Source organism: Aciditerrimonas ferrireducens (genome assembly GCF_023130475.1).
In the GTDB taxonomy this organism is placed as follows: Bacteria; Actinomycetota; Acidimicrobiia; order Acidimicrobiales; family UBA8190; genus Aciditerrimonas; species Aciditerrimonas ferrireducens.
Genome location: NZ_JAKHEX010000001.1, coordinates 114,712 through 313,669, shown reverse-complemented (window position 1 = coordinate 313,669; position 198,958 = coordinate 114,712). Strand labels below are relative to the sequence as shown.

The 198,958-nt window shown below is 73.1% G+C and carries 182 protein-coding genes, 6 tRNA genes, 1 other RNA gene, 10 pseudogenes and 1 CRISPR repeat array (1 of these 200 cut by a window edge); of the genes and pseudogenes, 55 read left to right on the top strand and 144 right to left on the bottom strand.

Features of this window, described 5'->3' with window-relative positions:
- The first annotated feature begins 177 nt into the window (after positions 1-177).
- Positions 178-627, top strand: a complete 450-nt coding sequence (locus Acit_RS01550) for a VOC family protein (RefSeq protein WP_248105206.1) — start codon at positions 178-180, stop codon at positions 625-627.
- 47 nt (positions 628-674) lie between these two features.
- The gene (locus Acit_RS01545; RefSeq protein ID WP_248105205.1) at positions 675-896 is read left to right on the top strand and encodes a hypothetical protein; all 222 of its coding nucleotides are present in this window, start codon (positions 675-677) and stop codon (positions 894-896) included.
- A 58-nt stretch (positions 897-954) separates the two neighbouring features.
- Here the strand turns inward: Acit_RS01545 and Acit_RS01540 are convergent, their stop codons facing one another.
- The 9 genes from Acit_RS01540 to Acit_RS01500 form a co-directional block, all read right to left on the bottom strand.
- Entirely contained in the window at positions 955-1,947 is a 993-nt protein-coding gene (locus Acit_RS01540; protein WP_248105204.1) for a malate dehydrogenase, read from the bottom strand.
- A gap of 97 nt (positions 1,948-2,044) precedes the next feature.
- Complete coding sequence (icd, locus tag Acit_RS01535) at positions 2,045-3,241, bottom strand: NADP-dependent isocitrate dehydrogenase (protein ID WP_248105203.1); 1,197 nt, start codon at positions 3,239-3,241, stop codon at positions 2,045-2,047.
- A gap of 173 nt (positions 3,242-3,414) precedes the next feature.
- Positions 3,415-4,281 carry a methylenetetrahydrofolate reductase gene (locus Acit_RS01530; protein WP_248105202.1) on the bottom strand — a complete coding sequence of 289 codons (867 nt, stop codon included), beginning with the start codon at positions 4,279-4,281 and terminating at the stop codon, positions 3,415-3,417.
- Positions 4,282-4,348: 67 nt separating this feature from the next.
- Positions 4,349-5,206 (bottom strand): bifunctional 5,10-methylenetetrahydrofolate dehydrogenase/5,10-methenyltetrahydrofolate cyclohydrolase, encoded by an 858-nt coding sequence (locus Acit_RS01525; protein ID WP_248105201.1) that lies wholly within the window; start codon positions 5,204-5,206, stop codon positions 4,349-4,351.
- Entirely contained in the window at positions 5,206-6,762 is a 1,557-nt protein-coding gene (gene purH / locus Acit_RS01520; RefSeq protein ID WP_248105200.1) for a bifunctional phosphoribosylaminoimidazolecarboxamide formyltransferase/IMP cyclohydrolase, read from the bottom strand. The genes Acit_RS01525 and purH overlap by 1 nt, the downstream gene beginning before the upstream one ends.
- On the bottom strand, positions 6,759-7,496 hold the full coding sequence (gene purN, locus Acit_RS01515) for a phosphoribosylglycinamide formyltransferase (protein WP_248105199.1): 738 nt from the start codon (positions 7,494-7,496) through the stop codon (positions 6,759-6,761). The genes purH and purN overlap by 4 nt, the downstream gene beginning before the upstream one ends.
- A gap of 28 nt (positions 7,497-7,524) precedes the next feature.
- Positions 7,525-8,415 carry a succinate--CoA ligase subunit alpha gene (sucD, locus tag Acit_RS01510; RefSeq protein ID WP_248105198.1) on the bottom strand — a complete coding sequence of 297 codons (891 nt, stop codon included), beginning with the start codon at positions 8,413-8,415 and terminating at the stop codon, positions 7,525-7,527.
- A 34-nt stretch (positions 8,416-8,449) separates the two neighbouring features.
- Positions 8,450-9,598, bottom strand: coding sequence for an ADP-forming succinate--CoA ligase subunit beta (sucC, locus tag Acit_RS01505; protein ID WP_248105197.1), 1,149 nt, complete (start codon positions 9,596-9,598; stop codon positions 8,450-8,452).
- Between the two features lie 113 nt (positions 9,599-9,711).
- Entirely contained in the window at positions 9,712-10,143 is a 432-nt protein-coding gene (locus Acit_RS01500) for a cobalamin B12-binding domain-containing protein (RefSeq protein ID WP_248105196.1), read from the bottom strand.
- Between the two features lie 62 nt (positions 10,144-10,205).
- On the opposite strand from Acit_RS01500, the gene Acit_RS01495 reads away from it, so the two are divergent.
- Positions 10,206-10,424 carry a hypothetical protein gene (locus Acit_RS01495; RefSeq protein WP_248105195.1) on the top strand — a complete coding sequence of 73 codons (219 nt, stop codon included), beginning with the start codon at positions 10,206-10,208 and terminating at the stop codon, positions 10,422-10,424.
- Between the two features lie 18 nt (positions 10,425-10,442).
- Positions 10,443-11,096, top strand: a complete 654-nt coding sequence (locus Acit_RS01490; protein WP_248105194.1) for a hypothetical protein — start codon at positions 10,443-10,445, stop codon at positions 11,094-11,096.
- On the opposite strand, the pseudogene Acit_RS14040 reads toward Acit_RS01490, so the two are convergent.
- The 14 genes and pseudogenes from Acit_RS14040 to Acit_RS01415 all read right to left on the bottom strand — a co-directional run bounded on the left by Acit_RS14040 (position 11,093) and on the right by Acit_RS01415 (position 30,051).
- Positions 11,093-13,224 (bottom strand): annotated as a pseudogene (locus Acit_RS14040) (ATP-dependent helicase). The gene Acit_RS01490 and the pseudogene Acit_RS14040 sit on opposite strands and share 4 nt — an antisense overlap.
- Positions 13,225-13,309: 85 nt before the next feature.
- Positions 13,310-14,881 (bottom strand): glutamine-hydrolyzing GMP synthase, encoded by a 1,572-nt coding sequence (guaA, locus tag Acit_RS01475; protein WP_248105193.1) that lies wholly within the window; start codon positions 14,879-14,881, stop codon positions 13,310-13,312.
- Position 14,882: 1 nt separating this feature from the next.
- The gene (locus tag Acit_RS01470) at positions 14,883-16,046 is read right to left on the bottom strand and encodes a GuaB3 family IMP dehydrogenase-related protein (protein ID WP_248105192.1); all 1,164 of its coding nucleotides are present in this window, start codon (positions 16,044-16,046) and stop codon (positions 14,883-14,885) included.
- A gap of 226 nt (positions 16,047-16,272) precedes the next feature.
- A CRISPR array of direct repeats spans positions 16,273-17,412; the repeat unit is 37 nt; unit sequence GTCGCAATAGAGGCGGGGTTCATCACCCCGCAGAAGC.
- A 191-nt stretch (positions 17,413-17,603) separates the two neighbouring features.
- Positions 17,604-17,903 carry a CRISPR-associated endonuclease Cas2 gene (gene cas2, locus Acit_RS01465; RefSeq protein WP_248105191.1) on the bottom strand — a complete coding sequence of 100 codons (300 nt, stop codon included), beginning with the start codon at positions 17,901-17,903 and terminating at the stop codon, positions 17,604-17,606.
- Between the two features lie 6 nt (positions 17,904-17,909).
- A pseudogene (cas4g/cas1g, locus tag Acit_RS01460) lies at positions 17,910-19,542 on the bottom strand (CRISPR-associated endonuclease Cas4g/Cas1g).
- A gap of 3 nt (positions 19,543-19,545) precedes the next feature.
- A complete protein-coding gene (gene csb2 / locus Acit_RS01455) occupies positions 19,546-20,325 on the bottom strand; it encodes a type I-G CRISPR-associated protein Csb2 (protein ID WP_248105189.1) in 780 nt (259 codons plus the stop codon).
- A gap of 94 nt (positions 20,326-20,419) precedes the next feature.
- The gene (locus tag Acit_RS01450; protein ID WP_248105188.1) at positions 20,420-21,526 is read right to left on the bottom strand and encodes a putative CRISPR-associated protein; all 1,107 of its coding nucleotides are present in this window, start codon (positions 21,524-21,526) and stop codon (positions 20,420-20,422) included.
- A complete protein-coding gene (csx16, locus tag Acit_RS01445) occupies positions 21,523-21,852 on the bottom strand; it encodes a CRISPR-associated protein Csx16 (protein ID WP_248105187.1) in 330 nt (109 codons plus the stop codon). Before csx16 ends, Acit_RS01450 begins: the two co-directional genes overlap by 4 nt.
- Before the next feature lie 8 nt (positions 21,853-21,860).
- A complete protein-coding gene (gene cmr6 / locus Acit_RS01440) occupies positions 21,861-22,919 on the bottom strand; it encodes a type III-B CRISPR module RAMP protein Cmr6 (protein WP_248105186.1) in 1,059 nt (352 codons plus the stop codon).
- 464 nt (positions 22,920-23,383) lie between these two features.
- Entirely contained in the window at positions 23,384-23,815 is a 432-nt protein-coding gene (locus tag Acit_RS01435; RefSeq protein ID WP_248105185.1) for a type III-B CRISPR module-associated protein Cmr5, read from the bottom strand.
- A complete protein-coding gene (gene cmr4 / locus Acit_RS01430; RefSeq protein ID WP_248105184.1) occupies positions 23,815-24,762 on the bottom strand; it encodes a type III-B CRISPR module RAMP protein Cmr4 in 948 nt (315 codons plus the stop codon). The genes Acit_RS01435 and cmr4 overlap by 1 nt, the downstream gene beginning before the upstream one ends.
- A gap of 36 nt (positions 24,763-24,798) precedes the next feature.
- On the bottom strand, positions 24,799-26,016 hold the full coding sequence (locus Acit_RS01425; RefSeq protein WP_248105183.1) for a type III-B CRISPR module-associated Cmr3 family protein: 1,218 nt from the start codon (positions 26,014-26,016) through the stop codon (positions 24,799-24,801).
- The gene (cas10, locus tag Acit_RS01420; protein ID WP_248105182.1) at positions 26,016-28,712 is read right to left on the bottom strand and encodes a type III-B CRISPR-associated protein Cas10/Cmr2; all 2,697 of its coding nucleotides are present in this window, start codon (positions 28,710-28,712) and stop codon (positions 26,016-26,018) included. Before cas10 ends, Acit_RS01425 begins: the two co-directional genes overlap by 1 nt.
- 310 nt (positions 28,713-29,022) lie before the next feature.
- A complete protein-coding gene (locus tag Acit_RS01415; protein ID WP_248105181.1) occupies positions 29,023-30,051 on the bottom strand; it encodes an RAMP superfamily CRISPR-associated protein in 1,029 nt (342 codons plus the stop codon).
- 310 nt (positions 30,052-30,361) lie between these two features.
- Here Acit_RS01415 and Acit_RS01410 point away from each other — a divergent pair, with 310 nt between their 5' ends.
- Positions 30,362-31,354, top strand: coding sequence for an amidohydrolase family protein (locus tag Acit_RS01410; protein ID WP_248105180.1), 993 nt, complete (start codon positions 30,362-30,364; stop codon positions 31,352-31,354).
- Here Acit_RS01410 and Acit_RS01405 read toward each other — a convergent pair.
- The 3 genes from Acit_RS01405 to Acit_RS01395 form a co-directional block, all read right to left on the bottom strand.
- Positions 31,339-32,610, bottom strand: a complete 1,272-nt coding sequence (locus Acit_RS01405; RefSeq protein WP_248105176.1) for an acyl-CoA dehydrogenase family protein — start codon at positions 32,608-32,610, stop codon at positions 31,339-31,341. The two genes, Acit_RS01410 and Acit_RS01405, sit on opposite strands and share 16 nt — an antisense overlap.
- Positions 32,600-33,808 (bottom strand): M24 family metallopeptidase, encoded by a 1,209-nt coding sequence (locus Acit_RS01400; protein WP_376745993.1) that lies wholly within the window; start codon positions 33,806-33,808, stop codon positions 32,600-32,602. The genes Acit_RS01405 and Acit_RS01400 overlap by 11 nt, the downstream gene beginning before the upstream one ends.
- Before the next feature lie 162 nt (positions 33,809-33,970).
- Positions 33,971-34,948, bottom strand: coding sequence for an NAD(P)-dependent oxidoreductase (locus Acit_RS01395; RefSeq protein ID WP_248105174.1), 978 nt, complete (start codon positions 34,946-34,948; stop codon positions 33,971-33,973).
- Between the two features lie 252 nt (positions 34,949-35,200).
- On the opposite strand from Acit_RS01395, the gene Acit_RS01390 reads away from it, so the two are divergent.
- Entirely contained in the window at positions 35,201-36,289 is a 1,089-nt protein-coding gene (locus Acit_RS01390; protein ID WP_248105173.1) for an alpha/beta hydrolase family protein, read from the top strand.
- Here Acit_RS01390 and Acit_RS01385 read toward each other — a convergent pair.
- Positions 36,286-37,359 (bottom strand): LacI family DNA-binding transcriptional regulator, encoded by a 1,074-nt coding sequence (locus tag Acit_RS01385; RefSeq protein ID WP_248105167.1) that lies wholly within the window; start codon positions 37,357-37,359, stop codon positions 36,286-36,288. The genes Acit_RS01390 and Acit_RS01385 overlap by 4 nt on opposite strands.
- A 115-nt stretch (positions 37,360-37,474) precedes the next feature.
- Positions 37,475-38,125 (bottom strand): NUDIX hydrolase, encoded by a 651-nt coding sequence (locus tag Acit_RS01380; protein ID WP_248105165.1) that lies wholly within the window; start codon positions 38,123-38,125, stop codon positions 37,475-37,477.
- A 175-nt stretch (positions 38,126-38,300) separates the two neighbouring features.
- On the opposite strand from Acit_RS01380, the gene Acit_RS01375 reads away from it, so the two are divergent.
- The gene (locus Acit_RS01375; RefSeq protein WP_248105163.1) at positions 38,301-39,677 is read left to right on the top strand and encodes a hypothetical protein; all 1,377 of its coding nucleotides are present in this window, start codon (positions 38,301-38,303) and stop codon (positions 39,675-39,677) included.
- Positions 39,678-39,836: 159 nt separating this feature from the next.
- On the opposite strand, the gene Acit_RS01370 is transcribed toward Acit_RS01375, so the two are convergent.
- From Acit_RS01370 to Acit_RS01040, 67 genes and pseudogenes are all read right to left on the bottom strand, one after another.
- Positions 39,837-40,304, bottom strand: coding sequence for a hypothetical protein (locus tag Acit_RS01370; protein WP_248105162.1), 468 nt, complete (start codon positions 40,302-40,304; stop codon positions 39,837-39,839).
- A gap of 54 nt (positions 40,305-40,358) precedes the next feature.
- Positions 40,359-40,592, bottom strand: a complete 234-nt coding sequence (locus Acit_RS01365; protein ID WP_248105161.1) for a ferredoxin — start codon at positions 40,590-40,592, stop codon at positions 40,359-40,361.
- 197 nt (positions 40,593-40,789) lie between these two features.
- Positions 40,790-42,418, bottom strand: coding sequence for a chaperonin GroEL (gene groL, locus Acit_RS01360; protein ID WP_248105159.1), 1,629 nt, complete (start codon positions 42,416-42,418; stop codon positions 40,790-40,792).
- Positions 42,419-42,525: 107 nt separating this feature from the next.
- Entirely contained in the window at positions 42,526-42,819 is a 294-nt protein-coding gene (groES, locus tag Acit_RS01355) for a co-chaperone GroES (protein WP_248105156.1), read from the bottom strand.
- Positions 42,820-42,946: 127 nt separating this feature from the next.
- On the bottom strand, positions 42,947-43,972 hold the full coding sequence (gene tsaD, locus Acit_RS01350; RefSeq protein ID WP_248105155.1) for a tRNA (adenosine(37)-N6)-threonylcarbamoyltransferase complex transferase subunit TsaD: 1,026 nt from the start codon (positions 43,970-43,972) through the stop codon (positions 42,947-42,949).
- A 9-nt stretch (positions 43,973-43,981) separates the two neighbouring features.
- Positions 43,982-44,515 (bottom strand): ribosomal protein S18-alanine N-acetyltransferase, encoded by a 534-nt coding sequence (gene rimI / locus Acit_RS01345; protein WP_248105152.1) that lies wholly within the window; start codon positions 44,513-44,515, stop codon positions 43,982-43,984.
- Between the two features lie 38 nt (positions 44,516-44,553).
- Positions 44,554-45,360 carry a tRNA (adenosine(37)-N6)-threonylcarbamoyltransferase complex dimerization subunit type 1 TsaB gene (gene tsaB, locus Acit_RS01340; protein ID WP_248105151.1) on the bottom strand — a complete coding sequence of 269 codons (807 nt, stop codon included), beginning with the start codon at positions 45,358-45,360 and terminating at the stop codon, positions 44,554-44,556.
- On the bottom strand, positions 45,360-45,932 hold the full coding sequence (gene tsaE, locus Acit_RS01335; RefSeq protein WP_248105150.1) for a tRNA (adenosine(37)-N6)-threonylcarbamoyltransferase complex ATPase subunit type 1 TsaE: 573 nt from the start codon (positions 45,930-45,932) through the stop codon (positions 45,360-45,362). Before tsaE ends, tsaB begins: the two co-directional genes overlap by 1 nt.
- A complete protein-coding gene (locus tag Acit_RS01330; protein ID WP_248105148.1) occupies positions 45,929-46,519 on the bottom strand; it encodes a uracil-DNA glycosylase in 591 nt (196 codons plus the stop codon). The genes tsaE and Acit_RS01330 overlap by 4 nt, the downstream gene beginning before the upstream one ends.
- 16 nt (positions 46,520-46,535) lie before the next feature.
- Positions 46,536-47,576, bottom strand: coding sequence for an alpha/beta fold hydrolase (locus Acit_RS01325; RefSeq protein WP_248105147.1), 1,041 nt, complete (start codon positions 47,574-47,576; stop codon positions 46,536-46,538).
- Positions 47,540-48,820: an alanine racemase gene (alr, locus tag Acit_RS01320; RefSeq protein WP_248105145.1), complete on the bottom strand. Its 1,281-nt coding sequence runs from the start codon at positions 48,818-48,820 to the stop codon at positions 47,540-47,542. Before alr ends, Acit_RS01325 begins: the two co-directional genes overlap by 37 nt.
- Entirely contained in the window at positions 48,817-50,280 is a 1,464-nt protein-coding gene (locus Acit_RS01315) for an NAD(P)H-hydrate dehydratase (RefSeq protein ID WP_248105144.1), read from the bottom strand. Before Acit_RS01315 ends, alr begins: the two co-directional genes overlap by 4 nt.
- Positions 50,277-50,762 carry a holo-ACP synthase gene (gene acpS, locus Acit_RS01310; protein WP_248105143.1) on the bottom strand — a complete coding sequence of 162 codons (486 nt, stop codon included), beginning with the start codon at positions 50,760-50,762 and terminating at the stop codon, positions 50,277-50,279. Before acpS ends, Acit_RS01315 begins: the two co-directional genes overlap by 4 nt.
- Complete coding sequence (gene glmS, locus Acit_RS01305) at positions 50,759-52,609, bottom strand: glutamine--fructose-6-phosphate transaminase (isomerizing) (protein WP_248105142.1); 1,851 nt, start codon at positions 52,607-52,609, stop codon at positions 50,759-50,761. The genes acpS and glmS overlap by 4 nt, the downstream gene beginning before the upstream one ends.
- An 11-nt stretch (positions 52,610-52,620) precedes the next feature.
- Positions 52,621-53,994: a phosphoglucosamine mutase gene (glmM, locus tag Acit_RS01300; RefSeq protein ID WP_248105140.1), complete on the bottom strand. Its 1,374-nt coding sequence runs from the start codon at positions 53,992-53,994 to the stop codon at positions 52,621-52,623.
- 7 nt (positions 53,995-54,001) lie between these two features.
- Positions 54,002-54,415 (bottom strand): 30S ribosomal protein S9, encoded by a 414-nt coding sequence (rpsI, locus tag Acit_RS01295; RefSeq protein ID WP_376745984.1) that lies wholly within the window; start codon positions 54,413-54,415, stop codon positions 54,002-54,004.
- A gap of 54 nt (positions 54,416-54,469) precedes the next feature.
- A complete protein-coding gene (rplM, locus tag Acit_RS01290; RefSeq protein ID WP_248105138.1) occupies positions 54,470-54,928 on the bottom strand; it encodes a 50S ribosomal protein L13 in 459 nt (152 codons plus the stop codon).
- 105 nt (positions 54,929-55,033) lie between these two features.
- On the bottom strand, positions 55,034-55,930 hold the full coding sequence (truA, locus tag Acit_RS01285) for a tRNA pseudouridine(38-40) synthase TruA (RefSeq protein WP_248105137.1): 897 nt from the start codon (positions 55,928-55,930) through the stop codon (positions 55,034-55,036).
- Positions 55,927-56,280, bottom strand: a complete 354-nt coding sequence (gene rplQ / locus Acit_RS01280; protein WP_376745983.1) for a 50S ribosomal protein L17 — start codon at positions 56,278-56,280, stop codon at positions 55,927-55,929. The genes truA and rplQ overlap by 4 nt, the downstream gene beginning before the upstream one ends.
- Before the next feature lie 10 nt (positions 56,281-56,290).
- The gene (locus tag Acit_RS01275) at positions 56,291-57,235 is read right to left on the bottom strand and encodes a DNA-directed RNA polymerase subunit alpha (RefSeq protein ID WP_248105134.1); all 945 of its coding nucleotides are present in this window, start codon (positions 57,233-57,235) and stop codon (positions 56,291-56,293) included.
- Positions 57,236-57,291: 56 nt separating this feature from the next.
- A complete protein-coding gene (gene rpsD / locus Acit_RS01270) occupies positions 57,292-57,939 on the bottom strand; it encodes a 30S ribosomal protein S4 (protein ID WP_248105132.1) in 648 nt (215 codons plus the stop codon).
- 18 nt (positions 57,940-57,957) lie between these two features.
- A complete protein-coding gene (gene rpsK / locus Acit_RS01265; RefSeq protein ID WP_248105129.1) occupies positions 57,958-58,368 on the bottom strand; it encodes a 30S ribosomal protein S11 in 411 nt (136 codons plus the stop codon).
- Positions 58,368-58,748, bottom strand: a complete 381-nt coding sequence (gene rpsM, locus Acit_RS01260) for a 30S ribosomal protein S13 (RefSeq protein WP_248105125.1) — start codon at positions 58,746-58,748, stop codon at positions 58,368-58,370. The genes rpsK and rpsM overlap by 1 nt, the downstream gene beginning before the upstream one ends.
- A 33-nt stretch (positions 58,749-58,781) precedes the next feature.
- The gene (rpmJ, locus tag Acit_RS01255; RefSeq protein ID WP_248105124.1) at positions 58,782-58,895 is read right to left on the bottom strand and encodes a 50S ribosomal protein L36; all 114 of its coding nucleotides are present in this window, start codon (positions 58,893-58,895) and stop codon (positions 58,782-58,784) included.
- A gap of 85 nt (positions 58,896-58,980) precedes the next feature.
- Positions 58,981-59,205, bottom strand: coding sequence for a translation initiation factor IF-1 (infA, locus tag Acit_RS01250; protein ID WP_248105307.1), 225 nt, complete (start codon positions 59,203-59,205; stop codon positions 58,981-58,983).
- Between the two features lie 193 nt (positions 59,206-59,398).
- Complete coding sequence (map, locus tag Acit_RS01245) at positions 59,399-60,139, bottom strand: type I methionyl aminopeptidase (RefSeq protein ID WP_248105123.1); 741 nt, start codon at positions 60,137-60,139, stop codon at positions 59,399-59,401.
- Entirely contained in the window at positions 60,136-60,843 is a 708-nt protein-coding gene (locus tag Acit_RS01240; protein ID WP_248105122.1) for an adenylate kinase, read from the bottom strand. Before Acit_RS01240 ends, map begins: the two co-directional genes overlap by 4 nt.
- 8 nt (positions 60,844-60,851) lie before the next feature.
- Positions 60,852-62,141 carry a preprotein translocase subunit SecY gene (gene secY / locus Acit_RS01235; protein ID WP_248105121.1) on the bottom strand — a complete coding sequence of 430 codons (1,290 nt, stop codon included), beginning with the start codon at positions 62,139-62,141 and terminating at the stop codon, positions 60,852-60,854.
- A 114-nt stretch (positions 62,142-62,255) separates the two neighbouring features.
- Positions 62,256-62,750: a 50S ribosomal protein L15 gene (gene rplO / locus Acit_RS01230; RefSeq protein WP_282435898.1), complete on the bottom strand. Its 495-nt coding sequence runs from the start codon at positions 62,748-62,750 to the stop codon at positions 62,256-62,258.
- Positions 62,747-63,007 carry a 50S ribosomal protein L30 gene (rpmD, locus tag Acit_RS01225; protein WP_376745982.1) on the bottom strand — a complete coding sequence of 87 codons (261 nt, stop codon included), beginning with the start codon at positions 63,005-63,007 and terminating at the stop codon, positions 62,747-62,749. Before rpmD ends, rplO begins: the two co-directional genes overlap by 4 nt.
- A pseudogene (gene rpsE / locus Acit_RS01220) lies at positions 63,007-63,674 on the bottom strand (30S ribosomal protein S5); the annotation flags it as partial. The gene rpmD and the pseudogene rpsE, both read right to left, overlap by 1 nt.
- Positions 63,620-63,922 (bottom strand): annotated as a pseudogene (rplR, locus tag Acit_RS01215) (50S ribosomal protein L18); the annotation flags it as partial. The pseudogenes rpsE and rplR, both read right to left, overlap by 55 nt.
- Position 63,923: 1 nt before the next feature.
- Positions 63,924-64,463 carry a 50S ribosomal protein L6 gene (gene rplF / locus Acit_RS01210; protein ID WP_248105116.1) on the bottom strand — a complete coding sequence of 180 codons (540 nt, stop codon included), beginning with the start codon at positions 64,461-64,463 and terminating at the stop codon, positions 63,924-63,926.
- A gap of 12 nt (positions 64,464-64,475) precedes the next feature.
- On the bottom strand, positions 64,476-64,880 hold the full coding sequence (gene rpsH, locus Acit_RS01205) for a 30S ribosomal protein S8 (RefSeq protein ID WP_248105115.1): 405 nt from the start codon (positions 64,878-64,880) through the stop codon (positions 64,476-64,478).
- Positions 64,881-64,896: 16 nt separating this feature from the next.
- Positions 64,897-65,082, bottom strand: coding sequence for a type Z 30S ribosomal protein S14 (locus Acit_RS01200; protein WP_248105114.1), 186 nt, complete (start codon positions 65,080-65,082; stop codon positions 64,897-64,899).
- A gap of 4 nt (positions 65,083-65,086) precedes the next feature.
- Entirely contained in the window at positions 65,087-65,659 is a 573-nt protein-coding gene (rplE, locus tag Acit_RS01195; RefSeq protein WP_312708973.1) for a 50S ribosomal protein L5, read from the bottom strand.
- Positions 65,656-65,964: a 50S ribosomal protein L24 gene (rplX, locus tag Acit_RS01190; protein WP_248105113.1), complete on the bottom strand. Its 309-nt coding sequence runs from the start codon at positions 65,962-65,964 to the stop codon at positions 65,656-65,658. Before rplX ends, rplE begins: the two co-directional genes overlap by 4 nt.
- Positions 65,964-66,332, bottom strand: a complete 369-nt coding sequence (gene rplN / locus Acit_RS01185; protein WP_248105112.1) for a 50S ribosomal protein L14 — start codon at positions 66,330-66,332, stop codon at positions 65,964-65,966. The genes rplX and rplN overlap by 1 nt, the downstream gene beginning before the upstream one ends.
- Positions 66,329-66,652 (bottom strand): 30S ribosomal protein S17, encoded by a 324-nt coding sequence (gene rpsQ / locus Acit_RS01180; protein ID WP_376745981.1) that lies wholly within the window; start codon positions 66,650-66,652, stop codon positions 66,329-66,331. The genes rplN and rpsQ overlap by 4 nt, the downstream gene beginning before the upstream one ends.
- Before the next feature lie 173 nt (positions 66,653-66,825).
- Positions 66,826-67,026: pseudogene (rpmC, locus tag Acit_RS01175) on the bottom strand (50S ribosomal protein L29); the annotation flags it as partial.
- Position 67,027: 1 nt separating this feature from the next.
- A complete protein-coding gene (gene rplP / locus Acit_RS01170) occupies positions 67,028-67,465 on the bottom strand; it encodes a 50S ribosomal protein L16 (RefSeq protein WP_248105111.1) in 438 nt (145 codons plus the stop codon).
- Position 67,466: 1 nt separating this feature from the next.
- Positions 67,467-68,405 (bottom strand): 30S ribosomal protein S3, encoded by a 939-nt coding sequence (rpsC, locus tag Acit_RS01165; protein ID WP_376745980.1) that lies wholly within the window; start codon positions 68,403-68,405, stop codon positions 67,467-67,469.
- A 1-nt stretch (position 68,406) separates the two neighbouring features.
- Complete coding sequence (rplV, locus tag Acit_RS13790; protein WP_376745979.1) at positions 68,407-69,096, bottom strand: 50S ribosomal protein L22; 690 nt, start codon at positions 69,094-69,096, stop codon at positions 68,407-68,409.
- 2 nt (positions 69,097-69,098) lie between these two features.
- Positions 69,099-69,377: a 30S ribosomal protein S19 gene (gene rpsS / locus Acit_RS01155; RefSeq protein ID WP_248105110.1), complete on the bottom strand. Its 279-nt coding sequence runs from the start codon at positions 69,375-69,377 to the stop codon at positions 69,099-69,101.
- Between the two features lie 39 nt (positions 69,378-69,416).
- Entirely contained in the window at positions 69,417-70,220 is an 804-nt protein-coding gene (gene rplB / locus Acit_RS01150; RefSeq protein WP_248105109.1) for a 50S ribosomal protein L2, read from the bottom strand.
- Positions 70,221-70,233: 13 nt separating this feature from the next.
- Positions 70,234-70,527, bottom strand: coding sequence for a 50S ribosomal protein L23 (gene rplW, locus Acit_RS01145; RefSeq protein ID WP_248105107.1), 294 nt, complete (start codon positions 70,525-70,527; stop codon positions 70,234-70,236).
- Positions 70,524-71,216, bottom strand: a complete 693-nt coding sequence (gene rplD / locus Acit_RS01140) for a 50S ribosomal protein L4 (protein ID WP_376745992.1) — start codon at positions 71,214-71,216, stop codon at positions 70,524-70,526. Before rplD ends, rplW begins: the two co-directional genes overlap by 4 nt.
- 86 nt (positions 71,217-71,302) lie before the next feature.
- A complete protein-coding gene (gene rplC / locus Acit_RS01135) occupies positions 71,303-71,965 on the bottom strand; it encodes a 50S ribosomal protein L3 (protein ID WP_248105104.1) in 663 nt (220 codons plus the stop codon).
- A 365-nt stretch (positions 71,966-72,330) separates the two neighbouring features.
- Positions 72,331-72,657: a 30S ribosomal protein S10 gene (gene rpsJ, locus Acit_RS01130; RefSeq protein ID WP_248105103.1), complete on the bottom strand. Its 327-nt coding sequence runs from the start codon at positions 72,655-72,657 to the stop codon at positions 72,331-72,333.
- Positions 72,658-72,693: 36 nt separating this feature from the next.
- Positions 72,694-73,829, bottom strand: a pseudogene (locus Acit_RS01125) (elongation factor Tu).
- A 209-nt stretch (positions 73,830-74,038) separates the two neighbouring features.
- Positions 74,039-76,132, bottom strand: coding sequence for an elongation factor G (fusA, locus tag Acit_RS01120; protein WP_248105102.1), 2,094 nt, complete (start codon positions 76,130-76,132; stop codon positions 74,039-74,041).
- 101 nt (positions 76,133-76,233) lie between these two features.
- Positions 76,234-76,704, bottom strand: a complete 471-nt coding sequence (rpsG, locus tag Acit_RS01115) for a 30S ribosomal protein S7 (RefSeq protein ID WP_248105101.1) — start codon at positions 76,702-76,704, stop codon at positions 76,234-76,236.
- A gap of 1 nt (position 76,705) precedes the next feature.
- Positions 76,706-77,077, bottom strand: coding sequence for a 30S ribosomal protein S12 (gene rpsL / locus Acit_RS01110; protein WP_248105100.1), 372 nt, complete (start codon positions 77,075-77,077; stop codon positions 76,706-76,708).
- A 255-nt stretch (positions 77,078-77,332) separates the two neighbouring features.
- Positions 77,333-81,251: pseudogene (locus tag Acit_RS01105) on the bottom strand (DNA-directed RNA polymerase subunit beta').
- On the bottom strand, positions 81,252-84,833 hold the full coding sequence (gene rpoB / locus Acit_RS01100; RefSeq protein ID WP_282435988.1) for a DNA-directed RNA polymerase subunit beta: 3,582 nt from the start codon (positions 84,831-84,833) through the stop codon (positions 81,252-81,254). It lies immediately after the preceding pseudogene.
- A gap of 696 nt (positions 84,834-85,529) precedes the next feature.
- Positions 85,530-85,922, bottom strand: a complete 393-nt coding sequence (gene rplL / locus Acit_RS01095; protein WP_248105096.1) for a 50S ribosomal protein L7/L12 — start codon at positions 85,920-85,922, stop codon at positions 85,530-85,532.
- Positions 85,923-86,006: 84 nt separating this feature from the next.
- Positions 86,007-86,597, bottom strand: a complete 591-nt coding sequence (rplJ, locus tag Acit_RS01090; RefSeq protein ID WP_248105094.1) for a 50S ribosomal protein L10 — start codon at positions 86,595-86,597, stop codon at positions 86,007-86,009.
- A gap of 230 nt (positions 86,598-86,827) precedes the next feature.
- Entirely contained in the window at positions 86,828-87,544 is a 717-nt protein-coding gene (gene rplA / locus Acit_RS01085; RefSeq protein ID WP_248105093.1) for a 50S ribosomal protein L1, read from the bottom strand.
- A 103-nt stretch (positions 87,545-87,647) separates the two neighbouring features.
- A complete protein-coding gene (rplK, locus tag Acit_RS01080) occupies positions 87,648-88,079 on the bottom strand; it encodes a 50S ribosomal protein L11 (RefSeq protein ID WP_248105091.1) in 432 nt (143 codons plus the stop codon).
- A gap of 63 nt (positions 88,080-88,142) precedes the next feature.
- Positions 88,143-88,880: a transcription termination/antitermination protein NusG gene (gene nusG / locus Acit_RS01075; protein WP_312708959.1), complete on the bottom strand. Its 738-nt coding sequence runs from the start codon at positions 88,878-88,880 to the stop codon at positions 88,143-88,145.
- Positions 88,880-89,194: a preprotein translocase subunit SecE gene (secE, locus tag Acit_RS13370; RefSeq protein ID WP_248105089.1), complete on the bottom strand. Its 315-nt coding sequence runs from the start codon at positions 89,192-89,194 to the stop codon at positions 88,880-88,882. Before secE ends, nusG begins: the two co-directional genes overlap by 1 nt.
- Before the next feature lie 43 nt (positions 89,195-89,237).
- Positions 89,238-89,313: transfer RNA gene (locus Acit_RS01065), tRNA-Trp, on the bottom strand.
- Positions 89,304-89,813: a hypothetical protein gene (locus Acit_RS01060; RefSeq protein ID WP_248105088.1), complete on the bottom strand. Its 510-nt coding sequence runs from the start codon at positions 89,811-89,813 to the stop codon at positions 89,304-89,306. Before Acit_RS01060 ends, Acit_RS01065 begins: the two co-directional genes overlap by 10 nt.
- 91 nt (positions 89,814-89,904) lie before the next feature.
- Positions 89,905-90,537, bottom strand: coding sequence for an RNA polymerase sigma factor (locus tag Acit_RS01055; protein ID WP_248105087.1), 633 nt, complete (start codon positions 90,535-90,537; stop codon positions 89,905-89,907).
- Positions 90,538-90,584: 47 nt separating this feature from the next.
- Entirely contained in the window at positions 90,585-90,749 is a 165-nt protein-coding gene (rpmG, locus tag Acit_RS01050) for a 50S ribosomal protein L33 (protein WP_248105086.1), read from the bottom strand.
- Positions 90,750-90,789: 40 nt separating this feature from the next.
- Positions 90,790-90,866: transfer RNA gene (locus Acit_RS01045), tRNA-Met, on the bottom strand.
- Position 90,867: 1 nt separating this feature from the next.
- Positions 90,868-90,943: transfer RNA gene (locus Acit_RS01040), tRNA-Thr, on the bottom strand.
- Positions 90,944-91,091: 148 nt separating this feature from the next.
- On the opposite strand from Acit_RS01040, the gene Acit_RS01035 reads away from it, so the two are divergent.
- Positions 91,092-91,613, top strand: coding sequence for a GNAT family N-acetyltransferase (locus tag Acit_RS01035; RefSeq protein WP_248105085.1), 522 nt, complete (start codon positions 91,092-91,094; stop codon positions 91,611-91,613).
- A gap of 37 nt (positions 91,614-91,650) precedes the next feature.
- On the opposite strand, the gene mptB is transcribed toward Acit_RS01035, so the two are convergent.
- The 3 genes from mptB to Acit_RS01020 all read right to left on the bottom strand — a co-directional run bounded on the left by mptB (position 91,651) and on the right by Acit_RS01020 (position 94,954).
- Entirely contained in the window at positions 91,651-93,375 is a 1,725-nt protein-coding gene (gene mptB / locus Acit_RS01030) for a polyprenol phosphomannose-dependent alpha 1,6 mannosyltransferase MptB (RefSeq protein WP_248105084.1), read from the bottom strand.
- Between the two features lie 296 nt (positions 93,376-93,671).
- Complete coding sequence (locus Acit_RS13365; RefSeq protein ID WP_248105083.1) at positions 93,672-94,121, bottom strand: DUF1634 domain-containing protein; 450 nt, start codon at positions 94,119-94,121, stop codon at positions 93,672-93,674.
- A complete protein-coding gene (locus Acit_RS01020) occupies positions 94,118-94,954 on the bottom strand; it encodes a sulfite exporter TauE/SafE family protein (RefSeq protein WP_248105082.1) in 837 nt (278 codons plus the stop codon). The genes Acit_RS13365 and Acit_RS01020 overlap by 4 nt, the downstream gene beginning before the upstream one ends.
- A gap of 102 nt (positions 94,955-95,056) precedes the next feature.
- Between Acit_RS01020 and Acit_RS01015 the strand changes: the two genes are divergently transcribed.
- A complete protein-coding gene (locus Acit_RS01015) occupies positions 95,057-95,914 on the top strand; it encodes a maleylpyruvate isomerase family mycothiol-dependent enzyme (protein WP_248105081.1) in 858 nt (285 codons plus the stop codon).
- A 79-nt stretch (positions 95,915-95,993) separates the two neighbouring features.
- Positions 95,994-98,267 (top strand): cation:proton antiporter domain-containing protein, encoded by a 2,274-nt coding sequence (locus Acit_RS01010; protein WP_248105079.1) that lies wholly within the window; start codon positions 95,994-95,996, stop codon positions 98,265-98,267.
- Between the two features lie 46 nt (positions 98,268-98,313).
- On the opposite strand, the gene Acit_RS01005 is transcribed toward Acit_RS01010, so the two are convergent.
- Positions 98,314-98,396, bottom strand: a tRNA-Tyr gene (locus tag Acit_RS01005).
- A gap of 111 nt (positions 98,397-98,507) precedes the next feature.
- On the opposite strand from Acit_RS01005, the gene Acit_RS01000 reads away from it, so the two are divergent.
- Positions 98,508-98,996 carry a YajQ family cyclic di-GMP-binding protein gene (locus Acit_RS01000; protein WP_248105078.1) on the top strand — a complete coding sequence of 163 codons (489 nt, stop codon included), beginning with the start codon at positions 98,508-98,510 and terminating at the stop codon, positions 98,994-98,996.
- 99 nt (positions 98,997-99,095) lie between these two features.
- Here Acit_RS01000 and cobT read toward each other — a convergent pair whose 3' ends face one another.
- Complete coding sequence (gene cobT / locus Acit_RS00995; RefSeq protein ID WP_248105077.1) at positions 99,096-100,205, bottom strand: nicotinate-nucleotide--dimethylbenzimidazole phosphoribosyltransferase; 1,110 nt, start codon at positions 100,203-100,205, stop codon at positions 99,096-99,098.
- Positions 100,206-100,274: 69 nt separating this feature from the next.
- Positions 100,275-100,811: a GtrA family protein gene (locus Acit_RS00990; RefSeq protein ID WP_248105075.1), complete on the bottom strand. Its 537-nt coding sequence runs from the start codon at positions 100,809-100,811 to the stop codon at positions 100,275-100,277.
- A 122-nt stretch (positions 100,812-100,933) separates the two neighbouring features.
- Here Acit_RS00990 and Acit_RS00985 point away from each other — a divergent pair, with 122 nt between their 5' ends.
- Together Acit_RS00985 and Acit_RS00980 are read left to right on the top strand one after the other, a co-directional pair.
- Entirely contained in the window at positions 100,934-102,085 is a 1,152-nt protein-coding gene (locus Acit_RS00985) for a hypothetical protein (RefSeq protein WP_248105073.1), read from the top strand.
- Between the two features lie 41 nt (positions 102,086-102,126).
- Entirely contained in the window at positions 102,127-103,002 is an 876-nt protein-coding gene (locus Acit_RS00980) for an acyl-CoA thioesterase (RefSeq protein WP_248105072.1), read from the top strand.
- Between the two features lie 42 nt (positions 103,003-103,044).
- Here the strand turns inward: Acit_RS00980 and Acit_RS00975 are convergent, their stop codons facing one another.
- The 3 genes from Acit_RS00975 to Acit_RS00965 form a co-directional block, all read right to left on the bottom strand.
- Entirely contained in the window at positions 103,045-104,316 is a 1,272-nt protein-coding gene (locus tag Acit_RS00975) for a citrate synthase (RefSeq protein ID WP_248105071.1), read from the bottom strand.
- A 186-nt stretch (positions 104,317-104,502) separates the two neighbouring features.
- The gene (locus Acit_RS00970; RefSeq protein ID WP_248105070.1) at positions 104,503-105,912 is read right to left on the bottom strand and encodes an Ig-like domain-containing protein; all 1,410 of its coding nucleotides are present in this window, start codon (positions 105,910-105,912) and stop codon (positions 104,503-104,505) included.
- 374 nt (positions 105,913-106,286) lie between these two features.
- Positions 106,287-107,468 carry an NAD-dependent epimerase/dehydratase family protein gene (locus Acit_RS00965; protein ID WP_248105069.1) on the bottom strand — a complete coding sequence of 394 codons (1,182 nt, stop codon included), beginning with the start codon at positions 107,466-107,468 and terminating at the stop codon, positions 106,287-106,289.
- A gap of 239 nt (positions 107,469-107,707) precedes the next feature.
- Between Acit_RS00965 and Acit_RS00960 the strand changes: the two genes are divergently transcribed.
- Genes Acit_RS00960 through Acit_RS00950 form a run of 3 tightly spaced genes read left to right on the top strand, consistent with a single transcriptional unit; the run spans position 107,708 to position 111,468 of the window.
- Positions 107,708-109,177 (top strand): lipopolysaccharide biosynthesis protein, encoded by a 1,470-nt coding sequence (locus Acit_RS00960; protein WP_248105068.1) that lies wholly within the window; start codon positions 107,708-107,710, stop codon positions 109,175-109,177.
- 41 nt (positions 109,178-109,218) lie between these two features.
- Positions 109,219-109,680, top strand: coding sequence for a nitroreductase family deazaflavin-dependent oxidoreductase (locus Acit_RS00955; RefSeq protein ID WP_248105067.1), 462 nt, complete (start codon positions 109,219-109,221; stop codon positions 109,678-109,680).
- A 21-nt stretch (positions 109,681-109,701) separates the two neighbouring features.
- On the top strand, positions 109,702-111,468 hold the full coding sequence (locus Acit_RS00950) for a DUF2142 domain-containing protein (RefSeq protein WP_248105066.1): 1,767 nt from the start codon (positions 109,702-109,704) through the stop codon (positions 111,466-111,468).
- Here the strand turns inward: Acit_RS00950 and Acit_RS00945 are convergent.
- Together Acit_RS00945 and Acit_RS00940 are read right to left on the bottom strand one after the other, a co-directional pair.
- Entirely contained in the window at positions 111,416-112,765 is a 1,350-nt protein-coding gene (locus Acit_RS00945) for a glycosyltransferase family 4 protein (RefSeq protein WP_248105065.1), read from the bottom strand. The genes Acit_RS00950 and Acit_RS00945 overlap by 53 nt on opposite strands.
- Before the next feature lie 2 nt (positions 112,766-112,767).
- The gene (locus Acit_RS00940) at positions 112,768-114,102 is read right to left on the bottom strand and encodes a glycosyltransferase family protein (RefSeq protein ID WP_248105063.1); all 1,335 of its coding nucleotides are present in this window, start codon (positions 114,100-114,102) and stop codon (positions 112,768-112,770) included.
- Between the two features lie 116 nt (positions 114,103-114,218).
- Between Acit_RS00940 and Acit_RS00935 the strand changes: the two genes are divergently transcribed.
- Positions 114,219-114,374, top strand: coding sequence for a hypothetical protein (locus Acit_RS00935; RefSeq protein ID WP_248105061.1), 156 nt, complete (start codon positions 114,219-114,221; stop codon positions 114,372-114,374).
- A gap of 86 nt (positions 114,375-114,460) precedes the next feature.
- Here the strand turns inward: Acit_RS00935 and Acit_RS00930 are convergent, their stop codons facing one another.
- Positions 114,461-116,476: a glycosyltransferase family 2 protein gene (locus Acit_RS00930; RefSeq protein WP_248105059.1), complete on the bottom strand. Its 2,016-nt coding sequence runs from the start codon at positions 116,474-116,476 to the stop codon at positions 114,461-114,463.
- A gap of 356 nt (positions 116,477-116,832) precedes the next feature.
- Between Acit_RS00930 and Acit_RS00925 the strand changes: the two genes are divergently transcribed.
- Positions 116,833-117,807, top strand: coding sequence for a transglycosylase family protein (locus Acit_RS00925; RefSeq protein WP_248105058.1), 975 nt, complete (start codon positions 116,833-116,835; stop codon positions 117,805-117,807).
- On the opposite strand, the gene Acit_RS00920 is transcribed toward Acit_RS00925, so the two are convergent.
- Positions 117,804-119,060 (bottom strand): methylated-DNA--[protein]-cysteine S-methyltransferase, encoded by a 1,257-nt coding sequence (locus tag Acit_RS00920; protein ID WP_248105057.1) that lies wholly within the window; start codon positions 119,058-119,060, stop codon positions 117,804-117,806. The two genes, Acit_RS00925 and Acit_RS00920, sit on opposite strands and share 4 nt — an antisense overlap.
- A gap of 205 nt (positions 119,061-119,265) precedes the next feature.
- Here Acit_RS00920 and Acit_RS13785 point away from each other — a divergent pair.
- A pseudogene (locus Acit_RS13785) lies at positions 119,266-119,796 on the top strand (RNA polymerase sigma factor); the annotation flags it as partial.
- A 677-nt stretch (positions 119,797-120,473) separates the two neighbouring features.
- Here Acit_RS13785 and Acit_RS00910 read toward each other — a convergent pair.
- Positions 120,474-121,508 (bottom strand): hypothetical protein, encoded by a 1,035-nt coding sequence (locus tag Acit_RS00910; RefSeq protein ID WP_248105054.1) that lies wholly within the window; start codon positions 121,506-121,508, stop codon positions 120,474-120,476.
- Positions 121,509-121,581: 73 nt separating this feature from the next.
- Between Acit_RS00910 and Acit_RS00905 the strand changes: the two genes are divergently transcribed.
- Positions 121,582-122,571: a hypothetical protein gene (locus Acit_RS00905; RefSeq protein ID WP_248105052.1), complete on the top strand. Its 990-nt coding sequence runs from the start codon at positions 121,582-121,584 to the stop codon at positions 122,569-122,571.
- Here Acit_RS00905 and Acit_RS00900 read toward each other — a convergent pair.
- Positions 122,452-123,390, bottom strand: a complete 939-nt coding sequence (locus Acit_RS00900) for a cytochrome c biogenesis CcdA family protein (RefSeq protein WP_248105051.1) — start codon at positions 123,388-123,390, stop codon at positions 122,452-122,454. The genes Acit_RS00905 and Acit_RS00900 overlap by 120 nt on opposite strands.
- A 282-nt stretch (positions 123,391-123,672) precedes the next feature.
- Here Acit_RS00900 and Acit_RS00895 point away from each other — a divergent pair, with 282 nt between their 5' ends.
- Positions 123,673-125,808 carry an alpha-ketoacid dehydrogenase subunit alpha/beta gene (locus Acit_RS00895; RefSeq protein ID WP_248105050.1) on the top strand — a complete coding sequence of 712 codons (2,136 nt, stop codon included), beginning with the start codon at positions 123,673-123,675 and terminating at the stop codon, positions 125,806-125,808.
- A gap of 57 nt (positions 125,809-125,865) precedes the next feature.
- Here the strand turns inward: Acit_RS00895 and Acit_RS00890 are convergent, their stop codons facing one another.
- A complete protein-coding gene (locus Acit_RS00890) occupies positions 125,866-127,143 on the bottom strand; it encodes a hypothetical protein (protein WP_248105049.1) in 1,278 nt (425 codons plus the stop codon).
- Positions 127,144-127,186: 43 nt separating this feature from the next.
- Positions 127,187-127,768 carry an RNA polymerase sigma factor gene (locus tag Acit_RS00885; RefSeq protein WP_248105048.1) on the bottom strand — a complete coding sequence of 194 codons (582 nt, stop codon included), beginning with the start codon at positions 127,766-127,768 and terminating at the stop codon, positions 127,187-127,189.
- Between the two features lie 308 nt (positions 127,769-128,076).
- On the opposite strand from Acit_RS00885, the gene Acit_RS00880 reads away from it, so the two are divergent.
- On the top strand, positions 128,077-129,897 hold the full coding sequence (locus Acit_RS00880) for an acyl-CoA dehydrogenase family protein (RefSeq protein WP_248105047.1): 1,821 nt from the start codon (positions 128,077-128,079) through the stop codon (positions 129,895-129,897).
- A gap of 9 nt (positions 129,898-129,906) precedes the next feature.
- Positions 129,907-130,599, top strand: coding sequence for a phosphate signaling complex PhoU family protein (locus Acit_RS00875; RefSeq protein ID WP_248105046.1), 693 nt, complete (start codon positions 129,907-129,909; stop codon positions 130,597-130,599).
- Between the two features lie 85 nt (positions 130,600-130,684).
- Here Acit_RS00875 and Acit_RS00870 read toward each other — a convergent pair whose 3' ends face one another.
- From Acit_RS00870 to Acit_RS00860, 3 genes are read right to left on the bottom strand one after another with little or no spacing between them, the layout of a single operon-like run.
- Positions 130,685-131,698 carry an aspartate-semialdehyde dehydrogenase gene (locus tag Acit_RS00870; protein ID WP_248105045.1) on the bottom strand — a complete coding sequence of 338 codons (1,014 nt, stop codon included), beginning with the start codon at positions 131,696-131,698 and terminating at the stop codon, positions 130,685-130,687.
- Between the two features lie 40 nt (positions 131,699-131,738).
- Positions 131,739-132,221: a peroxiredoxin gene (locus tag Acit_RS00865; protein ID WP_248105044.1), complete on the bottom strand. Its 483-nt coding sequence runs from the start codon at positions 132,219-132,221 to the stop codon at positions 131,739-131,741.
- 10 nt (positions 132,222-132,231) lie between these two features.
- Positions 132,232-133,479, bottom strand: a complete 1,248-nt coding sequence (locus tag Acit_RS00860) for an aspartate kinase (RefSeq protein WP_248105043.1) — start codon at positions 133,477-133,479, stop codon at positions 132,232-132,234.
- Positions 133,480-133,586: 107 nt separating this feature from the next.
- On the opposite strand from Acit_RS00860, the gene Acit_RS13360 reads away from it, so the two are divergent.
- Entirely contained in the window at positions 133,587-134,411 is an 825-nt protein-coding gene (locus tag Acit_RS13360; protein WP_248105042.1) for a peptidylprolyl isomerase, read from the top strand.
- A 230-nt stretch (positions 134,412-134,641) separates the two neighbouring features.
- Positions 134,642-134,974 carry a peptidylprolyl isomerase gene (locus Acit_RS00850; protein ID WP_312709110.1) on the top strand — a complete coding sequence of 111 codons (333 nt, stop codon included), beginning with the start codon at positions 134,642-134,644 and terminating at the stop codon, positions 134,972-134,974.
- 22 nt (positions 134,975-134,996) lie between these two features.
- Here the strand turns inward: Acit_RS00850 and Acit_RS00845 are convergent, their stop codons facing one another.
- On the bottom strand, positions 134,997-135,677 hold the full coding sequence (locus Acit_RS00845) for a Type 1 glutamine amidotransferase-like domain-containing protein (protein WP_248105041.1): 681 nt from the start codon (positions 135,675-135,677) through the stop codon (positions 134,997-134,999).
- Positions 135,678-135,770: 93 nt separating this feature from the next.
- Here Acit_RS00845 and Acit_RS00840 point away from each other — a divergent pair, with 93 nt between their 5' ends.
- The 6 genes from Acit_RS00840 (at position 135,771) to Acit_RS00815 (ending at position 142,775) form a co-directional block, all read left to right on the top strand.
- Positions 135,771-136,625 carry an SDR family oxidoreductase gene (locus Acit_RS00840; RefSeq protein ID WP_248105040.1) on the top strand — a complete coding sequence of 285 codons (855 nt, stop codon included), beginning with the start codon at positions 135,771-135,773 and terminating at the stop codon, positions 136,623-136,625.
- 68 nt (positions 136,626-136,693) lie between these two features.
- The gene (locus Acit_RS00835) at positions 136,694-137,548 is read left to right on the top strand and encodes a 3-hydroxyacyl-CoA dehydrogenase family protein (RefSeq protein ID WP_248105039.1); all 855 of its coding nucleotides are present in this window, start codon (positions 136,694-136,696) and stop codon (positions 137,546-137,548) included.
- 121 nt (positions 137,549-137,669) lie between these two features.
- Positions 137,670-139,616, top strand: coding sequence for a methylmalonyl-CoA mutase family protein (locus Acit_RS00830; RefSeq protein ID WP_376745991.1), 1,947 nt, complete (start codon positions 137,670-137,672; stop codon positions 139,614-139,616).
- A 2-nt stretch (positions 139,617-139,618) separates the two neighbouring features.
- A complete protein-coding gene (rpiA, locus tag Acit_RS00825) occupies positions 139,619-140,350 on the top strand; it encodes a ribose-5-phosphate isomerase RpiA (RefSeq protein WP_248105037.1) in 732 nt (243 codons plus the stop codon).
- A gap of 25 nt (positions 140,351-140,375) precedes the next feature.
- On the top strand, positions 140,376-141,632 hold the full coding sequence (locus Acit_RS00820; RefSeq protein WP_248105036.1) for a lipase family protein: 1,257 nt from the start codon (positions 140,376-140,378) through the stop codon (positions 141,630-141,632).
- A gap of 18 nt (positions 141,633-141,650) precedes the next feature.
- Positions 141,651-142,775: an alpha/beta hydrolase gene (locus Acit_RS00815; protein WP_248105035.1), complete on the top strand. Its 1,125-nt coding sequence runs from the start codon at positions 141,651-141,653 to the stop codon at positions 142,773-142,775.
- Positions 142,776-142,809: 34 nt separating this feature from the next.
- On the opposite strand, the gene Acit_RS00810 is transcribed toward Acit_RS00815, so the two are convergent.
- The 3 genes from Acit_RS00810 to Acit_RS00800 are packed head-to-tail and all read right to left on the bottom strand — an operon-like array spanning position 142,810 to position 145,213.
- Positions 142,810-143,367, bottom strand: a complete 558-nt coding sequence (locus tag Acit_RS00810) for a VOC family protein (protein ID WP_248105034.1) — start codon at positions 143,365-143,367, stop codon at positions 142,810-142,812.
- A gap of 59 nt (positions 143,368-143,426) precedes the next feature.
- The gene (locus Acit_RS00805; RefSeq protein ID WP_248105033.1) at positions 143,427-143,660 is read right to left on the bottom strand and encodes a hypothetical protein; all 234 of its coding nucleotides are present in this window, start codon (positions 143,658-143,660) and stop codon (positions 143,427-143,429) included.
- Positions 143,657-145,213 (bottom strand): acyl-CoA carboxylase subunit beta, encoded by a 1,557-nt coding sequence (locus tag Acit_RS00800; RefSeq protein WP_248105032.1) that lies wholly within the window; start codon positions 145,211-145,213, stop codon positions 143,657-143,659. The genes Acit_RS00805 and Acit_RS00800 overlap by 4 nt, the downstream gene beginning before the upstream one ends.
- 247 nt (positions 145,214-145,460) lie before the next feature.
- On the opposite strand from Acit_RS00800, the gene Acit_RS00795 reads away from it, so the two are divergent.
- Complete coding sequence (locus Acit_RS00795; protein WP_248105031.1) at positions 145,461-146,162, top strand: ABC transporter ATP-binding protein; 702 nt, start codon at positions 145,461-145,463, stop codon at positions 146,160-146,162.
- Between the two features lie 54 nt (positions 146,163-146,216).
- On the opposite strand, the gene mce is transcribed toward Acit_RS00795, so the two are convergent.
- Positions 146,217-146,645: a methylmalonyl-CoA epimerase gene (mce, locus tag Acit_RS00790; protein WP_248105030.1), complete on the bottom strand. Its 429-nt coding sequence runs from the start codon at positions 146,643-146,645 to the stop codon at positions 146,217-146,219.
- Between the two features lie 41 nt (positions 146,646-146,686).
- Complete coding sequence (ccrA, locus tag Acit_RS00785; protein ID WP_248105029.1) at positions 146,687-148,027, bottom strand: crotonyl-CoA carboxylase/reductase; 1,341 nt, start codon at positions 148,025-148,027, stop codon at positions 146,687-146,689.
- Between the two features lie 143 nt (positions 148,028-148,170).
- Here ccrA and Acit_RS00780 point away from each other — a divergent pair, with 143 nt between their 5' ends.
- Complete coding sequence (locus Acit_RS00780) at positions 148,171-149,355, top strand: acetyl-CoA C-acetyltransferase (RefSeq protein WP_248105028.1); 1,185 nt, start codon at positions 148,171-148,173, stop codon at positions 149,353-149,355.
- Positions 149,356-149,550: 195 nt separating this feature from the next.
- On the opposite strand, the gene recR is transcribed toward Acit_RS00780, so the two are convergent.
- From recR to ffs, 3 genes are all read right to left on the bottom strand, one after another.
- Positions 149,551-150,150: a recombination mediator RecR gene (gene recR / locus Acit_RS00775; protein WP_248105027.1), complete on the bottom strand. Its 600-nt coding sequence runs from the start codon at positions 150,148-150,150 to the stop codon at positions 149,551-149,553.
- Positions 150,144-152,216: a DNA polymerase III subunit gamma/tau gene (gene dnaX / locus Acit_RS00770; RefSeq protein ID WP_248105026.1), complete on the bottom strand. Its 2,073-nt coding sequence runs from the start codon at positions 152,214-152,216 to the stop codon at positions 150,144-150,146. Before dnaX ends, recR begins: the two co-directional genes overlap by 7 nt.
- Positions 152,217-152,343: 127 nt before the next feature.
- Positions 152,344-152,442: signal recognition particle sRNA small type (gene ffs, locus Acit_RS00765), an RNA gene on the bottom strand.
- Positions 152,443-152,520: 78 nt separating this feature from the next.
- On the opposite strand from ffs, the gene Acit_RS00760 reads away from it, so the two are divergent.
- Positions 152,521-152,605: transfer RNA gene (locus tag Acit_RS00760), tRNA-Ser, on the top strand.
- A gap of 26 nt (positions 152,606-152,631) precedes the next feature.
- Here the strand turns inward: Acit_RS00760 and mrdA are convergent.
- Positions 152,632-155,019: a penicillin-binding protein 2 gene (gene mrdA, locus Acit_RS00755; protein ID WP_248105025.1), complete on the bottom strand. Its 2,388-nt coding sequence runs from the start codon at positions 155,017-155,019 to the stop codon at positions 152,632-152,634.
- Positions 155,020-155,328: 309 nt separating this feature from the next.
- On the opposite strand from mrdA, the gene Acit_RS00750 reads away from it, so the two are divergent.
- The 4 genes from Acit_RS00750 to Acit_RS00735 all read left to right on the top strand — a co-directional run bounded on the left by Acit_RS00750 (position 155,329) and on the right by Acit_RS00735 (position 157,382).
- On the top strand, positions 155,329-155,811 hold the full coding sequence (locus tag Acit_RS00750) for a nucleoside deaminase (RefSeq protein ID WP_248105024.1): 483 nt from the start codon (positions 155,329-155,331) through the stop codon (positions 155,809-155,811).
- A gap of 65 nt (positions 155,812-155,876) precedes the next feature.
- Complete coding sequence (locus Acit_RS00745) at positions 155,877-156,338, top strand: nuclear transport factor 2 family protein (RefSeq protein ID WP_248105023.1); 462 nt, start codon at positions 155,877-155,879, stop codon at positions 156,336-156,338.
- Positions 156,339-156,645: 307 nt separating this feature from the next.
- Positions 156,646-156,735, top strand: a tRNA-Ser gene (locus tag Acit_RS00740).
- A gap of 20 nt (positions 156,736-156,755) precedes the next feature.
- Positions 156,756-157,382, top strand: coding sequence for a DUF429 domain-containing protein (locus Acit_RS00735; protein ID WP_248105022.1), 627 nt, complete (start codon positions 156,756-156,758; stop codon positions 157,380-157,382).
- A gap of 59 nt (positions 157,383-157,441) precedes the next feature.
- Here the strand turns inward: Acit_RS00735 and Acit_RS00730 are convergent, their stop codons facing one another.
- Positions 157,442-158,131 carry a hypothetical protein gene (locus tag Acit_RS00730; RefSeq protein ID WP_248105021.1) on the bottom strand — a complete coding sequence of 230 codons (690 nt, stop codon included), beginning with the start codon at positions 158,129-158,131 and terminating at the stop codon, positions 157,442-157,444.
- Positions 158,132-158,341: 210 nt separating this feature from the next.
- Between Acit_RS00730 and Acit_RS00725 the strand changes: the two genes are divergently transcribed.
- Positions 158,342-160,165 (top strand): ATP-dependent helicase, encoded by a 1,824-nt coding sequence (locus Acit_RS00725; protein ID WP_248105020.1) that lies wholly within the window; start codon positions 158,342-158,344, stop codon positions 160,163-160,165.
- A 26-nt stretch (positions 160,166-160,191) separates the two neighbouring features.
- Here Acit_RS00725 and Acit_RS00720 read toward each other — a convergent pair whose 3' ends face one another.
- From Acit_RS00720 to Acit_RS00710, 3 genes are all read right to left on the bottom strand, one after another.
- Positions 160,192-161,016, bottom strand: coding sequence for a hypothetical protein (locus tag Acit_RS00720; RefSeq protein ID WP_248105019.1), 825 nt, complete (start codon positions 161,014-161,016; stop codon positions 160,192-160,194).
- A gap of 25 nt (positions 161,017-161,041) precedes the next feature.
- Positions 161,042-162,166, bottom strand: coding sequence for a glycoside hydrolase family 25 domain-containing protein (locus Acit_RS00715; protein WP_248105018.1), 1,125 nt, complete (start codon positions 162,164-162,166; stop codon positions 161,042-161,044).
- A 182-nt stretch (positions 162,167-162,348) separates the two neighbouring features.
- Positions 162,349-163,299, bottom strand: coding sequence for a LysR family transcriptional regulator (locus Acit_RS00710; RefSeq protein WP_248105017.1), 951 nt, complete (start codon positions 163,297-163,299; stop codon positions 162,349-162,351).
- Between the two features lie 70 nt (positions 163,300-163,369).
- Between Acit_RS00710 and Acit_RS00705 the strand changes: the two genes are divergently transcribed.
- Positions 163,370-164,587 carry a TDT family transporter gene (locus Acit_RS00705; RefSeq protein ID WP_248105016.1) on the top strand — a complete coding sequence of 406 codons (1,218 nt, stop codon included), beginning with the start codon at positions 163,370-163,372 and terminating at the stop codon, positions 164,585-164,587.
- Positions 164,588-164,700: 113 nt separating this feature from the next.
- The gene (locus Acit_RS00700) at positions 164,701-166,152 is read left to right on the top strand and encodes a chloride channel protein (protein ID WP_248105015.1); all 1,452 of its coding nucleotides are present in this window, start codon (positions 164,701-164,703) and stop codon (positions 166,150-166,152) included.
- Here Acit_RS00700 and Acit_RS00695 read toward each other — a convergent pair.
- Positions 166,083-166,952 (bottom strand): enoyl-CoA hydratase, encoded by an 870-nt coding sequence (locus Acit_RS00695; RefSeq protein WP_248105014.1) that lies wholly within the window; start codon positions 166,950-166,952, stop codon positions 166,083-166,085. The two genes, Acit_RS00700 and Acit_RS00695, sit on opposite strands and share 70 nt — an antisense overlap.
- A gap of 135 nt (positions 166,953-167,087) precedes the next feature.
- On the opposite strand from Acit_RS00695, the gene Acit_RS13355 reads away from it, so the two are divergent.
- Genes Acit_RS13355 through Acit_RS00675 form a run of 4 tightly spaced genes read left to right on the top strand, consistent with a single transcriptional unit; the run spans position 167,088 to position 171,460 of the window.
- Positions 167,088-168,410, top strand: a complete 1,323-nt coding sequence (locus Acit_RS13355; protein ID WP_248105013.1) for a glycosyltransferase — start codon at positions 167,088-167,090, stop codon at positions 168,408-168,410.
- Positions 168,404-169,837 carry a hopanoid biosynthesis associated radical SAM protein HpnJ gene (hpnJ, locus tag Acit_RS00685; RefSeq protein ID WP_248105012.1) on the top strand — a complete coding sequence of 478 codons (1,434 nt, stop codon included), beginning with the start codon at positions 168,404-168,406 and terminating at the stop codon, positions 169,835-169,837. The genes Acit_RS13355 and hpnJ overlap by 7 nt, the downstream gene beginning before the upstream one ends.
- Positions 169,838-169,850: 13 nt before the next feature.
- On the top strand, positions 169,851-170,948 hold the full coding sequence (locus tag Acit_RS00680; protein ID WP_248105011.1) for a DMT family transporter: 1,098 nt from the start codon (positions 169,851-169,853) through the stop codon (positions 170,946-170,948).
- On the top strand, positions 170,831-171,460 hold the full coding sequence (locus tag Acit_RS00675; RefSeq protein ID WP_248105010.1) for a DsbA family oxidoreductase: 630 nt from the start codon (positions 170,831-170,833) through the stop codon (positions 171,458-171,460). The genes Acit_RS00680 and Acit_RS00675 overlap by 118 nt, the downstream gene beginning before the upstream one ends.
- Positions 171,461-171,469: 9 nt before the next feature.
- Here the strand turns inward: Acit_RS00675 and Acit_RS00670 are convergent, their stop codons facing one another.
- The 3 genes from Acit_RS00670 to Acit_RS00660 form a co-directional block, all read right to left on the bottom strand.
- Complete coding sequence (locus Acit_RS00670; RefSeq protein WP_248105009.1) at positions 171,470-172,459, bottom strand: MBL fold metallo-hydrolase; 990 nt, start codon at positions 172,457-172,459, stop codon at positions 171,470-171,472.
- Complete coding sequence (locus Acit_RS00665) at positions 172,456-173,502, bottom strand: glucose 1-dehydrogenase (RefSeq protein WP_248105008.1); 1,047 nt, start codon at positions 173,500-173,502, stop codon at positions 172,456-172,458. Before Acit_RS00665 ends, Acit_RS00670 begins: the two co-directional genes overlap by 4 nt.
- A 75-nt stretch (positions 173,503-173,577) precedes the next feature.
- On the bottom strand, positions 173,578-175,587 hold the full coding sequence (locus Acit_RS00660) for a glycoside hydrolase family 15 protein (RefSeq protein WP_248105007.1): 2,010 nt from the start codon (positions 175,585-175,587) through the stop codon (positions 173,578-173,580).
- Positions 175,588-175,690: 103 nt separating this feature from the next.
- Here Acit_RS00660 and Acit_RS00655 point away from each other — a divergent pair, with 103 nt between their 5' ends.
- The 5 genes from Acit_RS00655 (at position 175,691) to Acit_RS00635 (ending at position 182,313) form a co-directional block, all read left to right on the top strand.
- On the top strand, positions 175,691-177,160 hold the full coding sequence (locus Acit_RS00655) for an FAD-binding oxidoreductase (protein WP_248105006.1): 1,470 nt from the start codon (positions 175,691-175,693) through the stop codon (positions 177,158-177,160).
- 29 nt (positions 177,161-177,189) lie between these two features.
- A complete protein-coding gene (locus Acit_RS00650; protein WP_376745990.1) occupies positions 177,190-178,806 on the top strand; it encodes an acetolactate synthase large subunit in 1,617 nt (538 codons plus the stop codon).
- Between the two features lie 121 nt (positions 178,807-178,927).
- The gene (locus tag Acit_RS00645; protein ID WP_248105004.1) at positions 178,928-179,674 is read left to right on the top strand and encodes a LamB/YcsF family protein; all 747 of its coding nucleotides are present in this window, start codon (positions 178,928-178,930) and stop codon (positions 179,672-179,674) included.
- Complete coding sequence (locus Acit_RS13350) at positions 179,671-181,497, top strand: carboxyltransferase domain-containing protein (protein ID WP_248105003.1); 1,827 nt, start codon at positions 179,671-179,673, stop codon at positions 181,495-181,497. The genes Acit_RS00645 and Acit_RS13350 overlap by 4 nt, the downstream gene beginning before the upstream one ends.
- A gap of 54 nt (positions 181,498-181,551) precedes the next feature.
- Positions 181,552-182,313 carry a DUF480 domain-containing protein gene (locus Acit_RS00635; RefSeq protein ID WP_248105002.1) on the top strand — a complete coding sequence of 254 codons (762 nt, stop codon included), beginning with the start codon at positions 181,552-181,554 and terminating at the stop codon, positions 182,311-182,313.
- A 38-nt stretch (positions 182,314-182,351) separates the two neighbouring features.
- On the opposite strand, the gene Acit_RS00630 is transcribed toward Acit_RS00635, so the two are convergent.
- Both Acit_RS00630 and Acit_RS00625 read right to left on the bottom strand, forming a co-directional pair.
- Positions 182,352-182,894: a hypothetical protein gene (locus tag Acit_RS00630; RefSeq protein WP_248105001.1), complete on the bottom strand. Its 543-nt coding sequence runs from the start codon at positions 182,892-182,894 to the stop codon at positions 182,352-182,354.
- Between the two features lie 422 nt (positions 182,895-183,316).
- Positions 183,317-183,955, bottom strand: coding sequence for a hypothetical protein (locus tag Acit_RS00625; protein WP_248105000.1), 639 nt, complete (start codon positions 183,953-183,955; stop codon positions 183,317-183,319).
- Positions 183,956-184,429: 474 nt separating this feature from the next.
- On the opposite strand from Acit_RS00625, the gene Acit_RS00620 reads away from it, so the two are divergent.
- From Acit_RS00620 to Acit_RS00605, 4 genes are all read left to right on the top strand, one after another.
- A complete protein-coding gene (locus tag Acit_RS00620) occupies positions 184,430-185,791 on the top strand; it encodes an extracellular solute-binding protein (protein ID WP_248105302.1) in 1,362 nt (453 codons plus the stop codon).
- The gene (locus tag Acit_RS00615) at positions 185,781-186,683 is read left to right on the top strand and encodes a carbohydrate ABC transporter permease (protein ID WP_248104999.1); all 903 of its coding nucleotides are present in this window, start codon (positions 185,781-185,783) and stop codon (positions 186,681-186,683) included. The genes Acit_RS00620 and Acit_RS00615 overlap by 11 nt, the downstream gene beginning before the upstream one ends.
- 53 nt (positions 186,684-186,736) lie before the next feature.
- Positions 186,737-187,537, top strand: coding sequence for an ABC transporter permease subunit (locus Acit_RS00610; RefSeq protein WP_248104998.1), 801 nt, complete (start codon positions 186,737-186,739; stop codon positions 187,535-187,537).
- Positions 187,538-187,598: 61 nt separating this feature from the next.
- A complete protein-coding gene (locus Acit_RS00605) occupies positions 187,599-188,780 on the top strand; it encodes an ABC transporter ATP-binding protein (protein ID WP_312708884.1) in 1,182 nt (393 codons plus the stop codon).
- A 15-nt stretch (positions 188,781-188,795) separates the two neighbouring features.
- On the opposite strand, the gene Acit_RS00600 is transcribed toward Acit_RS00605, so the two are convergent.
- The 5 genes and pseudogenes from Acit_RS00600 to pgi form a co-directional block, all read right to left on the bottom strand.
- Positions 188,796-190,526 (bottom strand): AMP-binding protein, encoded by a 1,731-nt coding sequence (locus tag Acit_RS00600; RefSeq protein WP_248104997.1) that lies wholly within the window; start codon positions 190,524-190,526, stop codon positions 188,796-188,798.
- The gene (locus Acit_RS00595; RefSeq protein ID WP_248104996.1) at positions 190,523-191,692 is read right to left on the bottom strand and encodes a ferritin-like domain-containing protein; all 1,170 of its coding nucleotides are present in this window, start codon (positions 191,690-191,692) and stop codon (positions 190,523-190,525) included. Before Acit_RS00595 ends, Acit_RS00600 begins: the two co-directional genes overlap by 4 nt.
- A 126-nt stretch (positions 191,693-191,818) precedes the next feature.
- The gene (locus Acit_RS00590) at positions 191,819-192,793 is read right to left on the bottom strand and encodes an SGNH/GDSL hydrolase family protein (RefSeq protein ID WP_248104995.1); all 975 of its coding nucleotides are present in this window, start codon (positions 192,791-192,793) and stop codon (positions 191,819-191,821) included.
- A gap of 77 nt (positions 192,794-192,870) precedes the next feature.
- Complete coding sequence (pgl, locus tag Acit_RS00585; protein WP_376745989.1) at positions 192,871-193,527, bottom strand: 6-phosphogluconolactonase; 657 nt, start codon at positions 193,525-193,527, stop codon at positions 192,871-192,873.
- 75 nt (positions 193,528-193,602) lie between these two features.
- Positions 193,603-195,196, bottom strand: a pseudogene (gene pgi / locus Acit_RS00580) (glucose-6-phosphate isomerase); the annotation flags it as partial.
- Positions 195,197-195,397: 201 nt separating this feature from the next.
- Here pgi and Acit_RS00575 point away from each other — a divergent pair.
- A complete protein-coding gene (locus Acit_RS00575; RefSeq protein ID WP_248104994.1) occupies positions 195,398-195,793 on the top strand; it encodes a metal-sensitive transcriptional regulator in 396 nt (131 codons plus the stop codon).
- A 31-nt stretch (positions 195,794-195,824) separates the two neighbouring features.
- Here Acit_RS00575 and Acit_RS13345 read toward each other — a convergent pair whose 3' ends face one another.
- The 4 genes and pseudogenes from Acit_RS13345 to Acit_RS00555 all read right to left on the bottom strand — a co-directional run.
- Positions 195,825-197,483, bottom strand: coding sequence for an MMPL family transporter (locus Acit_RS13345; RefSeq protein ID WP_312708881.1), 1,659 nt, complete (start codon positions 197,481-197,483; stop codon positions 195,825-195,827).
- Between the two features lie 82 nt (positions 197,484-197,565).
- Positions 197,566-197,979, bottom strand: a pseudogene (locus Acit_RS13780) (MMPL family transporter); the annotation flags it as partial.
- Positions 197,980-198,083: 104 nt separating this feature from the next.
- Entirely contained in the window at positions 198,084-198,848 is a 765-nt protein-coding gene (locus Acit_RS00560; protein WP_248104993.1) for a TetR/AcrR family transcriptional regulator, read from the bottom strand.
- Positions 198,849-198,911: 63 nt separating this feature from the next.
- Positions 198,912-198,958: the end of a site-2 protease family protein gene (locus Acit_RS00555; RefSeq protein ID WP_248104992.1), read on the bottom strand. Its footprint extends 1,141 nt past the window's final position; only the last 47 of its 1,188 coding nucleotides appear in the window; its start codon lies off the right edge, out of view; the stop codon is at positions 198,912-198,914.

Below are 198,958 nucleotides of genomic sequence, written 5' to 3'. Positions count from 1 at the left end.
GGGCCGCACGGCCGTAGCCCAGGCCCTCCTGGAGGGGCAGGTCAAGGTGCGCGGCGACCTCGGCGTCCTCCTCGCCGGGCAGCAGATCCTGGCGGCCCTCGGACCCGCGCTCCGGCCCCCGGCCCAGACGGTCGCCACCCCGGGGCCCGCAGAGGACTGAGGGCCAGGGCCCGGCCCGTGGAGGTCCTCGCCTCCCGCCTCCTGCTCCACCCCGCCGATCCGCCAGCGACCCTGCACTTCTACCGGGAAGTCCTCGGCCTGCCCGTCTACCGCGAGTTCGGGGACGGGGACCAGCGCGGCGTGGTCTTCTTCCTCGGCGGCGGCTACCTCGAGGTCAGTGGCCGCCGGCCCCCCGACCGGCCCGGCCCCACCCCGGCCACCAGGCTCTGGCTCCAGGTCCGGGACCTTCGGGCCGAGCTCGCTCGCCTCCAGGCCGCCGGCCTCGAACCGGTCCGGGAGGCTCGCCTGGAGCCCTGGGGCCTCCTCGAGGCCTGGATCCAGGACCCAGAAGGCTTGCCCATCGTGCTCGTCGAGGTGCCCGCCGACCACCCCCTTCGCCGCGACCTCCGGCCCCCCAGCGGGTCGCCCGGAGCCCCGACCCATGACAGCGAGGCCCGCCAGGAGTAGGGTGCGCGCGGGGCGGGGAGGGCCCGCCCGGGACAGAGGAGGTCCGGATGACCCTTCCGGCTGTGCTCGACGACCACGCCCTGCGGCGCTACCGGGAGCTCCTCGACGCCGAGGACGCCGCCTTCGACGAGCTGGAGCACGCTTGCGAGGACGGCGACCGGGACCACTTCGAGCTGGACTTCGCCGCCTGGCAACGAGCACTGGCCGCCAAGCTCGACTTCCTCCAGCGCCTCGGCATCAGCCTCCCCGAGCCCGCCCGAGCGGGCTGACCCGCCTCGGGTCGCGGGGGCGGCGCGCTCGGCCCGCCCCCCGGCGGGCCCTGGCCCCTCAGGCCAGCAGGTCGGCGATGGCCGCCCGCTCCTCCAGGAGCTCGGCCGTCGTGGCCTGGATCTTCTCCTGGGCGAACGGGCTGTGCGGCAGGCCCTCCACCACCTGGCAGCGGCTGCCGTCCGATCGGATCGGGTAGCCGAAGACCAGCCCCTCGGGCACCCCGTACTCCCCGTGCGAGACCACCGACAGCGACACGCAGTCCCCGGCCGGCGTGGGCTCCAGGATGCTGCGGACCGAGTCGATGACCGCGTTGGCGGCCGACGCGGCCGAGGACGCCCCCCGGGCCTTGATGATCTCGGCCCCCCGCTGCTGCACCGTCGTGATGAACTCGCCCCGCAGCCAGGCCTCGTCCGCGATGACCTCGGGCACCGGCCGACCCCCAATGGTGGCGTTCTCGAAGTCCGGGAACTGGGTCGAGGAGTGGTTGCCCCAGATGGCCATCTGGGCCACCTCCGTCACCGGCACCCCTGCCCGCTTGGCCAGCTGGGTCTCGGCCCGGTTCTGGTCCAGCCGGGTCATGGCGAACCACCGGTCGTCCGGCACGTCCTTGGCGTGCGACCGGGCGATCAGACAGTTCGTGTTGCACGGGTTCCCCACCACCAGCACCCGCACGTCCGAGGCGGCGTGGGCCGCGATGGCCTCGCCCTGCGGCCCGAAGATCCCCCCATTCACCGTCAGCAGGTCCTTGCGCTCCATCCCGGCCTTCCTCGGCACCGAGCCCACGAGGAGAGCCCAGGAGGTCCCCTCGAAGGCCACTTTCAGGTCCGAGGTCGTCTCGATCCCGGCCAACAGGGGGAAGGCGCAGTCCTCCAGCTCCATCACCACCCCCTCTAGGGCCGCCATGGCCGGCTCGATCTCCAGCAGGCGCAGCACCACCGGCTGGTCCGGCCCGAGCAGCTGGCCCGAAGCGATCCGGAAGAGCAGGGCGTAGCCGATCTGTCCGGCAGCGCCGGTCACCGTCACGTGCATGGGGGTCTTCGTGCTGGCCATGCCCTGGAGGCTAGCGGCGCCCCTCGTCGGGCGGCCAGACCGGCGGTCGGTGGCCGGGGCGCCCACCAGCCCCGGGTGCTCGACCCGAACCGGTCCCCTAGAGCCGGTCGACGATGGCCGAGGCGAACTCCGAGCACTTCACCTCGGTGGCCCCCTCGGTCAGCCGGGCGAAGTCGTAGGTGACGATCTTCTCGGCGATGGTGGCCTCCAGGGCCTTCACGATGTCGGCCGCCACCTCGGTCCAGCCCAGGTGCTCGAACATGAGGGCCCCCGAGAGGATGACCGAACCGGGGTTCACCTTGTCCTGCCCGGCGTACTTCGGCGCGGTGCCGTGCGTGGCCTCGAAGACCCCGTGGCCGGTCACGTAGTTGATGTTGGCCCCCGGCGCGATCCCGATCCCGCCAACCTGGGCGGCCAGGGCGTCCGAGAGGTAGTCGCCGTTCAGGTTCATCGTGGCGATCACGTCGAACTCCTCGGGCCGGGTCAGGACCTGCTGGAGGGTGATGTCCGCGATGGCGTCCTTCACCAGCAGCTTGTCCCCCGGCTGGCCACCGCAGTCGTCCCAGCCCACCGCCACGTCCGAGAACTCCTCCCGGACCAGCTCGTAACCCCAGTTCCGGAAGGCCCCCTCGGTGAACTTCTGGATGTTGCCCTTGTGCACCAGGGTCACGCTCCGCCGGCCGTGGCGCAGCGCGTACTGGATCGCCGCCCGGATGAGCCGCTTCGACCCCTCCTCGGAGATGGGCTTCACCCCGATGCCCGAGCCGGGCCGGATCTCCCACCCGAAGGCCTCCCGCAGGTAGCCCGCCAGGCGCTCAGCCTCCGGCGTGAACGCCTCGACCTCCAGGCCGGCGTAGACGTCCTCGGTGTTCTCCCGGAAGATCACCATGTCCACCTTCTCCGGGTGCCGCACCGGGGAGGGCACGCCCTGGAACCAGCGAACCGGCCGGAGGCAGACGTAGAGGTCGAGCAGTTGCCGCAGGGCCACGTTCAAGGAGCGGATGCCCCCGCCGACCGGGGTGGTCAAGGGGCCCTTGATGCCGATCAGGTGGTCCCGGAAGGCCTCCACGGTCTCCTCGGGCAGCCAGCTCCCGGTCTCCTCGTAGGCCTTCTCCCCAGCCAGGACTTCCTTCCAGGCAACCTTCCGCCCGTGCTTGGCCACCGCCGCGTCGAACACCCGCTGGGCGGCCGGCCAGATGTCCACCCCGGTGCCGTCCCCCTCGATGAAGGGGATGATCGGCTCCTCGGGGACCTGGAGCTGCCCGTCGGGACCCATGCTGATGCGCTCGGCCATGGCGGCGAGCCTACCGGCCGGGCTCCGGCGACCCGCCGTGGCGGCGGGGCGAACCGAGGGGGGAGGACCGACCGGTCCTCGGCGCCGTTGTGGAGTTTGTGTGCAGCGTTGTGATTCGTGGTGGGCCGGAGCGGACCCCGCCCCGGCCCCCCGGCCCCGGCCCCGGCCGACCCTCAGGCCACCGGGGCGAGGCCCAGGGCGGTGGCCAGCTCCCGGGTCGCCCGGGACTGGTTGAGGGTGTAGAAGTGCAGGCCCGGCACCCCCAGATCCAGGAGCTCCTCGCACAGCGCCCGGGCCAGGGCCAGGCCCTCGGCCCGGACAGCCTCGTCGCCGCCACGGGCGTGGGCCGCTTCCAGGCGGGCCACCTGTGCCCCGGGCACGGCGGCACCCATCTCGGCCATGCGGGGCACCGAGCGGAGGCTGGTGACCGGCATGATGCCGGGCAGGACCGGCTTCGCCACCCCGAGCTCCCCCAGGTCGGCGACGAGACGGCGGTAGTCGTCGGCGCAGAAGAAGAACTGGGTGACGGCGAAGTCGGCGAGCTGGAGCTTGGCCGCGAGGAACCGCCGGTCGGTGGCCAGGTCGGGGCTGCGGGGGTGGCCGAGGGGGTGGGCGGCCACCCCGATGGTGAAGCCGCCGATGGCACGGGCCAGTTCGACCAGCTCGAGGGCGTGGCGCAGTTCGCCCTCGGGGGCCCCGGGCTGCTCGAGGGGGTCCCCGCCAAGGGCCATGAGGTTCTCGACCCCGGCCCGCCGGTAGGCGACGAGGGCCTCGGCGAGCTCCAGGCGGGTCTGGCCGACGCAGGTGAGGTGGGCCATGGGCAGGAGGGTGGTGGTCCGGAGCATGCCGGTGACCAGGTCGAAGGTCCGCTGCCGGGCGCTGGGCCCGCCGCGCTGGGTGACCGAGACGAAGGAGGGTCGGAGGGGCTCGAGCTCCCGGAGGGTCCGGACCAGGCGGGCCTGCTCGGCGTCGGTCCGGGGCGGGAAGAACTCGAAGGACACCGTCCGCCCGGCCGCCAGGAGCTCGGCGATGCTGGTCATGGCCCCTGGAGCCTACTGAGCCTGGGCCAGACCCCCAGGCGGCTCGGCACCGGGCCGACCCGGGCGGTCAGCGGCCGGCCCCGGTCGCGGCGAGGAGGGTGTTGCGGAGCAGCATGGCCCGGGTCATGGGCCCCACCCCGCCGATCCGGGGGGTCATCCAGCCGGCCACCTCGGCGGCCTCCTCCTCGACGTCGGAGAGGAGCCGGCGGCCGGCGAAGGAGGTCCCGGCGGCGACGACGGCGGCCCCGGGCTTCACCCAAGCGGCCTTCACCAGGTTGGCGTGGCCGGCTGCAGCCACGAGGACGTCGGCCTGGCGGACGTAGGCCTCGAGGTCGGGGACCCCGGTGTGGACGACGGTGACCGCGGCGTTGCAGCCGGGCCGCTTGAGGGCCAGGAGGAGGGCCAGGGGCCGGCCGATGGTGAGGCCCCGGCCGACGACCACGACGTGGCGGCCCTCCACCGGCACCTGGTGGGCGGCCAAAAGCTCGACGATGCCGGCCGGGGTGCAGGGCAGGAGACCGGGGGTGCCCATGACGAGCCGGCCGAGGTTGACGGGGTGGAGGCCGTCGACGTCCTTGGCCGGGTCGATGGCCAAGAGGGCGGCCTGCTCGTCGAGGTGGGCAGGCAGGGGCAGCTGGAGGAGGATGCCGTGGACCGTGGGGTCGGCGTTGAGGGCCCCCAGGAGGGCGAGGAGGTCGTCCTGGCCCAGGTCGGCGGGCAGGTGGTGGCTCTTGGTCACGATGCCGACCTCGGCGCAGTCCTGCTGCTTCATGGCCACGTAGCGGCTGGAGGCCGGGTCGTCGCCGACCAGGACGGTGGCCAGGCAGACCTGGCGGCCCTGGGCACCGAGCGCGGCCACCTCGGCCGCCACCTCGGCGCGGACCCGGGCGGCCATGGCTTCCCCGTCGAGCTTCTCGGCGGCCATCAGTGGAGGAACTGCCGTTCGCCGGTGAAGACCATGGCCAGGCCGAGCCGGTCGGCGGCCGCCACGACCTCCTCGTCGCGGACCGACCCGCCGGGCTGGACGACGACCGCCACCCCGGCGGCGGCGGCCGCCTCGACCCCGTCGGGGAAGGGGTAGAAGGCGTCGGAGGCGCAGGCCCCCCCGGCGGCCCGGCCGGCGGCCTTCTGGGCGGCGATCTCGCCGGCCTGGACCCGGTTCTGCTGGCCCGCCCCGATGCCGACCGCCTGGCCGTCCTTCACGAGGACGATGGCGTTCGACTTCACCTGGGCGCAGATCCGCCAGGCCAGCTCGGCGTCGCGCCACTCGGCCTCGTCCGGCTGGCGCTTCGTGACCACCCGCCAGGTCGACCGGGGGGCCCGGCACCCCGGGGGGTCCTGGACGAGGAAGCCCCCGGCGATCTGCCGGAAGTGCCGGAGGGGCGGGCTGGGCGGCGGGGCTTCGAGGACCCGGGTGCTCTTGCGGCGGGCCTGGAGCTCGGCCACGGTCCCCGGCTCGTAGCCGGGGGCCAGGACGACGTCGGCCTGGGCGGCCTGGACCATGGCGGCGGCCGTCTCGGAGTCGAGGGGGGCCGAGAGGGCGACGATGCCCCCGAAGGCCGAGCGCTCGTCGGCCTGGTAGGCCCGGCGGTAGGCCTCGGCGAGGCTGGGGGCGACCGCCGCCCCGCAGGGGTTGGCGTGCTTCACGATCACCGCCGCGGGCTGCCCGGACCAGGCGGCCAGATCGTGGACGAGGGTCCAGGCGGCGTCCGCGTCGTAGAGGTTCAGGTAGGAGAGGGGCACCCCGGCGTGCTGGACCACCTGGTCCCAGAAGCCCGGTTCCCCGACCAGGCGGTAGCGGGCGGCCCGCTGGTGGGGGTTCTCCCCGTAGCGCAGGGCCTCCCCGCTGCGCTCGAGCACCAGGGTCAGGCGCTCGGGCAGGAGGGCCGAGGCCGGCCCGCCGGACCCCTCGGCCGACTCGCCAGAGGTCCCGGCCGGCTGGGCGAGCCACTCGGCGACCCGGGCGTCATAGGCGCTGGTGAGGGCGAAGGCCTTGGCCGCCAGGCGGCGCCGGGTGGCCGGGGCGACCTGGCCGGCGGCCCGGAGCTCGTCGAGGACCGGCTGGTAGTCGGCGGGGTCGACCACGACGGTGACGTGCTGGTGGTTCTTGGCGGCGGCGCGGACCATGGCCGGGCCGCCGATGTCGATGAGCTCCACCGAGGGGTCCTGGGCGAAGGGGTAGAGGTTGACGACCACGAGGTCGATGGGTTCGATCCCGTGGCGGTCGAGGTCGGCCCGGTGCTCGGGGCGGTCCCGGTCGGCGAGGATGCCGCCGTGGACCTTGGGGTGGAGGGTCACGACCCGGTGGCCGAGGATCTCGGGGAAGCCGGTGAGCTCCTCGACCTGGCGGACCGGCACCCCGGCCTCCTGGAGGGCCCGGGCGGTCCCCCCCGAGGAGACGAGCTCGGCGCCCAGGGCCACGAGGCCCCGGGCCAGCTCGACCACCCCGGTCTTGTCGTAGACCGACAGCAGGGCCCTCACGTGGTCGCCTCCTCTCGTCCCCCGGTGTCGCCGTTCCCCGGCCGCCGGGTCCCGCTCGTCGCGTCGGCTGGCGCTCTTCGGCCGTCCCGCCATCCCCGGAGGGCCCCGGGGTCCAGCGGCTCGGCGAGGCTGCCCCGCAGGCAGGGCAGCTCCGCCGGTTCTTGCCCGGACCCGAGGGCGGCCAGGGCCCGCTGGATGGTGGCCGGGTAGAGCCAGCGCTCGACCGTCTTGATCCGCTCGTGCAGGCTGACCGGGTCGTCGCCGGGCAGGACGGCCACTTCCTGCTGGGCCAGCACGGGCCCGCTGTCCACGGCCAGGCCGGCCACGTGGACCGTGCAGCCGGTCACCGCCACGCCCGCCGCCAGGGCGTCCTCGACGGCGTGCCAGCCGGGGAACGCCGGGAGGAGGGACGGGTGGGTGTTGAGCAGGCGGCCCGGGAGGGCCTGGTGGGCCGGTTCGGCCAGGACCGTGCCGAAGCCGGCCATGGCGACGAGCTGGACGTCGTGCTCCTGGAGGAGGCCGGCCAGGGCCCCGCTGTAGGCGGGGCGGTCGAAGCGAGGCCCGAACCCGCCGAAGCGGTGCCGGTCGAGCAGCACGGTCGGCGCGGCCCGCCGCTCGGCCAGCTCGAGAGCCCGGCAGGGCCGGTCGGCCACGACCAGGGCCACGGGGAGCCCGGCGGCCAAGAGCGCGTCGCAGATGGTCCCTGAGCCCGAGACGAGGACCGCCAGCCGCACCCGCCGGAGGGTAGCAGGGCCTCCGGCCTCAGCCCAGGTGGCGGACCACCTCGGCCATCTTCTCGCCGGCCTCGGTCGGATTCTGGGCCACGAGGACCCCGGCCGCGGCCAGGGCCTCCATCTTCGCCTTGGCGGTGCCCTTGGAGCCCGAGACGATGGCGCCGGCGTGGCCCATCTTGCGGCCCGGCGGGGCGGTCACCCCGGCGATGTAGGCCACGACCGGCTTGGAGACATGCTCCTTGATGAACGCCGCGGCCTCCTCCTCGGCGGAGCCGCCGATCTCGCCGATCATGAGGATGGCCTTCGTCTCGGGGTCCGCCTCGAAGGCCTGGAGGACGTCGATGAAGCTGGTGCCCGGGACCGGGTCCCCGCCGATGCCGACCCCGGTGGTCTGCCCGATGCCCTTCTGGGTCAGCTCGTACATGGCCTGGTAGAAGACGGTGCCCGAGCGGCTGACCAGCCCGACGGGCCCCCCGGGCAGGGCGATGTCCCCGGAGGTGATGCCGATGTTGCACTGGCCGGCCGAGATGATCCCCGGGCAGTTGGGCCCGAGGAGCCGGGTGCCGGGGAACTCGCGGCGGAGCCGGTTGTAGACCCGGGCCTCGTCGTGGGCCGGGATGCCCTCGGTGATGCAGACGATGAAGGGCACCCCGGCCTCGGCCGCCTCGAGGATGGCCGCCGGGGCGGCCGGCGGGGGCACGGAGATGAACGAGGCGGTGGCCCCGGTGGCCTTGACGGCCTCGGCCACGCTGGCGAAGACCGGGATGCCCTCGATGGTCTCGCCGCCCCGCTTCGGGTTCGTGCCGGCCACCACCTTGGTCCCGTAGGCCCGGTTCCGCAGGCCGTGGTAGAGGCCCTGGCTGGTCGGGCTGATGCCCTGGATCACCACGGTGGTCTCGGCGTTCACGAAGATGCTCATGCCAGTCGCTCCTGTCGCTCGTGATCCGGGGCCCTCAGGCCCGCTGCCTGGCCAGCTCCGCGGCCCGGCGGGCCGCCTCGATCATGGTGGGTCGGGACTCCAGGCGGTCCGGGGGCACCTGGGCCAGGATCCGCCGGCCCTCCTCGGCGTTCGTGCCGTCCAGGCGCACGACGATCGGCGAGGCGATCTCGACCCGGCCGAGGGCCTCGACGATCCCGTTGGCCACCTCCTCGCCCCGGGTGATGCCGCCGAAGATGTTGATGAAGATGGCCCGGACCTTGGGGTCGGCGTTGATGACCTCCAGGGCGTTGGCCATCTGCGCGGCGTTGGCCCCCCCGCCGATGTCGAGGAAGTTGGCCGGCTTGCCCCCCACCTGCTCGACGACGTCGCAGGTGCTCATGGCCAGGCCGGCCCCGTTGGCGATGATGCCGACCTCGCCGTCGAGCCCGACGTACTGCAGGCCCTTCTCCTTGGCCAGCTTCTCCCGGGGGTCCTCGGTCTCGGTGCCGGCGAACTCGGCCCATTCGGGGTGGCGGAAGGCGGCGTTGTCGTCCAGGGAGACCTTGGCGTCGAGGGCGTGGACCCGGCCGTCGGTGGTGAGGATCAAGGGGTTGATCTCGGCCAGGTCGCAGTCGCCCTGGTCGTAGCAGTCCCAGAGCTGGACCAGCAAGGCCGCGGCCGGCTCCCGGGCGGCCTCGTCGAGCCCGGCGGCGGCCACCACCTCCCGGGCGGCCTCCAGGGGGAAGCCGTCGACCGGGTCGACGTGGCGCCGGGCGATGGCCCCGGGGTCGGTGGCCGCGACCTCCTCGATGTCGACCCCGCCCTTGGCCGAGACCATGCAGAGGTGGAGCTTGGCCGAGCGGTCCAGGGTGAAGCTGGCGTAGTACTCCTTGGCGATGTCCGAGGCCCGCTCGATCCAGAGGCGGTGGACCACGTGCCCCTTGATGTCCATGCCGAGGATCGCCTGAGCGTGCTGGCGGGCCTCCTCGGCGTTCGCGGCCAGCTTCACCCCGCCGGCCTTTCCCCGGCCGCCCACCTTGACCTGGGCCTTGACCACCACCGGGTAGCCCAGCTCCTCGGCCTTCGCCACGGCCTCCTCGACGCTGTCGGCCACCGCCCCCGGCGAGGTCGGGATCCCGAAGCGGGCGAAGTACTGCTTGCCTTGGTACTCGAACAAGTCCACCGGACCCGCTCCTCCTCCCTGGTCGGCCGGGACGGCGCGTCCCGGTGCTCCTCGTTGGTCCCCCCGGGGTCGGTCTCCCCGGGGCTGGTCTCCCCGGACCGGTCCGGCTGGCCTCAGGCCGATCCGGCCGTGCCGCTCAGGCGTTCCTCCCGGGCGTCGAGGGCCTGCTCGAGCCAGGCGGCGATGTCCGGCAGGGGGGCGCCGGGGGTGAAGACCTCGGCCACCCCGGCGTCCTTCAGCACCGGCACGTCGGCCGCCGGGATGATGCCCCCGACCACCACCAGCACGTCGCCGAGACCCTCGGCCCGCAGCCCCTCGATGACCTTGGGCACCAGGGTCAGGTGGGCGCCCGAGAGCAGCGAGAGCCCGACGGCGTCGGCGTCCTCGTCGAGCGCGGCCCGGACGACCTGCTCCGGGGTCTGGTGCAGCCCGGTGTAGATCACCTCGAATCCGGCGTCCCGCAGCGCCCGGGCGATGACCTTGGCCCCTCGGTCGTGGCCGTCGAGGCCCGGTTTGGCCACCACCACCCGGTAGGGACGTCTCATCGGCGCCCGAGCATAGGCAGGGACCTGGGGGGTCGCGCCAGACCGGGCGGTAGCATGGGCGGGTGGCCGTCCCCGTCGACGCCAGGCGCCCTGTGGTGCGGGAGACCCGGGCCGAGGCCCGGCCGGCGGGGCGAGCCGGCCGGGTGGACCCGGTGCGCAACGGAGCCACGCTCGTCCGCCTGCTCAGCCTGGCCGATGCCGCGCCCTTCGCCGCGCTTGCCGAGCGGGCCGGCCGGCGCCCTCCACCGCCCCCGTGGCGGCAGCTGGTCCGGGCGGGCTGAGCCCTCGCCCGGGGTCCGGTGCGGACCTTCGTCCAGCAGGTCCTCGAGCTCCACGAGGCGTTCCGCCGGGCCGGGGTGCCCCACGGCTTCGGCGGGGCCATCGCCTTGGCCTACGCCGTCTTGGAGCCCCGGGCCACCGACGACGTGGACGTGAACGTCTGCGTCCCGGTCGCCGAGGCCCCGCGGGTCCTCGGCGCCCTGCCCCCCTCGATCCCCTGGGGCCCCGACGACCTGGCGATCCTCGGGCGCGACGGCCAGGTCCGGCTCCGCTGGCAGGAGGAGCGCACCGCCCTCGACCTGTTCTTCCCCCAGCACCCCTTCCACGAGGAGGTCGCCCGGGAGATCGCCGAGGTGCCCTTCGCCGGCACCCGCATCCCGGTCATCTCCCCGACCCACCTGGCGGTCTTCAAGGCCCTCTTCAACCGGCCCAAGGACTGGCTCGACATCGAGGCCATGCTGGAGGCCGGGGCCCTCGAGGCCGACCGGGTCCTGGCCTGGCTCCGCCACCTCCTCGGCCCCGAGGACCCCCAGGCGGCCCGGTTCGCCGCCCTGGCCGGTCTCCCTGCCCGCCCCGACGGGCCCGGTCGGCTCGTGGGGGCCGACCGGCCGGCCCGCCCCTGGGCGGACCTGGCCCCCGGTTCGCCGCCCCCGGGGTCCCGGGCGGGCCCCTAGGCCCGACCCTCCCGGCGGAACCGCTCCTCGGCCAGTTTCGGCAGCCGGCCCGGGCGCCGGGCCGGGGAGCGCCGCACCCAGGGCTCGCGGGCTCCCCGGCTGGCGGCGCGGCGGACCGCCGCCTCGTCGGGGTCCCAGCCGTCCCAGTCGCCGGCCGCCGCCGGGTCCTCGTGGGGATCGCCGAAGTGGCTGTCGACCTCGTCCAGGCCCCCGGAGCGCCCGCTGAGGGCGCGCCGGGCACGGGCCACGGGGCTCGCGCTGCGGGCCGCCAGCCAGCCCCGCAGGGCCCCGTGCCCCCCCGGGGCCTCGACCACCAGGGCCTCGGGGATCTCCCGGAGGAACCGGCTCGGGACCGCCGGGGTGGTCGTCCCGAAGAGGGTCCGGCTCCAGGCGTGGGTCAGGTAGAGCCGCTCCCGGGCCCGGGTGATGCCGACGTAGCAGAGCCGCCGCTCCTCCTCCAGCTGGGCCGGGTCGTCCAGGGTCCGAGAGTGGGGGAACACCCCGTCCTCCATGCCCACCAGGAACACCACCGGGAACTCCAGGCCCTTGGCGGCGTGGAGGGTCATGAGCGACACCCGCCCGGCGTCCTCCTCGAGCTCGTCGACGTCCGCCACCAGGGCTACCTGGGCCAAGAACTCCTCCAGGGTCGGGTAGGCGCCGGCCGCCCCGGCCAGCTCGGCCAGGTTCTCCTGCCGGCCCCGGGCCTCGACGGTGCCCTCGGCCGCCAAGGCGGCGTCGTAGCCGGTCCGGGCCACCACCTCGGCCACCAGCTGGCCTGGACCGACGCCCTCCTCGACCAGCTGGCCGAGGGCGCCGAGGAGCTCGGCCAGGCTCCGGGCCCCGCGGGCCGCCGGGCCGCTCACCCCGGCGACCGCCGGGTCGGCCAGCACCTCGGCCAGGGTCCGGCCCTCGGCCTGGGCGTGGGCCGCCAGCTTGGCCACCGAGGTCTCCCCGAGGCCCCGCCGGGGCACGTTCAGGATGCGCCGCAGGGCCACCTCGTCGGCCGGGTTGGCCACCACCCGCAGGTAGGCCAGGACGTCGCGGACCTCCCTGCGGTCGTAGAAGCGGGTCCCCCCCACCACCAGGTAGGGCACCTCGGCCCGCACCAGGGCCTCCTCCAGGACCCGGCTCTGGGCGTTGGTCCGGAAGAAGACCGCCACCTCCCCCAGGGTCCGGCCTCCGCTCTCGACCAGCCGCCGGATCTCGGCCGCCACCCAGGCCGCCTCGTCCCGCTCGTCTGCCGCCTGGTACCGGACGATGGGCTCGCCCTGCTCCCCGTCGGTCCAGAGGCGCTTGGGCACCCGGGTCTGGTTGTGGGCGATCACCGCGTTCGCGGCGTCCAGGATCGTCCGGGTGGAACGGTAGTTCTGCTCCAGGGGGATGACCGTCGTCCCGGGGAACGCCTGCTCCAGCTCGGCCAGGTTCGCCAGGTTCGCGCCCCGCCAGCCGTAGATGGCCTGGTCCAGGTCCCCGACGGCGCAGAGCTGGCGGTGCTCGGCGGCCAGGAGGACCACGAGCTCGTTCTGGGCCCGGTTCGTGTCCTGGTACTCGTCGACCAGGACCCAGCGGAACCGCTGCCGGTAGGCGGCCAGGATGTCGGGGCAGCCCCGGAGCAGCTCCACGGTCCGCACCAGCAGGTCGTCTGGTAGTGCTCGTAGACCTCGGCCACCCGCCGGTCCAGGAGGGAGAGGGCCCGGGCGGCTAGGTCCTCGGGGCCAAGCAGTTCGGCCTTGGCGGCCGAAATGGCCGCCTGCACCGACCGGGGCGGCAGCCGCTTCGTGTCGACCCCGAGCTCCCGCTCGACCTGCTCGATGAGCCGCCGGCTGTCCCCGTCGTCGTAGATGGAGAAGGCTGGTTTGAAGCCCAGGCGGCCGGCGTGGGCCCGCAGGATCCTGACGCAGGCGCTGTGGAAGGTCGAGACCCACATGCGCTCGGCGCCCGGGCCGAGCAGCTCGACCAGGCGGCTGCGCATCTCGCTGGCCGCCTTGTTCGTGAACGTGATGGCCAGGACCTCCTCGGGCCGGGCGTCCCCCGAGGCCACCAGGTGGGCGATCCGCCGGGTCAGCACCCGGGTCTTGCCCGAGCCTGCCCCGGCCACGACCAGCAGGGGGCTGCCCCGGTGCGCCACGGCCCGGCGCTGGGGCTCGTTGAGGTCGGCGAGGAGCGCGGCGGGGTTCAGGGGAGGCACCGGCAGCACCGTAGCGGAGGGCTGCTCACTCCCACTCGATGGTGCCCGGCGGCTTCGAGGTCACGTCCAGGGCGACCCGGTTGACCCCGGGCACCTCGTTGACCAGGCGCCGAGCGATCCGGTCGACGAGCTCGTAGGGCAGCCGGGCCCAGTCGGCCGTCATGGCGTCCTCGGAGGTCACGGCCCGGATGACGATCGGGTAGGCGTAGGTTCGCTCGTCGCCCATCACCCCGACGGTCCGCACGGCCGGCAGCACGGCGAAGCTCTGCCAGAGCTGGCGCTCCAGGCCGGCCCGCCGGACCTCCTCGAGAACCACGGCGTCGGCGGCCCGCAGGATGGCCACCCGCTCGGGGGTGACCTCGCCGACGATCCGCACCGCCAGGCCCGGCCCGGGGAAGGGCTGGCGCCAGACCAGCTCCTCGGGGAGGCCCAGCTCCTCCCCCACGGCCCGGACCTCGTCCTTGAAGAGCCAGCGCAGGGGCTCGACCAGTTCGAAGGCCATGTCCTTCGGCAGCCCCCCGACGTTGTGGTGGGACTTGATGCTGGCCGCGTGGGCGCTGCCGGACTCGATGACGTCGGGGTAGAGGGTGCCCTGGACCAGGTAGCGGACGTCCCCCAGGTCCCGGGCCACCTCCTCGAAGACCCGCACGAAGGTCTCCCCGACGATCTTCCGTTTCGCCTCGGGGTCCACCACCCCGGCCAGCGCCCCGAGGAAGCGGTCCGCGGCCTTCACGTGGACCAGATCCACCTGGAACTGCCGCCGGAAGGTCGCCTCGACCTGCTCCCCTTCCCCGGCCCGCATGAGGCCGGTGTCGACGAAAACACAGGTCAGCTGGTCCCCGACCGCCTTGTGGACCAGGGCGGCGGCCACCGCCGAGTCCACCCCGCCCGAGAGGGCGCAGAGCACCCGGCCCTCCCCAACCTGGGCCCGGACCGCCCGGGTGGCCTGCTCGACGATGCTCAGGTGCGTCCAGGTGGGCGAGGCCCCGCAGACCTCGAAGAGGAACCGCTCGAGGAGCTCCTGGCCCCCCTCGGTGTGGGCCACCTCGGGGTGGAACTGGACGCCGTAGCGGGCCCGCTCGGGGTCGGCCATGGCGGCCACCGGCGTGCCGGCCGTCTCGGCGGCCACCACGAAGCCCGGCGGGGCGGCCACCACGGCGTCGGCGTGGCTCATCCAGACGTCGCCGGCCGGCCCCTCGGGGCCGCCGAGCACCGGCAGGGTCCCCACCCCGGCCCGCCGGGTCAGGGCCGTGCGCCCGTACTCGCCGCTGCCCGTCCGGGCCACCTCGCCGCCGAGGGCCTCGGCCATGAGCTGGGCGCCGTAGCAGATGCCCAGGATCGGCACCGGGGCGTCCCAGAGGGCCGGGTCGACCCGGGGGGCCCCGGGGGCGTGGACCGAGGCCGGGCCGCCCGAGAGGATGATCCCGAGGGGTTTCGCGGCCAGGATCTCCTCGGCGCTGGCCGTGCAGGGCACGAGCGTTGAGCAGACCCGGGCCTCCCGCACCCGCCGGGCGATCAGCTGGCCGTACTGGGCGCCGAAGTCGACCACCACGACGGCCCCGTCGGCCGCCGGGGGCCCGGCGGGGAGGGCGGCCACCTCAGTGGCCCATGCCGACGCCCTGGGCCCGCTGGAGGGCCTTGCCCTCGGTCTGCAGGGCCGGCGCCACCATGACCTCGGCCTTCTGGAACTCCTTCAGGGTCTCGTAGCCGCAGGTAGCCATGGCCGTCCGCAGGGCCCCGAAGAGGTTCATCCGGCCGTCGTTCTCGTGCGCCGGGCCCAGGAGGATCTCCTTCAGGGTCCCCCGGACCCCGGTCCGCACCCGGGTGCCCCGGGGCAAGGTCGGGTGGAAGGTGGCCATCCCCCAGTGGAAGCCCTTGCACGGGGCCTCCTCGGCCGAGGACAGCGGCGAGCCCAGCATGACCGCGTCGGCCCCGCAGGCGATCGCCTTCGCGATGTCCCCGCCCTTGCTCATGCCCCCGTCGGCGATCACGTGCACGTAGACCCCGGTCTCGTCCAGGTGCCGCATCCGGGCCCCGGCGACATCGGCGATGGCGGTGGCCTGGGGCACCCCGATCCCGAGGACCCCCCGGGTGGTGCAGGCGTTGCCCGGGCCGACCCCCACCAGCACCCCGACCGCCCCGGTCCGCATGAGGTGGAGGGCCGCCTGGTACGAGGCGCAGCCGCCCACGATGACTGGCAGCTCGAACTCCCGGATGAAGCGCTTCAGGTTCAGCGGCTCGGTGGTCCGCGAGACGTGCTCCGCCGAGACCACCGTCCCCTGGATGACCAGCAGGTCCAGCTCCCCGGCCAGGATCGCCGGGGCCAGCTCCTGGGTCCGCTGCGGGGTGACCGACGCGCAGGCCACCACGCCGGCCGCCTTGATCTGGCGGATCCGCTCGGTGACCAGCTCGGGCTTCACCGGCTCCTGGTACATCTGCTGCATCCGGAAGGTGGCCTTCTCGTCGGGCAGCTCGGCGATCTCGGCGAACAGCGGCTCGGGGTCCTCGTAGCGGGTCCAGAGGCCCTCCAGGTTCAGGACCCCGACCCCCCCCAGCCGTCCCAGCTCGATGGCCGTCCGGGGGCTCGTCACCCCGTCCATGCCGGCTCCCATCAGGGGCAGCTCGAAGCGGAAGGCGTCGATCTCCCAGGAGATGTCCACGTCCTCGGGGTCCCGGGTCCGTCGGCTCGGCACGATGGCGATGTCGTCGAAGCCATAGGCCCGACGGCCCGACTTGTAGATCCCGATCTCGATCTCAGCCACCAGGCCTCCTCGACTCGCGCCACCTCCGGCGAAGCGGCCCTCGCGCCCGCAGGCACCCCGATCGACGGCCGCCCCCCGAGGATACCGCCCCGCCCACCGGCCCCCGGGAGTCTGCGAGGCCATGCCGTCCAGACCACACCATCCCCTGCCCGAACCCCCAGACGCCGCCAATCGTTGCCCCGCACAAGACACACCCGACCCCGGATGTGGGAAAACAAACAAACCCTTCGCAATAGAGGCGGGGTTCATTACCCCGCAAAAGGTTGTCATCGGCGCAGGGACGTTCGTGCGCCGGTGGGCGTCGCAATAGAGGCGGGGTTCATCACCCCGCAGAAGCCCATGACGACACCGAGCAGCACGCAGCGACATCCAGCAAGTCGCAATAGAGGCGGGGTTCATCACCCCGCAGAAGCGGACGAGCTGACCACGGTCGAAGCGTCGCGGCTGCTCGAGTCGCAATAGAGGCGGGGTTCATCACCCCGCAGAAGCGGCCAGGAGGTCGCTCGGGGCAAGGCGGCTCGCCGCGTCGCAATAGAGGCGGGGTTCATCACCCCGCAGAAGCTGGGACTGGGCCTCCTTCGCCGGCGAGCACTTCACGTCGCAATAGAGGCGGGGTTCATCACCCCGCAGAAGCACGCGGAGATGGGGGCGAGTCCTTCGGCTGGTGTCGGGGTCGCAATAGAGGCGGGGTTCATCACCCCGCAGAAGCGGACCCACGTCGCCGGCCTGGCCGAGCGCTCCCCGTCGCAATAGAGGCGGGGTTCATCACCCCGCAGAAGCGAGGGCCGCGGGGATTGAAGCAGCGGCCGCGTACATGTCGCAATAGAGGCGGGGTTCATCACCCCGCAGAAGCAGGAGGGCTCGGCCTGAGTCGTCCTGGGGGGAGGCCGTCGCAATAGAGGCGGGGTTCATCACCCCGCAGAAGTGTGACGGGGCTTCAAGGTAACGACGACCTGGGTGGTCGCAATAGAGGCGGGGTTCATCACCCCGCAGAAGGACTAGGGCGACGAAGCGCTTTGAGCAGCTGCAAAATCGTCGCAATAGAGGCGGGGTTCATCACCCCGCAGAAGCGCTCACGTGGCAGGACATGCAGCGGCTGCAAGACGTGTCGCAATAGAGGCGGGGTTCATCACCCCGCAGAAGCGAGCGGACCATGAGCCCCTCTACGAGGTCGCGAACTAGTCGCAATAGAGGCGGGGTTCATCACCCCGCAGAAGCGCCTCGCTTCGGTCCACGCTTCCGCAGGCCACGACCGGGTCGCAATAGAGGCGGGGTTCATCACCCCGCAGAAGCGGGGATGGCGCTTGCTGTGATGTTGACCCAAGCGCCGTCGCAATAGAGGCGGGGTTCATCACCCCGCAGAAGCCTGGCCCTAGGTTACCACCGTCTACCTGGGCCTCTGCAAGCCGCTGCGAGCGCTGACTCGGCGGCGCCTCGTCTGAGGGCCCCACCGGTCGAAGCGCCCAGCGTTCTTCCTGTTGAAGGCCGGTCGAGCGCTCCCCGCAAGCTGGAGCTCCCCGGAGCGCTCGCAGGCGGTGCCGCTCATGGCTCTCTTGATCAGACGACCTGAGGCGGTTTCTCGTCGAGGAGTGCCGCCGGGCGCTCCCCGAGCCAGAACAGCTGTCGCCGCCTTCTCAGGCTCCCGGCCTCCCCGAGCTCGAGCAGGATGAGGCGGTCCTCTCGTTTGGCCAGCACCTCCCCCAAGGCGTGAAGCAGCATGTCGACCTCGCCAGGAGAGAGATCGCAGACAAACACCGAATACTGGACTGCCCAGCCGAAGCGATTCGCGATTCGAGTGCAACGGGAGAGACGCTTCTGGTCTCTCACGTCATAGGCGAGGAGATACCGTCGACGCATCACTCGTCACCGTGTCACGAATGCCTGGTAACGCCTTGTTTCGCCGAGGCACCATGCTGCGAGCAACCTTGCCTGCACTTCCAAGGCGCGACGATAGTTGATTCGATAGCCGAAGAGTGGATGCCTGACCTGGTGCCCCATTCGTCGTTCATAGGCCAAGAGGACTTTCCTCCTCCCGCGGGGAGCCAGGTACACCCCCCCGTCCCGCCTCACGAAGTCTTTCTTCTGAACCTCTCCGTTGTTGATCACCTGGATGACGACCGAGTCCCCAATGAGCGGACGAAACTCCTCCGCCAGGTCGAGGGCAAGTGCTGGCCTCCCGTACCGAGGTTGGTGGTAGAAGCCCAGCAAAGGATCGAGTCCAACGGTGAGGCATGCAACGGTTGCCTCTTTGACGAGGACACTGTAGACGAAGGAGAGCAGGGCGTTGACCTCGTCTCGTGCCTGTGCTGTCGACAGAGATCATCTGTCGAAATGCGGAGAAGTAGGCCCGAGCCCCAGACCCTTCGATTCCGAGGAGCTGGTCGATGCTGGAGGCGGTCTCGGCAGCCGTCCGCGCGGCATCGATCCTCGCGAGGGCTTGGCTGACGTCGCCCCGGGCGTTCCGCCGAAGCAGGGTTCGGGCGTTGCGAAGCTTGCCTGCGACGATCTCCCGACAAACCTTGAGCGCCTCCCTGCTCGACGCCAGCCGATACTGGGCGATGCGGAGCTGGACGTTGTTCGACGGGAGTCCTGTGGCCATGCCGTAGAACCAGCCACCCGAGGAGAACCAGCAGACCGGAACGCCCCGAGCGAGGAGTCGTTGGATCGCCGGGGTGGTGACCTGCACTGCGCCGTAGACGCACAGCTGCGAGATGTCGAGCTCCAGGAACGAGGCGAGCTCGCCTTCGCGCGAGGTCACGACCAGGCGGCCCTCGTGGGCCCTCACGGTGCTCCCCTGCTCGCCGACGTAGAGCGGCTTGGCGTCCTCGTCGGTTGGGACGAGCCGACGAGGCGGCCGGTCCGTGCGCCCGAGCAGGAGATTGACCTCGTCGGGGAGGCACACGCTCACCACGGGACACCGAGGGCACTTCGGGCTGTCCACGAGTGGTTGCGGGGCGTTCGGGCTTTCGGCCAGGTCACAGGCGGCCTCGACCGTGGCCAGGGCCGCGGCCATCCGCTCCTCGGTGAACGCGACCAGCACGCGGGTGTTGCTGGCCAGGTAGTGGAGGACGCCCCGCTCACAGGCGTAGCCCATCTCGCGGAGCAGCAGGGCCTTCACGCAGAGGAGCACGACGTCGCTCTCCCAGGCCGAACGGCCTTCGTCTCGCCCTGCTCCTGGCCTGATCTCGACGGGGATCACCCGGCCGTCGGCGTCCTCGACGACGTCGACAGCCCCCCGCAGGCCGAGCCGCTCGGAGCGGACCGAGACGGTCGTCGTGCGGAGCTCCTCGACGCCGTTCTCGGAGCTTCTCTCGGGACCGGTCGGTTCGGAAGCGGCATCGGCTGGATCCACCGCGGAGACCTCCTCGGACGCCGGGCCCTCCGGGTTCACCCACTCGAGATAGAACCGCCTCGGGCAGTACTCATAGGTTCGCAGCTGCTCGACGGGAATCGGTTCGAGCCGTTCCGGTCCTCTCGTGTCCCCAGGGTCCCTCACGCCTCACTCCTTGCGAGGCCAGAACACGCCGAGGCCGTAATGGCGAAGCGCCCCGAGCACGATCGGGCCGGCGACTGCCGACTCGAATGTCATCTCGACGCCGAAGACGGACCGTGCCCTCTGCTCAGGTTCCCGGGGTCGCCTCGACTGGAACGACCGCCAGATGCCCTCCGGCCCGATCAGCCGGATCGAGACCGGCGGGTCGTAGCCCAGCGCGCCGAGGTCGCGCTGCAGGTAGCGCGCCACGTGGTCCCGGAGGGTCTGACCCGGGCGGGGGTGGGACGGCGGCGCATAGGGCGTGAGGGTCCGCCACGTTCGCGCAGGCCGGGCCAGGTCGCCGAGGACGCTCGGGCTGTCGCCGACCCCGGTCAGCTCGAGGTGGACCGTGCACGGTCGCCCGCCAACGGTCCCGTGGAGCATGCTGAGCGATGCCAGGGCCGCCGTCTCCTCGACGTCGTATCCCCCCGGTGCCCAAGCTGCCACCGTGGTCACGCGGTAGTCGTCGTCGAGACCGGTCAACGACAGCCAGTGGGCGTGCCGGTGCTCCCGCAGCGGCTCGCCGTCGGGGCCTCGACCGATGACGGCCCAGCCGTCGCTCACCCTCCGAATCCGGGCCAGCCTGCCGACCGCCGCACGGTGCAGCAGGTCGCCGAGGACGACGGCGTGGACCAGGGCGACCGTCGTGCCACTGCAGCGCCAGCGGAGCACCGTCGGCCGGGGCGACTCCCCTCGTTCGGGGGCACCGAACCACCTGGAGGCCGGGAGGTGCCCCGACCTCCCCATGGGCTCCAACCGACGCTCCCCGACACCACCGGGGGCCGTCGTCAGGGAACCCTCCCCTGGTCCTCCCGCCGTCCGACCGGTCGCTCCCATGGCTTCACAGGTGCTCCCGCAGTTCGAGCAGGACGATCTTCTGCCCTTCGTCGCGAAAGAGGATCCGGTACGCAGGCCCGTCGCTCGTGGCGTAGGCCTCGTGGGTCGCCGGCGCGAACGATCCGCTCAACTTCTTCACCGTGCTTCGTTTCGGCAAGGCCTGCCGCCCGCCTTCGAGCCACGCACTGAGATCGTCGATCCTCTCGTTCACCCGCACAAAGAGTTCGGGCTGTCCTGCGGCCCGGCGTGCCACCTCGTCCGGGAACTGTCCACCGAATACGACCCGGTCGGTGGGCGGATCGAGGAGCCGAGCCCGGTAGATCTGCGTCGCTTGCCGCACCCAGAGGAGCCGTCCCCAGTCGGAGGGCAGCATCCTCCCCTCGTCGGCCTCGGTGAAGAGGACGCTGGCCCCCGCCAGCCCCTCCACCTCGCTCGTCGGGATCCCCTCCGGGAGGATCTCTGCCCGCCGCAGGCTCTGCAGGGCGACGTCGCCGAGCGCCATGTCGAGCGGCAGGGTCGGGATCCGCACCAGCTCGTCGGCGGTCTCGAAGCTGTAGAGCACCTCGGCCGACCACAGCGCTGCCGCCTGCTGGAGGAACCCCGAGACTGACTTGAACGAGCCGGCGAGGTTGAAGACCACCGCCGTCTGCTCGTCGCGACGGTCGTCGATCGCCTTCATGAGCCCCGGGAGGGCTTCCCGGAGCCCATTGGACGAGGCGACTTGCAGGCCCCCGATCTGCTCGACCTCCGCCTTGATCCCGAGGAGCGTCTCGAGCGCGTCGCGGACGCACGCTGCCGCCAGTTGGCCGAGTGCCGTGTCCGTCGCGAGCAGCAGGTGCCGGTGTCGCCTTGCCGGCTCGGTTCGACGCCAGAGGGAGAGGACTTTCAGCTCCGCCGAAAGCCGGCCGACCTGGTGCTGGTCGGTTGGGTCGACCTTCCCCAGCTCCGCTTGCACCTGGGTCTTGATCGCCTCGAGGCTTGCCCTGTCCTCATCGCCGACGAACGTGCGAACGTTCGCGTTGCGTTTGATGAACTCGCGGAGTTCGTCGTCGTCGGCCGCGTTCGTGAGGATGGAGGTGCCGACCGTGCTCACGACGAGGACGTCTGTCATGGTGCTCCCTTCGTGCCGCCGCTGTCGATCAGCCGGTGCACATCGAGATCGGTGCGTTCTGTTGCCTCGAAGACCCGCGGGTCGATGACGAGCTCGTCCGCGTCGAGCTCCTGGCCCCGCTGGGAGCGGCGCAGGCGGAGATCCAGGTGCACATAGAGCACGCCACGGGCCGTCAGCTCGGCGACGATCGGCACCGGCAGGTTGCCGAGCACGACGTCGCCCGCCTGGAGCGTCGCGGTGCTCTCGAGGTGGTCAATGACCCGGTCGACCACGAGCCCGTGGCGGCGGGCCCATTCGACCGTTCCGCGGTGCCGGGTGACGAGCACTCGCTGCATCACTCGCTCCGCAGAGCCCGCAGCCGGAGGGAGAGCTCGTGCCCCTTCGCCCGTCGCTGCTTGTACGGTTTCCCAGCCTGGGGCGGATCCGGGAGCCAGAGTCCCTGCTCCTCGAGGAGGCCTTGGAGTTTGTCGAGCGTCTCGGTCGTCCCGAGCGCTTCGTCACCGCCCTCGATGGCGTCGAGGACGGCGCGGACCACCACCAGCTCGGTCAGGCCGGCCGGATTCCCTTCGAACTGTGCCGCCAGCCTGGCGAGGACCGCTCGCAGTGCGGGCTCGGCCCCGCCCCCAACCTCGAGGCGGCCGAGCCACCGGGAGAGGAGCTCAGGTGGGTTGGCTGGAGCTTCCTCGGTTGCGACGGCCTCGTCGACCCGCTGGACAGGTGCCCGCTCCCCATCCCCGACACGAGTCGTCACCGGGTCCTCACGCATGGCGACGACTCCGAGGCCGAGCGCCGATCGTGCACCGATCGCGCCCGAGGAGCACACGGTCCGCCAGAGGAGCGCCACCAGGGCGTGGCACCGGCCCGGCCCCCCGACGCAGGGCCCGTCGTGGAGCACGTCGACGTCGAGCAGTGCTCCTGCGGCGACCACCGGGTAGAGGACCGGGGTCGGCCTCTCGGTCTCGACCGGCGGGCCACCGCCGGTGAAGTAGCCGCTGTGGTGGGGCGTGACGACGTCGAGCTCCACCAGGTGTCGAGACGCCGGGCCCGTATCCTCCGAACCCTCCACGTACGGGTACGCGTCGAGCACCCAGAGGTGCCCGCGCTGGCTGGGGGAGGTTCCTTCCTCGGGAGCGTCGAGCTCGGCACCGTCGCCGGCCTCAGGAGCCCAGCCGAAGAGCTGGCGGCAGACCTCGTCGTCGATCTCGACCCCCTCACCCGTCCCAGGCGGGGGCCCCTCCCGCCGGACCCGGTCGGCGGCGGCGCGCAGCACCCCCTTGAGGGCCGAGCCGGGGATCCTCGGGGTGCCATGCGGGTAGCTGAACGACATCCCCATGCCCTCGGGGTGCGGACTCCCGATCCCCAAGGCCAGGCGTGCCTCCAGGCGGAGCGGCACCGATTGGAGACCTACGGCGCGACGCCGGCTCGAGACGACCTCCCGCACCCTCTTGGCACGAGTCGAGAGCCGCTCGGCCTGGACCCTCGTCGCCTCCGCCGTTGCCCTCGCGGCCTCGCCGACCTTCGTGGCCTCCCGGGAGCGCACAGGACGGGACGGGCACCCAGCCTTTTGACTGCTCGCGGCCTCGCCGACCTTCGTGGCCTCCCGGGAGGGCTCGCCGCTTCGGTCCTGCTCGATCCACCACTTCCCGCCGAACCACGGCAGGTACGGGCCCCACAGGTGCCCAAAGGGCATCGGTGGCGGGCCCGGGGTGCTGCCCCCCTGCCCACGTCCGAGGTGTTCGGCCACCGCCTCCTCCACGTCCCGGGGCACGAGCCGGCAGCGAGGCACCTCACCTCCCCGTTCCCCCTGGGCCGGACGTGCCCGTTTCCCCCCGGGGCGAGGCCGGCTCGACCGGGGGCTCATCGGCGCTCCTCTACGAGCGTCCCGCCGGGGCCGGTCGGACCCCCGTCGAGGTCGACGAAGGCGCGCATCCAGCGGAGGTGCTCGAGGACGGTTCTCGAGACGTGCGCCAAGGTCAGCGAACGCCCCTGGACCAGCGCCTCGACGACGGCGTCCACGTCGGTCCCCGTCACTGGTCGCTCCCCGACCTCGCGCAGCACAGGGGTGGCGATCTTCGCGAGCTGCCTCGCGAGCAGGCTTTTTTTGGAGCCGTAGGAGCGCTTGTCGAGGTAGCACAGGGTCACGATGAGCCCGTTGCTCGCCAGCAGCCCGGGGGTCGCCTTGACGTCGCCGCGATAGGCCCGGTAGCCCCGCGCATCGAGCTGGTTTCGCGCCTCGACCACCAAGGACCAGGCCTGCACCGCTTCGGGCCGATACCCTTCCTTCGGCATCACTGGCCCCCCTGGCTCTCGATCCGGACGCCGACGAGCCCGCTTCCCGAGGATGCTCGGCCCCCGATCTGGAGGAGCCCGCCGAGCCCGTCGTGCACCGTGTTCGCGAGCGCTGCGAGCGCGCCCGTAGCCGATCCTCGACCCTGACCGGCGGTCCCGTCGCCTCGTCGTTCGATGCGCGGCGCCATGAGCAGCGGTGCGGCGAAGACCGTCTCGGCCGGCACCTGCTCCACGAAGAAGAGCTGACCCTCGACGGCGGTGCCGGTCTCGGCGATCCGGACGTGGGGGTCGACCGGCAAGAGGCCCTCCATGAAGAAGCCGAAGGTGCTGTCGGGTACGACGACCAGGTCGCGCCGCAGCCGGTCGGCGAGGTCCGCGCCCACGAGGCGCCCGAGCGGTTCCTGGCCGATGCCGTCGCCGATGATCCTCCCCACCTGGGCGACCGCATCGGCGCTGCGCGCCTCGAAGCGGTACTGGTCGAGCAGCACGTGCGCGCGCCCCCGGGTGTCAGCGACCAGGGCGGTTCCCTCGTCCGGCCGAGGAATCTCCCAGGGCACGGGGGAACCACCGAGCTCGACGACGCGCCGCAGGCGGGCCAGCGCGCTCGGTGAGGTCACCCAGACGAAGGCCTCCTCGAGGCAGCGCACCGGGAAGGCGACGAGGCTGGCGTCACCGAGGGACATCGCCCCCGCAGCGGCATCCTCCTCGCTGGCCACGTCCTTGCCGAAAACCGCGTCGACGTCGACGGACACCAAGGGGTTGGCCGCGTCCTGTTCCGTCTCGATGGCGTGCCGGAGCGCGCCCTTGAGACCCGACGCGGGCAGGACCGGGTAGTTCGTGGCCCGTTCCCGCGCCACCGGCGCGTCGACGTAACCCAGTCCCTGACCGGCCCCCATGTGGGTCGGCGCCAGACAGTACGCCCAAAGAACCGCCCGTTCCGTGAACACCTCGTCCTTCCCTCCTCCCGCTGCTCCTCGTTCCGCTCAGCCCACCCCGGCGAGCCAACAGGAGGAGAACCCCTCCCCGTCTCGACTCCCCGGTCGCCCCGTCAGGACCTCGCCCACCGAGCGTTCGCGGAGCGCTCCAGCCAGCCGTTCGAGGTCCTCCCTGGATCCCGACTCGAGCTCGAAACGCCAGACGCTGCCCGGCGGGACCGCTGCGGCGATCGCCTTGGGGCGCCCCTCGCTCATTGACCACCCGGTGACCACCTCGGCGGCCCCGACCGCCGCGGCACGCAAGCGTGCCCGCAGGCCGCCCCAGGCCAGCACCCACCCCCCCTCAACTGGATCCCGGTCGACACCGTCGGGGAGCCAGCCGCGGCGGAAGACACCGGGGGTGACCGCCACCAGTGACATGCTCGCCGGCTCCTCGGGGAGCGTGGGCGCCTCGAGGGACGGGCAGCGCACGCTCCTCAGCCGCGCGGCGCGCCCGTCGCCGCCGAGGCGCACCAGCGTGCCGTCCAACTGGCCCTCGCCCGGCTCCGGCAGCCCCGCCAGGCCGACGAGGATGCCGACGCCCTCGCGGAAGCGCACGTACTGGCTGACGTAGAGCCTGGACTCCTGCGCCCGACGGGAGCGCCGGTCGAGGGCGATCCCGACCCGTGCCTCGACGCCTGCCAGCGCCTCCATCTGCGCCGCCGTGAGCAGCGCCCCTCGGGGGACCTCCCTCCCGGCCAGCCAGGCCTGCCAACCCGTTCCGGTGAGCCAACAGCCAGCCGGTTGCTTCACCCGCGCTCCGGGCACCACGAGCGGGCGGAGGCCCTCTGCGAGCGTGGAACCCCACCGGCGGCGGAGCACCGTGTCGGCCTCCTGACCGACCTCGCGCAACCGCAGCACCTCGGCTCTCCCCCCGCCGGGGTCGTCCACTGCGACCGCGAGGTCGAGGGGGAGGGGCACCAGCGGCTCCGCCTCCCCCGCTCCGCTCCTGCGTCCGAGGCTCGCCCACGCGACCCGGAGGGTCCCGAAGCGGCGAGCCGTCCCGATCGCCGCCCCGATCGGGTGGGTGATCGGCTCGTCGCGCAGGAAGCGGCGCTGGTCCTGCTCGGCGAGCCGGACGAGCAGCGCGGAGCGCAGCGCCCCGGTCAGCACCGAGGGTCGGGGCAGGAGCGCGGTCTCGGCCAGCTCCGAGGACTGGCCAAAGCCACGATTGCCGCGAAACGCCAGGACGTCGACCGGCTCGAGCATCCACCACGAGAGGGCCATCAGCGCTCTCTTTGCTCCGTTCGGCCAGCGACACGGCCATGGCCGACCCGAAGGCCCCGCCCGAGGAACTCGGCGATCGCGAGCATCGACGAGAGCTGGGCCCGACGACGCGGAACGAGATCCTTCGGAGACCGCCCCGCGCCGGGGCCGAGCGCCGTCATGGCGGCGCGGCTCGCCTCCGCCAGCCGCCTCGCTCCGGTCCCCTCCTGATCGGGGTCAGGGCGTTGCCCGTCGGCCCCGAGGAGGCTCTGGCGGGCGACCAGCTCGCTCAGCACCTCGAGCTCGAGCTCCGGGGCGAGTGGCGGCAGCTCCCGGAGGTACTGGGCCGCCCGGGCCATTCCTGCCCTCGAGACCAGGCCGGCCTCGAGCGCCCCGGTGAAGCCGACCAGCCCTCCGAGCGCGCCCGGTCCGTCCGGTCCGGGGAACCGGCTCGTGACCTGTTCGATCCCCCCTGAGCGTTTGAGCACGCTCAGGCAGAAGGCTCCTCGGAGCGCCTTGGCCCGCTGCTCGGCCAGGGACGCCTCCCGCAGCGCTGCTCGGAGCGGGTAGCTGGCGTGCGCGACGGCGACCCCGACGCTGATGGTGGCGCGCTCACCCATGGCGAGGCGCAGCGGCCCGGGCCGGCCTCCTCGGGGCACCTGGACCCAGCCGCCACCGAGGCGCAGGTGGACCAGCCGCCCCAGCGGGTGCCCTTGAAGACCCAGACGGGTCGCCACCGCCTCGACATCCTCGAGCGGCACCTCCTGGCCGGTCTCCGGGTCCCGAAGGCGGCTCCCTTGGTACAGGCTCGGCAGCAGCCAGAGCGCCGCGAGGACCCGGTCCACCGGCACCATGGCGAGAAGGTCGTCGCCGCCGGCGTAGACGACCTTGCCGTCGAGCACCTCCTCGACGAGCCACGGCACTACGTGGGCACCGAACGTGTTGAGGGCGGTCGCGATCGCCCCGTGCCAGGCAGGCGAGACCGGACGCGGCTCCTCGAGCCACTCGTCGACCACCCGCCGGCACGCCTCGTCGTCGAGCTGGTCGAGCTGCCGTTCGAGGTGCCAGGCGAAGCTCGTCGCGAGCCGTTCCCGGTTGCGGGGCACCCCGGGCACGGTCCCCGAGAGCCAGGCCCCCATCCGATCCCCGTCAGCCTGCACGATGGCGTAGTAGGCGGTCATCGGCAACGGACCCTCGATCCCGAGATCCCGGGCGAGCGCGCAGAGGCCCGGCCACGGGGACCCGCCGACCGTGCCTGGCCCCTCGGCCCCCTCGGGGCCGCTGCCGTCCTCGATCACCGCCCGGAACTTGGCGACGAGGCCGGGACGGTCCTGGGCCTGGCGGGCGACGGCCGGGACGACGGCGTGACGGGCAGAGCGATCCGGGTGATCCCCAGCCGAGAGCTCCTTCGTCGTCCGGTCGCCCAGACGGTCGATGATCGCCCGCTGGGTCGGGACCTGGGCCAGCGCGATCGTCGAGGGGACCCAGCGCTCCGCCGCCGGTCCGGCGAGGGTGCTCGCCGCGGACCCGGGCGGCCAACGCTTCGCGGCGACCCGCGGCCACTCGCGTTTCAAGCAGCACAGGGCACAGAGCGGCTCCTCGCGGTCGTCGTCGCCCCCCGGCGCGGGGACCACGACCGCGGGCCGCTCCCCGCAGAGGCCGCAGCGGGGCGCAGGAGGCGCAGCGACGGGATCCTGATGGGACACGCGCACGGTCTTCGTGCTTCCCATCACCCGCTCGAGGAGCTCGTACGCCGGCCGGTAGAGGTCGCCTGGCCCTGGGGGGAAAAACTCGAGGCCGCCGCCGGCCCGGCCCTCGCCCCCGCAGCCCAGCGCGGCGAGCCGTGCCGAGACGGGCTCGGGTTCCCCCCTCGTCTCACCGAAGGCGGCGAGTGCGTCGAGGAGCTCGGCCCGGACGTCCTGCACCGGCTGCCCGCTCAGGTCCACCCACGCGGCGTGAACCGTCGGGAACCGCCCCGCCCCCGCCCCGGCGGCGACTGGCCCGTGTCGCTCGAGCGCCCAGCGGGTCCACTCCTCGACCGCCTCGGCGCAGCGCACTTGGGCGCGCCGCGCGAGGTTCGGGGCCTCGTCCTTTTCGACGAGGGCCACGAAGCGGTTCGGCAGGCTGGCCCGCAAAAGTGGATGGTCGCCGCTTCGGCTCTCCCAGCAGGGCTCCTCTCGCTTCAGTTCGCTGACCGCGAGCTGCAGCGGGGTGCCGCTGGCCAGGCTTCCCCCGCGGCTTTCGAGTACGGAGAGGAGCCACAGGTCGGCCAGCGGGGCGCCGCGGAGGTTCGGCACCACGATGCTGTCGGGCCCGTAGCGCTCCACCACGACCGCTATCGCCTCCCAGGCGAGCGCGCCGAGGAGGTTCGAGCCGGACCAGAAGTCCGACGTCGTGCGGGCGACCCGAACGAAGGACTGGACCGGCCCGATGCTGACCGCCAGGAGGGCCGGGTGCGGATGGACACCGGCGTAGGCGCTCGCGAGGTCGAGGTGCTGCACGATGCTGTGGTCGGGCACCCTGGTGTCCGCCGGCAGCACCCACCAGCCCTCCCCCAGACGAGGAACCGCGGCACCCTGCTCGCCCAGGACCTCTGGTCGCGCCCCGAACCGCCACAACAGGAGGGAGGTGGCGACCCAGTCGACCGACCCCTCGGCACGGACGATCAGCTGCCTGAGGGCATCGAACGCCTGGGACTCCAGTGCCTCCGGGCTCACGTCCTGCAACGGATCCGCGACGGTACGACTCGCCGCCAGTGGGTGACGGAGCTCGGGCTGTGCGCGGAAGTCGCTTCGGAGACGCAGCGACCTCGGCATCGGGATGCGATCTGCCCCCGCCGCGAAGCGGTCCGCGAGCCGGTCATCTTCGCTGACGGGCCCGAGCCCCAGGTCCTCACGAAGGGCTCGCACGGAGCCTCCCTCGTGCGCCTGGCCGGTCCCGAGGACGAGCGCTTTCGCGAGCGGGTCGTGCAGCCACGCCGAGACCTTCCGGCGGAAGCGACGACCCTGGTCGTCCTCACGCACCGCCTCAGCCGCCACCACTGCTCCCCCAGGGGTCCCACGGCTCGGGCCGCCACCTTGCGCCGAGGGGCTCGTCTCTGGACGCGGACCCGGCGCGAAAGCAGCGCACGAGCGCGTCGTTCACGGCCTTCGGGTCGAGCCCTGGCGGACCGGTCAGGTACCAGCGGGCGAACCACGGCTGCCCGGGACGAGGCGAACCGTCGGGCGACAGGTCGGTGTCGACCCGGAGCCGGAGCGCGTTCACCCGGCGGGGCCCCTTTTCGCTGGCTGGCGACGACGTCGGCGCCGGCCGGCTCGACCCCCGGGCCTCGATGGATGCCACCGAGCGTCGCGCCAAGGACAGCGCCATGACGGCGTCCTGCAGGTCGCGGGCCAGCACCTGGCCGCCGGCGGCCCCCTCGTGGAGGCCGATCAGGCCCGAGGGCCAGCCGTCCTGGGTCCGGGTGTCCCGGAGGAGCTGGGCTCGGTCCGGGGCCACGAGGGCTCGGGGCCCGCCGTCGATCTCGGGATGGGAGCCGGTCACCTCGGTGACCCGCAACGAGCCCCAGCCGTTGCTCGCCCGCGAGCCGAGGGTCCCGAACCGATCGACGAGCCAGAGCACCGTCAACAGCGTCCGCTCAGAGGTGGCAGGGAGCTCGAAGCGGACGGTGAACGAGCCCTGCAGGCAACAGGCCCGTTGGATCGACTGCGGGTTCCGGTCCCGGCCGCGCGCGCGCCAGCTCGCGGCATCGAGCGCCGACCGGCGCCCCCGACCGGCACCGTGCGCCTTTGCCCGGGGACGATCGTCGAAGATCTCTTCAAGTGATTCGGGCCTCAAGTTGACGTGAACCGCGCGCAACCGGACGCTCGAGGGCACGGGATCACCTCCAGGCGAATCCGGACCCCCGAAGAGCCGGGCCTCCTCGGTCCGCAAGCCCTCGACGGTCGGGCTTTCCTGGCTTCCCCACCACCACCGCCGCCACCAGAGCCGCATGAGCGACTTCAGCTCGGTCAGGCGCAGTTCGGCACGGGTCTGGTCGGCACCGCGCGAGATCATGGGCGAGACGAGAAAAAAACGCGCATCCAAACGGATGCGTTGCGTCGGCACAGCCCCCACCGCCGTGACGATAGCACGCGGGCCGCCGTGCCAGCCTCGTTCTCGAGCAGGGCGTGTGCCGACAACCGGGCAATGCCTGAGTCTGGCGAGCCCGACCGAGCCGCACCGGCGGGCCGGCCGGCCGGGGGAGTCAGCAGCGACCTCGCTAACGCGGGGAGCGGCCAGCCCGCGGGGGAGACGGCCACTAGCCTCGGGTGGTGAACCCGCCACCAGCGGGTCCCTGACGAAAGACCCCGGATGAGAAGCTGCCGTGCGGGTCGTTGCCCTCGAGGAGCACTTCACGACGCCGGAGCTCGGCGCTCCCCGCGCCGGGGTGGCCGGCCGGGGCGAGGAGGTGGCGGCCCAACTGCTCGACGTCGGCGAGGGTCGTCTCGCGGCCATGGACGCCGCGGGGATCGACCTCCAGGTGCTCTCCTCCACCGCGCCTGGCACCCAGCACCTCCCCCCTGGTGCGTCGGTCGACGCCAGCCGCCGGCTGAACGATCAGCTGGCCGAGGTGGTGGCCGCGCACCCCGACCGTTTCGCCGGCTTCGCCAGCCTGCCGACCCCCGCCCCCGAGGAGGCCAGCAAGGAGCTCTCCCGCTGCGTCGAGGAGCTCGGGTTCGTGGGGGCCATGATCCACGGCCACACCGAGGGGCGCTTCCTCGACGACCCGAGCTTCGCACCGATCCTCGCTGCCGCCGAGGACCTTGGCGTGCCCATCTACCTCCATCCGACCCTGCCGCCCCCCGCAGTCCGGGACGCCTACTACGCCGGGCTGCCCGAGGCCGTGGCCGCCACCTTGGCCGGCCCTGGCTGGGGCTGGCACGCCGAGACCGCCCTGCACGTGCTCCGCATGGTGGTCGGCGGAGTCTTCGACCGCCATCCCCGCCTCCAGCTGATCGTGGGCCACATGGGCGAGAACCTCCCCTTCTCCTTGGCCCGGGCCGATGCCACCTTGAGCCCGATGGCCACCCACCTGGCCCGACGGGTGGCCGACTACGTCCACGAGCACCTCTGGGTGACGACGAGCGCCTACTTCACCCTCCCGCCCTTCGAATGCGCCCGCAGCGTCATCGGCATCGACCGCATGCTCTTCTCCGTCGACTATCCCTTCGCCGACCCCCTGGCGGGGCGCCGCTTCCTCGACGGCCTGCCGGTGCCCCCGGCCGACCGGGAGAAGCTGGCCCACGGGAACGCCGAGCGCCTCCTGCGGCTGCCCGTCCCGACGGACCCGCCACCTTCGCGTCAGGGACCGGCGTAGGTCCCGGCTCGTTCCGGGAACAGCGCCTTGACCAGCCGGAAGCTGGTGATGTCGCTGGTCGCGTCCATGTGGAGGTAGACGGCGGCGTCCCGGAGGTGCTTCTGGACGCCGACCTCCAGCATGGCACCCGCACCCCCGTGGAGCTCGACCGCGTCCCGGCACACCTCGAAGACCTCGGTGGCGGTGAAGAGCTTGGCGGCCTCGCAGCGGACCTCGGCCTCGGGCTGCCGGCGGTCCACGGCGCCGGCTGCAGCCCGCAGGAGGGCGCCGGCCGCCTCCAAGCGGGTCGCCATGGCCGCCAGACGCAAGGCGACCGCCTGGTGCTCGACGAGCACCCGGCCGCCCTGGACGCGGCTCTGGACCCATTCGGCAGTCTGGGCGAAGGCCTCCTGGCCGATGCCCAGGTTCTTCGCGGCTTGGAGGACCTTGCCGGGACGAAAGTAGATGCCGGCCTTGCCTAGGGCGTCACCGACCGCCAGGACGTGGTCCTCGGGGACGGCGCAGTCCTCGAGGACCAGCTCGCCATTGTTCATGAACCGCCCACCCACGGTCTCGTTGCAGCGGACGACCTCCAGCCCGGGAGTCCCTCGGGGGACCACGAAGCTGCCGGTGCCCGAGAGCATGCCGACGCTCGGATCCGTGCAGGCATACACGACGAAGAGGCTGGCGTCGTAGCCGTTGGAGATGAAGTGCTTCCTGCCGTTCAGGACCCAGCGACCACTCCGGTGCTCGGCCCGGGTGGTCATGGCGGCCTCGGGGACATCGTAGGGCAGCCAGCGGTCCGAGGCACCCTGAGGCTCGGTCAGGCAGTGGGCCATGAGGAACCCCGGTTCGGCCAGCGCCTGGCCGAACCACTCCTCCTGTTGCTCCTCGGGCGCCAGCGCCCGCAGCAGGACCGCAACCTTCCAGTTCTGGACCAACTTGTTCGCGATGACGGCGAAGGTGGCCGCCTCCTTGCTCGGGTCGACCTCGACCCCGCCGAAACGGGCCGGGATGCCCAGGCTCCGCAGCCCAGCCCGGTCGGCCTCCTCGAGGATCTCGCGGGGTAGCCGGTCCGCGGGGTCCATGACCCACTCGCGCTGCCACGCCGACTGCACGAACGGTCGCAGCACCCGGTCGACGTAGCGTCGACAGGTCGCCTGCATGAGGCGCTGCTCCTCGTCGAGCTCCTCCACCAGCCAGTCGCCGGGCAGGTGGCTGGGCGGCAAGGGGGCGAGCCGCCCAGCCCGTTCGGATCCAGGATGCTCAGTAGGCATTGGCCACGAAGAGCTCCTCGGCGGGGAAGCGGGTGATGACCTCGCAGCCCGAGGCGGTCACCACGACCTCCTCCTCGATCCGGGCCGCCGAGACTCCGTCGCTGGCCGGACAGTAGGTCTCCAGGGCGAAGACCATGCCCTCTTTGATCTCCACCGGGTGCTCCAGTGAGTTCAGCCGGCTCACGATGGGCCGCTCGTGGAGGGCCAGGCCGAGGCCGTGGCCGAACTGCAGGCCGAAGGCCTCCATCTCGTCGGCGAAGCCGAACTCCTCGGCCTTGGGCCACAGCCGGGCGATCTGGTCGGTGGTCACCCCGGGCTTGACCATCTCGATGGCGGCGTCGATCCACTCCCGGGCCCGACGGTAGGCGTCGCGCTGCGCGGTGGTCGCCCGGCCCACGCAGAAGGTCCGGTAATAGCAGGTCCGGTAACCGTTGTAGGACTGGATGATGTCGAAGAAGGCCTGGTCGCCGGGGCGGATCATACGGTCCGAGAAGTTGTGGGGATGGGGGCTGCAGCGCTCCCCCGAGACGGCGTTGATGGCCTCGACGTCGTCGGAGCCCTGGGCGTAAAGGAACTCGTTGACCTGGGCGACGATCTCGTTCTCCCGGACACCGGGCTTCAGGATCTCCGAGATGAGCTGGTAGGCGCCGTCCACCAGGGCTGCCGAGGTCGACAGCAAGGCGATCTCGTCCCGGGACTTGACCTGCCGGGCATCCAGCATGACCTGCTGGCCGTCCCGCACCTCAAGGCCGGCCCGCTGCAGGGCGAAGACCATCGGCAGCTCGGCGATGTCCAGCCCGATCGGCTGGTCGGCCACGCCGGCCTCCTCGAGCAGGGCCCTGATCTCGGCCGCGGCCCGGTCCATGAGGCCCGCCTCGGGCGCCACCGAACCTCGCAGGCCCAGCATGCCGGCCCGGGAACGCTCGGGCGCCAGCCAGGGGGCGTAGAGCCGGTGGTGCTTCGCCGCCGACCCGAAGTCCCAGAGGACCGGCTCCTGGCCTCGGGCGAGCAGGGCGTAGCGGCACACCTTGTCCCGGACCCACTCGCCGATCTGCGTGGACGTCAGGTACCGGACGTTGTTCACGTCGAAGCACAGCAGGGCCCCGAGCTCGGAGGCCTCCAGGGCGGCCCGGGCCCGCTCGAGTCGGTACCGCCGCAGCCGGTCGAAGTCCACCCGGACCTCGAAGTCCACCGCCATCCTCCCCGGCGCGGGCGCCAGGGGCAGCTCGCCGAGCGTCTGGATGTCGAGCAGGTCAGCCATGACCCTCCTCCCCGGTCGTGCTCCTCACCCCCACCTCTTCCTCCTCCTTCTGGCCCCCGTCCTTGCCGGGGGCCGCTCACCGTGCGCACCTGCGCTGCGTCACGCCTCGTCGGGCACCTGCTGGTCCCGCCTGGCGGGCGGGGCGACCACACCGCCCAGGCCGTCCTCCACCTCCCGGTCCTCGGGCGTCAGCGTCATCCCGGCCGCCCGGGCCTGGAGGACCAGCAGGGCGGCGAAGTCCTGGTCCGCGAACCCCTCCCCCACCAGGCGCTGGACCAGCTGGTGGACGAGGGCCGCCACCGGCATCGGGACCTCCAGGGCCCGGGCCGCCCCGAGGCCCAGGTCGAAGTCCTTGCGTAGCAGCGTCGAGGTGAAGGTCGCCTCGAAGTCCAGGTGGACCAGCTGGGGGGTCTTGTAGCCGCTGAACACCGACCCCATCACCGATCGGTTCAGGTAGCCGAGGAAGTCGGCCCGCCGCACCCCGGCCCGCTCGGCCAGCACCGTCACCTCGGCCAGGGCCTGGCTGACGACCCCCAGGAAGAGGTTGTGGCACAGCTTCACCAGCCTGGCCTCCTCGCCCTCCCCGACCCAGGTCGAGCCCGACCCGATGGCGTCCAGCAGCGGCCTGGCCTCCTCGTAGGCCCACGCCGGACCCGACACCGCCATCGTCAGCCGCCCCGCCCGGGCCACCTTCGGGTTGCCGCTCACCGGAGCCACCAACAGGGTCGAGCCCCGCTCGGCCAGCGCCTTGCGGACCCGCTCGGACTCCTCGGCCGAGACCGTCGAGCAGTCCACCACCAGCCGCGGGGCCCCCTCCTCCGCCAACAGGCCTCCGGGGCCGCTCACCACGGCCTCCAGGTCCCCGTCGCCCGCCACCGTCACGAACACCACCCCGCACCCGGCCAGGTCCGCCGGCCGCTCGACCACCTTCGCCCCCTGCTCGGCCAACGCCTCGGCCTTCGCCCGGGTCCGGTTGTAGACGGCCACCGCCCGGCCCCGCTCGAGCAGCCGGCGGCACATGGCGGCACCCATCCGACCCGTCCCGATCCAGCCGACCTGCGCTGCCGTCGTCCCCATGCCACTCCTCCCCGCGCCCGGGACCGCGGCCCCGCCCGGTTACAAACGTTTGCATAACCCGGTAACCAGCCTCCTGTCAAGACTCTTTCCGAGCCTTCGGTAAGGCCGGCGCTTCTGCCCAGCTCAACGGGGTCAAGGCCGACGACTACCCGGCGACAGTGGGAGGAACGGGATCGCGCGGCCCGCCGGACGACGGGAGGACATGCCCATCTGGCCCTTGCCGATGACAATCGTCTGCAGTACGGTGCGGCCGTGGCCGACGACCTGGTGCGCATCGCGGTCGCCACCTGGGGGCCCCGCTGCACGGCGAATGGGGTCGACCCCAACGACTTCGCCCGGATCACGAGCCGGGTGGAGCGCTGGGACGACTGGCTGGACGCCTGGTGCGAGGAGGCGGCGGTCCACGAGGCCCTGGGGAGGGCCGCCCTGGCCGAGGGCTGCGGGTTGAGCGCCGGAGCCCACCTGGCCCGGGCGGCGGTCTACTACCACTTCGGGAAGTTCCTCTTCGTCCACGACCGGGAGCGGATGGTGGCGGCCCATCGCAAGGCGGTCGCCTGCCTCGACGCCGCCCTGCCCCACCTCGAACCGCCGGGCCGGCGCATCGCCGTGCCCTACGCCGGTGTCGAGCTGGCGGGCGTCCTGCGGGCCCCGCGAGGCGAGGGTCCCTTCCCGACCGTCCTGCTGCTGCCCGGCCTGGACTCCACGAAGGAGGAGCTGCGGGCGACCGAGGCGCTCTTCCTGGAACGGGGCCTGGCCACGGTGGCGGTCGACGGGCCCGGGCAGGGCGAGGCCGAACTGCTCCTGCCCATCGAGCCGGCGTTCGAGCGACCCGGTGCCGCCATGCTCGACGCCCTGGCGGCCCAGCCCGAGGTGGACGGGGACCGGCTGGCGGTCTGGGGTGTGAGCCTGGGCGGCTACTACGCCTGCCGGGTGGCGGCCGTCGACCCCCGGGTGCGGGCCTGCGTGACCCTGGGCGGGCCCTACGACTTCGGGGCGGTCTTCGACCAGCTCCCGCCGCTCACCCGCCTGGCCTTCACCGTCCGGGCCGGCTGCGCCGGTGAGGCAGCGGCGAGGCGGGCCCGGGAACTGACCCTGGAGGGGGTCGCGGCCCGGATCCGCTGTCCCCTGCAGGTCGTCTTCGGCGGGCGGGATCGGCTCTTCCCGGTCGCCCAGGCCGAGCGGCTGGCGGCCGAGGCGGCCGGGCCGGTGGACCTGCGGGTCCTCGAGGACGGGAACCACGGCTGCGCCAACCTGCCGGCCCACCACCGCTACGCCACCGCCGACTGGGTGGCCCGGCAGCTCGGGGGCCGCCTGGTCGGTCCGGGGGACCCTGCCGCCTAGTCGGCCCGCCGCCGCCCCCCTCCCCCGCCGGCGCCCAGACCCCCCCGGGGGGCCGGGCCGGTGGAGGCCCGGACCACGAGCTCCGGGGGAAGGTAGACGACCTTCGTCGGGCACCCGGGCGTGGCCAGGCGCTCGAGGATCAGTTGGGCGGCCTCCCGGCCCATGGCGTAGTGGTCGAAGCGGACCGAGGTGAGCGGCGGGGAGAGCTGGTCGACGAAGGGCATGTCGTTGAAGCCCACCACCGAGCAGTCCTGTGGGCAGGCCAAGCCCGCCTCGGCCAGGGCCCGGTAGCACCCGAGGGCCAGCATGTCGTTGGCCGCCACGATGGCCGTCACCCGGGGCCGCTGGGCGAGGAGCTGGCGGGCGCAGCGCAGGCCCTCGGCGACCTGGTAGCGCTCGGCCACCACCACGTCGGTCGGCCCGACCTCCAGGCCTTGTTCGGCCATGCCCAGCCGGAAGCCCCGGAGCCGGCCGGCCCCGGTGGAGAGGTCCTGGGGACCGGCCACGTGACCGATCCGCCGGTGCCCGAGGGACACCAGGTGGGCCACCGCCAGGCGGATCCCGCTCACGTCGTCGGCGGCGACCGCCGGCAGGGCCCGGTCCTCGGCCACCCGGTTCACCAGGACCACCGGCAGGTCCTCCTCCCCCGGCCCAGCGGGCTCCGGTGTGCCCCGCCGCACCGTGGCCAGCACCAGGCCGTCTACGTGCCGCTCCCGCATCCGCTCCAGCAGCTGGCGCTCCCTGGCCGGGTCGTCGTCGGTGTTGGCCAGCAAGGCCACGTACCCCCCTTCGGCCAGGCGGTCCTCGATGCCCCGGATCACCGGCGGGAACAGCGGGTTTGCCAGGTCCGGGATCACCACCCCCACGGTGTGGGACCGCCGGGTCCGCAGCGACCGGGCCACCGGGTTCGGCCGGTACCCCAGGCGGTTGGCCGCCGCGGTCACCCGCGCCACGGTGGCCGGGCTCACCAGCCCCGACCCGTCCACCTGGTTGAGGGCCCGGGACGCCGTCGCCGGATGCACCCCGGCCAGCCGGGCCACGTCCGCCAGGGTCACCCGTCTGCTCGCCACCCCCCCAGTCTTCCGCAATCGTCTGCACCCGCGCCGGCGACGGTCGGTGCCGGGCACGACCACCTCGAGGCGGGTACCGCGAGGCCAAGAGCCCCGGACCGGCCCACGGGCCGGGTCAGCCCGGCTGACCGGTCGAGCCCCGCAGGCCGAGGCTCCGGCCGAGCAGGTCGACGAGCACCCGGGCAGTGGCCCCCCAGACGGTCTCGCCGGCCACCTCGAAGAACCAGACCGGGTAGTGGGCGCTGCGCCCGTCGTCCCCCCGGGGCCGCAGCCCCTCGGGCCACCCAGGGCGGGCCGGCCAGCGCTCCTCGTGGAAAACCCCGTCGGCCAGTAGGTCGACCAGGGCCACGTCGAAGACCCGGGCCACCTCGGCCGGGTTGCGCCGCGCCTCGGGTCGGCCGGGGAGCACCCCGACGACCGGCACGAGGACCCGGCGGGAGGAGACCGTGGCCAAGGGATCCAGGTGCCCGACCAGGGTCACCGTGTCGGGAGCCAGGCCGATCTCCTCCCGGGCCTCCCGGCAGGCCGCCACCGAGAGGGCCTCCCCGGGCTCCACCTGGCCGCCGGGGAAGCTGACCTCGCCCCGATGCGACCGCAGATGGTCCGAGCGCCGGGTCAGGACCACCCGGGCCTGGCCGGCCTCCTCGAAGAGGGCCACGAGCACCGCCGCCAGCCGCCAGCCGGCCGGCACCGTCGGGACGGGGGGCTCCCCGGGGAGCACCGCCCCGACCACCTGGGCGACCGAGACCCGGGACCGGGCAGCCACCGGGAGCGCAGCCCAGGGGGCCGGAGCGCCGGGCAGCCAGGCCGCCGGCCGGGGCGGCCAGGACGACCGCTCCGTCCGTATCGGCTCCCCAGCCACGCTTCGGACCGTACCAGTCGAGGTACGGGTCGCCCCGGGTGCTCGGCTCGATGGTCCCCCCGGGCCCTACGATGACCCGGTGGCGTCCCTGCCCGCGGTCCTGGGCGTCGAGCCCGACCGGCCTGCGGCCGCTCGAGGCACCCTGGGCCGGGCCCTGCGCCGGCGCCTGCCGGCGGTGCTGGCCAGCGCCGGCCTCCTCGTGGCGGGGCTCGTCTTCTCGTTCTGGTGGAACCTCCACGTCGACCACGCCGGGGTCTGGTACGAGCCGGCCGACCTCTGGCGGACCACCCTGGCTGCCACCCGCCTGGTCCGGGGCGACCTGGGCGGCCTTTACAGCAACGGGACGAACCTCGTCTCCCTGCCGGGTGCCGCCATCATCCTGGCGCCGGCCGCGGCGGTCATCGTCGGCTTCCACCTGCCCCTGGGCCCCCCCATTGGCACCTCGGCCCACACCCTGGCCTGGGTGGTCCTGCTTCCCTGGACCCTCCTGCTCGCCTCCTCGGTGCTCTTCGCCACCGACCGCCTGGCCCGGCACCTCGGCATCAGCTGGCCTCGCCGGCTCCTGCTGGCCGGGGCCGAGACCGTGGCCCTCTGGAACGTCGTGCCCTACTGGGGCCACCCCGAGGACTGCGTCGCCGTCGCCCTGCTCCTCTTCGCCCTCGACGCCGCCGCCTTCGGCCGCCCGGCCCGCTCGGCCTGGCTCGTCGGGTTCGCGCTGGCCGTCCAGCCCCTCGTGGCCCTGGCCGTCCCGGTGCTGGCCGTCACCGCCGCCGGTGCTCGCCTGCGCCCCACCCTCGCCTACCTGGGCCGGGCAGCCCTGCCCCCCGCCCTGGTCCTGGCGGTGGCCCTCGGGGCGAACTGGTCGGCCACCTGGTACCACGTGGTGGTCCAGCCGAACTGGCCCCACATCGACCGGCCCACCCCCTGGATGGTCCTCGCCCCCCGCCTGACCTCCCAGACGGTGGCCGCCGGCCCGGCCCGCTCGCTGGCCGCTGGCCTGGCCTGCCTCGTGGCCTGGCCGGCCTGGCGTTCCTGGCAGCGAGCCCAGCGCACCGGCGGTCGCCCGGCGAGCGGCCCCGGACCCTGGGCGCCAGCCGCCTTGGCCAGCGTCGTCTGGTGGGTGGCCCTGGCCCTGGCCCTGCGCTGCGCCTTCGAGTCGGTCATGGTGGCCTACTACCTCTGGCCCGGCCTGGCCGTCGGCATGCTGGCCGCCAGCGTGCTGCGCTGGCGGCTGGTCCTCGGGGTGGCCGTGGCCGTGGCCGTCACCCTCTTCTGCAACACCTGGTGGCAGGCCGAGTGGGCCTGGTGGCTGGTGGTCCTGGCTGGCCTGGCAGCCGAGCTGCTCGCCGCCTACCCCGCGCCGCTCCGCCGGGGGCGGGCCGCCCCGCCGGAGCCCCGCGGGTCACAGCCCCAAAAGCTCCTCGTCGCCGAGGCGGGCCGCGTCGGTTCCGCCTGAGGGCACGACGAAGTCCTGGGACCGCACCGCCACGATCCGTCCGGAGCTCGTCCCGGTGCACCAGACGGTGAAGCTCCACTCGACGGTCCTCGACGACCCGCACCGGGGCCAATCGGATGGGGCCCCGACCCGCTGACCGTCCGGCCCGCGCCCCGGGGTTCAGTGGTGGTGGCGGGCGTGCAGCCGGCCTCGGCGGCGGGCCAGCCGACGGAGCTGGAGGATGCGGAGGGTCCCCACCAGGGCCACGACCAGGCCGCCCAGGACCGCGGCCAGGAGCAGGTCGACCCCGAGGGGGATGGTCCACTTCGCCGAGAAGAACTGGGTGGTGGCGTCGTGGAGGTTCTGGAGGATGAAGACGAGGACCACCACCAGGACCACCAGCGCGCCCGCGACCACCGCCCAGGTGGTGGCGGTCTTCGTGATCGGGACCTCGGTGCCGGGGGTGGCCCCCTCCGGCTCGGCCGCTTGGCCACTTGGCGCTTCGGCCGGCGGCTCCTCGGCCCGACCGGCTGGTGGCCCCGATGACCCCGGGAGGCCCTCGGGGGACCAGCCCGGTCCGCTCACCGGGAACGGAGCGCCGCCGCCGGCCTCGGCGGGGCCCTGCTGGGCGTCGTCAGGCGCTGCCACAACCCCATTCTCGCCGACGGGGCGACCGACCGTCGGCCAACGGGGCCAGGGAGGCTACGCCTCGATGAAGATGCACTCCCCGGGGCACTCCTCGGCCGCTTCCCGCACGGCGTCCTCCAGCTCGGCCGGGACGGCCGCCAAGGAAGCCTGGCCACCGGGGTCGGAGAGGACCTGGTCGCCCTCCTTCACGTAGGACAAGCCGTCGTCCAACAGCACGAAGACCTGCGGGCAGATCTCCTCGCAGAGCCCGTCCCCCGTACAGAGATCCTGGTCGATCCAGACCTTCACGACGCCTCGACCCCCTTTCTCGAACCGCCCGGCCCCACCGGACCATCCCGTGAGACGATCTTACTGGTTTCGTCTCACCCGGGTGGCTGCGGGCCGGTCGGGGACCGGACGCGCCGGGGCGGGTCGCCCGGGGAGCTGCTCCCTGGACGACCCGCCCCGTCACACCACTCGGCGCACGTGGGCGCTCCTCGCGGAGCTCACATGCCCATGCCGCCCCCGGCGCCCGCGCCCTGGGCCGCCGGCTCCTTCTTCTCCGGCTTGTCGGCCACCAGGGCCTCGGTGGTGAGCAGCAGACCGGCGACCGACGCCGCGTTCTGCAGGGCCGACCGGGTGACCTTCGCCGGGTCGATGACCCCGGCCTTCACCAGGTCCTCCAGGACCCCGGTGGCGGCGTTCAGGCCGACGTTGCCGCTCTCGGCCTCGACCCGCCGCACCATCACCGCGCCCTCCAGGCCGGCGTTCTCGGCGATCCACTTGAGCGGCTCCTCGAGGGCCCGGGCCACGATGCGCGCCCCGGTGGCCTCGTCGCCCTCCAGCTCCTCGGCCAGCCGCTCGACCGCTGCCCGGCTGCGGACCAGGGCGGTGCCGCCGCCGGCCACGATGCCCTCCTCGATGGCCGCCCGGGTCGCCGAGAGGGCGTCCTCGATGCGGTGCTTCTTCTCCTTCAGCTCCACCTCGGTGGCCGCCCCGACCCGGACCACGGCGACCCCGCCGGCCAGCTTGGCCAGGCGCTCCTGGAGCTTCTCCCGGTCCCAGTCCGAGTCGGTCTCCTCGATCTCCCGCCGGATCTGGGCCACCCGGGCCTCCACGTCCTCCTTGGACCCGGCACCCTCGACGATGGTGGTGTCGTCCTTCGTCACGATGACCCGCCGGGCCCGGCCCAGCTGGTCCAAGGTGGCGTGCTCGACCTTCAGGCCGACCTCCTCCGAGATGACCTGCCCGCCGGTCAAGATGGCCATGTCCTGGAGCATGGCCTTGCGCCGCTCCCCGAAGCCCGGCGCCTTGACGGCCACCGACGAGAAGGTGCCCCGGATCTTGTTCACCACCAAGGTGGCCAGGGCCTCGCCCTCGACGTCCTCGGCGATGACCAGGAGCGGCCGGTGGGTCTGCATGACCCGCTCCAGCACCGGCAGCAGGTCGTGCACCGCCGAGATCTTGCCGTTCACCAGCAGGATGTAGGGGTCCTCCAGGACGGCTTCCTGGCGCTCGGGGTCGGTCACGAAGTAGGGCGAGAGGAAGCCCTTGTCGAACTGCATGCCCTCGGTGAACTCCAGCTCCAGGCCGAAGGTGTTGGACTCCTCGACGGTCACCGTCCCGTCCTTGCCCACCTTGTCGATGGCCTCGGCCAGGATCTCCCCGATGGCCCCGTCCGCCGCCGAGATGGCGGCCACCTGGGCGATCTCCTGCTGGCTGTCCACCTCCTTGGCCTGCTCGGCGATGGCCCGCACCGCGGCCTCGACCGCCTTGTCCATCCCGCGCTTCAGGGCCAGGGGGTTGGCCCCCGCGGCCACGTTCCGCAGGCCCTCGTGCACCAGGGCCTGGGCGAGGACGGTGGCGGTCGTCGTCCCGTCACCGGCCACGTCGTTCGTCTTCGTAGCCACTTCCTTCACGAGCTGGGCCCCCATGTTCTCGAAGTGGTCCTCCAGCTCGATCTCTCGGGCGATCGTCACCCCGTCGTTCGTGATGGTCGGCGCCCCGAACTTCTTGTCGATCACCACGTTGCGGCCCTTGGGCCCCAAGGTGACCTTCACGGTGTTCGCCAACTTGTCGACCCCGGCCTCCAGGGACCGTCGGGCCTCTTCGTCGAACCTCAGGATCTTCGGCATGGCTCCCGTTCCTCGTCGGACTCGGGCCCGATCGCGGCGAACCGCCCCAGGGGGGCGCTCCCGCCCAGGGGGCCGCCGCGACCAGGCGTGGGGCCGAACGGCCCCGGTTACTTCTGGACCTTCGCCAGGACGTCCCGGCTCGAGAGGATCAGCAGGTCCTCCCCGTCGACGGTGATCTCCGTCCCGCCGTACTTCGAGTAGACGACGGTGTCACCCACGGCCACGTCCAGGGGGATGACCTCGCCGGTCTGCTCCGCCCGACGGCCCGGGCCCACGGCGAGCACCTCGCCCTGCTGCGGCTTCTCCTTGGCCGTGTCCGGGATGACCAGCCCCGAGGCGGTGGTCTCCTCGGACTCTCCCGGCCGGACGACGATGCGGTCCTCGAGGGGCTGCAGCTTCATCGCAGGTTCGCCTCCTGTTGGGCGTTAGCACTCGAACCTTACGAGTGCTAACAGTAACGGACGGCGGGGCGGCTGGCAACCACCCCGGTCCGCGACAAGCCCGCGGCGAGGGCCGTGTCCGGTCCCTTCAGGCCCCGGCCAGGACCCGTTCGAGGGGCAGCCCGGCCCCGGGCTCGGCCGGCTGGTCGAGTGGGGAGGGCCCGAGGTGGGTCAGCTGCCAGGCGCCGGCCGCGGCCACCATGGCGGCGTTGTCGGTGCACATGGCCCGGCTGGGCACCGCCAGGGCCAGGCCCTTGGCCGCGCAGGCGTCGGCGAAGGCGGCCCGCAGGGCCCCGTTGGCCGCCACCCCGCCGGCCAGGCAGATGCCGCTGGCCCCCACTGCCTCGGCCGCCCGCAGGCCCTTGGCCACGAGCACGTCGACCACGGCCTGCTGGAAGGAGGCGGCCACGTCCGCGTCCGAGGCGTCAGGCCGGGCCCGCACCGCCCGGACCACCGCCGTCTTGAGGCCCGAGAACGACAGGTCGAACCCCTGGTCGAGGAGGGCCCGGGGGAAGGCGAACGCCGTGGGGTCCCCCGCCTTGGCGGTCCGCTCGATGGCCGGCCCGCCTGGGTAGCCGAGGCCGAGGAAGCGGGCCACCTTGTCGAAGGCCTCGCCGGCGGCGTCGTCGAGGGTCTGGCCGAGGAGCCGGTAACGGCCGGGGCCGTCCATGGCGAGCAGCATGGTGTGGCCGCCCGAGACCAGGACGACCACCACGGGCCAGCGGAGCTCGGGGTGGTCGAGGAGGGCGGCGAAGCAGTGGCCCTCGAGGTGGTTCACCCCGACGAAGGGCACGTCCCAGGCCATGGCCAGGCCCTTGGCCAGGCTCGAGCCGACCAGCAGGGCCCCGACCAGGCCCGGCCCAACGGTGGCCGCCACGACGTCGACCGGGGCCCGCCCCGGGTCCGCCCCCAGCCCGGCCCCGTGCAGGGCGTCGCCGACCACGGGGGGCAGGAGGGCCAGGTGGGCCCGGCTGGCCAGCTCGGGGACCACCCCGCCGTAGCGGGCGTGGACGTCGACCTGGCTGGAGACCACGGAGGACCGGATGGTGCCCGCCTCGTCGACCACGGCGGCCGCCGTCTCGTCGCAGGAGGTCTCGATGCCCAGGACCAGCACGGCCGCAGCCTACCGGTCCTCGGGCCCCTCGCCTCGGGCGGCCAGCTCGGCGGCGATGGCCGCCAGGCGGGCCCGGTACTCGGGGGTGTCGACGTCCCGGGCCCACATGACCAGGGCGTCCTCGTTCGTCTCGGGGTAGTAGTTCCGCCGCAAGCCCACCGGGGCGAAACCGAAGCGCCGGTAGAGGGCCTGGGCCCGGTCGTTGCCCACCCGGACCTCCAGGGTCAGGTGCCGCACCCCAAGGGCCGGGGCGGCCCCGGCGGCGTCGAGGAGCAGTGCCGTGGCCACCCCCCGACCCCAGGCCCCGGGGTCGACGGCCACGGTGGTGACGTGGCCCTCGTCGACCACCACCATGAGCCCCAGGTAGCCGACCACCCGCCGGCCGGCCAGGGCCACCCGGTAGCGCCGGGAGTGACGCTGGGCCAGCTCGCTCAGGAACAGCCCGGGGGTCCAGGGCCGGGGGAAGCAGGCCTCCTCGATGCGCAGCACCTGGGGCAGGTGCCGGCGGGTCATGGCCACCACCGCCACCGCTCGGCCCCCCACGGTGGGGCCGGCGACGCCCGGCTCGGGTCCCTCGACGCTCAGGACGGCGACGCCCCTTCGACCGGCGGGGGCGCACCGTCGGGCGCCCCGGGGGGCTCGACGCGGGGTCGGGTGGGGTGCCGGCGAGCCCAGTCGATCTGGGCGTCGGCCTCCCGGAGGTAGAGCGGGCCGACGGCCTCGGGCGACTGCGCCCGCCCAGCGGCCAGCTCGGCGAGGGCCACCTCGGCGAGGAGCCCGGGGGCGAGGCCGGCGAGGGCCGGGTCGGCCACCTGCCCGCCAGCCCGCTCCATCTCCTCCCGGTACCGCCATGCCCCGTCCCCGAGCAGCAGGGGGACCCGGCCGGCGGCCACGAGCTCCTGGACCACCCAGGCGAGGGCGGCCGGCGGCCCGACCTCGGGCTTGCTCGCCGTCGGGGCCGGCGCGCCGGTCCGCCACCACGGGGCCGTCCCGTCCAGCTCGGCCTGGCTCCAGAACACCTCGCCCCGCCGGGCGTCCACCACGGCCAGCACCGGGCCCCGCGCCCGCAGGGCGGCGGCCCCGGCCAGGAGCAGCTGGAGGCTGCTCAGGCCGACCACCGGCCGGCCGAGCCCCATGGCCAGGCCCTTGGCGGTGGCCAGGCCCACCCGAAGGCCGGTGAAGAGCCCCGGGCCGACGTCGACCGCCAGGGCGTCGAGGCCCGCCAGGGTGACCTGGGCGAGCCGGCAGACCTCCTGGATCGCGGGGGCCAGGGTCTCGGCGTGGCGCCGACCCCGACCCAGGCGCACCTCGGCCAGCAGCCCCCGCTCGTCGGCCAGGGCCACCCCGGCCCCCTCGGTCGCCGACTCCAGGGCCAGCAGCACGGCCATCAGCGCTCCTCTCCGGTCCCGCCCGGCCCCTGCCCCCCTGGCTGGCGGTGCGCCACCCTGGCCTCCGCCAGCAGCCCGAGCCCCGCGAGGGCCGCCTCCAGGGGGTCCCGCCGGCCCGCCCAGCTGGGCGGCAACCAGAGGGCCAGCTCTCGGGCGTCCTCGTCGGCGGTCGGCTGGAGGACCAGCGTGACCTGCTCGGGCCCGAGGACCTCGCTCGCCACGTCGCCCCACTCGACCAGGGCGGCCGCCTGGTCCTCGACCAGCTCCGCCAGGTCCAGGTCGAGCACCTCGGCCAGCTGGTCCAGCCGGTAGAGATCGGCGTGGAGCAGGGTCCGCACCGGCGCCCCCGCCCCGCAGCGGTACTGGCGGACCAGGGTGAAGGTGGGGCTCACCACCGGGTCGCTCACCCCGAGCCCCTGGCCGACCCCCTGGGCGAAGGTGGTCTTCCCGGCCCCGAGGTCCCCGGCCAGGACGAGCAGGTCACCGGGTTGGAGCAGGCCGGCCAGGGCCCGGCCGACCGCCCGGGTCCCCTCGGGGCTGGCCGTGCGGACCACCAGGTCGGCGCCGCTCACGAGCGGGCCTCCTGGGCCGGGGCCACGAGCAGCTCCTTCGCCCGGACCAGGTCGGCGCGCATCTCGGCCACGACCGCCGCCCCGCCCCGGAGGGCGGCCGCCGGATGGTAGGTGGGGACCACCCAGGCGCCCTGGGGCCCCGGGTGGACCCGGCCCCGCAGCCGGCGGATGCCCTCGCCGCTGGCCAGGACGACCTGGCTGGCGAACTTGCCGAGGGTGACGATGACGCTCGGCTCGATGGCCGCTAGCTGCCCGTCCAGGTAGGGCCGGCAGGCGGTGATCTCCTCGGGCCGGGGGTCCCGGTTGCCCGGTGGCCGGCACTTCACGACGTTGGCGATGTAGCACTGCCGTCGGTCCACGCCGAGCTCCTGGCGGAGCAGGGCGTCGAGGAGCTGGCCGGACCGCCCCACGAAGGGCTCGCCCCGAAGGTCCTCCTCCCGCCCGGGGCCCTCGCCGATCAGGACCAGCCGGGCCTCGGGGTTCCCGACCCCGAAGACCACCTGGGTGCGCCCGGCGGCCAGGGCGCAGCGCCGGCACTCGGCCGCGGTGGCGGCCAGGGCGGCGAGGCGATCGGCAGCGGTGGTCATGGCCGACCCCCTGCCCTCAGCTGCCCGCCACCTTGGCCGCCAGGTCCTCGAGCAGCCGGGCCAGCTCCCGGGGCCGCTCGAGCATGGGCATGTGACCGGCCCGGGGTAGCTCGACCAGCTCGGCCCGGGGCAGGCCCTCGGCGAGACGCCGGGCGTGGCTCGGGGGGGTCAGGTGGTCGTGGGTGCCGACCACCACGAGGGCCGGCAGGTCGACCTCCACCAGTCGGTCGGCCAGGTCGAAGCGGGCGAGGACCGGCAGGAGGTGGGCGAGGGTGGTCATGGGGGTGGCCTCGGCCAGCTCGTCGGTCATGGCCACCTGGACCGGGTCCGGGTCAGGGCCGAAGGCGCCCCGGGCCGCCCACCAGCGGACGTCGGCGCTCGGGAGGGCCGCCGCCCCGAAGCGCTGGGCCAGGAGGACCGCCCGGGCACCGAGGGCCGAGACCGGCCCCTGCAGGCGGCCCCCGCCGGGCCAGCCGGCGGTCGGGGCGGCCGAGGTGTCGACCAGGGCCAGGCCGGCGACCCGACGCTCCCGCCAGTCGGGGTCGGCGTCGACGAGCAGCTGGAGGGCGACCATGCCGCCCATGGAGTGGCCGACCAGGACGGCCCGCTCGACCTGCAAGGCGTCAAGGACCTGGCGGACGTCGGCTGCGAGCCGGGCCATCCCCCCTTCGAAGCCGTCCCGGCCGGGCTCGGAGGCCCCGTGGCCCCGCAGGTCCAGGGCCAGGACCCGGTGGCGCTCCCCGAGGGCGGCCAGCTGGCTCCCCCAGACCCGAGCGGCCAGGGTGATGCCGTGGAGCAGGACGATGGGCTGCCCCTGGCCCCGTTCGAGCACGTGGGCGACCCCGCCGTCGTCCAGCGTCACCCGGTGCTGGACCACGTCGTCGGGCACCGCCAACCCGGCGGCCCGCTCGGCCCGGGCCTGGGCCGCCTGCTTGGCCCGGCCTGCGGCCCGGTGCTGGGCCAGGTAGCCGGCGACCAGGCCGCCTCCCGCCCCGAGGCCGGCCAGCAGGCCCGCCAGCTTCAGCCGTCCCCGAGACCGCCTGGGCGTCCTTGGCACCTGGCCACCTCCTCCTCGCTCGCCGCGCCGCCTCGGTCCTCCTCGTCGACCGGCACCCGGGGCACCCGGGGCCCGATGTGGCAGAGGACCTCGTAGGCGATGGTGCCCAGGGTACGCGCCCAGTCCCACGCCGTCAGGCTGGTCGTCCCCTGGCGGCCGAGCAGGACCGCCTCGTCCCCCACCTGGACCGGGTCGTCGCCGCAGTCGAGGAGCAGCTGGTCCATGGTGACCACCCCGGCCAGGGGCCGGGGGCGCCCCCCGACGAGGATCGCCAAGCCGGCCTCGAAGGCCCCCCGGGGGACCCCGTCGGCGTAGCCCACCGGCACGACCGCCACCGTGGCCGCGTGGGGCAGGGCCCGGCGACGGCCGTAGGACGGGCGGGCCCCGGCCGGCAGGCGCTGGACCCGGGTGACCCGGGCTCGCCAGCGGAGGGCCGGCTCGAGCCCGAGCGCGTCCGCCGGCGCGGCCAGGGCCTCGCTGGGGGCCAGGCCGTAGAGGGCGATGCCGCAGCGAACCAGGTCGTAGCGGGCCTCGGGCCGGGTGAGGGCCGCGGCCGAGTTGGCGGCGTGGGCCAGGAGCGGGGGCAGGCCGGCGGCGAGCAGGCGGCGGCGGGCGGCCTCGAAGGCCCGGAGCTGGCCGGTGGTGAACGCCTGGTCCTCGGGTCCGCTCCCGTCGGCCACCGCCAGGTGGGTCCACAGGCCCTCGAGGACCAGCCGCCCGCTGTCGGCGACCGCCTGGGCCAGGCCCAGGAGCTCCTCGGGGGCGCAGCCCGCCCGGTGCATGCCGGTGTCGACCTTCAGGTGCACCGGCCAAGGCCCCTCCCCGGCCGCGGCGGCGGCGGCTCGGACCCCCGCAAGGGTGTCCAGGGTCGGGGTCAGCCGTCCCGACCGGGCGGCCCGGAGGGCCTCGGGGGTCGGCTGGGAGAGGACCAGGACCGGGGCCTCGATCCCGGCTCGCCGGAGGGCCAGGCCCTCGTCGACGGTGGCCACGGCCAGCCAGCGGGCCCCACCAGCCAGGGCGGCCCTCGCCACCAGCTCGGCCCCGTGGCCGTACCCGTCGGCCTTCACCACGGCGCAGAGCCCCGCCGGGGCGACCAGGCGGGCCAGGCGGGCGGCGTTGCGCCGCAGGGCCCCGAGGTCCACCTCGACCCAGGCCGGCCGGTGCCAGGAGACCGCCGGCCCGACCGGCGCCCTCGGGGCGGCGAGCGGCCCGGCCCCAGGGACGGGGTCCGCCGGCCCGTTCACCGCCAGCCTCGCCGGGTGGCCAGCCAGGTCCGGAGGGGGGCCACCGGGAGGGGGCCGGGGGCGGGCCCGGCACGCTCGGCGGTCGAGAGCCACCTCGCCAGGAGCTCGGGCAGGTCCCCGGCCACGAGGCCATGGGACCAGCCGAGGGCGGCGGCTCGCCCGTGGGCGTGGGCGGCCAGGGCCCCGGCCTGGCTGGCCGGCAGGCCGGCGGCCAGGAACGCGCCGGCCACCCCGGCGAGGACGTCGCCGGTGCCGGCGGTGGCCAGGACCGGCGAACCGGCGGTGACCAGCCAGGCTCGACCCTCGGGTTCGGCCACCACCGTCGTGCTGCCCTTTAGCAGGCAGGTGCAGCCGCTGGCCTCGGCCAGCCGACGGGCCGCCGCCAGTCGGTCGGGCCCCGGCGCGCTGCCGAGCAGCCGGCTGGCCTCACCGTCGTGGGGGGTGAGCAGGACGTCGGTGCCGCCCCGGGGCCGGCGGTTCACGAGGGCCCGAGCCTCGCTGGCCGTGCCCAGGGCGAAGAGGGCGTCGGCGTCGAGGACCACGGGGAGGGGGCACTCGGCCACCACCCGCCTGACGGCCGTCGCCGTCGGCTCCTGGCGACCCAGGCCCGGCCCGAGGACCAGCGCCCGGCAGCGCTCCGCCAGGGTCAAGGCGGCCGGGGCCCAGTCGGTGGCCGGCAGGCTGAAGGCCACGGCCTCCCCGATGGGCAGGGACGGCTCGGCCACCCCCGGCAGGCCGAGGCGGACCATGCCGGCCCCGGCTCGGGCGGCGGCCCGGGCGCAGAGCACCGCCGCGCCGCGCATGCCGGGCGAGCCGGCCACCACCGCCACGGCCCGCTGCCACTTGTGGGCCTCCCGTGGACGGCCCGGCAGCCAGGCCAGGTCGGCGTCCTCCAGGAGCTGGGCGCGGGCCCGAGACGGGTCAACGCCGATGTCGGCCACCAGGACCGTCCCGGCCAGCTCGGCCCCCTGGCCCTGGAGCAGGCCCGGCTTGGGCGCCGCGAAGGTCACGGTGGCCCGGGCGGCGAGGGCCCGACCCGAGACCGCGCCGGTGTCCCCGTCGACCCCCGAGGGGATGTCGCAGGCCAGCACCCAGGGGTCACCGAGGAGCTCGGGGGCCTCGTAGCTGCCGCGGAAGCCGGTGCCGTAGGCGGCGTCGATGAGCAGGTCGGCCCCGGTCCCGACCGCCGGGGGGCCGGGCCGGGCCGCGAGGACCTCGACGGCCGCGCCCCGGTCGGCCAGGAACCGGCCGGCCACGGTGCCGTCGGCCCCGTTCGAGCCGGGCCCGGCCAGCACGGTCACCCGGGCCCCGGCGACCCGGCCGCGGCGCTCCCGGAGCAGCTCGGCCGCCACCAGGCCGAGGGCCCGGCCGGCCCGGGCCACCAAGGCGGCGTGGCTCGTCCGTTCGAGGGCCTTCGCGTCGGCGGCCCGCATCTCCTCGACGCTCAGGACCGGGATCACCCGGACACCTCCTGGACGCCCCGCTCGGCCACCACGAGGGCCAGGGCCAGCTCGGCGGTGTGGCTGAGGGAGAGGTGCCACTGGGCCACCCGACGGTGGGCGGCCAGCTTGGCGGCCCGCCCGGCCAGGTGCAGCGCGGGTGGTCCCGGGGCGACCCGCTCCACCCAGACCTCCTGGAAGCCGAAGGCCCCCAGACCCACGCCCAGGGCCTTCATGGCCGCCTCCTTGGCGGCGAAGCGGACCGCCAGGGACGGGACGGGGTCGTGCTGGCGGGCCACGTAGGCCAGCTCCGCCGGGTGGAACAGCCGGTCGGCGACCGCCGGCCGGCGGGCCAGCAGGGCGCGGAGGCGCTCGACCGCCACCGCGTCGAGGCCGACGCCGGCGATGGCCCCGACGAGGGTCCCGGCGACGACGCCGCCCCCAGCCCCCGTGCCCTGGGCCCCGGGCTGGCCGGCGATCCCCGAGCCCACCACCGGCCTCACTCCACGGTGACGGTCTTGGCCAGGTTCCGGGGCCGGTCGACGTCCCGGCCCGAGCGCCGGGCTACCTCGTAGGCCAGCTGCTGGAGCGGCACCACGTCGACCAGGGGCGAGAAGAGGGGCTCGGTCGGGGGGACCCAGAGGACCTCGTCCGCGTGCTCGGCGGTCCGCTCGTCGCCGTCGCTGGCGAGCGCCACCACCCGGGCCCCCCGGGCCCGGACCTCGGCGAGGTTGGCCATGAGCTTCTCCCAGAGGGGCTGGCGGGTGGCCACGGCCACCACCACGGTGCCGGGTTCCACGAGGGCGATGGGGCCGTGCTTGAGCTCGCCGGCCGGGTAGGCCTCGGCCCGGACGTAGGCCAGCTCCTTCAGCTTGAGGGCTCCTTCCATGGCCACCGGGTAGCCGACGTGGCGCCCGAGGTAGAAGACGTCCCGGGCACCGAGGAGGGTCTCGGCCACCGCCGCCACCGCCGGCCCCCGCTCGACCGCCTGGGCCACGAGGTCGGGCAGGGCGGCGAGGGCCTCGAAGAGCTGGCCGGCCCGCTTCGGGGCCAAGGTGCCCCGGAGCTGGGCGAGGTGGAGGGCCAGGAGCTCCAAGGCGGCCAGCTGGGCCACGTGGGTCTTGGTGGCGGCCACGCAGACCTCGGGACCGGCCCGGGTGTAGAGCACCCCGTCGGCCTCCCGGGCCAGGGACGAGTCCACGACGTTGCAGACCACGAGGGCTCGGGCCCCGTTGTCCCGCCCGTGGCGGACCGCCTGGAGGGTGTCGACCGACTCGCCGGACTGGCTGATCCCGACCACGAGGGTCCGCTCGTCGAGGACCGGGTCCCGGTAGCGGAACTCCGAGGCCACCTCGACCTCGACCGGCAGGCGGGCCCAGTGCTCGATGGCCAGCTTGGCCACCAGGCCGGCGTGGTAGCTCGAGCCGCAGGCCACGACCGCCACCTTGTCGACCCGGCGGAGCTCCTCCTCGGGGATCCGGACCTCGTCCAGGCCGATGCCCTCGACCGGGTGGAGCCGGCCGACCAGGGTGTCGGCCAGGGCCTCGGGCTGCTGGGCGATCTCCTTCGACATGAAGTCCGGGTAGCCGCCCTTCTGGGCCTCCTCGAGGGTCCAGGCGACCTCCAGGCGCCGGGGGGCGACGGGCCGGCCGCTCCGGGCGTCTTGGACCTCGCAGGCCCCCGGACGGAGGACCGCCAGCTGGTCGTCGTCCAGCACCCAGGTCTCCTCGGCCTCCCCGAGGAGCGCCGGCACGTCCGAGGCCACCAGGGCGGCGCCGCTCCTCGCCCGACCGAGGACCAGGGGGGACACCCGCCGGGCGGCCACCAGGAGCTCGGGGGTGGCGGCGTGGACGACCACCAGGGCCAGGGTCCCGCGCAGCTGGGCCAGGACCTGGCGGACCGCGGCGGGCAGGTCACCGGCCGCCGGTCCGGCCAGGGCGTCCTCGAGGAGGTGGGCGACCAGTTCGCTGTCGGTCTCCGAGCGCAGCTCGTGGCCGGCGGCCAGGACCTCCCGGCGCAGCTCGTCGACGTTCTCGACGATGCCGTTGTGGACCAGGGCCAGCTGGCCGCTGCAGTCGACGTGGGGATGGGCGTTGGCCTCCGATGGCCGGCCGTGGGTGGCCCAGCGGGTGTGGCCGATGCCGGCAGCGGCCGGCGGGGCGCCTTCGGTCAGCTTGCGGAGCTGGGCCACCGACTGGGTGCCGCCAGCCGCCCGGACTCGCCAGAGGCCCTGCCCTTCGGCCAGGACCACCCCGGCCGAGTCGTAGCCCCGGTACTCCAGGCGCTCCAGGCCCTGGAGGAGGAGTTGGAGGGCGTCGGGCCGGCCGGTGACCCCGATGATGCCGCACATGGGCCCCCAGGCTAGGGGCTGGCCGACCCCTCGGCTCGCGAAGGCCGGGCAGCCCGGACCGCCGCTTCCAGCTCGGCCAGGACCGCGTCGGCCAGCTCGGGGTCGAGCGCCTCGACCATGAGCCGGACCACCGGCTCGGTGCCGCTCGGTCGGACCAGCACCCGGCCGTCCCGGCCGAGCCGACGGGCCGCCTCGGTGACCGCGTGGCGGACCCCGGGATCCTCGACGCACCCCCCCGGGTCCGCCACCGCCAGGTTGACCAGGCGCTGGGGCACCCACGTGAGGGCGGCGTCGGCGAGTTCGGCCAGGGACCGTCCCCGGCGGCGCACCAAGTCGGCGAGGAGGACAGCGGTGAGCAGGCCGTCCCCGGTGGTCGAGAGCTCCCGGAAGACCAGGTGGCCGGACTGCTCGCCCCCCAGGGCCAGGCCCTCGGCCTCGAGGGCTTCGAGGACGTAGCGGTCCCCGACCGGGGTCTCCCGCAAACCCACCCCGAGCTGGTCCAAGGCCCGCCTGAGGCCGAGGTTGGACATGACCGTGGCCACCACGGCGTCCCCCGGGAGCCGACCCCGCTCCCGGAGGTCGGCGGCGAAGAGGGCGAGGAGGTGGTCGCCGGTCACCAGCTGGCCCCGGTGGTCGACGGCCACCAGCCGGTCGGCGTCGCCGTCGAGGGCCAGGCCCAGCTCGGCCCCCTCGGCCACCACTGTGCGGGCCAGGCCGTCGGGGCAGGTCGAGCCGCAGCCGTCGTTGATGTTCGCCCCGTCGGGGGCGGCCCCGAGGACCGTGAGCCGGGCCCCGAGGGCCTCAAGGAGACGCGGACCGAGACGGTAGGCGGCGCCGTGGGCGCAGTCGAGCACGACCCGCAGGCCGGCGAGATCCCGGCCCTCGAGGGCCTCCTGGAGGGCCGCGAGGTACCCCTCGGCGAAGCCGGCCCCGTCCTCGACCGCCCCCACCCCCAAGCCGGTGGGGGGTCGAGGGCTGGTGGGCGGCGGACCGGTCAGCCACGCCTCGGTGCGTTCCGCCAGGGTCCGCTCGTCGGCGTCGGTCAGCTTCCGGCCGCCGGGCCGGAAGACCTTCAAGCCGTTGTCCCCGAAGGGGTTGTGGGAGGCCGAGACCACGACACCGGGGACCCCTTCCCGGCTGGCCGCCCAGGCCACCGCCGGGGTGGGGACCACCCCGAGGTCCACGACGTCGCAGCCCCCGCTGGCCAGACCAGCGGCCAGGGCCGCTTGGAGCATGGGGCCGGACCGGCGGGTGTCCCGCCCGACCACCACCCGCGGGGCCCGGAAGACCTCGCTGACCGCCCGGCCCAGGGCCAGGGCCACGTCGACGCTCAGCTCGGCGTTGGCGACACCCCGAATGCCGTCGGTCCCGAAACGGACCGCCACCGGGGAACTACCGCTTCGAGTACTGGGGGGCCTTCCGGGCCTTCTTCAGGCCGTACTTCTTGCTCTCCTTCTCCCGGGCGTCCCGGGTGAGCAAGCCGGCCTTCTTCAGCGCACCCCGCTGCTCGGGGTCCAGGGCCACGATGGCCCGGGCGATGCCGAGCCGCAGGGCGCCCGCCTGCCCCGAGACGCCGCCGCCGTCGATGGTGGCGTCGATGGCCAGGCCCTCGGGCACCTGGGCCACCCGCAACGGTTCGGTCACCAGGTGCCGGTGGGTGGCCGACGGGAAGTAGTCCTCGAGAGGCCGGCGGTTCACCGTGATGGCCCCGCCCTCACCGGGCCGGAACCGGACCCGGGCCACCGCCGCCTTGCGACGGCCCGTGGTCTGGCACAGCGGGGCGGGCAGCTTCGGCTTCCTGGACACGCAGTGCTCCTTACTCGTCCGTCCCGACCGCCGGTGCCATCTGCGCCCGCGTCCTCAACTGGCTGCCCGGTCGCGCCGGGCCTGGGGCAGGACCAGGGGGGCGGGCTGCTGGGCCTGGTGGGGGTGGTCGGGACCGGCGTAGACCTTCAGCTTGCCCAGCTGCTGGCGGCCCAGGCGGTTCTTCGGCAGCATGCCCCGCACCGCCCGGCGCACCACCTCCTCGGGCCGGGTCACCAGCTGGTCGCTGACCCGCTCGGCCTTCAGGCCCCCGGGGTAGCCGCTGTGGCGGTAGACCATCTTCTGCGCCGCCTTGCCGGCGGTCAGGACCACCTTGTCGGCGTTCACCACGACGACGTGGTCGCCCATGTCGACGTGGGGGGCGAAGGTCGGCTTGTGCTTCCCTCGCAGGCGGCTGGCCACCTCGGCCGCCAAGCGACCCAGGACCAGGCCGTCGGCGTCCACCACCCACCAGTTGCGGGTCACGTCCTGGGGCTTGGGCGAGAAGGTGCGCACGCGGCTTCCACTCCGGTCCGGTCGACGGGCAGCCGGGCAGCCTGGGCGGCGCCACGGCGAGGGAAGAGCATAGCGTCCGGGGCGGCCCCTGGACAACCCTCCCGCTCAGGGGACGGGCGGGTCGGGGGGGAGCGGGGTGGGCCCCGACGGGAGGCCGTCGTGGGGCGGGTAGCCGACGGCGAGGAGGGTGAGGCCACCGGGGGGAGCCGGGGCGGGGAGGCCTTGGCGGGAGCCCTGCAGGAGGACCTGGTGCACGTCGGCCACCGTCCGGCGGCGCTGGCCGACGGCCACGAGGAGGGCGACGGCCGAGCGGACCATCTGGTGGCAGAAGGCCTCGGCCCGCAGCTCGACCTGCAGGAGCCGACCCCAGGTGGGCACAAGGCCGTCGTCTCCGGCCAGGGGCCGGACCGTGGCCGAGAGGACCCGGCGCCAGAGGGGCTCGTGGGGAGGGTGGCCAGGGGGACGCCGGCAGAGGGCCCGGAAGTCGTGCCGGCCGACCAGGACGTCGGCCGCCTGGGCCATGGCCCGGTCGGCCAGGGGCCCCGGGACGCACCAGACGAGGCCCTCCAGACGGGGGTCGGGGTAGTCGGCCTCGTGGAGCAGGTAGCGGTAGTGGCGCCAGGAGGCGCTGCGGCGGGCGTCGAAGCCGGCCGGTGCCGGGGCGAGCTCCCGGACCACGATGTGGGGCGCCAGGAGACGGCCGAGGCGGTGCCGGAGACGCTCGAGGGCGGCCGGGTCGGTCGCGTCGGGCCAGGACGGCAGGTCGACGTGGACCACTTGGCCGAGGGCGTGGACCCCGGCGTCGGTCCGCCCGGCCGCGACGATCCGCGGCGGCGGACAGCGGAGGACCGTGCCGAGGGCCTCGGCCAAGGCCCCGGCCACCGTGCGCTGGCCCGGCTGGGCGGCGAAGCCCTGGAAGGCCCGGCCGTCGTAGGCCAGGACGAGCCGGAGCCGCAGCGACGGGGGCTCGGGAGTGGGGGCCTCGAGGTCGAAGAGGGTCACACGAGCTCGATCCGCGCCATGGGGGCGTTGTCCCCCTGGCGCGGCCCGAGCTTCAGGATCCTGGTGTAGCCGCCGGGCCGGTCGGCGTAGCGGGGCCCGATCTCGGCGAAGAGCTTCCGGGCCATCTCCTTGTCCCGGATCAGGGCCACCACCTGGCGTTCCCGGTGCACCCCGCCCTTCTTGGCCGCGGTGATGCAGCGCTCGGCCACCGGGCGGAGGAGCTTGGCCTTCGTCTCGGTGGTCACGATGGCCTCGGCTGCGATGAGGGAGGCCACGAGGTTGCCGATCATGGCCTTCTGGTGGGCGGCGTCACCGCCCAGCCGCTGGCCTCGCTTGGGAGTCCCGCGCACCGCTTTCTCCTCAGTCCTTGACCCGCAGGGACAGGCCGCGTTCGTCGAGCCGCTGGACCACCTCGTCGAGGGACTTCTGGCCGAAGTTCGTGATGGCCAGCAGGTCCTCGGCGGTCCGCTGGATGAGCTCCCCGATGGTGTTGATCTGGGCCCGCTTCAGGCAGTTGCGGGGCCGCTCGGAGAGGTCGAGGTCCTCGATGGGCAGGTCCAGGTCGGGGGAGCCCGGCGCGGTGGTGCCCACTTCGCCGAGCTCCAGGCCCTGGGGGGCCTCCTCGAGGTCGGCCACCAAGGACACCAAGGACCGAAGCGTGTCGCCAGCCGAGGCCAGGGCCTCGCGGGGCGTCACGGACCCGTCGGTCTCGATCTCGAGGACCAGGCGGTCGTAGTCGGTGGACTGCTCCACCCGGACCGGCTCGACCGAGAAGGCCACCCGGCGGACGGGGGAGAAGATGGCGTCGAGGGGGATGACCCCGATGGTGCCGCTGCCCCCCTGGCGGACCCGCTCGGCGGAGGCGTAGCCCCGGCCCCGCTCGACGGTGAGGTCCATGGCCAGCCGACCCTTGGCGTTGACCGTGGCCAGGTGCAGCTCGGGGTTGAGGACCTCCACCTCGGCGCTGCCCTGGAGGTCGGCCCCGGTCACCTCGGCCGGGCCCCGGACGTCGACCCGGAGCTGGACCGGCTCGTCGGCGGTGCAGCGGAGCACCAGGTCCTTGATGTTGAGCAGGATGTCGGTCACGTCCTCCTTGACCCCCGGCAGGGTGGTGAACTCGTGGAGGGCGTCGTCGAAGCGCACCTGGGTGACGGCCGCGCCCGGGATGGAGGACAGGAGGGTGCGGCGCAGGGAGTTGCCCAGGGTGTGCCCGAAGCCCGGCTCCAGGGGGCTGATGGCGAAGCGCTGGAGGTAGGGGTCGGGCTCCCCGAGGGCCTCGACGGTGGGACGCTGGATGATCAGCATGGCGACAGCTCCTCAGCGGGCGGTGGGGCGCGGGCCCAGGCGGGCCCCGGTGACGGTCACTTCGAGTAGAGCTCGACGATCAGCTGCTCGCGCACCGGCTCGTCGATGTGCTCGCGCTTGGGCAGGCTGGCCACGGTGACCTGGAAGCGGTCCGCGCTGGCCTCCAACCAGGGCGGCAGGGGCCGGTCCACGGTGTCCAGGTTCCGCCGGACCACGTAGAGCTCCTTGCCCTTCTGGGTGAGGGCGACCACGTCCCCGACCCGGACCCGGTAGCTCGGGATGGTCACCCGCTTGCCGTTCACCAGGACGTGCCCGTGGCGGACCAGCTGGCGGGCCTGGGCCCGGCTGGCGCCCCAGACGGCCCGGAAGGCGACGTTGTCGAGGCGGAGCTCCAAGAAGCGCAGGAGGTTCTCACCGGTGATGCCCGGCTGGCGGCTGGCCTCGGCGTAGAGGTTCCGGAACTGGCGCTCGAGGACCCCGTAGATCCGCCGGGCCTTCTGCTTCTCCCGCAGCTGGGCCAGGTACTCCGAGCCCTGGCGCATCCGGTCGCGACCGTGCTCGCCGGGCGGGTAGGCCCGGCTGTGCCGGTCGGTGACCGCCTCGGAGACCGGGCACTTCATGGAGTAGCACCGCTCGCCCTTCAAAAACAGCTTCGTCCGCTCCCGCCGGCAGAGCCGGCAGACCGGTCCGATGTACCGAGCCATGTCTGGCTGCGCTCCTCGCTAGACCCGCCGCCGCTTCTTCGGGCGGCAGCCGTTGTGGGGGATGGGGGTGACGTCCTTGATGCCGGCCACCTCGATGCCGGCCGCCGCGATCGACCGGATGGCCGTCTCCCGCCCTGAGCCGGGCCCTCGGACCAGCACGTCGACCTTGCGGACCCCGTGCTCCATGGCCCGCCGGGCCGCCTGCTCGGCCGCCATCTGGGCGGCGAAGGGCGTGGACTTCCGGGACCCCTTGAAGCCGACGTTGCCGGCCGAGGCCCAGGCCAGGACGTTGCCCTCGTGGTCGGTGATGCTGACGATGGTGTTGTTGAAGGAGCTCTTGATGTGGGCCACGCCGTAGGCCACGTTCTTGCGCTCCCGCCGGCGGGGCCGACGGCCACCCCCGGTCGCGCTCTTCTGGGTCCTGGCCATCAGTGCTTCCGAACCTTCTTCTTCCCGGCGACGGTCTTCTTCGGTCCCTTGCGGGTCCGGGCGTTCGTGTGGGTCCGCTGCCCCCGGACCGGCAGGCCCCGACGGTGCCGGAGGCCCTGGTAGCAGCCGATCTCCATCTTCCGCTTGATGTCCTGGGCGACGTCCCGGCGGAGGTCACCCTCGACCTTGAGGTGCTGGTCGATGTAGGCCCGCAGGCGGGCGACCTCCTCGTCGGTCAGGTCACGGACCCGCGTGTCGGGGTTCGTGCCGGTCTGCTCGCAGACCTGCCGGGCCATGGTCGGCCCGATGCCGTAGATGTAGGTGAGCGACGCCTCCAACCGCTTCTCGCGGGGGATGTCGACACCGGCGATTCGTGCCACCGTGGTCCCCTTCCTCGTCCCCTACTGCCTCGCTCAGCCCTGCCGCTGCTTGTGGCGCGGGTTCTCGCAGATCACCGTCACCCGGCCGTGGCGGCGGATCACCTTGCACTTCTCGCAGATGGGCTTCACGCTCGGTCGAACCTTCATCGCCTCGCTCCCTGCTCGCCTCTCCGGAGGGCCTCGCGCCGGAGACTGGCCTGCCCGTTGGGCCGGCTGCCCGTTCGCCGGTCGCTCACTTGTAGCGGTAGGTGATCCGACCCCGGGTCAGGTCGTAGGGGGTCAGCTCAACCTGGACCCGGTCCCCCGGCAGGATGCGGATGCGGTGCATGCGCATCTTGCCGGAGCTGTGGGCCAGGACCTTGTGGCCGTTCTCCAGCTCGACCCGGAACATGGCGTTCGGCAGCGGCTCGACCACCGTCCCCTCCAGGACGATGGCGTCCTCTCTCGGCTTGGGCAGGTTCCTCCTCCTCGCCTTTGCTGGCTCCGCACCACCGGCCCGAGGGGCCGATGCCTGGTCACGCGGCCCCGTCAGGCCGTCCGACCGGGCCCCGAGGCGCGCCACAGGGCCGCTCCGGGACGGTCCACGATGCTACCACGTCGCCACGTCGCCTGGCTCCCCGGGGTCGGCGGAGGACCGCAGGACGACCGGCTCAGGGGAGGGTCAGGACCTCGGGGCCGTCGTCGGTGACGGCGATGGTGTGCTCGAAGTGGGCCGAGCGGGACCCATCGGCGGTGACCACGCTCCAGCCGTCGGCCAGCAGGACGGTCCCCGGCCCGCCGGCGTTCACCATGGGCTCGACGGCGAAGACCATGCCGGTCTTGAGCAGGGGACCGGGGTTGCCGGGCCAGTAGTTGGGCACCTGGGGCTCCTCGTGCATGGCGGTGCCGATGGCGTGGCCCACGTACTCCCGGACCACCGAGAACCCAGCGGCCTCGGCCACCCGCTGGACCGCCCGACCGACCTCGTGGAGGCGGTTGCCCGGGCGGAGCTGGTCGATCCCGGCCCAGAGGCTGGCCTCGGTGACCTCGATGAGCCGGCGGGATGCCTCGTCGACCTCCCCGACCGGGGCGGTGTAGGCGGCGTCCCCGTGGTAGCCCTCGACGATGGCCCCGCAGTCGATGGAGACGATGTCGCCCTCCTCGAGGACCCGGGGGCCGGGGATGCCGTGGACGATGACCTCGTTCGGGGAGGTGCAGATGACCGCCGGGTAGCCGTGGTAGCCGAGGAAGTTCGACCGGGCCCCTCGCCGCTCGAGGACCTCCCGGGCCACGGCGTCGAGCTCGGCGGTGGTGACCCCGGGCCGGATGGCGGCGCGGGTGGCCTCGTGCATCTCGGCCACGACCCGGCCGGCCCGGCGCATCTTGGCCAGCTCCTCGGGACGGCGCCTCACGAGGCCCCCCCCTTGGTCCCCCGGCGGCGGGGCCGCGCCGGCCGGGGGGAGCGTCGCTCCTCGATCGCCCGGACGATCCGTCGGGAGACGGCCTCGACCGTCCCGACCCCGTTCACCTGGGCCAACTGGCCCCGCTCGGCGTACCAGGCGATGAGGGGCGCGGTCTCCCGCTCGTAGAGGGCCAGGCGTCGACGGATGGCCTCCTCGGTGTCGTCCTCCCGCTGGACGACCTCCCCGCCGCAGACGTCGCAGGTCCAGTTGACCTTCGGCGGCGCCTGGACCGAGTAGTTGGCCCCGCAGTCGCTGCAGACCCGCCGGTCGGCCAGGCGCTTCAAGACCCGCTCGGTGGGCACCTCGATGTCGATGGCCAGGTCGATGTCCAGGGGGGCGAGGATCTGGGCCAGCATCTCGGCCTGGCGGACGGTGCGGGGGTAGCCGTCGAGGATGAAGCCCCGGGCCCGAGCGTCGGGCTCGGCCAGGCGCTGGGCCACCATCTCGCCGACCAGCTCGTCGGAGAGCAGCTCGCCCCGGTCCATGACCTCCCGGATCTTCTCGCCCAGCGGCGAACCGGACTTCACGGCGGCGCGCAGCATGTCGCCCGTCGAGATGTGCGGCACCACGTAGAGGTGCGAAAGGCGCACGCACTGTGTTCCCTTGCCGGCCCCCTGCTTGCCGAGGACCACGAGTCTCGCTCCGGGTACCACCGGCCCGGCTACTGCAGGAACCCTGCGTAGTTCCGCATCATGAGCTGGCTGTCGATCTGCTTCATGGTCTCGAGGGTAACCCCGACGGCGATGAGCAGCGTCGTCCCGTAGTAGGGGTAGGCGGTGATGTGCCAGGCCGCCATGAGGAAGCTGGGGGCGACGGCCACGATGGCCAGGTAGAGGCCACCGGGGACGGTGATGCGGTTGAGGATCCGGGACAGGTACCGCTCGGTGGGCGGCCCAGGGCGGATGCCGGGGATGAAGCCTCCCTGCTTGCGCAAGATGTCCGCCTGCTGGTGGGGGTCGAAGGCCACGTAGACGTAGAAGAAGGTGAAGGCGAAGATCAAGATGCCGTAGACGACCACGTAGAGGTAGTTGGTCGGCTGGATGTGGTCGTTCACGAAGGTCCGGAAGCTCGTAGAGGGAAGGAGGTTGGAGAGCAGGACCGGGATGTAGAGCAGGGAGCTGGCGAAGATGATGGGGATGACCCCGGACTGGTTGACCTTCAAGGGGATGTAGGTCGACGATCCCCCGTAGGTCCGGCGGCCGACCACCCGCTTGGCGAAGGTCACCGGGATGCGGCGCTGGCCCTGCTCCATGAAGACCACCCAGACCAAGAGGACCAGGGTCAGCAGGACCATGACCCCGAACTCCACCTTGCCGCCCTCGGAGAGCACCCCGGCCCCCCCGGCCGGGATGCCGGCGACGACGTTCACGAAGATGAGGATGGACATGCCGTTGCCCACCCCCCGCTGGGTGATGAGCTCGGCCAGCCACATGACCAGGGCGGTGCCGGCCGTGAGGGTCAGGACGATGAAGATGGCCTTCCAGATGGTGAAGTGGAGGATGAGGTTGTTGACGTTGCCGCCGAGGAGGCTGGCGGCGTTGGTGTGGAAGACGTAGACGAGGCCCGAGGCCTGCAGGACGGCCAGGACGACGGTCAAGTAGCGGGTGGTCTGGGTGAGCTTCTTCTGCCCGACCGCTCCCTGGTCCCGCCACTCCTCCAGCTTCGGGATCACGGTGGTGAGGAGCTGGATGATGATGGAGCTGGTGATGTAGGGCATGATGCCCAGGCCGAAGACGGCCATCCGGAGGAGGCCCCCGCCGGAGAAGAGGTTGAGGTAGCCGAGGATGCCGGCCGACTTCGCCGAGGCCTCGATCTGCTGGATGGCGGAGAAGTTGACGTAGGGGACGATGACGTTCGCCCCGACCTCGTAGACGACGATGATGAACAAGGTGAAGAGCACCTTGTTCCGCAGGTCCGGGACCTTGAAGATGTTCTTGAGGCTCGACAGCATCTCCGCTCCTCCCCCACCAGGGGGTCGCTGACCGGTCTCCGGCTCGCCGGCCCGCAGGTTACCGGCTGGGGACGGACTCGGGCGGCCGGGTCCGGCGGGTCGTCCCGAGCCGGCTCAGCGGTTGGCCAGGGCGTTGCCCGCCGAGGGGGGCCGGCCGTGGCCGAAAGGCAGGGGCAGGAGCTCGACCCGGCCCCCCGCGGCCTCGACCGCCGCTCGGGCTGCCGCCGACGCCGCGTGGACACGGACGGTGAGGGGACGCTCGATGGTCCCCCGGCCGAGGAGCTTCACCAGGGCACCCTTCTTGACCAGGCCGGCCGCGGCCAGGGTCTCAGGGGTGGCTTCGTGCCCCTCGAAGCAGGCCAGGGTGTCGAGGTTGACCGGCTCGTAGGCCACCCGGAAGGGGTTGGCGAACCCCCGGAGCTTGGGGATCCGCTGGGTGAGGGGCAGCTGGCCGCCCTCGAAGCCCAAGGGGATGGTGTCCCGAGCCCCTTGGCCCTTCGTGCCCCGACCGGCGGTCTTGCCGCCCTTGCCCCCGATGCCCCGGGCCACCCGACGCTTCGCCCGATGGGCCCCGCGGGGGGGCTTGAGGTCGTGGAGCTTCACCGTCATGCCTGGGTCTCCTCCTGCCGGCGACCAGCGGTCGACCGGCGCTGGCGGGCCGCCACCTGGGCTTCCCAGGCAGCGTCCTCGAGCTCTTCCACACTGACCAGGTGGGGCACCCGAGCCAGCATGCCCCGGACCTCGGGGCGGTCCGGCAGGACCCGGCTGCGACCCACGCCCCTGAGGCCGAGGGCCCGGAGGGTCCCCCGGTGCTTGGGCTTGGTGCCGATGGACGAACGGACCTGGGTGACCCGGATGGCCCCCATCAGCTCACCTCCTGGAAGAGGTCCTGGGCACGCTGCCGCTCCCGGTAGGCCCGCAGGACGCCTCGGGGCACCACCTCGTCGGGCTCCTTGCCGCGCAGCCGGGCCACCTCCTCGGGCCGCCGGAGGGCCCGGAGCCCGGCGATGGTGGCGTGGGCGACGTTGATGCCGTTCGAGGAGCCGAGCGACTTGCAGAGCACGTCGTGGATCCCGGCCAGCTCCAAGATGGCCCGGGCGGCCCCGCCGGCGATGACCCCGGTACCGGGCGCGGCCGGCTTCAGGAGGACCCGGCCGGCCCCGGCCTCGCCGATGACCGGGTGGGTGATGGTGGAACCGGCCAAGGGCACCGAGAACATCTGCTTGCGGGCCTCTTCGATGCCCTTCTGGACGGCCAGGCCGGCCTCCTTGGCCTTGCCGTAGCCCAGGCCGACCCGGCCGTTGCCGTCTCCGACCACCATGAGGGCGGTAAAGGAGAAGCGGCGGCCACCCTTGACCACCTTGGCCACCCGGTTCACCCGGATGGTTCGTTCTTCGAACTGCCCGTCGAGCATCTCAGAACTCCAGTCCTGCCTCGCGGGCGGCCTCGGCCAGCGCGGCCACCCTCCCGTGAAAGCGGTAGCCGCCCCGGTCGAAGACCACGGTCGCCACCCCTGCCTGGCGGGCCCGCTCGGCCACCAGCCGGCCGACCTCGCGGGCAGCGGCCACGTTGCCGCCCGGCTTGTCCCGGAGGGCCGGCTCGACGGTCGAGGCGGCCGCCAGGGTCCGGCCCGCGCTGTCGTCGATGACCTGGGCGCTGATGTGTCGGGCCGAGCGGAAGACGGCCAGGCGGGGACGGGTGCTCGTGCCCTGGACCCGGCGCCGGACCCGCTGGTGCCGGCGCTGCCTGAGCTCCCGCTTGTGCTTCGCTGTCAGGCTCATCTCACTTCGCCGCCTTCCCGGCCTTGCGCAGGACGCGCTCGCCGGCGTAGCGCACGCCCTTGCCCTTGTACGGCTCGGGCTTGCGGATCTTGCGGATGTCGGCGGCCACCTGGCCGACCTTGCACTTGTCGATCCCCCGGACCACGATCCGGGTGGGGGTGGGCACCTCGAAGCTGATGCCCTCGGGGGCCTGCACCTCGACCGGGTGGGAGAACCCGAGGGCCAGCTCCAGGGCGTTTTGCCCCTTGGCCTGGGCCCGGTAACCCACCCCAACGATCTCCAGCTCCTTGGCGAACCCCTGGGTCACCCCGGTGACCATGTTGGCCACCAGGGTCCGGGTCAGGCCGTGGAGGGCCCGGCTGCGCCGCTCGTCGTTCGCCCGCTCGACGAGCAGCTGGCCGTCCTCCTGGCGGACCGAGATGGGCTCGGGGAGCTCATGGGTCAGCGTTCCCTGGGGCCCCTGGACGGTGACCAGCCGGCCCTCCACCCCCACGGTGACCCCGGCCGGCAACGGCACCGGGGCGCGGCCGATGCGGGACATCAGCGGACCTCCTCACCAGACATAGCAGAGCACCTCGCCACCGACCCGGCGCCGCCGGGCCTCCTTGTCGGTCATGAGCCCTTGGCTGGTGGAGACCACCGCCACCCCCATGCCGCCCAGGACCCGGGGCAGACGGTCGGCCTGGGCGTAGATGCGGAGCCCCGGCTTCGAGACCCGACGCAGGCCCCCGATGGTCCGGGTGCGGTCGGGGGCGTACTTCATCTTGATGCGCAGCACCGAGCCGGGCCCCTTGGGCGCCGGGGTGACCTCGTAGCCCTCGATGTAGCCCTCCTTGACCAAGATGCTGGCCAGGGCTTCCTTGAGCTTGGAGCTGGGCATGCTGACGGTGTCGTGCATCGCCATGTTGGCGTTGCGAATCCGGGTCAGCATGTCGGCGATGGGGTCGGTCATGGTCACAGGCCTGTCCCTCCCCTCACCAGCTGGCCTTCGTCACGCCCGGCACCTCGCCGGCGTGCACCATCACCCGCAGGCAGATCCGGCAGAGCCCGAACTTGCGGTACACCGAGTGGGGCCGTCCGCAGCGCCGGCACCGGCTGTAGGCCCGCACCTTGAACTTCGGGGTTCGCTGCTGCTTCTGGATCAGCGCTTTCTTGGCCATGGGGTCAGACGCCCTCCTGCCTGAAGGGGAAGCCGAACGCCCGGAGGAAGGCCCGGCCCTCCTCGTCCGTCCGGGCGGTCGTGCAGATGGTGATGTCCATGCCTCGCACCTGGTCGACGCTGTCGTAGTCGACCTCGGGGAAGATGAGCTGCTCGGTCACGCCGAAGGTGTAATTGCCCCGCCCGTCGAAGGACCGCGGGGAGAGGCCCCGGAAGTCTCGGATGCGGGGGATGGCGATCGAGATCAGCCGGTCCAGGAACTCCCAGGCCCGGTCGCCTCGGAGGGTGACCTTGGCCCCGATGGCCATGCCCTCGCGCAGCTTGAAGCCGGCGATGGACCGCCGGGCCTTGGTCACCAAGGGTTTCTGCCCGGTGATGGTGGCCAGGTCCCGCAGGGCCCCCTCCAGGAGCGAGGGGGACTGGGCGGCCCGGCCAACCCCCATGTTCACGACGATCTTCTCGAGCCGGGGGACCTGCATGACGTTGCGCAGGCCCAGCTCCTGCTGGAGCCGCTGGCGGATCTCGGCGTCGTAGCGCTGCTTGAGCCGGGGCCGCTCGGCGAGGGTGGGCGCGCTCACAGGTCCCCTCCGCACTTCCGGCAGACCCGGACCTTGCGGCCCTGGTCGTCGAACCGGACCCCGATGCGGGTCGGCTTCGAGCACGCCGGGCAGACCACGCCGACGGCGCTCACCGGCAGGGGCATGTCCTTGTCGATGATGCCGCCCTGCATGGTGGCGCCCCGGGGCTTGGTGTGGCGCTTGACCATGTTGGCCCCGTCCACGATCACCCGGCCCTCCTTGGGCAGCGCCACCATGACCCGGCCGCGCTTGCCCCGCTGCTTGCCCGAGAGGACCTCGACGAGGTCGCCCTTGCGAACCCGCATCAGAGCACCTCCGGGGCCAGGGACACGATGCGCATGAACCGCTTGTCCCGCAGCTCGCGGCCCACGGGCCCGAAGATGCGGGTCCCCCGGGGCTGCTGCTGGTCGTTGATGAGGACCGCCGCGTTCTCGTCGAAGCGGATGTAGCTCCCGTCGGGCCGTCGCTTCTCCTTGGCCGTCCGGACCACCACGCACTTGACCACGTCGCCCTTCTTCACCGCCGCCCCGGGGATGGCGTCCTTCACGGTGGCCACGAAGACGTCCCCGATGCTGGCGTAGCGCCGGCCCGAACCGCCGAGGACCTTGATGCAGAGCACCTCCCGGGCCCCCGAGTTGTCGGCCACCTTCAGTCGGGACTCCTGCTGGATCATCGTGCACGCTCCAAGATCTCCGTGACCCGCCAGCGCTTGAGCCGGGAGAGGGGTCGGGTCTCCATGACCCGGACCCGGTCGCCGACCCGGGCCTCGAGCTGGTCGTCGGCGTAGAGCTTCGTGGTCCGCTGCACGGTCTTGCCGTAGCGGGGGTGGCGGACCCGCTCGACCACGGCCACCACCACCGTCCGGGTCATCTTGTCGGACACCACCGTGCCCTCCCGGACCTTCCGCTGGCCCCGACCGGCCGACGGTGCGCCGCTCGCCCCCGAGGCCGGGGTGGCCGACGGCGCCACCGGGGCTGCCTGGTCCTCGCTCACTCTGCCTCCTCCTCGGCCTGCTCAGCCGGGTCGTCCTCGGCCGCCTGCTCGCCCTGGTCCGAGGCGTCCACCGCCGCCTCGTCCGCCGCCGCCCGGGCCGCCGCCTGCTCCTCGGCCCGCTGGCGGGCCTGGGCCAGCAGGGCCGGCGCGTGGCCCGCAGCAGCCAGGTCGGCTTCGGCCACCTCGATGTCCCGCTCCCGCAGGACCGTGAGGACCCGGGCCACGTCCCGGCGGACCTGGCCGATCCGGGCGACGTTGTCCAGCTGGCCGGTGGCCAGCTGGAAGCGCAGGTTCAGCAGCTCCCGGCGGAGCTCGGCCAGCCGGCCCTCGAGCTCCTCGTCGTCCAGGGTCCTGAGCTCGTCTGCCCGGACCATCTCAGACCTCCACCTCGGGCGTCCCGTGGCTGCCGGGACGCACGACGAACTTCGCCTTCATGGGCAGCTTCTGGATGGCCCGCTCCATGGCCCCCCGGGCCAGCTCCGGGTCCACCCCGGCCAGCTCGAAGAGGATCCGGCCGGGTCGGACCACGGCCACCCAGTGCTCGGGGTTGCCCTTGCCGGACCCCATGCGGGTCTCGGCCGGCTTCTTCGTGACCGGCTTGTCCGGGAAGACCCGGATCCACACCTTGCCGCCTCGGCGGACGTGGCGGGTCATGGCGATTCGAGCCGCCTCGATCTGCCGAGCGGTCAGCCAACCGGGCTCGAGGGCCTGGATGCCGTAGTCCCCGAACGTGACGGTCGTCCCACCCTTGGCCTGTCCGGTCAGCCGGCCCCGCTGCTGCTTGCGGTGCCGGACCTTGCGGGGCATGAGCATCTCAGTCGGCCTCCTTCCGGAAGTGGGGGGCCTCGTGGTGCTCCACCCGGGTCCGCCGCTCGATCTCCTCCTCCTCGGCCAGCAGGCGCTCGAGGTCGTCGGCCCCGTCGGCCGGAGTCGCCCCGGGCAGCGGGGCGCTCGTCGGCGCCGCGGGCGCCCCCGTCCCCGCGATGGAACCCGGCTCGCCGGCCCCGGCCCGCCGCCGCCCGCCGCCCGCGGTCACCAGCCGGCGCGGCCGGGCCTGGCCGGAGGTCTCCCCGACGGCCATGGCTGCTTCCCGCCGGATCTTCTCGTCGCTGGCCAGCCGGTAGGGCAGGATGTCGCCCTTGTAGATCCAGACCTTCACGCCGATCCGGCCGAAGGTCGTCCGGGCCTCCCGGAAGCCGTAGTCGATGTCGGCCCGCAGGGTGTGGAGCGGCACCCGGCCCTCCCGGTAGCTCTCCTTCCGGGCCATCTCCGAGCCGCCCAGGCGCCCCGAGCACTGGACCCGGACCCCTTGGGCCCCGGCCTTCGTGACCGTCTGGATGGCCCGCTTCATGGCCCGCCGGAAGGCCACCCGACGAGCCAGCTGGTCGGCGATGCTCTGGGCGATCAGGGCGGCGTCGAGTTCGGGCTGCTTGATCTCCTGGATGTTCAGCTGGATCCGGTTCCGCAGACCGGTCAGCTGCTCCAGCTCCCGCTTCAGCCGGTCGGCCTCGGCCCCCCGGCGGCCGATGACGATGCCCGGGCGGGCGGTGTGGATGTCGACCCGGAGACGGTCCCGGGTCCGCTCGATCTCGATCCGGCTGACGGCCGCCGCCTCCAGCTGGGTCATGAGCAGGTGCCGGATCCGCCAGTCCTCGACCACGAAGTCCTGGTAGTGGCGCTCCTCGAACCAGCGGGACTTCCAGTCGGTGGTGACCCCCAGCCGGAAGCCGTAGGGATTGACTTTCTGACCCATCTCAGTCCTCGGTTCCCTCGGTCTCGTCCTCGGCCGCCCCGGCCGGCTCCGCGGCCGCCGCCTGGCCCTCCTCTTCGTGGTCGCTCGCCTCTGCCAGGTCCGGCTCGGCCGCCTGGGCGCCCTCGGCGGTCGTCGACTCGGGGCCAGACTCGGTCTGCGCCACGCCGCTCCCCTCGCCGGTCAGCGCACCGGGGGCCGTTTCCTCCGGGGTCGGCTCCTCGACCTCGGGGGCCCGCGCCGGGACCTCCTCGCGACGGCTGGCCGCCACCCGGCGGGCCCGCTGGGCGGCCGTCGACGCCGCCCTGGCCCGGCGCCGAGCCAGGCGCTCCTCGGGCAGGCGGGCCACGATGACCGTGATGTGGCAACTGCGCTTGCGGATCCGGGTGGCCCGACCCCGTGCCCGGGGCCGCCAGCGCTTCAGCGTGGTGCCCTCGTCGGCGTAGCAGGCCGCGACGTAGAGCTCCTCGGGGTCCAGGCCGTCGTTGTGGGCCGCGTTGGCCACCGCCGAAGCCAGGACCTTGGCCACGACCCGGGCCGCTTCCCTGGGGGTGGCCCGGAGGATCTCCTCGGCCCGGTCGACGTCCTCGCCGCGCACCAGGTCGAGCACCTGCCGGGCCTTGCTGGCCGACATCCGGCAGTGGCGGAGCACCGCCCGGGTGCCGGGCCGCTCGTTGGTCTTCGGTCCGGCCACTCTCACCGCCTCCCCTGGCGCTCCTGGCCGGCGTGGAACCGGAAGGTCCTCGTCGGCGCGAACTCGCCGAGCTTGTGCCCGACCATGGACTCGGTGACGTAGATCGGCACGTGCTTGCGGCCGTCGTGGACGGCGATGGTGTGGCCGACCATCTCGGGAATGATCGTCGAGCGCCGCGACCAGGTCTTCACGACCCGCTTCTCGTTGGCGGCGTTCAGCGCGTCGATCTTCTTGAGGAGGTGGCCGTCGACGAACGGCCCCTTCTTCACGCTACGCGGCATGACCTGGTCCTCTCCTCCGCGACCACCTCGGGCTGGGGCTCATCGCCGCGCACCCCTGGTGCGCCGGCGACGGACGATGAGCCGGTCGGACGGCTTGTGACGGCGACGGGTCCGCCCCTCGGGCTTGCCCCAGCCCTCCCCACCCCCCAGGGGGTGGTCCACCGGGTTCATGGCCACCCCTCGGGTCTGAGGCCGCACCCCGCGCCAGCGGTTCCGGCCGGCCTTGCCGATGGAGACCAGCTCGGCCTCCGCGTTGCCGACCACCCCCAAGGTGGCCCGGCAGTCGATGGAGACCCGGCGCATCTCGGTGGAGGGCAGCCGGAGGGTGGCGTACGCCCCTTCCTTGGCCACCAGTTGGGCGCTCATGCCCGCCCCCCGGGCCAGCTTGCCGCCCTGGCCGGGACGGAGCTCGATGTTGTGGACCGTCGAGCCCACCGGCACGTAGCGCAGGGGCATGGCGTTGCCCGGTCGGATCTCGGCCCCCTGCCCGCTTTGGAGGACGTCGCCCACCTTCACCTGGGCCGGAGCCAGGATGTAGCGCTTCTCGCCGTCCAGGTAGTGGAGCAGGGCGATGCGGGCGTTGCGGTTGGGGTCGTACTCGATGGCCGCCACCTTCGCCGGGACGCCGTCCTTGTCCCGCCGGAAGTCGATGATGCGGTACTGCCGCTTGTGGCCACCGCCCCGGTGCCGGGCGGTCTTGCGGCCCTGGGCGTTGCGGCCCCCGGTGCTCGGCAGGGGCACGACCAGGGAGCGCTCGGGACGGGACCGCGTGATCTCGGCGAAGTCCGAGACCGTCTGGAACCGCCGGCCGGGGCTCGTGGGCTTGCGCTTGCGCAACGACATCGGACCCGACTCCTCAGCTCTGCTCGAACAGGTCGATGCGGTCCCCGCCCGCCAGGCTCACGACCGCCCGCTTCACGGTTGGCGTCCGCCCCACCACGCCAGTGCGGCGGTTTCGGCGCTGCTTGCCCTTGCGGACCAAGGTGTTGACCTTGGCGACCCGGACCCCGAAGATCCGTTCGACGGCCGTGCGGACGTCGACCTTCGTGGCGTCGCGTGCCACCTCGAAGACGTAGACCCCCCGGTCCATGAGGCCGTAGGTCTTCTCGGAGATCACCGGCCGGAGCAGGACCTGCTCAGCTGCTTTCATGACTCGCCGCCCTCCTCGGCCTCGGACTGCTCGGCGCTGGCCGGGACCTCGGGGGCCGCTGCCAGCGACGCCGAGGACGGCGGCTCAGCCGCAGCGCCCCTCCCCTCCGCGCCCGGCAGGGTCGCCTCGGTGAACAGCACCCAGTCGCTGCGCAGCACGTCGTAGGCGTTCAGCTCCCCAGCAGCCACCAGCTGGACCTCCGGCAGGTTGCGCAGGGAGCGGGCCGCCAGGTCGTCCTCGGGGCCGACGACCACGAGGACCCGGCCCCGCAGGCCCAGGGCGGCGAGGGCCGCCTTGGCCCGCTTCGTCGAGGGCTGCTCGAACTGCCAGCGGTCCAGCACGCAGACCCGCCCCTCCGCCGCCCGGTCGGCCAGGGCCGAGTGGAGGGCCAGACGGATCATCTTCTTCGGGGTTCGCTGGCGGTAGCTCCGGGGCTTCGGACCCAGGGCCACCCCGCCACCGACCCACTGGGGGGCCCGGATCGAGCCCTGCCGGGCACGCCCGAGGCCCTTTTGCCGGAAGGGCTTCGCGCCGCCCCCCGCCACCTCGGCTCGGGTCTTCGTCGACTGGGTCCCAGCCCTGGCCGCCGCCAGCTGGGCCGTGACCACCTGGTGGAGGACCGCCAGGTTGGGCTGGATACCGAAGACCTCGGGCGCCAGGACGAGCTCGCCCTGGGCGCTGCCGTCCATAGACCGCTTCGTCACGGTCCGGGCGACCGGGGCTGGACGGACCCGAGCCCGCCGGGCGCTTCGCTCTGCGAGAACGGTGCCCTCGCTCATGCCGAACGCTCCTGTCGAGCCGCCGGCGCCTTCACGGTGCTCCGCAGGATCACCACCGCTCCCTTCGGACCGGGGACGGCCCCCTTCACCACCACCAGCTCCCGCTCCGGGTCGGCCGTGACCACCTGGAGGTTCAAGGTGGTCACCCGGCGACCGCCCAGGCGACCAGCCATCCGGGTCCCCTTGAAGACCCGGGCCGGGGTAGCACAGGCCCCCACCGACCCGGGGGCCCGGTGCTTCTTGTGGTTGCCGTGGGCTGCCCCCTGGCCCCGGAAGTGGTGCCGCTTCATGCCCCCGGCGAACCCCTTGCCCTTGGACACCGCGATGGCGTCCACCCGCTCGCCGGCGCTCAGCAGACCGGCGTCGAGCTGCTGGCCCACCTGGTAGCCCGAGGCGTCGTCCAGCCGGAGCTCCAGCAGCCGCCGACCCGGCTCCACCCCGGCCTTCTCGTAGTGCCCTCGCTCCGGTTTCGTCAAGGTGGAGGGCCGGCGGACCCCCCAGGTCACCTGCAGGGCCGCGTAGCCCTCCTTCTCGGGCGTCTTGACCTGCACCACCCGGGCGGGCGCGACCCGGAGCACGGTGACGGGCACGACCCGTTGCTGGTCGTCCCAGACCTGGGTCATCCCGAGCTTCTCGCCCACGATCGCCTTCGTCGCCACCTTCCCGTGGTCCTCTCCGTCTCGTCTTGCGCCGGGCAGCTGCCCTCGCACGCCAACGCTCCGCCCGGGTGCCCGAGCGGAGCGCCGCACCTGGTGCGCCCCGGGGTCCCCGCCAGGGGCGGGCGCCCGGGGACGTCGACATGTCTGCCGGGCAGGGGCGTCAGCCTCGGCCGGCCGCCCGGCGAGCCGAGCGGAGATCATACACCCTCTCGGCATCCATGCCAGCCCCTCGGGGCCCCTGGCCCCGGCCGGCTCCCCGCCTCGGGACGCCGGGCCGCCGGTCCTCGGGCCGCCGGTCCTGGCCCCCGACGCGCTCGGGCCCCGGGCGTCCGCCCGGGGCCCTGCGCCGTCACGACCCAGCGGGTTCAGGCCTGCTGGATCTTGATCTCGATGTCCACCCCGGCCGGCAGGTCCAGGCGCTGGAGGGAGTCCACGGTCTTCGGGGTGTGGTCGACGATGTCGACCAGCCGCTTGTGGACCCGCATCTCGAAGTGCTCCCGGCTGTCCTTGTACTTGTGGGGCGACCGGATCACGGTGAACCGGTGCTTCTCGGTCGGCAAGGGTACGGGACCCTGGACCTTCGCTTGGGTCCGCAGGACGGTCTGCACGATCTTCTCCGTGGACTGGTCCAGGATCTCGTGATCGTAGGCCTTCAGCCGGATCCTGATCCGCTGCCTGCTCTGGTCGGCCACTTCGCCGTTCTCCTTCGGGTCGGGCCCTGGTGCGAACTACTTGAGGATCTTCGTGACCCGACCGGCGCCGACCGTCCGGCCACCCTCCCGGATGGCGAACCGCAGGCCCTCGTCCATGGCGATGGGCTTCTGGAGCTCGACGGTCATGGCCGTGTTGTCCCCCGGCATGACCATCTCGGTGCCCTCGGGCAGGCTGATGGAGCCGGTGACGTCGGTGGTCCGGAAGTAGAACTGGGGCCGGTAGTTGTTGAAGAAGGGCTTGTGCCGACCGCCCTCCTCCTTGGTCAGGACGTAGACGTTGGCCTCGAAGTTCGTGTGGGGGGTGATGGAGCCCGGCTTGGCCAGGACCTGGCCCCGCTCGACCTCCTCCTTCTTGATACCCCGCAGCAGGGCGCCGATGTTGTCCCCGGCGTCTGGGTGGGCCGCAGGCCGACGATCTCGACCTCTTCACCGACCTTGATGACCCCCTGCTCGACCTTGCCGGTCACCACGGTGCCCCGCCCGGTGATCGACATCACGTCCTCGATGGGCATGAGGAAGGGCCGGTCGATCGGCCGCTCGGGCTCGGGCACGTACTCGTCAACGGCCGCCATGAGCTCGAGGATCTTCGGCGTCCACTCGGGGTCGCCCTCGAGGGCCTTCAGGGCGGAAACGCGGACCACCGGGACGTCGTCCCCCGGGAACTCGTACTGGTTCAGCAGCTCCCGGACCTCCAGCTCGACCAGGTCGAGCAGCTCCTCGTCGTCCACCATGTCGGCCTTGTTCAGGGCCACCACGATGTAGGGCACCCCGACCTGCCGGGCCAAGAGGACGTGCTCCCGGGTCTGGGGCATGGGGCCGTCGGCCGCCGAGACCACCAGGATCGCCCCGTCGACCTGGGCGGCGCCGGTGATCATGTTCTTGATGTAGTCGGCGTGGCCCGGCATGTCGACGTGCGCGTAGTGCCGCTTCTCGGTCTCGTACTCCACGTGGGCGATCGAGATGGTGATGCCCCGGGCCTTCTCCTCCGGCGCCTTGTCGATCTGGTCGAAGGGCGTGAAGGAGACGTTCGGGTTCTGCTCGGAGAGGACCTTCGTGATCGCCGCGGTCAAGGTGGTCTTGCCGTGGTCGATGTGGCCCATCGTCCCGATGTTGACGTGGGGCTTGGTGCGCTCGAACTTCTGCTTGGCCATGGCGGTCGGTACGGCTCCTGGTCTCAGGCGGTCCCTGTCGGGCGACGCCTCCGGTTGCTCTTCGGTGGTCCTCGCTGCTCAGCAGCCAGCGGCCCAGGCGGGTGCCGGGGCCCCGGTGGGGGGCGGCGGTTCCTCGGTGGCCGGCCGTCCTCCCCCGCCTGCGGGTCGGGACCACCGGCACCAGCGGTGTGGACCGCTGGTCACCTCGGTCACTCCCCCTTCGCCCGGGCGACGATCTCCCGAGCGATGGAGTCCGGCACCTCCTGGTAGGCGCTGAACTGCATGGTGTACGTGGCGCGGCCCTGCGTCCGCGAACGCAGGTCGGTAGCGTAGCCGAACATCTCGGCCAGCGGGACCAAGGCCCGGATGACCTGGCTGGCGCCCCGCTGCTCCATGCCCTCGATCTTGCCCCGCCGGGAGGACAGGTCGCCGATGACGTCCCCCATGTAGTCCTCCGGGGTGACGACCTCGACGGCCATGATCGGCTCGAGGAGGACCGGGTCGGCCAGCTGGGCGGCCTTCTTCACGGCCATCGAGCCGGCGATCTTGAAGGCCATCTCCGAGGAGTCGACCTCGTGGAACGAACCGAAGACCAGGGTCACCCGGACGTCCACCATGGGGTAGCCGGCCAGGACCCCGTTCGTGAGGGCCTCCTGGATGCCGGCGTCGACCGCCGGGATGTACTCCTTCGGGATGACCCCGCCGGTGATCTTGTCGACGAACTCGTAGCCCCCGCCGGGCCCGGTGGGCTCGAGGTTGATGACCACGTGGCCGTACTGGCCCCGGCCACCGGTCTGCCGGACGTAGCGCTCCTCGACCTTCTCGACCGGCTTCCGGATCGTCTCCCGGTAGGCGACCTGGGGCTTGCCCACGTTGGCGTCGACCGAGAACTCCCGCAGCATCCGGTCGACCAGCACCTCCAGGTGCAGCTCGCCCATGCCCGAGATCACGGTCTGGCCGGTCTCCTCGTCGGTCCGCACCCGGAAGGTCGGGTCCTCCTCGGCGAGGGCGAAGAGGGCCTTCGAGAGCTTGTCCTGGTCGGCCTTCGTCTTGGGCTCCACGGCCACGTGGATGACCGGCTCGGGGAACTCCAGGGCCTCCAGGGTCAGGGGATGAGCCGGGTCGCAGAGGGTGTCCCCGGTCGTGGTGTTCTTCAGCCCGACGACCGCCACGATGTCCCCGGTGAAGACCGCGTCCTTGTCCTCCCGGTGGTTGGCGTGCATCTGGAGGATCCGCCCGATGCGCTCCTTGCGGTCCTTCGTGGCGTTCAGCACCGTGGACCCCTTGGCCAGGCTGCCCGAGTAGACCCTGATGTAGGTCAGCTTGCCCACGTAGGGGTCGGTCATGATCTTGAAGGCCAGCGCGCAGAACGGCTCGTTGTCGTCCGCCTTGCGCTCCACCGTCTCGCCACCGGGGCCGCTCCCGGTGACCGGGGGCAGGTCCAAGGGGCTCGGCAGGTAGTCGACGACCGCGTCGAGCAGTGGCTGGACGCCCTTGTTCTTGAAGGCCGACCCGCAGAGGACCGGCACCACCTGGGCCCCGATGGTGGCCCGCCGCAGGGCCCGACGAAGGTCCTCCGCCGTGATCTCCTCTTCGGCCAGGAACTTCTCGGTCAGGTCGTCGTCGAAGTTCGAGAGGGTGTCCACCAGCTGGTGCCGGGCGTCCTCGGCTTCCTGGACCAGCTCGGCCGGCAGCTCCTCCTCCCGCCAGCGGTCCCCCAGGCCCTCCTCCCAGACCAAGGCCTTCATGGTCAGCAGGTCGACCACGCCCTGGAAGCTGGCCTCGACGCCGATCGGCAGCTGCACCACCGCCGGGACGGCCTCCAGCCGATCCCGGATCATGGCCACCGTCCGAGGGAAGTCCGCCCCGACCCGGTCCATCTTGTTGACGAAGCAGATCCGAGGCACGTGGTACTTGTTGGCCTGCCGCCACACCGTCTCGGTCTGCGGCTCCACCCCGGCCACGGCGTCGAACACCGCCACCGCGCCGTCGAGGACCCGCAGGGACCGCTCGACCTCAACGGTGAAGTCCACGTGGCCCGGGGTGTCGATGATGTTGATCCAGTGGTCCCGCCAAGTGCAGGTGGTGGCGGCCGACGTGATGGTGATGCCCCGCTCCTGCTCCTGGACCATCCAGTCCATGGTGGCGGCGCCCTCGTGGACTTCGCCGATCTTGTAGTTCTTGCCGGTGTAGTAGAGGATCCGCTCGGTCGTCGTCGTCTTGCCGGCGTCGATGTGGGCCATGATCCCGATGTTCCGGGTCCTGGCCAGGGGAAACTCTCGAATGGGGCGTGCGTCGGCCATGCTCTGCTCTTATCGCTCGTCGGGGCTCGGGACTGGAGAACGGTCGTGCCGGCCGCCGGCACCCCCCCAGGCAACGGTCAGCACTGTTCGCAGCTGGTGGCTCACCAGCGGTAGTGGGCGAAGGCCCGGTTCGACTCGGCCATCTTGTGGAGGTCCTCCCGCCGCTTCACCGCCGCCCCCGTGCCGTTCGCCGCGTCCAGGATCTCCCCGGCCAGGCGCTCCACCATGGTCTTCTCCCGCCGCTGCCGGGCGTAGCCGACGAGCCAGCGGATGGCCAGGGTGGTGGCCCGCCGAGGCCGGACCTCGACCGGCACCTGGTAGGTGGCGCCGCCAACCCGCCGGCTGCGGACCTCGAGCTCGGGTCGGGTCGCCTCCACCGCCTTCTTCAGGGTCTGCACCGGGTCGTTCCCGCTGCGCTCCCGGACCAGCTCCAAGGCCTGGTAGACGATCCGCTCGGCCAGGGTTCGCTTGCCCCGGGAGAGGACCTTGTTGACCAGCTGGGTGACCAGGACCGAGCGGTAGACCGGGTCCGGGGTCAGCTCCCGGCGCGGTGCCGGACCGTTGCGCGGCATCTCAGGACTCCTTCTTCGCGCCGTAGCGGGACCGGGCCTGCTTGCGCTCCCGGACCCCGGCGGCATCGAGGGCCCCCCGGACGACCTTGTAGCGCACCCCCGGCAAGTCCTTCACCCGACCGCCCCGCACCAGGACGATGGAGTGCTCCTGCAGGTTGTGGCCCACGCCGGGGATGTAGGCGCTGACCTCGATCCCCGAGGTCAGCCGGACCCGCGCGACCTTCCGCAGCGCCGAGTTCGGCTTCTTCGGGGTGGTGGTGAACACCCGGGTGCACACCCCGCGGCGCTGGGGAGCGCCACGGAGCGCCGGGGTCTTCGTCTTCGACGGCTTGGTGGCCCGACCCTTGCGGACCAGCTGCTCGATGGTGGGCACGCGTGACCTCGTGGTGAGACGGTGGTGGACTGCCGGGAACCTGGCCGGCCAGGCCGCCCGGCGCGCAGCGGAGCAATGGTAGTGCCTCGGGGCCCCCGGGGCAACCGGGCCGGTCGGGGGACCAACCCGGCGCCCCCGTGGACCCGGGACCTCAGGCGCCAGCCTCCAGCTGGCCGCCGGCCTCCTCCGGGCCGCTGCCCGGGTCGCCGTCGGTCGGCCAGCCGGTCGGCACCCCGTCAGGCAGGCCGTCGCCGCTCAGCCCGTCGGCGGGACGCTCACCGCTGTCCCGGAGCCAGGCAGCCAGGCCCTCGGTCTCCTCGTCGAAGCCGTAGCTGCGGAGGGCCACCGTGACGGCGTCGGGCAGCTCGACCTGGATCCGGCGGTAGGCGTCCATGCCGGTCCCCGCCGGGATGAGCTTGCCGATGATGATGTTCTCCTTCAGGCCGAAGAGCTGGTCGGAGCGGCTCTCGATGGCCGCCTCGGTCAGCACCCGGGTGGTCTCCTGGAAGGAGGCCGCCGAGAGCCAGGAGTCGGTGGCCAAGGAGGCCTTCGTGATGCCCATGAGCTCGGGGCGACCCTCGGCCGGCCGCTTGCCCTCTTGGACCAGGGACCGGTTGACCTCGGCGTAGACCTGGGCGTCGACCCGCTCACCGGGCAGGAACGGGGAGTCTCCCGACTCGGCCACCAGGACCCGGCGGAGCATCTGCCGGACGATGAGCTCGATGTGCTTGTCGTGGATCGAGACGCCCTGGTCCCGGTAGACCTTCTGGACCTCGGCCACCAGGTACTGCTGGGTCTCCCGGATGCCCCGGACCTCGAGCAGCTCCTTGGGGTCCTTGGGCCCCTCGACCAGGGCGTCGCCGGCCTGGACCTCCTGGCCGTCTCGCACCTCCAGGTGAGCCCGGGCACTGACCACCGTGGACTCCTCGGTGCCGTCGTCGGCCACGACCGTGATCCGCTTGCCGTTCTCCTCGTCGGTGATCCGGACCACCCCGGAGGTCCGGGCCAAGACGGCCGCCCCCTTCGGGGTCCGGGCCTCGAAGAGCTCGACCACCCGGGGCAGGCCGTGGGTGATGTCCTCGCCGACGATGCCCCCGGTGTGGAAGGTCCGCATGGTCAGCTGGGTCCCCGGCTCCCCGATGGACTGGGCAGCGATGACCCCCACGGCCTCCCCGAGCTCGATCAGCTTGCCGGTGGCCAGGGACTGGCCGTAGCACAGGGCGCAGACGCCGTGCTCGGCTTCGCAGGTCAGGACCGAGCGGACCCGGACCCGCTGCACCCCGGGGTCGTCCCGGAGCTGGGCGACCTTGGCGTCGTCCAGCAGCTCCCCCGCCTCCAGGCGGGTGCCGTCGCTCAGCTGGACCGGCTCGGCCAGCACCCGGCCGTAGAGCCGGGTCTCCAGGTAGGAGCGCCGGCCGGCCTCGTCGGGCACCACGTCGTCGAGCCAGATGCCCCGGCTGGTGCCGCAGTCCTCCTCCCGGACGATCAGCTCCTGGGCCACGTCGACCAGCCGCCGGGTCAGGTACCCGGAGTCGGCCGTCCGCAGGGCGGTGTCGGCCAGGCCCTTGCGGGCCCCGTGGGTCGAGATGAAGTACTCCAGGACCGAGAGGCCCTCCCGGAAGGAGGACTTGATGGGCCGGGGGATCATCTCGCCCCGGGGGTTGGAGACCAGCCCCTTCATGCCGGCGATCTGCCGGATCTGCTGGGCGTTCCCTCGGGCCCCTGAGTCGACCATCATGTCGAGGGGGTTGAAGCGCATCTGCGAGAGGGTCTGCTCCATGACCCGACCGACCTCCGAGGTGGCCGAGGTCCAGATCTCGACCTCCTTCTGGCGGCGCTCGTCGTCGGTGATGATGCCCCGCTTGAACTGGCTCTCGGCCTTCTCGGCCTCCCGCTCGTAGCGGTCCAAGATGGCCGCCTTCTCCGGCGGGGTCCGGACGTCGTCGATCGAGATGGTCAGACCGGACTGGGCGGCGTAGCGGAAGCCCAGCTCCTTGATGCGGTCCAGGCAGGCCGCCACCACCGCCTTGGGCTGGTTGGCCGAGATCTCCTCCACCACCGCCCCGATGGGGGTGTTCCGCTTGCCGATGACGTCGTTCACGTAGCGGAAGCCCTCGGGGAGGGCCAGGTTGAACAGCAGGCGACCAGCCGTCGTCTGGATCCGCAGCGGCTCGCCCGCTTCGGGGTCGGCCCCCTCGGCGCGGGCCACCGCCCGGTAGAGCTCGGTCCCCGGCTGAGGCCGCAGCTCGATCGGGGCGTGCAGGCCCAAGGAACCCTCGTCGAGGGCCCGCTCGACCTCGAAGGCGTGCCGGAAGACCCGCCCTTCGCCGGGCTCGCCCTCGACCTGCAGGGTCAGGTAGTAGGCACCGAAGACCATGTCCTGCGTGGGCACCGTGATCGGCCGGCCGGTCGCGGGCGAGAGGATGTTGTTCGCCGACAGCATGAGCACCCGGGCCTCGGCCTGCGCCTCGGCGGAGAGCGGCAGGTGGACCGCCATCTGGTCCCCGTCGAAGTCGGCGTTGAAGGCCGTGCAGACCAGCGGGTGGATCTGGATGGCCTTGCCCTCGACCAGGACCGGCTCGAAAGCCTGGATGCCCAGGCGGTGCAGGGTCGGGGCCCGGTTCAACAGGACCGGGTGCTCCTTGATGACGCTCTCCAGCACGTCCCAGACCTGGGGACGACGGCGCTCCACCATCCGCTTCGCCGACTTCACGTTCTGGGCCAGCTCGAGGTCGACCAGGCGCTTCATGACGAAGGGCTTGAAGAGCTCGAGGGCCATGAGCTTGGGAAGCCCGCACTGGTGCAGCTTCAAGGTCGGGCCGACCACGATGACCGACCGGCCCGAGTAGTCCACCCGCTTGCCCAGCAGGTTCTGCCGGAACCGGCCCTGCTTGCCCTTCAGCATGTCCGAGAGGCTCTTCAGGGGCCGGTTGCCCGGACCGGTGACCGGCCGGCCCCGGCGGCCGTTGTCGAAGAGGGCGTCGACCGCCTCCTGGAGCATCCGCTTCTCGTTGTTGATGATGATCTCGGGGGCGCCGAGGTCCAGGAGCCGCTTCAGGCGGTTGTTCCGGTTGATGACCCGCCGGTAGAGGTCGTTCAGGTCCGAGGTGGCGAACCGGCCGCCATCCAGCTGCACCATGGGCCGCAGGTCCGGCGGGATGACCGGGACGGCCTGCAGGATCATGGCCCGCGGGTCGTTGACCCGCCGGCCCTGCTCGTCGCGGCGGTTGAAGGCCGAGACGATCTTCAACCGCTTGATGGCCTTCTGGCGCCGCTGCGCCGACAGGGGCCGGCGGCCGTCGGTGGCGTCGATGGCCTCCCGCAGCTTCTGCTCCTCGGCGTCCAGGTCGATCCGCTCCAGGAGCTGGGCGATGGCCTCGGCGCCCATGCCGCCCTCGAAGTACTCGTCGTAGCGGAGCCGCAGCTCGCGCCAGAGCATCTCGTCCTCGATGATCTTGCGGGGGAAGAGGTCCCGGAGCTCGTCGAAGGCCCGCTTGGCGATCTCGATGTCGGCCTCGGCCCGCTCCCGGACCTGGGCGATCTCCCGCTCCACCGCCCGCTGGCGGGCCTTCAGCTCGGCCTCCCGGGCCCCCTCGGCCTCCAGACGGGACAGCTCCTCCTCGAGGGCCTTGAAGCGCTGGTCGATCTCCAGGTCCCGCTGCCGCTCGATCTGGGCGACCTCTTCCTGGAGCTCGGCCTCCAGGTTCGGCAGGTCCTGGTGGAGCTTCTCCTCGTCCACCGCCGTGACCAGGTTGGCGGCGAAGTAGATGACCTTCTCCAGCTGCTTGGCCTTCAGCTCCTCACGGGCCTCGGTGCCCATCAGCAGGTAGGCCAGCCAGCTCCGGGTGCCCCGCAGGTACCAGATGTGGACCACCGGCGCCGCCAGCTCGATGTGGCCCATGCGCTCCCGACGGACCTTCGAGCGGGTCACCTCGACGCCGCAGCGCTCGCAGATGATGCCCTTGAAGCGGACCCGCTTGTACTTCCCGCAGTAGCACTCCCAGTCCTTGGTCGGACCGAAGATCTTCTCGCAGAACAGCCCGTCCTTCTCCGGCCGCAGGGTCCGGTAGTTGATGGTCTCGGGCTTCTTCACCTCGCCGTTGGACCAGGCCCTGATGGCCTCCGCGGTGGCCAGGCCGATCCGGAGCTGGTCGAAGTCGTTCACGTCCAGCATCTACAGGCTCCTCTCCGCGGCACGGCGCTCGTCCTCCTCGTCCGACCCCCGCTCGGGCCGACTGATGTCGATCCCCAGCTCCTCGGTCGTCCGGAAGACGTCCTCGTCCAGCTCCCGCATCTCGATCTCCTCGCCGCTCGTCGAGAGCACCTCGACGTTCAGGCAGAGGGACTGCATCTCCTTGATCAGGACCTTGAAGCTCTCCGGGATGCCCGGCTCAGGGATGTTCTCCCCCTTCACGATGGCCTCGTAGACCTTCACCCGACCCAGCACGTCGTCGGACTTGATGGTCAACAGCTCCTGGAGGGCGTAGGCGGCCCCGTAGGCCTCGAGGGCCCAGACCTCCATCTCCCCGAAGCGCTGCCCACCGAACTGGGCCTTCCCGCCGAGGGGCTGCTGCGTGATCATCGAGTAGGGGCCCGTCGAGCGGGCGTGGATCTTGTCGTCCACCAGGTGGGCCAGCTTCATGATGTAGACGTAGCCCACCGAGATGGGGTTGTCGTAGGGCTCGCCGGTCCGACCGTTGTAGAGGGTGGCCTTGCCGTCCGGCCCGATCAGTCGACGACCGTCGGCGGCGTCGGGCCGCAGCCGCTCGAAGAGCTGCTTGATGGTCGGGTGCCGACCAGCCTCGTCCTCCTCGTCCCAGTGGGCCCCGTCGAAGGCCGGCGTGGCCACCCAGACCGCCGGCTCGGTGCGCGGGCGGGTCTTGCGCTCGGTGCCCCGGATCGGCTCGTTGTGCAGCGGGCTGTCCTCCCAGCCCCAGCGGGCCGCGTAGCCCAGGTGGGACTCGAGGACCTGGCCCACGTTCATCCGGCTCGGCACGCCCAAGGGGTTCAAGATGATGTCGACCGGCGTCCCGTCGGCCAGGAACGGCATGTCCTCGACCGGCAGGATCTTCGAGATGACGCCCTTGTTGCCGTGCCGCCCGGCCAGCTTGTCGCCCTCGGAGATCTTCCGCTTCTGGGCCACGTACACCCGCACCAGCTGGTTCACCCCGGGTGGGAGCTCGTGGGCGTCGTCTCGGGAGAAGACCCGCACGTCGATGACCTTGCCGGACTCCCCGTGGGGGACCTTCAAGGACGTGTCCCGCACCTCCCGTGCCTTCTCCCCGAAGATGGCCCGCAGCAGCCGCTCCTCGGGGGTCTGCTCCGTCTCCCCCTTCGGGGTCACCTTGCCGACCAGCACGTCGCCGGCGTCGACCTCGGCACCGATCCGGATGATGCCCCGCTCGTCGAGGTCCGCCAGGACCTCCTCGGGCAGGTTCGGGATGTCCCGGGTGATCTCCTCGGCACCGAGCTTCGTGTCCCGGGCGTCCACCTCGTGCTCCTCGATGTGGATGGAGGTCAGGACGTCGTCCCGGACGAGGCGCTCGGAGAGGATGATGGCGTCCTCGAAGTTGTAGCCCTCCCAGGGCATGAAGGCCACCAGCAGGTTCTTGCCCAGGGCCAGCTCGCCGTTGTGGGTGGCCGGGCCGTCGGCCAGCAGGTCCCCCCGCTCGACCTCCTGCCCTTCGTCCACCACCGGCTTCTGGTTGATGCAGGTGTTCTGGTTGGACCGCCGGAACTTGGCCAGGCGGTACACCTTCCGCCCGAGCTCCTGGCCCAGCCGGTCCTTCTCGCCCGGCCGGTACTCGACCACCACGTGGTCGCCCGTCACCTCCACCACGGTGCCCTCGCCCTCGGCCAGCACCACGTCCCCGGCGTCCTGGGCGGCCCGGGCCTCCACGCCGGTCCCGATGTAGGGCGCCTCGGGCACCACCAGCGGCACGGCCTGCTTCTGCATGTTGGCCCCCATCAGGGCCCGGTTGGCGTCGTCGTGCTCCACGAAGGGGATCAGGGCCGTGGAGACCGAGACGATCTGCTTCGTGGACACGTCCATGAGGTCCACCTCGCTCGGCGGGACGTAGTCGACCTCGCTGGTCGTCCCGTAGGAGGTCGAGGTGGCCCCCACCCGCACCCCCGCGCCCTGGGGCCCCCGGCGGACCAGCACCCGCTGGTCCACGAACCGCCCCTCGTCGTCCAACTTCGCGTTGGCCTGGGCGATGACGTGCTCTTCCTCCTCGTCGGCGGCCAGGTAGACGATCTCGTCGGTCACCCGGCCGTCCACGACCTTCCGGTAGGGGGTCTCGATGAAACCGTGCTCGTTCACCCGGGCGTAGGTGGCCAGGGCACCGATCAGGCCGATGTTCGGTCCCTCTGGGGTCTCGATGGGGCACATCCGGCCGTAGTGCGAGCTGTGGACGTCCCGGACCTCGAACCCGGCCCGCTCCCGCGACAGGCCCCCCGGACCCAGCGCCGAGAGCCGCCGCTTGTGGGCCAGCCCCGACAGCGGGTTGTTCTGGTCCATGAACTGGCTCAGCTGGCTGGTCCCGAAGAACTCCTTGATGGCCGCCACCACCGGCCGGATGTTGATCAGGGTCTGCGGGGTGATGGCCTCCACGTCCTGCGTCGTCATCCGCTCCCGCACCACCCGCTCCATGCGCGAGAGCCCCACCCGCACCTGGTTCTGGATCAACTCCCCGACCGACCGGATCCGCCGGTTCGCGAAGTGGTCCTGGTCGTCGATCCGGTACCCCACCTCACCGTCGGCCAGGTGCAGCATGTAGCTGGCCGTGGCCAGGATCTCGGCTGGGCTCAGCACCGGCTGGTCCGGGTCGGGCCGCTCCAGCTCCACCTGGAGCTCCCGTTCGATCCGGTCCATCTCCGGCCCCAGCTTCCGGTTCAGCTTGTACCGCCCGACCCTCGTCAGGTCGTAGCGCTTCGGGTTGAAGAAGGCGTTCTCGAAGTACGCCCGGGCGGCCTCCACCGACAGCGGCTCACCGGGCCGAGCCCGCTTGTAGATCTCCAGCAGGGCCTCGTCCCGGGTCGGGGCCAGGTCCCGCTCCTTGTCCCACTGACCCTCCAGGAAGTCGAAGTGCCGGACGAAACGCTCCAAGAAGGCCGGGTCCTCGTAGCCCAGGGCCCGCAACAGCACGAACAGCGACAGCCGCCGCTTGCGGGCCACCCGGGCCCCTGCGGTCACGTCCCGTGACGGCCGGGCCTCCACGTCGAGCTCGATCCACTCGCCCCGGTAGGGGTGGATCGTGCCGGTCACGATGGTCTTGGCGTCTCGCCCCGGCTGGAAGATCACCCCCGGCGACCGCACCAGCTGGCTCACCACCACCCGCTCGGTGCCATTGATGATGAAGGTCCCCTTGTCGGTCATCATGGGGAAGTCGCCCATGAAGACCGTCTGCTCCTTGATCTCCCCGGTCTGGGCGTTCATGAACCGGGCCCGCACGAAGACCGGGGCGGCGTAGGTCATGTCCTTCTCCCGGCACTCCTCCACCGAGAACTTCGGCGGGGGCCGCAGGTCCGGGTCGCTGGCGTCGAACTCCAGCTCCAGGCTCAGCTGGCCGGTGAAGTCCTCGATTGGGCTGATGTCGGCGAAGGCTTCAGCCAGGCCCTTGTCCAAGAACCACTGGAAGGACTCCCGCTGGATGGCGATCAGGTCAGGGAGCGGCAAGACCTCGTCGAGGTTGGCGAAGGAGAACCGATCGGGGCTCTTCGACCGAGAAGGCACGGGCCTACTCCTCCCTGTCAGCGGAACGGCATGTGTGGGACCGCCACCCCCTCGTCGGCGCGGCCGGATCCCTCCGGCGGGCACACTGACGTGAGCGCTCCTCACCCCTGCCAGTCAGATCGCGCCCGGCACGGACCGCCACCACGCCCTGACTGGCCCCCAGCAACGGGAGAGCACCAGGCGTGACGGTTCGACAGCGGTTTGACGCGAGCGAGAGTCGCGTCATGCAAGCACGAGAGAGAGGGAGAGCGCGACGAGGGACACGGCTCCCTCAGTTTACGCGCTGACGCCGCCGACTGCAAACCGGCAGTCGACCACGGTCAGGGTACGGACCCGCTGGCCCGTCGTCAAGCACTTCTTCGGCTGATCGCCCTCGCGGGTCGCGTGCCCCCGCCGGCGATCGGCCAGCTCCGCGCGGGCCCGCACTCGAGGATCAGCGCGCCGCCGTTGTGGAGTTTGTGTGACATGTTGTGTTTTGGAGTCGTCCGCCCCTCGCTGAGGCGTTCGGGCCCACACCGCCCCGGCACCACCCGACGCTGCCGCGCCGGCCGGACCAGCGCCGGTGGCCCAGCCGGAAGACTCCTTCTTCCTTTTTCCCGTTGGCACCGGTCGCGGAGCTGGGCCCGGCGACCAACGCGCCGAGCCCAGCTCCAGACGCCCCGCTCGGGTCGCTGGGGTCGGAGACCCCGCGCCCGGCTCCGTGGGCTCGACGGTGGGCTACTTGATCTCGACGGTGGCGCCAGCCTCTTCCAGCTGCGCCTTGGCCTTCTCGGCCTCCTCCTTGGAGACCCGCTCGAGGACCGGCTTGGGCGCCCCGTCGACGAGGTCCTTGGCCTCCTTGAGCCCCAGGCTGGTGAGGGCCCGGACCTCCTTGATGACCTGGATCTTCTTGTCGCCGGCCGAGGCCAGGATGACGTCGAACTCGCTCTTCTCGTCCTCTTCGGCAGCAGCGGCCTCCCCACCACCGGCGGCCACGGGCGCGGCGGCCACTGCCACGGGGGCGGCGGCGGTGACCCCGAAGCGCTCCTCGAAGGCCTTGAGGAGCTCGGCGAGCTCCAGGACCGTCAGGGAGGCGATGCCGTCGAGGATCTCTTCCTTCGTCAGTGCCATCGATGCTTGCTCCTTCGTGCGGTTGGTCACGGTCGGGGGTCGAAGGGCTGGGTCGCCGCCCGGGCAGCAACCCAGCCGGCGTGGTCAGGCCGTCGGGGCCTCGTCGGCCGGCTCGGCGGGCCCGGCTGCCTCGGCGGGCTCGGCGGGCGCCCCACCCTGCTGATCGAGGAGGGCCTTGAGGCCGTAGGCGAGGTTGCGGGGCAGGGCCTCGAGCAGGCCGGCCAGCTGACGCAGCGGTGCCGCCAGGGCCCCGGCGAGCTGGGCCAGGAGGACGTCGCGGGGCGGGAGGTCGGCCAGGGAGGAGAGCTCGGGGGCCGAGAGGAGCCGGCCGTCGACGAGGCCGCCTTTGATGACCAGCGCCGGGTTGGCTCGGGCGAAGTCCCGGAGGGCCTTGGCGACGGCCGCGACGTCCCCCCGAACGAAGGCCAGGGCGGTGGGGCCCTTGAGGAGCTCGCTGATCGGCTCCTCGGGGCGGCCGGTCACGGCCAGGCGGACCAGGGTGTTCTTGAAGACCTTGTAGTCGCCGCCGACCGGCGCCAACGATCGCCGGAGCTGGGCCAACTCGGCCACGGTGAGGCCCCGGTATTCGGTGAGGATGGCGGCGTCGGCCTGGTCCAGTCGTTGCCGGACCTCTTCGACGACCGCCACCTTCTCGGGCCTGGGTTGCTCGAGCACGTCGCTCCTGCCTCCTCGGGATCCTGCTGCGCTGCCCGTCGACGGGCAGGCGCCGCCTTCGAAGCCCGAGCGAAGCAGGCTGCAAAGTCGCTCCCTCGCCCGGCCCCCACGGTGGTGGGTCTTCGGTGCCGTTGGCACAGCCAGGGGTCTTCGGCAGCGGCGCTGGTCGTTGCTGCGGTGCTGCGGAGTGCAGCCCAGGCATGCTAGCGCATGCCCGCTGGCGGCGAGACCTAGGCGGTGGCCGCCAGCTCGAGGGCCTCGCGAGCCTTGGCCGGGTCGACCCGGACCCCGGGGCCCATGGTGGAGGCAACGGTGACGGCCCGGAGGTAGCGGCCCTTCGCCGAGGCCGGCTTGGCTCGGACCAGCTCCTCGATGACGGCGTGGAAGTTCTCCAGGAGCTGCTCCCGCTCGAAGGAGATCTTGCCGATGGGCACGTGGACGTTGCCGACCTTGTCGGTCCGGTACTCGACCCGGCCGGCCTTGAACTCCCGCACGGCCCGGCCGACGTCGGTGGTCACGGTGCCGGTGCGGGGGTTGGGCATGAGGCCCCGGGGACCAAGGATGCGGCCCAGGCGGCCGACCTGGGCCATGAGGTCCGGGGTGGCGATGGCCACGTCGAAGTCCAAGAAGCCCCCTTCGACCCGGGCCACCAGGTCGTCGGCCCCGACCACGTCCGCCCCGGCCTCGCGGGCCTCGGCAGCCGCCTCGCCAGCGGCGAAGACCGCGACTCGAGTCTCCCGGCCGGTCCCGGCAGGGAGGCTGACAGTGCCCCGGACCACTTGGTCCTGCTTGCGGGGGTCGACCCCCAGGCGGACTGCCAGCTCGACGGTCTCGTCGAAACGAGCGGCAGCCAGGGCCTTCACCAGGTCGATGGCGTCGCCCGGGGGGTAGAGCGCGTTGCGGTCGAAGCGCTCAGCCGCTTGCCGATACCTCTTGCCTCTGTGCACGTCCCGGTCCTCCACGCTCCTGGCGAGCGGCCCTGGCCGCCCGGTCTGCGGCCCGAAGGGACCGCCTCCTCTCTGCTGTTGCAAGCCCCTGGTCGGCCCCGACTCAGCCGACGACGGCGACACCCATGGATCGGGCGGTGCCGGCCACCTGCTTGGCGGCGGCTTCGAGATCCTCGGTGTTGAGGTCTGGCAGCTTCACCTTGGCGATCTCCCGGACCTGCTCGAGCGTCAAGCTGCCGGCCTGGCTGCGGCCGGTGGTGGCCGAGCCCTTCTCCAGCCCGGCCGCCTGGCGGATGAGGACGGGGGTCGGGGGGGTCTTGAGCTGGAAGGTGAAGCTGCGGTCCTCGTAGATGGTGATCTCGACGGGCACGATGGTGCCCTTTTGGGCCTCGGTCGCCGCGTTGTACTGCTTGCAGAACTCCATGGTCTGGACGCCGTGGGGACCGAGGGCGGTGCCGACCGGCGGGGCTGGGGTCGCCCCGCCCGCGGGCAACTGGATCTTCACGACGGCCACGACCTTTTTCTTCGGTGCCACCCTTGGTGCTCCTCTCCCGATCCTCTCCCAGCGCGCTCGTCCTCGACCCCCAGGGGGCCGGGGTCAGAGCTTGGCGACCTGGCTGAACTCCAACTCGACCGGGGTCTCCCGGCCGAAGATGTTGACGAGGACCTTCAGTTTGAGCTGGTCCTCGTTGATCTCGGCGATCTGCCCCGAGAAGTCGGCGAACGGTCCCTCTCGGACCCGGACGGACTCGCCCACCTCGAAGGCCAGGCGCGGCTTGCTCCGCTTGGGCGCCTCGCTGGCCGTTCCGGCCGCTGGGACCTGCAGGATGCTCTCGACCTCCCGACGGGAGAGCGGCGTGGGCTTGGTGCCCGGACCGACGAACCCGGTGACGCCAGGGGTGTTGCGGATGACCGCCCAGGAGTCGTCGTCGAGGTGGCAGCGGACCAGGAGGTAGCCGGGGAAGACCTTCTTCTGGACGACGACCTTGCGGCCGTTCTTGAACTCCACGACGTCCTCGACCGGCACCACGACCTCGAAGATGCGGTCCTCCATGTTCATGGAGACGATCCGGCTCTCGAGGTTGGACTTCACCTTGTTCTCGTAGCCGGCGTAGCTGTGGATGACGTACCACCGGCCGGGCCGGTCGTAGGGGCTCTCCTGGGGAGGCGCCTCCTCCAACTCCTCCAGCCCTTCGAGGTCCTCCACCTCGGCGCCCTCGAAGGCGCCCGAATCGGCCCCCTGGTCGTCGGCGGGGGCCAAGGCCGGGTCGGTGACCTGGTCCACGAGGGCCCAGGCGTCGGCCCCACCGGTGCTCAGGTCCAGGTCGTCGCCCATCATGCTCCGAGCAGGAAGGTCACGGCGTGGGAGAACAGCCAGTTCAGGCCGAAGATGGCTGCCACCAGCACGACGAGGGTCACGATGACGACCGTGGCAGAGTTCACCACTTCGGAACGACTGGGCCAGGCCACCTGGCGGAGCTCGGCGCGGATCTCCCGACCGAACTCGGCGACCCGAGCAGGCAGCGAAAGCCCTTCGGGGTGGTCGACCTCGCCCCGGACGGCGGCTCGCTGTCCGGCAGCCACGGAGACGACCGGACCCTCCTCGAGGGTCTCGGACGCTCCACTGGTGGGGTTGCTCTGACGGCTCACGGCTCTCTTCGTTCTCGTCTCCGGCGACGCTCGGGCCCGGTCCTGGCAGGGCAGGAGGGACTCGAACCCCCAACCGCCGGTTTTGGAGACCGGTGCTCTACCACTTGAGCTACTGCCCTTCGACGGCCCTGAGCCCGGTCGCCGTCGTCCGCCCCGCCGGGACCGACCGCACGGGGCCGATGCGCGAGGTTAGCAGGTCGGGCCAGCCGGCGGGCTCGGCGGGAGGGCGCCGGTGGCGCACGAGCCCGGGTCCCCGCCGCACGACCACCGCGCCAGCGATCACCACGCTGAGGGACGCACCGGCAGCGAAGAGACGCCGTCTGGTGCGGGCGGCTCGGCGGCGGAGCTCGGCCAGGACCCGGGCCTCCATCGCCCCGACCTGTTCGACCCACCCCGACGGGCTCGGGCCCCCGGCCCACGCGACGCGAAGGCCCCGCAGCCCCCGGCGGAGCCAGCGGTAACGAGCGAGCTCCTCTTGGCACGCCGGACAACCCGCCAGGTGGCGAAGCAGCGGCTCCCCGCTCGGCTCCCCCCGCTGCCCGGTCGACCTCTCGGCGATCGGACCGGCCGGCCGGCCGCCCGGGAGCCGCTCGACGAGCTCGGGGAGGGCGGCGAGCACGCGGGCGCAGTCGGCGATGGCGCCATCGTCAGGGAACCCCGCCGCTCGGCGCCGTGCTCCTCCGAGGGGCCAGCGGCCCCACGACTTGGGTTCAGCCGGCCACCGCACGGGGCCCTCCTGGGGCCTGACGCTCGCTGGAGCGGGGCCGCCGGGCGTCCCTGGCGGCCGGTCGTGGGTCCTGAGCGCCGAAGAGCCGTTCTCGGAGCAACCGACGGCCCCGATGGAGCCGGACCTTGGCCGCGGTCTCGCTGATGCCCAGGAACTGGGCGGTCTCGGCGGTCGAGAAGCCTTCGACATCTCGAAGCAGGACCGTCAAGCGGAGCCGGTCGGGGAGTCCCTGGAGGGCGGCGGCCAGCTCGGCCCGCTGCTCGGCCCGCTCGGGAGCGACCGCCGGGTCCGGCGCAGCGCTGCGCAGGGCCCCGTGCTCGGCGGCCAGCTGGTCGGCGGTCAGCTGGTCCAAGCCGATCTCCCGCCGCCGGGCCTGGGCCCGGCGGAGATCCAGGGCGCAGCGGACAGCGATCCGGTAGAGCCAGGTGCTGACCTGGGCGTCGCCCCGGAAACGACGCAGGCCACGGATGGCCCGGACGTAGGTTTCCTGGGCGGCGTCGGCAGCGTCGTGGGGGTCCTGGAGGATCCGCTGGGCGACCCCGAGGACCTCGCCGTAGGTGGCGGCGATCAACGCCCCGACGGCACCGGCGTCGCCGGCTCGGGCCGCCCGGACCACGCCGGCCAGCCCGGACTCCTCGGCGCTCTGCCGGGACCGCCCTGGCCTCAGCGGGTCTCCCGGTGGAGGGTGTGCCGGCGGTCGAAGCGGCAGTACTTCGTGAGCTCGATCCGCTCCCGGTCGTTCTGCCGGTTCTTGGTCGTGATGTAGTTCCGCCGCTTGCAGACCTCGCAGGCAAGGGTCACCTGGACTCGCTTCTCGTTCTTGGCCATGACCCTCCTCCTTGGGCGTCGGCGGCCGCTCCGGGGCCGATGGTAGCGGCGGCGGGACTCGAACCCGCGACCCCACGATTATGAGCCGTGTGCTCTGACCAACTGAGCTACGCCGCCTTGGAGCCCCCTGTCGGAATCGAACCGACGACACCAGCCTTACCATGGCTGTGCTCTGCCGACTGAGCTAAGGGGGCGCCGAACTGCCCGGCAGACCCCGCCCGGGGCCGCCGGTGACGCCGACGCAGCATAGCCTGCGTCGACTCGACCACGGACCCGCTCCACGGGCCACGGAGCGTGAGCACTGGACAACCGGGCTCGGGGAAGGGGCCCTAGCATGGGTCCGTGGCCGTCCGCCCCCCTCGTCCCGCGCTGCCCCGGGCCACGATTCGTCCGCTCGGGCGAGCGGACGCCGAGTCGGTCCGGCGGATCTACAACGCCGAGGTCCTGGGCTCCACCGCGACCTTCGACCTGCGGCCCCGGACCCCCGAGGAGCAGGAGCGCTGGGTCCAGGACCACCTCGGGGCCTACCCGGCCGTCGTGGCCGAGGTGGCCGGTCGGGTGGTGGGCTTCGCCAGCGTCTCCCCGTACCGTCGTCGGCCGGCCTACGCCACGACCGTCGAGGACTCGGTCTACGTGGACGCCGAAGCTCGCGGCCAGGGCCTTGGGCGCCAGCTGCTCGCGGAGCTGCTGGTCCAGGCAGCCCGGCACGGGTTCCACACGGTCCTGGCCCGGATCGAGGCCACGAACCAGGCGTCCATCGCCCTCCACCAGGGCTGTGGGTTCGAGCCGGTGGGCCTCGAGCGGGAGGTCGGGCGGAAGTTCGGCCGCTGGCTCGACGTCTGCGTCCTCCAGCGGCTGCTCTGAGCGCCGCCCGGGCCGGGCCGCTCGGCGCGCCGGGGGCCTAGGTGGTCGCCAGCTCCTCGTCCTCCCGGCCGGGCACCCCGTCGGGACCCTCTGGCCCGGCTCCTCGGCCGAGGGGGGTGAGGGGGACGGTCAGGATGAAAAGGAGCGCCAGGAGGGCGATGGCCATGCTGGCCGGGTGGGAGGGCAGCTCGCCGAGCAGCTGCCGACCCCCGGGCAGGCCGATGAAGGCCGTGGCCATGGACAGCCCGGCCAGCCACGGCCGGAGCCGGGTGGAGGCGATGGGCGCCAGGACGACGAAGCCCCAGGAGAGGTACCAGGGCTGGACGACGGGGCCCAGGGCCACGACGAGCACCAAGGTGGCGCCCATGGCTCGGAGGATGCCGAAGCGCTGGTAGTGCCAGAGCAGCCAGAGGCCCACGCCGCCGGCGAGGGCCAGGCCGAGGACCCGGGTGAGGGAGCGGATGACCGTGCCCGCCACGCTGATGCCCAGGCCGTGCACGACATGGGTCAGGAGGAGCCCGACCCCGGTGGCCGGCGCCAGCCAGGAGGTCACGGTCCCGGGGGTGTCCAGGTTGGCCACCCACCCCCACCCCAGACCCGCGATCTCGGCGATGGCCTGGACGACGAGGACCGAGACCACCCCGGCCAGGACGACCGGCCGGATGCGCTGCTTCCAGGTGGCGTTCGGACCGAGCCAGGTCCAGCCGATGTAGAGGCACCCCAGGGCAGCGGGGGCCTTGATGGCGGTGCCCAGGGCGCACAGGAGCACGCCGAGCAGGGGCCGATCCCGGCGGTAGGCGGCGATGCCGAGGACCAAGAAGCCCACCATCAAGGCGTCGTTGTGGGCGCTACCCACCAGGTAGAGGATGACGATGGGGTTCAAGACCCCGAGGGTGAAGGCCGTGGCCGGGTCCTTCCCGTAGCTCCGGGCCAGGTCGGGCACGCCCACGGCGATCATGGCCACCCCGAGGAGCTCCACCAGGCGCAAGAGGACGATGGCCAGGAGTTCGTGGTGGCCCGAGAGGCTGACCAGCCAGCCGTCGACCAGGAGGAACAGCGGGCCGTAGGGAGCGGGGGCGTTGCCCCAGATGGGGTCGACCAGACGCTGGAAGGGCGCGCCGATCCCCAGGACGTTCGGTCCGAACCGGTAGGGGTCGATGTGCCGGCTCATCATCTCGCCCTGCGCCGCGTAGGCGTAGACGTCGTGGCTGAAGACCGGCGGCGCCACCAGCATCGGCAGGCACCACAGGACCAGCACCCAACCGACGGCCCGGACCGGCACCCCGGGCACCGTGGCCAGCGTCCGGGCCATCGAGAACCAGGCCCGCATGAGCAGCAGCAAGCCCCCGTAGACCGCCACCAGGCCCAGGAAGAGGCCGGTGGTCGAGGGGTGCGAGCCGGGGCTCGGCACCCCGAAGAACCAGGAGCCCGGAAGCTTGAGCGCGAAGGGGGAGCTGGGCTGGGAGGCGCCCGCGGCGATGGCGCAGAGGCCGACCAGCCCGAGCAGGGCCGGTCGGACCAGCAGCCGAGCACCGCTCCCCTCCACCCGGGCAGGGTCGATCTCGGGCCCGACGATGGCCTTGAAGGGCCAGCGGTTCCGCATGGCCGTGTCCCAGGCCGTCACCCGGTCCAGGCTCCGGTCCAGCCAGGCCGGGAGCCACCGGCTGAAGCCGGGCTCCTCGAGCCCGAGGCCCTCGGCCTCAGCGCCGGAACGACCGGCGACCACCGACCCCCGGTCCTCCTCCTCGGCTCCTCGGGCCACCCGCTCCTCCTCGGCTGGTCAGCTCGGCTCCCCGTCCCGGGCGCGCCAGTCGGGCCGTCTCCGGCTCGATGGGGACCGGCGGCACCACAACGGCGTCCCCGGCAGACCCGGGGACCCGGCACGACCGCCGTCGCCGCGTCGTAACGGCATTGTAACGAGCCGGGCGCCATGGCACACGGCGGGTGCTGACCCGCCGGCCGGTCAGAAGGGGCGATGCTCGAGGCGTGCGGCTCGCTAACGACCGACGAAGATGATGGAGAAGAGCAGGACGCAGAGCACGAAGGCCGTCGCTGCGGTCATCTTCCAGTCCCCACCCGCAGCACCGGGGTGGCCAGGAGGACGACGAGGCCCAGCACGATGACCCCCCGGCCCTCGCCAGCGGCCAGGGCCCGTCCGAGCTGGCCGACGGTGTGGGGGAAGGGCGAGTGGGGACTGGTCAGGGCCTGGTAGCGCACCCCGTGGGTCAGCCGGGAGTAGTCCGGATGGTTCAGGAAGGTCATGATCAGACCGGCCAGCACGATGGCCACCGCCAGGACCACCCCGATGCGCAGGACCCAGGAGACGACCGTCTCCAGCTTGTGGAGGACCGGGTCGTCGGGGATGTCCGAGGGCGAGCCCCCGGCGACGCCACCCTCCGCGGCGGCCACCACGTCGGGCGTGGCGGTCAGGGCCCCGGGGCCTGGGGCCGCGGCCCCGGAGCCAGTACCCGGCGACGCTGGCTGGGTCGGTTCGGAGGACTCGGTCACAGCACACCCCGCTGGAACATCTCGAGGGCGATCACGATGAGGACCACCACGAAGATCAGCCGGACCACCTTGTTCTCGATCTTGCCCAGGACCCGGGCCCCGACCGTGGCCCCGCCGAGGACCCCGGCGGCGACCGGCGCGGCGATGATCGGGTCGATCTGGCCCCGGGCGAAGTAGACCCCGGCGCTGGCGGCCGCCGTCACCCCGATCATGAAGTTCGAGGTGGCCGTGGACACCTTCATGGGCAGGTGCATGGCAAGGTCCATGGCAGGGACCTTCAAGGCGCCTGACCCGATGCCGAGCAGGGCGCTGACCAGGCCTGCCACGTACATCATCCCGAGGCCTGGCAGCGTCCCGGTCACGGCGTAGGGGATCTCCTTGCCCACTGCCTCGTCGTAGTAGGCGCCGTGGAACCGCAAGGCGTTCGCGATCCGGTCGTGGGACACCGCCAGGGGCTGGTCGGCGTGCCGTTTTCGGTAGGTGGCCACGGCCGAGTAGGCGAGGACCACGCCGAAGAGCACGAAGAGCGCCCGGGCCGGGAGCAGGGTCGTCAGGTAGGCGCCGGTGACCGCCCCGGTCGTCGTGGCGATCTCCAGGAACATGCCCACCCGCAGGTTCGTCATCCGTTCGCGCACGTAGGCCGCTGCCGCCCCCGAGGAGGTGGCGATGACCGACACGATGGAGGCCCCGATAGCCAGCCGGATGTCGACGTGGAACAGCAGGGTCAGGACGGGCACCACCACCACGCCACCACCCAGGCCGATCAGGGAGCCCAGGACCCCCGCAGCGATGGAGATGATGAAAAGGAGGATCACGAGGTCCAGCGGGGTCACGACACCTATTGTACGGACATTTCGGGGCGGCGAGCAACTGGCGGGCGGCAGGCAGTCCCGTGAGACGTCGCTCCCCCGGACAGCCCGACCTACACTGCCCGGGTGGCTGGTCCCGTGGACTCCGAGGCGCCGGGCCTGCGCGCCAGCAGCAGTGGCGGGGCGTTGCGCGACCAACTGGCCGAGACGTGGGGGGCGCTGACCGAGCTGGTCGACGACTGTTCGCCTGAGGACTGGCAGGCGCCGACCGCCTGCCCCGGCTGGACGGTGGCCGATCAGGTGGCCCACGTGGTCGGCACCGAGCGCCTCCTGCTCGGGGAGGCCGCGCCGGAGCGGCAGCTCGGCTCGGCACCCCACGTCCGCAACGACATCGGTCGGTTCAACGAGCAGTGGGTGCTGCACTATCGGGAGGCGGGCACGGCGGCGCTGGTGGCGGACCTGAAGCGGGTGACGGCGGCTCGGCTCGACGCCCTCGGGGAGATGGACGAGGCGGCCTTCGACGCGCCGTCGTGGACCCCGGTCGGCCACGCCACCTACCGGCGCTTCATGCAGATCCGGGTCTTCGACTGCTACGTGCACGAGCTGGACGTCCGGGACGCCCTTGGGCGACCCGGCCATCAGGAGGGCGCGGCGGTGGAGCAGGCCCTCGACGAGGTGGTCCGGGCTCTCGGCGTCATCGTCGGCAAGCGGGCCGGCGCCCCCGAGGGCTCCTCGATCCGATTCCACCTGGCCCCACCGGCGGGCAGGACCCTCGAGGTGGCCGTCCAGGGAGGCCGAGCGCGGCTCGTGCCCGAAGCGGCCCCGCCAGCCACCGCCACGCTGACGCTCGGCGCCCTGGACTTCCTCCGGCTGGCCTGCGGTCGCCAGGCCCCGGCAGGGTTGCTGGCGGCGGGGGGGATCACCCTGGAGGGCGACTCGGCGCTGGCGCAGCGGGTCCTGGAGCACCTGGCGTTCACCATCTGAGTCGCCGGTACGGCCGCAGACCCCATCGGCGCCGAAGCGCCCGGCGCGCCCTGCGCACTGAACCCTTGGCGATCGACCCGTGAGCACCGCGTCCAACACCGTCCTCGCCACGGTCCTGCTGCCGCCGGTTCCCGGGGAACGGCTGGTGGTCTTCTTCGCCCAGCTGGCCGCCTTGCTCGGGGCGGCCCGCCTCCTCGGGGCCGGGGCGCGGCGGCTCCGCCTACCCCCCGTGGTCGGCGAACTGCTGGCTGGCCTGGTCCTTGGCCCCTCGGTCCTCGGCCTGCTCTGGCCCGCTGCGGGTCGCTGGTTCCTGCCGACCAGCCCGGCGGGCAGCGACCTGCTGCAAGCGGTGGCCGAGGTGGCGCTTTTGGTGTTGCTGGTGGCCGTGGGGAGTGAGACCGACCTGGCCCTCATCCGGTCGCTCGGCCCCGGTGCGCTCGCCGTGGCCGCAAGCAGCCTCATCGTGCCGCTGGCGGCCGGCCTGGTGGTGGCCATGCTGCTGACGCCCACCTTGCGAGCCCCGGGGGGCTCGCCCGTGGCCTTCGACCTCCTGCTCGCCGGGGCCCTCGGGGTCTCCTCGCTCCCGGTGGTGGCGAAGATCCTCGGCGATCTCCGCCTGCTCCGGCGCAGCTTCGCCCAGCTGGCCCTGGCGGCCGGCACGGCCAACGACATCACCGCGTTCCTGCTCGCGACCGTGGCCACCGGGCTCACGCGACACGGGGGCCAAGCCCACGCGGACCCGACGGCCCGCCTCGCCCTGGCCCTCGGGGGCCTGGTCGTGTTGAGCCTTCTGCTGTTCAGCGTCGGCCAGCGGCTCCTCGATCATGCCCTCCGGGAGGTCCGCCGCAGCGGCCCCAACCTGGAGGGCGCCCTCGGGGTGGCCCTCGTCGCCGCCCTCTCGGCTGCGGCCTTGACCCAGGCCCTCGGCATCGAGGGTGCCCTCGGGGGCTTCCTCGTCGGCGTCGCCCTCGGCCGGTCCCGCTTCCAGCAGCCAGCCGCCACCGAGGAGCTCGAGCGTCTGACCAGCGCCGTGTTCGCCCCCCTCTTCTTTGCCACGGCCGGCCTCCGGGTGGACCTGCGCGACCTGGCCACACCCCGCCTGGCCACGGCGCTGCTGGCCATGGTCCTCGCCGCCCTGGCCAGCAAGCTGCTCGCCGGTTGGCTCGGGGCCTGGCTGAGCCGGCGGAGCCTTCGGGAGGGAACGGCACTCGGGGTCGTCCTGAACGGCCGGGGCACCTTGCAGGTCATCCTGGCCGGAGCCGGCCTGACCGCCCACGTCTTCACCCCCGCCGCCTACAGCGCGGTCATCGTCCTTGCCCTGATCAGCTCCCTGCCCTTGGCCCCGGCCCTCCAGGCCCTCGTGGCCCGCTGGCCGGGCTCGCCCGACGAGCGGGCTCGGCTCGCCGACGAGGCCCGGTTCGCCACCAACCAGCTCGTCCGACCCGGACGTCTGCTGCTGGCCTCCGACGGCAACCCCGACGCCACCTTGGCGGCCACCGTGCTCCACCAGGCGTGGCCGACCGACCAGCCGGTCACGGTCCTGACCGCCGACCCAGGGGTCCCTCGACCGACGCCCCTCCGGACCGCCACCTGGCCGTTCCCGGGGCGACCGGTGGAACGTCGGGCGGTGGCCACCGACCGGGTCGCCGACGCGGTCCTGGCCGAGGCCCGCCTGGGCTACGCCGTCGTGGGCCTGGGTGCCCCTCCCCGCCCGCCGACCGACCACGTCTTTGGTGTGCAGACCGACGCCGTCGTGGCAGCCACCCCCGTGCCCGTGGTCGTCGCCCGCCGGGCCCGTCAGCGCCGGCGTGGCCGCGGACCCCGCTCCGGACACGCCCTCCCCGAGGACCTGCGCTTCGAGCGCATCCTCGTGCCGGTCAGCGGTTCCCGGGCAGCGCGAGCCGCCCTCGAACTGGCCGCTGGCGTCGCCGCCGCCCAACGGGCCACCGTGCTGCTCGCCCATGTGGCGCCGCCCCGCCGGGGGTCCCCCAGCTCTCGGGCCCTCGCCCCCGAGGGGCCCGCCGAGCGAGCCGGTCAAGCCGTGCTCCGGGAGGCCGAGCGGTTGGCTCGTCAGGTGGGCCTCCGACCCCAGGTCCTCGGTCGGCGCAGCGACGCGCCGGCCCAAGCCCTGGCCCGGCTGGCCGCCGAGGTCGACGCCGACCTGGTCGTGCTCGGCGTGACCAGCCGACAGGCCGAGGGTCGCCTGGCTCTTGGGAGCACGGTGCCGAGCCTCCTCGAACGCCTGGAGATGGCCGTGGTGGCCGTGGTCCTCCCCCAGGCGCCGAGTGCCGAACCGCCGACCCCGCCGCCGGAACCGCCTCCTGGAGCTCCAAAGACCCCCGACGACCCGTGAGCCCCGGGGTCAGCGCACGGCTCGACCGGGCCCCGACGGGGCACCGTGGGCCGGGAGGGATTCGAACCCCCGTAGGCGTACGCCGGCAGATTTACAGTCTGCTTCCTTTGGCCACTCGGACACCGACCCGGCTGGATGCTAGCAAGCCGGCAACCTGCTCCTGTTGAGCAGGGCCAGCCCTGCCCGGGCCGGTCGGGCCACCGGCGAGGGCCGGCCGGGTCGGGCCGCTAGGGTGGGTCCATGCCCACCTTCGACATCGTGTCGCAGGTCGACATGCAAGAGGTCCGCAACGCCGTGGACCAGGCCAATCGGGAGGCGTCCACCCGGTTCGACTTCAAGGGCACCGACGCCCGCATCGAGCTCGGGGACCACGAGCTGGTGCTGCACGCCAACACCGAGGATCGCCTGCGGGCCCTCCACCAGGTCCTGGAGGAGAAGTTGGTGAAGCGGCAGGTCTCCTTGAAGGCCCTGGAGGACGGCAAGATCGAGGAGGCGGCCAAGGGCACGGCCCGCCAGCGGGTGGCCATCAAGGCGGGCATCTCCGCCGAGCACGCCAAGGCCTTGAACAAGGCGGTGAAGGACCTGGGTCTGAAGGGCGTGACCTCCCAGACCCAGGGGGACCAGGTCCGGGTCCAGGGCAAGAAGCGCGACGACCTCCAGGAGGTCATCCGGCAGCTCAAGGAGCAGGACTTCGGCATCCCCTTGCAGTTCACCAACTTTCGGGACTGATCCCCCGGAGCCAACGTCCTGGGGGTGGCCCGCCGGACGGTCGGCGCCCGGGCGACGTCGAGGACCTGGGTCCCCCACCGGGGGGCCGGTCAGGAGCTCTCAGGCCAAGGGGCCCTGGGCGACCCCGGCCCCCTCGAAGGTGGCCATCTCGGCGAGCAGGCTGGCCGCAGCGTCGAGGACGGGGAGGGCCAGGCAGGCGCCGCTGCCCTCTCCCAGGCGCAGGTCGAGGTCGATGAGGGGCGTGAGGCCCAGGTGCTCGAGGCCGGCACCGGCCCCTGGCTCGACCGAGCGGTGGCCGGCCACCAGGTAGTCCCGGCACGCCGGCGCCAGGGCCACCGCCACCAGGGCAGCGGCCACGGCGATGACCCCGTCGAGGAGGACCGGCCGGCGGGCGGCCGCGGCTCCCACCACGTAGCCGGCCAGGGCGGCGATCTCGAGCCCACCGACCGACGCCAGGACCTCGAGGGCCGAGGCGTCGGCCGGCAGCCGCCGGACCGCCTCCGCCACCACCGCCTGCTTCCGGGCGAGGCGCTCGTCGTCCACCCCGGTCCCCCGGCCCGTGACCCGCTCGGCGGGCAGGCCGGTCAGGGCGGCCACCAGGCAGGCCGAGGGGGTGGTGTTGCCGATCCCCATGTCCCCGGTGAGCAGGCACGCTGCGCCGGCCTCGGCCAGCCGGCTGGCCAGGGCGGCGCCCACGTCCAGGGCGGCCGTGGCCTCCTCGACGGTCATGGCCGGCCCCTCGGCCAGGTTCGCCGTGCCCGGCCGGACCTTGGCCCGGACCAGCCCGGCCCCTGCGGGGAGGGCGCCGGCCACCCCCACGTCGACCACCAGCACCTCGGCTCCCACCCGCCGGGCCAGGACGTTCACCGCCGCCCCGCCGTGGAGGAAGTTGCCCACCATCTGGGCCGTGACCTCCGAGGGCCAGGGCGTCACCCCTTCGGCGACCACGCCGTGGTCCCCGGCGAACACCCCGACCACGGCCGGCAGCGGACGCGGCGGGGGGCAGGTCCCGGCGATGCCCGACAGCTGGGCAGCCAGGTCCTCCAGTCGGCCCAGCGATCCCGGGGGCTTCGTCAAGCTGGCCTGACGGGACCAGGCGGCGGCCAGGGCAGCCTGGTCCAGGGGACCGAGGCGAGCCCGGGCCTCCTCGAAGGCCCCCTGCGCCCCTTCTGGCAGATCGGCGCTCGAGACGGCGGCCAGCAGCGACATGGGCGACACCCTAACCCCGGTGCCACGCCGCCCTCCTCGACGAACCCCGTGCTCGAGGACGGCGAGGGGTCAGGCCAGCTCGGCCAGCTCCCCGACCTCGCCGCCCTGCTCGGCCGGCTCGGTCCGGCCCGGGCTGGTGGGGGCGCTGGGGGTGTCGCTGCGGAACAGCACGTTGAAGAACAGGTACTTCGCGATCCAGAGGACGCCGTAGGTGGCGACGTTGGCCCCGTCGACCGCCACGGTGGAGAGCAGGTGGTGGAGGTGCAGGTCGAGGCTCAGGTCGCGGGCACCCTGCGCCCCGGCCATGGAGGCCAGGATGCCCACGATCGACGCCACCCAGAACGGCAGCATCTCCCGCCAGAGGTCGCCCCGGCCGGTCCGACCCCAGGTCCAGTTCCGGTTGAGGTAGTACGAGGGGACGGTCGCCACCAGGTTGGCGAAGAGGGTCGAGGGCACCTGGGTCCAGAGCCGGAAGACGCCGTAGACCAGGGTGAGGGTGCCGAAGGACACCCCGGTGCAGATGACCGACCCGAGGAAGTAGCGGCTCAGCTTGCGGCCTCGTGGCGAAGTCAGCCAGGCGCGCAGCTTCGCCACGATGTCATCCACGCGTCAGATCCTACCGGGAGAATGCCTCAGACCCGGGCCGCGGGGCCGAGGTCCCAACGTGCCCGGCTGCAGGCGGGGACCCGCCCCCGCTCGGTGCACTTCGGGAGGTTGAATAGCACGCCATGGCCCTCCTCGTCCTGCTCCTCATCGCCCTCGCCGTCGTGGTGGCGGCCCGGGTCGGACGCCTGCTCCTGGGCAACGCCACGGACGAACGTCGCTCGGTGGAGCGCTACGGGGATGCCCTCGCCCGGCTCCGGCGCCTGCCCGAGCGGGCCGAGGGCCGGGCCGGACGGCCAGCGCACGCTCGTCGCCCCTCGGCCGGCGCCGTCGTCGGGAACCGCCGAAGCGGCCCGGCGAGCAGCCGGCTTCGGACCGCGGACCCGGACCGAGTCCACAAGGGTGGGGCCCGGTCGCCCGCCGCGCTCCTCGACCCCCCGGCGGGCCCCGGCACGCTGGACGAGGAGGCGGTCGAGGACCTGACCGGCCTCGAGCCGGGGGAGGGACTGGCCGCCCTCTCCTACCTCGACGCCCCCCCGGCCGCTCGCCAGGTGGCGAAGATCATCGGCCTCGATCGGCCCCAGGAGACGAGGCCGGCGGGCGTGGAGGGGAACGCCCGCCTGACCGGGACCACGGGGTTGCTGCTCGTCGTGCTGTTCTTCCTGGAGGGCCTGACCATCCCGTTCATCAGCCGGCTGATCTCCTGGCACATCGTCATCGGCCTGGCCCTCATCCCCCCCGTCCTCGTGAAGCTCTGCTCGGTCCTGTGGCGCTTTGGCCGCTACTACCTCGGCGACCCCCGCTACCGGGCCGCCGGCCCTCCCCACCCGCTGCTGCGGGCCCTCGGCCCCTTCGTGATCCTCTCCACCGTCATCCTCCTGGCCTCGGGAGTGGCCCTCTGGCTGGCCGGCCCGGGGCACACCACCTTGCTGCGCATCCACCAGGTCTCGTTCGTCTTCTGGTTCGTCGTCGTGGCCGTCCACGTCGTCAGCCATCTCCTGCGGGCCAGTCGGCTGGCGGCGGCGGATGCCGCAGAGGCGAAGGCCCAGCGAGCAGGGGCCGACCCGGCCCGCCAGCGAGCCGCCCGGGCCCGCCGGACCCTGGTGGCGGGCAGCCTGCTCCTGGGTCTGGCCCTCGGGGCGCTGGGGCGGACGGTCACCACCGGCTGGGGACCCGGCACCTTCCAGCACCACCGGACCCACCCGACCCCCGCAGGGGCCTCGTCGGCGAGCAGCCGGCCGGCCCAGCCGCGGCCCGGCCAGGGCATCCCCGACTGATCCCGGTCGCCAGGACCCCGGCGACCTGCGAGGATGAGGGGATGAGCGACGCGCTGGACTTCCTGGTCAAGCTCTTGGACATCGAGCCCATCGAGGTGAACATCTTCCGGGGGGTCAGTCCGGACGAGCACCGCCAGCGGGTCTTCGGGGGCCAGGTCGCCGCCCAGTCCCTCATGGCCGCCGGCCGCACCGTCGAGCGGGGCCGGGTCCACTCCCTGCACGCCTACTTCCTGCGCCCCGGCGACCCCACGGTCCCGATCCTCTACGAGGTCGACCGGATCCGCGACGGCCGGTCCTTCACCACCCGTCGGGTGGTGGCCATCCAGCACGGCCAGGCCATCTTCAACATGGCCACCTCCTTCCACGTCGAGGAGGAGGGCCCCCTGGAGCACCAGTTCCCGATGCCCGAGGTGCCCGACCCCGAGAGCCTGCCCACGCTGCGGGAGCGCCTCGAGCCCTACCGGGACCGCCTGGCCGAGTGGTTCGCCCGGCCCCACCCCATCGACCAGCGTCACATCGGCCGGCTGCCCTGGGCGGCCGAGGAGGCCGGGGACGAGCCAGTGCAGCGGCTCTGGATCCGGGCCGACGGCCAGCTGCCCGACGACCCGCTGCTGCACGCCTGCATCGCCACCTACGCGTCGGACATGTCCCTCTTCGACACCATGCTGGCGCCCCACGCCGTCCACTGGGACGACGCCGACTTCATGGGGGCCAGCCTGGACCACTGCATGTGGTTCCACCGGCCGTTCCGGGCCGACGAGTGGCTGCTCTACGACATGGACAGCCCGACGGCCTACGGGGCCCGAGGCCTGGCCCGGGGGTTCCTCTTCACCCGGGACGGCCGCCTGGCCGTCTCCATGGTCCAAGAGGGCCTCATGCGGGTGGTCTCCCGGGCCTCGACCCGGCTGGAGCCCTGACGCAGCGCCCAGGGCCCCAGCCGAGCCTCGGGGACCTTGGGCTCAGCTGCGCTGGTCCATCGGGACGTAGTCCCGCTTCTCGGCACCGCTGTAGATCTGGCGGGGCCGGGCGATCTTGGAGTCCTGGTCCAGCATCTCGACCCAGTGGGCCAGCCAGCCCGAGGTCCGGGGAATGGCGAAGAGCACCGGGAACATCTCCAGGGGGAAGCCCATGGCCTGGTAGATGAGGCCCGAGTAGAAGTCGACGTTCGGGTAGAGCTTCCGGGAGACGAAGTACTCGTCCGCCAGGGCGATCTCTTCGAGCTTGAGGGCGATGTCCAGCAGCGGGTTCTTGCCGGTCACCGCGAAGACCTCGTCGGCGGTCCGCTTGATGATCTTGGCCCGGGGGTCGTAGTTCTTGTACACCCGGTGGCCGAAGCCCTGCAGGCGGCCGTGGCCCTGCTTGACCGACTCCACGAAGGCCGGCACGTTCTCCATGGAGCCGATCTGGGTCAGCATGCGGATGACCGCCTCGTTGGCTCCCCCGTGCCGGGGCCCGTAGAGGGCGGCGCAGGCCGCCGCGCAGGCCGAGTAGGGGTCGGCGTGCGAGGAGCCCACCACCCGCATGGCCGTCGTCGAGCAGTTCTGCTCGTGGTCGGCGTGAAGCATGAAGAGGATGTCGAGGGCCCGGACCAAGGTGGGATGGGCCTCGTAGCGGGGCTCGGCCACCTTCCACATCATGGAGAGGAAGTTGGCGCAGTAGTCGAGGGAGTTGTCCGGGTAGACGAAGGGCATGCCGACGCTGAAGCGATGGGCCGCAGCCGCCAGGGTCGGCATCTTGGCAATCAGGCGGATGATCTGCTTGTTGCGGGACTCCAAGTTGAAGATGTCCTTGGCGTCCAGGTAGAAGGTCGAGAGGGCAGCCACCGCCGAGACCAGCATGCCCATCGGGTGGGCGTCGTAGTGGAACCCTTCCAGGAAGCGCTTTCGCACGTTCTCGTGGATGAACGTGTGGTAGGTGATGTCGTGCTTCCACTGCTCGAACTGCTCGGCGGTCGGCAGCTCCCCGTGGAGCAGCAGGTAGGCGACCTCCAGGTAGGTCGACCGCTCGGCCAGCTCCTCGATCGGATAGCCCCGGTAGCGCAGGATGCCGGCCTCCCCGTCGAGGTAGGTGATGGCGCTGTCGCAGGCTGCCGTGGCCATGAAGGCCGGGTCGAAGAACCAGATGCCCGGCAGCAGCTTCTGCCACTCGGCCGCCGATACCCCGCCACGGACGATGGGGATCTCCAGCTGGTTGCCCGTCCGATTGTCGATGATGGTGATGCTCTCGGTCACGGCCCTCGGACCCTCCTCGCTCGTGCTCTCTGGCTCGATCCTAGGGCGAGGTCCGCCGATCCGGTAGGCCGCCGATCTGGTGGGCTGCCGATCCGGTGGGCTGCCGATCCGGTGGGCTGCCGATCCGGTGGGCTGCCGATCCGGTGGGCTGGGAGCCGACCCGAGGCCCGGGGCCCGGCCGGCTGCTCAGGAGCTGGCCCGCCGGGCCGGGGTCACGGTGACGGTGATCGCCGGCGAGACCGAGCCGGCCAGGGAGGCCGTGCCCGGGTAGCTGACGGTCACCGAGTGCAGGCCGGTGTGGGCGTAGGCCAGGGTGCAGGTGGCCACCCCCTGGTGCAGCGCCACGGCCCCGCAGCCGGGGACCGGCGCCCCGTTGTCGTCGAAGACGACCCGGCCTGGGGGCGGCGAGCTTCCGTTCAGCGCTGGCGTGACGGTCGCCGTGTAGGTGACCGCCTGGTCCACGGCCACCGGGTTCGCCGAGGCCACCACGGCCGTGACGGTGGCCTCCTGGGCCACCGACACCACCATCGCTTGGCTGCTCGCGGTGACGGAACCACCAGCCGAACCGCCAGATGCGCTCGCCGTGACCAAAACGGTGTAGCTCGCCCCGGGAGTGACCTCGAGTGGCGGAAGCGTGACGGGACGAAGGGCCTGGGCGGCGAGGCCGAGGGTGGTGCTCACGGCCGCCGTCCGCCCGAGCGAGCCGGTGGGGACCAGGCGGGCCGAGACGGTGATGGCCCGCAGCGCGACGTTGCCGGTGTTCTGGAGGACCGCCTGGAGGGTCAGCTGTCGTACCGCGACCAGGTGGTACGGGCCGCTGGTGCCGCCTCCGGCCACGGCGGCGGGCCGGGTCGTGGGGACCTCGAGGGCCAGACTCGGGGCCGGCTGGAGACCGGGGGACGCCGCCACCACCGGGACCCAGGCCGCGAGAGCCGCCTTCGACCAGATCCCCTCCCCGTTCCGCCAGCTGGACCCGGGCAGCTGGACCCGACCGGGGTCCCGGGCCAGCTGGCCGGTGCAGGACCGCCAGGCGGCATCGGAGCGCTCGACCAGGCTCAAGGCTTGGTCCATGCCGACCAGGGCCTGGGCCTGGGCCTTCGAGCTGCCGGCTCCGAGGCCTGTGGCACCCCCAAGGAGCGTGCCCACCGCCTGGTCGACCAGGCCGGCGGCATCGGCCCGGTCCTCGAGGGCGACCAGGCACGAGGCACCGGCGGCCGGGCCGGCTTGGCCGTCCACCTGGGCTTCGGCCGCCTGGGCCCGGGCTTGCTGGTCCACGACCTGCAGGCTCGCGAGCAGGGCCAGCCGCTGGGCGCTGGGGGCGGTCGTGAGGCTTTGGCCCAGGGCCCGGCCGGTGGCCGCCGAAGCCTTGCCGAGAGCGCCGAGCATGCCGCCGAAGCCGTCGTCCAGTGCCCGCTCCGGTGCGGTCATGGCCCGGGGCACCTGCAGGCCCACTCCCACGGCGAAGGCCACGACCAGGCAAACCCCGGCCAGGGCCGGCAGACGCCGGCGCAGCCAGCGGCTCCGCCGGCCGCGCCCCCCCCAGGACTGGCGGCCCCAGGCCTGGCGACCCCAGAACTGGCGACGAGGGCCCGGCATCGGCGGCACGCTAGCGCCCCGCTCCCGGGGTCCAACGTCGTTCGGGGCGACCGTTCCCTGGCCCCACGGGCTGGCGGGGCGCCATCGGATTGGCTAGGATGACCACCGAGTAACTTTCTCCGACCGAGGCCTGCTCCGGTCGGGGATGTGTGGGAGAACGGAGCAGGCCTGGTGCCGGGCTGCTGAGGAAGCGGTCGATCGGGCTGAACCTGAGGCTGCGGGGGGATGCGCCTCGGTCCCGCCGCGAGACGTGACCCGGACCGCCCGCAGCTTAGGCGACCGGGCATCCCCTCGCAAGCCGCGGGGAACCCGGTCCGTCCGCAGGGGCGGGCCCTTCAGCTCTGGGCCAGGCGCCCGCCCCTGGGACCGTTCACTCAGGGTGCCGAGGTGCCAGCGGTGGGCAGCTGACTCTGGGTCCGCCGCCAATCGATGGTGGGCCGGATGGCGGCCAGGTCCACCCGGTCCCGGTGCCGATCGGCCAGGGCCAGCATGCGGTGGATGGTGGCCGGTTCCAGCAGGTGCGGGACGAGGCCCAGGTCGAGCAGCTTCGTGTGGGCCGCCCGGTAGTAGTGCTCCTCCTTCTCGACCCGGGGCGGGTCGACGTGCTCGATGGTGGCCCGGCCGGGGTACGCGTCGACCACCATCTCGGCCAGCTGCTGGACCGAGAAGGACTCGGTGAACTGGTTGAACACCCGGTACTCCCCCGGGGCCGGGGGGTGCTCCAGGGCCAGCTCGATGCAGGCCATGGTGTCCCGGATGTCCAGCATCCCCCGGGTCTGCCCACCGGCCCCGTAGACCGTCAGGGGGTGGCCCACCACGGCCTGGACGCAGAAGCGGTTCAGCACCGTCCCGAAGACCCCGTCGTAGTCGAAGCGGGTGGCCAGCTCGGGGTGCTGGACGGTCTCCTCGGTCTCCTGGCCGTAGACGATGCCCTGGTTCAGGTCGGTGGACCGCAGCCCCCAGATCCGGCAGGCGAACATGATGTTGTGGCTGTCGTGGACCTTCGAGAGGTGGTAGAAGGACCCGGGCTGCTTCGGGTAGGGCAGGAGGTCCGTCCGGCCCTTGTGGGTGATCTCGATGAAGCCCTCTTCGATGTCGATGTTCGGGGTGCCGTACTCCCCCATGGTCCCCAGCTTGACCAGGTGGATCGAGGGGTCCTGCTCGGCGATGGCGTAGAGCAGGTTGAGGGTCCCCACGACGTTGTTGACCTGGGTGTAGACCGCGTGCCGGCGGTCGATCATGGAGTAGGGCGCCGAGCGCTGCTCGGCGAAGTGGACGATGGCGTCGGGCCCGAAGCGCTGCAGGGTCTGGGTCACGAACTCGGCGTCGGTCAGGTCGCCCACGAAGACCTCCAGGTCGTACCCTGACACCGCCCGCCACCGCCGGACCCGCTGCTGCAGCGAGGCGATGGGCACCAAGCTGTCGACACCCATCTCGTGGTCGTAGCTTCGCCGAGCGAAGTTGTCGACCACGCCAACCTCGTGGCCCCGCCGGGAGAGGTAGAGGGCCATGGGCCACCCCAGATAACCGTCGCCGCCCAGGACCAGGACTCGCACTGTTTCGACCTCCTTCGTCGGGGCCTCGAGGCCCTCACCTACCAGCCTGCCCCCAGAATCTGTGAGGAAGCTGGGGACGGCCTGAGAGCTCTCGGGGAGGGTTGGGGCGGACTCCCCGCCGGCTCCAGGGGCCGGTCTAGGCTCGCTTCGAACTCCGGTGGCACCTCGTGACCACTGCACCACGGAGACACACCAGTCGGGGACCGGTATGGGGGCCTGGGGGCGGCTGAGCGACCGCGATGATGATGAGGAAGGACTCCCGGTTCGTCACTTTGAGAGGAAATATAGCTTCTCTGAGTGGTGGATCTTTGCGCGCGAACGGCGGTGGTCTCTTTCTGGTTGCCACGGGAATCGCCAACCTCGCGAGCTTCGGGTTCCACCTCGCCACAAGCAGACTCCTCGGCCCTGCTGGCTATGGAACCCTGGGCTCGCTCCTAGGCCTCGTGACGGCTGCGGCGCTCCCGTCCTCGGCCGTGCAGGCCGCCATCGGCCGGCGGGTGGCGCTCCATCAAGGCCAGGATCAGGCGTCCACCTCCCCCATCTCGGCCCCTCCGCCTGCCATCCTGCGCGGCGCTCTGGCGGGTCTGGCCTGCGGCCTGGCTGTCGCCCTGCTCACACCGCTGGTCGATGACTTCCTCAACCTCGCAGACCCCGTGCCCGCCCTCCTCCTCGCCATCACCGTCGGGCTGACCGTGGCGAGCATTGCGCCGGGCGGCGTCCTGTTCGGAGCACTGCGCTTTCGCGCGCTGGCCCTCGCCCTCACGCTCGGGGCTCTGAGCCGGCTCGCCTTCGGATCCCTGCTAGTCGGCCTCGGCTATCGCCTCACTGGGGCAACCGCCGGGAGCATGCTCGGCGCAGCAGTGTCCCTGGCTTGCCTCCTGTGGCCATTCCGGCCGAGACGGGTCGCAGGGACGGTCCCGGCAACAGAGGCCACCCCCTCGTCGGCGAGCGCAGTGCCGGGCGCAGAAAGAGACCAATGGGCTGTTGTCGGGCCGACTCTGCTCGCCATTGCCGCACTGGCTGGTGTATCGACGTTCTTGGGCGTCGATACGGCCCTCGCACGGCACTTCCTCGGACCCCGAGCAGCGGGTGACTATGCGGCAGCGGCCACCATTGCACGTGTCGGCCTGTTCCTGCCGGGGTCCATTGCCTTGGCAGTCTTCCCTCGCCTCGCTGCGACCCAGCGGGTCGAGGACCAGCGTCGCCTCCTCCGGGAGGCCCTCGGTCTCACCGCCCTGGTAGCTGGCGCAGCGGCGACGGTCCTCGCCCTCGAACCGCGGCTGCTCACGGGGGCGTTCTTCGGCCAAGCCTACCGAGGCGCCGCCGGACCCCTCGTCGTGCTGGCGAGCGCCGGCGTTGCGGTCGGCCTTGGATCGGTACTTGTCTACTTCTTCCTCAGCCGCCACTCGCCGCTTGCGCTAAGCTGGTGGGCAGCGCTAGGCACCCTCGTGGTCCTCGTGTTCTTCGCGCATCGAGGACCACTCCTCATTGCCTGGGAGACGGTCTGCGTCAGTGGAGCAACGACCGTGCTGCTGTTGCTCAGCTCGATGCGAGCCGTTCGTCCGCGGCGCGGAGCTGCCACGCGCCAGGACCTGCAGTCAGTCCAGCACGCCCCACTCACGCCCCGTGAGGATCGCTCCGCGCGACTCTCCTTCGAGTCCGACTCTCCCCTACCCGAGGAAACGGGGCAGGTCCTCGGTGAGGTCTAGCGTCGCGGCGAGGACCAGAGGTCCCACGAGGAGGTGCCACGATGCTGCTGTCGGGGGAGTACGAACCAAGTCCGATTGCGTGGGTCCGTGAGCAGGTCGAAACCTACGAACGGACCGGCGGCCGCGAAGCCAATACTCTCCGAGACACGGGAATACCAATTATCGTCGTCACCACCCGAGGACGCCGCTCTCGGAAGATCCGGAAGTTCGCGGTGATGCGCGTCAGCAACGAGCAGGGCTGCTACGCCCTGATCGCCTCCAAGGGAGGTGCGCCGAACCACCCTGAGTGGTACTGGAACATCGTCGCGGACCCCAGGGCCCTCACCATTCAGGATAGCGCCGAGGTCTTCGATGCGGTCGCGCGAGAGGTAGAAGGAGAGGAGCGGAAGACCTGGTGGGAGCGGGCAGTGGCGACCTATCCCCCCTACGCGGAGTACCAAGCGCGCGCCAGTCGTACCATTCCGGTCCTCGTCGCCTGCCGTCGGGAACCTGGGTCCCTCTAGGCCTCGGCCCCCGTGATTCGGATGGCCACCAAGCCACCCGCCGCCCTCGGGCCGACCGACACCGCTTCGTCCCGCCAGGCGAAATCAGTCCGACGCCTCGCTCCGATCTGGTTCGCTGCCACCGCGGTCTTCCTCCTCCTCGGACTCGCTTGGTCCCTCGCCACACCACTCGGGAGTGCCCCTGATGAGGCGTCCCAAGCGATTCGAGCTGCTGCAATCGTCCGGGGTGAGTGGATCGGGCATCCAGTGCGGGGGCAACCCAAAGCGGTAACCGGCGTCGTGGTACCCGACAGCATCGCCGACCTGAGCCAGCTCCCCCTCTGCTACATGGGCAGACCTAACCAATCGGCTGCCTGTGCACCGCCCGACACTCGCTCATCCCGGGCCACGCCTGCGCTCACGTATATGGGCCACTATCCGCCTCTCTACTACCTCCTCGTTGGCCCGCCAAGCCTCTGGCTCTCAGGACCCGCTGCTGTCTACGCCATGAGGGCTCTCTCCAGTCTCTGGGCGGCACTCTTCTTGGGCCTAGCATTTGCCGTCGTTGCCCGATGGTCAAGAAATCCCCTCATGCTGCCGGCGCTCTTGGTGGCCATCACGCCGATGACGATCTACCTCGACGCTGTGATCAACGCTTCGGGGCTCGAGATCTCGGCGGCTGTCGCCGCGTGGACCAGCACACTGATCCTCATCACCGAGCACGCCGACGACCCGCCACCTGGCCTTGTCGCCGCCAGCGGCCTCTCGGTTGCCGTCCTCGCGTGTGTTCGAGGGCTTTCGCCCCTCTGGGTCGCGATCATCGCCCTGGTGGCGATGGCGAGCAACCCTCTGGGTGCTCGACGCCTCCTGACCCGCCCTCTGGTTCGCCGCTGGATCGCCGGCCTCGTCGTGATCGGCACCCTCGCCACGACGTGGATCCTGACGGCTGGCAGCTTGACCGTCCTGCCCGACGGCGTGCCGGTACCCCACCGTGCCTCACGGGAAGAGATCCTCGTCCTTGCCCTCGGCCGCATGGGTCTCTTCCTCCGAGAAGCCATCGGCGTCTTCGGCTGGCTCGATACCCCGTCCCCGCTGCTCACCTATCTGATCTGGGGTCTGCTCGGCGCCCTGATGGTGGCGACAGCACTCCTCCTCGGACGGCGATGGAAACTCATCGTCTTCGGCAGCTTCCTTATCCTCGTGATCCTCTTGCCAGCACTTCTCATTGCCTCTCGTGCTCGCTTCGACGGTCTGATTTGGCAGGGCCGGGACGGCCTTCCTCTCTGGATCGGTGTCCCCCTCCTCGCGGCATGCACCCCCACTCGTGCTGACCGCACCATGCCCTCATCGCCAAACCTTCTTCGCCGCTTCGTCGCCCTCACCACGATCCTCGCTTGCTCTGCGCAGCTCCTCGCGTGGTATTGGGCACTGCGGCGCAACATCGTCGGCCTCGCAGGCCCGCTCGACGTCTTCTCACGATCCCAAGGCGTCTGGCACCCCCCTGTTGTCGTTCCCCTGTTGCTCTTCGTTGCCGTCCTCGGAACCGTCTCCTACGCCACGCTCGGCTTGCACCTCCACCCCAGGTCCGACCGCAGAGGCTCCTCACGCGGGAGCGTGAGCTCCGCGCACACGCTACAGCCGGCCGGTTTCCCTCAGGGCGGGGCCATCACCAAGGAACCGCGCCGCCAAAGCTTCTTGGCGGACGACATCACGCAGGTCTTCCATCAACACGACGGCTGGCAATCCACAGTATTGCTCAGGCCCTCGCAAGCCCGCTGGCGTCGACGACCTCTGCGTAGATTGAAATGAGCTCTTCCACCTCGTCCTCGAGGCTTCTGATCTCGGTCTGCTCAGCTCCGGCCCTGAGGCGCTCGACCAGCGCTGGATCCTCAAGGACCTCGACGATAGCCCGGGTCAGCTCACCTGGTTCATTGGGCGAGAACCACAAGCCATTCAGGCCGTTCCGCACCACGTCCATGATCCCGAACGTCTTCGCTGCCAAGACCGGGAGTCCGCCGAGGAGGTATTCGCGAGTCACCCGGTGGAAGGTCTCGAAGACCGATGCCGAGATGCCAATGTCGGCCCGCTTGAGGAGCTCAGGGAGTGCCCCGATGTCGTACGGGCCGATGTCAGTCACCCGACGATCATGCCGCAGGGGTCCGAGGAGATTGCGCTCACCACCTCCTGCCGTGACGAGGCGCCAGTCCTCTCGCTCGGCGACCGCTGGTGCGAGGAAGGCTTCGACGACCGTTCCGACCCCCTTGGCCGGGTGGCCGGTGGCAAGAAAGAGGAACGTGAGCGGTTTCCTCGCGGGTTCCGCACTCCTTCTTCGCAAGCAGTCGAATGGACGATGATCGAAGCCCATCGGTACCACCCGCACACGCGCCTTCGGTAGCGGCAGGCTGCGCTCGAAGTATGCCCGAAATCCCTGAGAGGGAAAGAGGATACGGTCGTAGACGTTCCAGAATTGCCAAGCCGCTCGAGCGCGCTTGGCGCGCAGGAGCCTCATCGCCCAATCGGCCTCACCCCGGCCCCGGAGGGGAACGGTGGCCTCAAGGCAGCCTAGGCAACGTTCGGGGCGAAGGGGAGCTCGGCAGAAACCCGATGAGTCCGAACGGGGTGAGACCGGAGCGATGAGGGCACAGAGATCCTCAGCGCAGGCCACGGTTCGAACGACCGGGATGCCGAGCTCTCCCGCCACTTCCGGTACGACAAGCGGCAAGTCGACGTTGTCGACTACATGGACGAGGTCGGGCCGATCCTCCAGGAGCGCCCGTCGGACCTCAGCTACGACCATCGGATCCCGACGAGCCGCAGCCTCAAGGGACCAGAGTCCGCCGCCTGGCGGCTCCCGACGAAGGAAGCGACGACGCAGCAGTCCTCTCCCGTCCCGGCCTGCGACCCCGTCCGTCGCGTCGCGGGCTCTGCACCGCCCCATCCCGTCCGGTGACGGCTCCACCACGACGACATGCCAGCCCCGCCGCACGAGTTCCGTGGCATATCCGTGGGCGATCAGCGGCGTGCCAGTGAACTCGGCAGGCGGGAAGCCGTGCACAACCAACCAGATCGACGGTGGCTGCCGTCGCGACCGGTCGAACTCCGTCATGCCTAGCCACCGCTCCGATGTCTCGCTTGCACCAGCGCTTCCCCAACCGCGGCGGATAGGCGAGCCTTGAAGGCAGTCACGTCTCCCCAGTGGTCCTTCGCCCAGCTCGATCCTGCAGCTCCGAGCTTCCTCGCCAGCTCGGGCTGCTCCATCACCCATCGGCAAGCCTCGAGCTCCTCACCTCGCCACCACGTGACGATCCCACCCAGCGACCGTTCGAGATGGGACGCCTCCAGCGAGCCAGTTGGTGCGACAACGGGCACACCCAGCCGCTGGCTCTCGAGTGCTGTCCGTCCCACCACCGTCCCGGACCTCCCGATCACCACGCAGCTGGCATGAGCAAGCAACCGCTGGACGTCCGCACGATTCCCTACCGGGGGCAACGGTCGGGCTCGACCCTGCTGAAGGATCTCGACCTCTCCCGACCCTCCGAGCATCACGACGCGCAGGTCTGGGAGACCCGCCGAAAGCCATTCGGCCCCCTCTCGCAGCTCCTCGGCGTCCCCGAACTGCGCCAGCTCGAGCATCCCCTCGAAGAGGATGCCAGGCCCGAACTCGCCATCGGCGAACACTGCATAGGGTTTCCCTGCCAGCTCGTGAAATGGTTCAGCGAGGACGAAGGAGTTCACGCTCAAGAAGCCACCCACCTCGACCGTTACGGCGTTCTCGAACGCGGCCAATCGTTCGGCCTCTCGCGGACTCAACGCCCAGAACGTCTCGATCTCCCGTGACAGGGATCGGCACCAGTCAGGGATCGGACTGCCTCCAATGAGCGGCATGGCAACTCGCGCTTCTGCTGTCTTGATCGCGTCGCGTACCAACTCCGTCAACAGCGGCTCGACCGCGGAGACCCCGGCCGTTGGGTCGCCAACCAGCAGCACGAGCGAAGGCGGCCCGTCCTCAAGCCGGTCCCTTGCCGTCCGCCACGCATTGGCGAGAGAGCCGGCCAGCCCAGCGAACGCATCATCGCTCAACCCCACGGGACCCCCTCGTCCGAGTCTCCGGAACATCCCCTCCTCGTCGCTCGTCTCGTCTCGCCTCTCTACCCATTCGCGGATCGGAGAAGGCTGTGCTGCGCCCGCTCCACGCAGGAGCGTGACGAGCAGGTGCCAGACTTGCTCGTTTTGCGGCAAGCCTGCGAGATCCGTGACTACCACGGCACCGTCTGGTTCTCCCGACCGACCCGGACCGAGAAGCGACCAGACCTCCACGTCCGCGTCCAGCGTCAGGCTCCCCACGATCATGCGGACGACGTCGGGCTCGAGCGGCTCGGTTCCCCAGTGGCTCGTGACGACCACGACGCGGGAACACGGCTCCAGACTCTCCGACACCGCCACTCCTGCACTCATTTCTCGCCTGGAGCTTCGACTTCCTCGGAATCGAGAGGCCGGTCGACGTCGGCTCGGGCAACCGCCCGTTCCGGGACGTATGGAGCCAACCTAGCCAGCTCCGCTTGGACGGCCCGACCGAGCTGCTCGATCAAGCCCTCGAGTTCGTCGACCTGCCGGGCCAACAGGTCGCAAGTCTGGACAAGATTCGCCCGAAAGGCCTCTTCCTGGTCGAAGTATTGCGAGAGGATTCGTCCGACCTCCGTCGCCAGCAGCCTTGAGAGCACTCGGCGCCAACGAGGGACGTTCTCAACGGGACGCGGACCGGGTAGCCGCCAGTGCTGGTGCAGGTACTGCAGCGAGGGGCTCAGGGCAAGCGCGACACGGGTGGTCGGGCCCGGCAAGGGCTTGGGCCGCCAGCGACGACCTTGCCGTTCCCGATGGCCTCGGTACTCGTCGAGTGCTGCTCGAGCCTCTTGAGCAGTCTGCTCCATTGCTCTTCCTCCTCCGAGCGGGCTAGGACGTAGCTGAGATCGAATCGAGAAAGGACCGGGTGGTAGAGGGGATCGGGTTGCAGCACCCTTTCCCCCCAACGCTCGGCGAAACGGGCGAGATCCTCTTCGGCACCGCCAAGGCCCCGGCTCGAGGACTCGACGTGGACGAGCCGCGCCTCGGGAACACAAAGGATTCGGTAGCCAAGGGAAGCGATGCGAAGGCAGTAGTCCACGTCATTGAATCCCACCGCAAGGCTCTCGTCCAACCCACCAGCCTCTTCGAAGACGGACCGGCGCGTCAGAAGGCACGCTCCAGTAACCGCGCTCCAGTTTCGGATCGCGACACCATAACCCAGGTAACCGGGTTGATCAGCTGGCAACCCTCGAAGCACATGTCCCGCAAGTCCGTTCACGCCCAGAACCATGCCGACGTGCTGGAGCCGGCCATCCGGGTAGCACAATTTCGCACCGACAGCCCCAATCTCGGGACGCTGGGCGTGGCCGAGCATCTCGGCCAACCACCCTTGGCTGGCCTCGATGATGTCGTTGTTCAAGAACAGCAAGAAGGACCCGGCTGCCTCCTTCGCCCCGAGGTTCACGAGACGTGACCAGTTGAACACACCGGGGTCGCGCACGGCGCGGATCCGAGGGTCCGAAGTGAGTCGCCGGAGGAGCGCCTCCGTCTCGGGCTCGCTCGACCCGTTGTCGACCAAAACTACCTCGAGCGGTTCGTGGCCCGCACGAGCCACGGTGTGTTCGATGCAACGCTGCAGGAGGGCAGCGCGGTCCCGAAAGGGAACGATCACCGAAACCAGCGGTCGGCCTTGGACGGCCGGTTTCACCCGATAAATTCCGGGGTACTTGGGATGGGGTACGACCTCGCCGGTCACACCACGGCGCCGTAGCGTGTCCTCCAGTGCTCGTTTCCCCGCCACGTATGCCCACGGTTTTGCTTCGGCGCTGAGCGCCGCTGATCCGGGGATCGCTCGCCAGTGATAGAGCACGCGAGAAATGTGTCTGATCTTGCGACATTTCTCGGAAACTCGCAACCAAAGATCGTAATCCTGACTCCCGTCGAACTCACTCCTTAGCCCTCCAACCTCCTCGACCAGCGATCGTCGGGCTACGACGAGATGCGAGAAGTAGCACATGGAGAGGAGCAGCTCAGGCGCCCAATCGGGCTTAAACTGGGGACCGAACCGTCGGCCAACACGATCGATCTTGTCATCGTCAGTATAGACGAGGTCGACCTCGTCGTCGGCAGCGATCGCCTCGGCCACCACCTCGAGCGCCTCAGGCGCGAGCTCATCGTCTTGGTCCAGAAAAGCAACCCAACTACCGGACGCCAGAGTGAGCGCAGTGTTCGTTGCAGTTGAGATCCCTTGGTTCTTCGCGATGGCCGTCCACCGAACGCGGCCAGGATGACGCTGCTGAAAGCGCTCCAGAAAGTCAGTGAGCTCGTCGGAGTTCGATCCATCGTCACAGCAACAGAGCTCCCAGCCCCCGTAGGTTTGCGCCTCGACGGAGCCGAGGGCCCGCTCGAGGAGGTCGAGGTCAGGGTGGTAGAGGGGGACGACCACCGAAATCGTTGGCGCATGATCGACGGAGGGCAACGCCAGCGTTTTTTCGGCCCGCCCTGCCCGAGTTCCCTCCTGCAGGACCCAGAGGGCGTAGCGCTCGTGGTCGCTAAGGGCATCGGGTCCCCACGCAGCGGTCTTCGGATGGGCCCTTCCCTCGGTCTTCGCGGAGATAGCTGCAAGTTCCTCCAATGCGGCCCAAAGCACCGCTGACTGCCGGCCTCGCAGCTCTGCGAACTCCCACGCTTCAACGAGGTCCCTGACAACATCGTCGGCTCGACTGTCGTCCTCCGCGTCCTCGGCGGCTGTCACGCAACCCTCCCTCCGCACCGTCTGCCCACTACTTGAAGGATCCCCGAGTGGTGAACGACCTTGCCAACCAGGGAGATGGTGCTGCTCTCCCTCGATCCTCTGACGCAGGTGCCGGCTCGGAAGACGACCTTCGGGGGTGAGGCCGGACCAGCGACACACTGCAGCACCCGAGACTATCCTGATCGCTTGTGCGCTGGGACCCAGTGGTGCGGTCCGGCTCAGGCTGGTGGCCACGAGGACGGTGCCTCTTCGTCACACTGCTGATCGTTGTGCTCAGCGTCGGCCTGTCCAGGACTAGGCCTTCGGTCACAAATGTCTTGTCGACGCGCCACGACGTCGACCTCGCGAGTGCTTCCATGTCGGATTCGCTCGGGCCGCTCACGAATGACGTCCAGCAGCTCGGCGAGGCCCTCCACCGCTCGGGCCTGGCACTGGCCGCCGACCGCGGCCGGGTCGAGCACCTCGAAGCCGACCTGGCCGACCAGCGGGCCGAACTGGGCCGTCTCAAAGACCGGCTCGCAGCCACCCGCGCCCAGCTCCGCCAGGTAGCGGTCAGGGCCTACGTCACCGGAGCGGGCAGTGCCGGCAGCTTCGGGCCGGTCACCGCACTGCTGGCGAACTCCGAGCTCCAGGCCGCGGCCCGCAGCGAGTACCAGGACCTGGTCGACGGCGACCTGGCCACCGCCGTCGCCCGCTGGCGGGTCGCGCAAGTCGCCGTCGAGCGCCACGAGGCCCGCCTGGACGCCCTCCTGGCAAGCGCCCAGGCGGCCCAAGCGCAGGCCACGGCCCAGGACCAGCAGCTGACGAGCCAGCTCTCCCAGGAGCGCACCCTCTTGGCCCAGGTCCAAGCGGCCGAGGAGGCCGCGGCCCAGCAAGCCGCAGCCCAACAGGCCGCGGCCGCCAGGGCCGCAACCCCGCAGGCTTCGGCACCGAGCCCCCAGCCGACCGGCCAGGGGGCCCCGTTGGCGGTCAGCGCCCAGCTCGTGAGCCCTCCCTCACCGACTCCGCCTGCGCCGACGTCCAGCACCAGCGACCCCTCGTCGGCCACTGGCAGCGGGCCGAGCAGCCTGGCCGAGGACTTGGCGAGGCTCCGGGCGTGCGAGTCGGGCGACGACTACACGGCGAACACGGGCAACGGCTACTACGGCGCCTACCAGTTCTCCCTCCAGACCTGGCAGGCCCTTGGCTACAGCGGTCTCCCCAGTGCCGCCCCTCCCGCCGAGCAGGACCAGGCGGCCGCCAGGTTGGCCGAGACCGCGGGTTGGGGGCAGTGGCCAGTGTGCTCCGCCCTCCTCGGGCTGCAGGGCCGGGCCAGCCCACCGGGCGGTTAGGACGCGTTTCGGCGGCTCGCCTGGCGCCTCGTCTTCGTTGGCGCGTCGAGCAGCTCGGGCCGCTCGGCCAGTCGCCAGAGGTACCAGGAGGCGACCGAGCGGTAGGGCCGCCAGCGTTCCCCGGCCTCGGCCAGCTCGGCCGCCGTCGCCGGCCTGGCCGCCGGACCCCCGCGCAGGACCCCCAGGCCCCGCCGCAGGCCGTAGTCGTCGGTCGCCAGGACGTCCAGCCGCCCGAGACCGAAGAGCAGGACCATCTCGGCGGTCCAGCGACCCACCCCCCGGAAGCCGCAGAGGTGTTCGATCACCGCCTGGTCGGCCATGGTCCGCAGCTCGGCCATGGCGAGCAGCGCCCCCGATCGGGCAGCCTCGGCCAACCCCCCGAGGGCGGCCCGCTTGGCCCCGGAGAGGCCGACGCCGGCAAGCCGGTCCTCGGCAACCCGCAGGTACCGCTCCGCGGGCGAACCGGTCTCGACTGCCCCGAGGGCAGCCTCCAGGCGGGCCCGCACCGCCCGCACCGCCGGCCCGGCCAGCTGCTGGGCCACCACGGCCCGGGCCAGCGCCGACCAGGTGTCCTGAGCCCCGTCGGGCACCCACTGGCAGGGGCCCACCGCGGCCATGAGCCGGCCGAGGGCCGGATCGGCGGCCCCCAGCCGCTCCCGAGCGCTCGCCAGCACCCTCCGCCACGCCTCCGGGTCGCCCAGGGCTGCGGCCCCGGCCTCGAGTGCCAGCAGGCGTGCCTTCAGGTGCACCCCGCCGGGCCCCGAATAGCCCCCGAGCTGGCCGTCGCTCCGGAGCACCCGGTGGCAGGGCACGAGCACCGGCCAGGGGTTGGCGGCCAGGGCCCGTCCCACGGCACGGGCCGCCCCCGGCGCACCGATCGCCGCCGCCACCTTTCCGTAGCTGGCGGTCGTCCCGGCAGGAACCTGCCCCAAGGCTCGGAGCACCCGCTCGGTGAACAGGCTGACGACCGTCCAGTCCAGCGGCGGGTCCTCCGTCCGGGGCGTCGCGCCGTCCAGCTGGGCGGCGACGGCAGCGGCGGCCGGCTCGACCCAGCTCGGGACGATCCTCCGGTCGAACGCCACCACTCCGGCGTCCCCGGCTCGGCCTCCCCGGCCGGGTCGCCCGGGGTCACTCGGCGTTCCAGTGCCTCCCCCGACCCGCTCGGACCCGAGGACCACGCCCTGCAGCCCCCGGTCCCCCACCAGCAGGACCCCGGGCCCCACACTGGTCTCGAAGGGCCAACGCCTTAGCATCGGAGATCACCTGTGGTCATCCTCCGGGCTCGAACGCTCAGCACCGGCCTCATCGATTCCTGGCCGCGAAGCCGTTCCGCACCTTACTGCCACGCCACTCGTTGTCGATGAGACTAACATCACCGTGACACCCACGAATGGGTCCGAGGTGCCAGCACGAGCAGACGCGGCCCGCACAGAGCGGCAGGGACGGAGAGCGGCGAGCATGGTCCTCATTGCGAGTCCAACCGGTCAGGCCGGTCGCAACGACGCCGACGACCCAGACCTCGCTGATCGACTGCTCATCGAAGCCCATCGAGCTGGAGACCCCTCTGCTCTGGGAGACCTGGTTCGACGGCACTACAGCAGTCTCTACCACCAGGCCCGGCGCCTTCTCCTTGGGCGCGAGGAAGCCGAGGACGCTGTCCAGGAAACCTTTCTCCGCGCTCTCCGGGCCCTCGATCACTTCGGCCAGGACGGCACGTGGCGCCTTGGCGCATGGCTGCACCGAATTCTGGTCCACGTCTGCAACGACATGGCCATGCAGCGCGCAAGGAACACCTCGTGGAGCACAAATCATTCTCTTCTCGATCAACCCGCTTCCCTCACCGACCCCAGCGAGTCCGTTGGCGACCCGGTCAAGCTGGCGATGGTTCGCGAGGCGCTCGCGACCCTGCCGGAAGCCCAGCGGCTGGCCTTCCAACTGAGAGCGCTCGATGACCTCTCGTACCGTGCCATCGCCAACCGACTCGGCATCTCGGAGGACAACGCCCGTACGAGGGTGCAACGAGCCCGGAACAACCTGCGTCGTCGACTCGGTCATGTCGGAGCCCTCGGAACGCTCGTTCTGACAGCGCCACGCCGAGCAGGCGGTCTGCTTCTGCGAGCGCTCCACCTGCTTCACCGACCCCCGAGCGGGTGCCCCGGTGGGAGTCCTGGAGGCCGCTCGTCCGTAGTAGCGGGACATGTCGTGGCGCAGTCGGCCTCATGCGTTGGTGGGGGACAAGCTTCACTGGTCGGCACCGCAGCTCCGATCGCCTCGAACGCCAGTGCAGGCTGGTCACCGTTCATTGCCCAGGTCATGGCCTCGCCGACTGTGCAGTCCGCAGTCGGCGCCCTCTCGGCCGCAACCCCGGGGAAGGGCTCCTTGCTGGTCGGACTCGCCGCAACCCTTGCCTCGGCCTCCGTCCTCGTCATGCCCGCACGCCCGGCACGGCCCGCTCGCTCTACCGAGGGATCTCGAGCACCAGTGTCGTCACGGCCTGTGGTCACTGGATCCGAGGACCCTTCGCTGCACGCCACACCGCCCTCGCCAGGCAGCTCGTCGTCGGGGAACCCATCACCGAATGACAATCCCCTGATCTCCCCGGGATCGCCCTCGGGAGGACAACAGTCGTCGTCCGCAAGCGGGAGCGCTCTGGCCAGCTCGTCGACTCAGTGGCTCAGCGATGCACCAGCGTGGGTTCTGCTTGCTGCCGAAGGGACCGGCACTAATTCCACGACGTCACCGTCGACCGCCCAGACCCTCGGGTCAAGCAACCAGGCCAACGGCCTTCGGGCCCACCAGGCCACAGCCGGGGAACGCCAAGTCGCGGACACAACGACCTCGGGAACGAGCGCATCGGCTGCTTCGGCCGGATCCGGGACCACTGCTCCTCCGGCACCCGAGACCGGGGGCAGGGCGACGTCAGACGCTCTGCCTCCGGGTCGCTGCGGTGACGTCCCCGGATTCACCCTCGCCACCACCCCAACGGTCACACCGGCGATCCAATCCGGCGAACTCGACGAGTGGGTGCAGACCACCCCGGCCAATCTCACGTCGGTCGGCACCCAACCGACGTTCTCGACTGTCGGCTGGTTCGGCACCTCACCGACTTTGAGTGCAGTAAGCAATACGCTAATCGTCGACGCAGGAACGTGCTTTCGCCAGGGAGGCGGTCTCTTGGCGGTCGACCTCACTGGACCCGATGGCGACGTCGTCCAGCTTGTTGGGACCCTGGTTGGGACCGTCGGGAACGATTCGACAACCCCTCCTAGTGAACCCGGTACCCCTGCTCTCCAAGGAACGTTCCTGTTCCGAGGCTCTGTCGTCCAAGTCGGGGGTACGTTCGTGACCGGGCAGCCTTCTTTGCCCTGGGATCTCAGCCCGTCATTTGTCGCCCAACTGAGCCTTCGAGAACCGGCCAACACCGCTCGGCTCACGATCGTGTTCGTCCAGAACCAATCCTCTGGCGTCGCTTCCGACGTTTCGACCACCTTGAGCACCAGCACCACCTCGAGCACCAGCACCACCTCGAGCACCAGCACCACCTCGAGCACCAGCACCACCTCGAGCACCAGCACCACCTCGAGCACCAGCACCACCTTGAGCACCAGCACCACCTTGAGCACCAGCACCACCTTGAGCACCAGCACCACCTCGAGCACCAGCACCACCTCGAGCACCAGCACCACCTCGAGCACCAGCACCCACCTGGCTTCGAACAGCCCCTGACCCCCGCCCAGCGCCCCGCTGCGCACCGGGCTCGCTACCCTCCCAAGCATGGACGTGCCGCTCCGCAGCGTCGTCGAGGGGTACCTCCAGCACCTGACGGACGCCGACCTGGCCCTGCTGGCCGAGACCCGAGCCCTGGCCGGGACCGGGTCGAAGGACGTCGGCAGCCTCCGCCGGGTCCTGCGTCAGGAACCCAGGCGGCTCCTCGAGGCCCTCGGGGACCCCTCGCTCGCCCAGCTGGTCCTCGGTCCCCAGCCGGCTACGCCCGAGGACGGTCCGCCGGCGTCGCGCCCTGGCGACCCCCCCGGCCAGGCCCTGCCCCTCGGGGCCGAGCCTTTCGCTGCCTGCTCGCCCTTCGCGGTCTTCGCGGTGGCCCTCGAGCAGGTGGCGCAGAGCCTCCAACGGGCCAGCTTCACCTGGGAATGGCTGGGCCCCCGCCACCGTGCCCCGGTCTTCGATGTCGAGCCCCTCCGTCAGCTCCTGGCCGACCCCGCCCACCGACTCTTCTTGGCCGAGCTCCTGGCGTCCTACACCCACGTCGCCAGTGGCGCCGTCTGGGTGGCCACCCGCCGGGGCCTCCGCCGCCGCCGCTTCTCCGAGCTCGACCCGGTGCGGATGGCCGAGCTCGTGGCCCTGGCCCCGCCGGCTGAGCGTCCCGGGGTGCTCAGACGCCTCGGCGACCTGGCCCTCTTCTCCACCGGGGTCTTCCCCGACGCCGTCGCCCGCCGGGGCTTCTCGCCCCTCGACGCCGAGCGCCTGGCCCGCCTGACCGGAGCCCGGCTCGGCGACACCGCCAACGCCCCCACCTTGGCCGGCCTGCCGGGCATGGGCGACGCCAGCGCCGTGGCCCTCCTCGAGGAGATCGGCCGCCGCGCCTACCGGGCGGCCCTGGCGAGCGTGCCGGAGCCCCTCACCCGCTCACTGCGGGTCCTCGCCACCGTGGCCGACCGCTTCGACGACGCCCGCCGGGTGCTGGCCACGGTCACCGACCGCTACCTCTTCCCGCACCGGGATCGCTGGTTCGGTCTGGCGGGCTGAGCCACCCCGCACGAGGAGGGCCAAGAGGGCCAGGGCCACCAGCACCACGAGCCCGGCCCCCACCGGCCGGACCGCCCCCGAGAGCCAGGCCACTAGGGTCGACTGGACCCGCTCGACCGCCCGGACCAGCCCCGGCACGGTCCGCCCGTCGGCCTCGAAGCTCGCCCAGTAGTAGACGAGGTAGGCGCCGACCGCCACCAGCACCACCCCCACCAGCCGCTGCAGCAGGGGCCCGAGCCGCCGGACCCGCCGCAGGGTCGGGGCACCCAGGTGGGCCACCACCAACGCGGCGACCGCCAGCAGCAGGCCCATGCCGAGGGCGTAGGCCAGGAAGTCGGCCACCCCCTGGGCCACGCCCCGCTGGGCCACCGTGCCGGTCACCCCGGCCACGAACACCGGCAAGGCGCAGGAGAGGGAGGCCACGGCGTAGGCAACCCCGAAGAGCACCATCTGGGACCACCGGCCCCGGGCCCGGCCGACCGGCACCACCGGCACGGTCACCTTGAGGGGCCGGCCCGCGGCGGTCAGGGCCCCGACGGCCACGAGCAGCAGGCCGAAGGGGATCATGGCCCAGGGCACCCAGCCCAGCACCACGTGGACCCCCCCGGCGACCAGGGCTCCGAGGGGCAGGAGGACCGCCAGGAAACCCAGGGTCACCGCCGCCCCGGCGGCCAGGGCCCGGCCGGTTCGGGCCGTCCAGGTCCCGCCGGCCCCACCGTCCACGAACCCGGTCAGGTAGGCGGGGAGCAGCGGGAAGCCGCAGGGGTTCAAAGCGGCTACCAGCCCCAGGCTGAAGGCGTAGAGCAGCGACGCGCTCATCGCCCCGCGCCCCTCCCCCGCTGCACACCACTGTCCGGGGAGCAGGGGGCCGGCCAGCACCGCTTCAGCACGGCCGGGACCTCCATGGACAGGCCTCCTGCGGGTCGACGAGAGCTCGGTGACGGCCGCCCCCCACTATGGGGGTCGGTCACCGAGATGGTCAAGCTGCCCCGAACCCCGGCTCCCGCCGGTCCCCACCCCCGCGGGCTAGCCTCGGTCCCAGGGGCACCCCGGCAACCCGGCCGCCGGGGGCCGAGGATGCCGAGGGGGAGGGGGTGGGCCATGGTGATCGCCCCGGACCAGGTCGCCGACCCGCTAGCCGGCTTTCCGGTCCAAGAGCTCCTGGAGGACTTCGCGACCTGCTGCCGTTCCCGGGCGCTCGACGACCGGGAGATCCTGCTCCAGAAGCAGAGCAAGGTCTTCTTCCAGATCTCCGGGGCCGGCCACGAGGTCCTCCTGACCGCCGTGGCCCGGGCGCTCCGACCCGGCTCGGACTGGTTCTTCCCCTACTACCGCGACCGGGCGCTCGTGCTGGCCCTCGGGGTCAGCCCGCTCGACCTGCTCCTCCAGGCGGTCGGCTCCGCCCTCGACCCGGCCTCGGGGGGCCGGCAGATGCCCTGCCACTTCGGGGACCGGGCCCGCCACATCGTCAGCCAGTCGAGCCCGACCGGCAGCCAGTGCCTGCCGGCCGTCGGCTGCGCCGAGGCCGGCCGCTACCTCGTCCGGCGACCCGAGCTCCTCGCCGCCGGCCTCCACGCCGCCGGGGACGAGGTCGTCTACGTGTCCCTCGGCGACGGGGCCACCTCCGAAGGCGAGTTCTGGGAGAGCCTGAACACCGCCTGCCGGCTCCATCTCCCCGTCCTCTACCTCGTCGCCGACAACGGCTACGCCATCTCGGTCCGGGCCGCGGATCAGGCCCCGGCCCCGATCTCCGAGCTCGTCCAAGGCTTCCGGGGCCTGGCCGTCAGCCGCTGCGACGGCTGGGACTACGCCGAGTGCCGTCGGACCGCGGCCCAGGCCGTCGCCCGGGTCAGGGCCGGGGAAGGGCCGGGCCTCATCCACGCCCGGGTGACCCGCCCCTACTCCCACTCCTCGGCCGACAGCCAAGCCAAGTACCGCCCGGGGGCCGAGCTGGCCGAGGAGGCCCGCCACGACCCCATCGAGTGCTTCGCCGCCGCCCTCCTCGCTGCCGGCCTGGCCAACGCCGAGCAGCTCGACGCCATCCGCCGCCAGGCACGGGCAGAGGTGGCAGCCGCAGCCGACGCGGCCCTCGCCGCCCCGCGGCCGGACCCGGCGCGAGTCCACCTCCATCTCTTCGCCGAGGGCTCCTCGCCGAGGGCCCCCTCGGCTTCCCCCGTCCCAGCGCCCGCCGCGCCCCCCACAGGCGAGGGCACCGAGCCCCTGGTCCTCGCCGAGGCCATCCGGGCCACCCTCTTCGAGCGCATGGCCGCCGACGAGCGCATCGTGGTCTTCGGGGAGGACGTGGCCGACGCCGACGAGGGCCTCCTGGCGGAGGTCGAGGGCAAGGGCGGGGTCTTCGGGGTCACCCGGGGACTCCAGCGCCGCTTCGGCTCGGCCCGCTGCTACAACACGCCCCTCGCCGAGGCCAACATCGTCGGCCGGGCGGTCGGCCAGGCCCTGCGGGGCCTGCGCCCGGTCGCCGAGATCCAGTTCTTCGACTACCTCTGGCCGGCCATGCAGCAGCTCCGCTCCGAGCTCGCCACCCTCCGGTGGCGCTCCAACGGCGCCTTCGCCTGCCCGGCCGTCATCCGGGTGCCCATCGGCGGCTACTTGAAGGGCGGGGCCATCTGGCACTCCCAAAGCGGCGAGGCGATCCTGGCCCACGTCCCGGGCCTCCGCATCGCCTTCCCTTCCCGGGCCGCTGACGCCGTCGGTCTGCTCCGCAGCGCCCTGACCGGCGAGGACCCCGTGCTCTTCCTCGAGCACAAGCACCTCTACCGCCAGCGGGACTGCGCCGATCCCTTCCCCGAGGCCTCCTGGCAGCTGCCCTTCGGGCAGGCCGCCGTCGTCCGGCCCGGCCAGGACCTCACCATCGTCACCTGGGGGGCCACCGTCCGGCTCTGCCTGGAGGCCGCCCGCCGCCTGGAAGCCGCCGACGAGGCCGACGTGGAGGTCATCGACCTGCGGACCCTCGTGCCCTGGGACCGGGAGCTCGTCGCCGACTCCGTCCGCCGCACCGGCCGGCTCCTCGTCGTCCACGAGGACGTCCTCACCTGCGGATTTGGGGCCGAGGTGGCGGCCTTCGCCGCTCAGGAGTGCTTCTGGTCCCTCGACGCCCCCGTCCGTCGGGTCACCGCCCCTGACCTCTGGGTGCCCTACGCCCCCGAGCTCGAGGCCACCGTCCTCCCGCAGGTGGAGGACATCGTGACGGGAGCCCGGGCCGTCCTGGCCGCCTGAGCGGATCAAGACGGCCCGGCCCCCCAGCCCCCCGATCCCCCGGGGCCGACCCGGTGCTCAGTGGTCCCCGCGCTGCGAGGCGCCGTCGCCCTGGCCCGCCCCGTGGCCCGACTGAGCGGCCGAGCCCGGGGCGCTTGTCCCCGGCTCGCCCGCCGAGCCAGCCGATCCCCCAGCTGACCCGTCGCCGTTCACATTGCCGCTCGGCGCTCCACCGCTGGTCGTCACACCACCTCGCCCGTCAGCTCCCTGCCCGGCGCCCGCCGAGGCGTTCTGGCTCAGCTGGCCGTCGCCGTTCGGCTGGTTGCCGTGCGCCTGACCCTCGCCAGCGCCAGGAGGCGTCGATGCCGGCTGGCCCTGATCGGTCCCGTCAGTTGCGTGCCCACCGGACTGGCCCCGATCCGAGGACTGGCCCTGGTCATGGCTGGTCGAGGGGCCGCTCGACGCAGCGTTGCCGGCCCCACGGTCCTCACCCGGGTGGGTGGCCACGACGGCCTCGCAGTAGTCCGTCACGCTCTCGCCCTGGGCGGCGGCCGCCTGCGCCAGGTTGGCGAAGGGCACCGGCTCGCTGCTCCCCGTGCTGGTCGTGCTCGATCCCCCGGCGCTCGTCCCCGTGCTCGTCGACGAGCTCGCACTGCCCGACGAGCCGGTGCTGCCCGAGGACCCGTGACTAGCGAGGTAGGCGGTGCACAGGCCAAAGGTCGAGGGACCACCGATGGTCGGACCCACACCGCCGCCGACAGTCCCACCCGAGCTCGAGGCTCCGCTGGTCGTGCCCGTCGACGTCGCGCCAGTGCTGGTACTGCCCGTGGCGCCCGATCCCGTGCCGGTACCGCTGCTGCTGCCCGTCCCTGTGGAACCGCTCCCCGTGGGTCCGGTCCCTTCGGTCCCCGATCCGCTGCTGGTTCCACCCGAGCTGCTCCCGGTCCCGCTCGGCAAGCTCAGCCCGATCACCTTGCCGGCGCTGGCCGCCGCCTGCTGCAGGGGTCCGGGCAGGGCGCCGGCGGCCGCCGCGGCGCCGCCGGCCACGACCGCGGTGCCGAGGGCAGCGGCCGCCGCCTTCATGGTGAGGAGCTTCCCGAGCATCGTCTTCCTCCCGCTCGTCGCGGCCGTCCTGGCCGCCTGGGTGCCGACCGATGCCCCTCCCGCCGCCTTCAGGGTCGCCACCATGGCCGAGACCACCTGGTGCTGGCTGGCCAGTTCGGCAGCCTGTCCCGGGGCCTTGGCCGCTTGGACCGTGGCCGCCAGGTGTCGGAGGCCCGGCGGTGCGTCCTCCGGTTGCAGCCGGCCCTCCAACAGGGCCTCGATCGTGGCGTCGTTCAGCGGCGGGAAAGCCATCGCACCAGGGAGATCGCTCCAGCCGGCCATCGCGTTACCGTCCTCACGCCTCTTGCGCCTCCAGGGAGCCGGTCGGCCCGAGGGCCCGGGCGAGCTTCCGCAGGGCCCGGTGCTGAAGGACCCGGATCGCCCCGGGCGAGCGGCCGGTCAGGGCGGCCACTTGCTCCACGCTCAGCCCGGCCACCACCCGCAGCACCACCACCTCCGCAACCTCCTCGCTCAGGTGCTCCGTGAGCGCGGCCACTGCCCGCTGGGCGTCGAGCTCCCCGGCCACCAGGTCCCCGGGGTCCTGCCCCGGGTCGAGCACCAGGGTTCCCGGCTCGTCGCGCGCCGGCCACGGCTCGCTCCGCGGCCGGCGCAGCGCGGCGCGCTGCTCGTCCACGAGCTTCCGGCGGGCGATGGCGAAGAGCCAGGCCCGGAACTCGCTCACCCCGCCCTCGAAGCGGGGAAGCCCCCGAGCGACGGCCAGCCAGGTCTCCTGGGCCAGGTCCTCGGCACCCCCAGGGGACCGCCAGCGCAGGTAGCGGAGGAGGGGCGGCTGGAAGGCCTGGTAGAGGGCGTTGACGCCTGCCTCGTCGCCCTCGCGGGCCGCATCCAGGGCAGCCTCGAGGCCTTCGTCGCCCACCTCGCCTCTATCGGCCAGAACGGGCTGCCGATAGAGCCCAGTGTCACCCCAGTGTCACCGGTGGGCCCGGAAGCCGACAGGGCTGAGGCGACGGTCACCGGACCTCCGTCGGCCCCTCGGCACGGTCGAGCCATCTTCCTCACACAGTTCCAACAACACCCAGGGCAGCGCCGATGACGCTGTCATCGATCCAGCTCCTGCGGTTGCACACAAACTCCACAACGCCGGTCCCAAGCGCAGTCCCCCCGCCCGTTGTGTTACAGCTCTAGTCGAAAGAACTTCGTCAGCGTAATATTGAGGGTATGGCGATGCACGACCCGACCACCAGCCCCAGCGGGACCCCCTTCAGCACCGAGGCCCGTCGCCGGCGCTACGACAGCCAGCGCTACCGGGGCGCGGTCGGACGGAACTGGTACGACTGCGACCCGACCCTGCAGTTCCTCATGGCCCAGTACCTCCAGCCGGCGCAGCTGGCCTGGGCCGAGCCCCGGCTGCGGGAGCTCGGCGGGCTGATGGGCGGCCCGATCGCCGCCCGGGCGGAGGAGACCGACCGGAACCCGCCGCAGCTGCGGCGCTACGACCGCTGGGGCCACGACGTGAGCGAGGTGGTCCTGCCGCCGAGCTTCCTGGCGAACCGGGCCGACCTCCACCGCCTGAACTTCACCTCGCCGGCCTTCGCCGCCGAGGCCGCCCAGGCAGGGGTCGACCCCGAGCCCTTGGCGGCGGCCTGGACCTACCTCCTGAACCAGGCCGAGATCGGCATGACCTGCGCGCTCGGCACCGGGGGCGACATGGTCCTGCGCATGGCCGAGGCCTACGCCCCGCCCGAGGTCCGGGCGAGGGTGGCCGAGCTGTTCCCCCACGGGGGCTTCTCCGGCGAGGCGGCGCAGATGTTCACCGAGCGGACCGGCGGGTCGGACCTCGGGGAGCTGGAGACGACGGCCACCCCCGACGGCCAGGGCGGCTGGCGGCTCGACGGGGTGAAGTGGTTCGTCTCGAACGTCCAGGCGGGGGCCATGATCGCCCTGGCCAAGGTGGCCGGCGGGCCTGACGGCACCCGGGGGGTCGCCCCCTTCCTCGTCCTCCGCCAGCGCCTGGACGGCACCCCGAACGGGATTCGGATCCGGCGCCTCAAGGACAAGCTGGGGACCCGGGCGGTGCCCTCGGGCGAGGTCGAGCTGGTCGGGGCGGAGGCCTTCCTGCTCGGGCCCGTCCCCGGGGCCGAGGCGGGTGACGCCGGGGCCGAGGGCTCGGCCCGGCGACCCTCGGGCCTGGCCCAGATGATGCGCCTCACGAACGGGGCTCGGCTGGCCATCGCCATGATGGGGGTCGGCTGCGCCCGGCGGGCCCTGGTCGAGGCCCTCTGCTACACCAGCGCCCGGGAGGCCTTCGGCGCGGCTCTCGTCGACCAGCCCCTGGTGCAGCGCAAGCTGGCCGAGCTGGTGGTGGCGGTCGAGGCCGCCCAGGCCCTGACCTTCAGCGGCCTCCTCGGCCCGAAACTGCGCCTGCTCGCCCCCCTGGCGAAGCTCGAGGCGGCACGCCTCGGGGTGACCGCGGCCTCCGACGCCCTGGAGCTCCACGGCGGCAACGGCTACATCGAGGACTGGCCCCTGGCCCGCATCCTGCGGGACGCCCAGGTGAACCCGGTCTGGGAGGGACCCGACAACATCCTCTGCCTGGACGTCCGCCGGGCCATCGAGCGAGAGGACGCCGACCGGCCCCTGCTGGCCTGGGTGACCGAGACCCTGGAGGCGGCGCCGGTTGACCCGGCCCTCCGGCCCGCCCGCGACCTGTTGGCCCAGGGCCTGGCCCGGGCCGAGGCCGCCCTGGCCACCTGGCGACGCCTCGAGGGGCCGGTGGCCGAGGCCCGCCTGTTCCCTCTCGCCACCCTCCTGGCCCGCACCGCGGCCACCGCTGCCTTGGTGGCCCAAGCCACCCTCGAGCTGCAGGGACGGGCCGGGAGCGGGACCCGCAAGGCCCTCGTCGCCCAGCTCTACGCCCGCCGGATGCTCCAGCCGGCCGACCCTCTAGCCGAGCTCGAGCAGGAACCCCTGGAGCTGCTCCACTTCAAGGAGCTGCGAGACGGGGCGTTCCTGGACATCTCCGAGGAGGCCCAGGCGGGCCGGTAGCCTGGGGCCGTGAGCCAGGGTGGGACGGCCTCCCAGGGCTTCGTGCCCCGCCTGGCCGGGCCCGAGGGGGGGACGGCCAGCATCGACCGGCGGGTCATCCAGCTCTTCGCCCTGGTCGGCGAAGCGCTGGCCGGGGCCACCCACGCCCTCTTGGCCGGGGACCGGGAGGCTGCCCGGGCGCTGGCGGCGAACGACGCGGCCATCGACGAGCTCTACCGGGAGGTCGAGCGGACCGCCGCCGAGCTGGCCGAGCACAGCGGCTCCCGAGCCGAGCTCCGCTACCTGGTGGCCGTTCTCCGCATGCTGCCCGAGCTCGAACGCTCCGGCGACCTCGCCGAGCACGTGGCCAGCCGGGCGGTCCGGGGACTCGGGGTGGAGCTCACCCCCCGGGCCCGGGGCATGATCGAGCAGATGGGCGAGGTGGCCTGCCGCATGTGGCAGGCCACGGCCGACGCCTACGCCGATCGGGACGCCACCACCGTCGAGCGGGTCGAACGGCTCGACGACGACCTCGACGAGCTCCACGTCCTGTTGACCGCGGAGATCGCCAGCGGCTCCCTGCCCATCCCGGTGGCCGTCGAAGCCGCCTTGGTGGCCCGGTTCTACGAGCGCCTCGGGGACCACGCCGTGAACCTGGCCCGCCGAGTGGCCTCCTTGGGTCCTGCTCACCGAAGCGACCAGCCCCCAGGCGTCCCGAGCTGAATCCACCGCGCCGCAGGGCCTCCGCCCGACCGGGGCCCACGACGACCGGCCCGCACCACGACCGGGCCCCAGCGTGCCGGGGTCCTCAGGCCAACGATTCGGCGATCTGGACGGCGTTGAGGGCCGCGCCCTTGCGGAGGTTGTCCCCCGAAAGGAAGAAGGTGAGACCGTGGGGCACCGTCGGGTCCCGCCGGATCCGCCCGACCAGGCTCAGGTCGCCGCCGGTGGCCTCCAGTGGGGTGGGCAGGTCGACCACCCGGCAGCCCGGGGCGCTGGCCAGCAGCTCGGCGGCCTCGTCGGGGGACAGGTCTTGGTCGAACTCGGCCCACAGGGCCAAGGAGTGGCCGGTGAACACCGGCACCCGGACGCAGGTGGCCGACACCGCGAGGTCCGGGATGCCGAGGATCTTGCGGCTCTCGTTGCGCAGCTTCTGCTCCTCGTCGGTCTCGCCCGAGCCGTCGGCCACGAGGGAACCGGCCAGGGCCACGACGTCGTGGGCGATCGGCGCGGGGAACTTCACGGCCGGCGGATAGGCCACGGCCTTCGGGTCGTGCGTGAGGTCAGCAGCGCCCGCCACGGTGGCCTGCAGCTGCCCGGCCAGCTCGTCGACCCCGGCGCGACCGGCCCCGGAGACGGCCTGGTAGGTGGCGGCCCGCAGACGGCGCAGACCGGCTCGCCGGTGCAGCGGCGCGAGGGCCACGACGGCCACCATGGTGGTGCAGTTCGGGTTGGCCACGATGCCCTTCGGTCGGGACCCCAGGGCCTCGGCGTTGACCTCCGGCACCACCAGGGGCACCTCGGGGTCCATGCGCCACGCCGAGGAGTTGTCGATGACCACCGGGCCTTGCGCGGCGATCCGCTCGGCCAGCTGCCGGGAGGTGGAGGCGCCAGCCGACATGAGGACGACGTCGAGCCCCGCATAGGAGGCTTCGTCGGCCACCTCGACCGGGACGTCCCGACCGGCGAAGCGGACCTGACGCCCCGCAGATCGGGCCGAGGCGAAGCAGCGCAGCTCGTCGACCGGGAACCGCCGCTCCTCAAGGATCCGCAGCATGACCCCGCCGACCTGACCCGTGGCCCCAACCACTCCGACGCGCACGGGTCGATTCTACGGGGCGGCCAGCCCCGCCCCTTGACGCTCAGAGCTTGGCCAGCACGTTGCTGCAGGCGCTCACGTCGACCCCGGTCCCCTGCTCGACGTCCAGGGAGGTGAGGACCCCCTCCTCGATGATGGCCGCGTAGCGCTGCGAGCGCAGGCCCAGGCCGGCGACCGCCCCGTCGAGCTCCAGGCCCATGGCCTTCGTGAACTCGGCGTTGCCGTCGGAGAGCATGAGGATCTTGCCCTTGGCCCCTTGGGCCTCGGCCCAGGCGTCCATGACCCAGGGGTCGTTGACCGCCACGCAGGCGATGGTCGAGACCCCCTTGGCCTTCAGCTCGTCGGCCTGCTCGACGTAGCCCGGCAGGTGGATGCGGGAGCAGCCCGGGGTGAAGGCTCCGGGCACGGCGAAGAGCACCACCTTGCCCTGCCCCAGCACCTGCCCGGTCCGCACCGTCTCCGGCCCGTTCTCCCCCATGACCCGGACCTCGACGTCCGGGATCCGCTGACCAACCTGGATCGCCATGGCCGTCACCCTATCGGGACGGGCCGCCGACCACCGCTGGCTCGGTGCCGTCGAGGCCGAAGGCCCGGTGGAGGGCCTGGACGGCCTGCTCGACCTGCTCGGCCCGGACCACGCAGGTGATCCGGATGGTGCTGGTCGAGATCATCTCGATGTTGATGCCCTGCTCGGCCAGGACCTCGAACATGGTGGCCGAGACCCCCGGGTGGCTCCGCATGCCCGCCCCGACAAGGGAGACCTTGGCGATGCCGTCGTCGGCCGCCACCTCCCCGGCGCCGATCTCCCGGGCCATGGCCGAGGCCACCTCCACGGTGCTGGGCACGTCGACCTTGGGCACCGTGAAGGAGATGTCCGTCGTGCCGTGCTGGGAGACGTTCTGCACGATCATGTCGACGTTGATGGACCGATCGGCCAGGGCCCGGAACAAGCGGGCGGCCAGGCCTGGGCGGTCGGGCACGCCGGTCACGGTCACCTTCGCTTCCGAGGTGTCGTGGGCGACGGCGGTGACGACGGCGTTCTCCATGCTGGCATCCTCCTCGACCACCCAGGTTCCCGGCTCCCAGGTGAAGCTCGATCGCACGTGCAGCGGCACCCCGTGGTTCCGGGCGAACTCCACCGACCGCAGCTGCAGCACCCGACCGCCGCTGGCCGCCAGGTCCAGCATCTCCTCGAAGCTGATCCGGGCCAGGCGCCGGGCCGTGGGCACCACGCGGGGGTCGGCGGTGAACACCCCGGTCACGTCCGTGTAGATCTCGCAGACCTCCGCGCCGAGGGCCGCCGCCAGGGCCACGGCCGTGGTGTCCGAGCCGCCCCGCCCCAACGTGGTGACGTCCCGCGCCGTCGAGACCCCCTGGAAGCCCGCCACCACCGGCACCTTGCCGTCCGCCAGGGCCTCCCGCAGGCGGTCCGCCCGGACCTCGAGGATCCGGGCCCGGGTGTGGTCGGTGTCGGTGATGATGCCGGCCTGGCTGCCGGTGAAGGACACGGCGTCGACCCCCAGGCCGGCCAGGGCCATGCAGAGCAGGGCCATGGAGACCCGCTCGCCGGCGGTCAGCAGCATGTCCAGCTCCCTCGCTGGCTGGACCGGGCTCACGTCGTCGGCGAGCCGCAGGAGGTCGTCGGTGGTCTTGCCCATGGCCGAGACCACCACCACGACTTCCTTGCCTTGCCGACGGGTCCGGGCGACATGGTCCGCGACCTCCCGGATGCGCTCGGCGTCACCGACCGACGTCCCACCGAACTTCTGCACCACCAGGCCCACGGCGCTCGACGCTAGCGGCCGGCGACCCTGGGCGCGCACGGGCGGCCCCCACCGGGGGCCCCGAGCCGAGCCGGCGGGCCCCTTCGCGTCGACTACCGTCCAGGGCCGTGCCCAGTGCCAAGCGCGCCAGGAAGCGAGCGGCCAAGCAGGCCCGACTGGCCGAGCTGGAGCGCCGCCGTCGCCGGCGGCGGAACCTGCAGTTCTCCATCGGCCTGGTGGTCGTGGCCGCCCTCGTGGCCCTCATCGTCTACGCCGTCTCAGGCCCGAGCCACCACAAGAAGACAGCGGCCAAAACCACCACGACCGCCTCGGTGGCCGCCCGCCAGGCGGCCGCCAACAAGGCCGCGGTGGCCGCCGGCTGCCCCGCGAACCCCCACACGCCGCTCACGAAGCCGACCTACAGCGCCCCGCCGCCCATGACCATCGACCTGGCCAAGACCTACACGGCGACGGTCACGACCGACGTGGGCACCTTCACCATCACCCTCGACCCCAAGGCGGCCCCCGAGGCGGTCAACAACTTCGTCTTCCTGGCCCGCCACGGCTTCTACAACTGCGACATCTTCCACCGGGTGATCCCGGGCTTCGTCGACCAGACCGGGGACCCCACCGGCACCGGCACCGGCGGGCCGGGCTACGAGTTCACCGAGCACGGCCCGCCCCCGGCCACCAACCCGGCCGACCAGTACCCCCTGGGCTCGGTGGCCATGGCGAACGCCAGCCCCCAAGGGGACACCGACCCCAGCACGAACGGCAGCCAGTTCTTCATCGTGGCGGGACCCGAGGGCGAGTCCCTGCCCCCCGACTACGTCCTGCTCGGCAAGGTCACCTCGGGGATGTCGGTCGTCGAGCGCATCAACAAGGACGGGTCCAACGCTGGCACGCCCGTCGTCATCCACCGCATGCTGAAGGTCACGATCAGCTCGTCGTGACCGCCACCGGCTGGCCGATCGGACGCCACCCGACGGGTCCGTTCCGATCGGGTCCGCCAGAGAGGAGGCCCTTGTGCCCGAGCCCTGCCCCGCCCCCGACGGTTCGAGCCCCCTGCGCCGCAGCTTTTCGGGCGAGCCGCCCATGTGCATCGACCCCTCGCACCGCTACCAGGCCCTCCTGCGGACCTCCAAGGGGGAGCTGACCATCGCCCTGGACCGTCTTCCACCGCATCATCCCCGGCTTCGTCATCCAGGGCGGGGACCCCACCGGCACCGGCACCGGCGGGCCGGGCTACCGCTTCGCCGACGAGCTGCCCCCGCCGGGGCGGTACCAGGTCGGGTCGGTGGCCATGGCCAACGCCGGGCCCGACACGAACGGCAGCCAGTTCTTCATCGTCTCGGGACCGGACGGGACCCGCCTGCCGCCCCAGTACTCGCTCTTCGGGGCGGTGGTGGCCGGCGGCGACACGGTGGCGGCCCTCGACGCCTGCGGCAGCCGTTCGGGCCGACCGACCGAGCAGGTGGTCCTCGAGGAGGTCCGCATCACCGAGCGGGCCGACTGAGCCCCGCCGGGACCTCCGCCGCTCAGCTCCGGGGCAGGGCGTCGAGGTCGGCGGGCTCCCCGCCGACGAAGACCTGGACGCTGCCCGCCCCGAGGACCTGCCAGCTGCCCGAGGGGTCCCGGAGGACGGCGGTCCGCTCGGGCACCCCGACCACCGCCAGGTCGGCGGCGGCCAGGGTCACCGACCGGTGGACCTTCTCGGCGTTCTCCTGGCCGTAGTGGGGGACGACCGCCAGGCCCCGCACCAGGCCGAGGCCCACGGTCAGGGCCCCGCCCCGGGGATCCACCATCGGGTCGGTCAGGACCATGGCGCCGGCCGACGAGCCCGCGACCACCGCCCCGGCCTGCCAGGCCTCGACGAGGGCCGACCAGACCTTCGAGTCCTTCAGGACCGAGCGCAGGTGCAGCGGCGAGCCGCCCCCGAGGTACACGAAGCGGCTGGCCCCGATGGCCTCGGCCATCGCCGGGTCCTGGGCGTCGGCCCGCCGGAGGACCATGAGGGGACGAACCTTGGCACCAAGACGGGCGAAGTACGCCTCGGCGTGGGCGACCGCCCGCTCGGGGCGCTCGAAGGCCGCGGCAGTGGGCAGGATCGTGACCTGGTCGGTGCCGGCCGCTGCCAGCAAGGCCTCGTCGACGGGCTCGCACCCCGCCTGCCATTCGCCCCCGCCCAGCAAGGCGATCAGTCCCGGCTCCTCAGGCACGAGCTCACTCTAGGTCCTTGCGCCGCCGGCACCGGGGAGCCGGGCCGGGGACGTCGAGGAGCCCTCGCCGGTGGCTGTCTATTGTTGCGCCCCATGGCCCGTACCCCGGCAGATCCTTTCCTGGGCGCCACCGCCATCGTGACCGGCGGGGCCTCGGGCATCGGCAAGGCCCTCACCGCCGCCCTCCTCGAGCGGGGCGCAGCGGTCACCGTGGCCGACATCGACGAGGCCGCCCTCGAGCAGGTCGACCGGGAGTACGGGCCCGGTGCCGGCGAGCGGCTGCGGACCCGGCGGCTCGACGTGACCGACCTCGGGGCCTTCGAGCGGCTCGTCGAGGAGGTCGCCGAGGAGCGGGTCCACCTGGACTACCTCTTCAACAACGCCGGCATCGCCGTCGCCGGGGACGCCGCCCGGCTGACCCCGGCCCACTGGGACCGGGTCCTGGCCGTCAACCTCAAAGGGGTGGTGAACGGTGTCCTGGCCGCCTACCCCCGCATGGTCCGCCAGGGCGCGGGCCACCTGGTCAACACGGCGTCGTTGGCCGGCCTCGTGCCCTCGCCCACCTTGACCCCCTACGCCATGACGAAGCACGCCGTGGTCGGCCTGAGCGTCAGTCTGCGGGCCGAGGCCGCGGCCTACGGAGTGAAGGTGACCGCGGTGTGCCCGGGCTTCGTCGACACGCCCCTCCTTGACCGGGTGAACCCGGGCCTGCCCTCGGTGGGCGGCCGGCAACCCGGCCGGGACCTCCTCCGGCGGCTGCCCGGCGGCCTCTACACCACCGACCGCCTGGCGACCGACGTCCTGGCCGGGGTGGCCCGGAACCGGCCCCTGGTGGTGGCCCCGGCCAGCGCCCGGGCCGCCTGGTGGGCCTGGCGGGCCACGCCCCGGGCCTGGCTCGGGGCGGCCGCCCTCGGCACCCGCCGGGTCCTGCGGGAACTGGCCGGCTGACCCGCCCCTCCCCCGGGGTGCCACCCCACGCAGTCGAAGGCGGTGCCCACTGAGTAACATCGCCGGCCATGGCCATCCAACGCGTGGGGATCGTCGGGTCGGGCATCATGGGCTCGGGGATCGCCGAAGCAGCCGCCGTCCACGGCTTCGAGGTCGTCCTGCGGTCCCGGTCCCAGGCCACGGCCGACGCCATGATGGCTGGCCTGGAGAAGTCCCTGGACCGGCAGGTCGCCAAGGGCAAGCTCGACCAGCAGGCCCGGGACGAGGCCGCCGGCCGGGTGCAGGCGGTCTCGGACCTCGGGGCGCTGCGGGACTGCGACCTGGTCATCGAGTCGGTGGTCGAGGACCTCGCGGTCAAGAAGCACCTGTTCTCCGAGCTCGACCGGGTCTGCCGGGACGACGCCATCCTGGCCACGAACACCTCCACCCTGCCGGTGGTGGACCTGGCCATGGAGACCGGCCGGCCTGATCGAGTCTGCGGCATCCACTTCTTCAACCCAGCCCCGGTCATGAGCCTCGTCGAGGTGGTCCGGCCCCTCACGGCCAGCGACGAGACCATCGCCGCGGCCAAGGCCTTCGCCGAGGCGTGCGGGAAGCAGCCCGTGGAGGTCAAGGACCGGGCCGGCTTCATCGTGAACGCCCTGCTCTTCCCCTACCTCAACAACGCCGTCCGCCTCCTGGAGCAGGGCGTGGCCGCCATGGAGGACATCGACGCCGCCATGAAGGGCGGCTGCGGCTTCCCCATGGGGCCCTTCGCCCTCTTGGACCTCGTCGGCCTCGACACCTCCGTGGCCATCCTGGACGCCCTCTACCAGGAGCACCGGGACCCCAACTACGCCCCGGTGCCCCTCCTGCGTCGCATGGTGGCCGCCGAGCTCCTGGGCCGGAAGTCCGGGCGGGGCTTCTACGACTACCGCAGCTGAGCCCGCCGGCCCGCCGGGGCCGGGCGAGCTGGCCGACCGCACGCCGGGTGGTGGCCCGGCGAGACGAGCTGGGAGAAACGAGGTGACCGTGACCAGCGCCAAGCGTGACCGTCCCTGGGTGATGCGGACCTACTCGGGGCACTCCACGGCCAGGGCCTCCAACGCCCTGTACCGGAGCAACTTGGCCAAGGGCCAAACCGGCCTGTCCATCGCCTTCGACCTCCCGACCCAGACCGGCTACGACCCTGACGCCCCCGAAGCCGCTGGCGAGGTGGGCAAGGTCGGGGTGCCCGTGGCCCACCTGGGCCACATGGCCGAGCTCATGGAGGGCATCCCGGTGGCCGAGATGAACACCTCCATGACCATCAACGCCACGGCCGCCTGGCTCCTCGGCCTCTACGTGGCCCATGCCGAGCGGACCGGGGTGGACCCGGCCGTCCTCCAGGGCACCACCCAGAACGACATCGTGAAGGAGTACCTGTCCCGGGGGACGTACATCTTCCCGCCCGAGCCCAGCCGGCGGCTCACGGTGGACACCATCGCCTACACGGTCCGCCAGGTCCCGAAGTGGAACCCGATCAACGTCTGCAGCTACCACCTCCAAGAGGCCGGGGCCACCCCGGTGCAGGAGCTGGCCTACGCCCTGGCCACCGCCATCGGGGTGCTCGACGCCGTCCGGGAGTCCGGCAAGGTCGAGCCCGAGGAGCTGCCGGCGGTGGTCGGCCGGATCTCCTTCTTCGTGAACGCCGGGATCCGCTTCGTCGAGGAGACCTGCAAGATGCGGGCCTTCGGCCAGCTCTGGGACCGCATCTGCCGGGAACGCTACGGGGTCGAGGACGAGAAGCTCCGGCGCTTCCGCTACGGGGTCCAGGTGAACTCCCTCGGCCTCACCGAGGCCCAGCCCGAGAACAACGTCCAGCGGATCGTCCTCGAGACCCTCGGGGTGACCCTCTCGAAGCGTGCCCGGGCCCGGGCCATCCAGCTTCCGGCCTGGAACGAGGCCCTCGGCCTGCCCCGGCCCTGGGACCAGCAGTGGTCGCTGCGGATCCAGCAGGTCCTCGCCTACGAGACCGACCTCCTCGAGTACGAGGACATCTTCGACGGCTCCAAGGTGGTGGAGGCCAAGACGGCCGAACTGGCCGAGGCCGCCTGGGCCGAGCTCCAAGAGGTCCTGGCCCTCGGCGGGGCCTTCGAGGCCGTCGAGGAGCTCAAGCGTCGGCTCGTGGCCAGCCAGGCCGAGCGGGTCCGGCGGATCGAGACCGGCGAGCAGGCGGTCGTCGGGGTGAACTGCTTCACCGCCACCGAGCCCTCGCCCCTCCTCGCCGCCCAGGGCGGCCCGGCCATCTTGAAGGTCGACCCGGCCGTCGAGGCCGAGCTGAAGGAGGACGTGGCCCGCTGGCGGGCCAACCGGGACCAGGCGGGGGTCCGCCGGGCCCTCGACGACCTGCGGCGGGCAGCCGAGGACCCGAGCAGCAACATCATGCCGGCCACCATCGCCCTGGCCCACGCCGGGGGCACGACCGGCGAGTGGGCCAACGCCCTGCGGGAGGTCTTCGGCGAGTACCGAGCGCCGACCGGGGTGGCCGGTGGCGTGGGCCACCGGGGCGAGGAGCTGGCCGAGGCCCGCCAGCGGGTCCAGGCCCTGGCCGAGCGGACCGGCGGGCCGCCCCGCCTGCTCGTGGCCAAGCCCGGGCTCGACGGCCACTCCAACGGGGCCGAGCAGATCGCGGTGGCTGCCCGGGACGCCGGCTTCGAGGTGGTCTACCAGGGCATCCGCCTGACCCCTGAGCAGGTGGTCAGCGCGGCGGTCGAGGAGGACGTCGACGTCGTCGGCCTCTCGATCCTCTCGGGCAGCCACCTCCAGCTCGTGCCCCAGATCCTCGAGGGTCTGCGGGCCGCTGGGGTCGACGCCCCGGTGGTGGTCGGGGGCATCGTGCCCCCCGAGGACGCCGAGGCCCTCCGGGCCGCCGGGGTGGCCGCCGTCTACACCCCGAAGGACTTCGCCCTGGCCCGCATCATGAGCGACCTCGCCGAGCTGGCCGAGGCGCACCGCCGAGCCCAGGTCTGATCGTGCCCTCGGCTGCCTCGGTTGCGAACCCCGGCTCCTCGGACCCCGAGGGCCCGGCCAAGCGGGCAGCGGCCGAGACCGCCGCCGCCCTGGTTCCCAAGGGCTGCCTGCTCGGCCTCGGCACCGGCTCCACCGTCGGCTTCTTCCTCCCGGCCCTGGCCCGCCGGCAGCTCGACTGCACCTGCGTGGCCACCTCGCCGGCCACCGCCGAGGCCGCGACCGCCCTCGGCCTGCGGGTCGTGTCCTTCGACGAGATCGACCACCTGGACCTGGCCGTCGACGGGGCCGACCAGGTCGCCCCCGACGGCTGGCTCGTGAAAGGCGGTGGGGGGGCCCACACCCGGGAGAAGATCGTCGCGGCGGCCGCCGAGCGCTTCGTGGTCATGGTCTCCCCGGACAAGCTCGTCGCCGCCCTCCACCCGCCCCTGCCCCTGGAGCTCAGCGCCTTCGGCTTCGCGGCCGTCCGCCGGGCCGTCGGGCGCCTCGGCCGGGTGGAGCGCCGAGCTGGGGCGCTCAGCCCCCAGGGCGGGGTCATCTGCGACCTCCACGTCGAGCTCTCCGACCCCGCCGGCCTGGCCGCCGCCCTGGAGGCCATCCCCGGGGTGGTCGAGCACGGCCTGTTCCCCCCGGCGCTCACCAGCACCCTGGTCGTCGGCCAGCCTGACGGCACCGCCCAGGTGGTGCCCTTCGTCGAGGGCCGACCGACTGGCGAGGTCTGGGGTGCCCTTGGCTAGGGTGCGGGCCATCGTCTCTGGCAGGGTGCTCGACCGGGAGGAGGGCCGCATGGGCAAGTGGGGGACCAAGCTCCGCCTGGCCGCCGTGGTGCTGGGCGTGGCCATCACCGCAGCGGCCTGCAGCTCCCAGAGCCCCATGATCCCGGCGAAGGCGGCCCCGCCAGGCCTCCCGACCTTCTATACCGTCCCGGGCAACCTCGCGAACTATGCGCCCGGCACCCTGCTCAAGTACGAGGTGGTCTCCGATCCCCAGGTCCTCGGCACCACCTACCGTGTCATGTACGTCTCGACCAACGAGCAGAACGAGCCGGTGGCGGTGACCGGCCTGGTCTTCGTGCCCCCCTCGGCACCGCCCAAGGGCGGCTACGACGTGGTCAGCTGGGCGCATGGCACCAATGGCATGACGAACGCCTGCGCGCCTTCCCTCGACCCGGCCAGCGCCGTCCCGGGCATCAACGAACTCCTGGCCCACGACTGGGTGGTGACCGCCAGCGACTACCAGGGTGAGGGCACCCCGCCGGGCCTCCTCGCCTACCTCGTCGGCAACCTGGCGGCCCGCAACACCATCGACATCGTCCGGGCGGCCCACGAGCTGCCGATCCGCCTGAGCAACGACTACCTCGTCTGGGGCCACTCCGAGGGCGGGCAGACCGCCATGTTCGCCTGGCACATCGCCGCCAGCTACGCGCCGAGCCTCCATCTGGTCGGCACCGTGGCCGGCGCTCCGCCCTCGCAGTTCCGGTACATCTACGACTTCTTGAAGACCAGTCCCTACCGCTTCTACCTCTTCATGGCCGCCGCCGGCTTCCACGAGGCCTACGGCTCGGCCGCGCCCCTCTCGGAGGTCCTCGACAGCCAGGCCCGCAGCCTCCTGCCCCTCCTTCGCCAAGGCTGCTACAACTACCTCCAGTCTCACCTCGACCACTACACGTTGCAGCAGCTGGTGAAGGTGAACCCCTTCGACCTGCCGAACTGGCGGAAGGTCATCGAGGAGAACGACCCGGCCACCCTGCCCGCGAACGGTGTTCCCCTGCTCATCTACCAAGGCGGGGACGACCACCAGATCCCGGTGGTCTCCACCCAGCTGCTCGCCCAGCATCTCTGCAGCGAGGGCCAGGACTTGAAGCGCTGGGTCTACCCGGGTCAGAGCCACGCGGGCGTCATCCCCGTCGCCCTGCCCGACATCGTCCACTGGATGGCCGACCGCTTCGCTGGCCGACCGAGCCCCGGACCCTACAAGCCCATCGGCGAACCCGGCGTCCAGGTCACGACCTGCGGTTGAGGGGACAGGGCCCGGCCGATGACCGGTCGGCTCGAGCAGCGCTTCGTCGCCCTCCCTTCGGGCACCGCTGAGCGCAGCGGCCCCGGCGGCCACCCCTGTCAAGGCAGCTACCTCGCCCCGAGCGGTCGGCGTCCCCGGTTCGGCGTGCTCGCCTGCCACCCGAGCGTGGACTTCTCGGAGCACTACCTCGGGCCCCTCCTCGCCGCCCGGGGCCTCGGGTTCCTCGGCTGGAACACCCGCTACCGGGGGAACGACAGCACCCTGCTGGTCGATCACGCCCTGCTGGACGTGGCGGCCGGGGTCCGCTGGCTGCTGGAGGAGGCCCGGGTCGAGGGGGTGGTCCTGCTCGGCAACTCCGGCGGCGGCACCTTCCTCGCCGCGTACCAGGCACAGGCCACCGCCGGCATCCTGGCCCCGGTCGACGACCGGCCGTTCGCCCCGGGGCTCGACGCCCTGCCCCCGGGGGTGGCCTTCGTGGCCGTCGCCGCCCACCTCGGGCGACCCGACGTCCTCACCGCCTGGCTCGATCCCTCGGTGACCGACGAGACCGACCCCTCGAGCACCGACCCGGCCCTTGACCTGTGGGCCGAGGGCCGCCAGCCGCCCTTCGACCCGGCCTTCCTCGCCCGCTATCGGGCCGCCCAGGAGGCCCGGAACCGGCGCATCACCGCCTGGGTCACCGCCGAGCGGGACCGGCGACGGGCCCGAGGCGAGGGCGAGCGGCTCTTCCTCGTGCCCCGCACCTGGGCCGACCCCCGCATGGTCGACGCCAGCCTCGACCCCTCGAACCGACCGGTCCCGGCCTGCCTCGCCGGCGACCCCCGCCGGGCCAACCGCTCGGCGTTCGGGCTGGCCGCCTGCTCGACCCTGCGCAGCTGGCTCTCCCAGTGGAGCCTCCAGACCTCGCCCCTGCGGGCGGACCGGGTCCTGCCCTACGTGGGCGTGCCCAGCCTCGTGGTCGAGGCGGACGCCGACACCGGGGTGTTCCCGAGCGACGTCCGCCGCTTCACCGAGCTCCTGGGCAGCGCCGACAAGGAGTACCAGGTGCTCCCCGGCGACCACTACTTCCGCCAGCCGGCCGATGCCCGAGAGCAGCTCGCCGACCGCCTCGTGGCCTGGCTGGAGGCCCGCTTCCCCCTCTGACGTGCCTGCGCGCCCGCGGGCCAGGCCCGCGAGGTCAGGTGGCTGGGACGGCCGAGCCCCGGTGGGGCTCGTGCCGGACGTCCTGCGGGCCCGGGCGGCGCAGCCAGGCGGCCAGTTCCAGGCAGATGCCGTCAGGGTCGAAGAAGTAGACGGAGCGCATGAAGACCCCGGGGTGCAGCTCCAAGGACCACCCGGCCTCGGAGTCGTCGTGGTTCACCGGCCCGAGGACCTCGATCCCCGCCCGGCGCAGCCGGCGGGCCGCCTCGTCGAGCTGCTCCGGGGCCACGTGGAAGGCCAGGTGGTTCATGGAGGCCACCGCACTGCGCAGGTCCCCGAGGCCCGGTAAGGCCCGGGGGGCGGCCACCCCGGGGGCGGGCCCTGGCGCGTCGGGGAACCAGAAGAAGGCCAGGCTGTCCCCGTTGCCGAGATCGAAGAAGAAGTGCTGCCCGGCCCCTCCTGGCAGCTCGATGGTCTTCACCAGCGGCAGCCCCAACACGCCCTGGTAGAAGTCGACCGTTCGGGCCATGTCGGCGCAGACCAGAGCCAGGTGGTTGACCCCCCGGATCCCGAGCGGACCAGTTGTCTCGTTCATCAGGCCCCTCCCCTCTGTCGTCCCCCGGCGGCCCAGCGTCTCCGCTGCTCGCCGACCCCTCAGCCCGCCGTCCAGGGGCGGTCCCGGCGGGCCACCGTCGGCCTCGCCCACCAGCGCCCACTGAAACGCCAGACCACGTGGCTGGGCTGCTGCCCGAGGCGGATCCCTGCGGCCGGGCCGGCGGCCCCGAGGAGGGCCTCGACCGCCGCGGCCACCATGGCGGCCACCTCCTCGGCGCTCGGCTCGGGCACCAGGTGGGGGTCGCCCCTCGGAGCGGCGCCGGGCGGGCTCACAGCGGCACGTTCCCGTGCTTGCGCCTCGGCAGCTCCTCCCGCTTGGAGGCCAGCATCCGGAGGCTCCGGACCAGGACCCGCCGGGTGTCGGCCGGGTCGATGACGTCGTCCACGTAGCCCCGCTCGGCAGCCACGTAGGGGTTGGCGTAACGCTCGGTGTAGTCCTCCACCAGCTCGGCCCGCCGGGCCTCGGGGTCGGCCGCCTCGGCCAGCTCCCGGCGGTAGAGGATCTCGACGGCGCCTTGGGGGCCCATGACGGCCAGCTCGGCCGAGGGCCAGGCGTAGGCCAGGTCGGCCCCGATGGACTTCGAGTTCATGACCACGTAGGCCCCGCCGTAGGCCTTCCGGGTCACCACCTGCACCCGGGGCACCGTGGCCTCGCAGAAGGCGTAGAGCAGCTTGGCCCCGTGCCGGATGATCCCCCCGTACTCCTGGTCCGTGCCGGGCATGAAGCCGGGCACGTCCACGAAGGTCACGAGGGGGATGTTGAACGCGTCGCAGGTCCGCACGAAGCGGGCGGCCTTCTCGGAGCTGTCGATGTCCAGCACCCCGGCCAGCACCGCCGGCTGGTTGCCGACCACCCCGACGACCCGGCCGTCGATCCGGGCGAAGCCGCAGGTGATGCTCATCGCCCAGTGGGGCTGGACCTCCAGGTACTCCCCGTCGTCGACCACCGCCTCGATGACCTTCTTCATGTCGTAGGGCTGGGTCGGGGAGGCCGGCATGAGCTCCACCAGCTCCGGCGTGGCCCGCTCGGGATCGTCCCCACACGGCACCACCGGCGGCTCCTCGAGGTTGTTCGACGGCAGGTAGGAGAGCAGCAGGCGCACGTCGTCCAGGCAGCTCTTCTCGTCGGGGGCCACGAAGGTGGCCACCCCGGACTTCGTGGCGTGGGTCATGGCCCCGCCCAGCTCCTCCAAGGTGACCTCCTCGCCGGTCACCGTCTTCACCACGTCCGGCCCGGTGATGAACATGTGGCTGGTCCCCTGGACCATGAAGATGAAGTCCGTGATGGCCGGGGAGTAGACCGCGCCGCCGGCGCAGGGCCCGAGGATCACGCTGATCTGAGGGATGACGCCGGAGGCCTGGACGTTGCGGTAGAAGATGCCGCCGTAGGAGTGCAGGGAGACCACGCCCTCTTGGATCCGGGCGCCCGCCCCGTCGTTCAGCCCGATCATGGGCACCCCGAGAGAGGACGCCAGGTCCATGACCTTGTGGATCTTCTCGGCGAACACCTCCCCGAGCGCCCCGCCGAAGACCGTGAAGTCCTGACTGAACACGCAGACCCGCCGGCCGTCGATGGTCCCGAACCCGGTGATCACCCCGTCCGTGTAGGGGCGGCGGTCGTCGAGGCCCATGCCGTGGGCCCGGTGCCGGGCCAGCATGTCGAGCTCCTGGAAGGAACCCTCGTCGAGCAGGTACTCGATCCGCTCCCGGGCGGTCATCTTCCCCTGGGCGTGCTGCCGTTCGACCGCCTTGGGGGAACCAGCGTGCAGGGCCTCCTCCTTGCGGGCCCGCAGCTCGGCGAGGCGCTGGGACATCGGGTGGTCCATGGCCGCCAAGGCTAGCCAAGGCCGCTCCCCCGCCCCACCTGGCCCCTTGCCCCGTCCTCGAGCCGTCTCACCACGCTAACCACCCTGCACACCACTTTGGGTGTCCAGCGTTATGCTGTTCGTGGGGAGGCAGGCCGAAAGGTTTCGGCTCCGCCGGCGTTCCTCCAACGGTCACCGCGCAGGGCGGTGAGGAGGACCAGCCGGCCGAGGCGAGCCCGACGGCCGGAGCGACCAGAGGAGGCTCGTGGTGGCTCGACTTGAGGTGCGCAAGGTGGAGGTCCGCTTCGGCAGTCGCTGGGTCCTCCAGGGCGCCGACCTGGACGTGCCGGCCGGGGCCCTCACCAGCCTGGTCGGGCCGCCGGGTGCCGGCAAGACGACCCTCTTCAACGTGGCGACCGGGCTGCAGAAGGTCCAGGCCGGCCAGGTCTGGCTCGACGACCAGGAGATCACCGCCCTGGCTCCCCACCGCCGGGTCCGGCTCGGCATCGCCCGGACCTTCCAGCGGCCCGAGGCCTTCGACGGCCTGACCGTCCGGGAGAACGTCCTGGTGGCCGCCGAGCTGCGCCGCCGCTGGGCCAAGGACGGGTCGAACAGTCGCAAGGTCACCGACGAGGTCCTCGCCCGCACCGGCCTTCGGGCCTGGGCCCGGGAGCGCTCCGACCAGCTGCCCCCCGCCATCAGCCGCCTCCTCGAGATCGGCCGGGCCCTGGCCACCGCCCCCCGGGTGCTGCTCCTCGACGAGCCCACGGCAGGCCTCACGCCCCTCGAGGCCGACCAGATCCTCGAGCTGCTCGGGGAGCTCGCCCAGGAGGGCCTGGCGGTCCTGCTGGTCACCGCCGACGAGGCCCTGGCCTCCCGGGCCACCCACCCGGTCCGCCTCCACGACGGCCGCTGCTACCCGCTCACGCCGTCGATCGCCGGCCCGGCTCCCGACCAGGGACGGGCGTAGGGGCGAGGCCGCCGGGCCGGGGCCGCTTCGACCCGGCCCGGGGCCGTCGGCCGGCTACTCCTGGACGAGCTCGATCAGGGTGCCGAAGGCGGCCTTCGGGTGCACGAAGGCCACCGTCGTGCCCCGGCTCCCTGGCCGTGGCTGCTCGTCGATGACCCGGCCCCCGCTGTCCTTCACCGCCTGGAGGGCGGCGGCGCAGTCGGCCACCCGGTAGCCGACGTGGTGCAGCCCCTCGCCCCGGCTGGCGAGGAACTTCGCCACCGGCGAGTCCTCCCGGGTCGGGGTGAGGAGCTGCACGAAGGAGTCGGCCACGGCGAGCAGGGCTTCCTCCACCCCGTCGCTCTCCACCCGCTCCCGGTGCACCACCTGGGCCCCGAAAGCCCGCTCGTACCACGCCACGGCGGCGTCCAGGTCGGCCACGGCGATGGCCACGTGGTCGATCTCGGTCAAAATCCCCCCGCCGGACGTCCCCTCGGCTCCCACCGGTCCTCCCTTCCTGGCTTTCCTGGCCCCGATCGCGTCGCTCAGGCGCCGTGACGCCGGAAGAGGGTGATCCGGTCCTCGCCCACCTTGGCCCGCAGCTCGGGGTCCTCCACCCCCAGGCCCTCCTCGGGAGCCAGGCAGAGCACTCCGATCTTGCCCTCGTGGAGGTTGTGGTGGACCTGGTAGGCGGCCTCGCCGACCTGCTCCAAGGGGTAGACGGCCGACAACGGGGGCAGCACCTTGCCGTCGCAGATCAGCCGGTTGGCGTCCCAGGCCTCCCGGTAGTTCGCGAAGTGGGACCCCTTGATGGTCTTCAGCCGCATCCAAAGATGCCGGTTGTCGTACTCGATCATGTAGCCCGAGGTCGCAGCGCAGGTCACCACCGTGCCGCCCCGCTTGCAGACGAACACCGAGGCCCCCATCGTCTGGCGGCCAGGGTGCTCGAAGACGATGTCGGGGTCCTCGCCCACCAGGGCCCGGATGTCCTTGCCCAGGCGCCGCCACTCCGACTCGTCCTGGGTGTGCTCGTCCTTCCAGAACCGGTAGCCCTTGGCCCGCCGGTCGATGACCGCCTCGACCCCCAGGTCCCGCAGGAGCTCGGCTTTCTCGGGCGAGGAGACCACCCCGATGGGGATGCCCCCGCCGTTCAGCACGTGCTGGACGGCGTAGCTGCCCAGGCCTCCGGTGGCCCCCCAGACCAGCACCCGGTCGCCCTGGGTCATCCGGGCCCCGTTCGGCGAGACCAGCATGCGGTAGGCGGTCGAGTTGCACAGGGCGTTGATGGCCGCCTCCTCCCAGGTCAGGTGGGCAGGCTTGGGCATCAGCTGGTTGGCCTTCACCAGGGTCAGGTCGGCCAGGCCCCCGAAGTTCGTCTCGAAGCCCCAGATCTTCTGGTTCGCGGCCAGCATGGAGTCGTCGTGCGCCGTGGGGTCCTGGTCGTCGACGTAGTTGCAGTGGATGACCACCCGGTCCCCGGGCTTCCAGTTCCGCACCGCCGAGCCCACCCGGAGCACGACCCCCGAGGCGTCCGACCCCACGACGTGGTACGGCAGGGCGTGGCGGGCCCCCCAGCGGCTCTCCTTGCCCAGCCGGTCCAGGAACCCGAAGGTCGGCAGGGGCTCGAAGATGGACGTCCAGACCGTGTTGAAGTTGATGGCCCCGGCCATGACCGCCACGTAGGCCTCGTCGGGGGCCAGCTCCGGCAGGGCCACCTCGCCCACGTGCAGGGACTTGCGGGGGTCCTTCTCCTCGCTGGCCTGGCCCTCGAACATGGTCGCCTCCTCCCGCAGGACGAAGGCGGCCCGGTAGGACTCCGGCAAGGGCAGGGCGCCCAACTCCTCCCCGCTGGCCCCCGCCAGGATGGCGTCGCGGATCTGTTCCATGGGGGCGCACCATACCCCAGGGGCCTCGCCGCCCTCGACGGGGCTGCCTGCCTACAATCGGGCCGGCACCGCCGCCGGCCAGCAGGGCCCGGGCGGGCCTGGTCCGCCGCCGGGCCCTCGGCGGCCGAACCCCGGAGGTCAACATGCCTGGATCCGTCATCCTCGCCGGTGCCCGCACCCCCATCGGGAAGCTCTCCGGCGCCCTCGCTGGCTTCTCCGCCATGGACCTCGGCGGCATGGCCATCGCCGCCGCCCTCGAGCGGGCCGGCGTGGCCCCCGACCGGGTCCGCTACGTCTTCATGGGCCAGGTCCTCCAGGCCGGCCAGGGCCAGATCACGGCCCGGCAGGCAGCCACGAAGGCCGGCGTGCCCATGGACGTGCCGGCCACGACGGTCAACAAGGTCTGCCTCTCGGGCCTCAACGCCATCTACCTCGCCGACCTCCTGATCCAAGCCGGTGAGGCCGACGTCGTGGTGGCCGGCGGCATGGAGTCCATGACCCAGGCCCCCTACCTCCTGCCTGGCGCCCGCGCCGGGTACCGCATGGGGGACGCCACGGTGGTCGACGCCATGATGTACGACGGCCTGTACTGCCAGTTCGACCACTGCGCCATGGGCCTGGGCACCGACCAGTACAACCGGCAGGCTGGCATCTCCCGGGAGCGCCAGGACGCCTTCGCCGCCCTGTCCCACGAACGGGCCGCGGCTGCCATCAAGGCTGGTCGGCTGGCCGAGGAGATCGTGCCGGTCAGCGTCCCCCAGCGCAAGGGCGACCCGGTGGTGGTGGACACCGACGAGGGGGTCCGGCCGGGCACGACCGTCGAGTCCCTCGCCGCCCTGAAACCGGCGTTCGCCAAGGACGGCACCATCACCGCCGGCAACGCCAGCCAGATCTCCGACGGCGCCGCCGCGGTCGTGGTGGCCAGCAGGGCCGTGGCCGAGCAGCTCGGCCGCACGCCCCTCGGCGAGGTCGTGGCCTACGGCCAGGTGGCCGGGCCCGACGCCTCCCTGCTCTACCAGCCGGCGGCCGCCATCGAGCAGGCCCTCGGCAAGGCCGGCCTGGCGGTCAACCAGGTCGACCTCTTCGAGATCAACGAGGCCTTCGCCGTGGTCGGCCTGGCCTCGGCGGACCGGCTCGGCATCAGCGAGGACGTCGTGAACGTCAACGGGGGGGCCATCGCCCTCGGCCACCCCATCGGCATGTCCGGCGCCCGCCTGGCCCTCACCCTGCTCCACGAGCTGCGCCGCCGGGGCGGGGGCCTTGGGGCCGCGGCCCTCTGCGGGGGTGGCGGACAGGGCGACGCCATGCTGCTTCGGAGCCTGGCCTGAGGCCGATCGGCCCGGTCCGAAGGGGCGCCGGGCGAGAAGTTCCCGAGTGGACCGCAAGGACCGGGCCACTGCCACGTTCTGCTCGGTGAGCGGCCCGGGGACTGTGGGCCGCCCCGTCGCCGGGCCCGGTGTCGGCAGGGGTCGCCCCCCGACCCTGCCGCCACCGGGCCGGCTCATGTCGTGCCCCTTGCCAACCTAGGGTTCGAGCGGCCGGCGACCCTCCAGGGCCCGCCCGAGGGTCAGTTCGTCCGCGTACTCCAGGTCGCCGCCGACCGGGAGGCCGCTGGCGATCCGGCTGACCGTCACCCCGAGGGGTCGCAGCAGGCGGGCCAGGTAGAGGGCGGTGGCCTCCCCCTCCAGGTTCGGGTTCGTGCAGACGATCACCTCCCGGACGCCTTCGGGCTCGATCCGGGCCAGGAGCTCTTTCACCTTGAGCTGCTCGGGCCCCACCCCGTCCAGCGGGTTCAGCGCTCCGTGCAGGACGTGGTACCGGCCCCGGAACTCCCGGGTCCGTTCCACCGCCACGACGTCCCGGGGATCCTCGACCACGCAGAGCACCCCCGGTTCGCGCTGGGGGTCGGTGCAGATCCGGCAGAGCTCCCCTTCGGCGATGTTGCCGCAGCGGCTGCACAGGGTTGTCCGCTCCGTCATCGCCACGATGGCCTGGGCGAGCCGGCGAGCGTCCTCGGGGGCGCCGCGAAGGAGGTGGAAGGCGATGCGCTGGGCCGACTTCGGGCCGATGCCGGGCAGCCGACCCAGCTCGTCCACCAGGGCCTGCAGGGAGGCCGTCAGCACCGGGTCTCCTCCTCACTGCCCGGGAAGGTGGCCTTCAAGATGCCGACCGCGTCCTGGGGGGGGCCTGCCGGCCGGGTCTCGTCCTCGAGGGCGGCCCGGTCCAACAAGGCGTCCTCGTCCTCTTCCGCCCCGGTTGCCCCGGTCGGCGCCGCCGGACCGCCACTGGCGCCGCCGCTCCCCGGGCCTGGCACGGCGCGCTCGGGGGCACCTGAGCCGCTGCCCGGCGAGCGGGGCTCAGCCCCCGTCCCGGGCACCGGGTCGTCGTCCACCACCAGCCGCAGGGGCACCGGCCGGCCGAAGTGGGCCGCCAGGTGCGCCTCGACCTCCCGCCGCACCTCCTCGCAGTACCCCAGGTGGGTGGCGTTCGGCAGGGCGAAGACCGCCGTGTCCCCCTCGACGGCCAGGAACCGCCCCACCCGGAACCGGGCCCGGGGCCGGGGCGGCAGCGACTGCAGCAGGCCGTCTCCCCACGCCCGGGTGAGCTCCTCCCGGCTGGGCAGCGAACTGGCCCCCGCGGCGGTGCTGGCCGCCATCCCCGCGGGGCCAACCCCGGGTCCCCCGCCATCGGGTCCCTCGCCACCGGGGCTCCCTCCACCGGGGCTCCCCGGCGGGGCGCCGCTCGTCGGCCCCTCGGGGGTCTGGGTCGGGGCCAGCGCCGCGGCCTGCTGGCGGCGCACGGCCCCGAGGGTCCGACGGGCCAGCGCCGGTCCACTCGGCGGCCCGCCGGCCTCCGGCTCGGCCCGGGCCTCCGAGGTGGGCGGGCTGCCCGTGGCGAGCGGCCGGGTGACCGCCGGCGAAGGGGGCGTCTCGGGGGCGCCGGGTCCGGCCCCGCCTGCCAGGGCTGCTTCGAGGCGAGCCACTGCCGCCTCGAGCCGCTCCAGGCGCGCTGCGAGGGCACCGAGCGTCTCCCCGGCCGGTGCGCCGGGTCCCTGGGCAGTCTCCACTGGGCCGGGTCCCGCCGCCAGGCGCAGGAGGGTCACCTCGAGGTGGGCCCGGGGGTCGGGGGCGTCCCGCATGGCCACCAGGGCCCGCCCCAGCCCCTCGAGCAGCTGGACGGCCCGGGCCGGGCCGAGGGCGCTGGCCCAGCCCAGCACCGCCTCCCGCTCGGCCCCCGTGACCTCCAGCAGCTCGGGGGCCACCGTGGCGAGGAACACCTGTCGGCCCCGCTCCACCAGCTCGCCGGCCAGTCGCTCGGGGTCCAGACCCAGGGCGAGGGCCTGTCCGAGGGCCCGCAGGCCGCCCGGGCCGTCGCAGGCGGCCAGTGCGCCCAGCACCGCCCCGACGAGGGCCGATCCCTCCTCCGCAGCCTCGCCCCCGGCAGCCAGCTGGTCGAGGGCCGAGAGGCTGTCCCGGGCCGAACCGTGCCCCCGGCGGACCGCGGCCTCCAGCAGTTCGTCGGGCACCGGCAGCCCGGCCCGTTCCCGCACCTCCTGGAGGAGCCGGGTGAGCAGCTCGGGGGGCAGGAGGCGGAAGGCGAAGTGCTGGGTGCGGCTCCGCACCGTGGCCGGGACCTTTTGAGGGTCGGTGGTGGCCAGCACGAAGACCACGTGGGCCGGCGGCTCCTCCAAGGTCTTCAGCAGGGCGTTGGCCGCTGCGGTGGAGAGCATGTGGACCTCGTCCACGATGTAGACCTTCGTCCGCCCGGGGGTCCCGAGCGCTGCCCGGGCCACCAGCTCCCGCATGGCCTCCACGCCGTTGTGCGAGGCGGCGTCCAGCTCGAAGACGTCCAGGGAGGTGCCGGCGGCGATCTCCCGGCAGGACTGGCAGCGTCCGCAGGGCTCGCCGTCGGCGGGGTCCTGGCAGTTCAGGGCCTTCGCCAGGATCCGGGCCGTCGAGGTCTTCCCCGTTCCCCGGGGGCCGCTGAAGAGGTACGCGTGGCCCACCTGGCCACGGCGCACCGCGTTCTGGAGGGCCTGGCGCACGTGGTCCTGCCCGACCAGCTCGGCGAAGCGCTGGGGCCGGAACCGCCGGTAGAGGGCCTGGCCGAGCGCCGAGTTCTCCTCGTCGCCGGCGCGTCCCGGCCCGTCAGCAGCGCTCGTCTCGGGGGAAGCAGGGGAAGGAGCCACCGCGCCGGAGCCTACCGGCGACCCCTCCCCGGGTCCTGCGGCCGCCCACGCGCCTGCCTGCCGGACCGCGCACCGGGTCGGCGGGCGGACCCGGCAGTGGGACCGGGGAACGACCGGTGCTCGGCGCGGCGGCCAGGTTGGCTACGGCACACGAGCGGACCCGCTGAGAGCTGCTGCCTTCCGGCCCTGACTCGGTTCACGGGCGCCCGTTGCGCAGGACCCAGCCGCCGCGCCGAGCACCGGTACGTCTAGGAAACGATAGCCTCCGGGGGCGCCGCCGTCGCCCCAGGGAGGGCGGTCGGCTGGAGGAGTGCGAGAGCGGCCGAATCGGCACGATTGGAAATCGTGTGTCCTGCAAGGGACCGTGGGTTCGAATCCCACCTCCTCCGCTCGAACGGCCCCCCGGGTCCGCCGCCTACGTCAGGGCGCTCGGAGAGGCCCGGGGCCGGTCGCAGCCACCCCCTTGGCCGCTGACCAGCCAGGGCAGCACCGGCAGCAACGGCACTTGCACCGCCGTCAGTCGCGCCCGGTGCTCCTGGGGCGAGCCCCGGACGACCGCCGCCCCGCTGGCCGTCGAACCACGGGAGGACGCGCCGCTGGAGACCGGGCCACTGGAGGACGCACCGCTCGAGGGTGCCGAGCTCGCCGCCGAGGCGCTGCTGCTCGGAGCCGGACCGCTCGAGGTGCCCCCGCTGGAGGCCTTGCTCGTCGAGGAGGCGCCTGACGCCGGCTTGCTGGTCGGGGAGCTGGCAGCCGACCCACCGCTGGTGGCGCTGGCACCGCTGGTGGCGGGAGGGTTCGGGACCAGCCGCAGCGGGGCGATCTGGTTGTGCCGTTGCATGAGGTAGGTGAAGATGTCCCGGGCCACGTAGGCGAAGCCAGCGGCACCGTACCCGGCCTGGGTGATGACCCCGGCGATCAGGTACTGGGGGTGCTGGGGCGGGGCCCAGCCGACGAACCAGGAGTTCGGGGCCTCCTGGGCGCCGGTCGGGCTCCGCCGGGAGGCCGTCCCGGTCTTGCCCGCGATCGGGTACTGGCTCAGGGGGAAGCCCTGGAAGGTGTAGTAGGCGGTGCCGATGGGGCTGGAGACCGCTCCTTCGTAGCCGAGCAACATGGCCTGGTGGTCCTGGGGGCTCAGCTCGACGTGGCCGGTCACCTTCGGCTCGATCCGCTTCACCACCTTGCCCGAGGGGCTCACGATGGCGGCAGCCACTTGTGGCTGGTACTTCGTCCCGCCGTTGGCGAAGGTGCTGTAGCCGTCAGCGATCTCGATGGGGGTCAGGATCGTGGCCCCCTGCCCGAAGGCCATCTCGAGGTTGTTCCCGGCGTACCACTGCGGATAGGGGTAGGCCTTGGGGAACTGCTGGTGGAGCTTCTCCTCCACCTGGGGGCTGTCGACGAAGCCGGTCTGCTCGCCGGGCAGGTCGACGCCGGTGCCCTCGCCGAAGGAGTAGGCGTTCGCCCACTTCTGGATGGCGTCCTCGCCGTACTTCGCCCGCTGCTCCCAGAACATGACGCCGAGGTTGTAGAAGAACACGTCGTCCGAGGCGGCGAGAGCCGGGGTGATGTTGATCACCCCGAGGTGCTCGTAGCCGGCGTTGTGGTAAGTGCACTGGCCGGCCGTGCAGCCCGGGATGGTGTAGGTCCCTGTGGCGTCGTCGTAGGTGTAGCTCGTGGTGATCAGCCCGTCGTTCAAGGCGGCGGTGGCCGTCGCCAGCTTGAAGACCGAGCCGGGGGTGTAGAGCCCGGCGATGGCCCGGTTGATGAGCGGCTCGTGGCTCTGCGGCGAGGTCAGGGCCTGGTAGTTCTTCTCGCTGATCCCCCCAGCCCAGACCGAGGGGTTGTAGGTCGGGTAGGAGGCCATGGCCAGGACCGCACCGTTGTTCGGGTCCATGATGACCGCCGCCCCGGTCGGGGCGGCCACGCCGCTCGCCTGGAGCTTGTGGATCTCCCCCGCCAGGTCCTGGTCGAGCTGCTGCTGGAGCCCCAAGTCGATGTGGGTCACCAAGGTGTCGCCGGGCTTGGGCGGGACCTTGCTGACCACCCCCAAGGTGTTGCCCTGGGCGTCCACCTCAACCAGCTCCTTGCCCGGCGTCCCCCGCAGGTACTGCTGGTACTGGGCCTCCAGGCCGCTCTGCCCGAACTGGTCCCCGGGCTGGTAGCCCTGGTTCTTGTACTGCTGCAGTTCCTGCTGGGTGATGGGGGTCACGTACCCCAGCACGTGCGCCGCAAGGGTCCCGAAGGGGTAGGTCCGCACCGAGACCGACTCGGCCTTCACCCCCGGGAACTCCCCGGGGTTCTCGGCGAGGGTCGTCAGCTCCTGGACCGTGGCGTTGTGGACCACCGGGATGAGCTGGTAGCTGGTGTACTGCGGGTTTGCCAGCTCCTGGTCGACGCTGGCCACGCTCTGCCCGGTCAGGGCGGCCACGGCGCTCACCACGCTCGGGTGCTGCTGGGCGTCGGCCCGGGACAGGGCGATCTCCTCGTCCGCCGCGTTCTCGACCAGTGGGACGCCGTTGCGGGTGGTGATGATGCCCCGGGGCGCAGGCAGCTGGTCCACTTGGTAGGCCTCGGAGACCACCGTGCTGCTGTACTGCTTGCCGTCGAGCACCTGCAGGTACCACAGGCGCACGACCATCACCGACAGCAGCACCAGGCCCACCGCACCGAGGACCTGCACCCGGACCCGTGGCCGGGCCGGCCGGGGCGGCCCGCTCGGCACCACCCGCCGGACGCCCCGCTTGCGGTTCGAAAAACGCAGACGGTCGAGGGACCGCCGCCGTGCCCGCCAGCCCCCGGCCACCGGCTACCGCCCCCCGTCCTGGTGCCGGTGCGCGGGCTGGCCGGTCCGTCGACCCGTGGCCGATCGGCGGGTCCTCGGGATCCTCGGCATGGCAGTCTCCACCGGCACTCCTCGTCGGGTTCGGACCGTCGTCCCCCGGGCTGCGGCGCGGCGCGCCGGAGGGCGCTCGCCAGCCCCGCCGGGAACGGAGAGGATGGTACCGGTCGTCAGCACGCGCCGGGAGGCGGCCCGCCCCGGGCGCCCCAGCCGGCGCGAACGACCCCTGACCAGGCAGACCGGGAACCGCCGGGCGACGGACGAAGGGAGACCATGACTGACGCAGCACCGTTCGGCAGCACCGAGCGGCTCGACGACCAGGCCGCCATGGCCCTCGCCCTCGCCCAGGCCCGCCTCGCCCCGACCCACGGGGACGTTCCCGTCGGCTGCGTCCTGGTCCGTGACGGCCAGCTCCTGGCGGCCCGCCACAACGAGCGCGAGCTCCGTCAGGACCCCACCGCCCACGCCGAGATCCTGGCGCTCCGCGATGCTGCGGCCACCCTGGGGAGCTGGCGCCTGGAGGGGGTCACCGCGGTGGTGACCCTGGAGCCCTGCCCCATGTGCGCGGGCGCCCTCCTCGCCAGTCGGCTCCAGCGGGTCGTCTACGCCGCCCCCGACCCGAAGGCCGGAGCCCTCGGCACCCTCTACCACCTCGGAGCCGATCCCCGGCTCCACCACGAGCTCGTCGTCGAACCGGGCCTTCGAGCCGAGGAGGCGGCCGCCCTGCTCAGCCAGTTCTTCGCCGCTCGTCGCTGAGCCGAAGGGCGCGGGCGCCGAGCGCTAGCCTTCCATCGTCCGGTCCAGAAAGAAGGTGATCGCCCGTGCCCGAGGACCGTCCACCGCTTCCCCCCTTCACACGGGAAACGGCCCTGCAAAAGGTCCAGAGCGCCGAGGATGCCTGGAACACCCGGGATCCCGAGCGAGTCGCCCTCGCGTACACCGAGGACTCCGTCTGGCGCAATCGCGACACGTTCCTGCAGGGGCGCCAGGAGATCGTCGAGTTCCTCCGGCAGAAGTGGGAGCGAGAGCTCGACTATGCGCTCCGCAAGGATCTGTGGGCCTTCGAAGGCAACCGGATCGCCGTCCGGTTCCAATACGAGAGCCGGGATCGCAACGGCCAATGGTGGCGCAGCTACGGCAACGAGCTCTGGGAGTTCGACGAGCACGGTTTGATGCGGCGGCGGGAAGCGAGCATCAACGACATCCCGATCCAGGAAGCCGAGCGGCGGATCTTCGGCCCCCGGCGGCCCGAGGAGCGGGGGCAGGAGAACCCCCTTCGCTGACGCCGCGCCAGGGTCGAACGCCCGCCGTTCGTGGCGCCCACCTGCCGGGCAGCCCGGACCGTGGCCGTCGAGACGTCCGAGCCAGGTCCGAGGTCGGGACCCTCGTCGCCGGCCCTTCGGCGTCCGGGGGCGTGTCGGAAACTTGCTAGCCTCCCCCCGGATGTCCCAGGTTTCGGGCGTCGCTGGCGTGACCCTGACCGGAGCGCCCGCACGTTCCCGGCTCGGTCCGGGAACACGCGTCCACCCCTTGGACAGCCCGGGACGACGGCCAATGGCGACGGACCACCAGCGGCCCGAGGACCAGCTCGGAGGAGTGCGAGAGCGGACGAATCGGACGGTCTCGAAAACCGTTGTGGTCGCAAGGCCACCGTGGGTTCGAATCCCACCTCCTCCGCCACGACAGCACCGGCTCGGGACGTGACCCGACCCGCGGCCGCCCGACTGGCGGCCGGCATCGACGTCGGCGGACCCCGAAAGGGCTTCGACCTCGCCGTCTGCGAGCTGGTCGCCCAGGGCTGGCAGCTCCGACACCTGGGGCGCCACGCCACGCCCGCGGGGGTCCTGGCGGTGCTGGCTTCCCACGGCGGCCCCGAGGAGGTTCTGGCCGTCGGGGTCGATGCGCCTGAGGAGCCCGCCGCACCAGGGGCCCGGTTCCGGCCCTCGGAGCTGCTCGTCCGGCGGCTCGTCTGCGGGATCCGCTGGACCCCGGACACCCGGGCCATCGCCGCCAACCCGACCTTCTACGGCTGGCTCATCCAGGGCTTCGCCCTCTGGCAGGCCCTCCGGGCGGCGGGCTTTCGCGGCGACCAGGTCGTGGAGGTGTTCCCCACGGCCGCCTGGACCCGCTGGTGCGGGCCCCGCCGGGCCCGCAGTCGAGGAGCTTGGTCCAGGGCTGGCCTCGCCGGCCTCCCCTTGTCGGGCCTCCCGCCCCGCACGAACCAGGACCAGCGCGACGCCCTCGCTGCGGCCCTCGTGGCCGGCCGCTACGGCCTGGCTGGCCGCCCCCGTGGCCCGACCTGGCCGATCGTCCTGCCCGACCCCTGAGGGTCGGGCGACCGTCCTCGGGGTGGGCCGGTCGGCGTGGCGCCCCGGCGCCGGGTCGCTCAGCCCGCCGGCTGGGGGCCCCCGGTCCCGGCTCCGCCGTCGCCCGGTTGGGCCGTCCCTGGGCGGCTTCGGCCCGCGGGGCCCGTATCGGCCGCACTCGAAGGGCGGGCCGCCTGGTCCGCACCGGGCTCGGTCAAGCCCCGCAGCGATCGCCGGAGGCCGGGGATGGCGGCAACCGCCCCGCTCACCACGCTGCCGAGCTGGGCCACGGCCTTGTCCAGGTTCTCCAGTCGGCCGTCGAGGGCCGTCGCCAGGCCGGCCAGCTCGGGGGACACCTCGTCCAGGCGACGCACCACCCGGGGCAGGTCGGCCGCCAGGTCGCCGGCAGTCTCGCTGAGTCGGCGGGACACCTCGGCCAGGGCCCCCGCCCCGCCGGTCAGCGGCGGCAGCGCGGTCTCCACCAGCCCGCTCACCCGCCGCAGGATCTCGGCGGTGCTCGCCAGCCCGCTGGCCGCGGCCTCCGCCCCGAGGGCAGCGGCTCGGACCGCGCCGTTCGTGGCTTCGAGGAGCTCGATGAGCCGATCCAGCCGCGGGGGCAACTGCCCAAGGGCTCGCAGCGCTTCCACCCCGGCCTCCGGCAGGGCCACGAGGGCCAGCGCCGACCGCCGGGCCTGAGCCACCAGGTCGCCCAGGCCGGGGGCGGCTCCCTGGTCGCCTGCCGATCCCCGCTCCTTGTCCCGTTCAGCCACCGCCGCAGGGTACCGGTCGGCGCCCGGCCACCGGGGTCGGCCTCCCGGCCCTGGCCAGGAACGACCCGTCACACCCCTCGGGCACCATGGGCGGAACGCCAGCCGAACAGCCAACCATCGGAAAAGGGAAAGGAAGGAGCGCCGTGAACCGAACGAACGCCTCGCGCTGCTGCCCGAGCTGGGCGGCCGGCGCTGCCTAAGGTGAGGGCCGTGGGCAGCCGCCGGCGGCCGAGCACCCAGAAGGGCCCCGCCCTGCCCCTCGCCGTCCCCGAGCCGCCGAGGAGCGGCCAGGACACGGTCCTGCGGGACACGGCGTCGGCTCCCAGGGTCGATGCCCTACTGGCGGGCCTCGACGAGGCCCAACGGCGCTGCGTGACCGACCCCGCCAGGGTGGTCGTGGTGGAGGCCGGCCCGGGATCGGGCAAGACCCGGGTGCTGACCCACCGCCTCGCCTACCGGGCGGCCCGAGGCGACCTCGACCCGGCCCGGGCCGTCGTGGTGACCTTCACCCGGCGGGCCGCGGAGGAGCTGCGCCGGCGTTCGACGACGCTCCAGGTGGGCGGCGGGTGGTACGGCACGGTGCACCGCCTGGCCCGGCGGGTCCTGCTCGACGAGGCCGAGCACCAGGGCCGCCAGCCCCTGGCCTTCGCCAGCGACCCCCTGGGGCTGCTCGCCGAGGCCGCCGGGGCCGACGACGCGCCCTGGGCCCCGAGCCTGGCCAGCGAGGCGGCGTGGCTGGCCAGCCTGGGGCTCGAGCCGGCGGACTACCCCGACGCCTGCACCCGGGCCCGGCGGCGTGCCCCACTCGACCCCGAGCGGGTCGCCGAGGTCCTGGCCCGCTACGAGGCGCTGAAACGGCGTCGGGGCGTCGTCGACGCGGCCGACCTGCCGCGCCTGGCCGCCGAGGCCCTCCACGACCCTGCCCTGGCCGGGGCGGTGCGCTGGCGCCACCAGCACCTGCTGGTGGACGAGGCCCAGGACCTGACCCCCGCCCAGTGGGCCTTCCTGCGCGGCCTGGCCGGGGAGGACCCCGACCTGTTCCTCGTCGGCGACCCCGACCAGACCATCTACGGCTTCAACGGAGCAGACTCACGCTTCTTGACCGCTACCGAGCAGTGGGTGGCCGCGCCCAGCCGGCACCGGCTCACCCGGAACTACCGGGCCGCCGGCGACCTGGTGCGGCTGGCCGGCCGGCTCCGGGCGCACCTGGGGTTCGCTGAGCGGGCTGCCGAGGGCGGCCAGGACCTTCCGGCGAGCGTCGAGCTCCTCCGCTGCGCCGACCCGGCTGCGGAAGCACGGGAGGTCACCCGCCGGCTCCGGCTCCTCCGGGCCGCCGGCTGGGGGTGGTCGACCATGGCGGTCCTCGCCCGCACCCGGGACCGGCTCCGCCTGGTGGAGGACGCCCTGCTGCGGGCCGGCGTGCCGGTGCGGACCGGCCGGTCGCTGCTGGAGGAGCCAGCGGTCCGGGAGGTCCTCGAGCAGCTCGACCTGGCCCGTCCCCGCCCACCGCTCGTCGTCCTGGCCGACCTCGAGGAGTGCCTGGCCGCTCGCCAGGACCCCGAGGCCGTCGCCGACCAGCTCCTCGTCCTGCGGGACCTGGTGGCCGAATGGGCGGACCAGCGGCGGGCAGGGGCCCACCCCCGGGGCCTCCGGGGCTGGCTACGGGCCGAGCTGAGCGGTCCGGACGGCCTGCAGACCGTTTCGAGGACGGGGGTGGAGCTGGCCACCTTCCACCGAGCCAAGGGCACCGAGTTCGCCCACGTGGTCCTGCTCGGCCTCGAGGACGGGATGGTGCCCCTGGCCAACGCCGAGGACCCGGAGGAGGAGGCCCGCCTGTTCTACGTGGCCTGCACCCGGGCCGAGCGCAGCCTGCTGGCCAGCTGGACCGGCCGACCGAGCCCCTGGCTGGCCCCCCTGGAGGAGGCCGCCGACGCCCTGGCCCATCGGGCCCGACCCGCCCGGGACGCCCAGGCGGCCAAGGCCCGCATCGCCGCCCTTCGCGACCGCCTGGCGGGCCTTGCCCAGCCCGCGTGAGCCGTCCTCGGCTCCGACGCCCGCCCTCAGCCTGCCGGGACGGCGTAGGGGGCGGCGGAGGCCGCCATGGCCACGGCGGCCTCGGGGTCGTCGAGGCTGCGGACCTCGACCAGAGCCGAGCCGCGCTGCCAGGCCAGCAGGATGGTCGGGCTGTCCCCGGCGGCGCTCCCGCCCGGCACCACGTCGCTCACCAGGCCCCCGCCCGGGGCTGCCGGGAGGCCGTCGGCGACGAGCCAGGACGCCAGGGAGCGGGCCTGGGCCGTGGCCGCCGCCGAGCCGGCCAGCGTCAGGACCTGGACGGTCCACCCCTCGCTCGACCAGGTGATCGCGGGGCCCTCGGCCGTCGGGCAGCTCGCCGCCTCGACCGGCCCGAGCCGCAGCGGACTCGAGGGCCCGAGGCAGCCGACCACTGTTTGGCTCCGCAGGCTCGCTAGCGCCTGGGCGGCGGCTCCAGGGGAGCTGGCCGGCACGGTCGTGAAGCTCGCCAGCTCCCGGCCCACGTGGCCGGCGGTGCCCTGTCGCAGGACGACCGTGGTCCCCCCGCCCAGGACGCTCGCCTCACCGGCCACCGTCCCCGTCGACACGGGCAGGCGCGTCGGGACCTCCACGCCCGCGGCGGCCGCCCCCAGGGTCGCCAAGGCACGGGTCACTGCCGGCGGGAACCCGTTGCTCGGGGAGGTCCCGGCTCTGCTCCCTGGCGCCGACTCGCCGGGGGTGGTCGGCACCCGGGCCGCCGCCTGGCCCTGCGGCCCGCCACGGGGGCCACGCGCCGGGCCCGTGCTCCCCTGGCGCGCCCCGCTTCCCCCGCACGAGGCCGCTGCCGCCACCAGCAGCAATCCCAGGGCCGTCACCACTCGACGGGTCCGAACCGGAGGCTCAGCACGCATAGTCCCCGTCGAAGCGTCCCGCCTCGTGCTGCACCAGGTCGACCCGCCCCCCAGCGAAGCTCGTCGCCTGGCACCAGGGCTGGTAGCTCGGGGCGCTGCCCCCCGTCGGGTACCACACCGGCACCCCCGGGTCATAGGACCCGGCGATCAGGCCCCACTGGTAGGCCGTCGAGTAGATCCCCGCCCAGTCGCCGGCCGCCCGGATGGCCGCCAGGGCACCGGCGATCACCTGGTCGTTCACCGCCGTGTCCGAGGTCCAGTAGTTCGCGGTCTCCACGTCCAGCCACCACACCCGGCTCGGGTGCCCGCTCGCCGCCGCCTCGCCGATCGACTGGCTGGCGGTCTGGTAGCCGTAGTTGAAGGCCTGGCACGTCAGGTCCCCGCTCCCGCACGCCCCGGCCGGACCCTGGTCCCAGGCTGCGGGGTCGGCCCCCTCGGGGGCGTTGAGGTTCAGGTAGGTGGTGAGCGCCGGCCCCGCCCAGCTCGCCTCGCTCGCAAAACACGGGTTCGCCGAGAAGGCCACCCCGTCGTTCACCCCCACGACGGCCACCGGGGCGACCGGCGGATAGGGCCCGCCGCACTGGGGCCAGGAGATGTCGTAGCCGTTGCCGCCCGCCGGGTAAGGATCGGCGGGCAGAGGCGGCGGGCCAGCGGGCGCTGCGGCGGGAGCCGCTGCCCCGGTGGCGGTCGTCCCCGCCGATGGTCCGGCCAGCTGCCCCACGCTCTTCGCAACCCCGCTCACCAGCCCCTCGACACCGCCGAGCGCGCCCCCGGCCACCCGGGTCGCCGCCTGGGTGACCTGGCCCACCACCGACCCCAGGGACCCGGCCAGACCGCTGGCCCCACCCCCAGCGGCCGTCCCTCCCGGGTCGCCTCCGAGCAGTCCCCCGACGGCGCCCAGCACGCCCCCGAGGAGCCCCCCGCTGGTCCCAGCGACGCCGCCGGGACCTCCCGACCCGGTCGCCCCGGGGCTCGCCCAGCCCGCCGGGGCCGCCAGGGCCAGCACCGCCCCGACTACGACCGCCCCGACCACGACCGGCCCGGCCGAACCCCGCCACCAGCGCCAGCGGGTACCGCCCGACCGCGTCCCCCCGCCGCCTCGCTCTCGATGCACGGCTGCACCTCCACAGACGCCCACGCGACTGGTCGAACGGCTGATCGCACCGTGCCCCCCGAGACCGGGCGCTTCCCACCCGGTGCCAGGTCCCCGCAAGGACCCGGCACCCCGATTCCAGCCAGCGCGGATCGTCTGGTCAAGCGGCCGGCCCGCCCGGCCCCTGTGGGCCCGCTTCGGCCTCAGCCGTCCTCGGCGACCCGGGCCAGGAGGGTCCGGGCCAGCGACGACAGCCCGGGTTGGCGGCGCCAGATCGCCCAGAGCCGGCGCTCCAGGGCCACCCCCTGGACCCCGAGGGCCACGAGCGACCCCGCGGCCACCGCCTCGGCCGCCACCAGCTCGCTCACCACCCCAGGGCCTTCCCCGTGGCGGACCGCGGCCAGCACCGCGGCCCCCGACCCCAGGGCCAAGCGGGCCCGGACCGCCAGGCCCAAGCGGGCCATGGCCTCCTCCAGGACCTCCCGGGTCCCCGAGCCCGGCTCCCGCAGCACCAGGGGCGCCCCAGCCAACTCCGTGGCCTCGACCGTCCCCCGCCCCGCCCAGGGGTGCCCCGGGGGGACCACCACCACCAGCCGGTCCCGGCCGACGGCCTGGACGGCGAGGGACGCCTCGGCGTCGGGGGTCGGGCCCTCCACGAACCCGAGCTCCACCCGGCCCTCCCGCACCGAGCGGACCACCCCAGAGGAGTTCGCCACCTCCAGCACCAGCCGAAGGTCCTCCCGCCCCGCAGCCACTCGGCCCAGCCACCGGGGGGCGAGGTGCTCGGCCACGGTCGTCGAGGCCGCCACCCGCAGCTCCGGCGCCTCGTCCGCTCCCAGCAGGCGGGCCTCCTGCTGGAGCAGGCCGGCGGCCCGGACCACCGTCTCGGCCAGCGGCAGCAGCTGCCGACCCGCCTCGGTCGGCACCGTGCCCCGGGGTCCCCGTTCGAAGAGCCGAACCCCCAGCTGGCCCTCGAGCTGGGCCAGCAGGCCACTGGCGCTCGGCTGGCTGATGCCGAGCGCCCGGGCGGCGGCCCCGAGACCCCCTCGCTCGGCCACCGCCACCGCCAGGGCCAGGCCCCGCAGGCTCGGGACCGGCTCGACCAGCCGCCCGTGCCCGGCGGTCTCCTCCCGCCCTCCGCTGCCCACAGCCATAGGAGAATCCTATTAGCTCATCGGCACCCTGGGCCTAGTCGAGCCTCGCCTGTGCTGGTTGTCTACAACCATGCCGCCGACGCCGCGTCACCTGCCATCGAGAACACCGATCCTGGCTCGCCTCTTGGCCTCGCCGGTGGACCAGGCCGCCGAGGAGCCGGCCCTCCGGCACGTCGGCCCGAACTGGTTCGCCTCGGTCATGGGCACCGGGATCGTGGCCAACGCCGCAGCCACCCTGCCCCTCCACCTGCCCGGGCTCCTGGCCGCCGCGGAGGTCGTCTGGGTGGCCGACGGCCTGCTCTTCGTGGCCCTGCTGGTGGCGACCGCCGCCCACTGGCTCCGCCACCGGGACGCCGCCCGCCGCCACGGCCGGGACCCGGCCATGGCCCAGTTCTACGGGGCCCCGCCCATGGCCATGCTGACCCTCGGGGCCGGGGCCCTGCTGGTCGGGCGCCACCTCCTCGGCCTGCGGCTTGGCGTCGACCTCGACTGGCTCCTCTGGGGGGCCGGCACCCTGACCGGCCTCGCCGCCTGCGTGGTCGTCCCCTACCGGATGTTCACCCAGATCGAGGTGGCGGCCGACGGCGCCTTCGGGGGCTGGCTCATGCCGATCGTGCCTCCCATGGTCTCGGCTGGCACCGGGCCGCTCCTCCTGCCTTACCTCCCGGCCGGGCCCGATCGCCAGACCCTCTTCGTCGGCCTCTTCGCCCTCTTCGGCATGAGCCTCGTGACCGCCCTCATCGTCATCACCCTCATCTGGTCCCGGCTCGTCCACCACGGCACCTCGGGCACCGCCCGCGTGCCGACCCTCTGGATCGTCCTCGGGCCCCTCGGCCAGTCGGTCACCGCGGCCGGCCTGCTGGCCGCCGAGGCCCACCTGGCCGCCCCCGCCCACCTGGCCCCGGCCTTCGAGGCCTTCGGGGTGCTCTTCGGGGTCCCGGTCTGGGGGTTCGCGGTCCTCTGGATCGCCCTCGTCGGCGCCTTGACCGTCCGGACCGCCCGCCGGGGCCTGCCCTTCGCCCTCACCTGGTGGAGCTTCACCTTCCCGGTCGGCACCTTCGTGACCGGCACGACCCGTCTGGCCGGCCTCACCCACCTGCCGGCCTTCCGGGTCGCCGCCGTGGCGGCCTACGCCGGCCTGGTCGGCGCCTGGGCCACCGTGGCCCTCGGCACCCTCCGCTCGGTGCTCCGGGGCGAGGCCTTCACCCCGACCCCGGCCCACCTGGCCCAGCCGACGGCCCGCAAGGAACCGGGCGCCGGGGCCCTCGCCGAGGTCCTGGCCGGGTGAGGCCCCAGTCCCGGTCCCGGTCCCTGCCCGTCTCGAGGCCGCCCGGGGACCCTGGAGCGGGGCCGGCGCCCCGCCAGGACGACCGGCGGGCCCCCGTCGGCCATGCTGGAGGGATGCCCGGCCCAGCGGGGCCCGACCCCGGCCCGCAGCGACCTCAGCGCCCTGCGCCGTCCCCGAGCCAGCGCCGACGCACCCCGCCGCCCCTGTTCCGCCGCCGGCTGCCCTCGGGCCGGGGGGCCATGGAGCAGCCGAACGTCACCCACGACCTGGCCCCCCTCACCGCCCGGTTCTGGGCGACCGTGGTCCTCGTCGGGGTGGCCACCGGCCTGCTCGGCGACGGTCTCATGGCCATCCTCTTCACCACTGAGCACCTGGCCTTCGGCTTCCACCAGGGGGGCTCGTTCCTGGCTGCCGTCAGCCGGGCCAGCGCCCTGCGCCGGGTCGTCGTCCTGGCCCTCTCCGGGCTGCTCGGCAGCGTCGCCTGGTTCGTCCTGCGCCGCCTGACCGCTGGCCAGCACGCCGAGATCGACCACGCCCTCTGGCGGGGCGACGCCCGGCTGTCGGTGCCCCGGTCGCTCGGCACCTCGGTCATCTCCGAGGTGGTGGTCGGCATGGGGGCCTCCATCGGCCGGGAGGCCGCCCCGAAGCTCATGGGCGGGGTGGCCGGCTCGGTCGTCGCCGACTGGTTCCGCCTGACCCCCGAGCAGCGCTGGCTGCTCGTGGCCTGCGGGGGCGGGGCCGGGCTGGCCTGCGTCTACAACGTGCCCCTCGGCGGGGCCCTCTTCACCGCCGAGGTCCTCGTCGGGACCCTCAGCCTGCCCGTCGCCCTCCCGGCCCTGGCCTGCTCCTGGGTGGCCACGGTCACCGCCTGGCTCTACCTGCCCCGCCACGCCACCTACACGAACGTCCCGACCTACCACTTCGCCTTCACCCTGCTCGCCTTCTCCCTGCCCGCCGGGGTGCTCATCGGGGTGCTCGCCGCGCTCCTCATCCGGCTGGTCGGCATCGTCTCCCACCACCGCCTGCAGGGTTGGCGGACGATCCCGGCCTCGGTGCTCGGCTTCGCCGCCCTCGGGGCCCTCGGCATCGCCTACCCCCAGCTCTTCGGCAACGGCAAGGGCATGGCCCACGAGGCGTTCCTCGGCGTCGGCACCCTCGGGCTCTTCGCCGCCCTGGCCGCCCTCAAGCCCCTGGCCACCACCATGACCCTCGGGGTCGGGGCCTCCGGGGGGCTCTTCACCCCCTTCATGAGCACCGGGGCGGCCCTGGGCGGGTTCCTCGGCCTCGCCTGGTCCCACCTCTGGCCCGGCGCCCCGGCCGGGGCCTACGCCACCATCGGCGCAGCGGCCATGATCGGGGCGGCCATGCAGGCCCCCTTGGCCGGCCTGGTCCTCATCCTCGAGCTGACCCACAACGGCTTCGAGCTCATGGTGCCGGTCATCGCCGCCACCGTGCTCGCCACCGCCGTGGCCCGCCAGCTCGACGGCTACTCCATCTACTCGGCCCGCCTCCCGGCCCTGCCCCCCTCGGCGGCGCCCTCGGCCCCCGAGCCCGAGGCGGCCTGAGCCCGGCCCCGGGCCACCAGGGCCTCCCGCCGGGCCTCCACCGCTTCGGGGCTCGCCTCGGGTCCCTGCGCCCAGGCGGCCGCCACCTCCGCCTCGAGCTGCAGGCCGGCCCCGTCCGCCACGGCCCACTGGCGGCGGTAGGTGGCGCGAAGACGGCGCAGCGAGGCCCGGGGCACCTCGGCGATCTCCCGGGCCAGGGCCAGGGCGCTCGGCAGGAGCTCCCCGTGGGGCACCACCGCGTTCACCAGGCCCCAGGCCAGGGCGCACTCGGCGTCCACGAACCGACCGGTCATGCTCATCTCGAGGGCCCGGCGCCGGCCGACCGCCTCGGCCAGGAGCACCGTGAGGCCCCAGCCGGGCTGCACCCCGACCCGGGCGTGGGTGTCGGCGAAGCGGGCCCGCTCCGAAGCGACCAGCAGGTCGCAGTGGAGGGCCAGCTCCAGGCCCCCGGTGACCGCCGGCCCGTTGACCGCCCCGATCAGGGGGGTCTGGAGGTCGGGCACCGGGCCGCTGCCGAGCCGGCGCGCCCCGGCTCCCAGGGTCTGGCCGAGGCGGTGCTGCCCGGCCCCGAGCTCCTTGAGGTCCAGGCCGGCGCAGAACGCCGGGTCGGCCCCGGTCAGCACGATCGCCCCGACCTCCCCGTCGGCGTCCAGGGCGGCCAGGACCTGCGGGAGGTCCCGGCGCAGCTCGGCGTTCAAGGCGTTGCGGGCCTCGGGGCGCCACAGGGTCACGAGGGCCACCGGGCCCTCCCGCTCGACCCGGACCACGGGGCTGCTCGGCAGTGTCGCGGGCTCGGCCATGCCAGAAGCCTCCCATCCCCATCGGAGGCCCGCCACGCCGACACGCCCCGGGTGCCACCGCCGACCGGACCGGGGCGGCCCCCGACCCCGAGGACCGGCGGCTAGGGTCCGGGGCCGAACGGAGGGAGCGGGACGGTGGGTGCCAGAGCGGTCGTCCTGACCGGCAGCCTGGGCCTCGGCCACGACGTGGTGAGCCAGGTCCTGACCGAGGGGCTGGTCTCGGTCGGCTACGAGGTCCGGACCCTGGACTGCATGGCCCTCCTCGGCTCCCTCGGCGGCCGGGCCGGCGACGCCGTGTTCCGCCGCCTCCTCGCCCACCCCGCCCTCTACGACGGCCTCCACTTCGCCCACCTGCGACCCGGCAGCGCCCTGGCCGAGACCCTGGACCGGGCCGCCACCCGCCGCCTCGTCCCCGCCCTGGCCGCGGCGCTGGGACCCGAGCCCCCCGAGCTCGCCGTGGCCTGCTTCGCCACCGGGTCCTCGGCCCTGGCCCGCCTCGTGGGCGGCCCCTGGGCCGGCGCGCCGAGGCGGCCGGCGACCGTCTGCCTCTGCACCGACGCGAGCCCCCACCGGCTCTGGGTCCAGCCGGGCCTCGACCTCTTCCTCGTGACCTCCCCGGCGGCCGCCCAAGCGGTCCGCCGCTACCTGCCCCGGGCCCGGGTCGGCCTCGTGCCCCCGCCGGTCCGGGCCGGGTTCCTCGCCCCCCCCTCGAAGACCGAGGCCCGCCGGGCCCTCGGGGTGCCCGAGGGGACCCCGACGGTGCTCCTCATGGGGGGCGGGTGGGGGCTCGGCCCCCTCGCCGAAGCGGCCAGGAGCATCGGCCAGACCGGGGTCTGGGTCCTCGCCCTCGCCGGGAGGAACCCCCGGGCGGCCAGGGCCCTCGACCAGGTGGCCGCCGCGGTGCCCACCGTCCGCTCGCTCGGCTTCAGCGACCAGGTGCCCCTCCTCATGGCCGCCAGCGACCTGGTCGTCACCACCCCCGGGGCCACCACCTGCAGCGAGGCCCGGGCGGTCGGCCGGCCCCTGCTCCTCCTCGACGTCGTCCCCGGCCACGGACGGGACAACATCCAGCACGAGCTCGGCCTCGGGCAGGCCGGGGTGGTGGACCCCGAGCCCGGCCGCCTCGCCGAGGCGGTCCTCGCCGCCCTGGCGGACCCGCCCCCGCCGAGCCCCTGCCCCCCCGCCGGGACCCGCCGGCCCGGGGACTTCGCCGAGGCCCTCACCGAGGCCCTGGCCGGCCTGGGGGGGCCCGGTCCGGTCCAGCCCGGTCCGGCCCGTGCGGCCGCCGACCCCCCGGGTTTGGCGCTCGTTGCCGAGGTGGGCGAGGCTGGGAGCCATCAGGGTCGGCGCCCGCTCGCCGAGGTGCCCGAGGGACCCCCGGCGCCCCTGCCCGGCCGGTCCCCGAGCGGCGAGCGGCCCGCCAGCCAGCCAGAAGGAGGCCCGGAGCGACCATGCTGAAGACCCTCTTCCTCCACCCGCCGTCCTACGAGGGGTTCGACGGAGGCGCGGGCTCCCGCTACCAGGCCAAGCGGGAGATCCGCTCCTTCTGGTACCCGACGTGGCTGGCCCAGCCGGCCGCCCTGGTGCCCGGCTCGAAGCTCGTCGACGCGCCCCCGGCGGGCCTCGGGCTCGACGACGTCCTCCCCCTGGCCAGCCAGTACGAGCTCTGCGTCCTGCACACCTCGAGCCCCTCGTTCCCCGGGGACGTGAAGGTGGCCGAGGCCCTCAAAGCTGCGAACCCGGACCTGCTGATCGGCTTCGTGGGGGCCAAGGTGGCGGTGGACCCCGAGGGGTCGCTCCTCGCCTCCCCGGCCATCGACTTCGTCTGCCGGGAGGAGTTCGACTTCACCGTCCTCGAGGTGGCCGAGGGCCGGCCCCTCACCGAGGTGGCCGGCCTCTGCACCCGGGGACCCGACGGCCAGGTGGTCTGGACCCCCGACCGGCCGGTCCTCGAGGACATGGACCGCCTGCCCTACGTCCTCGACGTCTACCAGCGGGACCTGCGGGTCGAGGACTACTTCATCGGCTACCTCAAGCACCCCTACGTGTCGCTCTACACCGGCCGGGGCTGCCGCTCCCAGTGCACCTTCTGCCTCTGGCCCCAGACCGTCGGCGGCCACCGCTACCGGGTCCGCTCCGTCGAGCACGTCCTCGGCGAGATGGCCCTCGTGCCCCGCTACTTCCCGCAGGTGAAGGAAGTCTTCTTCGACGACGACACCTTCACCGACAACCGGCCCCGGGCGGAGGAGATCGCCCGGGGTATGGGCCGCCTCGGCCTGGAGTGGTCCTGCAACGCCAAGGCCAACGTGCCCTACGAGACCCTGAAGGTCCTGCGGGACAACGGCCTGCGCCTGCTCCTCGTGGGCTTCGAGTCCGGCAACCAGCAGATCCTGCAGAACATCAAGAAGGGGGTCCGGGTGGAGCGGGCCCGCCAGTTCGCCAAGGACTGCCGGGACCTCGGCATCACCATCCACGGCACCTTCATCGTGGGCCTGCCGGGGGAGACCAAGGAGACCATCCAGGAGACCATCCGCTTCGCCCAGGAGATCAACCCCCACACCATCCAGGTCAGCATCGCCGCCCCCTACCCCGGCACCCAGCTGTGGAAGCAGGCGAAGGAGAACGGCTGGCTGCCCGAGGACGACGAGGGGGCCCAGCTGGTCGACGAGCGGGGCATCCAGACCGCCGCCCTCTCCTACCCCCACCTGACCCGGACCGAGATCTTCGACTCGGTCGAGGAGTTCTACAAGAAGTTCTACTTCCGGGCCGGCAAGATCGCCGAGATGACCGCCGAGATGGTGAAGAGCCCCGACGTGCTCCGCCGCCGGCTCCGGGAAGGGGTGGAGTTCGTGAGCTTCCTTCGCCGCCGGGCCCAGAGCGCCTAGGGCCGGCGCCGGCGTGGACCAGGCCCTGGCGGTCGGTGCCGCCCTCGGGGCGGCCGGGGTCGTGGGGGTCGGCATGGCCCTCGAGCACCGGGGGGCCGGCCAGGCCCGGCCTCGCAGCACCGTCCACCCCGGCCTCTTGGCCGACCTTCTTCGCTCCCCGGCCTGGCGGGCCGGCTGGGTCCTCACCCTCGCCGGCTACGGCCTCCAGGCGGTCGCCTTCGCCGCCGGCCGGCTCGTCGTCGTCGAGCCCCTGCTCTGCGTGGCCCTGGTGGTGGCCCTCGGCACCTCGGGGCTGCTGCACCGCCGCCCCCTCACCGCCCGCCAGTGGCTGGCCGTGCTCGTCACCACCGCGGCCATCCTCGCCTTCACCGTCCTCGCCAGCCCGGCCGCCGGGCGGGCCAGCGCCCCCATCGGCAGCTGGCTGCCCTGGCTGGCCGGGGTCGGGGCCCTGGTCCTCGGGGCCTTCGCCCTCGGGCCCCTCCTCCCGCCCCGCCTCCGGGCCCTCGCCATGGCGAGCGCCGGGGGCGCCACCTTCGGCATCTCCGACGCCCTCACGAAGACCGTCCTCGTCGGGGTCGTCCACCACGGGCCGGCCATCCTCGCCAGCTGGCCCCCCTACGGCCTGGTCCTGGCCGGCACCCTCGGCTTCCTCTGCCAGCAGACCGCCTACCACCAGAGCCGCCTGGCCGACGCCCAGCCGGCCCTGAGCGCCGCCGAGCCGGTCGTCGGGGCCCTCGTCGGCCTCACCGTCCTCCGGGAACACCTCCACCCCGTCACCCCCCTCGGCGGGGCGGCCGAGGCCGTCGCTGCGGCCGCCATGCTCGGCGGCATCGTGGCCCTCGCCAGCCTCGCCGACCGGGCCGAGGCACAGCCGATCCGCGGCGGCGCGGCCCGGCGCAGGGCGACCCAGGCCGGAACGGTCCGGGCGGGCACGGTCCGGGCGGGCACGGTCCGGGTGGGAATCCCGAGCGGCCGACTGGGGTTTGCAGGATCATGGCTGACGCTCCGTCTCGCACGCCGGTCGACTTCTGGTTCGACCCCATCTGCCCCTGGGCCTGGATCACCTCCCGCTGGATCCTCGAGGTCGAGCGGGTCCGGCCGATCGAGGTGACCTGGCGACTCATGTCCCTCGCCTACCTGAACCTCGAGCAGCACCAGGGGGAGGGGCTCTCGGAGCGCTACAAGGAGCTCATGGCGAAGGCCTGGGGACCGGTCCGGGTGTGCCAGGCGGCGGCCGAGGAGGCCGGGCCGGGGGTCCTCGGCCCCCTCTACACCGCCATCGGGACCCGCTTCCACGTGCAGGGCCGCCGGGAGGACCCGGCGGTGCTCACCGAGGCCCTCACCGAGGCCGGTCTGCCGGCCGACCTGGCGAAGGCGGCGGAGGACGACCGCTACGACCAGGCGATCAAGGACTCCCACCACCTGGCCTTCGACCGGGTCGGGCTCGACGTCGGCACCCCGGTCATCGGGGTAGGGCCCCGGGCGTTCTTCGGCCCCATCGTCACCCCGGCCCCCAAGGGCGAGGACGCCGGCCGGCTCTGGGACGGGGTTCAGCTCGTCACCGCCTTCGACGGCTTCTACGAGATCAAGCGGACCCGGGACCGGGAGCCGAGCTTCGAGTGAACCCCGCGCTCAGGCCTGGCCCGGGCTCTGGGCCCCTTGGGCCTTCTGGCGCTGCTCCAGCCAGCGGCGCAGGCCCGCGGCGTTCGAGTGGACCCCGTTCAGGGTCTCGAGCTTGCGGCGCTGCTCGTCCGGGGCCTGGCTGAGGTCGCCAGCGAACGCCGCTTCGAGGGCCTCGGCGATGTCCCGCCCTTCCCGCCAGGCCCGCTCGGCCACCTCGGCCCAGTGGCGCAAGGTGGCCTCGGCCTCCTCGAGCACCGCCTGGGGGTCCTCCAGGAGGCCGTAGTGGGCCAGGGCCAGCCCCGAGGGCTGGCGCTCGGCGAAGCGCCGCAGGGAGTGGAGGGCCTGGTCGAGGTCGAAGTCCGGCGGGGGGGTGGCCGGGCGCAGCACCCCGGCGTCGGGCAGCCGCACCCCGACGGCGTCCCCGGCGAAGAGGATGCCGCTGCGGGAGTCGTGGAGGGCCAGGTGGTGCTTCGCGTGGCCCGGCGAGTCGACGGTGGTGAGCAGCCGGTCCGGGGCGACCTCGACGGTCTCCCCGTCGGCCAGGACCTTGACCCGCTCGGCGGGGGTCGGGTCGAGGCGGCCGTAGAGGGAGTCGAGGAGGGGGCCGTAGACCATCGAGGCCGAGGCGATGAGCCGGCTCGGGTCCACCAGGTGCCGGGCCCCTTTCTCGTGGACGTAGACCGTGGCGCCGGGGAAGGCCCGGGCCACGTCCCCCACCCCCCCGGCGTGGTCCAGGTGGATGTGGGTCACGGCCACCCCGGCCAGCTCCCCGGGCCCGACCCCGAGGTGCTCGAGGGCGGCCAGCAGGGTCGGCACCGAGGACTGGCTGCCGGTCTCCACGAGCACCGGGGCCCGGCCCTCGAGCAGGTAGCCGGCGGTCACCCGCTCCCAGCCCCCGAGGAGGGTGTCGATCTGGAGGACGCCCGGCCCGATCTCGGTCACCTGGGGCCGGCTCGGCCCCCCGGCCCCCTCGGCGCCCGGGGTGTGAGTCTCACTCACTTGGCCACCTCGATCACCACCTTCACGTCGTCGGGCTGGCGCTCGAGGGCCGCCTGCCAGTCCTCGAGGGGCACCCGGCGCGACACCAGCCCCTCCAGCCAGGACCGATCCGCCTTGGCCAGCGCTTCGGCCGCCTGTTCGTAGTGGCGCCGGTTGGCGTTCACCGACCCGACCACCGCCTCGTTCTCCAGCACCATGGCCCGGTTCAGCAGCCCGGCGTCCACGTCGATGCTGCGGCCCCCCGAGGACACCCCGGTCAGGACCACGACCCCGCCGGGCCCCAGGTGCTCCATGGCGTCGAAGACCAGGCTGCCCACCCCGGTGCACTCCACCACCACGTCGGGTTCCTTCACCGCCTCCTCGATGGGCCCCGTGTGGTAGTGGGCGCCGAGGGCGGCCACCAGCTCGGGCTTGGGCCCCGAGGTGACCTGGTCGAAGACGTGGACCTCCAAGCCCCGCTGCACCCCGAGCAGGGCAGCCAGCAGGCCGATGGGCCCCGCCCCGGTGACCACCGCCACCTTCGGCTCGAACCGGGCCCGGCCCCCGATCCGCTCGGCCTGCTCCCAGGCCTTCGCCACCACCGAGGTCGGCTCGAGCAGTACCCCGAGGCTGCCGAGGCTCGGGTCCACCTTCACCGCGTACTCCGGGGTGATGCGGTAGCGCTCGGAGCAGTAGCCGTCGTGCTCCTTGATGCCCCGCTCGGTGTACTTGCCGTTGCGGCAGAAGTCCCACTCGCCCACGGCGCAGTTCGGGCAGGGCACCGGGTCGGGACGCCGCACGATGCCGACCACCAGGTCGCCTTCGGCCAGGCCGCTGCCCGCCGGGGCCTCCTGGACCCGCCCGATGGACTCGTGCCCGAGGACCAGGCGGTCCCGGCCCGGTGGCGCCCAGCCGTACTGCCCCGAGAGGATCTCCAGGTCGGTCCCGCACACCCCGACCGCCAGGGTCTCCACGAGCACCGGGCCGTCCTCGGCCGGCGGCTCGGGCACCTCCTCCACCGTGGCGCTGCCCTGCTGCTTCGGCTCCACCGTCAGTGCCCGCATCGGTTCCCTCGCTCTCCTCGTCCGCTCTCCTCGTCGCACCGGGCCCTGGCCCCGGTCGCCCGTCCCGACGCTGCCCTAGGCCCGGCCCGGTCCCCGGCTCCGCCCCGGCCGCCCCCCGCCTGGGGCCTGGCCGGCCGGCCGGCTGCCGCTCTCGGGGGCGCCGCGGCTCGAGCGGGCGACCCGGGCGGCCCGCACCCCCCGGCCCATGCCGAGGAACCGGCCCTGGAGGCGGGCGGTGCGGGAGCGCGAACGCAAGGTGGCCCGCCGGACCAGCTGGAGGGCCTCGGGGTCCTGCTGGCCGCTCGGGGGCCGGCCCGAGAGGTTGAACGCGGCGTTCACGAGCGACACGTGGGAGAACGCCTGGGGGAAGTTCCCGACCTGGCGCTTCGCCCGGGCGTCGTACTCCTCGCTCAAGAGGCCCAGGTCGTTGCGGAGGGCCAGCAGCCGCTCGAAGAGGGCCCGGGCGTCGTCCTGGCGGCCGATCAGGTAGAGGCAGTCGGCCAGCCAGAACGAGCAGGCCAAGAACGCGCCCTCGTGGCCCGAGAGGCCGTCCACGTCGCTGGCCTCCTCGGCCTTGTAGCGCAGGACGAAGCCGTCCTCGGTGAGGTCCCGCTCGATCGCCTCGACGGTCTGGCGGACCCGGTCGTCGCTGGCCGGCAGGAACCCCACGAGGGGGATCATGAGCAGGCTGGCGTCGAGGCCCGTGCCCCCGTAGTACTGGGTGAAGGCCCCCACGTCGCTGTTGAACCCTTTCTGGCAGACCTCGGCGTGGATCTCGTCCCGCAGGGCCCGCCAGCGGTCCAGGGGCCCCTCGAGGCCGAGCTGCTCGACGCTGCGGACCGCCCGGTCCACGGCCACCCAGGCCATGACCTTCGAGTGGGTGAAGTGCCGCCTCGGCCCCCGGACCTCCCAGATCCCGTCGTCGGGTTCCCGCCAGCCGTCCTCCAAGAAGTCGAGCAGGGTCCGCTGGAGGTCCCAGGCCGACTCGCTCGGGGGGTCCCCGGCCACTGCCGAGTCGTAGAGGGCCGACATGACCTCCCCGTAGACGTCGAGCTGGTACTGCCCGGCGGCCGCGTTCCCGATCCGGACCGGCTGGGAGCCCTCGTAGCCAGCCAGCCAGTCCGCCTCCCACTCGTCCAGCCGCCGCTCCCCCGCCGGGCCGTACATGATCTGGAGGTCCCGGGCGTCCCCGGCTGCGGCCCGCAGCAGCCAGTCCCGCCACGCCATGGCCTCCTCGTGGTAGCCGCCGCGCATGAGGGCCTGGAGGGTCAAGGTGGCGTCCCGCAGCCAGCAGTAGCGGTAGTCCCAGTTCCGCTCGCCCCCCAGGGTCTCGGGCAGCGAGGTGGTGGCCGCGGCCACGATGCCGCCGGTCGGCTGGTAGGTGAGGGCCTTCAAGGTGATGAGGGAGCGCACCACGGCCTCCCGCCAGGGGCCGTCGAAGGTGCACTGGCTGGACCACTCCTCCCACCACAGCTCGGTCTCGTCGACGGCGAACACCGCGTCGGTCGGCCGGGGCGGCTCCTCGTGGGAGGGGAACCAGGTGAGCACGAAGGGCACGTGCTGGCCGGCCGAGACGTCGAACTCGGCGACCGTCCGCCGCTCGCCCTCGACCTCCTTGCCCCGGGTGTGGACCGTGGTCCACAGGGCCAGGCCGTCGGGACCGGCCAGGGCGGTCAGCAGGCCCCCCGAGCGGCGCACCCAGGGCACCACCCGGCCGTAGCCGAAGCGCATGGCCATCTCCATCCGCATCGGGACCGTCCCGGCCACGCCCTCCACGATCCGGACCACCTCAGGGTGGCTCTCCCGGATCGGCATGCAGTCGATGAGCCGGACCTTGCCTCCGTCGACCTCGAACTCGCTCTCCAGCACCAGCGTCTCGCCCCGGTAGCGGCGCCGCACCGCCTTCCCACCGGTCGCCGGGGCGATGCGCCAGAAGCCGTTGCGCTCGTCGCCGAGCAGGGCGGCGAAGCAGGCCTCGGAGTCGAAGCGGGGGAGGCAGAGCCAGTCGATCGACCCGTCCCGGCCCACGAGGGCGGCGGTGTGGGTGTCGCCGATCAGGCCGTAGTCCTCGATGGGCTGGCTCACCGCCCCATTCTTACCGTTCCCCCTGCGGATCGGCCCGGCAGGCCCGGGCCGGCCAACCTAGGGTGGGGCCGTCGAACCGGCCCGACCAGCAGGGGGTGCAGCCATGGGGGACCTGCTCGAGCAGCTCGCCCGCATCGTCGGCCCGGCCAACCTCCTGGCCGGCGACGACCTCGGTCCCGACTGGACCCACGACGAGTGCCTGACCGTCGAACCGGTCCGGCCCTGCTGCGTGGTCCGCCCGGCCAGCACCCCCGAGGTGGCCGCCGTCGTGGCCGCCTGCCGCCGGGCCGGCCGGCCCCTCACCCCCCGGGGCGGGGCGACCGGGCTCTCGGGGGGCGCCGTGCCCGCCCCCGGGGCCGTGGTGGTGAGCTTCGACCGCATGGACCGCATCCTGGAGATCGACGAGGAGAACCTCGCGGCCGTCTGCCAGCCCGGGATCCGCCTCGGCCAGCTCGACGAGGCCCTGGCACCCCGGGGCCTCGTCTACCCGGTCGAGCCCGGGGAGCCCTCGGCCAGCATCGGGGGCACCGTGGCGACGAACGCCGGGGGCATGCGGGCCGTCCGCTACGGCGTCACCCGCCAGCACGTCCTCGGCCTCGAGCTCGTCCTCGCCAGCGGCCAGGTCCTGCGCACCGGGGGCCGGCTCTGCAAGCTCTCGAGCGGCTACGACCTCACCCAGCTGGTCATCGGCTCCGAGGGCACCCTGGCCCTGGTCACCGAGGCGACCCTGAAGCTCCAGCCCCGCCCTCGGCACCGCCGGACCCTCCTCGCCCCCTTCGCCGACCTCGAGCGCCTCGGCCGCGCCGTCCCGGGCCTCCTCGCCAGCGGCCTCGAACCCCTCCTCCTCGAGTACCTCGACGCCCTCACCCTGGCGGCCGTCACCCAGCGGGCCGACCTCCCCCTCGGCCTGCCCGCCGACCTGGCCGAGCGGACCAGCGCGTCGCTCCTCGTCGGCCTCCAGGCCCGGCGGGAGGACCAGCTCGAGCAGGACACCGCCGAGGCCGCCGAGCGCCTCGCCGACGCCGGGGCCCTCGACGTCTACGTCCTGCCCGACCACGCCGGCCGGGCCCTCGTCGAGGCCCGCGAGCAGGCCTTCTACGCGGCGAAGGCCGCCGGGGCCGACGACATCCTCGACATGGTGGTCCCCCGGGCGGCCATGCCCCGGTTCCTCGGGGCCGCCGGCCGGCTCGCCGGCGAGCACGGGGCCCTGCTTGCCGGCTGCGGCCACGTCGGCGACGGCAACGTCCACCTCTCGGTCTTCCTGCCCGACCCCGAGGCCCGTCACCGGCTCCTCGACCGCCTCTTCGCCCTGGCCCAGGAGCTCGGCGGGGCGGTCTCCGGGGAGCACGGCCTCGGCCGGGCCAAGCGGGCCGCCTTCGCCGCCCTCGCCGACCCCCTCCACCTGGCCATCCTGGCCCGCCTCAAGCAGGCCCTCGACCCCGAGGGTCTCCTGAACCCGGGCGTGGGCCCCGACCCCGCCTGGGCCGCCCACGACCCCTTCGCCGGGGATGCCCCTGGAGAGGAGCCCCCGGTCCCGCCCCTGCCCTCGACCGAAGGAGCTGCCCTGCCGTGACGACCCGACCCGCACCCGCCCCCGACCCGGTGACCAGCGAGGGGGCCGGCCCCGGCGCGCCGACGGCCCCGCCGGGCGCCGAGCGGCTCCTCCGGCACCTCCTCGACCGGGGGGTCGACACCTGCTTCACGAACCCCGGCACCTCCGAGATGCACTTCGTGGCCGCCCTCGACCGGGTGGCCGGCATGCGAAGCGTCCTGTGCCTCTTCGAGGGGGTGGCGACCGGCGCCGCCGACGGGTACGGCCGCATGGCGGAGCAGCCGGCCGCCTGCCTGCTGCACCTCGGGCCGGGCCTCGGCAACGGCCTGGCGAACCTCCACAACGCCCGCCGGGCCCACACCCCGCTGCTCTGCCTCGTCGGGGACCACGCCCGGGCCCACCGGCCCCTCGACGCCCCCCTGACCAGCGACATCGAGGGGCTGGCCCGGCCGGTCTCGACGCTGGTGGTCAGCCCGCAGGACCCGGCCCAGCTCCTGGCGGCCGCGGACGCGGCCCTCGAGGCGGCGAGCGGCCCGCCGAGCGGGGTGGCCACGATGATCGTCCCGGCCGACCTCTCCTGGGACCCCCTGCCGGACCTGCCCCCGGCCGACCCGACACCCTGGCGGGCCCCCGCCCCCAACCCGGAGCCGCCCCCGACCACGACGGGCCCCGAGGGGGCCGCGGCGGCCCTCCGCTCGGGCCGGCCGACCGCCGTCCTCGTCGGGGGCCGGGCGGCGCGGGGCCGGCCCCTGCGGCAGCTCGCCGCCCTGGCCGCCGCCTTCGGGGCGAAGCTCCTCTGCGAGACCTTCCCGGCCCGGCTCGAGCGGGGCGCCGGTGTCCCCCCGGTCGAGCGCCTCGCTTACCTGGCCGAGCTGGCCGAGCTCCAACTCCAGGGCCTCGAGCACCTCGTGCTCGTCGACGCCCCGGTCCCGGTCTCCTTCTTCGCCTACCCCGGCCGCTCCTCCCTCCTCGCCCCCCCGGGCTGCCAGCTCCACCGCCTGGCCGGCCCCGCCGACGACGCCCAGAGCGCCGTCGACGCCCTCGTCGAGCTGCTCGGCGGCACACAGGCCAGCGCCCCGGCGGCGGGCGCCGAGCGGCCCGGGGCCCCGAACGGCGCCCTCGACCCCCGCAGCATGGCCCAGGCCGTCGGGGCCACCCTGCCGGAGGCGGCGGTGGTGGTCGACGAGGGCAACACCCTGGGCCTCCACGTCCCCGAGGCGACCGCCGGCTGCCCGCCGCACGACTGGCTGACCCTGACCGGCGGGGCCATCGGCATGGGCTTGCCCCTCGCCACCGGGGCGGCGCTCGCCGTGCCCGACCGGCCGGTCCTCTGCCTCGAGGCCGATGGCTCCAGCCTCTACACCGTCCAGGCTCTGTGGACCCAGGCCCGCGAGGGCCTCGACGTCACCACCGTGCTCCTCGACAACCGGGCCTACGGCATCCTCAACTTCGAGCTCCGACGCGTCGGCGCCGGGGAGCCCGGGCCAGTGGCCAACGCCCTGCTCTCCCTCGCCGACCCGCCCGTCGACCACGTCGGCCTCGCCCGCAGCCTCGGGGTCCCCGCCACCACCGCCCACGACGCCCAGGAGCTCGCCGACGCCCTCGCCCGGGCCTTCGCCGAGCCCGGCCCGCACCTCGTCCACTGCCCCCTGCCGCCGGTGCTGTGAGAGGGGGCATCGCGCGGACTCGGCCGGACGGGCACACGAGCCCGCGTGGTCGTTGTGGAGTTTGTGTGAAAACACGGCGGGTGGACGGACTGAGGAGACGAGCCGAGAGGCCGAGGGCACGGTGGACCTGAACGCAGACCTGGGGGAGCGGGAGGCGGCCGACGGCCGGGACGACCCGCTGCTGGCCGTGGTGACGAGCGCCGCGGTGGCCTGCGGGGGCCATGCGGGCACCCCGGCGGTCATGGCCGAGGTCTGCCGGAGCGCCCGCCGGCTGGGCGTGGTGGTCGGCGCCCACCCCTCCTACGTGGACCGGGAGGGCTTCGGGCGGCGACCGATGACGGTGGCGGCCGACGTGCTGGCCGACCAGCTGGTCGCCCAGGTCGGCACCCTGCAGGACGTGGCCCGGGCCGAGGGCCTGGTGGTCCGGTTCGTGAAGCCCCACGGCGCCCTCTACAACGCCATGGCCGACGACCTGGCCCTGGCCGGGCTCGTGGCCGACACGGTCCGGTCCCTCGGGCAGGACCTGGTCCTGGTCGGCCTGGCCGGCTCGCCGGGCCTCGAGGCCGCGGCCCGACGGGGCCTGGCAGTGGCGGCCGAAGGGTTCTGCGACCGGGCGTATCGGCCCGACGGCCGGCTGGTGCCCCGGGGCACCCCCGGGGCGGTCCTTACGGACCCCGCCGCCGTGGTCCGCCAGGCCCTGGAGCTGGCCAGCGAGGGTCGGGTCACCACCGCCGACGGGAGCCGCCGCTCCCTCCACGTCGACACCCTCTGCTGCCACAGCGACACGCCTGATGCCGTGTCGCTGGCCCGGGCGGTGCGGGCGGGGCTGGCGGCGGCCGGGGTGCCGGTCGAGCCGTTCGTTCGGTGAGCCCCGACCCAGCCCCCGGCCCCCTCGAGGGCCAGGGCCCTTGGCCGCTTCGGCGCTGGGCGGCGGGGCCCCTCGGGGACCGTGCGGTGCTCGTCTGCCTGGAGCCCCCCGAGATGGCGGGTCCGCTGGCCGAGGCCCTGCGGGCCGTGGTGGCCGAGGCCGGGTGGGTCCCGGTCGAGGTGGTGCCCACCTGGGGGTGGCTGACCCTCGAGGGCCACGCCGGGGCCCGGTCGGCCAGCGGGCTGCTCGGGGAGCTGCCGGAGCTGCTCGGGCGGGCCGGGCCGCGGCTCGGGGACGACCTTGCGGCCGGGTCGGCCCCGGGGGCGGCCGGCGAGGAGGCGCCGGTGGTCCTGCCGGTGCGGTTCGACGGGCCGGACCTGGAGGAGGTGGCGGCCCGCTGCGGCTGGTCGACGGGCGAGGTCGTGGCGGCCGTCGAGGCGGCCGAGCTGGTGGTGGCCTTCGTGGGGTTCGCCCCCGGCTTCGCCTACCTGCGGGGCCTGCCCCCGCCCCTGGCCGGCGTGGGCCGGCGGCCGAGCCCGCGGCCCCGGGTGCCGGCCGGCTCCTTCGGGGTCGCCGGGGGGTTCTGCGGCTGCTACCCGGCGGCCGGCCCGGGGGGCTGGCAGCTGCTCGGCCGGACGGACCTGGCGCTCTTCGATCCCCGCACCCCGCCCTACAGCCGCCTCCAACCGGGCCAGCGGGTCCAGGTGGTGGCGGTCGAGCAGGTCGGCGAGCTGCCCGAGGACCGTCGCTGGCCCCTCGTCGAGGCCGGGCAGCGGGGGGCGGGCTTGCGGGTGCTCGACCCGGGTCCTGGCCTGTCGCTGGTCGAGGACGGGGGGCGCGCTGGCCTGGCCCACCTGGGGGTGCCCCGGGCCGGGCCGGTCGACCCCCGGGCGGCGGCCCTGGCGAACCGGCTCGTCGGGAACGCCCCGGGCGAGGCCGTCCTGGAGTGCACCCTGGCTGGGCCGGAGCTGCTCGCCGAGCGGCCCCTGCTCGTGGCGGTCCTGGGCGACGGGCCGGTCTGGCTGGACGGCTGGCCGGTGCCCACCCCGGGGCCCGTGCCGGTGCGAGCCGGCCAGCGCCTCCGGATCGGGCCGCTCCGCCGTGGCTGCCGGGCGGTCCTGGCGGTCGCCGGGGGACTGGCCAGCGCCGAGCTGCTCGGCAGCCGGAGCAGCGACCTGCTGGCCGGCCTCGGCCCCGGGCCGCTTCGGCCCGGGGACCGGCTACCGGTCGGGGAACCCGAGGGCTGGCCGGCAGGCCGGCTGACCTTCGACTCGGGCAGCGACCCGGGGCTCCTCGCCTGGGCGGCCCGGGTGGGCCTGGCCACCCCACGGGCGAGGACCGACGAGGCCGTGCCCCTGCGGGTGCTGGCCGGCCCGGACGCCGAGCCGTCCACGCTGGCGGCCCTGACGAGCCGGCTCTGGGAGGTGGACCCGGCGAGCAACCGGGTGGGCCTGCGGCTCCGGCCCCAGGCGAGGGCGGACGGCCCCGGCGGCAGCGCCGCGGACACCCGGGCGGCGGGCTGGACAAGCTGGGTGCCGACCTGGGCGGCCCGAGGCCAGCCCCGAGGCGTCGTGCTGGGCGCGATCCAGCAGCCAAGCTCCGGCGAGCTCATCGTGCTGCTGGCCGACCACGCCACCACCGGCGGCTACCCCCTGCCGGCGTGCCTGGCGAGCGTGGACGTGCCCCTGGCCGGGCAGCTGCGGCCGGGCTGCCCGGTGCGGCTGGTGCCGGTGGGCCTGGCCGAGGCCGAGCGGGCCACCGCCCGTGCCGAGCGGCAGATAGCCCGGGCCGTGCAGGGCCGCTACCCCCGCTGGCCGACCTGAGCCACCACCCGGCCCCACCAGAGGGGCAAGACCTGGGCTCCTATGCTCGAGGGCGTGCCCGAGCCGCCGGTCCTGGATGCCGTGGAAGCCCGAGTCCTGGGCAGCCTGCTGGAGAAGGAGCTGACCGTCCCCCAGCAGTACCCCTTGACGCTGAACGCGCTGCAGGCCGCCTGCAACCAGGCCTCGAACCGGGAACCGGTCATGGGGCTCGGGGAGCAGGAGATCCAAGACGCCTTGGACCGGCTTAAGGGCCGGGGCCTGGTCCGCTTCGTCTACCCCTCGCACGGCCGCAGCGTGACCCGCTACCGGCAGGTCGTCGACGAGCTGTTGGGCCTGGAGGCCAAGGAGCGTGCCCTGCTGGCCATGCTGCTCCTCCGGGGCCCCCAGACGGTCGGCGAGCTGCGGCTGCGGACCGAGCGCATGGTCGCCTTCGACTCCACGGCCGCCGTCGAGCAGGCCCTCGAGGCCCTGGCCGGCCGCCCGACGCCGCTCGTGACCAGACTGGCCCGGCGCCCCGGCCAGAAGGAGGAGCGCTACGCCGAGCTGCTCTCCGCCCGGAACCAGGACGGGGCTGCGGCGAGTGCCGAGCCGGCCCCGGCGACCCGCCCTTCGAACACCGTCCTCACGACCTCTGGTTCGGGGACCGGCGATCCCGGCCCGCTGCCGTCCACCCGTCACGACCCTGACGCGCTGGCGGCGCTCCGGGCCGAGGTCGCCGCGCTGCAGGCCGAGCTGGCGGCGCTGCGGGACGAGTTCCAGGCGTTCCGTGCACAGTTCGAGCCCGACGCCCCCTCGTCCTCGGGGTCAGGCGCCTGAGGTCAGGCTCCCGGCGCGGCCTGGTGCGGGCCTGGCCCTCAGGGCGAGGGAACCCGCAGGATCTCGATCTGCGCCACCCGCAGCCAGCCGGTCGCCGTCGTCTGGACGTCCGGCAGCACCCCACCCGCCCCGCCCGGGGCCGACCAGCTCACCCTCCAGGTGATGGTGGCGCTGATGGGGTAGGCGGCGTTGTTCGGGTCGTCGGGCTCCCCCGGCGGGATCGGCTGGCCGAGCGAGCTGCGCTGGTAGGTGTGGGAGCAGTCGGTGGTCTGCGCCGAAGCCGGCAGGCTCGGCTGGTAGGGCGTGCCAGGGCCCGGGCAGACCACCACCGCCCCATCCCCGGTTCGCCAGGTCACCGACAGGGGTGTTGCCGTCGCAGTCGCCGAGGCGCACCCCGCGGCGTTGCAGGCCGTCGCCGAAGTCGAGAAGGGGTGCCACAACGTCGGGCTCACCCAGAGCCACTCCGGAAAGTTCACGTAGCCGGTGCCAGCAGGGTTCAAGCCGAGCTCGGGCGCTGGCAGGGCCAACTCGCTCGCCGCCCTGGCCCCGGCCACCCCTGGGCTCGGCGGTGTGCCCGTCACGATCGTGCGTCCAGGGGTGGTCGAACCCGCAGGGATCCAGATCAAGCCGGAACCAACCTGGACCCTCGACGGACTTGCACCCGAGTTGGCGTCGACCGCACAAGAGTCCACGTACCAGCCACCACTCGTGGACGACTGGCCCTGCGGCGGGGGACCGGCATTTGGGTCCGGGATGTAGACGCAGGGAGGCGGGGAGGAGGATAACTGCTGGTTGGAGGACGAATGGCCACCCGAATAGCCGTTCTCGCTCTGAGGTGGTTTTCCTGGTCTACCCTGACTGCTGGCACTGCAGACAACAGTTGACGACATTACCTGGCATTGCGCCGTGTCGTTATTAGATCCTGCAGCAAAAGCTGGAATCTGAAACACAGCTTGAAACGCTGCTGCGATCGAAATTAAGGCAAGCCACCTTCGCGCCCAAGTCAACACCTAGACACCTTTTTTGTTATTCCCGAATATATCTTCCAAGAATTGTCTATTCTTCGAAGTGTCCATTTTCCGATGCCGTAGCCTGCACCTCCGTCCAAGGCGCTCGGCCCTGGCGATCCATTACTGGTCGTTGTGCCACTGTCGTAGATGCAGCTCTCGACGACGGCACTGTTGCCATCCAACGAGACGACTGTCGGGTGGCCTAACCGGTCGATCTTTGCGCCGTTGAGTCGATCGAGTTTGATCTCGGCTACTGCAGTCTCAACGGTATCCAAAACAGGTCCCGTGAAGTACCGAGGCAGCGCAGGGAAGACCTCCGCGATGGGGGTCCCGGCGACGAGCCGCTGGCGGATGGTCGGCCAGGGCTCCCGGTCGTAGCGGTAGACGGTTTGCTCGGCGGTGCGCCAGGCTTGGAGGATCTGGCGCTTTTCGGCTGCCAGTCGACCCGACGTCCCACTGCCGCCGCACGCCGCCACCGAGATGGCCACGAGTGCGAGGACGAAGGTGGGAACGAGGGAACGGGCGGCTCCGCCATATGCCGCCCTCCCTCGCCATGGTCGGCCCCGAACGGCCGGCCCTCTGGGCCGTGCCGCCGGGCACGACGGTTCCCGCCACCATCGTTGCACGATCAACCTCCGCCGTGGTTGGTCCCCCGCGATCCACCGGGCGACGGCCCGGGCGGGGACCCCTTGACTCTGGCACAAAGCGATCGCCCTGTCGAGACCTTTCTCCGTTTTCGGCAACCACTCGAGGCCGCGTCGGATCGAGATCGATGCGACGTCAACGACCCGAAAGGAGCTCGACCCGGATGGGCACGGTCGACCGGTCCGCCTGACGGGGCCCGAGCTGACCCACCCGACCGCCCTCACGGGTGCTCCGCCCGACCGACTGGACCAGCCCCCGGGAGCGCTCCTCGTCACAAAGCCGCTACCCCGATTTCACCTCCTGTCCGCTTACGGGTCGCGGAGCGTTCACCTGACCTCGGTAGGTTGCGGCGGCACTCGGCTCCAACGTGCGCCGTTGAGCATTGGAGCCTTCCAGAGGAAGGGGATGTCGTGGGGATCAAGGACGCGTTGCGTTCATTTCGGAGCAGGAAGTGGTTGGGGATGGCGGCGGCCTTGACGGCGATGGCGCTCTTGGGGACGGCGTGCGGCTCGTCGAGCTCGTCCGCCGCTGCCCACGGATCGAGCAGCGCGGCCCCGAGCAGCCAGAAGGGGCCGGTCACCATCACCTTCTGGAGCGCCATGAGCGGCGCCCTGGGCCAGACCCTGGGGCACCTGGTGGACGAGTTCAACGCCTCGCAGGACCACTACAAGGTGGACCTGGTCTACCGGGGCACCTACCCCGAGGTCCTCTCGGATACCATCGCCGCCTTCAAGGCTCATAACGCCCCGAACATCGCCCAGATCTTCGACGCCGGCACGGCCACGGTCATGGACTCCACCGGGGTCTACGTGCCGGTCCACAGCCTCATGAAGGAGTACGGCTACCAGTTCAGCACCTCGGACTTCATCGGCGGGGCGGCCAGCTACTACGAGACCGCCGCGGACCAGCTGGACTCCGAACCCTTCAACAGCTCGACCCCGGTGCTCTACTACAACAAGACCGAGCTCCAGCAGGCCGGGATCAGCTCGCCGCCGACCACCTGGTCGCAGGTGGCGACCGACGCCGCCCAGCTGGCCGCCCACGGGGTCGGCTGCGCCCTGACCTCCTCGGGGGCCTACGTCATGTGGACCGACATGGAGCAGTACGCCGTGTGGAACGACGTGCCCTACGCCACCGAGGACAACGGCTACCAGGGCATCAAGGGCGTGAAGCTCGAGCTGGACACCGCGCCGTTCATCGACCACTGGAACCTCCTCGGCCAGCTGGCCCAGAAGGGCGAGTACCGCTGGGAGGGGCTCAGCACCTCGACCGTGCCCCTGTTCACCAGCGGCACCTGCGCCATGTACGAGCAGAGTTCGGCTGACCTCACCACCATCCTGAGTGGGGCGAAGTTCCCGGTTGGCGTGACCGAGCTGCCCTACGACAGCTCCCTGCCCGGCGCCCCCCAGAACACGGTGGTCGGCGGGGCCTCCCTCTGGGTCCTGGCCGGCGCGCCGAAGGACACCTACGCCGCGGACGCCGCCTTCTTGCACTTCATGATGTCGCCCCAGGCACAGGACTACTGGGCGGAGAACACCGGCTACGTGCCGGTCACGAAGGCGGCGGCCGCCCAGCTCCAGTCCCAGGGCTTCTACGCCACCCACCCGGCCGACGAGGTGGCGGTGAAGGAGCTGACGAACAAGCCGCCCACACCGGAGACCCGGGGCATCCGCCTGGGCTACCTGCCCGAGATCCGGGACGCCGAGGCCTCGGCGATCGCCGAGATCCTCTCGGGCAAGGAGACCGCCGCCCAGGCCCTCGCCCAGGCGCAGGCCCAGGGCGACAAGATCCTCGCCGAGTTCGCCGCGCAGTATGGCAGCTAGGCGTCGGGCAGCCACCCGGGGGACCTTTCCCGGGTGGCTGCTCCCCCTTGCCCTCATCCTCCCGGAGCTCGTCGTCGTCGGCCTCTTCTTCCTCTACCCTGCGGCACGGGTGGTCGAGGACTCGGTGACCGCCTCGAACGCCTTCGGCCTGTCCTCCCGGTTCGTCGGCCTGGCCAACTTCCGGGCCCTCTTCAGCGGCGGCGACGAGCTCCACTCCCTTGAGGTCACCGCCCTGTTCGTCGGGGTCACGACCCTGGTGGCCATGGCCCTCGGGCTCTTCTTGGCGGTCCAGGTCGAGCAGCTCGGCCGCAGCCGGGTGCTCTTCCGTACCCTGTTCGTCTGGCCCTACGCGGTCCCGGCGGCCATCGGGGGCACCCTCTGGCTGTTCCTCTTTGAGCCGGGCATCGGCCCCGGCGCCCGGCTCCTCGCCGACCTGGGGGTGCGCTGGAACTTCGCCCTCCACGGGCCGCAGGCCATGGTGCTCGTCATGGCCATCTTCGTCTGGCAGCAGGTCGGCTACAACCTGCTCTTCTACCTCGCAGCTCTCCAGGGCGTGCCGAGCGAGTTCCAGGAGGCGGCCCAGGTGGACGGGGCGGGCAAGCTCCGGACCTTTTGGCGGGTGGTCTTCCCCCTGCTCGGCCCCACCACCTTCTTCCTCCTCGTCATGGACCTCCTCGCCGGCCTCTTCGGCAGCTTCGCCGTCGTGGACCTCGTCACCCAGGGCGGCCCCGCCGGGGCCACGAGCTTCCTCGTCTACCAGCTCTACCGAGACGGGTTCGTGAACAGCAACGCCAACCTGGCCGCGGCCGAGACCATCGTGCTGCTCGTCATCGCCGGGGTGCTCACCGTCTTCCAGTTCCGGTTCCTGAACCGCCGGGTGCACTACCGATGAGGCCGACCCGCGGCGCGACCTCCACCCTCGGGCGCGGCGCCCGCCTCGGTGCGGTGACGCTGCTCGCCCTGCTGTTCCTCGTGCCCCTCTACGTGGCGGTGGTGGCGGCCACCCACCCAGCCAGCGCGTTCCTGCGGGGCGTGCCGGTCCTGCCCGGCGGGGATCTGCTGGCTAACGGCCGCCAGGTGCTGGTCCGGGGCCTGCCGGGCACCCCGTCGGTGCCCCGCATGCTGCTCAACTCGGCCCTCATGGCCGCGAGCGTCACCCTCGGCAAGCTGCTCATCGCCGTGCCGGCCGCCTTCGCCATCGGCTTCTTCCGGTTCCCCGGGCGGCGGCTGGTCTTCTGGCTGATCTTTGTGACCCTCATGCTGCCCATCGAGGTCACCTTCTTCCCCACCTACCAGGTCAGCGTCCAGCTCGGCCTGTTCAACAACTTCGGCGGGCTCGTGGTGCCCCTCTTGGCCTCGGCCACCGCCGTGTTCTTGTTCCGCCAGGTCTTCGCCGCCTTCCCCCTCGACCTGGTCGACGCGGCCCGGCTCGACGGCGCCGGGCCCCTGCGGTTCCTCGCCGAGGTCGCCCTGCCCATGGCCCGGCCCACCCTGGCAGCCGTCGCGGTCATCGAGTTCGTCTACGGCTGGAACCAGTACCTCTGGCCCCTGGTGATCACCAGCTCACCGAGCAACGCCACCATCGTCATGGGGATCCGCGAGCAGATCGCGGCGGCGGAGAGCTTCGCCGTTCCCCAGTGGAACCTCGTCATGCTCGTGGCCCTCTTGGCCCTCATCCCGCCGGTGGTCGTCGTGGTGGCCATGCAGCGCTGGTTCGTCCGCGGCCTGGTGTTCCAAGCCCGGTGAGCCCGACCCGACCCGACCGGGGCCCCCGGCCCTCGTCACCCCGAGCGACCGGAAGGAGGTGGTGGACCCCGTGCCAGCGATCGCCATGGAGGGCCTGACCAAGGTCTACCCCACAGGCCAGCGGGCCCTCGACGCCTTGGACCTTGAGGTGAAAGAAGGCGAGTTCCTCGTCCTCGTCGGCCCCTCGGGATGCGGCAAGACGACCGCCTTGCGCCTGGTGGCCGGCCTCGAGGAGCCCACCGGCGGCGTCCTGCGGATCGGCGACCGGGACGTCACCCACCTGCCCCCCAAGGACCGGGACGTGGCCATGGTCTTCCAGCACTACGCCCTCTACCCCCACATGACGATCGAGGCCAACATGGCCTTCCCCCTGCGGACCCGCCGCCTGCCCAAGGCGGCCGTCCGGGCCAAGGTGCTCGAGGTGGCCCGCCTGCTCGACCTGGAGCCGGTCCTCGGGCGCAAGCCGGCCCAGCTCTCGGGCGGCCAGCGTCAGCGGGTGGCCATGGGCCGGGCCATCGTCCGGGAACCGGCAGTCTTCCTCATGGACGAGCCCCTCTCGAACCTCGACGCGAAGCTCCGGGTCCAGATGCGCGCCGAGCTCCTCCGGCTCCAGCGGCGCCTCGGCACCGCCACCCTCTACGTCACCCACGACCAGGTCGAGGCCATGACCATGGGGGACCGGGTGGCGGTCCTGCGGGGCGGCGTCCTCCAGCAGTGCGACACCCCCCACGCCCTCTACCAGCGCCCCGCCAACCTCTTCGTGGCTGGCTTCCTCGGCACCCCGGCCATGAACCTCTTCCGGGCCCAGCTCGCCGAGGACGGCCAGCGCCTCCGGCTCGGCTCCCAGCAGCTCCCCCTGCCCCCCGAGGTCCTCGCCACCCGCCCGGCCCTCGCCCCCTACCGGGGCCGCACGGTGGCGGTCGGGATCCGCCCCGAACACCTGGCCCTCGGCGCCACCGGCGCCCCCGCCACCCTGCGGGCCGAGGTGGCCCTCGTCGAGGCCCTCGGCGCCGAGCAGCTGGTCCACTTCACCCTCGACGCCCCGGCCCAGCCGGTCGAGGACCGGGCCGGGCGCCCCGGGGAGGAGCCCGCCCCCCTGCGCCTGGAGCAGACGGGGGCCACGGGCACCGCCCGGGTCGGCCCCGACGAGGCGGTCCGGGTCGGCAGCACGGTCGAGTTCGGCCTCGACCCCGCCACCCTCCAGTTCTTCGACCCCGAGGGCGGCCAGGCCCTCTGGGCCTGAGGGCCCCTGGGCGCCTCAGGGCGAGGGCGGGCGCAGCGCCGGCTCGCCGGCCAGGCGCTCCTGGAGCTGCTGGCGGACGTGACGGCGGTAGAGCTTGCCGTTGTCCTGCCGGGGCAGGCGGGCCACGAGGAACACCCGCCGGGGACACTTGTAGTGGGCCAGCCTGGACCGGCAGAAGGCCACGACCTCCTCGGCCAGCTCGGCCGGCGCCTCGTAGGGCCCGGGGTCCCCGGCCCCGGCCCGGGCCGCCAGCTCGGCGGCCGCGGGGTGCTCGGGCCGCAGCTCCAGGACGCTCACGAGGACCTCCCCCCACTCCTCGTCGGGCAGGCCCACCGAGGCGGCGTCGGCCACCGCCGGGTGCTCCAGGAGGACCCCGTCGACCTCGGCCGGGTAGATGTTCACGCCCCCCGAGATCACCAGGTCGGCGGAACGGTCGGTCAGGAAGAGGTAGCCGTCCTCGTCGAGGTAGCCGACGTCGCCCAGGGTGAAGTAGTCGCCCCGGAACGCCCCCTGGGTCTTCTGCGGGTCCCCGTGGTACTGGAAGCGGGCCTGGGGCGGGGCGTAGACGTAGACCTGGCCGACGGTCCTCGGCGGGACCCGCCGGCCCTCCTCGTCGAGGATCACCACCCCGTCGGGCAGCACCGGCCGCCCGACGGTCCCGGGCCGGGCCAGCCAGGTGGTCGAGTCGACCAGGGTGCCGAACCCTTCGGTCGCCGCGTAGTACTCCCAGATGACCGGGCCGAGCCACTCGATCATGCGGCGCTTCACGTGCACCGGGCAGGGGGCGGCCCCGTGGAGGACGAAGCGCAGGGACCCGAGGTCGAAGGCCCGGCGCTCCTCCTCGGGGAGCTGGAGGAGCCGGTGGAACATGGTGGGGACCATGTGGGTGTGGGTCACCCGCTCGGCCTCGATCAGCTCCAGGGTCCGGCGGGGCTCGAAGCGCTCCATGAGCACCACCCCCACCCCGTAGGCGAAGGGGGCGGCCAGGGAGAACGCCAGGGGGGCGGCGTGGTAGAGGGGGCCGGTGCACAGGTGCAGGTCGCTGCCGTCGCTGCGGTAGCCGTAGAGGTTGGCGGTGACCGAGCCCTGGGCGGCGGGGGGCCGCTCCACCCCCTTGGGCCGGCCGGTGGTCCCCGAGGTGTAGAGCATGGTGCTGCCGGCCACCGGGTCCGCCAGGTCGCTGCCGTCCTCGGCGGCCAGGACCCCCTCGAGGTCGGCCAGGATCCCCTCGGCCACGGCTGGCCCGAGGTCCTCGGCCGAGAGCGTCCCGGCGGCCAGGGCCGCCTCGAGGCCGTCGCACCACACCCGCGGGGCCCGGCCGGTCCGGCGGGCAGCGGCCAGGGCCACGGGGAGCCGCTCGGGATCGGTAACCACCACCTGGGCCTCGCAGTCGCCCAGGATGTAGGCCACCTCCTCGGCCTGCAGGTGCCAGTTGATCGGGGTGAGCCGCAGGCCGGCCCGCTGGCTGGCGAAGACCGTGACGACGAAGGCCGGCCGGTTCCCGCACAGCAGGGCCAGGGCCGAGCCCGCGCCCAGGCCCTGCCGCCCGAGGGCCCGGGCCAGCTGGTTGGCCTGGGCGTTCAGCTCCCCGAAGCTCGAGCGCCCCTCCCGCCAGACGAGGGCGGTGCGCCCCGGGTCCTGGGCCGCCCAGTAGGCCAGCAGCATGCCCTCGGCTGCCGCCGCCTCCCGGGTCGGCCAGCGGCTCCCCTCGCCGGTCGCCTCCCGTGGTGCCGCCGGGCTGCTCACTGGCCCACCCCCTGACCCGTGCCCTGCTCGGCCAGCCAGGCGGTAGCCGTGTCGAGCTCCTCCACCTGGTCCAGCAGGCCGGCCTCGGCCCAGCGTTCCCGGAGCCAGCCGTCGTTCGCGTCCAGGAGACCCAGCTTCGCCACGTTCGGCACCAGCTTGGCGAAGAACGCCCGGCGGAACTGGGCGGCGGGGCTCAGCCCGGTCCGTTCGGTGGCCTCCCGCAGGCAGGGCAGGACGTCGGCCACCTCGATGCCGAGCCGCTCCCAGACCTCCGGGGTGGTGGCCCGGGCCCGGCTGTGCAAGGTGGCCTCCAGCAAGAACTCCTGGCGTTCCCGCAGCTCCTTCGCGCTCAGGCCGCCGTAGAGCTCGGCCAGGCTGAGGATCCCGAAGGCGACGTGGCGGGCCTCGTCGGCCATGATGTAGCGCAGCAGGCTCGCCATGAGCGGCTCCTGCACGGTCCGCCGCAGCTCCCCGAAGGCCGCAAGGGCCAGGCTCTCGATGACGATCTGCATGCCCAGGTAGGCGATGTCCCAGCGGCCGTCCGCCAGGAGATCGGTGATCTGGGCCTCGAGGAACGGGGTCATGGGGTAGGCCTGGCCGAGCTTCTCCTGCAGGTAGCGGGCGAAGACCTCGGTGTGGCGGGCCTCGTCCATGGCCTGGGTGGCGGCGTAGTACTTCGCGTCGATCCAGGGGACCGTCTCGACCAGCTTCGCCGCCACCAGCATGGCCCCCTGCTCCCCGTGCAGGAACTGGCTCAGGCGGGCGGTCAAGAGCTCGACCGCCAGGCGCCGGAACTCCCGCTCCCCCCAGCCGGCGAGCGGCGAACCGGGCAGCTGGGCGGCGACCCGGTAGACCGGGGGCAAGGCCGCGTCACCCATGGCCACCACCATGGCCTCGGGGTCCACCGGGGTCGACCAGTCCACGTCGGTCTCGGCGTTCCACTGGGCGCTCACCGCCTTGCTGGTCAAGGTGACCAGCTGGGGCCGCTCCCGTTCGTAGCGCCAGGTGAGCATCCGCGGGGCCTGGTCCTCCACCACCCGGACCTCCTCGGGCCGGGCGCCGCCCAAGAGGCCCGCCACCACCCCCGGGCCAGCCTCGGCCTGCGGGTCCCCGGTGCCTGGGCCCTCCGGTCCCGCTCCCGACCACGGCCTGCCTGCTGCTGTCATGGCGCCCCCTCCTTCGCTGTCCTGCCGGGCCCCGCCAGCCGCCTGGGTTGTGCCGCTCCGCCTACCCCCCGCCGGGGGCCCCCGGCCACCCGGGGGTCCAGCCCTGACCGCTCCTCTGGATCGTCCTCACAGGTGGACGGCCTCCTCGACTGCCTGGGCCAGCACCGACTGGCCAGCCGGGCTCGGGTGCACGCCGCAGCCCCCGCTGGAGAGCTGGGTCAACAGGCCAGCGGTGCACTCGTCGTCCTTCGAGTAGGTCGAGTCGGCGGCGAACAGCGCGTGCCCGTGGGCGATCTCCACGTCGTAGGGCTTGGCCCCGGCGTCCATGGCGCCGTTCAGGGCCGCCGTGGCAGCGTTGTCCAGCGGGTTGGCCGAGTCCAGCGAGTAGTAGTTCACGATCACGATCTGGCCCCGGTAGTGGGCCTCGTCCCGGATGTCCCGGAGGATGATTCCGACGTTCTTCGTGATCCGGGCCAGCACCGGGTCGAGCTCGCTCGGCGTCGTGCAGTGGTCCGGGGTGGTGTCCTGGCAGATGAAGCCGTCGTTCGCCCCGATGGCCAGGGTCACGAGCCGGGTGTCCCGGTGGGTCTTCAAGAAGTGCAGGGCGAAGGCCAGCTGGCTGCCCTGGTAGGCGACGTGCAGCGGGTAGAGGGTCCGGTAGCCGCCCGGCTCGACCTGGCCGGTCGAGCTCACGTGGTTCTCGCAGCCGTTGCTCTCCGCCGAGGCGTCGATGAAGCTCGAGCTGGTCTCCCCCGGGCAGGAGGCATTCGTCACCTTCAGGTGCAACGCGGCGGCCACGTCCTCGGGGTAGCCGACGAAGCTGGCGGCGTCCTGGTAGTTCGGGGCCGGCACCGTGGTCGGCTCCCGGTACCCGAAGGCCACCGAGTCCCCGAGGGCCAGGTAGTCGGTGCCCGGGAGGACCGCCAGGTCCCGCCCGTCCACACCGCTGGCCTGCGGGTCCCGGCCACGGCCGTGGCCGTGGCTGTCAGCCCCGGCCGTCCCCCCGAAGGCCACCCCGAGCCCCGTGCCGAGCGCCACCACCAGGACCGCCCCCACCCCGGCCAGCCACCGGCCGGTCCGCTTCCCCGTGCCCTTGCCCATCGAGCCCCCCTCTTCTCGCGCACCTGCTGCCTCGGCGGGCACCGCCCGATACCCCGGAACGCCAGCGTCGCCGAGGCTCAGCTCCCCGACGGGCCGGCCCCGGCGGCCGCCTGGTCGGCCAGGACCAGCTGCTCGCCCCCCCGGACCAGGCCTGCCGGGATGCCCTGGTCCCCGGCGAGCAGCCGGGCGAGCGCCGAGCGCTTCTCCTCGCCGCTCACCAGCCAGAGGATCGCTTCGCCCCGGGCGAGGGCCGGCCGGGTGAGGGTCATGCGGCGCTCCCCCTGGTAGGGGCCGCTCAGGGCCACCAGCTGCTCGCACTCCTCCACCACCGGGTCGCCGGGCACCAAGGAGGCCGTGTGGCCGTCGGCCCCGAGGCCGAGGTGGACGACGTCGAAGCGGGCTGGCAGGTCCCGGGCGTAGCGGCCGCAGGCCGCCGCCAGGTCGGGGGACTCCACCCCCATGGCCCGCAGCCGGACCCCGACCCGGCCGAGGATGGCCTCGAGGCGGGTCAGGTTACGGGTCTCGCTGCCGTAGGGGGCGATCCGCTCGTCGACCTGGAAGACCTCGACCCGCTCCCAGGCAAGGTCCAAAGCGGCCAACCGGGCCAGCATGGCCCAGGGGGTCCGGCCCCCGCTCAGGGCCAGCCGACAGCACCCCCGGGCCGCGAGGGCCGCCCGGATCCGCTCGGCGAGCCAGGAGGCGGCCGCCTCGGCCAGGGCCTCCTCGTCGGCCAGGACCTCGAGGCGCCGCTCCCCGCCCGCCGGCGTCGGCCAGCCCCCGGCCGGAACCGCCGGGGCGCCCCCCGGCCGGGCTTCACGGTGCTGCTGGTACCAGACGGCCAGGGCCCGGGTCGAGGGGTCGAGGGCCTCGAGGCCCCCCTGGTCGCCCTGCAAGGTGGGCACCAGCCGCTTGGCCAGGGCCTTGCCGAGCTCGACCCCCCACTGGTCGAAGGAGTCGATGCCCCAGATGCAGCCCTGCACGAAGACGCTGTGCTCGTAGAGGGCCACCAGGCTCCCAAGGGTCCGGGGGGTCAGCTCCTCGGCGAGCAGGACCGTGCTGGGCCGGTCCCCGGGCATGACCTTGTGGGGCACCAGGGCCTCCGGGGTGCCCTCGGCCCGCACCTCCTCGGCGCTCCGGCCGAAGGCCAGGGCCTCGGCCTGGGCCAGGAGGTTGGCCATCAAGGTGTCCTGCTGCTCCCCGACCGGGTCCAGGGACCGGGCGAAGCCGATGAGGTCCACCGGAACGAGTACCGTGCCCTGGTGGAGCAGCTGGTAGAAGCTGTGCTGGCCGTTGGTCCCCGGCTCCCCCCAGACCACCGGGCCGGTCCCCACGTCCACCGCCTCGCCCTCCAGGGTCACCCGCTTGCCGTTGGACTCCATGGTCAGCTGCTGCAGATAGGCCGGGAACCGCCGGAGGTACTGGCTGTAGGGCATGACCCCCATGGTCTGGCAGCCGAAGAAGTCCCGGTACCAGACCCAGAGCAGGCCGTGGAGGACCGGCAGGTTCTCCCGCAGGGGGGCCTCCTGGAAGTGCTCGTCCATGGCCCGGAACCCGGCCAACAGCTCGTCGAAACCCTCAGGGCCGATGGCCAGCATGGTCGAGAGCCCGATGGCCGAGTCCATCGAGTAGCGCCCGCCGACCCAGTCCCAGAAGCCGAACATGCGGGTCGGGTCGATCCCAAAGGCCCGGACCTCGGCCTCGTTGGTCGAGACCGCCACGAAGTGCTTCGCGACCGCCTCCTCCCCGAGCCGGTCGACCAGCCACTGGCGGGCCGCCCGGGCGTTCGTCAGGGTCTCGGTGGTGGTGAAGGTCTTCGAGGACACGATGAAGAGGGTCTCGGCCGGGTCCAGATCGGCGAGGGCCTGGGCCAGGTCCGTGGGCCCGACGCCGGTAGTGGGCGAGGGCCTCGGCCGCCATGGCCGGGCCGAGGTCCGAGCCGCCGATGCCGATGTTCACCACGTTCCGCACCGGCCGGCCCGTCGCCCCCCGCCAGCGGCCGCTTCGGACCTCCCGGGCGAAGGCCCGCATGCGCCCCAGGACCTCGTGCACCTGGGCCACCACGTCCACCCCGTCGACCACCAGCCGTCGCCCCTCGGGCATCCGCAGGGCCACGTGGAGCACCGCCCGGTCCTCCGAGACGTTCAGGTGCTCGCCCCGGAACATGGCGTCCCGCCGGCCGGTCACGTCCCGGGCCTCGGCCAGCTCGAGCAGCAGCCGCAGGGTCTCGTCCGTCACCCGGTGCTTCGACAGGTCGGCCCGCAGGCCCGCAGCCTCGAAGGTCAGTCGGCCGACCCGCCCGGGATCCTCGGCGAAGAGCTCCCGCAGGCTCCGCTCCGCCAGGTCCCGCTGGTGGGCGGCCAGGGCACGCCACGCCGGAAGGTCCAAGAGCCCGCTGCCTGCCATCGTCCTCTCCTTCGCTCGGCCTCTTCCGGTTCACCCTAGGGCGGCCCTCTCCCGACCGCCGAGTCGGTGACGACCGAGCGCTGTCGTCCGTACCCCCTCGGGTAGGGCCCGGCCCCGCCGCCGCCCTGGCCAGCCGCACTACGCTGGCGGGCAGCCCCGCAACTCGACGGGGCGGCCCACGGAACGACCCAGCGAGGCACCATGGCACCAGCACGCCGATCCGCACCGACGAAGCAGGCCCCGGCCAGCGCCCCGGCGAACCCCGTCGACGGCCACGCGCCAGGCAGCCCTGGGCCGAGCAGCACCGACGCGAACCCGGCCTCCCCGAGCCGGCTGCCCGACCCGGTGGTGAGCGAGGTCGTCGTTCGTCTCCGTCGGGCCGAGGGCCAGCTGCGCGCCGTGCAGCGCCTCCTCAGCGAGGGCGCCGACTGCCGAACGGTCCTCACCCAGCTGGCCGCGGCGAACCGGGCGGTGGAGCAGGCCGGCTTCCGCCTGGTGGCCGCCGGCCTGGCCTGGTGCAGCGAACACCCCGAGGACGCCGCGGCCGCCGGCTACTCGGTCGAGGACCTCGAGCGGCTCTTCACCCGCATCGCCTGAGCCCCGCCCCCGGCGGCCACCCTCACTTCCCTCACTTCCCTGGGCCGTCCCCGGCCACGGTCGTCGCCACCGTCCTGGCCGCCTCAGCGGGTCGGACCCGGTCCTCGTCGTCGGCGTGCCGGCCGAGCCGGGCCGGCCACCAGTTCCAGCGGCCCAGCAGAGCCACGGTCGAGGGGACGAGGAGGGTGCGGACGAAGAACGTGTCCATGAGGATGCCGATGGCCAGCCCGAAGCCGATGGCCCGGATCTGGCTGCCCCCCGGCCCCCCACCGCCGGCGATGGCGATCACCGCGAAGCTGCCGGCCAGGATGATGCCGGCGGAGGTGACCGTCGGCCCGGTCCGGCCGATGGCCTCGACCACGGCCTCCCGCAGGGAGTGCCGGTGGGCCTCCTCCCGGATCCGGGTCATGACCAGGATGTTGTAGTCCTCCCCCAGGGCCAGCAGGAAGATGAACATCAAGAACGGCAGGATGAAGGTGAGGCCCTTCTCGCCGCCGATGTCGATGAACGCCAGGGTCGAGACCCCGAGGGCCGCCAGGTAGGAGAGGACCACCGAGACGATCAGGTAGAGCGGCGCCACCAGGCTCCGCAGCACCAGGGCCAGCAGCACCCCGATGGCCACCACGGCCACCGGCACGATGTGCACCAGGTCGTGGTTCGAGGCCGAGCTCACGTCGTAGAGGGAGGCCGCCTCACCGGCCACGCCGTTCGCCGTGGCCCCCGATGCCCGAGCGGCGGCCGCCAGGGCGGCCCGCACCTTCGGGGTGGCGTCCATGGCCGCCGTGGTCTGCTGCCCCCCGGCCCGCAAGGAGGCCTCGAACTGCACCACCGTCCCTTCGGGGCTCACGAACAAGGCGGTGGCCCGGTAGGCGTCGTAGAGGGAGCGGGGCACCGACAGGCCCGAAGGTTCGAGGGTCGGCAGGGTCAGGGGGTTCCCCAGCTCGGTATGCAGCCGGGCGTAGGTCGAGGGGCCCATCGCCGTGCCGTTCGGGTCGAGGGGCCCGGCCAGGGTGGCGAAGAGCCCGGATCGCTCCAGGACCCTCTCGGCGCTGACCAGCCGCGCCGGGTCCTGCCAGATCGGCTCGGGGTACTGAAGGATCAAGTTGGCCGGGTTGGCCGAGGCGTGGGGGAAGTCGGCGGCCAGGATGGCGTTGCCGGCCGCGGCGTCGGACCCCTTCGGGGCGGAGACGGCCCCCCCGAAGCCGGCCGAGTGGTAGCCGAGGGCGGCCGAGGCCAGGCCGAGGAAGACCAGCACGCCGATGCCCAGGGTCAAGGCGGGCCGCTTCACCAGGCGACCGGCCACCCGCCCCCACCAGCCCCGGCGCTCCTCGGCCACCGGCACGGCCCGGCTCGGCCAGAAGGCCGCCCGACCGACGATGGCCAGGAGGGCCGGCAGGAGCGTCAGCCCGGCCAGCAGCATGACCCCCATGCCGACCGCCAGGGGCAGGCCCAGGTCCCGGTAGATGCCGAAGGTGGCCAGCAGGAGGCTCAACAAGGCCAGGATCACCGTCCCGGCCGAGGCCGAGATGGACTCGCCGACCCGCACCAGGGCGTGCTCGACCGCCTCCTTCGGACCCTGGCCGGACCGCAGCGCCTCTCGCACCCGGAAGACTAGGAACAGGCCGTAGTCGGTCCCCGCCCCGAGCAGCAGCACGATGAGCAGGATGTCGGTGATCTCCGAGATCTTCACCCCGTGGGCGCCAAGACCACCGAAGGACGATGACCAGCAGGAACGACAGGCCCTGGATCCGGTTGCCGGTCTTGTCCGAGCTCTTCTGGTTCGCCACGTTGGTCGCCACCGGCCCGGCCAGGTGGAACGAAAGGCCGTCGGTCGGCCCGGCCCGGGCGAAGGTGGCCTGGAGGTCGTCCACCACGCTCCGCTGGTCCTGCACGTCGCTCGGGGCGACCTTGGCGTCGACGAGGATCTCCGCCGCCTGGTCGTTCGGCGAGACCTTCGCCACCTGCACCTTCGTGACCTTCGGCACCGCTTTGGCCAGCGCCACTTCCCGGGCGATCGCCGCCTGATCGGCACTCGTCAAGGGCCGGCCGCTGGTCGAGGCCACCAGCAGGATCTGGCTCTGGGTCGTCGTCTGGCCCAGGAGGGGCGCCGCGAGATTCGCGGCCCGCTGGCTCGGGGCGTTCGCCGGCAGGAACTGGCTGTTGTCGTTGTTCACCTCGCTGGTCATCGACGGCAGCGTCTTCACCGCCACCACCGCCACCAGCACCCAGCCGGCCAGCACTAGCCAGCGGTACCGCACCACCGTGCGGGCCAACCGCTCGAAGAACCGGTTCATCGCTCCTTCGTCCTCGTCCTCGCCCCCCGGACCCCCCGACCCCTGGCCGTTTGCCGGTGACCGCCCCGGACGCGGGGCGCGCCGGACCCCTGGGACTCACCGACCAGAGCCGGCAGGCTGGCCAGGACCCGCCGGTAGCTCGCCCCCAGGTCCCCCGGGTCCCCGACGGCGTCGTCCAGGACCTCGTCGAGGACCACCCGGGCGGCCCCCATCGCCGTTCCGGCCGCCAGACGCCCGAGCGCCCGGGCTTCGGCACCCCCCCACCCGACGGGCAGCCGCTCGGCCACGGCCGCCGCTAGGGTCTCCTCCAAGGCGGCGAACGCCGCCAGCTGCCACGGAAGGAGCGTCCCCGGGTGCTCCCGGACCAGTCGGGCCTGGGCCCGCCAGAGGGCCAGCTGCTCGGGCCGGCTCCGCAGACCCTCGAGGCGCCCGGCGATGACCTCGCCGATGGCCCACAGCGCCGGTTCCTCGACCGGCCGGGACCGGACCTCAGCGGCGAGGGCCGCCGCCAGGGGCTCCCCCGGACCGACCAGCGCCTCCTCCTTGGCGCTGAAGTAGTTGAAGAACGTGCGCGGGGCGACCCCGGCCGCCTCGGCGATGGCTTCCACCGTGACCGCCGCCGGACCCTTCGCCAGGGCCAGCTCCAGGGCCGCCCGCCGCAGCGCCCGCCGGGTCGCCAACTTCTTGCGCTCCCGCAATCCCCGGGGGCCATCGCTGGGGGCGTCGGGGTCGACCTCCACGCCCTCCCACGCATCCTGCACGCCCTGCAGCCTTGCAGAAACTGTCACTTTGGGGCAAGGCGGGCCCCGGCCGGGCGGCCGGCCTCAGCGCCAGTTCCCGGCGACCGGCGCCGGCCCTTGGCTGGCCCGGT

What these genes read in the sequence shown, in the direction of transcription:
- Acit_RS01545 (WP_248105205.1), top strand. Translation starts at nt 675, where the DNA reads ATGACCCTTCCGGCTGTGCTCGACGACCACGCCCTGCGGCGCTACCGG.
- Acit_RS01540 (WP_248105204.1), bottom strand. Translation starts at nt 1,947, where the DNA reads ATGGCCAGCACGAAGACCCCCATGCACGTGACGGTGACCGGCGCTGCC.
- icd (WP_248105203.1), bottom strand. Translation starts at nt 3,241, where the DNA reads ATGGCCGAGCGCATCAGCATGGGTCCCGACGGGCAGCTCCAGGTCCCC.
- Acit_RS01530 (WP_248105202.1), bottom strand. Translation starts at nt 4,281, where the DNA reads ATGACCAGCATCGCCGAGCTCCTGGCGGCCGGGCGGACGGTGTCCTTC.
- Acit_RS01525 (WP_248105201.1), bottom strand. Translation starts at nt 5,206, where the DNA reads ATGGCCGCCGAGAAGCTCGACGGGGAAGCCATGGCCGCCCGGGTCCGC.
- sucD (WP_248105198.1), bottom strand. Translation starts at nt 8,415, where the DNA reads ATGAGCATCTTCGTGAACGCCGAGACCACCGTGGTGATCCAGGGCATC.
- Acit_RS01500 (WP_248105196.1), bottom strand. Translation starts at nt 10,143, where the DNA reads ATGAGACGTCCCTACCGGGTGGTGGTGGCCAAACCGGGCCTCGACGGC.
- cas2 (WP_248105191.1), bottom strand. Translation starts at nt 17,903, where the DNA reads ATGCGTCGACGGTATCTCCTCGCCTATGACGTGAGAGACCAGAAGCGT.
- csb2 (WP_248105189.1), bottom strand. Translation starts at nt 20,325, where the DNA reads ATGGGGAGGTCGGGGCACCTCCCGGCCTCCAGGTGGTTCGGTGCCCCC.
- Acit_RS01450 (WP_248105188.1), bottom strand. Translation starts at nt 21,526, where the DNA reads ATGACAGACGTCCTCGTCGTGAGCACGGTCGGCACCTCCATCCTCACG.
- Acit_RS01435 (WP_248105185.1), bottom strand. Translation starts at nt 23,815, where the DNA reads ATGCCGAAGGAAGGGTATCGGCCCGAAGCGGTGCAGGCCTGGTCCTTG.
- Acit_RS01425 (WP_248105183.1), bottom strand. Translation starts at nt 26,016, where the DNA reads ATGGCCCTCTCGTGGTGGATGCTCGAGCCGGTCGACGTCCTGGCGTTT.
- Acit_RS01415 (WP_248105181.1), bottom strand. Translation starts at nt 30,051, where the DNA reads ATGATCTCGCGCGGTGCCGACCAGACCCGTGCCGAACTGCGCCTGACC.
- Acit_RS01405 (WP_248105176.1), bottom strand. Translation starts at nt 32,610, where the DNA reads ATGCCTACTGAGCATCCTGGATCCGAACGGGCTGGGCGGCTCGCCCCC.
- Acit_RS01400 (WP_376745993.1), bottom strand. Translation starts at nt 33,808, where the DNA reads ATGGCGGTGGACTTCGAGGTCCGGGTGGACTTCGACCGGCTGCGGCGG.
- Acit_RS01395 (WP_248105174.1), bottom strand. Translation starts at nt 34,948, where the DNA reads ATGGGGACGACGGCAGCGCAGGTCGGCTGGATCGGGACGGGTCGGATG.
- groL (WP_248105159.1), bottom strand. Translation starts at nt 42,418, where the DNA reads ATGCCGAAGATCCTGAGGTTCGACGAAGAGGCCCGACGGTCCCTGGAG.
- groES (WP_248105156.1), bottom strand. Translation starts at nt 42,819, where the DNA reads ATGAAGCTGCAGCCCCTCGAGGACCGCATCGTCGTCCGGCCGGGAGAG.
- tsaB (WP_248105151.1), bottom strand. Translation starts at nt 45,360, where the DNA reads ATGGCCGTGCTGCTGGCCCTGGAGTCGGCGACCGAGGGGGCCGGGGTG.
- Acit_RS01330 (WP_248105148.1), bottom strand. Translation starts at nt 46,519, where the DNA reads ATGACCACCGCTGCCGATCGCCTCGCCGCCCTGGCCGCCACCGCGGCC.
- glmS (WP_248105142.1), bottom strand. Translation starts at nt 52,609, where the DNA reads ATGTGCGGCATCATCGGGGTCACCGGCCGGCCCGACGCCCTCCAACTC.
- Acit_RS01275 (WP_248105134.1), bottom strand. Translation starts at nt 57,235, where the DNA reads ATGCTGATCATCCAGCGTCCCACCGTCGAGGCCCTCGGGGAGCCCGAC.
- rpsD (WP_248105132.1), bottom strand. Translation starts at nt 57,939, where the DNA reads ATGGCTCGGTACATCGGACCGGTCTGCCGGCTCTGCCGGCGGGAGCGG.
- rpsK (WP_248105129.1), bottom strand. Translation starts at nt 58,368, where the DNA reads ATGGCCAGGACCCAGAAGAGCGCGACCGGGGGTGGCCGTCGGCCCCGC.
- rpmJ (WP_248105124.1), bottom strand. Translation starts at nt 58,895, where the DNA reads ATGAAGGTTCGACCGAGCGTGAAGCCCATCTGCGAGAAGTGCAAGGTG.
- secY (WP_248105121.1), bottom strand. Translation starts at nt 62,141, where the DNA reads ATGCTGTCGAGCCTCAAGAACATCTTCAAGGTCCCGGACCTGCGGAAC.
- rplO (WP_282435898.1), bottom strand. Translation starts at nt 62,750, where the DNA reads ATGACGGTGAAGCTCCACGACCTCAAGCCCCCCCGCGGGGCCCATCGG.
- rpmD (WP_376745982.1), bottom strand. Translation starts at nt 63,007, where the DNA reads ATGGGGGCCATCCGGGTCACCCAGGTCCGTTCGTCCATCGGCACCAAG.
- rplF (WP_248105116.1), bottom strand. Translation starts at nt 64,463, where the DNA reads ATGTCCCGCATCGGCCGCGCCCCGGTGCCGTTGCCGGCCGGGGTCACC.
- Acit_RS01200 (WP_248105114.1), bottom strand. Translation starts at nt 65,082, where the DNA reads ATGGCCAAGAAAGCGCTGATCCAGAAGCAGCAGCGAACCCCGAAGTTC.
- rplX (WP_248105113.1), bottom strand. Translation starts at nt 65,964, where the DNA reads ATGCGGGTTCGCAAGGGCGACCTCGTCGAGGTCCTCTCGGGCAAGCAG.
- rplN (WP_248105112.1), bottom strand. Translation starts at nt 66,332, where the DNA reads ATGATCCAGCAGGAGTCCCGACTGAAGGTGGCCGACAACTCGGGGGCC.
- rplP (WP_248105111.1), bottom strand. Translation starts at nt 67,465, where the DNA reads ATGCTCATGCCCCGCAAGGTCCGGCACCGCAAGCAGCAGCGGGGCCGG.
- rpsC (WP_376745980.1), bottom strand. Translation starts at nt 68,405, where the DNA reads ATGGGTCAGAAAGTCAATCCCTACGGCTTCCGGCTGGGGGTCACCACC.
- rpsS (WP_248105110.1), bottom strand. Translation starts at nt 69,377, where the DNA reads ATGCCGCGTAGCGTGAAGAAGGGGCCGTTCGTCGACGGCCACCTCCTC.
- rplB (WP_248105109.1), bottom strand. Translation starts at nt 70,220, where the DNA reads ATGTCGTTGCGCAAGCGCAAGCCCACGAGCCCCGGCCGGCGGTTCCAG.
- rplW (WP_248105107.1), bottom strand. Translation starts at nt 70,527, where the DNA reads ATGAAAGCAGCTGAGCAGGTCCTGCTCCGGCCGGTGATCTCCGAGAAG.
- rplD (WP_376745992.1), bottom strand. Translation starts at nt 71,216, where the DNA reads ATGGACGGCAGCGCCCAGGGCGAGCTCGTCCTGGCGCCCGAGGTCTTC.
- fusA (WP_248105102.1), bottom strand. Translation starts at nt 76,132, where the DNA reads ATGGCCGACGCACGCCCCATTCGAGAGTTTCCCCTGGCCAGGACCCGG.
- rpsG (WP_248105101.1), bottom strand. Translation starts at nt 76,704, where the DNA reads ATGCCGCGCAACGGTCCGGCACCGCGCCGGGAGCTGACCCCGGACCCG.
- rplL (WP_248105096.1), bottom strand. Translation starts at nt 85,922, where the DNA reads ATGGCACTGACGAAGGAAGAGATCCTCGACGGCATCGCCTCCCTGACG.
- nusG (WP_312708959.1), bottom strand. Translation starts at nt 88,880, where the DNA reads ATGGGCGACGACCTGGACCTGAGCACCGGTGGGGCCGACGCCTGGGCC.
- rpmG (WP_248105086.1), bottom strand. Translation starts at nt 90,749, where the DNA reads ATGGCCAAGAACGAGAAGCGAGTCCAGGTGACCCTTGCCTGCGAGGTC.
- Acit_RS01000 (WP_248105078.1), top strand. Translation starts at nt 98,508, where the DNA reads ATGCCCACCTTCGACATCGTGTCGCAGGTCGACATGCAAGAGGTCCGC.
- cobT (WP_248105077.1), bottom strand. Translation starts at nt 100,205, where the DNA reads ATGTCGCTGCTGGCCGCCGTCTCGAGCGCCGATCTGCCAGAAGGGGCG.
- Acit_RS00985 (WP_248105073.1), top strand. Translation starts at nt 100,934, where the DNA reads ATGGCCCTCCTCGTCCTGCTCCTCATCGCCCTCGCCGTCGTGGTGGCG.
- Acit_RS00980 (WP_248105072.1), top strand. Translation starts at nt 102,127, where the DNA reads ATGAGCGACGCGCTGGACTTCCTGGTCAAGCTCTTGGACATCGAGCCC.
- Acit_RS00970 (WP_248105070.1), bottom strand. Translation starts at nt 105,912, where the DNA reads ATGCCGGGCCCTCGTCGCCAGTTCTGGGGTCGCCAGGCCTGGGGCCGC.
- Acit_RS00960 (WP_248105068.1), top strand. Translation starts at nt 107,708, where the DNA reads ATGATGATGAGGAAGGACTCCCGGTTCGTCACTTTGAGAGGAAATATA.
- Acit_RS00955 (WP_248105067.1), top strand. Translation starts at nt 109,219, where the DNA reads ATGCTGCTGTCGGGGGAGTACGAACCAAGTCCGATTGCGTGGGTCCGT.
- Acit_RS00950 (WP_248105066.1), top strand. Translation starts at nt 109,702, where the DNA reads ATGGCCACCAAGCCACCCGCCGCCCTCGGGCCGACCGACACCGCTTCG.
- Acit_RS00945 (WP_248105065.1), bottom strand. Translation starts at nt 112,765, where the DNA reads ATGACGGAGTTCGACCGGTCGCGACGGCAGCCACCGTCGATCTGGTTG.
- Acit_RS00925 (WP_248105058.1), top strand. Translation starts at nt 116,833, where the DNA reads ATGTCGGATTCGCTCGGGCCGCTCACGAATGACGTCCAGCAGCTCGGC.
- Acit_RS00920 (WP_248105057.1), bottom strand. Translation starts at nt 119,060, where the DNA reads ATGCTAAGGCGTTGGCCCTTCGAGACCAGTGTGGGGCCCGGGGTCCTG.
- Acit_RS00905 (WP_248105052.1), top strand. Translation starts at nt 121,582, where the DNA reads ATGGACGTGCCGCTCCGCAGCGTCGTCGAGGGGTACCTCCAGCACCTG.
- Acit_RS00900 (WP_248105051.1), bottom strand. Translation starts at nt 123,390, where the DNA reads ATGAGCGCGTCGCTGCTCTACGCCTTCAGCCTGGGGCTGGTAGCCGCT.
- Acit_RS00895 (WP_248105050.1), top strand. Translation starts at nt 123,673, where the DNA reads ATGGTGATCGCCCCGGACCAGGTCGCCGACCCGCTAGCCGGCTTTCCG.
- Acit_RS00890 (WP_248105049.1), bottom strand. Translation starts at nt 127,143, where the DNA reads ATGGCTTTCCCGCCGCTGAACGACGCCACGATCGAGGCCCTGTTGGAG.
- Acit_RS00880 (WP_248105047.1), top strand. Translation starts at nt 128,077, where the DNA reads ATGCACGACCCGACCACCAGCCCCAGCGGGACCCCCTTCAGCACCGAG.
- Acit_RS00865 (WP_248105044.1), bottom strand. Translation starts at nt 132,221, where the DNA reads ATGGCGATCCAGGTTGGTCAGCGGATCCCGGACGTCGAGGTCCGGGTC.
- Acit_RS00840 (WP_248105040.1), top strand. Translation starts at nt 135,771, where the DNA reads ATGGCCCGTACCCCGGCAGATCCTTTCCTGGGCGCCACCGCCATCGTG.
- Acit_RS00835 (WP_248105039.1), top strand. Translation starts at nt 136,694, where the DNA reads ATGGCCATCCAACGCGTGGGGATCGTCGGGTCGGGCATCATGGGCTCG.
- Acit_RS00830 (WP_376745991.1), top strand. Translation starts at nt 137,670, where the DNA reads ATGCGGACCTACTCGGGGCACTCCACGGCCAGGGCCTCCAACGCCCTG.
- Acit_RS00815 (WP_248105035.1), top strand. Translation starts at nt 141,651, where the DNA reads ATGACCGGTCGGCTCGAGCAGCGCTTCGTCGCCCTCCCTTCGGGCACC.
- Acit_RS00810 (WP_248105034.1), bottom strand. Translation starts at nt 143,367, where the DNA reads ATGAACGAGACAACTGGTCCGCTCGGGATCCGGGGGGTCAACCACCTG.
- Acit_RS00800 (WP_248105032.1), bottom strand. Translation starts at nt 145,213, where the DNA reads ATGGACCACCCGATGTCCCAGCGCCTCGCCGAGCTGCGGGCCCGCAAG.
- ccrA (WP_248105029.1), bottom strand. Translation starts at nt 148,027, where the DNA reads ATGGAACAGATCCGCGACGCCATCCTGGCGGGGGCCAGCGGGGAGGAG.
- Acit_RS00780 (WP_248105028.1), top strand. Translation starts at nt 148,171, where the DNA reads ATGCCTGGATCCGTCATCCTCGCCGGTGCCCGCACCCCCATCGGGAAG.
- Acit_RS00750 (WP_248105024.1), top strand. Translation starts at nt 155,329, where the DNA reads ATGACTGACGCAGCACCGTTCGGCAGCACCGAGCGGCTCGACGACCAG.
- Acit_RS00710 (WP_248105017.1), bottom strand. Translation starts at nt 163,299, where the DNA reads ATGGCTGTGGGCAGCGGAGGGCGGGAGGAGACCGCCGGGCACGGGCGG.
- Acit_RS00705 (WP_248105016.1), top strand. Translation starts at nt 163,370, where the DNA reads ATGCCGCCGACGCCGCGTCACCTGCCATCGAGAACACCGATCCTGGCT.
- Acit_RS00700 (WP_248105015.1), top strand. Translation starts at nt 164,701, where the DNA reads ATGCCCGGCCCAGCGGGGCCCGACCCCGGCCCGCAGCGACCTCAGCGC.
- Acit_RS00695 (WP_248105014.1), bottom strand. Translation starts at nt 166,952, where the DNA reads ATGGCCGAGCCCGCGACACTGCCGAGCAGCCCCGTGGTCCGGGTCGAG.
- hpnJ (WP_248105012.1), top strand. Translation starts at nt 168,404, where the DNA reads ATGCTGAAGACCCTCTTCCTCCACCCGCCGTCCTACGAGGGGTTCGAC.
- Acit_RS00675 (WP_248105010.1), top strand. Translation starts at nt 170,831, where the DNA reads ATGGCTGACGCTCCGTCTCGCACGCCGGTCGACTTCTGGTTCGACCCC.
- Acit_RS00665 (WP_248105008.1), bottom strand. Translation starts at nt 173,502, where the DNA reads ATGCGGGCACTGACGGTGGAGCCGAAGCAGCAGGGCAGCGCCACGGTG.
- Acit_RS00655 (WP_248105006.1), top strand. Translation starts at nt 175,691, where the DNA reads ATGGGGGACCTGCTCGAGCAGCTCGCCCGCATCGTCGGCCCGGCCAAC.
- Acit_RS00620 (WP_248105302.1), top strand. Translation starts at nt 184,430, where the DNA reads ATGGCGGCGGCCTTGACGGCGATGGCGCTCTTGGGGACGGCGTGCGGC.
- Acit_RS00615 (WP_248104999.1), top strand. Translation starts at nt 185,781, where the DNA reads ATGGCAGCTAGGCGTCGGGCAGCCACCCGGGGGACCTTTCCCGGGTGG.
- Acit_RS00595 (WP_248104996.1), bottom strand. Translation starts at nt 191,692, where the DNA reads ATGACAGCAGCAGGCAGGCCGTGGTCGGGAGCGGGACCGGAGGGCCCA.
- Acit_RS00590 (WP_248104995.1), bottom strand. Translation starts at nt 192,793, where the DNA reads ATGGGCAAGGGCACGGGGAAGCGGACCGGCCGGTGGCTGGCCGGGGTG.
- Acit_RS00575 (WP_248104994.1), top strand. Translation starts at nt 195,398, where the DNA reads ATGGCACCAGCACGCCGATCCGCACCGACGAAGCAGGCCCCGGCCAGC.